Here is a 230686-nt window from a genome sequence, read left to right on the forward strand (position 1 = left end):
GCGCACCTCGCGCTTGGCGGTGGAGGAGGCGCCGTACGTGTACCACGCGTGCGCGCCGACGCGGACCAGGATGGCGGCGGCGACCAACTCGCCCTGGTGGCGCGCCAGATAGAGCCTGATCCGCTCGGGGGCCTCGGCGCTCAGCTCGGCGAACATGGTCGTGAAGTAGGGCAGCGGGCGGGGCGTGAAGCGGTCTCGCTCCGCGGTGTGGACGTACAGGTCGTGGAATGCCTTCAGGTCGTCAACGGCCGTGATCTCGTCGGCCGTGACCTCGACGCCCTCCTTGGCCGCCTTCTTGAGGTTGCGACGCCAGAGCTGGTTCATGGCCCTGAGCAGGTCGTCCTCGGTCCGGCCGGTCAGTGGGATCTCGTACGTGAACTGCGGCTGTCCGGCGCCGAATCCGTCCTCCGGGCTCCGCGGCAGCCAGCCCGCGTCCCTCAGCTGTCCGGCCACGCCGGCGCCGATCGGGTCGGTCCGGCCGCCGGACAGGTCGGTGAGCCGTCTGACGCCCTGGTCGGCGATGCCCTCCTTGACCCGCGCGGCGCTCCAGGTGTCCGTGCGCACCGGCGGGCCGAGCCGGATCGCGAACGCGCCCTGCCCCTTGAGCAGGCCCGCGAGCGGGTCGAGCCACCTGTCGAGCCTGCCGTTCCAGTCGATGGCCCGGCCCTGGGCCAGATACGCCAGCGTGTAGCGCTCCAGCCGCGGCACCGGGCGGTGCAGGACGAGTCCGGCCCCGACCAGCCGGCCGCCGTCGTACCAGCCGAGGGACTCACTGCGCCACTCGGTCTTCACACGGCCCCAGGCCGGGGTCTGGAGGAAGCTGACCGATCCCCGCGTCCGCACGAACGCCAGGTGCTCGGCGGCGCTGATCGGCCGCACGGTCAGTCGTACTGGTTCGGAGTAGGGCATGCGCCCAGCCAAGGCAGTGCCGTGTTGCCCGCGCGTATGCGGTTTTCGATACGCGGACGATATGCCTGGCGCCGACTCCCCGCTCCTACTCCCGGCCCGAGGCCACCACCGCCAGTACCCCCGCCACCGCCGCCGCGACCAGCAGCGGAATCGCCAGGCCGTGGTCCGTCACCAGCCACGCGCCCAGCCAGGCGCCGGCCGCCATCGCGACCACGGACGCCGTGCGGCGGGGGGAGCGGTGGCCCGAGCCGCCGCCCGCGCGGGAGTCGGAGGCCAGGCCGGTCAGGGTCATGGTGAGGACCGTCGTCGTGAGGTCGGGGATGCCGAGTTTGCGGACCGTGGCGTTGCGCAGGCCCATCGCGAAGGCCGTGACGGCGATCAGGGTGTAGACCGTGGCCGTCGCGTGCGGGGCCGCGAAGGCCACCGCGGCGCATACGCCGAGCAGGACCGCTTCCGTGGCGATAGTCAGGCGGGCCCACCTGCGGCGGGAGCCCTTGCCGAGCCACCGGGAGCTTCTGCCTCCCGCCGTCGCGCCGATCAGGAAGCAGACCAGCGAGGTCGCCGTGTGCGGGACCGAGAAGCCGGGGGCACCGGCCGCCGCGAAGCCGAGGACGACGACGTTGCCCGTCATGTTGGCGGTGAAGACGTGGCCCAGGCCCAGGTAGCTCACCGCGTCGATCAGGCCGCTGACCACGGTCAGCCCCAACAGCACGGCGACCAGGCGCAGTCCGCGGGACTCGTGCGTGGTCTCTTCGGTCTGCTCGCTCATGGAGGCTGCTCCGCGGTGGGCCGGACGGGCGGGGTGCACCCAAGTCCACCATGAGGGAGGGGGGTTCTCGGACACCCCGGTCGCCGACCACGACGCCCGCGCGGTGAAGGGGGCGGGCAGGTGGCGATGGGTACGTCGGCAATGCCCGCACATGCGCCCGCACCCTCGCCGGTGAGGGGGCGAGGGTGCGGGTGAGAGACCAGGGCGCCACGGACCACTTCGGTACGTTCGCGGTGTCGGCGCCCCAGGGCGGCGGATCAGTACCAGCCGTTCGCCTGCCAGAAGGACCAGGCGCCGGTGGGGCTGCCGTAGCGGGAGTTCATGTAGTCGAGACCCCACTTGATCTGGGTCTTGGCGTTGGTGCGCCAGTCCGAGCCGGCCGAGGCCATCTTCGAGCCCGGGAGGGCCTGGACCAGACCGTAGGCGCCGGAGGAGGCGTTCGTGGCGTTGACGTTCCAGCCGCTCTCGTGCTCCACGATCTTGCTGAACGCGGCGTACTGGGTCGCGTTCGGGATCAGCTGGTGCGCGATCGCCTTGGCCTCGGTGGCCGAGTCGGCGGTCGCGGCGTGGGCGGGGGCCGCGGTCAGCACCATGCCGGCGGTGGCGGCGGCCACGGCGGCGGTGGTGAGGGCCTTCTTCGGGGACGCGATGCTGCGGGCGATGCGGGAGACGAACACGGAGAACCTTTTCTTCGGGGACATGGTCGTCGCGTACGGCACCTCTCGGGCTCATACGTCGGCGCCGCGACCCTGAGGGCTCGTCGGCGCCGTGCGACGTCGTCCAGAGAAACAGGCTCGGAGCGCGTCCGCAATGACCCCTTTTACTAGTTGTGGTCGCATGTGGGGTGCATGTGACTTGTGTGATCTGGATCTCTATGTGCAGGTCAGGGGCGGTATTGGCGTGAGCATGGCGTCCGATATGCACTACTAGTGAATATAGTGGGTGATGTGGGTCATGTGGGGTGCTTCACCGGTGGGCGGGGCTCGAATGTGACCGCGGTCTCGAACGCCGCCCGCCGGGTGGCTCTGCGTAGCGCCCTGAGCACGGCCGGGCCGAGGAGGAAGGTCAGTACGACCGTGCACAGCGCCCGGCCCAGGTCCCAGCCCAGCGAGGTGGCCACGCAGTAGAGGACGAAGCGGGCCAGGTTGGCGGGGGCCGAGCCGTCCGGCTGGAAGGCGATGTTCGAGGCCTGGCCCTGCATGAAGGGCCAGCCGGCGAGGTTGGTGACCGTGCCGTAGGCGAACGCGGCGAGGAAGCCGTAGCCGGCCAGCAGCGCGAGCTCGGCCCGGCCGCGCAGGCGCTCCGCCCCGGGCAGCAGACCCGCGCCCATCGCGAACCAGCCCAGCGCCAGCATCTGGAACGGCATCCACGGCCCCACCCCGCCGGTGAGCAGCGCCGACGCGAACATCGACAGCGAGCCGAGGGTGAAGCCGAAGCCGGGGCCGAGGACGCGTCCGCTGAGGACCATGAGGAAGAACATGGGCTCGATGCCGGCGGTGCCCGCGCCGAGGGGGCGCAGGGCGGCGCCGGTCGCCGCGAGGACGCCGAGCATCGCGACGGCCTTCGGGCCCAGGCCCGATTCCGAGATCGTCGCGGCCAGGACGAGTACGAGGAGGACGAGGAGGCCGGCGAAGAGCCAGGGGGCGTCGGCTGCGTGGGCGCTGACCTGGGAGGTCGGCGGGGCGAGGAAGGGCCAGCCGAGGGCGGCGACGCCTGTCGCGCTGACGAGGACGAGGGCCGTGACGGAGCGGGGGCCGAGGTGGATGACCTTCACTGCAGGGCCTCTCTCACTTGTGCCACCGTGAGCCATTTCTGGGGGGCCAGGATCTTGCTGACCTGCGGGGCGAAGGAGGGGGAGGCCGTGATCACGTCGGCCGCCGGGCCGTCCGCGATCACCTCGCCGTCGGCGAGCAGGACCACGCGGTCGGCGATCTCCGCGGCCAGCTCCACGTCGTGGGTGGCCAGGATGATCGCGTGGCCCTCGGTGGCGAGGGCGCGGAGGAGGGTGGTCAGGCGGGACTTCGCCGCGTAGTCCAGGCCTCGGGTCGGTTCGTCGAGGAGGAGCAGGGGTGGGCGGGCGGTCAGGACGACGGCGAGCGCGAGGGTGAGGCGCTGGCCTTCCGAGAGGTCCCGGGGGTGGGTGGTGTCCGGTATCCCCGGGAGGAGATCGGAGAGGAGGGCGCGGCAGGTGCCGGGGGTGGCCTTGGCGTCGTGGTCGGCGGCCCTGCATTCGGCGGCGACCGTCTCGGCGTAGAGGAGGTCTCGGGGTTCTTGGGGGACCAGGCCCACTCGGCGGATCAGGTCGGGGGGTGGGGTGCGGTGGGGGGTTGCGCCGCCCACCTGTACTTCGCCGGTCGACGGTTTGGTCAGGCCTACGAGGGTGTTGAGGAGGGTGGACTTTCCGGCGCCGTTGCGGCCCATGAGGGCGACTGTCTCGCCGGGGGTGATGGTGAGGGTGATGTTGTGGAGGGCGTGGGTGACGGAGAGGGAGTGGACCTCGGCTGCGTGGGGGGTGGGGGCGCCTGATGGCTCGGGGGGTGCTGATCGTTGGCGGGTGCGGGTTGGGTGTGGCTGGTCGCGCTCACGCGGCGGTAGCCGCATATCCAATACAGCCCCGCGCCCCTTGGGGGTGCTTGCTGGCGGCGTCAGCCGGTCGCGCAGGTCTGCTGCTCTTCGCCTTGCGTCCCTCACAGTCAGGGGCAATGGGGTCCAGCCCGCCATGCGGCCCAGGGCCACCACCGGGGGGTATACCGGCGATACGGCCATCATCTCGGCCGGGGTGCCGAGCTTCGGTGTTGCTCCCGGCGCTGCCAGGACGGCGACCTGGTCGGCGTACTGGACGACCCGTTCCAGGCGGTGTTCGGCCATGAGGATGGTGGTGCCGAGGTCGTGGACCAGGCGTTGGAGGACCGCCAGGACTTCTTCCGCCGCTGCGGGGTCCAGGGCCGATGTCGGTTCGTCGAGGATCAGGGCTCGGGGGTGGGTGGTGAGGACCGAGCCGATCGCCACTCGTTGTTGCTGGCCGCCGGAGAGGGTGGAGATGGGGCGGGCGCGGAGGTCGGTGAGGCCCAGGAGGTCCAGGGTTTCCTCCACTCGGCGGCGCATCACCGTGGGCGGCAGGCCCAACGACTCCATGCCGTAGGCGAGTTCGTCCTCGACCGTGTCCGTCACGAAGTGGGAGAGCGGGTCCTGGCCCACCGTGCCCACCACGTCGGCCAGTTCGCGGGGCTTGTGCGTGCGGGTGTCGCGGCCCGCCACCGTGACCCTGCCGCGCAGGGTGCCGCCGGTGAAGTGGGGGACCAGGCCGCTGACCGCGTTGAGGATCGTCGACTTCCCGGTACCGGACGGGCCCACCAGGAGGACGAGTTCGCCTTCCGGGACCTCGAAGTCCACGTTCCTGACGGTGGGTTCGGTGGCTCCGGCGTAGGTGACGGAGACATCTTCGAAGCGGATCACGACGGCTCCTTGGGGGATGGCGCGACGAAGGCGGGGAGGAGGCCGAGGAGTACGGCCGCCGCCGGCCAGAGGGGGAGGGTGGGGGCGACCAGGGGGATCACGCCCGGGTGGAGGGCGGTGGGGTCCTGGGCGGAGGCGAGGGTGAGTGCCGCCGCGACCGCCATTCCGGAGACGGCGACCAGGCAGCCCGGGTGTTCCAGCGGTCGGGGCGGTAACGGGTGCGGGGCGTGCGGCGGCCGCCCAGGCGCAGGCCGATGAGGGCCGCGGTGAGGCCGGCGAGGAGGAGGGGGAGGCCGTAGACGCCGCCTTCGGCGGTCAGCAGGCCGTACGTTCCCGCGCATACGCCGAGCAGGCCGCCGAGGGTGAGGGCGGTGGTCGTACGGCGGACGGCGGGTGGGACTTCGGCGGTACGGCCGTAACCGCGGGCGTCCATCGCGGCGGCGAGGGCGACGGAGCGTTCCAGGGCGCCTTCGAGGACGGGCAGGCCTACCTGGAGGAGGCCGCGGAGGCCCTTGTCGGGGCGGCCTCGGAGGCGGCGGGCGGCTCGTAGGCGGTGGACGTCGGCGATGAGGTTGGGGGCGAAGGTGAGGGCCACGACCACCGCCACGCCCATTTCGTACAGGGCGCCGGGGAGGGACTTGAGGAGGCGGGTGGGGCTGGCGAGGGCGTTCGCGGCGCCTACGCAGATGAGGAGGGTGGCCAGTTTCAGGCCGTCGTAGAAGGCGAAGGTGAGGGTTTCGGCGGTGATCCTGCCGCCTATGCGGATGCCCTGGGCCCAGTGGGGGAGGGGGGCTTCGGGGAGGGTGAGGAGGGTGTGGGTGCCGGGGAGGGGGGAGCCGAAGGCGGTGGCGAAGAGGAGGCGGATGAGGAGGACGGTCAGGGCGAGTTTGAGGAAGGCGGAGTAGGAGCGGGACCAGGGGGAGTGGGGGGTGGTGGGGCGGCAGGTTGCCACTACGTAGGCGGAGGTGGTGATGAGGAGGGTGAGGAGGAGGGGGTTGGTGGTGCGGGTGGCTGCGGTGCCGAGGGAGAGGGACCAGAGCCACCAGGCGGCGGGGTGGAGGTGGGCGGGGCGTGGGGGCTGGGCGGGGGCCGGGGCGCGACCGGCCGCAGGCTGTGCGGCATTGCTAGCCACGCCTGCGCCGCCTTGTCTGCCACACCGCTGCCGCCCCCAACACCGTCACCGTCGCTACTCCCGCCCACAAGCCCGCTGACGGGCCCGTTCCCTTCTTCTTCGCGGGCGTTGCCGTCGTCAGTGGCTCGCCGCACCCCCGTTCCGGGTAGCCCGCGATTGCGCACAGCAGGGCGTTCGTGTCGTAGCGCAGGGGCTTCGCCACCGATGCCAGGGCCTCCGCCGTCGTCGCATCCGAGGGCACCCGGGCGCATGCCGTGCGGCGGGTCGGTGGGGTCTCGCCCGACGGGGCGTCCCGCTTCGTGCCGAAGTCGATTACCAACGCCACCCGTTTGTGGTCCTTCTGCGTCCGGGTTCGCGCGCAGATCACCCCGAAAGAGACCGGGCCCCGCGGCCTCGCCGCCTCCGTCGAGTCCTCGCTCACCGCGAAGCGGAAGCCCTGGACCTCGCCGTCGGTGGGGCGGGTCGTCGACGGGCCCTGCGTGGCGTACGTCCAGTGGGAGGCGTCGTAGGTCCAGAAGGACCAGTAGCGGTAGGCCGTGGCGTGGGCCGGCGCACCCGCCGAGAAGGTCAGGAACAGCGCGGCCAGGGCCACGGTGGCTCGGCGGATCACTGCTGACGCCTCCGGCCCCGGAGTATCAGGGCGAAGCCGATCAGCGCGCCGATGAGGAGCCCGCCGCCGACCGTCCAGGCAGCGCTCAGACCACCCTTGTCGGAATCGTCGGTGTCGGATGATGCTTTCGCGTCGCTCGCGCCCGCCGTCGGGTTGTCGTCCACCCCCTCCGGCTTCGGACCCGTCGCGTTGAGCTTGGCCACCAGGTCCTCCCCGCCGAAGTCGTGCACGTCGCCACCCGGCGTCGCCGCCGCCGCGAAGATGAGTTGGGCGTACGCGGCCGGGCCCGCCTTCGCCGCCCAGGCGCCCGCGTTGGACTCCAGCCAGTGCAGGGGCTTGGCGGCCTGGTCGCCCAGGCCCGAGGTGGAGAGGGCGACCACCGCGTCGGCCGTGTTGCCGTAGTCCGGCTGGGGCTCGGCGCCGGGGAGGGCCGTCGTCAGGTGGCCGTCCTTCGCCAGGGTCTTCGCGAGCCAGGCCGCGCCGTTGGTTCCCGCCTGCACGGGCAGAGGCCCCTCGGGCTTCTGGCAGGTCGCGGCGGAGTCGTCCTCGTCCTGCGCGCTCCCCGCCAGGGTCTCGCCCTGCGCACCCAGCGCGGCCGCCGCCGTGGCGTCCGCGTTGGCCGTCAACTCCCCCTTCTTGTCCGGCTGGTACGCGAACGCGCCCCCGTCCTTCCCACCGCACGGCAACGCCAGCTTCAGCAGCGCGTCGTACGGCGACTTCCCGTCCTTGCGGAGGTTGGGCACCGTCACCCCGCCCTGCGCGAGCGCGCCTATCACCACCGACGTCGAGTTCGCGTCGCTCGCGCCGCCCGCGAAGTAGCCCCAGCCGCCGTCCTTGTTCTGGACCGACTTCAGCCAGCGGACCGCCTTGCCGACCTGGGCGTCGTAATCGCCGATCTCCGCGAGCGCCTGCACCGCGGCCCCCGTGCTGTTGGTGTCGGCCTTGCAGGGTGCGTCCTTGCCGTCGCGGAAGGCGGCGAAGGCGCCGTTGGCGCACTGCTGCCCGGCCAGCCAGTCCGTGGCCGAGCGGGCCGGCTCGACGCCGACCGTGCGCTGCGCGAGCAGGGCCAGCGACTGGCGCCAGACACCGTCGTACGTCGGGTCGGTGGTGCCGTACAGCCCGTCGGGTATCGCCACCGAGGGGGAGGGCGACGGGGTCGCGGCGACGGCCGGGGTCGCGGTGCCGATCACTGCGGTGGCGGCCAGGGCCGCGGCGCTGCGGCGGACGACGTTCATGATCGGTGGGTGCCTCTCCCGGTGGGGGAGCCGGGCAGCACGGGGACACCCCGGGCGGCTCGGCTCCGTATTCCTCGACGGTGCCGTGCGCCGGCGGGCTGCCGGCACACCTGAGCCGGTCACGTTCGCGCGGGGCAGTCCGGCTCAGCGTCCCGGGGGACGGATCACGGTTGCGGGTCAGCGCCGGAATTGCACCGGCTTCCCCCCGTACGGGTGTGATGACGACTCGGCAACCATACCCGCCCGTAACCAGGACCCTGAGGGGCGGCTGTGCGAGTGGGTAGTTTCCATCGCATGGGGATCACGGGGAAACTGCTCGGCTCCGGCCGTACCTGCGACGTGTACGAGATCGACGGCGGCTGGGTGCTGCGGCGGAACCGGGAGGGCTGGGGCGACGCGCTCGCCGAGGGTGCGGTCATGGAGCATGTGCGCGCGTACGGCTATCCCGTGCCCCGCGTCCGGCTCGCCGACTCCACGCGGACCGAGCTGGTGATGGAGCGGGTGGCCGGGGTGACCATGCTGGAGGCGTTCGGGGCCGGGACGATCGGCGTGCGGGAGGGCGGGGAGGTACTGGCCGGGCTGCTGCGGCAGTTGCACGGCATTCCGGGGCCGGGCGGGACCGGGCGGGTTCTCCATCTCGACCTGCATCCGGACAATGTGATGCTCACCGGGGGCGGGCGGCCCATGGTGATCGACTGGAGCAACGCGGAGGAAGGGGACCCCGGGCTCGACTGGGGTATGTCCGCCGTGATCCTTGCCTAAGTCGCCGTCGACGACGGGCCGTTGGCCCACCTGTCCGACCTGGCCCGCGCCGGTCTCGCCGCCCTGCTCGCCGACCCCTCCCACCTCACCGAGGAGGGGCTCGCGGAGGCCCGGAAGCGGCGCTCCCGCAATCCGACCATGAGCGCACGGGAGGTCGAACTCCTCGGGGACGCCGAGGAGTTGATCAGGACGTATTGGCGGGCATGAGCGGCACCGGCACCTCGGCCGACCGGCTGGCACAGGACCAGGGGTAGGTCGTCGCTGGGGCGTCGACCGGTGCATCTGGGAACCCCTCGGCCGCGCCCAGATGGACCCCCGCAACTCTCGGCCGCCACACCCGCGAACGAGCCCTCCGCGCCCGCCTGCCTCGGCGACGAGGCCTACGAACAGGCATACGCCGAGGGCACGGCGATGTCGTACGACGAAGGCCTCGACTACGCGCTGGGCGACGCGGAGGCCTGAGGAGTCGGTCCGCCGAAGGGCAGGTGCAGAACCCTGCGGGCGAGCAGCCAGTTGCCGTGGATGCGCCGGAACTCGTCCTCGTAGTGGCCGACTTGGACCGGCGGGCCGGCCGGGAGCATGCCGCCGGTCCAGCCTTCGACGCGGTACGTCGTGAAGTACGACGTCGACTCGGCCGTGTCCGGTGAGGTGGCCGTGACGCGGATGTTGGACATGACCCGCCGCGAGAGCTTGTCCGGCGGCCGGGCCCCGAAGTACGCCCGCAGCTCAGCCCGCCCTACGGACCGTCGACCGTCTCCCGGCGGCGGCCACTCCCACACCCCGTCCTCGGTGAACAGCCCGGCGACGGAAGCGGGTTCACCGAGATCGAGACGGTGGACGAAGTCGAGGATCAGACGCTCACAGGCGCGTTCGGCGAGCAGCCGCTCCAAGGGGTCCATGGTCATTGGTAACAGCGCACCCGCCGCGCCCACGACCCCTTTTCCACTGCCACCGACCCTTTACACCGCCACGTACGCCACCGGCTCGCTCCCCGCCACCGCCTCCGCCCGCCCCAGCTTCACCAGCCGCCGCAGATGCGCCTCGGCCTCCGAGACCGCGATGTTCCTTGATCCGTAAGGGATTTGGCCCCAGGGCCGGTTCCACTCCATGCGCTCGGCGAGCTGCCACGGGGTGAGCGGTTCGACCAGGAGGGAGCGGAGGTCGGCGAGGCGTTCCTCGTGGTGGGCGAGCAACTCCCGTACCCGGGCGGCCGCGTCGGTGAAGGCGTACTGGTGGGCGGGGAGCACCTCGGCCGCGCCCAGGCGCCCGATCCGCTCCAGGGAGTCGAGGTAGTCGCCGAGCGGGTCGGTGACGGTGGCGTCGTCGGGATCCTCGTACAGGCCGATGTGCGGGGTGATCTCGGGGAGGAGGTGGTCGCCGGAGAACAGGCGTCCGTGGCCGGGGAGTCGGGAGGGGTGCTCCTCCTCCAGGTGCAGGCAGACGTGGCCCGGAGTGTGACCCGGTGTCCAGATCGCGCGCAGCCGCCGCCCCGGGAGGTCGAGGAGCTCGCCGGGGACGAGTTCGCGGTCGGGCAGGGCGGGGGAGAAGCCGGGGAGGGTGGTGCGGGGCGCCGCGTCGCGCAGGGGCGCGATGTGCTCCTCGGGCGCACCGGCGGCGGTGAGCTTGTCGGTCATGTACGCGAACCAGCGCCCGGGTTGGGTCTCCCGAGTCCGGCGCACGATCGCCGTGTCGGCCGCGTGCATCGCGATCCAGGCGCCGGAGGCCTCGCGCACCTTGCCCGACAGGCCGTGGTGGTCGGGATGGTGGTGGGTGATCACGACCCCGTGGATCTCCTCGACGGAGGTCCCGCAGCCGGCCAGCCCCTCGGCGAGCACGGACCAGGAGGCGGGGTCGTCCCACCCGGTGTCCACCAGCACGGGTCCGCGGTCGGTGTCCACGACGTACACCAGCGTGTACCCGAGCGGGTTGTCCGGAATGGGCACCTGAACGGACCGTATGCCCCCACCATGATCGAACGTCGTCGCCATCTGTCCTCCGCTCCACGGCCATTGCTCACTATAACTAGAACTGGTATCAGTTCCTGAAACACCGTCAGAAACGAGGGCAGTGGTGATGGCCGAGCTCGTGGAACACGGACAGCTGTTCATCGGCGGGGAGTTGACCGATCCCCTGGGCGAGGACGTCATCGAGGTGATCTCGCCCCATACCGAGGAGGTCATCGGGCGGGTGCCGCACGCCTCGCGGGAGGACGTCGACCGGGCCGTCTCGGTCGCGCGGCGGGCCTTCGACGAGGGGCCCTGGCCGCGGATGAGCCTCGACGAGCGGATCGAGGTCGTCACCCGGATCAAGGACGCGATCGCGGTGCGGCACGAGGAGATCGCGCGCGTGATCTCGTCCGAGAACGGGTCGCCGTACTCCTGGAGCGTGCTCGCGCAGGCGCTCGGCGCGATGATGGTGTGGGACGCGGCGATCACGGTCGCGCGGAACTTCACGTACGAGGAGCGGCGCGACGGCGTGCTCGGGAAGATCCTGGTGCGCCGCGAGCCGGTCGGGGTCGTGGCGGCCGTAGTCCCCTGGAACGTCCCGCAGTTCGTCGCCGCGGCCAAGCTCGCGCCCGCGCTGCTCACCGGCTGCACGGTGATCCTCAAGCCCTCGCCGGAGTCGCCGCTGGACGCGTACATCCTCGCCGACATCACGCGCGAGGCCGGGCTGCCCGAGGGTGTGCTGTCGATCCTGCCGGCCGACCGCGAGGTGAGTGAGTACCTCGTCGGGCATCCCGGCGTCGACAAGGTCTCCTTCACCGGGTCGGTGGCCGCGGGCAAGCGCGTGATGGAGGTCGCCTCGCGCAATCTCACGCGCGTGACACTGGAGTTGGGCGGCAAGTCGGCGGCCGTGGTGCTGCCGGACGCGGACGTGGCGGCCACCGTCGCCGGGGTCGTGCCCGCCGCCTGGATGAACAACGGGCAGGCCTGCGTGGCGCAGACCCGCATCCTCGTCCCGCGCTCCCGCTACGACGAGTTCGCGGACGCCTTCGCGCAGGCCGCGAGCGCGCTGGTGGTCGGCGACCCGCTGGACACCGCGACCCAGGTGGGCCCCCTGGTCGCCAAACGCCAGCAGCAGCGCAACCTCGACTACATCCGCATCGGCCAGGAGGAGGGCGCCAAGATCCTCACCGGCGGCGGCCGGCCGCCAGGCCTGGACCGCGGCTGGTACGTCGAGCCGACCCTCTTCGGCGACGTCGACAACTCCATGCGCATCGCCCGCGAGGAGATCTTCGGCCCGGTCATCTGCCTGCTCCCGTACGGCGACGAGTCCGAGGCGCTGAAGATCGCCAACGACTCGGACTACGGGCTCAGCGGCAGCGTGTGGACGGCCGACGTGGCACACGGCATCGAGGTCGCGGGGCAGGTCCGTACCGGCACCTACTCGGTCAACACCTTCAGCCTCGACATGCTCGGCCCGTTCGGTGGCTACAAGAACTCCGGTCTGGGGCGGGAGTTCGGCCCCGAGGGCTACGGCGAGTACCTCGAACACAAGATGATCCACCTTCCCGCCGGCTGGGAGGGCTGAGCGGCATGGGAGACCGCTGGCACGTCGAGGTCGACCGCTCCGTCTGCATCGGCTCGGCCCAGTGCACGCACCGGGCCGAGGGCGCCTTCCGCCTCGACTCGGCCATGCAGTCGCACCCGGTGGACCCGGAGACGGACGCCAACGAACGCATCCTGGACGCCGCCGAGAACTGCCCGGTGGAGGCGATCGTGATCACCCTGCTGGGGAGCGGGGAGCCGGTGTTCCCGCCCGAGGAGTAGCCGCATACGCTCCTGCGGTCGTCACCGAAGCGATCAGGGGCAGGGAAAAGGGTGGAGAAGTCCGAGGCGAAGAGGCTGTTCCAGCAGGCGCGGGCGGCCTGGCAGGAGAAGGAGTGGTTGCGCGCCGCCGACCTCTACGAGCAGCTGCTCGCGCACTTCCCCGACGAGAAGGCGAGCGCGGACTGGTGGTACGACGCCGCGCTCGCCCACAAGTTCCTGCGCAACTGGGCCAAGGCGTACGCCCTCGGCCGCGAGGCCGCCGCCCGGGCCCCGCGCGGCGAGGGCGACCCCGCGTTCTGGAACCTCGGCATCGCCGCCACCATCCAGGGCGACTGGCCGACGGCCCGCGACGCCTGGGCCGGCTTCGGCATCGAGATCCCGGACGGCGAGGGGCCGATCGAGGGCAGCTTCGGCGCGGCCTGCGTACGGCTCGACACCGGCGGCGAGCGCGAGGTCGTCTGGATCGAACGCCTCTGCCCGACCCGGGGACGGGTCGTCAACGTGCCCATCACCAGCGGCCGGCGGTACGGCGAGATCGTCGTGCACGACGGCGAACCCAAGGGCGAGCGGGTCTACGACGGCCGGACTTACCCCGTCTTCGAGGAGCTGCTCCTCCTCCAGGAGTCCGAACTGCCCACCCTCCAGGTGACGGTCGCCGCGGGTGACAAGGCCGACGTACGGGCCCTGCTCGACCTGTTCACCGAGCACGGCTTCGGCGCCGAACCCGCGAGCAGCGTCCAGATGCTCTGCGCCTGCTGCAGCGAGGGCAGCGTGGCCAAGGAGGGCGAGGACGGCACCCTGCACACGGGCGCCCAGCGGGTGTCCCTCGCGGCCCCGGAGGAGGATGCCCGGCGCCTGCTGGACCAGTGGGCGACCGAAACGGCGATCGGCCGAAGCTGGAGCGGGCTGCAGCCGGTGGGCTGACCAGGGCATCGGCATCGCGCCGTCCGGGACGCTGGGTGTGTGGCTGCGGCCGGGTCTCGTCATCGTGGCGACCGGCGGGATCGGGACGTTCGCCGTCCTCGCTCTCGGTCAACGAGCCCTGCGCAACAGCTAGTTGTCCTCCGGTGCCGTGAGGTCGATGAGCCGGCACACCGTCTCGATGTCGATCTTCACCTGGGCGATGGAGGCGCGGCCCGAGAGCCAGGTGATCAGGGCCGAGTGCCAGGTGTGCTCGATGACGCGGACCGCGGAGAGCTGCTCGGGGGTCGGGTTCTCCTGCCCCATCGCATCCAGGATGATCACCGTGGTCTGTCGGGAGACCTGGTCGACCTCCGGCGAGACGCTGCGGTCGGCGAAGGTGAGCGCCCGCACCATCGCGTCGGCCAGATGCGGCTCGCGCTGCAGCGCCCGGAAGGCCCGCATCAGGGTCTCGGCGACCCGCTCGGCGGCCGTCTCGCCGCCCGGCGGCTTCTTCCGCAGCGTGCCGTGCATGTGCTCCAGCTGGTCCTGCATGGTGGCGACCAGCAGATGCACCTTGGACGGGAAGTAGCGGTACAGCGTGCCCAGCGCCACCTGCGAGGACTCGGCGACCTCCCGCATCTGCACCGCGTCGAAGCCGCCCCGGCTGGCCAGCTGCGCGCTCGCGTGCAGGATGCGTCGACGACGCGCCTCCTGCCGCTCCGTGAGGGGCGGGGAGGACGTCCGCGCGGTGGCGTCCGGCTTGGCTTCCGCAGGCATGTGTCCCGTCCGGTGACAGTCGGTGAAGGCCGGTGATCGCACCGAGCATGGCAGGGCGTCCGCCGTGGCGCGAATCACCTGATCCACTGCTCACAGTGCCCCTACCTGCCGGTAGATTCAGAGCCTCCTGGACGATCAAGTCTGAAACTTGTTCTAGATTAGCGTCCCGGCGTAATCTCGCGGGACAGTGCACGCAGAAGGGGGCCCAGAGTGACCGCTGAGGCCAGTCAGGCCGGGCCCCAGGAGGCCTCGGCCGCCGACGGCGAGCGACCGCTCCACATCGCGCTCCTCACCTATAAAGGGAACCCGTTCTGCGGCGGCCAGGGCGTCTACGTCCGCCACCTCTCCCGCGAGCTGGCCCGCCTCGGTCACCGCGTCGAGGTGATCGGCAGCCAGCCGTATCCCGTCCTCGACGAGGGCGCGGAGTACGCGGCCCGCCTCAGCCTCACCGAGCTGCCGAGCCTCGACCTCTACCGCTCGCCGGACCCCTTCCGCACCCCGAAGCGCGACGAGTACCGCGACTGGATCGACGCGCTGGAGGTCGCGACGATGTGGACCGGCGGCTTCCCCGAGCCGCTGACCTTTTCCCTCCGCGCCCGCCGTCATCTCCGCGCCAGGCGCGGCGAGTTCGATGTCGTGCACGACAACCAGACGCTCGGATACGGGCTGTTGGGCGACGTCGGCGCCCCGCTCGTCACCACCGTCCACCACCCCATCACCGTGGACCGGCAGTTGGAGCTGGACGCGGCCGAGAACTGGCAGCAGCGCTGGGGCAAGCGCCGCTGGTACGCCTTCACACGCATGCAGAAGCGCGTCGCGCGCCGGCTGCCGTCCGTCCTGACCGTCTCCGGCACCTCCCGCGCCGAGATCGTCGACCACCTGGGCGTGCGCGAGGACCGTATCCACGTGGTCCACATCGGTGCCGACACGAACCTGTTCTCGCCGGACCCGTCGGTCCCGGTGGTCCGCGGCCGGATCGTGACGACGTCCAGCGCGGACGTCCCCCTCAAGGGCCTGGTCTTCCTCGTCGAGGCGCTGGCGAAGGTACGTACGGAACACCCCGACGCCCACCTGGTCGTCGTCGGCAAGCGGCCCGCCGAGGGGCCCGTCGCACAGGCCATTGAGCGGTACGGCCTCGAAGGCGCCGTCGAGTTCGTCAAGGGCATCTCGGACGCCGAACTGGTCGACCTGGTCCGCTCGGCGGAGGTCGCGTGCGTCCCGTCGCTCTACGAGGGCTTCTCCCTCCCGGCGGCGGAGGCGATGGCGACGGGCACACCGCTGCTGGCGACGACCGGCGGGGCGATCCCGGAGGTGGCCGGCCCGGACGGCGAGACCTGCCTCGCGGTACCGCCGGGTGACTCGGGGGCGTTGGCCGCCGGCTTGAGCCGACTGCTCGGCGACCGCGAACTGAGGGCCCGACTCGGCCGGGCGGGCCGTGAGCGGGTACTGGCGAGGTTCACCTGGGCGCGAGCAGCGGAGGGCACGGTACTGCACTACCGCGAGGCCATGGCCCTCCCCCACGCTCGACGGCGCTCGCGCGGGGGGACCCCCATCGCGAGCACGCTTCCCGGCCGCTCCGCGGCCACTCAGGGCGTCCAATCCGCGACCCCGACCAGCGACACCGGCGTCTACTCCGAAAGCAGGGCCACGTGCTGACCGTCGACTTCTCCCGGTTCCCGCTCGCCCCGGGCGACCGCGTCCTGGACCTCGGCTGCGGAGCCGGCCGGCACGCGTTCGAGTGCTACCGGCGCGGCGCCCAGGTCGTGGCGCTCGACCAGAACGGCGAGGAGATCCGCGAGGTCGCGAAGTGGTTCGCGGCGATGAAGGAGGCCGGGGAAGCACCGGAAGGCGCCACCGCCACCGCCATGGAGGGCGACGCCCTCGCCCTCCCCTTCCCGGACGAGTCCTTCGACGTCGTGATCATCTCCGAGGTGATGGAGCACATCCCGGACGACAAGGGCGTACTCGCGGAAATGGTCCGGGTGTTGAAGCCCGGCGGCCGGATCGCGATCACCGTCCCGCGCTACGGCCCCGAGAAGGTCTGCTGGGCGCTGTCGGACGCGTACCACGAGGTCGAGGGCGGCCACATCCGCATCTACAAGGCGGACGAACTGCTCGCGAAGATCCGCGAGGCGGGCCTCAAGCCGTACGGCACCCACCACGCGCACGCGCTGCACTCGCCGTACTGGTGGCTGAAGTGCGCGTTCGGCGTCGACAACGACAAGGCGCTGCCCGTGAAGGCGTACCACAAGCTGCTGGTCTGGGACATCATGAAGAAACCCCTGGCCACCCGGGTCGCCGAGCAGGCGCTGAACCCGCTGATCGGCAAGAGCTTCGTGGCGTACGCGACCAAGCCGCACCTGCCCAAGCTCTCCGAGGCGGGGGCGGGCGCGCGGTGACCACTCCCCGGACAGAACACCTCGTCCTGCCCGGGGTCCTCACCGCCGGGCAGGCCGCCGCGACCGTCGCCGGCATCCTCGCCGTGCAGCGGGAGGACGGGGCGCTCCCGTGGTTCCGGGGACACCACCTCGACCCGTGGGACCACACCGAGGCAGCGATGGCGCTGGACGCGGCGGGCGAGCACGAGGCCGCCGAGCGGGCCTACGAGTGGCTCGCGCGGCATCAGAACGAGGACGGGTCCTGGTACGCGGCATACCAGGACGGGGAGTTCGCCGACGTCACCGACCACGGCCGGGAGACGAACTTCGTCGCCTACATAGCCGTAGGGGTGTGGCACCACTACCTCTCCACCGGCGATGACGCCTTCCTGGACCGTATGTGGCCGGCCGTCTACGCGGCCGTCGAGTACGTGCTGCGGCTCCAGCAGCCGGGCGGGCAGATCGGCTGGAAGGGCGAGGAGGACGGGAGCTTCACCGCCGACGCCCTCCTCACCGGCTCCTCCTCGATCCACCACGCGCTGCGCTGCGCGCTCGCGATCGCCGAGCAGCGCGAAGAGCCGCAGCCGGACTGGGAGTTGGCGGTGGGGGCGCTGCGTCACGCGATCCGCCGCCACCCCGAGCGGTTCCTCGACAAGGACCGCTACTCGATGGACTGGTACTACCCGGTGCTGGGCGGCGCGTTGACGGGCACGGAGGCCAAGTCCCGTATAGAGGAAGGCTGGGAGCGCTTCGTCGTCCCCGGCCTCGGCGTGCGCTGCGTCGTCCCGAACCCCTGGGTGACCGGCGGCGAGTCCGCCGAACTCGCACTCACCCTCTGGGCGATGGGCGAGTCCGACCGCGCGCTGGAGATCCTCCAGTCCATCCAGCACCTGCGCGACGCCGAGTCCGGCCTCTACTGGACGGGCTACGTCTTCGAGGACGAGACGATCTGGCCCCAGGAACTCACCACCTGGACGGCCGGCTCCCTCCTCCTCGCGGTCGCGGCCCTCGGCGGCCACGACGCGACCTGCACGGTGTTCGGCGGCGAGACCCTGCCGAGGGGACTGGACCCCGACTGCTGCTGACCCTCGTACCGCCGGAAATCCGGTCGAGAAATCCGCCGTCGGCGGCCACCCTGGCCGGATGCTGTTGAAACTCACCGGATCCAGCTGCGCGGGCAAGACCACGCTCGCCCGCGCCGTCGCGGACCGGTTGGACGGTCTCGTGGTGCACGAGTTCGACGAGGTCGGCGTGCCGGACCCGCCGATCCCTCCGCACTGGCGCAACCGCATGACCGAACTGTGGGTGCGCCGCGCGCTGGACTACCAGGCCAGGGGACTGGACCTGCTGCTGTCCGGGCAGTCGCCCCTGGGCGAGGTCCTCGCCGCCCCCTCGGCCCCGCTGCTGGACGGGATCGCGGTGTGCCTGATCGACGTCGCCGACGAGGTACGGCGCGAACGGCTCGCCGCACGCGACGGCGGCCGCTGGGACCAGGACGCCGTCGACGCGTTCTGCGGCTGGGCCGCCTGGCACCGCGGCCACGCCCGCGACCCGCGCTTCAAGCCCGAGGTCATCATCGACGGCAGCTGGCCGGAGATGGCCTGGCACCGTTGGACCGGGTGGACCGCCGAGGATCCGCGATGGCGCACCGACCTGATCGACACCACGGGACGCCCGACGGCGGAGTCGGTCGATCAGGTCGAGCGCTGGGTGACCGGACGACGTGAGGCGCACCGGTCCTCTCAGTGACGTTGCATCCGGCCCGCGATCGCGTGGCCGACGAAGAGGTAGACCACCGCCGCCAGGCCGTAGCCGGCGACCACGCGGGCCCAGGCCTTGTCGAAGGTGAAGAGGTCACGCGACCAGCCCGCCAGCCAGTTGGCCACGTCATGGACGAACTGCACCAGTTCATTGGCACGGTTGGCGTCCAGCAGGTACATCAGAATCCACAGGCCCAGGATGAGGGCCATGATGTCGGCGACGATCGCCACGACCGCGCCGGCCCGATTGCCACTGCTATATCGAGACATGCTTTCCGGATTGCCGCGACTTGCCGAATGAAACCCGAACGGGTTCGCCCGAGTGGCGGACAGCGCCGGCCCGGGGCAGGCTGCCGGAGGAACACCGACTCGGGGAGAACACCCCGGAGGACCCCGTGCCCGTACCGATACGGCGCCTCTTCGTGGCGCTCACCCTCTGCTGCGCCCTGCTCGCCGGCGCCACCGCCTGCGGAAACAGCGGAACCGATGCCGCCCAGGACACCGCAGCGGTCGTGGCCGCCGCAGCCGACACCCCGAGCCCCACCAGCTCGGCCGAACGCCAGAAGTTCGCCAAGACCCGCTTCGTGACGAACGCCGGGCTCGCGGCCGGGGCGACGTACCAGTGGATCGTGAAGCCCTGGAAGGCCGGGAAGTTCAAGAAGGGCACCAAGGGACGCAAGTTCGCCCTGGTGAAGGCGGGGCTCGCGGGAGCGTTCGCGTACAACCGGCTCAAGGCGGCCACCCGCAACGCCCAGGGCGACCCGACCCTCTCCAAGGCCCTCGCCCCGCTGAGCTCCGGCATCGACGCCCTCAAGGACCTCCCGTCGAAACTCCGCAAGGGCGACTCGGCCGACGACGCGGCCGGCTCCTTCGACGACATCATCAACAAGGTCAAGGACGCGGGAGAGAGCGCGGGCGCCGAGGTGACGGACAAGGTCCCGTCGGCCGGCCAACTGGCGGGCGGCAGCTAGGAGTTCTGCTCGGCCAGCACCCGTAGCGACTCCCGGTCCGGGGCCAGTGCCAGCAGGTCCGTCACCGGCCCCTTGCGCCACAACTCCAGCCGCTCCGCGATGCGTTCGCGCGGCCCGACCAGCGAGATCTCGTCCGCGAAGGCGTCCGGCACGGCGAGCACGGCCTCCTCCCTCCTCCCCTCCAGGAAGAGCCGCTGAATGTGCCGCGCCTCCTCCTCGTAGCCCATCCGCGCCATCAGGTCGGCGTGGAAGTTGCGGGAGGCGTGCCCCATGCCGCCGATGTAGAAGCCGAGCATGGTCTTGACCGGCAGCAGCCCCTCGGCGACGTCGGCACAGACCTGCACCCGGGCCAGCGGGGCGACGACGAAGCCGGGCGGAAGGGCCTCAACTGCCGCTCCGTACACGTCCGGACGGCTCGGCGACCAGTACAGCGGCAGCCACCCGTCGGCGATCCGCGTCGTCTGCTCGACGTTCCTCGGCCCCTCCGCGCCGAGCAGGATCGGCAGGTCGGGACGGAGGGGATGCGTGATCGGCTTGAGCGCCTTGCCGAGCCCGGTCCCGTCCTCGCCCCGGTAGGGGTGCGAGTGGAAGCGTCCGTCCAGCGCGACCGGCCCCTCCCGCCGCAGCACCTGCCGTACGACATCCACGTACTCCCGTGTCGCCGTCAGCGGCGACTTCGGGAACGGGCGCCCGTACCACCCCTCCACCACCTGCGGCCCCGACAGCCCCAGCCCCAGCATCATGCGCCCGCCGGAGAGATGGTCGAGGGTGAGGGCGTGCATCGCGGTGGTGGTCGGCGACCGGGCCGCCATCTGCGCAACCGCCGTACCCAGCCTGATCCTTGAGGTCTGCGCGGCGATCCAGGCCAGCGGTGTGAAGACGTCCGAGCCCCACGACTCGGCCGTCCACACGGAGTCGTACCCGAGCCGCTCGGCCTCCTGCGCGAGCGGCACATGGTCGGCGGAGGGGCCGCGGCCCCAGTAACCGAGGGCGAGACCGAGTCGCATGGCGCCTCCACCAGATATCTGACGGTCCGTCAAATCTGACGCTAAGAGCTGCGACTGTACGACAACGGCCCCCCGCCCGAAAGGGCGAGAGGCCGTGGTACCGCTACTTGCTTCGGCTCAGCCGCGCTGGATGCCGGACGTGTCCTGGAGGACACCGCGGCGGCCGTCCTGCGTCTGGGCGACCAGGCCCGGACCGCGCTGCTCGACGGCCAGGTACCAGGTACCGGGCGCCAGTTCGGCGATCGGCGTCGGCGAACCGTCCTCCGCGAACAGCGGCCGCGGCACCGGGACGGCGAACCAGAACGGCGAGAAGTCCCCGACCGGCTGCGGCGCCTGGGCCTGCGGCGCGGCGCCGTAGGGCTGCCCCGGCTGCGGCTGACCGCCGTACGGCGGCTGCTGCGCACCGGGGTAGCCGTAACCGCCCGGCTGCGGCTGGCCGCCGTACGGCTGCGGGGTCTGCGGCTTGGGGGCCGGGATGAGCGCGGCCTGGAGCGCGGGGACCAGCGGGGTGGCGATGGCGGCACCGGCCAGGAGGAGGGCGGCGACGAAGCCGAGGATGAGACCGGCGGCGGGGCTGGTGCCCTTGCCGCTGTCCACCAGCCACCAGAACAGGCTCCAGGCCACGATGACGGCGAAGGCTGTACCGACCGCTCCGAGGTCGAGTCCGGCGACCTTGCGCGGCTGCGGAAGCGCGCGGTTGACGACGACCAGAGCGGCGCCGACGACGCCGGCCATGTAGATGCCCAAGCCCATGCCGAGACTGTCCCACGCGTTCACGTCGACGTCGTAGCCGGAATAGGTGTAGGAGTTGAGGAACGACGCGATGAACAGCAACACCGCTGCCCCGATCACCACGCCGTCGCCTCGGTTGAGGGAGCGGATATTCACTGCAGGTCCTTCGTCAGTCGTCTCGTCGTCGGTAGACCTTATCGCCCGCCCGACCAGGGTGTCCGCAGGGATCCGCCCGCCGATCACGAAGCGCGCAGGAAACTCACGATTCCTTCAGAGATCCCCTGTGCCGCCTTCTGTCGCCAGGCCCCGCTGGTGAGCAGTGCCGCGTCCTTGCTATCGCGCATGTTGCCGCACTCGATGAACACCTTGGGAACCGTTGACAGATTGAGACCGCCGAGGTCCTTACGTGTGACGAGACCGGTTCCGTCGCCGATGTAGTTGGACGCGGGCTCGCCCGTCACCCGGACGAAGTTGCCCGCGATACGCACGCCGAGGTCCGAGGAAGGGGCGACGATGGCGCGGGTGTCGGCGGCGCCCGCGTGCACGGAGCCGGGAAGGATGACGTGGAACCCGCGGTCACCGGCCGCCGCCCCGTCCGCGTGGATCGAGATCGCGGCGTCGGCGTGGGCGAGATTCCCGATCCGGGCCCGCTGGTCGACGCAGGGCCCCCAGGCAGGGGAACCGGTGTCCCGGGTCAACTTCACGGTCGCGCCCAGTTTCTCCAGCAGCGCCTTCAGCCGGTGCGAGACGTCGAGCGTGAACTCCGCCTCCGTATAACCCCCGTTGGTCGAGGTCCCGGTGGTGTCGCACTCCTTCCAGTTCGTGCCGATGTTCACCTTGCGGTTGATCTCGGCGGTGTGCTGGAAGTTGCCGGGGTTGTGCCCCGGGTCGATCACGACGACCTTGCCCTTGAGCGGCCCGGAGGCGGCGGGGGAGGAGTCGGTCGGAGCCGGTGAGGCCGACTCCTTGCCGTCGTCCGACGAGGAGGAGGATGGGGGAGCGGCCGACGAGACGGGACTGCCGAGCGCCGAGGTCGCCGGCGAGGTCCGCACACTCGCCTCACCCGAGCCGCCCCCGCCCCCCGACCCGCCCACGGCCTCGTACACGAGCCACCCCAGCAGGGCCCCCGGCACGAGCGCGGCGACCGCCACGGTCAGGGGGCCGCGACGGGGGCGGCGGGGCTGCGGAGGATCGAAGTCAGGGCCTACGTACGACACGCCTGCCACCCTAACGGCCATCGATGGCGTCCATAGGGTTCGTGCGGGCCGTTGGGATGAGAGGAGTAGTTCGGCACCCAGCGGCGCAAAACATTGAACATGGCCGATTCACTGCTCCTCGCGTCCATGGGAATGTTCGGAACCTTGATCGGCGGCAGCCTTACGGGGTTCATCAACAGCCGCTCGGAACGCGCGAAACAGCGGGCGCTGGAGCAACAGGAAGAACGTCGGTCCCGCAGACAGGAAAGACTGTTGGCGACGAGACAAAGGAAGCTGATCTGTCAGGAATTCGCCGAGAAATCGCAGCTGGCCCGGATAGCGGCCCTCGACCATCGCAGATCCTCTGCCGGACACCCCCGCAGGGAATGCGGAAGAGATCCGTCTGCACGGCAGGAGAACGTACAGAGAGGCACCGATGACCTCCTCCGCGGTCGAGTTGCAGGGGCACGACGAAGTCGGCTGCTCGGGTGAACGCCTGCCTCTCAAGCCTTCGGGACCTGCTGAACTGCGCGGAGGACCATTGAAGCGGGCCGATGCGCAGAGATGCCCCATGCTCTTCATCCGCGCCGGCCGCGTCGCTCTGGACCGGCCCACGCCGCCTATTTGATCTCCGCTCCCGTTCGCCGCAGGACGCGCAGTGAGTCGGTCACCGAGACCTCCGTGAAGGCACCGGACTCCAGGGCCCGGAGGTAGACGCGGTACGGCGCCTGTCCCGTGAACTCGTCCTTCGGATCCGGAAACACGTCATGAATGAGCAGCAGCCCGCCTTCGGCCACATGGGGTGCCCACCCCTCGTAATCGGCGTTGGCGTGCTCGTCCGTGTGCCCGCCGTCGATGAAGACGAGCCCGAGGGGCGAATTCCAGAACGCGGCAATCTGCGGAGACCGCCCGACGAGAGCAACGACATGCTCCTCGAGCCCGGCCCGGTACAGCGTCCGCCGAAAGGCGGGCAACGTGTCCATCACCCCGAGCTCGGGGTCAACAGTCTCCGGGTCGTGGTAATCCCACCCCGGCTGCTGCTCCTCACTCCCGCGGTGATGATCGAGCGTGAGCGCGACGACCCCGGCCTCCCGAGCGGCATCCCCGAGCAGAATGGCGGACCGCCCGCAGTAGGTCCCGACTTCGAGGAGCGGCAACCCGAGCGCACCGGCTTCAACAGCGGCTCCGTACAGCGCAAGCCCCTCATGCAGGGGCATGAACCCCTTCGCCTTCTCGAAGGCGGCCAGGATCTCGGGCGAGGGCGCTGCCATGGGTTTCCTTCCAGTCGTACGACACTCAGGCCACCCATGCTGTCGTACCCCCCACCGATCTACTCAGCAGGGGGCACGTGGAGCATCTTCAGGGGCGCGGGGAACTGCGCGACCAGCCACGGCGAAGCATCAGCCGCCACTCAACAGAACCCCCCCTGCCCCTTAGGCGTTGACAGTCTCCCCGGGCAGCGAAAGATCCAGATCCACAGCCAACTCCTCCCCCGAATGCGTAGCAGAGGAGGCAAGCGGCCCATGGCCGGAGGCCTTCGCCGCCAGCACATACGCCCCCTGCGCAGGCACGGCCAGCACATAGCTCCCGTCGGCCTCGGACACGGTCGCCCCCGCCTGCCGCCCCCGCCGGTCGATGAGCGTCACCTTGGCCCGAGCCACCGGAGCGCCCCCGGCATCAAGCACACGCCCCCGGAACCCCCGCAGCACAGCCTCCGCGTTGGCGACCCCCGCCTCCTCCTCACTGCTGGCACGAAGCTGAGGCGCCCGATTGGCCTTGGGCAGGAACAACGCCATCACCAGCCCGATCGCCACAGCCCCGGTGGCGATGAGGAACGACACCCGGAACCCGTGCATGGTCGGGATCGCGACCCCACCGACATTGTTCGCGGTGTTGGCCAGCACCATCCCGATCACGGCACTCGAAACAGACGTACCGATGGACCGCATCAACGTGTTGAGCCCGTTCGCCGCCCCCGTCTCCGACGCCGGCACCGCCCCCACGATCAACGCCGGCAGCGACGAGTACGCGAGCCCGATCCCCGCACCCAGCACGACCGCGATGACGAGGCTCTGCCAGGCCGCGCTCATGAGCCCCAGCCCCGCGCCGTACCCGATCGCGATGATCAGCATGCCGAGGATGAGGGTGAACTTCGGCCCGTACTTCGCCGACAGCCGCGCGTACACCGGCGCCGTGACCATCATGGTCAGCCCCAGCGGAGCGACCAGCAGACCGGCGACGACCATGGACTGGCCGAGGCCGTACCCGGTGGCCTTAGGCAGCTGGAGCAGCTGGGGAAGGACGAGCGAGACGACGTAGAACGAGACACCGACCATGATCGACGCCAGGTTGGTGAAGAGGACGGCGGGCCTGGCCGTGGTCCGCAGGTCCACCAGCGGTGCCTGCGAGCGCAGCTCGAACAGGCCCCACAGGACCAGTACGACGGCCGACGCGGCGAACATGCCGAGCGTGCTGCCCGAGGTCCAGCCCCAGTCGCTGCCCTTGGTGATCGGCAGCAGGAAGAGGACCAGACCGGCGGACAGCCCGAGCGCGCCCAGGATGTCGAAGAAACCCTCCGCCCGCATCGGGGACTCCGGTACGACGAGCAGAGTGAGGACGATCGAGAGCGCGCCGAGGCCCGCCGCGCCGTAGAAGAGGGCGTGCCAGTCGGCGTGCTGGGCGACCAGCGCCGCGAGCGGCAGCGCGAGTCCGCCGCCGACGCCGATCGAGGAGCTCATCAGCGCCATCGCGGAGCCGAGCTTCTCGCGGGGCAGCATGTCGCGCATCAGGCCGATGCCGAGCGGGATCGCGCCCATCGCGAAGCCCTGGAGCGTACGGCCGACGATCATCGTGAGCAGCTGGCTGGTGAGGGCGCTGACGAGCGCGCCGGCCACCATGACGGCGAGGCTGAGGATCAGCATCTTCCGCTTGCCGTAGAGGTCGCCGAGGCGGCCCATGATCGGGGTGGCCACGGCGCCCGAGAGGAGCGTCGAGGTCAGGACCCAGGTGGCGTTGCTGGGCGCGGTGTCCAGCAGCTGCGGCAGGTCCTTGATCACCGGGACGAGCAGGGTCTGCATCACCGCGACAACGATGCCCGCGAAGGCGAGCACCGGGACCACGGCCCCGCTCGCTCTCCGGGCGGGCAGGTCGTTCGTCGTGTGGGTCATTGCGGGAGGCCTCCAGTAGATAAGTGCTGGGTAAACCTCGTATGCACAGGCAACTATTCCGTTGCTTCGAGCCTCTAATCAATTCTTGACCGGGTCATGGGAATCTGATGCAGCGTCAGGGGGTGGCGAGTTAGTGGAACGTGTTCTAGTCTCGCGCGCCATGAGGGCATACGTGGCCGGCGTCGGGATGACCAAGTTCGAGAAGCCCGAGACCCGTGACTGGCAGTACTGGGACATGGTGCGGGAGGCGGGGAGCGCGGCGCTCGCGGACGCGGGGGTCGCGTACACCGACGTGGAACAGGTTCCCGTCGGCTACTGTTTCCAGCCGTCCACCGCCGGCCAGCGCGCCGCCTATGAGCTGGGTCTCACCGGCGTCCCGGTCTACAACGTCAACAACAACTGCGCGACCGGCTCGACCGCCCTGATGCTGGCCCGCCAGCTCGTCGAGGGCGGCTCCGCCGACTGCGTACTGGCCCTGGGCTTCGAGAAGATGAAGAAGGGCGCGCTGGGCGGAGGGGCGGATGGCGGCGACTTCTCGACATCCCCCGTCGCCCGGCACTACGGGATCATGGCCGCCCGGCACGGCTTCGAGATGACCCCGCCCACCGCGCAGATCTTCGGCGACGCGGCCCGCGAGCACATGGAGAAGTACGGCACCACCGAGGCGCAGCTCGCCGCGGTCGCCGCCAAGAACCACCGGCACTCGGCGCACAACCCGTACGCGCAGTTCCAGGACGTGTACGAGGTCGACGACATCCTCGCCGCGCGTACCGTCCACCGCCCGCTCACCAAACTCCAGTGCTCGCCGACCTCGGACGGCGCGGCGGCCGCGGTGGTGGTGTCGGAACGGTTCGCCGAGCAGCGCGGGCTCACCGGTCTCGTCGAGATCGTCGCCCAGGCCATGACGACCGACACCGAGGAGTCCTTCGCGTCCGGTTCGTGCGTCGACGTCGTCGGGCAGCCGATGTCGCGGGAGGCGGCCCGCCAGGTCTACGAGCGGTCCGGACTCGGCATCGACGACGTGGACGTCGTAGAACTGCACGACTGCTTCTCGGTCAACGAGCTGCTGACGTACGAGGCCCTCGGGATGTGCGGGGAGGGCGAGTCCGGGAAGCTGGTGGAGTCCGGGGCGACGACGTACGGCGGGCGGTGGGTGGTGAACCCGTCCGGCGGGCTGATCTCCAAGGGGCATCCGCTGGGGGCGACGGGCATCGCCCAAGTCGCCGAGCTGGTGTGGCAGTTGAGGGGCGCGGCGGGGGAGCGGCAGGTGCCTGGGGCGCGGGTCGGGCTCGCGCACAACATCGGGCTCGGTGGGGCCGCGGTGGTGACGCTGGTACGGGCCGTCTAGGCGGTTTCGGGCGTACGGCGGTGGCGCAGGCGGTCTGGCTCCCGCGCTGTCGTGCGCGGTCTAGGTCCTGCGCTGTAGGTCCGGGTCCGGCGAAATCCCGATGCAAGGACCGTAAGCGGGTTGAGAGCATGACACCCATGCTGGAAGCCGCTGACGTCACCCGGACCTCCCGTACCACCGCGCCCCCCACCTGGCTGGTGGTCGCGCTCGCCTGCGCCGGGCAGTTCCTGGTCGTGCTGGACGTGTCGGTCGTCAACGTCGCGTTGCCGTCGATGCGGACCGACCTGGGGCTGAGCGCGCAGGGCCTGCAATGGGTGGTGAACGGGTACGCGATCGCCTTCGCCGGGTTCATGCTGCTCGGCGGCCGGGCCGGGGACCTGTACGGGCGCAAGCGGATGTTCCTGGTCGGGCTCGCCCTGTTCACGCTGGCCTCGCTGGGCGGCGGGCTCGCGCAGGAGGGCGGTCAGCTGCTGGTCGCGCGGGCCGTGCAGGGGCTTGGGGCGGCGGTGCTGGCCCCGTCGACGCTGACGATTCTCACCTCGGCCGTCCCGGAGGGTGCCGCGCGGGCGCGGGCGATAGCGACCTGGACCGCGGTGGGCGCGGGGGGCGGCGCGGCCGGCGGGCTGGTCGGCGGGGCGCTGGTGGACGGGCTGTCCTGGCGGTGGGTGCTGCTGATCAACGTGCCCGTGGGGGCGGTCGTGCTGGCCGGCTCGATGCGGTGGCTGGGGGAGAGCCGGAACGGCGACGGGCGGCGGCTGGACCTGCCGGGTGCGGTGCTGGTGACGGCCGGGCTCGCGACCCTCGCGTACGGCATCTCGCAGACCGAGGCGGAGGGGTGGACGGCGGCCGCGACGCTGCTGCCGCTGCTCGCCGGGCTCGCGTTGATCGGGGTGTTCCTGCTGGTCGAGGCGCGTACGGCGGCCCCGCTGATGCCGCTCGGGCTGTTCCGGTCGCGGGCGGTGTCCTCGGCGAACGTGGCGATGTTCCTGTGCGGCTCCGCGATGTTCTGCATGTGGTACTTCATGACGCTGTACGCCCAGAACGTGCTCGGCTACACCCCGCTGGAGGCCGGTCTCGCGCTGGTCCCCAGCTCGCTCGCGGTGCTGCTCGGGTCCAAGTCGGCCCCGCGCTTCATGCCGCTGCTCGGCGCGCGCAGGCTGGCCGCGCTCGGCACGGTCGTCGCGGCGGCGGGCTTCGGCTGGCAGTCGCTGATGACGCCGGCCGGGAACTACCTCACCGAGATCATGTTCCCCGGGATCCTGATGATGCTGGGCGCCGGTCTCACCGCGACGCCGCTCGCCGCGCTCGCCACGTCGGGGGCGGCGCCGGGGGAGGCGGGGCTGGTGTCGGGGCTGGTCAACACCTCGCGCACGATGGGCGGTTCGCTGGGGCTCGCGGTGATGTCGACGATCGCGGCGGCGCGCACCGGGGACAGCCCGACGCTGGGGGCGCTGACCGAGGGCTACGCGCTGGTGTTCCGGACGGGGACGGGCGTGCTGCTCGCGGGGGCGGTGCTGATGCTGGTGTGGCTGCCGGGGCGGAAGCCGGCGGACCTGGGGGAACGCGCCGTGGGGAGAATTTCCGCGAAGTGAGGCAACGGTCCGGGCGGTCCATGGACTCCTTCTTGTATCTAGGAGGTGCCCATGGGGGATCGCAGGGAGGCTCGGGACGCGGAGTTCCAGAGCTTTTTCATCGGCCGCTGGCCGCGGCTGGTGCGGACGGCATTTCTCCTCACGGGGGAGCAGCACGCCGCGGAGGACCTGGTCCAGTCGACGTTCGAGCAGGTGTACGTGGCCTGGCGCAAGGTCGCCGCCGCGGACGACCCGGAGGCGTATGTACGGCGCGTGATGATCAACGCGCATGCGCGCAGGCACCGCAGAAGGCTGCGGGAGTTCCTGGCGCCGAAGGACGACTCCGGCCTGGTCCGCGAGATCGCCGACACCGGTGACCGCATCGCCCAGGCCGACGACCGGGGCGTCCTGCTGAAGGCACTGTCCGCACTGCCGCCCCGGCAGCGGGAGGCGGTGGTGCTGCGCTACTGGGAGGACCTGACGGAGACCCAGGCGGCCGAGGCGATGGGCTGCTCGGTCGGCGCGGTGAAGAGCAACGCGGCGAAGGGCATCGCGAAACTCCGCGCCATACCGGGACTGGCGGAGACGGTGACGCAGGGCGGGCGGAAGTGATGAGCGCGGACCGGGAGAGGAACCACGACATGACACAGACGGACATCACCCTCCTCCTCGCGGACGCCGCGGACGAGGTCGAGATCGGCATAGCCCCCGTGGAGGCGGTGCTGCGCGGCGGCCGGCGACGCAGGGCGCGGCGCTGGGCGGTGGCCGCGGTGACGGCCGCGGTGATCGCCGGGTCGACGGGGACGCTGGCGGCTGCGGGCTTGCTGCACGGGGGCGGGGACGGCGGCGGGCGGGGCGCGGTGGTGGCGACGCACGGGAAGACACCGGAGCAGAGGCATGTGTACGAGCCTCAGGTCACGTCCCTGGCCAAGGGGATGTACAAGGGCAAGACGTGGTCCCTCGTCGTGCAGTTCTGGGGAGCGCCGAAGGACAAGGCCGAGGCGACACGGCAACTCGACGCCATGACAAGGTCCGGAGTGGAGCCCGCGGAGGTCCACAAGGCGGCGGATCTGATCGGCAAGACCTCGTTCTTCGTGCTCCGGTCGTACGACGGGGAGCGCGGGACCCAGATCATGTTCAACACGGCCAAGGAGCTGGAGCCGTTCGCGGGCACGGACATGGAGTCGATGGCGACCCGCTACGCACCCGAGTCCGAGTCCGGGCAGCTGGTGGTCGGCATGGTCGCCAAGACGGCCCGAGAGGTCACCTGCACCTGGAAGAACGGCACGTCGACGGTGACCCACTGGATCCCGGCGGGCTACGACGTCTCCCCCCAGCTCGCGGCGATGCTCCGCCCGGCGGCGGGCTCGACGACGGCGAACTGGTTCGTGTGCCGGGCCCCGGAGGGCACGTCCTACGCGAGCGCGGAGGTGACGAAATAGGGGGTCACAGCCAGCCCTGTCGGCGGGCCTCGCGTACCGCCTCCATCCGGTTGCGGGTGGCCGTCTTGCCGATGGCCGACGAGAGGTAGTTGCGGACCGTGGACTCGGACAGGTGCAGCTTCCCGGCGATGTCCGCGACCGTCGCACCGTCCACGGACGCCTTGAGCACGTCGCACTCGCGCGCGGTGAGCGGGTTCGGCCCGGCGCTGAGCGCGGCCGCGGCCAGCGCGGGGTCGATCACGGTCTCGCCGGTGAGCACCCGGCGGATCGAGGCGGCCAGTTCCTCCACGGGCCCGTCCTTGACGAGGAAGCCGGCGGCCCCCGCCTCCATGGCCCGGCGCAGATAGCCGGGCCGGCCGAACGTGGTCAGGATCAGCACCCGGCAGTCCGGGACCTGGTCGCGCAGCTCGGCCGCCGCCTCCAGGCCGCTCATGCCCGGCAGTTCGATGTCCAGCAGGGCGACGTCGGGCCGGTGGGTCAGCGCCGCGTCCACGATCCTGTCGCCGGCCGCGACCTGCGCGACCACCTCCAGATCCGCCTCCATGCCGAGCAGCAGGGCGAGCGCGCCCCGCATCATTCCCTGGTCCTCGGCGAGCAGGACCCTCACGCACTTCGCCGGGCGGTGGTCCCGCGGCATCTCGTCCACGGGCCAAGGGTAGAGGGCGCGCCGGGAGGCGGCGCAATTCAAAGACTCGACATATTTCCGTTCCGCGAGTCTTGACGGCCTTCGACGACGGCCCAACAATCGCCTCTGCATTGGGAGTTCACCTTTGCAATTACTGTCCGCTGCCCTTCTCCAATTGTTCGGTATTTCGATCCGCGAAATGAGTTCGGTATTTCGGTCGAATAATGTCCGGGATATCGGACAGAGAAGAGGTCCACCGTGTTCCGAAGGCTCAGAACCGCGATGCTGGCGGCGCTCTCCGCGCTCGTCACGCTCCTCGCGCTCGCCGCCGCGGTCCCGCAGGCCCAGGCCGCGAGCTCGCTGCCCTGCGACGTCTACGCCGCCGCGGGCACCCCCTGCGTCGCCGCGCACAGCCTCGTCAGGGCGCTCTACTCCTCGTACAACGGCTCGCTCTACCAGGTGCAGCGCGCCTCCGACAGCGCCACCGCGAACATCGGGCTGCTGGCCGCCGGCGGCTATGCCAACGCGGCTGCCCAGGACTCCTTCTGTGCGGGCACGACCTGCATCATCACCAAGATCTACGACCAGTCCGCCCGCCACAACGACCTCACCGTCGAGGGCGCGGGCGGGGCCGGTGCGGCCGATGTCGGGGCGCCCGCGGACGCGCTGCCGGTGACCGTCGGCGGGCACCAGGTCTACGGCCTGGAGATCTCGGCCGGCATGGGCTACCGCGACAACTCGACGTCCGGGGTGGCCACCAACGGCGGGGCCGAGGGGATGTACATGGTCACCTCCGGGACCCATGTCAACGGCCGCTGCTGCTTCGACTACGGCAACGCCGAGACCAACAACACGGACACCGGCAACGGCCACATGGACGCCATCAACTTCGGCACCGAGTGCTGGTTCTCGCCCTGCTACGGCGGCGGCCCCTGGGTGCAGGCCGACCTGGAGAACGGCCTGTTCCAGTCGAATCTCGGCTACAGCACGAACTCGTCCAACACCGGCACCGGAGCACTGCCCTTCGTGACCGCGCTGCTCAAGAACAACGGCCAGGACCATTTCGCTCTGAAATACGGCAACGCGCAATCCGGGAGCCTCACCACGACGTATTCCGGCGGTGAACCGACCGTCAACGGTGGCGGATACTCGCCCATGCACCAGGAGGGCTCGATCGTCCTCGGCACCGGCGGCGACAACAGCAACGGCTCCATCGGCTCCTTCTTCGAGGGCGTCATGACCTCCGGCATCCCGACCGACGCCGCCGACGACGCCGTACAGGCCAACATCGTCTCCGTCGGCTACGGCGGCGCGACCGGCACCACCGGTTCACTGACGCCCGGTTCGGAGATCTCGCTGCGCGCCACCACCGCGTGCTGCACCAGCGACTACATACGCCACCAGAACAACGCGGCGGTCATCTCCCCGGTCACATCGAGCAGTTCGACGCTCGACAAGAGCGACGCCACCTGGATCGTCCGCCGCGGCCTGGCGAGCAGCTCCTGTGTCTCCTTCGAGTCCCGCAACTACCCCGGGGACTTCCTGCGCCACTCCAACTACAAGCTCTACCGCCAACCCATGGACGGAACCGCCCTGTTCAGGTCCGACGCGACGTTCTGCCCGACGACCGGCAAGAGCGGCACGGGCACCTCGTTCGCCTCGTACAACTACCCGACCAGATTCCTGCGCCACTACAACCTCAACGTCTACATAGCCAGCGACGGCGGCTCGAACGACTTCGACAGCGCCACCTCCTGGACGGACGACGTGAGCTGGGTGGTCAGCTCGCCCTGGGCGCCGTAAGCGCCACGGGGTCCAGCACTCCGCCGGGCTCCACCGGGAGTTCGGCGGTGACCGTGAAGCCGCCCCGCGGTGACCGGCCGGCCCGCAAGGAGCCGCCGGCCGCCGCGAGGCGCTCGGTCAGCCCCTTCAGACCGGTGCCGCCCACGTCCGACGGGAGCTGTGCGGAGGGCTCGGCGGTGCCGTTGTCGGCGACCGTGAGCCGGACCTGCTCGTCGGTGCCGTGCACGGTGATCTCGCAGCGCGTCGCGCCCGCGTGCCGTACGACATTGGTGACCGCCTCGCGCACCACCCAGCCGAGCAGTACCTCGGTCTGCGGGGCCAGCGGCACGCCCGAGCGCTTCAGCACCGGCTCGACGCCGGCCGCGTCCAGCACCGAGCGGGCCCGGTCCAGTTCGGTGCCGAGGCTGCCCTCGCGGTAGCCCGTCACCGCCTCGCGGATCTCGGTGAGGGCCTGCCGGCCGACGGACTCGATGTCGGTGATCTGGGCGAGCGCCGCGTCCAGGTCGCGCGGGGCGAGGCGCCGGGCGGCCTCCGACTTCACCACGATCACCGACATGGTGTGGCCGAGCAGGTCGTGCAGGTCGCGGGAGAAGCGGAGCCGCTCCTGCTCGACCGCGCGGCGGGCCAACTCCTCGCGGGCGGCGCGCAGTTCCCGTACCGCCTCGGACAGGGACAGGATCGCGGCGGTCACCATCGTGGACAGGAAGGTGCCGTAGGCGATGGTCGTGGCGTTCGACGCGTCGTGGAAGGCGGAGACGACGCCCGCGAAGGCGGCCAGCCCCAGGCCCACCCGGCCCAGCCACGGCCCGCGCAGGGTCGCGCCCGTGGCGAGGCCGAGCAGCGGGAAGAACAGCAGCCAGTTGTGCCCGTACCCGGCGGCCAGTCCCGTGGTCAGCAGGAACATCACCAGCAGGGCGACCCGGGTGGAGGTCTCGTGCCGCTTCTGCTTGTCGAAGGAGCGGAACGACACATAGATGTAGAGGGAGTTGAAGGCGAGCAGGCCCAGGCCGCCGATCCACGGGTTGGGGGTCTCGCCCTGGAAGAGGTTCGAGAGGGCGCCCAGGCCCATCAGCAGCCAGGGCATGAGCGAGAAGCCGCTGGCCGGCGGGCCGGGGTGCTCGGGTTCCCGGCCGCCCTTCCGGGCCGACTTCCGGGCCTCCTTGTACTCCTCCATCTCCTCCTTCCACAGCGCCCGCGACGACTGCCAGACCTCCAGCTGGACCAGCAGCCGCTGTCGCCATGTCATGTCACAGTCCATGTCCCGTTCCCCCGGTCAGTTGTCGCCCGCGCCGCGGCGGTACGACAGCACAGCGTACGAACCGAAAGCGAGCAGCCAGATGCTCAGTACCGCGATCGCGCCGAGCGCCGGGGCGTGGCCCTCCGCGACCGACGTGCCCAGCTGGGCGAAGCGGTAGGTGGGGGTGTACGCCGACAGGGCGCGCAGCCAGCCCGGGAACAGGGCGACGGGGAACCACAGGCCGCCGAGCACCGCGAGGCCCAGGTTGCAGGCCATGTTCGTCACGCCGGTGGTCTGGCCGGTGAGCCGGTAGCCGTTGCCGAGGCCCAGCAGGGTGAACGGCACCGAGCCGAGCCACAGCAGCAGCGCGATCGCCGCCCACTGCCAGGCGGCCAGCCGCACGCCGCCCAGCAGCCCACCCGCGGCGAGCACCGCGACGATCGCCGGCAGGACGGTCACCGACCCGGTCAGCGCCCGCCCGACCACCACCTGCCGCGGAGTCATCGGCGTCACCCGCAACTGCCGCAGCCACCCGATCGCCCGGTCCTCGGCGACCCCGCCCCCGGTGTTCAACGCGGACCCGACGGCCCCGTACCCGGCCATCCCGACCATCGCCCCGGTCTTCCAAGTACCGTCGTCCGCACCGAGGTTGGTGAACAGCAGATACATCAGCACGGGCATGGCGATCCCACCGATGACGAAACCGACGTCACGGAGGGTGCGGCGTACTTCGAGCCGTAGGTAGTCGAACATCAGGCCGCCTCCTCCGCCGTCGGTGCCGTGAGTGCAAGGAACGCGTCGTCGAGCGATGCCGGGGCCACCTCCAGGGCTCGTATCGCACCCAGCCCCGCCAGGGCGATCACCGTCGCGTCCGGGTCGTCCGTGCGCAGGCGGGCCCGGCCGCCGCGCACCTCCAGCGAACGGACGCCGGGCAGCAGCTCCAGGCCCGCCGTGCCGCGGCCCGCGAGGTCGAAGGCGACCAGGCCGCCGCCGACCGACCGCTTGAGCTGCTCACCGGTGCCGTCCGCGACGATCCGGCCGCGGTCGACCACGAGGATGCGGTCGGCGTACGCGTCCGCATCCTCCAGGTGGTGCGTGGAGAACAGGACCGTGTGCCCGAGGCGTGCGTACGACCGCATCGACGCCCAGAACGCGTGCCGCGCCTCCACGTCCAGCGCGGCCGTCGGCTCGTCCAGCACGATCAGCGAGGGGTTACCGGCGAGCGCGACCGCGAACCGCACGCGCTGTGCCTGCCCGCCGGACAGCCGGTCCACCCGCCGCCCCGCGAGCTCCGCGATCCCGGCCAGCCGCAGGGCTTCCCCGACCGGCATCGGCGCCGGATACCGCCCGGCCACGAAGGCCACCAGCTCCCGCACGGTGACCCGCGGCACCGCCCGCCCCTCCTGGAGCATCGCGCCGACCCGCCCCGCACGCACCGCCCGCTCCGGCGGCCCGCCGAACAGCCGCACGCTGCCCTCGTCGGGTTCGTACAGGCCGAGCAGCAGCGAGATCGTCGTCGACTTGCCCGCGCCGTTGCGGCCGAGCAGGGCCACCGTCTCGCCGGGCGCGACGGCCAGGTCCACGCCGTCGACGGCCCGTACGGCGCCGAAGTTCTTGACCGCCCCCGTGAAGGACACGGCGGCGGCGCATTCCGTCTGTGTCATGGGTACGACGGTATGGATCGCGGCGCCCGTCCGGCAGATGCGCATGTACGGACTCGCCCAGTACAAATGTCACCGCCCCGCCGACCTGACACAGCGTCAGGAGCCTTCACAAGTGCGGTGCCCTGGGCTATACAAGGGGCGCCGGACTGGAACGCGTTCTAGATCGGCCCCGTGACGACCTCGGTCGCGGCCGACGGTGCGGACGGCCGCGCCGAGGTCTTGAGCCAACGTGAGCCACCAGGAGCCGTATGCCCATCGACGCAGCGAAGGCCCTCGCCGCCGAACCCCGGTCCGGCGAGATCACCTGGGACCGCAAGGACGTCCAGCTCTATCACCTCGGCATCGGCGCCGGAATCCCGGCCACCGATCCCGACGAGCTGCGCTACACCCTGGAGTCCCGGCTGCACGTCCTGCCCAGTTTCGCCACCGTCGCGGGCAACGGCTCGCCCGGCGTGATCAGCGGCCTGTCCATGCCCGGCGTCGACGTCGACCTCGCCAAGGTCCTGCACGGCGGCCAGACCATCGAGCTGCACCGCCCCATCCCGGTCGCGGGCACCGCCACGGCCACCGGCCGCATCGCCGCCGTGTACGACAAGGGCAAGGCGGCCGTCCTGGTCATGCGCACCGAAGTCGCCGACGCCGACGGCCCGTTGTGGACCAACGACGCGCAGATCTTCGTACGAGGGGAAGGCGGATGGGGCGGCGACCGCGGCCCCTCCACGCGCCTCGAACCGCCCGCCGGCGAGCCCGACCGGACCGTCGAGCGGCCGATCCGTGAGGACCAGGCCCTCCTCTACCGCCTCTCCGGCGACTGGAACCCGCTGCACGCCGACCCGGAGTTCGCGAAGCTCGCCGGCTTCGAACGGCCCATCCTGCACGGGCTGTGCACGTACGGCATGACGCTCAAGGCGGTCGTCGACACGCTGCTCGGCGGGGACGTGAGCCGGGTGCGGTCGTACGTCACCCGGTTCGCGGGAGTGGTGTTCCCGGGCGAGACGCTGCGGATCCGCATGTGGCGCACGCCCGGGTCCATCAGGGTCGCCGTCAGTGCCGTCGAGCGGGACGACGCGCCGGTGCTCGCCGACACGATCGTCGAACACTCCTGATCCAGTAGGCAGTTGAGCATGTGAGGGGAGCCGCACCAATGCGAGCAGCCGTACTGCACGAGATCGGCCAGGACAAGCTGGAGGTCCTCGACGACGTCGAGGCGACGGGCTTCGGGCCCGGCAGGGTGCGGATCCGGGTGCGGGCGACCGGGCTGTGCCACTCGGACCTGTCCGCGATGAGCGGCGTGCTGCCGCAGCCGGGGCCGTTCGTGCCGGGGCACGAGGGTGCGGGCGAGGTCCTGGAGGTGGGCGAGGGCGTCACACGGGTGAAGCCGGGCGACCGGGTGGTCGTGTGCTGGCTGCCCGCCTGCGGCGAGTGTCCCGCCTGCAAGCGCGGCCAGACCGAGCTGTGCCTGGCCGGGTTCATGAACGCCGGCACCCCCAACTTCCGCCGCCCCGCCGGTGACGTCTTCGGCTTCGCGGGCACCGGCACCTTCGCCGAGGAGGTCGTCGTCGACGCGGGCTGCGCGGTGCCGATACCCGACGACGTGCCCTTCGACATCGCCGCGCTGATCGGCTGCGGGGTGACCACCGGGCTGGGCGCCGCCCTCAACACCGCGGACGTGGAGGCCGGTTCGTCGGTCGCCGTCATCGGCTGCGGGGGCGTCGGCATCTCCGCGATCCAGGGCGCGCGGCTCAAGGGCGCGGCGGAGATCGTCGCCGTCGACCCGGTCGCCTCGCGCCGCGAGTCCGCGCTCAAGTTCGGTGCGACCAGGGCCGTTTCGCCGGACGAGCTGGCCGCCGCCAAGCAGGAGGTCACCGGCGGCGAGGGCTTCGACTACGTCTTCGAGGTCGTCGGCAAGTCCGTCACCGCCCGCACGGCGTACGAGAACACCCGGCGCGGCGGCACGCTCGTGGTCGTCGGCGCGGGCGCCATGGACGACTTCCTCCAGCTCAACATGTTCGAGCTGTTCTTCGACGAGAAGCGGATCCTCCCGTCCATGTACGGCGGCGGCGACGTCCTGCGCTCCTACGAGCGGACCATCGCCCTGTGGCGGGCCGGCCGCATCGACCTGGAGGGCCTGATCACGCACCGGGTGGCGCTGGCCGACATCAACGAGGCGCTGGACCAGATGCGGACGGGCACGGCGCTCCGTACGTGCATCGAGATCTGACGGGAGTGTCCGTGTCGCTGCCACTTGAAGGACTGTCGGCCGTCGTCACCGGCGCCGGTCGTGGCCTGGGCCGGGCCGAGGCGCTCGAACTCGCCCGGCTCGGTGCGGCCGTCGTCGTCAACGACTTCGGGCAACCAGGGCGGGACGGCTCGGGGGAGGCCTCGACCGGCCCCGCCGAGGAGGTCGCCGCCGAGATCCGCGCGGCCGGCGGAAAGGCCCTCGCCCACACCGGGGACGTCGCCGACTTCCAACAGGCGTGCACACTGGTCGAGTTGGCGATCACCGAATTCGGCAAGCTGGACATCCTGGTCAACAACGCGGGCATCCTGCGCGACCGGATGGTCTTCTCCATGAGCGAGGGGGAGTGGGACTCGGTGATTCGGGTCCACCTCAAGGGCCACTTCAACACGACCCACTTCGCGGCGGCGCACTGGCGTGAGCGGGCGAAGGCGACGGGCGGGCAGGTGTACGGCCGGATCGTGAACACCTCCTCGGAGGCGTTCCTGGCGGGCTCGGCAGGGCAGCCCAACTACGCGGCGGCGAAGGGCGGAATCGTCGGCCTCACCACCTCGACCGCCCTCGCCCTCGCCAAGTATGGCGTCACGGCGAACGCCATCTGCCCGCGCGCCCGCACCCGGATGACGGAGGACGTCTTCGCGGGCTTCGACCAGCCGACGGACGGCCTCGACCCGCTCTCGCCCGAGCATGTCGCCCCGCTGGTCGGCTACTTGGCCTCACCCGCCGCGAGCCGCGTCAACGGCCAGCTGCTCGTGGTGCACGGCGGCATGGTCGCGGTGGTCGACCGGCCCCGGGTCCGCGCGAAGTTCGACAGCAAGCAGGACGCCTTCACCTACGACGAGCTGGACGCCGTACTCACTCCGCACTATGCGGAACGGCCGGACGGGGAGACGTTCGGGGCGGCGGAGGTGCTGGGGCTCAAGAGGACCTAGAGGCGCGAAGAGGCACGTAGGGCCCGCACGCCGATCAGCGTGCGGGCCCTACGTGGTGCGTGCCGTCAGGCGGCCGCCTCCGTGTCCTCGGACTGCTTGCGGTGCCGGCCGCGAGGGGCCGTGTCACCGTCCTGGGCCGAGAGCTGCCCCCGGTGACGGCCGTGCCCGGCGTCGTCCTGGGACTCGGTGGACAGCGGCTGCATGGTGCTTGCGTCGCTCATCGGAAGGATTCACCCCGTCAACATGATCTTTCTAACAGCCGGGCGAGTTTAACCGGCACACCTCACCCCGAATCCAGACGGCACAGCCAACCGGCACTAGTTCGTTACAAGACGCCCCAGAGGAGCCTCCCGCAGGGGCACGGGACGCGGCGCGACCGGCTCCGGAGGCTCCGCTTGCGACGGCTCCTCCGGTTCCTCTGCTCGCCCTGCTTCCCCCGGATCCGCTGTCTCTCCCTGTTCCTGCGGCTCCTTCTGTTCCTCCTTCTGCTCCTCCGCCTGTTCGTCCGAAGGCACCCGCACCCGCGCCACCCCGCACGTCACCTCCGCATCGGCGTACGGCAGTTGGAGCTCCCCGTCCCTGGTCCACAGCCCCGTGCCGGTCAACCACCCCTCCGGCGCCGGGAGATGGTGCACCTGCCGCAGATCCGGCCGCCACAGCCCGACCCAGCTGCCCATCGGCCCGTCGACCCGCAGCGCCACCCCGCAGCTCTCCGGCATCAGCACCTGCCCCGGCTGGATCGCGAACGGCGTCACCGTGCAGTCCGGCACCCGCAGGCACTCCGGGAAGCGGACCGGCAGGGTGGAGCCGAGGACACCCCAGCCGAGCCGTTCCGCGCCGGGCGAGGGCGCGTCCGAGGCGATCAGGAGCAGGCCGCTGTCGGGGTCGGCGAGCAGCAGCCGGTCGTTGCTGCCGGACGCGATCTGCAGCAGCGGCGAGACCTCCCCGGCCCGCTCCAGATCAACCGTGATCGCCTTCGTACACCCGCCGACCTCCCGGTCCAGGGCAAGCATCCGCCCCGCCCGGTCCAGCCACACCCCGCCCGAGCAGCGCCCCGGGATCTCCGCGACGTGCTCGGGCCCGAAGGCCCCGCCCGCCACCAGCCACACCGTGCTGGAGCGCCGGCCCACGGAGAGCGCGTACGCCTTCTCGCCGCCCGGCGCCGGTGGCAGCAGCCGCAGCCGGGTCCCCTCGTCCGGGCACTCGACCGCGCCGATCAGCACCTCGCCGGTGCCGGGCCCGGTCGGATACAGCAGCGAGAAGACGTGCCGCCCCTCCGACACACGCCGGATCAGCACCCGCCCGTCCCCCATCGGCTGCACCTCGGTGCCGGGCTCCTCGGGCTGGTTGCCGGGCAGCGGCACCACGTACGGCTCCGGGCCGTCCAGCGTCCAGCGCTCCGGGAACCACGAGTCGCCGTCCAGCGCGAGGCGGGCGGCATAGGCGCCGTCCGCGGTGATGGTGCAGCCCGCCCGCGGAAACTCGTCCTCGGGAGCAGCCTCGGGCTCGATCGCACAGGCCGTCATCGTCTGGTCACCTCCGGCCACGAAGCTAGTTTTCGCACGCACAGGCGTGGGACCACGAGGCTCACCCTTCACACAAAGGGGTGGCACAGGAACGATTCGCCTGAGGAAACGGGGACCGGTGTGCTGAGCGGGGTCACGGGTTTTCCAACCCAAGATCACCGCAACCATCAATTGAGGAACCACGACGGCGGGCAGCCACCTCCGCGAGAGCGGCGCCGGTTTAGGCGCAGGGATGGGGCAGGTAGCCTTTTGTCCGTGCCCCGTCTGTCTGAAGTCATCGCCGCGCTGGAGAACCTGTGGCCCGCCGAGCGGGCCGAGTCCTGGGACGCGGTCGGCACGGTCGTGGGCGACCCCGACCAGGAGGTCACCCGGGTCCTGTTCGCCGTCGACCCCGTGCGGGAGATCGTCGACGAGGCGGTGAAGCTCGGCGCCGACCTGCTGGTCACCCACCACCCGCTCTACCTCCGCGGTACGACGACGGTCGCGGCCTCCACCTTCAAGGGCCGGGTCGTGCACACCCTCATCAAGAACGACATCGCGCTGCACGTCGCCCACACCAACGCCGACACCGCCGACCCGGGCGTCTCCGACGCGCTCGCCGGCGCCCTCGACCTTCGAGTCGTACGACCCCTCGTGCCGGACCCGACCGACCTGGAGGGCCGCCGCGGGCTGGGCCGTGTCTGCGAGCTCGACCGCCCGGTGACCGTCCGCGAGCTCGCCGCGCGGGCCGCCGAGCGGCTGCCCGGCACCGCGCAGGGCATCCGGGTCGCCGGCGACCCCGAGGCGCTGGTCCGCACGGTCGCCGTCAGCGGCGGCTCCGGCGACAGCCTCTTCGACCAGGTCCGCGCGGCCGGCGTGGACGCCTTCCTCACCGCGGACCTGCGTCACCACCCGGCCTCCGAGGCCGTACTGCGAAGCCCCCTCGCGCTGCTCGACGCGGCGCACTGGGCCACCGAGTGGCCCTGGTGCGAGCTGGCCGCCACCCAGCTCGACGAGATCTCCGACCGCCACGGCTGGGACCTGCGCGTGCATGTCTCCAAGACGGTCACCGACCCCTGGACCGCCCACGCGGCGTCCGCCACCTCCAACTCATCGGGAGCCCCCAACTGAACGCCGCGCCCGCCGACCAGATCCGACTCCTCGACGTCCAGGGACTCGACGTACGCCTCCAGCAGCTCGCCCACAAGCGGCGGTCGCTGCCCGAGCACGCCGAGATCGATTCGCTGACCAAGGACGCCACCCAGCTGCGCGACCTCCTCGTCGCCGCGCAGACCGAGGAGAGCGACACCGCCCGCGAGCAGACCAAGGCAGAGCAGGACGTGGACCAGGTGCGCCAGCGCGCGGCCCGCGACCAGCAGCGCCTGGACTCCGGTGCGGTGACCTCCCCGAAGGACCTGGAGAACCTCCAGCGCGAGATCGCCTCCCTCGCCAAGCGGCAGGGCGACCTGGAGGACGTCGTCCTGGAGGTCATGGAGCGCATCGAGTCCGTGCAGGAGCGGGTGCGCGAGCTGACCGAGCGGGTCTCCTCGGTCCAGTCGAAGATCGACGACGCGACCGCGCGCCGGGACGCGGCGTTCGAGGAGATCGACGGGGAGGTGGCGACGGTGACGAAGGAGCGCGAGGTCATCGCCGGCACGATCCCCGCGGACCTGCTCAAGCTGTACGACAAGCTGCGCGAGCAGCAGGGCGGGATCGGCGCGGCCAAGCTCTACCAGCGGACCTGCCAGGGCTGCCGGCAGGAGCTCGCCATCACCGACATCAACGAGATCCGCGCGGCCGCGCCCGACACGGTGGTGCGCTGCGAGAACTGCCGCCGCATCCTCGTGCGCACGGCCGAGTCCGGTCTGTAGGGCGTCTGTAAGGGGCTTGTGCTGTGCGGGAGTTCATCGTCGAGGCCGACGGCGGGTCACGGGGCAACCCCGGGCCCGCGGGGTACGGCTCCGTGGTGCTGGACGCGGTGACCGGGGAGACGCTGGTGGAGGCGGCCGAGTACATCGGCGTCGCCACGAACAACGTCGCCGAGTACCGGGGGCTGCTGGCGGGCCTGCGCGCGGCGTACGACCTGGACCCGTCCGCCCGCGTCCACGTCCGCATGGACTCCAAGCTGGTCGTCGAGCAGATGTCGGGCCGCTGGAAGATCAAGCACCCCGACATGAAGCCGCTGGCGATGGAGGCGGCACGGGTGTTCCCGGCGGACCGGGTGACGTACGAGTGGATCCCGCGAGAGCGGAACAAGCACGCGGACCGGCTCGCGAACGAGGCGATGGATGCGGGGAAGCGGGGGGAGCGGTGGTCGGCGGCGGATTCTTCTGCCGAGCTCGATTCATCTTCCGCCTCTGCTTCTCGCCGCGGAGCCGCGAAGGCTGACGCCGATGCTCGTGCCGCTGGCGTTGTCGCGTCGCCCGGGTGGGCTCCGGCCGATATGGGGGCGCCGGCGACCTTCGTACTGCTGCGGCATGGGGAGACTCCGCTGACCCCTCAGAAGCGGTTCTCCGGATCCGGCGGTACCAACCCCTCCCTCTCCGACGTAGGACGTGAGCAGGCCGAGCGGGCCGGCGCTGCGCTTGCCCGGCGCGGCACTATCCAGGCCATCGTCGCCTCCCCCCTCGCCCGGACCCGTGAGACCGCCGGCATCGTCGCCCGTCACCTCGGTCTCGACGTGACCGTCGACGAGGGCATCCGCGAGACGGACTTCGGTGCCTGGGAGGGGCTGACCTTCGGGGAGGTCCGCGAGCGTTATCCCGACGACCTCACCCGGTGGCTGGCCGACCCGACCGCCGAACCCTCCGGCGGCGGCGAGAGCTTCGCCGCGACGGCGGTCCGGATCGCCGCCGCCCGCGACAAGCTGGTCGCGGCCTACGCGGGCCGCACCGTCCTCCTCGTCTCCCACGTCACCCCGATCAAGACTTTCGTCCAACTCGCCCTCGGCGCCCCGCCGGAGTCCCTGTTCCGCATGGAACTCTCCGCGGCCGCCCTCTCCGCCGTCGCCTACTACGCCGACGGCAACGCGAGCGTCCGCCTCTTCAACGACACCTCTCACCTGCGCTGAGGCGGCGCGCCGGGACAAGGCCGAGGTCCCTCACCCGCGCTCACCGCCCCGCTTCCGCAGTATCTCCGCCGTCTCCGCGTCCGCCGGCAGAAACGCCTCCAGATGCAGCTCGGCCAGCGTGACGTCGACGGCGGTCGCGAAGGACGTGAGCGTGGTCAGCAGCCGCAGCTCACCCTCCGCGCACCGCAGCCGCAGCGGCACGGCGAACCCGAGATAGTCGTCCCCGGGCTCGCTCAACGGCGGTAGATAGCCCGTCAGTTCCGCCACCAGCCCGTCCAGCAGCGGATCGGGACTGCGCAACGCCCGCGCCCGCAGGTTCTCGACGATGTGCCGCCCCCACGCGTCCAGGTTCACCACCCGCGGCGCCATCCCCCGAGGATGCAGCGCAAGCCGCAGCGCATTCACCGGCGGCTCCAGCAACTCCGCCGCCGCCCCCTCCGCCAGTACGTCGAACGCGCCGTTCGCCGCGACGAGTTCACCCCGGGGCCCGGCGACCACCGCCGGATACGGCAGATGCCCTTCCAGGATTCCGTCCAACGCCTCCCGCACAGGCGCGAGTTCGACCGCGTCCAGCGGCGACTCGGCGAACGCGGGCGCGTAACCCGCCGCCAGCAACAGCGCGTTCCGCTCCCGCAGGGTCAGCCCCAGCGACTCGGCCAGCCGCATCACGACCGCCCGCCCCGGCACGGAACGCCCCCGCTCGATGAAACTCACGTATCTCTGCGTGGTCCCCGCCCGCACGGCGAGCTCCAGCTGACTGACCCGCCGCACGGTACGCCAGCGCAACAACTCCCGGGCGAACGGCGGCGGCTGTTCCACGGTGGTGGCCATACGCCCAGTTGTACGTCACGGGTACGACAACCGCCCCCCGCCAGCACGGACACCCGCCCATACCCTGCCGGGAATTGAGCCCCGCCCCCACCCCGACCAGCATGACCGCATGCGCACCTACCACCTGGAACACCCCGGCTCCATCGACGGCATAACCCTCCGCGACACCCCCGGCCCACCCGACCCCGGCCCGCACGACATCGTCGTACGCATCCACGCCGTATCCCTCAACAAGCGCGACCTGCTCATCCTCGACGGCACGTACCCCCTCAAGGCCGCCCCGGGCGTGACCCCCGTAAGCGACGGCGCCGGCGAGGTGGTCGCGGTGGGGGAGCAGGTCACCCGCTTCCGCGCGGGCGACCGCGTCACCAGCACCTACTTCCCGCGCTGGCTCGACGGCCGGATCACCCCCGCCCTCATCGACCAGCCCGGCGCCACCCTGCCCGGCATGCTCGCCGAGTACGTCCGCCTCGACGAGACCGCCGCCGTAGCCGTCCCCGACCACCTGACCTGGGAGGAGGCGGCCTGCCTGCCCTGCGCGGGCGTCACCGCCTGGAACGCCCTCACCGGCGCCGAGCCGGTCCTCCCTGGCGAGACGGTCCTGACCCTCGGCACGGGCGCACTGGCCCTGTTCGCCGTCCAGTTCGCCAAGACGCTCGGCGCACGGGTCGTCGCCACGACGTCCAGCCCCGAGAAGGCCGAACGCCTCAAGTCCCTCGGCGCCGACCACGTCCTGAACTACACCGAGAATCCCGCCTGGTCAGCGGCCGTCCGCGAACTGACCGGCGGCCGCGGCGCGGACCTCGTCGTCGAGACGGGCGGCCCCGACACCATCGAGCAGTCGGTCCGCGCGACCGCCCTCTACGGCCGTATCGCCCTCGTCGCCGCGAACAGCCCGCACAAGGACACCCTGCAGATCACCACCGACGCCCTCGCGTCGAGCCTGCTGACCATGCGGCGGCTCTTCGTCGGCAGCCGCACCCACTTCGAGCAGATGAACCGAGCGATTTCCCTGCACGGCATCCGCCCCGTCATCGACCGCGTCTTCCCGTACGACGACACGCGCGCGGCCTACCGCCACTACGCCTCCGGCGCGGCCTTCGGCAAGGTCGTCATCCGCGTGGCCTGAGCCCCGCCGCCTCCCGCGCCAGCCCCTCGATCCGCCCCCAGTCGCCGGCGGCGACCGCATCGGCCGGAATCATCCAAGTCCCGCCCACACAGCCGACGTTGGGCAGCTCCAGATACTCCGGCGCATTGGCGACACCGATCCCGCCCGTCGGGCAGAAGCGGGCCTGCGGCAAGGGCCCGGCCAGGGACTTCAGATACGCCGTCCCGCCCGCCGCCTGCGCCGGGAAGAACTTCATCTCCCGCACCCCGCGCTCCAGCAGCGCCACGACCTCCGACGTGGTCGACACCCCCGGCAGGAACGGCACCCCGGACCCCCGCATCGCCTCCAGCAGTACGTCCGTCCAGCCCGGGCTGACCAGGAAGCGCGCCCCGGCCGCCACCGACTCCTTCACCTGCTCCGGCGTGATCACGGTCCCGGCCCCGACCACCGCGTCCGGCACTCCCTCGGCGATCGCCCGTATCGCGTCCAGCGCGACCGGAGTCCGCAAGGTCACCTCGATCGCCGGCAGCCCCCCGGCGACCAGCGCACGGGCGAGCGGCACGGCGTCGGCGACGTCGTCGAGTACGACCACGGGGACGACCGGGGCGAGATCCAGGAGGGAGGTCATGCCCTCATCGTGCCGCCGACATGCAGCATGCGCAAAGCCCATTGCGCATGCTGCAACAATCCTCATCCAGGCTGGTCAGTGGATCTCGTCCACCAGCACGTCCAACATCCACGCCTTCGCGGCCCCACCCTTCGGCGGCTCCACCTCCACCACATACCCCAGGTCCCGCAACGCCTCCACCAGCTCCGCCGGCCCCTTCGGCGCGACCCCGGCCGTCAGCAGGCTCCGTACGATCCGCCCCTTCGTGGCCTTGTTGAAGTGGCTGACCACCTTGCGGGTCGGCGCGTGCAGCACCCGTACGCTCGCGGTCCGCCCGGCCACCTCACCCTTCGGCTTCCACGCGGCCGCGTACGCCGAGGACCGCAGATCCAGGACGAGCCCGCCCCCGGCCGCTTCCGGCAGCGCCTCCGCCATCGGCGCCCGCCAGTGCGCACCCAGCGCGCCGAGCCCGGGCAGCTTCACCCCCATCGAGCAGCGGTAGGACGGAATCCTGTCCGTCACCCGCACCGCGCCCCACAGCCCGGAGAAGACCAGCAGCGAGCGCGCGGCGCGCTTCTTCGCGGCGGCGTCGAGGGAGGCGAGGTCGAGGGCGTCGTACAGCACCCCCGTGTAGATCTCCCCGGCGGGCCGCGCACCGGCCGTGCGCAGCTCCGTGTTCTTGCCGATCTCGCCCCGCAGCCCCTCGCTCAGCCCGAGCACCTCGCGCGCCTTCTCCTCGTCCCCGGCGCACAGTTCCACCAGCTCGCCGAGTACGGCCTCACGGGCGGGGGTCAGCCCCGGCAGCGACAGCGACTCCAGCTTGAGCGGGGCGCCACGGCCGGAGGAGGCCTTGCCTTCGGAGGGCGGCAGCAGGACCAGCACGGAAGATCTCCTTCTGTTGAGCTCTGCGACAGCGTACGGCGTGCCACTGTCCGACCCGCGTTCTACGCTCGCCGTATGCCCCGTCGCCACATCCGAGTGACCGGCGCCCCCGAAGCCCCCCTCCGGGCCGCCCTCACCGCCCTGCGCACCGAACTCGACGTCCCCGAGAGCTACCCGGCCGAAGCGCTCGCCGAGGCCGAGCGTGCCGCCAAGGCCCCGGTCCTCCCGGCGTACGACGCCACGGACATCCCCCTCTTCACCATCGACCCGCCCGCCTCCACCGACCTCGACCAGGCGATGCACCTGTCCCGTCAGGGCACCGGCTACCGCGTCCGGTACGCCATCGCCGACGTCGCCGCCTTCGTCGTACCGGGGTCGGCGCTGGACGTGGAGACCCACCGGCGGGTGACGACTCTCTACTTCCCGGACGAGCGCATCCCCCTGCACCCGAAGCTGCTGAGCGAGGGCGCCGCCAGCCTGCTCCCCGGCCAGATCCGCCCGGCCGCCCTCTGGACCATCGACCTCGACGCCGACGGCCGCACCCGCGCCGTCGACGTCCGCCGCGCGCTCGTCCGCAGCCGGGCCAAGCTCGACTACGCGCACGTACAGAAGCAGCTCGACGAGAAGACGGCCGAGGAGCCGCTGGCGCTGCTGAAGGAGATCGGGGAGGCGCGGGAACGCCTTGAGGTGGAGCGGGGCGGGATCTCGCTCAACGTGCCCGAGCAGGAGATCGTCGAGCGGGACCACACGTACGAGCTGAGCTACCGCGCGCCCCTCCCCGCCGACGGCTGGAACGCCCAGATCTCGCTCCTGACCGGCATGGCGGCCGCCGACCTCATGCTCGCCCACGGCACCGGCGTCCTGCGCACGCTCCCCGCCGCCCCGGACGGCGCCGTCGGCCGCCTCCGCCGTACCGCGCAGGCCCTGCACATCGACTGGCCGCACCACGTCTCGTACGCCCAGCTGATCCGCTCCCTCGACCCGCACCGCCCCGACCACGCGGCCTTCCTCCAGGAGTGCACGACGCTGCTGCGCGGCGCCGGCTACACGGTCTTCCGGGACGGCACCCTCCCGCCCATCACCACCCACGCCGCGGTAGCCGCCCCCTACGCCCACTGCACGGCCCCGCTCCGCCGCCTGGCCGACCGCTACGCCTCCGAAATCTGCCTCGCGGCGGCCGCAGGCGAGGCCCCGCCCGACTGGGTGCCGGCCGCCCTGGACACCCTCCCGCACGAGATGGCCGACGGCACCCGCCGCGCGGGCGCGGTGGAGCGGGCGTGCGTGGACATCGTGGAGGCGGCGCTGCTCAAGGACCGCGTAGGAGAGATCTTCGACGCGGTCGTGGTGGAGATCGAGGACCGCCAACCCACCGTCGGCACCGTCCAGTTGGAGTCCCCTGCGATCATCGGCCGCATCGAGGGCGAACACCTGCCGCTGGGGGAACGCCTACGGGTACGCCTCACCCAGGCCGATCCGGGAGCGGCGGCGAAGGTATGCTTCGCGCCCGCGTGAGGGCCCGTATCTCGTGTACGAGGGTGTCGGCGTCGTCGGCGTGGAAGCGCACGAGCCTGATGTCGTCCCGGCGGCGGCCGAGGAAGGTGAAGTGGGTTACGGGCGCGGTGAGTTCGAGGGTGATTGCGGTCTGCGAGCCTACTGGCACGTCGAGTTGGCCCTCTACCCGGTCGTGAGTTGTGCGCAACTCCCGCCGGACGGTGCCGATTTGATGCAGCGGTATGCGCAGGTCGACGTGGACGGCCCGCCGGATCCGCAGCGAACCGGCGTCGAGCACGTGCGGCCGTACGACGGAGGCGGCGTGCAGCGCGACGATGAACACGACCGTGTACGCGTCCAGCACCAGCACCACCCGGTGCAGCGCCGGGTAGCCGCGCAGCAGAACGGACATGGTCACCGTCTCGACCACGCACACGAACGCGAACCCGAACATCACCGCGCCCTGCCCGCGCGCGTACCCGAACCCCCGCCCGCCTCCGACCCCGTGCGTGCGCCGGGTCAGCCACATCAACAGGCTTGCCAGCAGCCGCAGTTCGTGGCGGAGCAGGAGGTACGCCGTCCTCACGGCCCCTCCCCGGCGAGGATCCGCAGCGTCCGGCGGATGGCCTCCGCCTGGGCGGGCGCGAAGTCGGCGTAGAAGGCGCGCATGAAGCTGTCGTCGTGGTCGACCGTCTCCTGGGGGAGCAGGCCGTGCGGGACGCATTCGGCGAGAACGCGGGCGGCCTCGTCCACGCGCGGGTCGGCGGGGTCGGCGTCGGCGAGCGCGTCGAGGAGCGCGTACGCCTTGAGTGCCCGCGCCTTGGCCTCGGGGGAGGTGAGGGCGTCACGCAGCATGCCCATCAGCTGCTCGCGGTCCTTCACCGACGCCATGCTGTCGATGAGCGCGAGCATCTCGCGGTCCTTGGCGGCCATGGGGGAGTCGGTGGCGGCATGGGCCAAGTCCCCGAAGACCGAGGCGAGTTCGGGTGACACCGGACCCTCGGCGGTCAGCTGCCCGTCCGTCTCCAGCAGCGCCCGCAGCCGCGCCCGACGCTCCCGGATCGCCGCTTCCTGCCGGGCCAGGTCCTCGTCGAGTTCGGTGAGCACCTCGGCGAGATCCTTGCCGGCGTCCTCGGCGAGCACGTCCCGCACTTCGGCGAGACCGAGGCCCAGTTCGGTCAGCCGCCGGATGCGCGCGAGTACGACGGCGTGCCGCAGGGTGTAGTCCCGGTAGCCGTTGGCGAGCCGCTCGGGTTCCGGCAGCAGGCCCTGGTGGTGGTAGTGCCGCACGGTCCGCGTGGTGACGCCGACGGCGGCGGCGAGTTCTCCGATCCGCATGGCACCAGTACAAACGCTGACGTCGCGGCAGGGTCAAGCGGGCGGGGCGATGCCTGACGGCCGACGTGATCGTGTGCCACGATCGAGGGAACGGTTCCCGATCTCTTGGACAGGTGATCTTCCGGTGTCCCAGTCTGGCGAGCGGCGAAAGGAGGGGCGTGACATGACTGCCGTGGCACACGAACCGATCACGCAGGAGCTCCTGCTGGAGTGGTTTCTCGCCCTGGAGACTCCGGAGGGCTTCCGGGCAGAGCTGATCGAGGGGGAGATCGTCGTGACGCCGCCGCCGGACGGGGACCACGAGCACTACATCAGCCGGATTGTGACGCAGATGATCAGGCGGTCGCGGACCGACATGGACTTCTCCGGGAACAAGGGACTGAAGCTGAAGAACGCGGAGGGCTGCCCGAAAGACCATGTGATCCCGGACGGCACCTTCGCGCCTGCGGAGCTGGCTTTGTATCGGGGTGCCGACCCCTGGATGCCCTGCAACGGCGTCGCCATGGTGCTCGAGGTGACTTCCACGAAGCCCAAGGTCGACCGCGAGGCCAAGCGCCGCTGCTACGCCCGCGGCGGCATTCCCCTCCACCTGCTCGTCGACCGTGGCACCTCCGAGGTCACCTTGTTCAGCGACCCGGAGAACAACGACTACCGGCAGCACTGCACTCTCGCTTTCGGCAAGTCGCTCGCTCTCCCCGAACCCTTCGCCTTCCACCTGGAGACCGCGGACTTTCTCTGATCCTCCCGGCGTTGCACCCTGAGGACGACGAAGGGGGCGGCTCATGGAGAAAGCACGGTGGACCAGGACGCGGCTGGGCCGCTGCGGACCCTCCCTGGACCTCCTGACCGCCCGCTTCGACAAGCATGTCTACGCCCCGCACGCGCACGAGGAGTTCACGGTCGGCGTGTGCGTGGACGGCTCCGAGGTGATCGACTACCGGGGCGGCCACATCCGCACGGGCCCGGGCTCCATAGTCGTACTGGCGCCGGGCGAGGTGCACACGGGAGGCCCCGGCAACGCGACCGACGGCTACGCGTACCGGGCCCTGTACGCGGCCCCGTCACTCCTGACGGAGGGCACGCCGGCCGGCGGCGTCCCGCACTTCCGCGAGCCCCTGATAGACGACCCGGAACTGGCCGCGGCGATCCTCCGCACCCACACGGAACTGGGCACCTGCCCCGACCCCCTGGAGGCGGAATCCCGCCTGCCGTGGCTGCTCACGGCCCTGGCCCGCCGCCACTCCACGACACCTTCCGTCTCCGACCTGGTCCCCGGAGCCGACCAGGTCGCGACGGTCGTAAGGGACCGCCTGGCGGACGAACTCCTGGACCCTCCTTCCCTGGCCGACCTGGCGAGGGACCTCGGCCTGTCCCGCTACCAGCTCCTCCGAGCCTTCCGTACGACGATGGGGCTGCCGCCGTACGCCTGGCTGGCCCAGTACCGGGTGACCCGGGCCCGCCGCCTCCTGGACACGGGGGTGCGCCCGGCGGAGGCGGCATCGCTGGTCGGCTTCGCGGACCAGGCGCACCTGACGCGCTGGTTCCGCCGGGTGCTGGGGGTGACTCCGGCGGCGTACCGCAACAGCGTTCAAGACGTCGGACCCTGATCCGGCCGAAGGTGTGTGCATGACTGCACGCGGCTGGTTCCTGTTCTCCCTGATGGGAGTGGTCTGGGGCGTCCCCTACCTGATGATCAAGGTGGCGGTGGACGCGCCGATGTCCCCATCGATGGTGGTCTTCACGAGGTGCGCGCTGGGCGCGGCGCTCCTGCTGCCTTTCGCGATACGAGGCGGCGGCCTGCTGCACACGATCCGCGCGCACTGGCTGCCGATGCTGGCGTTCGCGTGCATCGAGATCGTCGGCCCGTGGTTCACGCTGACGGACGCGGAGAGGCATCTGTCCAGCTCGACGGCGGGCCTGCTGATAGCGGGCGTACCGATCGTCGGGGTGGTCCTGTCCCGCTTCTTCGGCAACACGGAACACCTGGGCGTACGGCGGATGACGGGCTTGGCGCTGGGCCTGGCGGGCGTGGCGGTCCTGACGATCCCGCACCTGAGGGGCGGAGACGCGCGCTCGCTGGGGGAGGTGTTCCTGACGGTCCTGGGCTACGCGACGGCACCGCTGATCGCATCCCGCTGGCTGAAGGACGTGCCGACGCTGCAGCTCATAGTCCCGTGCCTGACGCTGGCGGCGCTGGTGTACGCCCCGGCGGCGGCGACGAGCCGGCCGACGTCGATGCCGTCGACGACGGTCCTGGTGTCCTTGCTGGCCCTGGGCGCGATCTGCACGGCACTCGCCTTCGTGGCCTTCCTGGAACTGATCAAGGAGGTGGGCCCGACGCGTTCGACGGTCTTCACGTACGTCAACCCGGCGGTGGCGGTGGCGGCGGGCGCCGTGTTCCTGGGCGAGGACCTGACGTGGGGCATCGGGGCGGCGTTCACGCTGATCCTGGCGGGGTCGGTACTCGCGACACTGGCGCCGGCGGGACCCGTCCGTAAGGTGGCTGCACGCCCGGTAACATGGTCGACACGGCAGACGAGCCGGGCGGACGGCCGCGTGGAATCCCCGTGAGGGGACTCCCCGAGGAACGTCCGGGCTCCACAGGGCAGGGTGGTGGCTAACGGCCACCCGGGGTGACCCGCGGGACAGTGCCACAGAAAACAGACCGCCCGGCGCTTCGGCGCCGGGTAAGGGTGAAACGGCGGTGTAAGAGACCACCAGTGCTCGGGGTGACCTGAGCAGCTAGGTAAACCCCACCCGGAGCAAGGTCAAAAGGGAGCGCCTTGGCGCTCCTGCGCGGACGCTTGAGGGCTGCCCGCCCGAGTCCGCGGGTAGACCGCACGAGGCCGACGGCAACGCCGGCCCTAGATGGATGGCCGTCGCCCCGGCTTCCGCGAGGGGGCCGGGGAACAGAACCCGGCGTATAGCCCGACTCGTCTGCCGCCGCCGCTGCGCCGCCCCAAGCTCGGGCTGCATGGGGCCTTGAGTCTCAGCGCGCCGAGCTCAGGTATTCGTCCCGCAACGTTTTGATTGGGATGAGTGCCCCATCTCGTTCCACATGCCAGAAATCCCACCCGGGGCTGGCCTTTGTCCCTCGCACGTGGGCACCGGCGGGAGACAAAGCCCCGAAAACTTGGCCGTCGAAGGTTCGGATTCGGCCGTCGGGAAGTATCTCGGCGAACGCGTCGGCAGGGTGCCTGCCTGGATTTAGTCTCGTTCCTGCGGTGAGGATCCCGGCAGTCATCAGCTGCGACACTTCCACTCCGTAGTGTGCGCGGGTCGCCGATTTGGTTGGCTTGGATCGACGGTGCTGTGCGGCCACATCCTTCCGTGACAAGCCGAGCTCCTCTGGAGACCAGATGATCTCACAGAGTCGTTTGTAGAGCTTCTGTCGTTCTTCATTTGCCCCCACCTTGAAGTCGCCAGGGTATGGGCGCATCAAGCCCTGCAAATCATGCTTTTTTAGGAATCTTGCGAAGCGTGGATTTCGTCTGTGAGTCGTGGGATGCAGTGCTGCAGCCAGAATGTTCTGACGCTGGTAGTGCTCAAGTTTATCCATGTAGGGATCATCGCGGTAGCTAGCATTATCTGACTGGTGCAGAAGTAATAGTCCACCGAGCCGGTTGCGGATCTTGTCGAAATCTGCCTGCGTCTTCACTAGATCCTTGTATCGCGAGAAGTGGACGGCCCATATGTGCTCTACTTGATAGGGCTTGGTCTCGCTAAGATACTCTTGGATTCGGGACAGATTTCCGATACCGATCTCGGCGAAGTCTGTCATCCGAGCAAGCAGATAACGGACTTGACGTCGGTTATCCGTGCGAAGCCCGTACTCGGCAAAGTCAGGGAAAATATCGCCTGCGGGGAGTTCGGCGGCCAGGATTCGGCTTAGTTCGTCGGAAGAACGACAATCACGTATCGCAGGGACAAGCTGGTCTACGGTGGCAGCCATGTCCGCTCCCTGTGGGACGTAGCCGCCGATGAGTTGCTGCACAAAGAGCAGATCGAGGAATCCGGCTATCAGACGGGCCTTGTGCTTCTGAACCGACTGGCCATCGCCTGGGTCAACCGCCGCCAAGATCAGTCGGTACTGATCGCTGATGCCGTTTGTCTCGTTGTAGTAGACGGCTTCCAGCCCCTGCTGAGGGAAGGCGGCTGCGTGCCTCAGCATTGCGTAACACTCGCCCAGATGCTTCAGGTCCTGCGTGATGAAACGGGCGAAGTCGGCTCGGCCTACTAGTCCGATGCGGCGGTGATTCTTGCGGATCCACTCGTGGAACGACATTTCGATCTGCTGAACGTCGTTTGCCTCTTCGTTCATGGCGGCATACTTGGCGAGCAGAAGTGTCTTGACGAAGTCGGCTGGAATTACATTGCCGACAGCGATGAGATTAGTCAGCATGGACCGCCACGTGGCGTTGAGAGAGTCCCGTTGCGATGGGTCAGCTTCGGCTAGAAGGAAGCTCTTGAGCAGGTCAACCGGGCTGAGGCGAGTACCGCGGTCGTTCATGGTCTCGAAGATTTCCCAGCCGTTCCCTCGATCGAGAGCCTCGATGCCCACCAGCCCAACGCGGTTGAGTAGCCAGTCGTGAAAGTACGGCAGAGCCTCGCCGAGAAGCTCGGTTGGGAACTCTTCTTCGATGTCTCGGCTGCGAGCCCAGAGGTTACGAATGGAAGGGTTGGCGTCAGGCGATAGCTCGTACGGGCTACGGTCTAGAAGTGCTGTCAGCAGTGGAGCTCGTTCCTCGATATCTACAGCAAAGGTAACCTTGCCGTATTGAACGCTGGAGATAAGACGTTCGAGTTGACCGGCCTCAGTGGGCTGTTCCTGCTCCAGCAGGAGGCGCCGCATGTGAATGAGGAGTAGGTGCAGTGTTGTGACCCGCTGCTGGCCATCGACGAGATAACTGATTCCGTCGGACTGGTAGAAGACGTATGGACCAAGGAAGTAAGGCGTATAACTTCCCACTGCCTGGCGTGTGTCTTGAGGATCCCAACTGTGCAGGAAACGGCGCTTGAGGTCGTGCAGCAGTCTGCGGACATCGTCGGTCGACCAGGTGTACTCCCGCTGGTAAGGATCCAGGCGAAAACGATGGCTGAAGAGCAGCTCGATGGTGTATCCGCGGCCGTCGATGGGCGAGTTGCTCATGGTTCCCCCAGTGTTTGGCAGTCCTGTGCCGGACTCTGTGCCCAGTGAGGGCAACGTTCAATCGAATCGACGTCTGGCCCGCTGTGCTCGCAAGGTGAGGCACAGCGGGCAGGCCCACTCGTTAGCTCTAGAAGTGCTGCGATCACGTCGTCATCAGGCGGGCTGACGCTGTTTCCGGGGCGGTTCCTCTCAAGATCTACAGTCAGGGCCAGCAACGGACGCGCACTCCGTCCTGTAGCTCTTGCTTCAGCTCACTCCGACGCCATGGTGAGATCGACGTCGAGTTCCTGTGCGAAAGCCTCGATCTCGGCCAAGGCCGTGCGAAGGTCTCCGGCGACGGACCGGGTCAGTTCGTCGATGGATGTCTGCGACTCCTGGGCCGCCGACGCGGTGGGGCTGATGCGGGCGATGTCCAGGTTCACCTGCTTCTGAGCCAAGAGCTCTGCGACATTGTGGCGGCGGAACCGGTCCGACTCTTGACGTTGCTTGCGGTCTGGGTCGGACGGGTCGAAAGCCTGCTTCTCGAAGTCAGCCAAGTGCTCGGGCTTCAGCGGGTTCTTCTTGAGAGTGAAGCGGCTGCCGGTGCGGAGGTCGTAAGTCCACACATACGTCGTGTGTGGCGGATCGTCGTCCGCGCGACGTCCGGAGACGGCTTCGAAGAAGAGAACATGGGCCTTCACGCCGCCGGCGTAGAAGATGTTCTCCGGCAGGCGCAGCATGGTGTGCAAGTTGTAGCCGGTGAGCAGTTCGCGGCGGACTAGATCGCCGACGCTACCGGGACCGCCCTCGTACAGAACGTTGTCGGGAACGATCACAGCCGCCCGGCCCTTGTCGGTGAGCTGGGTTCCGATGTGCTGGAGGAAGTTCAGCTGCTTGTTGGTCGTGGTTTGTTCGCCCACCCAAAAGTCTGGGCGGTTGTATGTCACGCTGTCGCGGTCGTCCACCTCGGCGTCGACTTCCTTGCCGGACATCTTGATGCCCGACCTATTGCCGAAGGGCGGATTCGCCAGGACCAGGCTGGCATGCCGCTCGGGGGGCTTGGCCAGAGCGTCACCGACCTCGATGATCGGCTTCCCGGTGGGGTCACCGAGTGAGTGCAGGAGGCAGTTCATTGCGGCGAGGCGTGCGGTCGCGGGCACGATCTCGTGCCCCCAGATCGACTCCGTGCGGAGGCGGTGGAGGTCGTCGTCCGGGAGGTCGTCACCACAGTCCCGAATGATGTACTCGTAGGCGGCGATCAGAAAGCCGCCGGTGCCGCAAGCCGGATCGGTGATCGTGTCGCGCGGCGTTGGTCGCATACACCGCACGATGGACTCGATGAGTGCGCGCGGGGTGAAGTACTGACCCGCTCCGGCCTTGGTGTCCGACGCGCTGCGGGCGATCAATGCCTCGTACGCAGCGCCGTTGATGTCGGAGCGCGAGTTGCGCCATTTCTCCTTGTCGATGAGGTCGACGATCAGGCGGCGGAGATGGGCTGGGTTCTCAATGTGGTTGCGGGCCCGGTTGAAGATCAAACTGAGGGTGGTGTGGCCGTTCTGTTCACTGCGGCGGCCGAGGTCCGTGAGTAGCTTGTTGTACGCCTCCTCAAGTGGATCGCCTTCGAGGTCGATGAGTTCGGGCCAACCGCGGCCCTGCCACTCGGGAGTGGTGGGCAGCATGTGCTCGTGATCGGCCGGGTCGGGCCGATGGGCATTGAGCTGCTCCGTCTCATCAGCCATCTTCAGGAAGACCAGGAGGCTGAGCTGCTCTAGGTAGCTCGAGGCGGAGACGCCATCGTCGCGCAGGACATTGCAGTACTTCCACAGGCGGTCTACGAGGCGACGGGCTTCCTGATTCACGAGCTGAACTCCAGAGGGAGGGTGGTCTGTTCACCCTCGGTGAGGGTGGTGTCGTGTGCGCTGATAGGAGGTGGAGCAGCGGCACCCTTACTCGGCGCCCGTCCAGCGCTAGCTGCCTTCCGAGCGGCTTTTCGATCAGCCTCGGCTGCCTCACGCTCGACACGAATTTGCTTGAGCAATTCCTCGGCTGGCTTGTCAGCCGGATCCTGCGCAACAAGACAACCGGAGACGGCCTCGGAAAGAAGGGCTCGGCGCAGAGCGGCGTTGTGACGGACGGTGCGGTCCAGGCTGAGGTCGATGCGATCAAGGGCTGCGAGGCGCTGCTTGGTCGTGCGGATCAACCGCTGCTGTTCGCCGAGCGGCGGCACCGGGAACTCAACAGCCTTCAGACGGGCCCCGCTGAGGTGCGCGAGGTTCGTAGTGATGCGCACTTCACGCATGAAACGCCGGGCGTGGAGGTGACGGCGAAACACTAGAAGTGCCCAGCCGGGCAACACGTCTTTGCCCGCGCGAAATCGCAACAGGCTATTGGTGAAAGCGACTCTCTCAGGGATCCCTCGGTACATGGCGGGGCGGCCGACGAGATGAGGGCTTTGGCCCTCGTTCAGCAGGATGTCGCCGGGCTCCAGGCGGTACTTGCCGAAGACTCCAGAGAAGTCCATGTCCTTGACGTCACTGCTATCGATGTGGTCTTCGAAGACGTTCGCGACGCGCAAGTATGGGCGCATCTTCGGGCCGGTGTGCCAGTCGGGGTGCCGGGCACGCCCCAACTCGACGGTTCCGGCCCTGCCGGTCGTCGTGGCCGTCCAGTGAGCAGGCCACTGTTCCGGCTCCGGCACTGCGTCCAGCAGGACAGCCTTGCGAAGGGCAGCGACGTCGCGGCGGGCGGAGATGACCGTGCGCTCGATGGTGTCGAGCCGGGCCATGCGGATGTCAAGGGCGGCGGCGATGCGGTGCTGCTCTGCGGTAGGTGGAACCGGAAATTCCACCCCTTTCAGCCGTGCCGCTGACAGATGCGCGATGTTCGTTGTGATGCGGACCTCGCGCATGAAGCGTCCGGAATGCAGATGATGGCGGAAGACGAGCAGCGCCCATTCGGGCAAGATCCCGGTATTGCCCCGGAAGCGAATGAGGCTGTTGGTGTATGCCACGTCTGCGGGCTCTCCTCGGTACATGGCGGGGCGGCCGACGAGATGGGGGCTTTGGCCCTCATTGAGCAAGATGTCGCCGGGCTCCAGGCGATATTTATCGAAGACCCCGGAGAAATCCATCTCCTTCATGCCTGTCGGGTCGATGCGGTCTTCGAAGACGTTGGACACTCGCAGGTAGGGTCGCATTTCGGGGCCTTCGTGCCAGTCAGGATGGCGCGATCGGCCGAGTTCGACGTCACCGACATCCGCTACCGTCGCCCACGCCCACCCCGTCGGCAGCCCTTTGGCACACGTCCTGCTGCCATCCTCAACCTTGCTCGCGCTCACGCACCCAATTCCCTGTCCAACTCGTCCACCAGCTCACCCGGCTGCCACTGGCTGTCCTTGAAAGCATCGACGAAGTCGCCGTAGCCGCCGACCGCCGCTCGTCGGCCCTCGTCCAACGAGGTCACTGTGAGCGTGGCATTGGCCGCTACAACGTTCACGACCTGCCGTAGCCATGCTTGCTGCCGGTCGTTGAATGCGACGCCTGCCGTCTCCTGGCGGGCGAGCCACGCTTCCAGTCGGCGCTCAACCGTACTGCGATATGGCCGGAACTCTTTTCCATCGAGCCCGAGCTCGTATCGCATGAGGGACAGGAACTCGACTAGTCCGGCGTTCCGCCTCGCGACGCCCTTGGCGATCTCCAGGTCAATGTATGCCTTCCAGAGCCTGGCCTCGGTCCATTCGCACCGAGTTGCCCGGACCTTGTCGATCAGCTCTCGGAGTTCGCGGAGTACCTCGCGGGGTGGCCGTCGTTCTTGGAAGGCGAGCTGCAGCGGCAGCATCTGGTCTGCGTGGTTAGCCATGTACGCCCGCCAGTCGTCGACGACCCTGCGGGCCTCTTCTTCGTCCAGGAGGCCGCGTGCCTCGAGGAGCTGGTCCTCGCTGAGGTGGTCGATCAGCAGCCAGCTGTCCTGGGCGGCTTTGAGGAGTGCGGCACGTAGCTCGTCATTCGCGGTCAGCAGACCCACGGCGTCGGCGATCTCTACGAACCCGTCCAGCTCATCCGGCGCTGGACTCTCGGCGCGTACCACCGTCGGCTGCTCAGTGTCGGCGGCCCGGACCAGGGAGCGGACCAGTGCCTCGTACGTCTGGTCGGTCTGCAGGTGCTTCTCGATGGCGGCTCGGCCCCGCTCATCCAGGCGGCGTCCGAGACGGCTGAGGCGGCCGGCGAGGGTGGCGATGTCGTCGGGGTGGAGGAGTTCGCCCTTCTCGCAGGCATTTAGGAGCCGCCCCAGGCTCGGCACGGGTGCGGCGTCATCCCGTACCAGCGGGCGGGCGTCGGTCTTCGGATGTTCAGTGACACCCACCGCGTCGACGATCACGAACCTGTCCTTGTGGACGGCGTCCGCTGTGACCTTCACCAGATCGGCGTCCTTGACGGTGCGGGCGCCGCGTCCCTTCATCTGCTCGAAGTACGACCAAGTCTGGATGTCCCGCATGAAGACCAGGCATTCCAGGGCCGGAATGTCCGTGCCGGTGGCGATCATGTCGACCGTCACAGCGATACGCAGGTCAGGCCTGTTGCGGAAGTCGGACAGCGCCTTGTCGGGGCGGGACGCCTGGCTGGTGATCTTCTTGCAGAAGCCGTCCCCGGCCCTGAACTCAGCACGTACGGCCTCGACGATGGCATCGGCGTGGAGGTCGTTGTGGGCAAAGATGAGCGTCTTGGGCACGATTTCCCGGCTCTGGATCTCGCCGGTCTGCTGGTCAATGGTCGGCGGGAAGATCTCCGTAAATAGATTGTCCCGAAAAGTCCTCACAACCAGGCGGACCTGGTCGCTGGAACGAACCCGATGGTTGACCTCGGTACGGGCGTAGGGATCATCCTCCTCCACAGTCTGCCACTGCTCGGAGCGGGTCAGCTTGTGGACCTTGGCGATGACCGAGTTGACCTGCTGGATGGTGCCGTCTGAATGGACCTCCGTACTTGACGCGGGGATGACTGATCCCTGCTGGGTGATCCGTGTGCCGATCTTGTAGATGTCGTAGTCGACGTTGATGCTGTCCGCGACGGCTTGTTCGTACGTGTACTGACTGACCAGGTTGTTGTCGAAGAAGGCGAAAGTCTGCTGGATCGGCGTCGCAGTCAGACCGATCACATGGGCGTCGAAGTACTCCAGGACAGGGCGCCACCGCCCGTAGATCGACCGGTGGCATTCGTCGACCACGATCACGTCGAAGTGGTCAGGCGGCAGGTCGGGGCAGTAGCTCACGGACGCCACCCGGCCCGCCAGTCGGTCTGCCCGCTCGATCTCGAAATTCTCGTCGTCCTCGGCCGGCACGGGGATCCCCAAGAGCTTGCACCACAGGCGCTGGATCGTAGAGATCACGATCTTGTCCGAGTCCGCGACCGCGCCCTTGCTGAATAAACGCAGCGGCATCTGTTCGTGCAAGGGCGTCTTGGCTCCAAGCGGTACGAAGTCTCGGTACTCGTTGTATGCCTGTCTGCCCAGGTTGTTACGGTCCACTAGGAACAGCACCCGGCGGGCGTGCGCGTGGCGCAGCAGGCGGTAGCTGCTCTGGACGACGGTGTACGTCTTGCCCGCCCCGGTGGCCATCTGGATGAGGGCCCGCTGGTCGTCACGGGCGAGGGATTTCTCCAGCGCCTTGATGGACTTGTACTGGGCGGAGCGCAGCCGCTTGTGGTCGAGGCGCATGGCGGGGAGCTTGCGCAGGCGGGCACGGAAGGTCGGAGCGGTCGGTTTCCGCTCGGCTTCCCGCATCCAGCGTTCCACCGTGGCGGGTTGATGCGGGGCGAAAACACGCCGACTGCGCGCCCCACCCTGCGGGCTGTCAGGGGCGGGGGTGCCGTCGAGCTGTTCGGCGTCCAGCGTGTTGCGGAACCGCCAGCCGGCGCCGTTGGCGGCGTACTGGAAAGGTAGGGGTTGAGCGCCCCGCCAGGCGCGGTCAGCGTGCCGGTCCGCTATCCGGGATGCCTGGTCGGCCGCGGTGTCGAGGAGGACCTGCTCGTCGCTCTGTGCGGGACCGGCGGCGACAATCCCGCAGAGGCGGCGCTGCACGTAGAGCGTGAAGAGGACCAGGGTTGGGGAGACCGGGGAACACACAGCCTCATGAGCGACGCCCAGCTCACGCTCGCCGGGCCCGTAGACCCGCCAGCCCGAGGTGGCCAGGGCTGTCTCCGCCGTCCTGGCCCACTCCGGTGTGGCGCCGCTCATGGTCCCTCCCCAGTACGTGTCTCCCCGGACCGGTCGAATGTCCGTACACCGATTACAGCAGCCGCTGTACGCAAACCGGGAGCGTACGCAAAGATCAAGCCCGGAACTGCCGTTGTCACTGGTGGTCCGTACAGTGGGCGATATCACAGACGGTGTGCTGGATGTCACGCCGAGGGAAGGACAGGCCGGTGTACGTGGCGAGGCTCAGGGTTGACGGGGTGCGTGGTTTCCACGGGCCTCGCGCCTGCGACCTCGATTTCACCCGGCCCAGCGGCGGATATGCGGGCTGGACGGTGATGGCTGGGCGAAATGGCTCGGGCAAGACCACCCTGCTACGTATGCTCGCGCTCACGCTTGCCGGCGGACGCCGTGCACACCAGCTGGAACCGGAGATCGAGGACTACCTGACTCACGGTGCCACCCGGGGGGCAGTGGTGGCCAAGGTCATTGCTGACCGGAGTGCTGACACGATGGCCCCACGCGGGGGTATGGCGGAAGCACGGCTCGAATGGCGGCCTGAGCAGGACGAGGGATTCGACGAGCCCGTCGAAGATTTCGAGCCGCCCACCGAGGTCGTCTTTTCGGGCCACCGGGGCCTCACCTCCACCTTGTGGTCCTCGGCCCCACCGCCCGGCTGGTTCTGCGCCGCCTACGGACCCTTCCGGCGCCTCACCGGTACCGGCCTTTATGAGCGCACTCCGCAGCAGCTCGACCGGGCCTCCGCGCTCCGCACCCTCTTCGAGGAGCAGTCGGCCCTGACCGAGGCCTTTGACTGGCTGCTCTCCCTTCACCTGCGCTCCCTGGAGAAGCGCCCCGGGATCCGCGAACTCAAGGCCGGAGTGCTCAGGCTGCTCAACGACGGCCATGACAACGACGCACTGCTACCGGACAGTTACCGCATCGAGGACGTCGACTCCGACGGGATGTGGCTGCGGCGGCGGGGTGACAACGGCCCCGAGGGTGCCAAGGTCGAACTGCGGCGGATGAGTGACGGGCAACGAACCGTGGTCGCTCTGGTCCTGGACATCGTCCGGCAAATGCACGCGGCGTACGGGACCCTCGACTTCGAGGAACGCGACAGCGGCAAGGTCGTACTGCCCCACCCGGGGGTCGTGCTGATCGATGAGGTTGACGCGCACCTGCATATGACGTGGCAGAAGCGCATCGGGCAATGGCTCACCGCGCACTTCCCGGCAATCCAGTTCATCGTCACCACCCACAGCCCGTACATCTGCCAGGCAGCGGACCCGGGCGGGTTGATCCGGCTGCCCGGGGTGGGGGAGCAGGAACCGCCACACGTGGTGGAAGGAGATCTGTTTGGGCGGATCGTGTATGGGACGGGGGACGACGCGGCGCTATCGGACTTGTTCGGCCTGGACTCGCCCTATTCCGACGAGGCGCGTCAACTGCGGGACAGACTGGCTGAGTTGGAGTATGACGTCCTGCTCGGGCGGGCCGATGCCAGGCAGACCGAAGAATACCTGCACCTGCGCGAGCGCCTCTCCAGTTCACCAGTGGCCCGTGTTGATGAAGTGATGGAACGGTATCGGCTGTCCCGGGAGCGGGACGCGTGATCCCGATTCAACGCCTCGAGCTCCCCGAGGGCGTTATGGCACGAATGACGGTGCTCACGGGTCGGATCGGTCTCAGGGATGTAGTGAGTGGTGAGCGGAAGAGATACGCGGACAACCTGTGGAACGACGAGGGCGAGGTAAAGCAGGAACTGCGTGCGGTGCTCCTCAGGATGGCCCCGGGAGTCCTTGGCTGCTGCATGTACTGTGGTGGTTTCACTGCGACCGACATTGAACACTTCGAACCACGGGAACACGACGCTCTCAAGACCTTCTTCTGGCCCAACCACCTTCTGGTGTGCGGCCCGTGCAACAGCACATACAAGCGGGATTGGTGGGAGTGTGACGAAGAGACCGGCGAGCCCTTGCTGGTCGACCCGACCCGGGACGACCCGTTCGACCATTTGATGTTGAACCTAAGGGAAGGCAAGTACCGAGGCGAGACCGACAAGGGGCGGACGACCGTCAACCTACTCGGCCTCAACCTTCCCGAGCGACGCCTCATAGCCGGTCGGAAATTGGCGCAGCTGAACATCCGAACTGTGCTGAGGGGCTGGGACTTGGCCCGGCAGCAGGGCGACAGGAAGGCCGAGCGTGATGCCCTAGACGTGCTGAAGGGGCAGCCGTTCGCTGACGTGTGGCAGGCGATGCTGCGTCAGGCCGTGCTCCCGGGAGCGGCCTTGGTCATGAGTGACGAGCCGCCGGATATTGTCGGTCTGCTGAGGAACGAGGAACTGCGCGCAGCAACTTTGATCGAGTTCCCTCTGCGGTCGGCACCGACACAGGGGGTTTGATTGTTTTTGGGGTGGGGGCGGGTGTGTTGCGCGAGCGACACGGGGATCGAATATCGACGGCTTGTTAGTTCTGCCAACAGCTACGACAACCCGCGTTCAATTTAGTAACTCGATGCTGTTGGTTGGAGGTAGTACCGGACAGGCCGGATTTGACGGATCTTGTTTCGTCTGAACTCAGCTTTGCCGCTCGCCAAGCGCCGTCCGCAACCAGTCCAACGACCCCGTCGCCAGCACCGTGTCAGCCAGTGCCTGCCCCGTCTTGGTGACGATTCGCTCGCGGCTGTTGTCGATCCACCTCTGGGCTTTCGTGTAGCCCTGGTCCCGATATTCGATGCCCTGAATCATGCACTCCAACTTATCGGCGTCCCGTGCGCAGATTGCCTCCACCGATTCCTTGGCTTCGTACTCGGCGACGAGGTCCCGCACAGCTTCGGCCAGAAGTTCCGGCATCCCCGCCACCTGGTCAGCAGTGATGTCGCGAGGATCGGCCTCTCCGCCGCTGTACTTCTTGCCCAAATGGTTGACGTCCCCGGTGCGCGTCTCCTGGGAGTCGTGCCACACCGCCAGGAACGCCGCCCGCGCCGGGTCGGCGCCCTCCAGCTTCGCGATGATCGTCGCGATCAGGGCCGTGCGCCACGAGTGCTCCGCGACCGACTCGGGGTGCTTCACGCCGGCCATCCACCATCCGGAGCGGGCGGTGTTCTTCAGCGTCCCCGCCTCGTACAGGAAACGGGCGACCGCAGTCAGGTCCTCGGACACCGTGGGCTCCTCTCACGCCTCGGCGAGGCGGATCGCGTACCGGATGCTTTCCAACTCCCGTCGCCCGCGCGACGAGAGCTCGTGACTATCCAACATCACCGGGAGGCGGTCGCGCAGAGCGTGGGCCGCTGTGCCTGATCGCAGCAGATGGGGGCGGATCTGCAGGAGGGACCACAGGGTGTGGATGTTGAGGTCGACATAGCCGTGTTGCGGGGACAGGCCCTGGACGAGGTGGGCGAGAAGCTTGTCGCCGGGCCATGGGCGGGGTGTGCGGTCTGCGATGAAGTCGTCCGACAGTTCCATGTGCCGCATCTCGCCGACCCAGTACGCCCAGTAGTTCAGATTGGCGGCTTCGCCCGTTTCGTCGTCCGTGAGCACCGTGTCGATGAAGTGGCTCATCCGGTCGCGGTCGCCCTGCCGCGCGGCGACGGCCGCGACGCTGCGGGCGTTCAGCCATGAGGTCAGCCAGTCGTGAGGGCGCTCGGTGCGTTGCTGGTGGGTGAGCCAGTCCGCTGCGTCGGGCTCGGTGTCGTAGCCGGAGAGGTACAAGGCCTGGCGGCGGAGTAAGAACTGAGTCTCGCCCCGGGCTTGCTCTGCCGTCTGCCGCATCGTGGAGAAGAACGCCGTGCGTTCCGGGCGGCTGAGTCGGGGGCCGGCGGGGGCAGGCCCGCGACGGGGGCGTGGTGATGGGGGCAAGTCCCGGATTGGCCTTGGTGGTACGCCATTGAGCGGCCACGCCAGGACTTCGCCGAGGTCGCGCTGCATCACCATCGTGCCCAGGGGGCTTTCCTCCACCGCAGCATCGTCGTCGAGGACCGTCGCGAGGAGGACGTCCGCCTCCAAGGCCCGTTCGAGAGCCTGAAGGAGCGCGGTCGGCGTGCCCAACTGCATGAGCCGGTGGCGGTGCATGAGCATCTGACCGACCGGCACGGCCGTCAGTGGGCGACGGCCGGTCTCCCATCCGGCAATCGTGTCCGGTGAGACCTCCAGCTGTTCCGCGGCCTCCTCCTGCGTGTGGCCCAACTGCTCCCTGATGACGCGCAGGACATACCCCGAGATCAGACCTGAACGGGGTCGTGACGGCTTTCCCGTACCGCCAGTCAGGGTTTGTCGTGAGTTTGGCCGCATGAGGTGTCCGTTCCCGGGGGTTGGGCGCAACTCACCTGTACTCGCAGTCACTTCAGGCTTGAGCGCCGGATTTCTACCGTCTTAGCCATCCCTGATTGACCCTAGTTGGGAGGCAGCTGCCCATGGACCCCATTGCCGGTGCACATGGCCCGAACGTGTCACTTCCGGTGGCGTCGTGCGTGGTCGTGGAGTCGGCCTCGGAACCCGGTCTGCTCGTGCGCTCGCACTTCGATGACCTGCTGGACGTGACGGAGTGGCTCCTCCAAGCTGCCGACGATCCGGCCCGGGCCGGTGCCGAATGGCAGACGATGGAGATCACCCTACTGCGCTGCGGCGTTCGCTTTTCTGCTATTCGCGTTGCCGGCGACATCGTGTGCGCCGCTGCTCGGAGCGAGGGCCGGGCCCAGGTCGACGAGTACTTGGCCGCCGCACTGCACGGCGGTCCTGTCTTCGTGGATCGCCAATCGGGTCGGTACTACTGCCTGGTCCCGGTTGGGGCATGCGCTGCCTGGAGTATGCCGGGCACGGCCTGTCTTGGTGCGGGCAGCTATCTCGGTGTGCCGCACCCGACCATCGACTCAAACCGCGATCAGGCCCGCTCCTCATGGTGTGTGCCACCGGTCCGGCCGGAAACCCATTGCCAGGCCAACGCGGTCGCGCAGATGGTCCACGTAGGCCTTTTCCGCCTGGCCGCGAAGAAGGAGGCCGCCGGTGGGTGACGACCGGTCGCTCGAATTCGACGTGTGCCGCAAGGTCTGGACGGAAGCCTTGGAGCTGACCAATGGGCTACCCGCCAAGGTCCCGGATCGGGCCGAGGTGGACAGGCTGGGCCGGCTATCTGCGCAGGCATGTAACTGCCCTGGCCGGGGAGTTGGAAGCGGCACTCGAAACGCAGTCGGCGGATACCAGCGAACGTGAAACCGCGTGCTGGCTGCTCGTCCGCACTCACAGAACGCTGAACGAGGGACCAGACCTCGACCATCGCGCTGCTGCCGTGCACTTGGAAGACCTGGCCCTGAACTGCCGGGCCCTGACCGCCCTGTGTCATCAGCAGGTCTGCGCTCTGCTCTGAGAAGCGAGCGCGCGGGCACCTCCCCAACCCCTGTCTGTCTGACGACCCGTGAGGAATCCCATGCACAGCTTGCTCGCCAGCCCGTTCCTCGGGCAGCACCTCATCCTGCGACCCGGCCACCCACAGGGCATCCAGATTCACCGATCGTGTTACGACGAACTGCGCACCGTCCCTGAAGGTCATGCGCCACCGGCCTGGCTACACCTCGCCGCTTCGCAGGCGTGGGGGATGCGTCTGCCTCAAGGCGCCGCCTTGTCCACGGTGGTGCTCGTTCGCGAGCCGTCGCCGTACGGCTTCGTGAAGGCGTCGTGGGAGATCAATCTGGGGTGCGACTACGACTGCGGCTTCTGCTACCTCGGCGAAAAGAGGTTCGCCGGGCTGTCGTGGGAGGACAAGCGGCGGCTGCTGGAACTGCTGCGCGACGCCGGTGTGTTGTGGTTGCAAATCACCGGCGGCGAGGCCCTGATCGATCCACAGTTCGCTGCGGCATACGAGTACGCACATGAACTCGGCCTGATGGTGCAGGTGTCGACGAACGGATCCCAGCTCCACAAGGCAGCCATCCGGGACTTGCTCACCCGCCACCGGCCCTACCGGCTGACGATGAGCCTTTACGGCGCGACCGAGGAGACGTATGAGGGCGTGACTCGCAATCGTGGCGCGTGGCGCCGGTTGACCCGCGGCCTGGATGCGGCGCGGGAGGCCGGCCTGCCTGTACGGCTCAACCTGATCGTGTCCGACTCCAACGCGCATGAGCTGGACGGCATGGTGCGCCTCGCAGAGGACCGATGGGGGTTCCCGTACCAGGTGTATTCGGGTATGTCGCCGACGATCGATGGTGACGCGGGTCCGCTCGCCGCTCAGGCCACCGACCACCTGCGACCACGCAGCGTCTTCACAGGCTGCAATGCCGGTCACACCTTCTTCCACGTCGATCCGCACGGAATCGCGTCCATCTGCAAAGTAGGTCGCGATCCGAGCGTGAACCTCATGACGGAAGGCCTCGACGGCCTTCCCAGGCTCGGCGCCATCGCCGAGTCCCTACAGCTCCGCACCGGTGGGTGCTCCGGCTGCGCACAGGCCGCCACATGCAGGACGTGCCGGCCGCTGGCGAAGCTCTACCAGGAGGCGGGGGACAACCGATCGCTCTACTGCCAACACGGAGGCTACGGATCATGACCTCACCCAACGCGACCCTGCCCACGTCTGAACCGGTCGTGCTCACCATCGGCCGACGCCCGCCTGTCGACGCCGGTGGAATGCTGCCCGTACCCGTTCAGGTCCCCACTATCGGCAAGGGGGAGTTCCGCATCATCAGCGACATCGATGGCGACGTCGCCCAGGCTGCCGGGTGCAACTGCTCGGCCGGTGACGACAACCCGTACTAGACCATCCCTCGGTATGTCGGTGCCCCGGTCTACGCTGGCCGGGGCCTCACCCTTCCACCCGCTCACCCGAGGAACCGCGCTCTGTGTCCATGCCCCGTCTCGCCTTCGACGAGCTGCCATCGGCCGCTCGCCAGGCGGTCATCGCCCAGACCGGTCGTATCGCCAGAGCTCGCACTGCCGGAGGCGGGATCAACAGCGCCATTGCCGCTCTACTCGACACCGAGAGCGGTCCCGTCTTCGTCAAGGGCATCCCAGCCGACAACCCGCAGGTTGCCTCCCAGAAGAGGGAGATCGCAATCAGCCCCTACCTGCCCGCTGCTTGCCCGCGGCTTCTGTGGCATGTGGAGGCTGGAGGGTGGGAGCTGCTTGGTTACGAGGCGGTCGATGGCCGCCATGCCGACTACAGCAAGGCCGACGACCTGACGCTGGTCCTGGCCGCGCTCGCCGAGCTGCAGCAGGTGGCCGCACCGAAGGACCTCGGCTTGAAGACAGCGGAGGAACGGTGGGGGAAGTACGCCGACGAGGGGCAGGCGGTGCTATTCGAGGGGGACGCGTTGCTGCACACGGACTTCGCCCCGGACAACGTCCTCATCCACGGTGCCAGGGCACGCTTGATCGACTGGGCGTGGCCGACGCGGGGTGCGGCGTGGATCGATCCGCTCATGCTCGCCTTGCGAATCATGGAGGCTGGGGCGACTGCTGAGGAGGCGGTCTCGTGGGCGCAGCGAGTTCCGTCCTGGCGTGAGTGCGATCCGAAGGCACGCGGTGCGTTTGCCGTAGCAGTGGCCCGGCTGTGGGGAGCAATCGCTGCGGAGGACTCTGCACCCTGGAAGGCAGCGATGGCCAGTCACGCTGCTCAGTTGATGCGCTTCCATTTCTCCCGACACAACGTGTGATTCTGCTCTGTCGCGGGCCGCCCGGCCGGAAATCCGGCCGGGCGGTGTCGGCACCCCCGTGGTCAGGGCGTGTATTGCGTTTGGCGGATTCCTCGTGTATCAGCCCAGGCCGTCGCCTGTGACCACAGTTCGGTGCCAGCGGTGGCTGACGAGTGGTCCGTGTGGTTCGTGCGGTGGAAGCCGACCGTGTACGTGCGGGTGACCGAACCGTTGGGGGAGGTCACCTTGATCGTGCGGGTGGTGAAGCCGGGATCCGTTGACGTGACCGTGGAGCTGCCGGGCATAACCCTTACCCGTGCCCCGGGTTGAGCCGGCACCGCCGAGACCGTCGGGATCCTCGCGTCCTTCGGCCAATCGACCACGTACGTCGTGACGTTCGGGTCGAAGCCGTCGATCGCTGCGCCGCCCACCGTGATCGCGCTCGCGTCCGCGACGCTCGCCTTCGTCGCGTCCGAGGAGTTGGTCACCGTGACCGACCCGTCGGCGTTGACGACGACGTGCGCCGCCATCGCCGCCGCCAGGTTGATGCGTTGCCAACTCGCCTCGCCGGCCGCGGTGAGGTCGAGTGGGTAGCCGGAGTCCGTTGCGGTCTGTTCCAGGATCTGGGTGCGCTGGGCGGTGGTGAGGTTCGGGAAGGCCGTGGTCAGCAAGGCCGCCGCGTCGGAGGGGGTGACCAGGGGGCGGCCCGGCTTGCCGACCCGGGAGAAGCCGTACGTCAGGCGTTGCGTGTACAGGTCGATGTCCTGTGCCGTGCTCAGGCCCGCGTAGGGGGCGCCTGCGCAGGTCGCGAGTGTGTTGCCGTAACCCTCCTTCTCGCATTGGGCGAGTAGTACGTTCTCGATCTCCGTGTGGGCCTGCGTCAGCAGTTTCGCGAAGTCGGGGTCTGCCCAGCGGTGGGCCACCGTGGCCTGGCCGGTGATGCGGCCGCCCATGACGTCGAGGGGGTAGTGGAAGCCGAGGACTATGCGGTTGTTGCCGTACTCCGAGGTGCGGGCGAGGATCGACGGGGCCAGTTCCGGGAGCAGGGTGGCCAGGATCGTGCCGGCCTCGTAGCCGCCGTAGGTGTGGCCGCTCGGGTACGAGCCGCTGGTGGCGAGGCCGGCGTACGAGCCGTCCTGGGACTCGTAGATCTGGCCGCCGTCGCCTACGAAGCCGAGTCGTACGTATGGGCGCAGGTAGCCGTAGCTGTTCTTTGCCTCGTCTACGCCGTCGAGGCCTTGCGTGACGCGGCCGAACAGGGCGTTGGTCTTGGGGAGTTGGCCGTCGTTCAGGGCGTCCAGGTAGATCTGGCCCAGCCTTGAGCCCAGGCTGTCGGCCATCGTGATCGTGGAGCTGTTCGTCGCGTCCACCTCGGCGCGGTCGACCTCCTTCTGTGTCGCCGCGTTGTTGATGCCGACTGCGAGTTCGTCGTTCTCCGCGGTGAGTTGGGTGTCGGTGGGCACCTTCGTGTTGGAGGCCAGGGTGGTGGAGCCGAGGTCGTCGATGCCGCTCAGCAGGTTGTGGAAGTAGTCGGTCGTGGGCCAGGTGTCGGAGGCGTACGTCGCCTTCAGGGTGTCGTCCGGGAAGGGGGACGGTACGTACGTCGACGGGTCGCTCTCGGGTTCGGTGGCGGACGTCTCCCTCGTCGTCGCGTCGGCCGACGTTCCCGCCAAGGTCACCGCCGTCACCGTCGCCGTGTGGGCCTTCGCTCTGCTCGTGGTTGTGAGCAGCGCCGTGTCCGTCGTGGCCGGGACGTGCGCGGTGGTTCCGTCATCCAGGGTCACCTCGTAGCCGATGATCGGGAAACCGCCGTCACCCGCCGGTCGCCACGTCACCCGGACCTGCTTGTCTTCAGTGAGTACGCCCGTCACCGTCGGCTTCTGCGGTGTGCTGCCGCCGGTGACCACGGGCTGGGTGGCGGCGCTCGGCTGCGAGGCGCCGACCGCGTTCACCGCCTGGACGCGCGCCGAGTAGGAACGGCCGGACGGGAGACGGGTGAACGTCGTGCTGCGGCTGTCCGGGTCGTCTATCTCGACCTCGTGGCCGCCGGTCAGGGTGATCTCGTAGCCGGTGACCGGGGAGCCGCCGTCGTCCGTGGGGGCGGACCAGGTGACCGTCACGCTCGTGCCGGACGAGGTCGCCGACACGGCCGCGGGCGCGGTCGGTACCGTCTTCGGCTTCGTGGTGAGCGCGGAACGGGCGTGGTCGAGGGCCTCGTACCGTGCGGTGAGGGTGTTGTCCGTTGCTGTGTCGTCGGCGAGGGTCGTCTTCGCCTCGGCCAGTGCGTCGGTGAATGCCTTCCAAGTCGCGTCCGTGCAGCGGGACTTGGCGAGAGTCGACGCGCTCGTGACCAAGTCCTCCAGTCTCAGCCTCGGCAGGGGGATCAGTTGGTTGGCGGCGAGGGTGAGGCTTCGGGTTTGGGTGTCGAGTTCGAGTTGCGTGGCGCCGTCGGCAGTCAACAGGGCCCGGGCTGCGGCGAGTTCGCGCATGAACACCCCGAAGTCGACCGTGTCGTAGCGTGATTCGTCGTCCGACAGGCCCTCGTATTCGGTGATCGCCTTCCGCAGGGCCGTCGTGTCCGTGCCCGTCGGTGTGTCGGCGTGGCTGAACGTGAATCGGCCCAGGTTCGCGACGTACGGGTGCGAGGCGTCCGGGGTCGTCGTCAGCCGTAGGTGGACCGTGTGCGTGCCGGTGATTCCCTTCGGGAGGGTCAGGCTCGTCGTGCCGCCCGACGACCATGCGGAGCCCGTGACGGGCAGGGGGATCGTCGCGTACGGCGTTCCGGGCGTGGTGGGATCGAAGCCGTCTAGGTAGAGCTGTACGGCCGAACCCGTGCCGCAGCGCGCGGAGTTGTTGACGTAGGTGACCGTGACCGTGTTCTTCGAGGACGTGCCGAAGTCGATGTTCCCGTAGTCCAGCCAGGCTCCGTTGTACGTGCCGCCCAGGTCCGTGGCGGAACCCGCGCCCGTCCAGCCGACCGGCTCGCTCTTGAGGCCGCCGCCGCTGTTCGAGGTGAATGCCGTGGCGTCGAAGGACACCGGGGCGTCGGCGTTACGCGTCAGGGTCAGCGAGTAGACGTTGGCCACGTACGGCTGGGCGTCGGTCTGTGTGCTGGAGAGGAAGTCGGCGTACACGTCCTGGACGCCGGTGAAGACGCTCGGGTCCAGTTGTACGGTCGTCGTGGCTACCGTTCCCCAGCTCGAACCCGTGTACGCGAGCGGTATGTTGACCGTCTTCGCGCCGTCCTTCGAGCCGAGGTGCAACTCGATGTGCGAGTCCGATGCCGCCCGCGACTGGGGTTTGTCGTAGCTGACGGTCACCGTGTCGGCGCCGTCGCCGAGGTTCGTGTCCTTCCACTCGGCCCACGCGCCGTTCGTCACGTTCTCGAAGATGCCGTTCGAGAGCTTGAGCGGGAGTGAACCGTCGCCGGTGGTCGTGGTGTTCGCCGTGGTCAGCGTGGCGAGTGTGGTTGTGGGCGACGACGCGATGTCGTCGGGGGAGAACTGGTACCAGTCGAAGTTCGACACCCACTGCTGGCCGGACGGGGCGTGGAAGACGAACGTCGCCCTCGACGCGGCCAGCAGGGCCGCCGGGTCGGTGACGGTCGCCTGGACGGTGGCGTAGTACTGCCAGCCGCCCGTTCCGGGGAGCGAGGCGGTGGCGACCACGGGGCCGTCGGCGGCGCCGGCGTGGATGTCGACGCTGCTCGGACTCGCGGTCGTCGCCTGGGAGTTGGCGTAGCGGATGGAGATGCTGTGCGGGGCTACGCCGCCGAAGTCGAGCTTGTTGAAGCGTTCCCACGAGCCCTCGGTCACGCCGCCGAGGTCGCCGTCCGAGTAGTACGCCTCCTTCTTCAGGCTGGGGCCCTCCATCTGGTCGGGGTCCTCGGCCTGCAGGACGGCGTAGCCGCCCTCGTCGATGGTGAGCGCGTCGATGGCGGAGTGCAGGGCGTCGTCCGCGGCCATGAGCGTGCTGGTGCCGGAAGCGGCGTCCGCCAGGACTGCCCGGGCACGTTCGAGCGCCGACTGGAACAGGGTGTAGGAGCCGTAGGAGTAGTTGCCCTCGCGCACCAGGGACGCCTGGTCGACCAGTGCGGCGAGGGCCTTACGGGGCACGGCCGCGGCGGAGATGAGCAGCGGGTCGGTCGCGGACACGCCGGTGCCGGTCACCGTCGAGGCCGGTACGCCGTGCGCGAAGGCCGCGTCTCGGAACGTGATGCCGAAACGGGCGTCGACCTTCGTGGTGCCCGTGAGCGACAGCGTCGCCGTGCGTGATCCGGTGACGCGGAGGTCCGCCGTGACGCCGGCCGGCAGACCGGTCACCGTCGCGGCCTTGGTCCCGGTGAGGCTCGTGCCCTTGCGCGCGGCGAACGACGCCGGGCCGGAGGAGAGGGTGAGCTGCACGCTTCCGTCGACCGTGCCGTCAGCGGTGGTCGTGACGGTGGCCGGCTTGGCGGTGACAACTGTCGTACCAGTAGCCGGTCGTGACGTATCGTCACCGTCTTCCGTGCTCAGCGAGTACGCGGGCTTCGTACGGGCGCCCCAGTCGGAAGGCTTGGAGCCCATGCGGAAATCCAAGGTCCCGCCCGCGATGATCTGCGAGTAGTCGAGCCAAGTGTTCGTGAAACGGGAGCCGTTGAGGGTCGCGCTCTGCACGTAGTAGTTGCTCGGCGACACCCCGTCGGCCTTCACCGTGAACTTGCTGCCGTTGGCGTAGGTGATCGTCGTGGAGTCGAAGAACGGGCTGCCGATCTGGAACTGGCTGGAGCCCGCCGTCACCGGGAACAGCCCAAGGGCCGCCGCGACGAACATGGTCGACATGGTGCCGGCGTCGTTGTCCATGGTCGGCAGGAAGCCGTGCGGGGAGAGCTTGTAGACCTGCGTCCTGACCGGCGGGGTGAACTCGCCGCCGGAGCTCGGGGCTTCGTTCGTGGAGCCGGTCGCGATGTACCGGTTCCAGGTCGTGCCGGTGTAGATGGCGCGCACCCACTTTTGCGTCAGGCTCGGCTCTCCGACGTAGTTGAAGAGGTACGGCGCCTGCAGGTCGATCTCGTTCGCGTTGGAGTGCAGCATGGTCGAGCCGTCGTCGGCGTCGGAGTCCTCGCCGAACATGTGGTTGACCGCGGCCTTGCCGGCCTCCGCGCCGCCCATGGCCTGGATGAGGCCGGCCATGTCGTAGGCGTCGTACCAGTTGTACTGCCAAAGCGTGCCCTGGTAGAGGCCCGCCGCCTCGAACTTCTCGTAGTCGGCGCTCTGCCAGTCGCCGCCCGTGGCGCGCGGGGTGAGCAGACCGACCTGGGTGCCGTCGGACGCGGTCCAGGCACCGGACTTGACCAGGTTGTCGATCGCCATGGTCGACTGGGCGCGCAGCTTCTTCGCGTCCGCGTCCTTGCCGAGCGCGTCGGCGACGACGGCCAACGCCCACTGGTCGTAACCGCGTTGGACGGTCGTACCGGGATCGCCCGAGACGTATCCCTGCCGCAGTTGCGCGCCCGTGTAGTAACCCGTGTACGACTTCAGCGCCGGGTACGCCTCGTCGAGCCGGTCGAAGTCCTTGTACCCCTTCGACACCGCGTCGGCGACCACGACCGCCGAGCGTTCCCAGCGCACGGTCGGGACCGAGTGGGTGAGGCTGCCGAGGCTCTTGCCGGAGGTGTGCGCGTCGGCGAAGAGGAGGATGAGCGACTGCACCAGGTCCCGGTAGGTGGCCGGGTCGATGTACGCCTCGACGGAGTACTTGCGGAAGTCGTCCCAGGTGGACCAACCGTCGTAGTACGTATAGCCGTTGGTTTTGTGCACCGCTCCGTCGACGCCACGGTAAGTCCCGGTGGTGCTGGTGGCGTTCACCGGCAGCGCGTACATGCGGTATAGGTGCGTGTAGAACTCCTTGGTGAGCGTGGAGTTGGGGTCGGACGTCCCGGAGGCCTTCACCGCTACGGCGCCCAGCGTGCTGTTCCAGTCCGCGGCCGTGCGTGCGCGTGCCTGGTCGAAGGTGAGGGCGCCGACTTCGTTGTGCTGGTCGGTGGTTGCCTGTTCGGCGCTGATGGGCGAGAGCGTGACGCGGAGTTCGATGTCGTTCCCGGCGGACTTGTCGAAGCCGAGGATCGCGCCGGTGTCGGCGCCGTCCTGCGCGGACGCGCCGCTCAACTTGCCGTCGTCGCCCCAGCTTTGGAGGGACGTCACGGGGGAGTTGGTCGTGGCGGCGTAATACAGCTTGTACGAGGCGCCGTTGAACGACCCCGCGATGAGCCCGGTGATCGAGGTGGTGCCGTCCGCGAGGGTCGTCGCCTTCAGGGTCGCGCGGGTGCGGCTCGTGAAGTTGTTGGCGAGGTCGAGGACGAGGCGGGGCTCGGATCCGGCGGGGAAGCTGTATCGCTCCAGGGCCGTGCGCGTGGTCGCGGTCGTCTCGGCGTTGATGGTGCCGGGGCCCTGGGTCACCGAGGAGCCGGTTCCGGAGATCGCCCCGAGACCGACTTGGTAGTAGCCGGGCGCCGCGGTCTCGTCGTCGTGGCTGTACGTGTGCGCGTAACTGGCCGTGGCGGGGCGGCTGTTGTACTCCACGGACGTCGGGACGACGAGGAGATCCCCGCCGCCTCCCGATCCGCCGACCCCGTCGAGGTTCGTGGCGGTGAAGCCGGCTATGTGGTCCTCGTCGTAGTCGTACCCGGTGTGGTTGCGGCCGGGCGTGGTCAACGGGTTGACCTTGGCGAGGCTGTGGGGGGCCTCGGCGCCGGGCAGGTCGTTGCCGTCGTCACCGCCGGTGGATACGAAGGGGTCGACGAGCTTGGTGTAGTCGGTGCCGCTGGATGTCCCGGCGGAGGCTGCGGAGTTGGTGGAGGCTGTGGACCCGGCGGACGTGGTCGCGCCGGGTAGGGCTACGGCGGCCGTACCCCCGCCGCCCGTCAGCGCGGCCAGGCCGAGCGCCCCGGCGAGCAGCGCGGCGGCTGTCGCGCGCAGTGGCCGACGGCGGGGTCGGCGGGCGGGTCTCGGAGGGATCGTTCTGGGCAGGCAAGCGCGGGATCTGGGCAGGGAAGCGCGGGATCTGATGTGCACGGAACCTCTCCAGCGTCGCGACACACGCATGTCCGGCCTCACCGGGGACAACGTTGTCAACGTCGTCCCTGCCAGTCCGGAGCACGTGAACACTCGGGCGAGACGGCAGTGAACGTCCGGAACCGCGCCCGTAATGTTCACGACCGCCAGACATCAAACATGGAGAAGGCGTACGGGGGAAGAACGAGACGCGTACAGGAGCGTGCGCACGGCGGCTTCCCCCGCCCGGGGTACGTGGTTCAGCTCGTCCGCCTTCAGGCTCTGTCCTTCTCGCGTGCCGTCCTTGCCATCCGGGACCGGTAGAGCCAGCGCGCGAGTCCGCCTACCGCGAGGGCCACGAGGATGGCTCCCCAGTCGATGACGTGGGGCAGGCCGGGGAAGAAGGCGAAGAACGCGAGCGTGGCTAGGAGGCCGACGAGGAACGCGGCGATGCCGGCTCGCTGTTGCCGTGTTTCCGACGTCGGATCCGACTCGTTCCGCTGTTCCTGCTCGACCATGAGGGGCTCACTTCGTGATGTGGTGGCACTGGCTGACGCGGCGCACGCCGTTGACGTACAGGTGGGCGCACGCCTTGCCATAACGAGGCAATGTCTGAGGAGAGTTGTTCCGCATCGGGTCGATCTTGCATTCGTTGTGGGTCCGGCCGCGTGACGTGCGGTATGTGCGGTTGTCGGTGTCGGCGTAGCTGAAGTCGATACGCCAGTTGCAGAAACCGCTACCGAGCGCCGCGACGAAGGCGCAGTCGACGCCGGCGTTCTGGTACGTGATCTTCCGTCCGCTGCCGCGGATGATGTGCGTGAACAGGCAGCCCGTCGGCACCTTCATCGTCATGCCGCCGACGCTGTACTCGAAGGTCCGCACGGGAGTTGACCCGACCGCGGTGGCGTGCGCGGACGTTGGCGCGGCGACGGCGAGGGCACAGACGGCTGCGAGGGCGGTGGTGAGGCGCGTGAGGTAGTGCATGGCAGAGGTGGTCCCCTCCTGGTGATCTCCTGATGAGTACCTGGGGAACCGGCTTCTTGAGGTGGCGGTTGCGCGATGTTTCCGGAATCACCGCGATTGGGTGATCAACAAACAAGCAGCTGACCTGCGGAAACGTTTATGGCCATCCGTTATCCGCGCCGCAGCAGCGCCCCCACCGCCACCTCCAGATACCCCGGAAACTCCTCCCGTGCCGGTAGTGCCGTCGGTACGGCGTGGGCGAGTTGGGCGTGTCCCAGGTAGAAGCTGTAGGCCATCAGTGCCCGCTGGCGGGACTCTGCGTCCGTGAAGCCCAAGTCCTCGAACAAACCCGCGATGTAGGCGATCCGGCGGGCAGTGACCTGTTGGAGGGCCATCGCCACCTGGGGGTGGTCCTTGCTGGACAGGAGGGAGAGTTCGAGGGGGTCCGTGCCCGACGGCTTTGTGACCTCCGTCAGGAGTTTGCGTAGGCGGGACTCCGGGGTCGGCTCCGTCTCCACCACCGTGATGATCTCGTCCGTGTTCGTTTCCACCCAGCGGGACAAAGCAGCCTCCACCAACGCCTCTCGGTTGGTGAAGTGCCAGTAGAAGCTGCCCTTTGTCGTGCCCAGGCGGGCGGCCAGGGGCTCCACGGCCACCGACTTCAGGCCGCCGCCCTCTCTGATCGCCGCCAGTGCCGCGTCCGCCCAGTCGCGGGCCGTGAGTCTGGGTTTTCTGGGTTGCGCCATGACCATACGCTACCGTATGGTCGATTTTCCGTACGGTAGCGTATGGAGGTGTGTGATGGTCAAGGACAAGGCCTTGGCGGCCCCCTTTCCCGAGCGCGCGCGGTTGATCGGGGAGGCGCTGGAGCGGCCCGATTACCGGGACGCTTACGCCATGGAGTTGCTGCCCGGGATGCCGCGTGATCCCGCCGCCTGGACCGGCATTCTGCGTGATGCCTTTCCCGTGGTCGGGCGGCGAGACGGTGAGGTGCTCATGAAGGTGAGCGCCTCGGGGCTCGATGCCTGGGCCTCGATCCTCGTCGAAGGCGAGCGCGTGATTCTTTGTAGTTCCGTGAAGGCCAACGGGTGGCGTTCCCGGGCCTATTGGGGTGTCGTGCGGTGGGTGCATCCCTTCATGGCGCGGCTCATGATGGTCCGCACCCACCGTCGGCTCGCCGGCCTCACGTCAGCTCCGTCGCCGTAATCGCCGTAGCCGTCACCGTGTTGTCGCATTCCGCGAACACCCCGTCGTCCAGGGCGACTTGATGCGCACCTGCACCCGGCAGGCCCACCACCAGCGTGGGGTACGACGACGGTGTCGCGCCCGACTCGCAGTAGCCGTCCGCCTCGCCCTGGACCTGGACGAAGGTCAGCTTGAGGCGGGCCGTGCCGCCGGGGGCCAGGGTGACCGGGGTGGCCGTGCCGGTGGGGGTCACCTTCAGGGGTGCGTTGTGGTCGGGGGAGCCGTTCCCGGCGCCGGCCACGAGCGTGGGGTGGCCCTGGAGCGTGCACGGCTTGGCCGACTTGTTCGTGAACTCGATGATCGCCGCCCCGGTTCCGGTGCCGTCCGGGCGGTCCGTCGCCTGGTGGGCCGTGACCGTCAGGGCCTCCGCCGCGCAGGTCTTCGACGTCCCGCCCCCGGAGCCCGAGCCCGAGCCCGTGCCGGAGCCGGAGATGGGGGACGCCGTCGCCGTCGGCGTGCCCGCAGTGGACGGCGCCTCCGAACCCGGCTTGCCCGACGGCGACGAAGGCGCGGACGACGGCGTCCCGCTGCTGCTCGCGGCCTTCGACGGTGAGTCCGCCGCCGTCGGTGAGTTGCCCGACTGGCATGCCGTCACCGTCAGGGCGGCCGAGAGCGCGGCGATCGCCAGCGCGGCCTTGCGGATGCCGTTCACGTACTGCATGGAGAGTCCCCCGAGTCCGGATGGTGCGGGGCCGGTCCTCGCCGGCGCCCGCCCATGGAGACAGGGCTGACCGACCCGGGGTTTCTCCTGTGGATCAGCTGTGACAGGTGTGGATCACTTGTGACAGTTCGTCACGCCGGCACCTCCGCTGCTCCTTCTGCCTTGTCGAGTCCCTCCGTCGCGTCCCCGCCCCCCTTCCCCCGCAACGCGATCACGCTCAGCAGGCAGCACGCCAGGGCCGCGATGCCGCAGACCACGTAACCGATCGCATAGCCGTTGCCGAGAGCTTCGAGGGCGATGGGGAGGGCGCCTCCCGGAGGGGAGGTCGGTGGGACCGAGTTCGCCGCCAGTGGGCCGCCCTCCGCCGCCACCTGGCCCGCCGCCGTCTTGACCTGCGTCGAGAGGTCGGAAGCCGCCAGCTTCTGCGTGAACTCGTCCGCCGCGTGGCTCAGCGCGATCGCGCCGATCACCGCCGGGCCCAGCGTGAAGCCGAAGTCGCGGAGGAGGCTCGTGGAGGCGCTGGCCATGCCCGCGTAGTGGACCTCCACCGTGTTCACCGCCGTCGCCGTGATCGACGAGACCGTGAGGGCGAAGCCGATGCCCACCAGGCCGATCGGGAGGATCAGGGAGGTCAGGGCCCGGTCGTCGACCGGGAGGGTCGCCGCGATGAAGTCGCCCACCGCCATCAGTCCGAGGCCCGTACCCAGGACCCACCTCGCGCTGACCTTCTCCAGCAGCCTGGAGATCAGCGGCATCAGCAGCAGCGTCCAGGAGTTCAGGAGGACGAAGGCGAACGAGCCGCGCAGCGGGCTCTGATGCTGGATCGGGCCCAGGCGGATGCTCGTCGCATACGCCGTGCCGAGGTAGCTGAACATGCCCACCACCGCCACGAACGACGCCACCGCGAACGCCCGGTTCTTGAACAGGTCCAGCCTCAACAGCGGGGAAGCGGCCCGGTGTTCGGCGACCAGGAACAGCGCTATGAAGACCGCCGCCACCACGTACGCGATCACCACCGGTGTCGCCGTCCAGCCGTCCGCCGGGCCCTGGATCACCGCGTACAGCAGGGCGAACATGCCGATGCCGATGGTGATCTGACCGGCCAGGTCGAGTGAACGGCCTTCCGGGGCGCTGGAGTTCTGGGCGAAGAGCTGGCTGAGGAGAGTGCTGATCGCGGCCAGGCCCGTCACGACGATGAACGCCCAGCGCCAGGAGCCGTAGTTGCCGGTGATGCCGCCCAGGACCGGCGCGACGAAACCGCCGCTGGACAGGGCCGCCGCCCAGATGGTGATCGTACGGGCGCGGTCGCGGGCCGAGTGGGTGCCCGCGGCGATCATCGCGAGCGAGGTCGGGAAGAGCGCCGCCGCGCCGAGGCCGGCGATGGCCTGGCCGAACCAGAGCATGTGGATGCCGGTGCTGGCGGCGGCCAGCGCCTCGCCGAGCACGAGCAGCGCGCCGCCGCCGACCAGCAGCCGCTTGCGGCCGAAGAGGTCGCCGAGGACGCCGAAGGTCAGTTCCAGTACCGAGACGGGCAGCAGGAACGCGTCCGAGATCCAGGTCAGCTGGGAGCCGACGGGGTGCAGGTCCTCCTGGAAGAGGCCGTTGAGCGTGGCCGGCATGGCCAGGGCGATCTGGGCCAGACAGACCGCGAAGCAGCCGGCGACCAGCGTGCCGACGGGCAGGCCGGCGGGCGCCTGCCCGGCGGTGGAATCGGGTTCGGTGCGGGTTTCGGTTGACACGTGAGGGCACCCCTTTGAGCTGGATTGCGGGGATCGAGCGGGATTGCGGAGATCAGGCGTGATTGCGGGGATGGCGGCGCCGAGAAACGCTGCGAATGTAGGGCAGTTTTTCGACGACGGTCAATGGGTTGCCCAATATTGATGGACGGAGCTCTCCCCGGGCAGGACCCACAGATGGGTGGGACAGGGGGCTCGGTCAGACGTCAGCCGCCGGGCCGGGCAGCCGGCCCTCCACGTACTCCTCACGCAGGACGTTCTTGCGGATCTTGCCCGAGCCGGTCAGCGGGAAGGCCTCGACGAACACCCAGGTGCGGGGCGTCTTGTGCGGGGCGAGGTGGGCCCGTACGTGGTCGAAGAGCTCCTTCCCGGCCACCGCCGTGCCCGGCGCGCGGCGCACGAAGGCCGCCACCCGCTCGCCCCAGACCGGATCCGGCACGCCGACCACGACCGCCTCGGCGACCCCGGGATGCGTGGCCAGGAGCTGCTCGATCTCGCGCGGGTAGATGTTCTCGCCACCCCGGATGATCATGTCCTTCAGGCGGCCCTCGATACGGCAGTACCCGCGTTCGTCCATCGACGCGAGGTCGCCCGTGTGCAGCCAGCCGTCGGGGTCCACGGCGGCCGCGGTGTCGTCCGGGGCGTCCAGGTAGCCGGTCATCACGTGGTAGCCGCGGGTGCACAGCTCGCCCGTCACCCCGGGCGGCACGGTCGCGCCCGCCGCGTCCACGATCTTCACCTCGGTCCGCGGCAGCGGCCTGCCGACCGTGTGCGCGCGGTCGTCCGCGGTGTCGTCGAGGCGGGTGATGGTGATGCCGGGGGAGGCCTCGGTCTGGGCGTAGATGACGGCCATCGGCACCCCGAAGGCCGCCTCGACCCGGCGTACCAGCTCGGGCGGGACGGTCGCGCCGCCGGAGAGCATGTAGCGGAGCGAGGAGACGTCCGTCGTGGGCAGTGCCGGGTGTTCGAGCATCGCGATGAGCATCGTCGGTACGCCGCCCATCACCACGCAGCGCTCGGACTCGGTGAGCTCCAGCATCAGGCCCGGTTCGAAGTGCGGGGGCAGGACGTGGGTGCCGAGGCCGGTGATCGACGCGAGCGTGGCCAGGACGCAGCCCGCCGTGTGGAACAGCGGCATGGGGTTGAGCTGGGCCTCGCCCTGGCGCAGCCCGAACGTACGGACGTACGCCAGCCGCGCGTTGTTGGTGATCCCGCGATGGTGCAGGACCACGCCCTTGGGTACGCCGGTCGTGCCCGAGGTGTACTGGATCTGGGCCGGCGCCGAGGGGCCGACCTCGGGCAGCGCACGGTCCGCGGCCGTTCCCTCCGCGCAGAACTCCGCCCAGTCCTCGAACAGCACGCTCGTCCGCAACTCGGGCAGGTCCGCGCGGATCTCCTCCAGGGTGCGGGCCATCGGGTTGCCGCGGTACTCCCGGCGCAGGAAGACACCGGCCGCGCGGGAGTGACCGAGCACGTGGCGCAACTCGGCCGCGCGCAAAGCCGGGTTGACCGTGACGAGCGTGATGTCCGCGAGGGGGGCGGCGAGTTCGAGGATCACCCACTCGGGGATGTTGTTCGCCCACACCGCGACGCGCTCGCCGGGCGTGAACCGCCCCAGCAGGGCGCGGGCCGCGCGCTCGGCCTCGTCGAGCAGTTCGGCGTACGTCCACCGGCGGCGCCCGGCGGGGTCCGGCACGCCCTCGACCAGTGCGACCGTCTCGGGCGCCAGGGCGGCGGCCCGGCGCAACAGGGAGCCGACGGTCTCGTCCTGGAGTTCCTCGTCGGGCTCGCCCTGCCAGTACGACGTCGTCACCATGCCGTCAGTATTCAGCAGCTCCGGGCGGCCGGGGAGCCCTCACGTCACCCGGGAACCACGCCGGTTGACGGGCCGAGGGAGCGTTCGGTGACCTTACGGAGGTGCCGGGTGAACACGTCGCGGGTCTCTGGCGTCAGCGTGCGCAGGGCGATCAGGGCTGTGATCACCACGTCGCACAGCTCGCTCTGCACGTCGTCCCACGTGTGGCTCACGCCCTTGCGGGGGTTCTGGCCGGTCGCGCCGATCACCGCCTCGGCGACCTCGCCGACCTCCTCGGACAGCTTGAGCATGCGCAAGAGGAGGCTCTCCTTGCCGTTGAGCGGACGGTTGCCGTCCACCCAGGCCCACAGGGCGTCGATGGCGGACCAGAGGTCGGGAGCAGTGGGCTGATCAGTCATGGGCCCAGCTTGCCAAATGAGCTCACTCCCCGAACAACGCCTCCTGCGAATCGAACTGGTCCGCCGCGTCGTCCAGTTCCGGCTTGTCCAGCCGCCTGTTCCGCGCCCCGACCACCATCGCCGTCACCGCCGCCGTCGCCCCGAGTGCCGCCGGGACCATCCAGCCACGGTCGAGGACATGGCCGAGCGCGTGGTCGAGGGAGAGCCGGCCGGGGCCCGTGACCGCGAGGCCGGCGGCGGCCAGGCCCAGGGTGGCCGCGTACTCGAAGCCGCCCTCCTGGTTGAAGAAGCCGTTGGGCGCGTGCACCGCGGACGCGCCCGCCATGGCGCCGGACGCGGCGGCGCCCGCCGCGGGGGTGGCCAGGCCCAGCGCCAGCAGCGTGCCGCCGCCCATCTCCGCGAGGCCCGCCGCCGTGGCGCTCGCCTTTCCTGGCGCGTACCCGACGGACTCCATGAACTGGCCGGTCCCCTCGATCCCGTGCCCGCCGAACCAGCCGAGCAGCTTCTGCGCGCCGTGCGCGGCCAGCACACCGCCGGTACCCAGCCGGAGCAGCAGCAGACCCAGGTCATGTCGGTTGTAAGCACTCACGATGACTCCCGTAAGAGAAGACAGCAGCAGACAGGAACAGTCCCCTCCGCGTATCCACCGTCGCACCGCCGACACCCCCGGGACGGGTTCGCGCCGCCGTTCGGGTGGCGGGGCCGGGAGAGCGGTGTGAGTCTGCTGGCATGACGATTCAGCCAGCCAAACTCAGCGACCCGGCCGTGCGCGCCTTCGTCACCGCCGTCAACGCCCATGACCGCGACGCGTTCATGTCGCTGCTCACGGACGACGCGACCATGGCGGACGACGGCTCCGACCGGGACCTCGCCGAGTGGATCGACCGGGAGATCTTCTCCTCCAACGGCCACCTGGACGTGGCCAACGAGTCCCAGGGCGGCCGCGCCCTCGTCGCGAACTACCGCAACGACACCTGGGGCGAGATGCGCACCCGCTGGGCCTTCACGGTCGCGGACGACGGCAGGATCTCCCGCTTCGAGACCGGGCAGGCCTGACCGTCGTACAGCGGTAAAGGTCTTGCCTTCGCGTGCGCTCCAGCTCCTAGCGTCTACGGCATGGAGACGAACAGGACCCTGGGCCGCAGCGGTATCGAGGTCAGCGCTCTCGGCTTCGGCTGCTGGGCCATCGGCGGCGAGTGGCAGAACACCGACGGACAGCCCCTCGGCTGGGGCAAGGTCGACGACGACGAGTCCGTACGGGCGGTGCAGCGCGCCGTCGACCTCGGCGTGACCTTCTTCGACACGGCCGACACCTACGGCACCGGACACAGCGAACGCGTCCTCGGCCGCGCGCTCGGCAAGCGCCGCGCCGATGTCGTGATCGCCACCAAGTGGGGCAACGTCTTCGACGAGGAGACCCGCACCCTCACCGGCCACGACGACTCCCCGCAGTACGTCCGCCGCGCGCTGGCCGCGTCGCTGAAGCGCCTGGGCACCGATCACATCGACCTCTACCAGCTGCACATCTCCGACGCCGAACCGGAGCGAGCGGCCGAACTCCGGGACGTCTGCGAGGAGTTGGTGGGTGAGGGGCTGATCCGCGCGTACGCCTGGAGCACCGACGACCCCGCCAGGGCCGCCGTGTTCGCGCGGGGTGAGCACTGCGCGGCCGTGCAGCACGCGGCGAACGTGCTGCAGGACGCCCCCGAAATGTTCGCGCTGTGCGAGGAGTCGGGCCTCGCCAGCATCAACCGCAGCCCGCTCGCGATGGGCCTGCTCACCGGCAAGCAGGCGGCGGGGCGGGCCCTGGAGGCCGGCGACATCCGCAACACCCCGCCCGCCTGGCTGCCGGGCTTCAAGCAGGACGCCGGGGCCGACGCGGACTGGATCGCGAGGGTCGACGCCCTCCGCGACATCCTCACCTCCGACGGCCGCACGCCGGCCCAGGGCGCCCTGGCCTGGCTGTGGGCCCGCAGCGCGCGGACTGTGCCGATTCCCGGGTTCCGCTCGGTCGAGCAGGCCGAGCAGAACGCCGGCGCGATGGAAAAGGGGCCGCTCACCGCGGGACAACTGGCCGAGATCGACCAATTTCTCCAACGGTGACCGGCCCCACCCAAGGGGCGCGGGGCTGTGTCGATTTGCGGCTCCGCCGCGCGGGCGCGACCAGCCCCCACACGCCCGCAGACGAACGACTAGTAGCTCTGATTGCCGTACTGCGCGTACTGCTGCTGATCAGCGTAAGAAGGCTGCTGCTCGGTCACCGTCAGCTGCCCCGCCTTGATCGTCGCCAGCCGCGGAGCCCGACGCGCGATGGACGAGTCATGGGTGACCATGATGAACGTCAGCCCGTGCTCCCGCCACAGCCCCTCCAGCAGGGCCATGATGTCGTCGCGAGTGCCCTCGTCGAGGTTGCCCGTGGGCTCATCGGCGAGCAGTACCTTCGGCTTCTTGACCAGCGCACGGGCGATCGCCACACGCTGCTGCTGCCCGCCGGAGAGCTCGGCGGGCGCATGCCCGAGCCGCTCGCCGAGGCCGACGGACCGCAGTGCCTCCGCGGCCCGCTCCCGCCGCTCGGCGGGCTTCACGCCCATCGGGACCAGCGCGGTCTCGACGTTCTCCTGCGCCGTGAGCGTCGGGATGAGGTTGAAGGACTGGAAGATGATGCCGATGTTCTCGGCACGCACCCGGGTCAGCTTGGTCTCGCTGATGCGCGCGAGGTCCACGCCGTCCAGCTCGACGCTGCCCTCGGTCGGGCGGTCCAGGCCGCCGATCATCTGCAGCAGGGTGGACTTGCCGCCACCCGTGGGGCCCTGGATGACGAGCTGGTCGCCGTCCTCGATGGTGAGGTCGATGCCGCGCAGCGCCTCGACCGTCTCCTTGCCCCGCGTGTACCGCTTGGTGACGCCGGTGAGTCTGTACATGGGATCTCCGTGGCTGAAGAAGAACTGAAGAGGAAGAGGGGTGGGGCGCCGCCGTCCCGGGGGGAATCGGAGGCGGCGCCCCGGCACAGGGGGTGGGTTACGAGACGCTGCGCAGGGCGTCGGCCGGGCGCATGCGGGAGGCGCGCCAGCCGCCCATCGCGCCGGCGATCAGGCCGCCGGTGACCGCCAGGCCCACCGCGAGGGCGATGGTGGTGAGGGAGACCGGGGCGGAGAGGGCGATCTCCATGGTGCTGGAGGCCGACTGCTGCCCGGGGCCGCCACCGCCGGGGCCGCCGCCCATGCCGCCACCGCCGCCGGTGTTGCCGAGCTCCGCCGTGAGCTTCGGGCTGATCGCGGTGACCGCGTAGGCGGCCGCCAGGCCCAGGGCGATACCGAGGGCGCCGCCGATCAGGCCGTTGACCATGGACTCGCCGACGACCTGCCGGGTCACCTTGCGGCTCGGCCAGCCGAGCGCCTTCAGGGTGCCGAACTCACGCACCCGGCGGGACACCGCCGAGGAGGTCAGCAGCGCCGCCACCAGGAAGGCCGCGGCCAGCACCGCGATGGACAGCCACTTGCCGACGCTGGTCGCCAGGTTGGAGGCGGTGGACAGGGAACCGGAGACGGTGGACGCCAGGTCGGCGGAGGTCGTGACCGTCGTACCGGAGATGTTCTTCTGGATGGTCGCCTTGACGGTGGAGATCTGCTTGGAGTCGGTCGCCTTGACGTAGATCGTGGTGACCTTGTTCTTCGAGTCGCCCAGCGTCTGCGCCACCTTCAGCGGCACGAACACGTCGGTGGTGGACTCGCTGCTGTCCGGCGTCGCGATGCCGATGACGGTGAACTTGGTGCCGGAGATCTTGAAGGTCGAGCCGACCTTGTACTTCTTCTCCTTGGCGTACGACTTGCTGACCACGGCGACCTTCGCGGTGGTCTGCGCGGACGTGAAGGTCTTGCCGGAGGTGATCTTCGACGTGGCCAGCGGGCCGAGATCCTGGTTGGTGACGTCGATGCCCGCCACCGAGTAGGAGTTGACGTTGAAGTTGGCGCCGCCGCCCTGGACCCGCGGCTGAGCGGTGCTGCTGGTGCCGCCGCCGGGGCCGCCCTGCTGGGAGGAGCCGGACGTCGAGGACTGCGCCTTGCCCTGGGTGAAGGAGCCGTCGACCTTGGTCACGTTCAGGCTGATCGCGCCGACCGCGGCGGACACACCCTTCTGGGCGGCGACCTTCGTGACGAGCGACGCCGACAGGGCCTGACCGCCCTGCGTGTTCACCCGGTCCGAGCTCTGCGTGCTGCTGCTGCTCGACTTGGCGTCGAACTTGAAGTTGGGGCCGCCCGAACTGCCGGACGTGGGCGCCGACTGTGCCTTGGTCACGGTCATGTCCGTGCCGAGACCGTAGAGCGACTTGAGGACCTTGTCCTGAGCCTGAGTCATGCCGGCCGACACCGAGTTGACGGTGATGACCAGCGCGATACCGAGCGCCAGACCCAGTGCGATGACCAGAGCCGCTTTCTTTCTGCGGCCCAGTTCGCGCTTGAGATAGATGCCAAACATCCCGTTCCTCGAAGGTTCTTGGCGCCCGCTGTGGGCGCGGCCACAAACTATGGAGAAACCTTTGAGTCGCACTGAGTAAAGGATGTGTCAGAGCTGAGAAAGCGGGGTATGGCTTCAAATTTTCGTAAGACAGGCAATTCCTAACCTGTGGAGGGGCTACTGCCAGGAAACCCCTGTTGAGTGGCGCTCAGAGAGATGCAGTACGGTCCCGGGATGCACGGTTCCTCTCCGCTCTCCCGGCGTGCCGCATTCGGCCTTGCCGCCGCCGCGATTCCGCTTGCCGCGGCGACCCCCGCACACGCGACCACCGTCATCGGCGGCGCACGTCTCGCGCGTGCCGGAATTCAGGGCACGGGGCTGCCCAAGAAGCTCACCGCCGCCGCCTGGCTCGTGGCCGACAGCGACAGTGGAGAGGTACTCGCCTCCTACAACGCGCACAAGCGGCTTGCGCCCGCCTCCACGCTGAAGATGCTGTTCGCCGACACGGTGCTGAAGAAGTTCGAGCGGACCGAGCGGCACAAGGTCGTCGACGCCGAGATCGCCGACGTACCCTCCGGCTCCAGCCTGGTCGGCATCAAGCCCGGGATCACGTACACCGTCGAGCAGCTGTGGCAGGGGGTCTTCCTGCGCTCCGGCAACGACGCCGTGCACGTGCTGTCCCACATGAACGGCGGGATCGCGAGGACCGTCGCCGAGATGCAGGCCAGGGCCGAGGACCTGCAGGCCCTCGACACCCATGTCGTCAGCCCCGACGGCTTCGACCACAAGGGCCAGCTCTCCTCCGCCTACGACCTCACCCTCTTCGCCCGGCACGGGCTGAAAAGCGCCGACTTCCGCGAGTACTGCCACACCAGGACCGCGGACTTCCCGGCCGGCGGCAGGAAGACCTTCCAGATCCAGAACACCGACCGCCTGCTCACGGGCGCGTGGGGCGTGAAGACGTACGACGGACTCATCGGCGTCAAGAACGGTTACACCAGCAACGCCGGCAACACCTTCACCGGTGCGGCCACCCGCGGCGGCCGCACCCTGCTGGTCACCGTCATGCACCCCAAGAGCGGCTACAACGCCGTGTACGAGGAGACCGCCGCGCTGCTCGACTGGGGCTTCGGGAAGGGGAGTTCGGCCGAGGCGGTCGGCACGCTGGTCGAGCCGCTGAGCGAGGGCGGGGCGAAGGCGACCCCGACTCCGACCGGGAAGGCACCGCGGGCGGCGGCCGGAGCGCCGGGTTCCGCGTCCGGGGACCCCTCGCCCTGGCGGCTGCTGGAGGGCGCGGGCGGCACGGTCGCGCTGGTGGCGGGCGGGGCGTGGGCGTTGCGCAGACGGCGCAAGAACCAGCCCCGCAAGGCGGATTGACCCGCGCGACGCGGGAGCCGGACCCGGCCGGAATCCCCGTCGCGGCAGCCGTTCCACGCACCGGTGCGTACCTCGCGGTCCCACGCGAGATCCACCCCCACCCGATGCGGTGGAACGGCTGCCGCCTCCCCCCTCGGTTTTGGCCGGCGGAACTTCTTTCCCCCAAGTGTGAAGCTCTTGTGGAGGAGATTTGAGCATAGGCCCGCGACCGGCCGCAATGGTCCGGATGCTCAAATTCCGCTTGTGCAAGTTGAGTCAGCCGCGCCCGATGTAGGGCATCGCGGTGGCCATCACCGTCGCGAACTGCACGTTCGCCTCCAGCGGCAGCTCGGCCATGTGCCGCACGGTGCGCGCGACATCGGCGACGTCCATCACCGGTTCCGGCGCGATCTCGCCGTTGGCCTGCAGGGCCCCGGTCTCCATCCGCGCGGTCATGTCGGTGGCCGCGTTGCCGATGTCGATCTGCCCGACCGCGATGCCGTACGGCCGCCCGTCCAGCGACAGCGACTTGGTGAGGCCGGTCAGCGCGTGCTTGGTCGCCGTGTAGGCGACGGAGAGCGGCCGGGGTGTATGCGCCGAAATGGAACCGTTGTTGATGATCCGTCCGCCCCGCGGGTCCTGAGCCTTCATCTGCCGGAAAGCGGCCTGCGCGCACAGGAACGCCCCGTTGAGGTTGGTGTCCACCACATGCCGCCAGGCCTCGTACGGCAGCTCCTCGACGGGCACCCCGCCGGGCCCGAACGTCCCCGCGTTGTTGAACAGCAGGTCCACCCGCCCGAACCGCTCCACGGTCGCGGCGAACAGCGCGGTGACGTCCTCCGGTTTCGAGACATCCGTCCGTACGGCGAGACAGGCGCCGTCGGGACCCAGTGCCGCCGTCTCCGCGAGCGTCTCGGGACGCCGGCCGGCCAGCGCCACCGACCAGCCCGCGTCCAGCAGCTCCACGGCGACGGCACGTCCGATGCCGGAGCCGGCTCCGGTCACCACGGCGATCTTCGCGTTCTTGGTGTTCATGGGCCCGCAGCGTAGGTGAGGCTCCGCGATGCGGAACACCCCGTCCACCATCCGGGTGTTGCGCGCCCCGAGACGCGTGTCGTCCCCGGCCCGGCGGCCCCCTCCTCCCTGAAATGTGACGGGAGGACAGGATGATCATCAGCTCAGCCAGGCCGCAGGGGCACGCCCCGCAGCTCCGCGCCGCCGCGCGCCGGATCGGCCGCCGCCGCTTCATGAGCCTGACGGCCGCGGCCGCCGCGCTCGCCTTCGCCGTCGACCTGCCGGCCACCGGCGTCGCGGCCGCCGCCGAACTCGACGCGGCCCGCATCGACAGCGACCCCTTCACACTCGGCGTCGCCTCCGGCGATCCGCAGCCCACCTCGGTGGTGCTGTGGACCCGGCTCGCGCCCGCCCCCTACCAGCCCGACGGCGGACTGCCCGCCGAACGCGTCGACGTCGACTGGGAGCTCTCCGGGGACGAGACCTTCGCCGTGCTCGCCGCCAAGGGCACCGCCACCGCGCACCCCGAGTTCCACCACACCGTGCACGTCGAGGCCGAGGGCCTGGACCCCGGCCGCGTCTACTACTACCGCTTCCGCACCGGCACCTGGCTCAGCGAGACCGGCCGCACCCGCACCGCCCCCGCCGCCGACTCGGCCGCCGGCGCGCTCTCCTTCGCCGCCGTCTCCTGCCAGGCCTACCAGGACGGCTACTTCACCGCCCACCGCCACCTCGCCGCCGAGGACGTCGACCTCGTCCTCCACCTCGGGGACTACATGTACGAGTACGCGGTCGACCCCGCGGGCGGCGCCCGCAAGTACACCGACCGCACCCTCCCGGCGCTCTACGGCCACGAGACGACGACCCTGGAGGACTACCGCCTGCGCTACGCCCTCTACAAGACCGACGCCGACCTGCGGGCCGCGCACGCCATGCACCCCTTCGTCGTCGCCTTCGACGACCACGAGACCGAGAACAACTACGCCGGCGCCGTCTCCGAGAACGACGACCCGCCCGAGCAGTTCCTGCTGCGCCGAGCCGCCGCCTACCGCGCCTACTGGGAGAACCAGCCCCTGCGCGCCGCCCAGCTGCCCACCGGCGCCGACATGCGGCTCTACCGGCGCCTGCAGTGGGGCACGCTCGCCCGGTTCGACGTCCTCGACACCCGCCAGTACCGCTCCGACCAGGCCTACGGCGACGGCAAGCACATTCCCGGCCCCGAGTCCGAGGACCCGGCGCGCACCATCACCGGCGCCGCCCAGGAGGCCTGGCTGCTCGACGGCTGGCGCACCTCGACGGCGCTGTGGAACGTCATGGCCCAGCAGGTCTGCTTCTCCCGGCGGAAGATGGACCTCAATCCCGTCGCCCAGGTCTCCATGGACGCCTGGGACGGCTACCCCGCCTCGCGCCGCCGGATCCTGGACGGCGCCAAGGCGGCCGGGATCGCCAACCTCATGGTGCTCAGCGGCGATGTGCACGTCGCGTACGCCTTCGACATCAAGGACGACTTCGACGACCCCGCCTCGCGCACCCTCGGCACCGAGATCGTCGCCACGTCGATCGCCAGCGGCCAGGACGGCACCCAGAAGCCCTCGAACTGGGCCACGTACACGGCCGCCAACCCGCACATGAAGCTGTACGACGGCCGCCGCGGCTACGTGAAGGTCTCGCTGGACCGCGCCCAGGCGCGGGCCGACTTCCGGACCGTGCCGTACGTCACCCGGCCCGGCGCACCGGTCTCCACGGCCGCCTCCTTCGTCACGGAGGCGGGCGCGCCCGGTCTCAGGCCGGCGTGATCCGCTCCAGCGGAGCGGCGTCCTCGCCCGGGTAGCGCACCCCGATCTGCTCCCGGATCGTGTCCATCGTGCGCATCACGGCGAGGGTGCCGTCGAGCGGGACCAGCGGGGACTCGGTCTCGCCGGCCCGCAGGGCGCGCATGACCTCGCGGGCCTCGTGACGCAGGCTGTTGCGGGGCCCGTCCGCCGGGTCGGCGGTGAACTCCTCGGGGTCGCGGCCGTCCCGGTGCAGCACGAAGCGGTCCGGGAAGAAGAAGCCGTACGGGATGTCGATGCGGCCCTCGGAGCCGGTGACGGACGCCGAGGTCGCCGTACCGCCGACGATGGAGCAGTGCACCGAAGCGAGAGCGCCGCTCTCCCAGGAGAGCAGTGCTCCCGTCTGGAGATCGACGCCCTCCTCCGAGAGCACTGCTCTCGCGGAGATCGCCGCGGGCTCACCGAGCAGCAGATGCGCGAAGGACACCGGGTACACGCCGAGGTCCAGCAGCGAGCCGCCGCCCTGCTCCGGGTCCCGCAGCCGGTGGGAGGGCGGGAAGGGGCCGGCCAGCCCGAAGTCGGCCTGCACACTGCGCACTTCGCCGATCGCCCCGCCGTCGACGAGGTCCTTCAGGCGCCGGACCAGCGGGTTGCAGTACATCCACATCGCCTCCATCAGGAAGCTCCCGCGTTCCCGCGCCAGCGCGACGAGCTCCTCGGCCTCGCGCGCGTTCAGCGTGAACGCCTTCTCGCACAGCACGTTCCGCCCGGCCTCCAGGCACAGGCCCGCGGCCGCCCGGTGCGCCGAGTGCGGGGTGGCGACGTACACGACATCGATGTCCGCGTCCTCGGCCAGCGCGCCCCAGTCGCCGTAGGCGCGCTCGATCCCGAACCGTTCCGCGAAGGCCTTCGCCGAGGCCTCGGTCCGCGAGGCCACCGCGACCACCTCGGCGTCGGGAAGGTCCACCAGGTCCGCGGTGAACGCGGCCGCGATCCCGCCCGTCGCCAGGATTCCCCACCGCACGCTCTCGTCGGCCATCCCGCCCACCCACCACCATCGCTCATGTGACTCTCGGCACTGTGTACGAGCTGAGAGCATAGGTGTCGTATCGATCGGAAAGGGAGGGGCGCATGCCCGAGCAAGGGGCATCGACACCGCACACAGTGCAGACGGCCGGAGCGGAAGCGGAACCGGCCGTCGTCCGTGCCGGCCGCCGTACCGGCCTGCTCGTCACACTGATCCTCGGCGGCCTCACCGCCACGCCACCGCTGGCGATGGACATGTACCTCCCCTCCCTCCCGGAGGTCACCCGCTCCCTGCACGCCCCCGCCGCCACCGTCCAGCTCACCCTCACCGCCTGCCTGCTCGGCATGGCGCTCGGCCAGCTGGTGGTCGGCCCGATGAGCGACCGCTGGGGACGCCGCCGCCCGCTGCTCGCCGGCCTCGCGGTGTACGTCGTCGCCACCGCCCTGTGCGCGTTCGCGCCGAACGTCGAGGTCCTGGTCGCCTTCCGGCTGGTGCAGGGCCTCGCGGGCGCGGCCGGGATCGTGATCGCCCGGGCCGTCGTACGCGATCTGTACGACGGGGTGGCGATGGCCCGCTTCTTCTCCACCCTGATGCTGATCTCCGGGGTCGCCCCGATCGTCGCGCCGCTCATCGGCGGGCAGATCCTGCGGGTGACGGACTGGCGGGGCGTGTTCGCCGTGCTGACCGTCGTCGGGCTGCTGCTGGGCGGGTTGGTGTGGGCGAAGCTGCCCGAGACGCTGCCGGTCGCCGAGCGGCACAGCGGGGGAGTGGGCGAGGCGCTGCACTCGATGCGGCGGCTGCTGGCCGACCTGCCCTTCACCGGGTTCATGCTCGCGGGCGGCTTCGCCTTCGCCGCGCTGTTCGCCTACATATCGGCCTCGCCCTTCGTGATCCAGGAGATCTACGGCGCCTCCCCGCAGACCTTCAGCCTGCTGTTCGGCCTGAACTCGGTCGGGCTGATCGCCGTCGGCCAGCTCAACGGCAAGCTGCTGGTCGGAAGGGTCAGCCTGGAGAAGGTGATGGGGATCGGCCTCGCGATCGTCATCGCCGCCGCCACCGCCCTGCTCCTGATGGCCACCGGCGTCTTCGGCGAGACCGGTCTCGTGCCCGTCGCCGCCGCGCTCTTCGTGCTGATGTCGGCCATGGGCATCACCCTCCCCAACGCCCAGGCCCTCGCCCTCATGCGCACCAGGCACTCCGCCGGCTCCGCGTCCGCGCTGCTCGGCACGTCCTCCTTCCTCATCGGCGCCGTCGCCTCCCCGCTGGTCGGGATCGCCGGCGAGCACTCCGCCGTCCCGATGGCCGTCGTCCAACTGGCGGCAGCACTGGTGGCACTGGGCTGCTTCATGGGAATGTGCCGTCCTTGGAACGTGCGTGCGAGTGCGGAGGGAGCAGAGAGCTGAGCGCACCGAAACTGCGCAGCGACACCGCGGAACGGGCCGGGCTCGATCCCGGTGAGCTCCGCCGTCTCGTCCAGGAGGTCCACGACCTCACCACCGGGGCGCGGCCGTGGGCCGCGGGCACCGTCGTGGTCGCCGGCCGCGGGCCCGTGGTCGCCGTCGAGGAGGCGGCGGGGTGGGCCGTGCGGTACTCCGCGTACGACGAGGAGGCCGACGCGGGGGTGGAGCTGCCGGAGGAGTCCCGGGTGCCGATGAGTGTCGGCACGCCCTTCGACCTGGCCTCGCTGACCAAGCTGTTCACCTCGGTCGCCGCGGTGCAGCAGATCGAGCGGGGCACGCTCGGGATCGACGCGCTGGTGGGGGCGTATCTGCCGGACTTCCGGGGAGCGGCGCGGCACGGGGTGACCGTGCGGCAGCTGCTCACGCACACGTCGGGGCTGCGGCCGGAGCTTCCGCTGTACGACTGTGCCGACGACGCGGAGCGGATGGCGCGGCTGCGGGCGGAGGTGCCAGTGGGGGTGCCGGGGACGTACACGTACTCGGACCTGAACATGCTGCTGCTCCAGTTCGTGCTTGAGCGGATCACCGGGCGGACGCTGGACGTGCTGATCAATGACGGGATCACCCGGCCGCTCGGGATGACGTCCACGGACTTCGGGCCGTGTCCGGGGGCGGCGGCGACGGAGGATCAGCGGCGGCCCTGGGCGAAGGCGGACCGGGGGATGGTGCGGGGAGTCGTCCACGACGAGAACGCGTGGGCGCTCGGGGGAGTCGCCGGGCACGCGGGGCTGTTCTCGACGGGGCGGGATCTGGCCGTGTTCTGCCGGACGCTGCTGGCGGGGGGTTCGTACGGGCCCGCGCGGATCCTCGGACCGGACTTCGTGGAACTGCTGCTGACGCCGCCGGGGCTGGGGTTCGCGGTGGACCAGGCCTGGTTCATGGGGGAGCTGGCGGGGAAGGGGGCGGCGGGGCATACCGGGTTCACGGGGACGTCGGTGGTACTGGACCCGGGGACGGACACGTTCCTTGTCCTGCTGGCGAACACGGTGCATCCGGTGCGGCGGCGGGCGGACAGCGGGCCGAGAGCGACAGCGGCAACGCACCTGGCAAGAGCAGTGAGAGGTATCGGACCTCTCACCAGAACCTGAGAGAATCCCACGGTGAACGCCCCCGTACCCCCGGCCGAGACCCTCCGCTCCACCCTCGCCGGGCTTCTCGACGGTCTTCCGCCCAAGCAGGCCGCCTCCGCCGTCGAGCGGCTCATCGCCAGCTATCGCGGGGCCACCCCCACCGACGCGCCCATCCTGCGGGACCGGGCCGACGTCCTCGCCTACGCCGCCTATCGGATGCCGGCCACCTTCGAGGCCGTCCGGTCGGCGCTGGACGCCTTCGCCGACGCCGTTCCCGGGTGGACCCCCGGCAGTCACACCGACGTCGGCGGCGGTACCGGCGCCGCCACCTGGGCCGTCACCGACACCTGGTCCGGCGAGCGCGGCGTCACCGTGCTGGACTGGGCCGAACCCGCCCTCGCCCTCGGCAGGGAACTCGCCGCCGCCAACCCCGCGCTGGACGGCGCCCGTTGGCAGCGCTCTCGGATCGGAGCGGCGCTCACCATCGAGAGCACTGATCTCGTCACCGTCTCCTACGTCCTCAACGAGCTCACCGAACCCGACCGCGCCGCCCTCGTCGACGCCGCCGCGGCCGCCGCGCAGAGCGTGGTGATCGTGGAGGCCGGCACGCCCGCGGGGTACGCCCGCGTCATCGAGGCACGCGACCGGCTCGTCAGCGCCGGCTTCCGCGTCGCCGCGCCCTGCCCGCACAGCGCCGCCTGCCCGATCGTGCCCGGCGAGGACTGGTGCCACTTCTCCGTGCGGGTCAGCCGCTCCTCGCTGCACCGCCAGGTCAAGGGCGGCTCGCTCCCCTACGAGGACGAGAAGTTCAGTTACGTCGCCGCCACCCGCCTGCCCGTCACCCCGGCCCCCGCCCGAGTCGTCCGGCGCCCGCAGATCCGCAAGGGGCAGGTCCTCCTCGACCTGTGCGAGGCCGACGAGCAGCTCCGCCGCACCACCGTCACCAAACGCCACGGCGACCTGTACAAGGCCGCCCGCGACGCGGACTGGGGCGACCCCTGGCCGCCGTACCCGCAGGAGTCGTAGGACCGCGGAACGGTACCGTCGGACCATGGTCAAGAAGCCTGCCCCCGATGCCGGCCGGCGCAGCGAGAAGTCCCGACGAGCCATCTACGACGCCGCCCTCGCGCTCGTCGGAGAGGTCGGGTACCCGAAGACGACCGTCGAGGGGATCGCCGCCCGGGCCGGCGTGGGCAAGCAGACGATCTACCGGTGGTGGGCGTCGAAGGCGGACGTACTGCTGGAGGCGTTCCTCGACCTCAGCGAGCGGGCGGCGCGGGACGCCGGCCAGGTGCCGTACGCCATCCCGGACACCGGGGACCTCGCCGCCGATCTCAAGGCCGTGCTGCGGATGACCGTCGACCAGCTGAAGGACCCCAGGTTCGAGGTGCCGTCCCGGGCCCTGGCCGCCGAGGGGCTCGTCAACGAGCAGCTCGGCCGGGAGTCCGTGGCCAAGCTCCTCGAACCCTCGCTCCAGCTGTACGTCGACCGCCTGCGCTCCGCCCAGGAGGCCGGCCAGGTCCGCCCCGAGGTCGACCCCCGTATCGCCCTCGAACTGTTCGTCTCCCCGCTCGCCCAGCGCTGGCTCCAGCACACCGGGCCGATCTCGTACGAGTACACGGACACCCTCGTCGACTACGCGCTCGGCGGGCTTGCCCCGAGGTGACACCCACCACTCCGCGGTGCATGTAGCGGGCTCCGGCCCCCCGGGGCCGAGGAAGGTGGGACCATAGGGCATGCTGTTCCGCACGACAGCGAGGCGAGGGGTAGATGAGCGCGGATTTGGGCGGCCGGACCGGCCTGCAGGGCAAACTCTCCCAGTGGCTGCGCGGACGCCGGCCCAAGGAGGCCGCCGACGACGGCGGTCGTGAGGCTCTGCTGCTGGCCGCCGCGGGTGCCGGGCTGCCGCTCGCGCCCGCCGCCCACCCCGCTCCGGGCTACCGCTGCTCCTGCGACCGGGTGGGCTGTCCCACCCCGGCCCGGCACCCGGTGTCCTTCGCCTGGCAGACGCAGTCCACCACCGACCGCGCCCAGATCGAGCGCTGGGCCCGCCACCAGCCGCAGGCCAACTTCATCACCGCGACCGGCATGGTGCACGACGTGCTGGACCTGCCGCTGGAGGCGGGGAGGGAAGCCCTGGAGCGGCTGCTCGGGGCCGGGGTCGAGGTCGGGCCCGTCGCCGAGAGCGACGACGGGCGGCTGCTGTTCTTCACCCTCACCCGCGGTACGCCCGAGGACGAGGACGAGTGGTGGCCCTGCGAGCTGGACTGCCACCCCGAGACCATGGACGAGCACCCCGGACTGCGCTGGCACTGCCGGGGGTCGTATGTGCTCGTGCCACCCGCCCGGCTGCCGGGAGACCAGGGCGTGCACTGGGTGCGCGGGCTCGAACACCCGCTGCCGGACCCGCTGAGCCTGCTGGAGACGCTCACCGACGCCTGCGCCCGTTACGCCGGCGAGGAGCCCGACCACGTGAGCGCGGCCTGGCCCCTGCGCCACTGAGCGTCTCCTAGGAGCCCGTCGCCGAGGTCAGCCCCTCCAGGCGGGCGAGCACCGACACCTGGCCCTGCTTCGGGACCACGGCGACCTCGTTCGACATGAACTCCATCGTGAACGTCTGCTTGACCTCGCCCTTGGTCAGCGCCTGCACGAAGGCGTTCTGCGTGGGGATCGAGGCGCCGGACGCGGCCGTCTGCTTCGCGTAGCGGCGGCTGGCGAAGAACACCAGCGCCCCGCCGTCCTCCGTGCGCAGCGCCAGCGGCGCGTAGTCGCCGCCGCTGATCGGCGCGTCGATGTACTGCGTGACCAGACCCGGCTTCCTGGCCTCCTTCGCGCGCGTCGCCCGCCACTGGTCGGTGTGCGCGCCGGAGGCGAACAGCTTCCCCTCGCCGGTCTTCAGGTACGTCGTGTAGTCCTTGCTCAAGTCCGCGGGCGGGACGGCGAGTTCGGTGGAGTTCGCCGGTACGGCCTCGGCCCAGCCGTCCTTGTCCTTCCGTACCTTCGGCAGCGAACCGGCCGGGATCAGCGTCAGATACGCCACCTGCCAGGGCTCCGCGAGCCGGCTGCGGGTGAACACCAGCAGCCAACGCGCGTTGGTGCCGCCCTTGTTGCCCTTCGCCTCCGCCACGAACCAGCGGGGCCAGCCCGCCTTCTTCGGGATCGTGAACGTCGCGTCGGTCAGCTTCAGCGGTGTGTACGAGGCGTTGCCGCTCGGGCTGTTGGCGTGACCGGCCTTCAGCCGGGCCGCGTCGATGTCGCCGAGGGCGCCGGTGACATGGGCGGCGTCCAGCGAACTGTCGTACGCCTTGTCGGCCTTGTTGTACGCGGTCGTGAACTGCCGGAGCGCCTTCGCGGCCTCGGCGCGCGTGGAGGCGGGGAGCACCTCGCGCTCGCCGTGCACCACCACGCAACCGCTCGCCGTCAACGACAATGCGGTCACCGAGGCCGCTATCAGTACCCTTCGGTCAAGCCTGCGGAGCCTTCGAGGGCCGCGATCCCTGCTCATCAGGTGCCTTCACCTTCCCCTTCCCGGAGGCGAACCCTACCGGGGCGAAGAAGAGCGCGAGCGTCGGGATCAGGTACAGCAGCCACACCGTGACCTGAAGCACCGTCGGGTCCGGCTGGAAGTTGAACACGCCCTTCAGGAGGGTGCCGTACCAGCTGTCCGGCGGAATGGTGTCGCTGATGTCGAAGGCCAGGTTCGTCAGGCCGGGGATCCAGTCGGCCTCCTGGAGGTCGTGGAAGCCGTACGCCAGCACGCCCGCCGCGACCACGACCAGCATGGCGCCGGTCCAGGTGAAGAACTTCGCCAGGTTGATCTTCAGGGCGCCGCGGTAGAACAGCCAGCCCAGGAAGACCGCGGTGGCGAGGCCGAGAGCGACGCCGACCAGCGGGCGCGGGGTGCCGTCGCTGGCCGCGTGCACCGACGCCCACACGAACAGGGCGGTCTCCAGGCCTTCTCGGCCGACGGCGAGGAAGGCGGTGGCGACCAGGGCGCCCGTGCCCATCGCGAGGGCAGCGTCCAGCTTGCCGTGCAGCTCGGCCTTCAAATGCCGGGCGGTGCGCCGCATCCAGAAGACCATCCACGTCACCAGGCCGACCGCGACGACCGACAGCGAACCGCCGAGCGCCTCCTGCGCCTGGAACGTCAGCTCCTGGGAGCCGAATTCGAGAACGCAGCCGAAGCCCATCGCGATCAGGACGGCGATCGCGATGCCGATCCAGATGGGCCGGATGGCGTCCCTGCGGTCCGTCTTGACCAGGTAGGCGATCAGGATGCAGACGACCAGGCTGGCTTCCAGGCCCTCGCGCAGACCGATCAGATAGTTGGAGAACACGTCTCACGCCTCCTTGGAGAACAGCGTGCTGCCCCACCAGTCGTCCTTGTCACGGACGCCCGGCGGCACGGCGAACACGGCCGAACCCACGTGCTGGATGTACTCGTTGAGCGCGTCCTTCGCCGACAGGCTGCGCTGCAGCGGGATGAACCCCTTGCGCACATCCCGCTGGTAGGCGAGGAAGAACAGGCCCGCCTCCAGCCGGCCGAGGCCGTCGGTGCCGTCGGTGAAGGAGTAGCCGCGGCGCAGGATCGTGATCCCGTTGTTGGAGTCGGGGTGCGCGAGCCGCACGTGCGCGTCCGGCTTCATCGCCTTCAGGAACGGCTCGTCGTGCTCCTTGGCCTTGCCGACCGGCGCGCCCTCGCCCTTGTCCCGGCCGAAGATGTCCTCCTGCTCCTGCAGCGAGGTCCGGTCCCAGGTCTCGATGTGCATCCGGATGCGCCGGGCCACGAGATACGACCCACCGGTCATCCACTCCGGCCCGTCGCCGTCGCCGACCCACACGAACTTCTTCAGCCGGTCCGTCTCGGTGCCCGCGATGTTGCGGGTGCCGTCCTTGAAGCCCATCAGGTTGCGCGGGGTCTGCGCGTCCGGGGTGGTCGACGAGGTCTTGCCGAAGCCGAGCTGCGACCAGCGGATGACGACCTTGCCGAAGCCGATGCGGGCCAGATTGCGGATCGCGTGCACCGCGACCTGCGGGTCGTCCGCGCAGGCCTGGATGCACAGGTCGCCGCCGGTGCGGGTCTTCTCCAGCGCGTCGCCGGAGAACTGCGGGAGGTCGACGAGCGCCTCGGGCCGCTGGTCCTTCAGCCCGAACTTCTCGAACAACGACGGCCCGAAGCCGATCGTCAGCGTCAGCCGCGAGGGTTTGAGGCCCAGCGCCTCACCGGTGTCGTCCGGCGGCGCCTCGGCCAGCCCGCCGTACGCACCCTCCCCGACGGCCTTCCCGGCCGTCATCCGGCGCGCGGCGGCCGTCCAGTCCTTCAGCATCTGCACGAACTCGGCGCGGTCGTCGGTCTGCACGTCGAACGCGGCGAAGTGCAGCCTGTCCTGCACCGGCGTGGCGATGCCGGCCTGGTTGGCGCCGTGGAAGGCGACCGCGGCCCCGGTCTCGGCGGCGGTCGGATCCACATCGTCGCCGACGCGGCTCATCGCGACCGCACCGCCGGCCGCGGCGGCGCCGAGCACGAGCCCGGCCCCGCCCCAGCCGATCAGCGAACGCCGGGAAGGAGCCTTGGAGTCGGCCTCTTCCGCGGTGGTGGCTTCCTGGGTGTCCGTCATGGTGTCGTCCCCTACTTCACGACGGCGGCGGCGAGCTTGGACAGCGGCTCCGCGAGCGCGTTCACCGCGTCCGACAGCTCCTTGCGCTGCTCCTCGGTGACGGTGTCGTACGACACGAAGCCGTCGGAGGTCTTGTCCGTGCGGTACTTGTCGAGCGTCGTGTCCAGCGCCGCGAACTGCTTGTCCAGCTCGGTCGTCAGCGCCTTGTCATTGGTCTGCGCGACCGGCTTGAGCAGCTCGTACGCCTTCTGCGCACCTTCGACGTTGGCCTTGAAGTCGGACAGGTCGGTGTGCGAGTAGCGGTCCTCCTCGCCGGTGACCTTGCCGGTGGCGACCTCGTCGAGCAGCTCCTTGGCGCCGTTGGCCATCGAGGTCGGGGTGATCTCGGCCTTGCCGACCCGCTTCTGCCAGTCCTTCAGGTCGGTGAGCAGCTGGTCGGCCAGGGTCTTCTGGTCGGCGCCGATCTTCTTGTCCTGCCACAGCGCCTTCTCCAGCGCGTGCCAGCCGGTCCACTTCTGGCCCTTCTCCAGGCCGTCCGCGCGGGTGTCGGTCTTCGGGTCGATGTCGCCGAAGGACTCGGCGATCGGCTCGGTGCGCTCCCAGCCGACGCGGGAGGGCGCGTAGGCGTCCTGGGCGGCCTTGAGGTCGCCGGCCTTGATCGCCTCGACGAAGGTCTCCACCTTCGGGATGGTCGCGTCGGCCTGCTCCTGCGCGTACTCGCGGTAGGCGGCGACGGCCTTGTCCAGCTTGGGGTTGCGCTTGGCGACCGTGCCGGAGCCGGTGACGGTCAGCTTCTGCCGGACGCCGTGGCCCTTCATGCCGGGCCGGCAGGCGATCTCGTACTCGCCCGCCTTCACCTCGGCGGTGAGCGTGTACTTCGTACCCGACCCGATGTTCTCCTTCTCGGAGACGATCCGGTCGTCCGGGAAGAGGATCTCGACCTCGGTCGCCTTCGAGCCGGTGTTCTCGATCTTCAGGGTGACCTGGCCGGCCGGCACCGACTTGGTGGAGGTCTCGCACTTGGCGTCGGCGGCGGTCACCTTGATCGCGGCGTCACCGTCGCCCTTGCTCTTCTCGGTGCAGCCCGTGACGGCGGTCAGGGCCGCCGCGGTGGCAACGGCGGTGACAACGGTGAGTCTGGCGGCTCGCATTCGGGCTCCAAGCGGCTCAAGGGCTGGCGAAAAATCGCGTGTCGGGGCTCACACAGGGATGGTGAGGCTCGCCTAACTTATCTAAGGCTTGCCTGCGTGATACCCACCCATGCGGTGATTCAGCTCTCATGGACGCCGTATGAGCACGGACCGATCACGGTGGCCTAAAACAGACCCCAAGAAAAGGTCAAAGGAAATTCAAAGGTTCCGCTTCGGGGTGATCAGGAGCGCGTCCGTGCGGGGGTGCCGGACGACCTCCACGGGCTGGTCGTAGACCTCGGAGAGCCGGGCCTCCGTGAAGACCTCCGCCGGCGGGCCCTCGGCCGCGACACGACCGGCGCACAGAATCGCGACGCGGTGCGCGTACGCGGCGGCGAGCGCCAGATCGTGCAACACGACGACGACACCGTCCCCTTGACGCGCCCTCTGCCGGCACAGCCCCAGCACGAGTTCCTGATGTTTCAGGTCGAGGGCGGCGGTCGGTTCGTCGAGCAGGAGGAGGGGGGTCTGCTGGGCCAGGACCCGGGCGAGGGCGACGCGGGCGCGTTCGCCGCCGCTGAGGGCCGAGAACGGGCGGCGGGCGAAAGGGGTGACCTCGGTGGCGGACATCGCCTGTACGACGGCCAGGTCGTCCTCGGCGGGGGAGGTGGCGTGGGGTGCGCGGCCCATGCGGACGACCTCCTCCACCGTGAAGGGGAAGGCGAGGGTGGCCGATTGGGGGAGGACGGCCCGGCGGAGGGCGAGTTCGGGAGCGGTCCACTCCGTGGCGGGGCGGCCGTGTATACGTACGGCGCCTCGGGTCGGTGTGAGGTCGGCGGCGAGCGCGCTGAGGAGCGTGGACTTGCCGGCGCCGTTGGGGCCGACGAGGGCGAGGATCTCGCCGGGGCGGACTGTGATGTCGACGCCGTGGAGGACTTCTCGGGGGCCGAGGTCGATATGGAGGGCCTCGGCTTCGGCGAGGGGTTGCGACGGGTTCGGAACCGCCGGGATGCGCCGCTGCGGTTGAGCGCCGTTGCGGCGGAGAAAAGAAGCAACCGCGGAAATCATGCCCAACCTCCTTGCCTGCGGCGGGTTCTGCGGAGCAGCCAGAAGAAGAACGGGCTGCCCAGCAGGGCGGTCAGGACGCCCAGGGGGAGTTCCGCCGGGGACGCGATCGTGCGGGCGGTGAGGTCCGCGGCCAAGAGGACCAGCGCGCCCAGCAGCGCGCTCGCCGGGATCAGGAAGCGGTGGCCGGGGCCCGCCGCCATGCGCAGCAGGTGGGGGACGACCAGGCCGACGAAGCCGATGATGCCCGAGACGCTCACCGCCGCCGCCGTCAGCAGGGCGATGACCAGGATCAGGGCGATACGGAGGCGTTCCACCTCCACGCCCAGGTGGCGGGCGGGGCGTTCGCCGAGGGAGAGGAGGTCCAGGCGGCGGGCGTACAGCGGCGCCACGGTCAGGCCGATCGCCGCGCACGGCAGGACCGCCAGGACCTTCGGCCAGGTCGCCTGGGAGAGGGAGCCGAGCTGCCAGAAGGTGATCTGGTTGACAGCCGCCGTGTCCGCGAAGAAGAGGAACAGACCGATCAGCGCGCCCGCGAAGGCGTTCACGGCGATGCCGGTCAGGATGAGCGTGACGACCTCCGTACGGCCACCCGAGCGGGACATCGCGTACACGAGGAGCACCGTCGCGAGCCCGGACACGAAGGCGAAGGCCGAGACCGTCCACGTGCCGAGGAAGTCGAGGCCGAACGCGATCGCGCCGACCGCCCCGACGGCCGCCCCGGACGAGACGCCGATGACTCCCGGCTCGGCGAGCGGGTTGCCGAACACGCCCTGCATCAGCGCGCCCGCGCACCCCAGCGAGGCCCCGACGAGGAGCGCGAGCACGATCCTGGGGAAGCGGACGTTCCAGAGGACGGACTCGGCGACCCGGTCCAACTCCTGTCCACCGAGCCCGAGATGGTGCAGCACGGAGTCGAGCACGTCCCCGACCGGGACCGGATAGGCGCCCAGGGAGGCGGCCACCGGGACCAGCGCGAGCAGGGCGGCGGCCAGGGAGACGGTCAGCAGCCAGGCGGTGCTGCGGCGTCCGCCTTCGACGGCCGGGGGTGACGTCTCGTCAACCGCCTTCTCCAGTACGGTCATTCGGCGCCGCCCTTGCCGTAGAGCTGCTGCACGACGGACTTCAGCACCTGGTCCGTCCGCGGCCCGTAGTTGAGCAGCACCCCGTCCTCGATCGACACGACCCTGCGGTCCAGCCCGGCCGGGGTCTGGGCGACACCGGGGATCTTCACCAGGCCGTCGATGCCGCCGACGGACTCAAGTCCCTTCGTCATGACGAGGATCGCGTCCGGTGCCGCCTTGACCAGGGCCTCGCTGGTGATGGCGGTGAAGTCCTTGTCCAGGCCCGACTCGGCGCCCGCGTCGACCGCTCCGGCCGCCTCGATGAGGGAGGTCGCGCCCGAGCCCTTGCCACCGATGAGGTAGACGGAGGCGGAGCCGCGGAGATAGAGGAAGGCGACCCGCGGCTTCTTCTTCTCGTGCGGAACCGCCTTGCGCACGGCGGCGATTCGCTGCTCGGAGCGGTCCGTCAGCTCCTTGCCCGCCGCCGGTACGCCCAGCGCGTCGGCCACCGTCCGGATGCGCGGGCCCACGTCGGCGAGGCCCTGGGCCGCGTCGACGACCAGGACCGGGATGCCGGCGGCGCGGATCTGGTCCATCGCCTCGTCGGGGCCCGTGGTGGTCTCGGCGAGCACCAGGTCGGGCTTGAGGGACAGCACGCTCTCGGCGGAGACGTCGTGGTTGCGGGTGACCACGGGGAGTTTCGCCGCCTGCTGGAAGGTGGCGGTGATGTCACGGGCGACGACCCGGTCGCCGAGCCCGAGCGTGAAGACGATCTCGCTGAGGCTGCCGGAGAGCGGGACGATGCGCCGCGCCTCCCGGACGGTCACCTTCTTTCCGTCGGCGCCGGTGACCGTGACGGGGAGCTTCGGCCGCGGGGCGTCCGTCAGCGGCTCGACCCGGTTCGCGGCCGTGGCGGCGGCCTTCTTCGGGGCGGCCTGGGTGGAGCCTCCGCAGGCGGTCGCGGTCAGGGTCAGGGCGAGCACGGACAGCAGTGCTCCCGCCAGTCGGGTGCGCAAGCGTGGCACGGTCCGGTCCGTTCCTCTCGGTCGACTTCCCGTGTGGGGACGGGTTCCCGTATGAGCACGAGAAAGCTTAGGTTAGCCTTACCTTCGTTCGCTACCGGCTGTCGTATCCGGAGGACCGCCCATGCCCGCGCGCCTCAGAGCCCTGGTCACCGTGTTGTGCGCGGTCGTCCTCGGCGCCCTGCTCCCCACGGCCACTGCTCAGGCGGCGAGCCGTACCGTGCAGGGCGGCCGGCTCGACTGGGGCATCAAGTCCTCCTTCCAGAGCTACGTCACCGGGCCCATCGCGAAGGGGAGTTACTCCCTGACCGGGGGCGCCGCCACGGTGGGTGCGAGCACCTTCCGCTTCCACTCGGCGACCGGCACCTACGACGGCGGCAGCGGTGCCTTCCGGGCCGGCTTCTCGGGCGGGGTCCACTTCGTGGGCCACAGGACCGACGCCGGGGTCTACCAGCTCGACCTCACCATCAGCCGTCCGACGGTGAGCATCTCCGGGTCCACGGGGACGCTCTACGTGGACATCGTCAGCAAGGCGAAGGGCACCGGGACGGTCACGACGTCCACACAGGTGCCCTTCGCCTCCCTCTCCCTCGGCTCCATCTCCATGAAGGGCGCCGGCACCTCCGTCACCCTGAACAACCTGCCCGCCACCCTCACCGCCCAGGGCGCCAAGTCCTTCGCCGGCTACTACACCGCCGGGACCGCACTGGACCCGGTGAGCCTGGAGGCGGACGTACAGGCGGCGGCGACCCCGAAGGCGTCCAGCACGCCGAAGGCCTCCAAGTCGCCTGCCAAGAAGGAGACTTCGGGCGACGAGCTGACGGACGGTGCCGTCGACTGGGGTGTGCGCAGGACCTTCCGCGAGTACGTCACCGGGGACATCGCCGAGGGCAAGTGGACGCTGTCGGCGGGGGCCGAGGACGGCGGCGCCCTCTTCCGCTTCCCGGGCGGTCAAGGGACGTACAAGGACGGCGAGTTGACGGCGTCGTTCAAGGGCACGGTCCGCTTCACCGGTGCGCACGGGCTCGATCTGGAGCTGAGCGCCGTGCGGGCCGCGGTCGAGGACGGCAAGGGCACCCTCTACGCCGACGTCACCAGCCCTGAACTGACTGAGAAGAAGGTCCCGTTGGTCACCTTCACCGCGAAGGGGCTCAAGGCGGCGGGCGGGCTCGCCAAGCTCACCGAGGCGCCCGCGAAGCTCACCGCCGACGGGGCGAAGGCCTTCGGCGGGATGTACCAGCCCGGCACCGCGATGGACCCGGTCTCCCTCGCCGTCGCCCTCACCGCCGACGCCGAACTCCCCGCCCTGCCCGACCTGGGCAGCACGCCCACGCCCAGCGCGACACCGAAGCAGGCGTCGACGGCGCCCGTCGCGAGCAGCACCGGCGACGGCGGTGGCTTCCCGGCCCTCCCGGTCGGCCTGGCGGCCGGCTCGGTACTGCTGGCCGCCGCGGCCTACGCGCTCGTCCGTGCCCGCCGCACGCGCGTCGCGGTGGAGCCCGCGGCATCCGAGGCAGCCGACGGCGACTGAACACCCGTACCACTTCCGCTACTTGGCGTATTTCACGCCCACCCACCCTCAAGGAGAACCCCATGCCCGTCAGACAGCGCCGAGCCATAGCCATCGCCGCCTCCGTGGCGACGGCCGCCGCCCTCGGTGCCACCGCGCTGGCCACCACGGCCTCCGCCGCCGAAGTGCCGCTCTCCGGCTACGAGTTGACCTGGGGCATCAAGCAGTCGTACCGCACCTACGTCACCACCTTCGCGAAGGGCACCTTCACGCCCTCCGACGGCGCGACGCAGGCCGCCGACAACGGGCCGTTCACCTTCACCGAGGGCACCGGCTCCTACGACTCCACCGCGCACACCGTGGACCTCGCCTTCAAGGGCGGCCTGGACATCAAGTCCGATCTGCACGGCTTCGAGATCGCCCTGTCCGACGTGAAGTTCGACAGCGCGGACGCCGAGATCACCGCCGACGTGACGAAGGACGGCACGACGACGGACGACGTGCCGCTGGCCAAGGTCACCGTCACCCAGGCGATGACGGACATGGCGACCACGCTCACCAAGGAGGCCGCGGACGTCTTCGGCAGCGCGAGCTACGAGGGCGCGGCCGGGGACCCGCTGAGCGTCGTACAGAAGACGACGACGTCCGGGTCGCCGTCCCCGTCCGACTCCACGTCGGCCACGACATCGCCGTCCACGTCCACGTCCCCGTCCGCGTCGCAGAGCACGACGCCGTCGCCCTCCGCCAGCACGAGTGCCTCGCCCTCCGCCACCGAGGCCGCGACCAAGGGCGACATCGTCGACGGCGAGCTCGGCTGGGGCGTCAAGGAGTCCTTCCGCACGTACGTCGTCGGCAGCGTCGCCAACGGGAAGATCACCGCGTCCGACGGCGCGACCCAGGCCACCGGCAACGGGCCCTTCACCTTCACCGGCGCCACGGGCACGTACGACACCGACGCCGACACCCTCGCCGCCTCCTTCGAGGGCGCCGTGAACTTCAAGGGCCATGAGACGAACGGCACTTACGCCCTCGACCTCACGCTCTCCGACCTCAGGGCCACCCTCGACGGCGGCACCGGCGAACTGACCGCGGACGTCACCAGCCTCGGCGAGAAGTCGCAGGACGTGGTCCTCGCCGACCTGAAGGCGGACTCGGCCGAGCTCACCGCGAAGGACGACGTCATCACCGTCGACGACGTCTCCGCGACCCTGACCGCCGCCGGTGCCGAGGCCTTCAGCGGCTACTACGAGAAGGGCACCGAACTCGACCCGGTCGACCTGTCCGTGGCCCTGAGCGCCGACGCCGAACTCCCCTCCGGGGACGGGGAGTCGGGCACCTCCGGCGGCTCCGCGACCGCCGACGCGTCCGCCACGACGAGCGGCGGTGTCACGGGCTCCACGACCGGCGGCCTCTCCGGCGCCCTCGCGTCGACCGGCTCGGACACCCCGGTGGCGGCGCTGGGCGCGGCAGCGGCGGCGATCGTGGCGGCGGGCGCGGGCGTGGTGCTCGCGATGCGGAGGCGCCGGGCGGCGGAGTAGACCCGCGGGGTCAGCCCTTGTCGTGTTCGGTGAACAGGCTGATCAGGCGCTGGGCCGTGTTGTGCTCGGAGTCGATCTCGTGGATGTCGGCGCCTTCGAAGACCACGGTCTCGGCGCTGCGCACGAACATCCCCTCCTCGTACTCGGCGAGCGCCGCCTCGACGTCGTCGGGGCGCGCGGCGAGGGCCTTGCCGAGCTCCGCGCCGTCGAGCATGGCCAGGTTGGCGCCCTCGCCGTTCGGGGCCTGAAGGTGGGCGGCGTCGCCGAGCAGGGTCACGCCCGGCACCCGCTCCCACCGCAGCCCGTGCGGCAGGGCGTGGTAGGGACGCAGCACCGGCGTCGTGTCACCGTCGGTGATCAGCGCGGTGAGCTCCGGCGCCCAGCCCTCGAACTCCGCCGCGATGCGCGTGCCCGCCGCGGCGGCGTCCGTGAAGTCGATGCCGGCGAACCACTCCTGCGGCCTGCTGAGCATCACGTAGGTGTGCAGGGTGTCGCCGCTCTCCCGGTGCGCGAAGATCTCCTGGCCCGGCGAGGGCGCCATCAACGACCCGCCGCCGACCGCCTTCGCGGCGGCGGGGTGCCGGGTGTCGGCCTCGTACAGGTAGATGTCGACACACGACGTGCCGGTGTACTCGGGTACGGCGTCGGTGAGCAGCGGCCGCACCCGGGACCAGGCGCCGTCCGCGCCGACCAGCAGGCCGGTCTCGACGGTGCTGCCGTCGGCGAACGTCACCTCGTGACGCCCGTCGCCGAGGGCGCGGGTGCCGCTGACCTTGTGGCCCCAGCGGACGGTGCCTGCCGGGAGCGAGCCGAGCAGTATGTCCCGCAGCTCGCCGCGCATCACCTCGGGGCGGCCGCCGGTGCCGTCGTCGGCCTCCTCGAACAGGACGGTCCCGTCCGTGTCGAGGACCCGCATGGCCTGGCGGCCCTCCAGGACGATGGCCCGGAACTCCTCCATCAGCCCGGCCGCCTCCAGGGCGAGCTGCCCGTTGTAGTCATGGATGTCGAGCATCCCGCCCTGCGTACGGGCCGCGGGGGAGGCCTCGGCCTCGTAGACGGTGACGGGGATGCCGTGGACGTGCAGGACACGGGCGAGCGTGAGTCCGCCGAGTCCGGCGCCGATGATCGTGACAGGGGTGGTGGCCATGCTGACTCCTCGGGATCGGTGCCGCCGGATGATCTCCGGCGGCCGTGCCTCGAAGGTGCCAACCCCCACCGACGCCCCACCGACAACCCACCGACACGGAACCGACAGCGCCTATGGATCACCGACAGCGCGGATCCGGGGCGCCGCCACTGCCTCGCCGTAACCCGTTTCCGAAGCCCCGGGCTCGTCCCCGACACTGGTGCCCATGAACAGGGCGACCAGGGAACCGCTGCCGGGCGGCCCGCTCGTGCTGGCCGTGTCGGGCCGGCCCGGTCCGCCTCCGTTGCGCTTCGAGACCGCCGACGGCGGACGGCGGCTGCTGCGGCAGGGCGAACGGCCGCTGATGCTGGGCCGGTTGCTGGACGAGGACCACTGCTGCCGCGAACTCCACCTGCGCCGCCTCGACGGCTACCGCTCGCCACTGCCACCCGTCCGCTCCGCCGCGATGCTCAGCCCCGGCAACTGGCTGCATCGGTATGCCAGTTGGCTGGAGGATGCTGCCGACGGCCCGCTGTACGACGGGCGTTGGTCGCTCACCGTGCGCAGCTCCTTCGCGCCCGGCATCTGGACCGAGGACCTGGTGACCGAGTGGCCGGACGGCCGCCTCGAACTGCTCTGCGGAGGCGGCTGGCACGGCGTCGTACCCCTGCGCCGCCTCTCGCCGCCGGACGCCCCGCGCGTGAAGGCGTACCGCAAGCACGCCCGCGAGGGCACGCTCGCGCCCGTACTGGCCGCGTCGCACGGGGAGCGGCCGGCCCGGCTGTCACCCGGCAGAGCACGTCAACGGGCCGCTCTGGAAGCGGGGTACGCCGACACCATGGCATGGCTGCCGTACGAGGAGACCCACACGGACCTCTGGCCCTTCCCTGGCACCCCCGCCACCTGGGAGGACCTGGCCGCCCGCGCGATGTTTGAATGCCCCCGTGACTGACTACGACGTGCTCCGCGTCTTCTGCGCGCCCAACGGCGGTTACGGCAACGAACTCGGTGTCGTCCGTGAGGGATCCGTCATGCCCGGGCGGGCCGAGCGGCAGGCGTTCGCCGCGAAGCTCGGGTTCAGTGAGACCGTGTTCGTCGACGACCCCGAGCGCGGGGTCATCGACATCTACACCCCGACCCTGCGCCTGCCCTTCGCCGGTCACCCGTGCGTCGGCTCGGCCTGGCTGCTCGACGTGGAGGAGCTGGTCACGCCCGCCGGTGCCGTCGGGGCCCGGCAGGACGGGGAGTTCAGCTGGATCGAGGCGCGGGCGGAGTGGGCGCCGGCGCGGACGTTGCGGCAGTACGCGACGCCGGCCGAGGTGGACGACCTTCCCGTGCCGCCGAAGGGGGAGTGGATCTACGCCTGGGCCTGGGAGGACGAGCCGGCCGGGCGGGTCCGTGCGCGCGGCTTCCCCGGCCGGGACGACGGCATCGACGAGGACGAGGCGACGGGCGCGGCGGCCCTCCTCCTCACGGACCGCCTCGGCCGTGCCCTCAACATCACCCAGGGCACGGGCTCCCAGATCCTCACCGCGCCCCAGCCGTACGGCTGGGTGGAGATAGGCGGCCGCGTCGTCCTGGAACGCCAGCCGGAACGCTGACACCGGCCGCGGGCCATCTGGCCGGGGGCCGGGAGTGCCGCCACACTGAAGCCGTCGTGGGGACGGGTGCAGGGGGGCGGGTCCGTGGCTTGGTGGGTGGCGGGCGTGGTCGTGGTGTGCCTCGCGGGCTGGTGGTTCTTCAACTACCCCTGCGATGCGGGGCATTGGCGGTATTCGGTCGGCTTGGGGGCTGACGAGCGTGCGGCGAGGAAGGCGCTCAGAGCAGCGCGGTCGGCGAAACGGGACACCTGCCGTGCCGTCGACCTGGACGTGGCGCAGGCCGAGCGGCGGCTCTCGGACGCGGTCGGGAAGTACGAGCAGCGGCTCCGGGAGCGGAAGGCGGCGAAGGAAGCGCTGCTGAGGGTCGGGCCGGGCGAGAAGGTTGCGCCCGGACGGTGGCTGGGGGAGCTGGAGTTGTACGAGCACGCCCTGCTGTTCGTGCACGAGGAGGACCGGGGCGAGGGGGAGCCCCGGAGAAGGACCACCGAGCAGTGGCCGTTGGCCGGCCTCGAGGTCAGCTGGGACACCGCGCAGACGTACGCCTACATCGAGGTGAAGGGGCCGAAGGGCAAGCGGCGCAGCGCTCGGTACCCGTACACCGAGTACGACGAGGCGGCCGTCCACGTCCTGCACGACGAGATCTGCAACCAGGTGGTGGAGGACGCGGATTTCTGGCGGGAGCGGCGCGCGGAGGCCGCCGAGGTCGATGCCGAGATCGCGCGGCTCAAGGCCGAGCTGGCGCGGACCGAGGAGACGGGCCGCGCCGAGGTCGCCAAGGCCGGGAAGTACGCGGCCACCGAGCGGGAGCGGGTCGGTGCCCTGCTGCGGGCGGCCCAGGACACCTGGAAGGAGCAGGCCAGCCGTCGGCCCCGACGCTGACGCATGCCCTCACGCAGACAGCGGGAACTCCTCCCCCAACGCCCGGAACACCGCCGTGTTGAGCGCGAACGCCCGCTTGCACTCCGTCACCACCCGCTGCTTCTCCAGTTCGTCCGCCGGGATCGCGTCCAGCAGCTCGCGGTAACCCCGCTTGAAGGCGGCCGGGTTGGTGATCTCCTCGAACACGTAGAAGCGGACCCCGTCGCCCTTGCGCGCGAAGCCCCATGTCTTCTCGGCCTTGCCGCGGATGATCTGCCCGCCGGAGAGGTCGCCGAGGTAGCGGGTGTAGTGGTGGGCGATGTAGCCGGCGGGCCAGCCGTCGGCACACTCCTTCACCCGCGCCGCGTACTCCTCCGTCTCCGGCAGCGCCCGCAGTCCCGCCCGCCACCGCGCACCCCGCAGATGCGCCAGGTCCCGCTCCAGTGCCGCCCGCCGGAACAGCTCCGGCCGGATGAAGGGCCCCGCCACCGGATCGGCGGCCAGCCGCTCGGTGCCGGTCTCCAACGCCTCGTAGACGAACCACAGTTGCTCGGTGTAGCGCGCGTACGCGTCCACCCCGAGCCGTCCGCCCAGCAGGTCGCTCATGAACGTCGAGGTCTCCGCCTCCATGTGCTGCTCGTGCGAGGCGGTGCGGATGACTGTCGAGAAGGAGTCCATGAGCCCATCCTCTAAGGTAAGGCTTACCTAAGTCAACAGCCTTCCCGACCCTTCGTCGGTAAAGTTGCCGACAGCCTGTCGGTAAAAGCGTACAAGAAAGGACCCGCCCCCAGCAGGGAGCGGGCCAAGAAGATCCTTACGGCAGCGTGAGAATGTCCGCCCCCGTCTCCGTCACCACCAGCGTGTGCTCGAACTGCGCCGTCCGCCTGCGGTCCTTCGTGACGACCGTCCAGCCGTCGTCCCACATGTCGTACTCGTGCGTCCCCAGCGTCAGCATCGGCTCGATGGTGAAGGTCATCCCGGGCTGCATGACCGTCGTCGCGTGCGGGCTGTCGTAGTGCGGGATGATCAGCCCGGAGTGGAACGACGAGTTGATGCCGTGCCCCGTGAAGTCCCGCACCACGCCGTACCCGAAGCGCTTGGCGTACGACTCGATGACCCGGCCGATGACATTGATCTGCCGGCCCGGCTTCACCGCCTTGATCGCGCGGGTGAGCGACTCCCGGGTCCGCTCCACCAGCAGCCGGCTCTCCTCGTCGACGTCCCCGACCAGGTACGTCGCGTTGTTGTCACCGTGCACCCCGCCGATGTACGCCGTCACGTCCAGGTTGACGATGTCGCCGTCCCGCAGCAGCGTCGAGTCCGGAATGCCGTGGCAGATCACCTCGTTGACGGAGGTGCACAGCGACTTGGGGAAGCCGCGGTAGCCGAGCGTCGAGGGATAGGCGCCGTGGTCGCACATGTACTCGTGCGCGACCTTGTCCAGTTCGTCGGTGGTGACACCCGGCGCGATCAGCTTCGCGGCCTCTTCCATCGCCCGCGCGGCGATCCGCCCGGCGAGCCGCATCGCCTCGACGGTCTCGGGCGTCTGCACCTCCGGCCCGGTGTACGGCGTCGGCGCGGGCTTGCCGACGTACTCGGGCCGCCGGATGTTGCCGGGGACGGAACGGGTGGGGGAGAGCTCCCCTGGAACGAGCAGCGACTGGCCAGACATGCCAGCGAGTCTAACGAGCCGCGGTGGGGGAACATGTCGTAGGCGAGAGGAGCAGGTCATGGCCTTGTTCAAGAAGCGCACGGTCGGTAAGCCGGGCGAGTGGTACTACTGCCTGGAGCACAAGAAGGTCGAGGAGGGGCCCGAGTGCCCCGCCAAGGACCGCTTCGGCCCGTACGCCTCCCGGCAGGAGGCCGAGCACGCGATGGCGACGGCCCGCGAGCGCAACCTCCAGTGGGAGAACGACCCGAAGTGGCACGACGCCCCCGCGGGCAGCGGCACCGACGAGGACTGATCAGGCCCGCGCCGGTACGGCTGCCGAGGCGCGCCGCTCGCGCAGCCGTACCGCGTGCTCGTCCGTGCGCGCGTCGTACGTCATCAGCTTCGGCAGGCACAGCGCGAGCAGCCCGACCGCACCCGCGCACAGCAGGCCGCCGGACCAGACCGACGCCCGTACGCCCCACCACGCGGCGAAGCCGCCCGACCTGACCTGGCCGACGGTCGGGCCGACCGAGTACGACAGCAGCTCGATCCCGGCGAGCCGCCCGCGCAGCTCGTCCGGGATCGTCTGGTTCCACATGGCCCCGCGGAAGATCCCGCTGACCATGTCGCAGCCGCCGGCCACGGTCAGGAACAGCAGCACCAGCCATACGTTGCCGACGACACCGGCCGCCGCGATCGCCAGGCCCCACAGGGCGGCCGACAGCACCACCATCCGGCCGTGCCGGTGCACCCGCGAGGTCCAGCCCGCGGTCAGGCCCACCAGCATCGAGCCGAACGGCACGGTCGCGTACATCAGGCCCAGCGACCAGTTCGCGTCCAACTCGTCGGCGAGGAACGGCAGTACGGCCAGCGGCATCGCCAGGAACATCGCGGCGAGGTCCACGGCGTAGGTGCCGAGGAGATCCTTGCGGCCCCAGGCGTACCGGGCGCCCTCCGCGATCGCCTTCAGCGACGGCTTCGCGGCCTCGTGCGCGGCGGGGGAGGCGGCGATGCGGAAGATGAGGACGACCGACACGACGAACGTCAGCAGGTCCGCGCCGTACGCCCAGCCGAGCCCCGCGTACGCCACGACCACGCCGGCCACCGCCGGGCCCGCGACGCCGCCGACCGTCCAGCGCAGGGAGTTGAGGGAGGCCGCCGCGGTCATGTGGTCGTGGGCCACGATCCGGGGCCAGAGCGAGTCGATCGCCGGGCGCTGGACCGAGACCAGGGCGGAGGAGAGGGCGGCGACGGCGTACAGCGGCCAGACGGCGGGGTGCGGCAGCAGCGCGTTGAGCAGCAGCGCGGCGCTGAGCAGGCCCTGACCGGCCTCTGTCCACACGATCAGCTTCCGCTTGTCCAGCGCGTCGGCGAGCGCACCGCCGTACAGCCCGAACACGAGCAGCGGCAGCAGCTCCACGGCGCCGATCGCCCCGACCGCCGCGGCCGACCCGGTCAGCTCCTTGAGCTGCACGGGCAGCGCGACGAAGGTGAGGAAGCTGCCGAAGTACGAGATGGTCCCCGAGACCCACAGCCGCCGGAAGTCGCGGGAGGCCCTCCAGGGGGCGAGGTCGGGGAGGATGGCGCGGAGGCGGGAGGGGGCGTCGGCGGTCACGAAGGGTCATGGTCGGGCGGGGTGCGTGCCAGGAGCAACTGCTTTTCCGTCGACGCCGTGGCTACCAGCCTGTCGGTGGCGGTGCCGTCAGTTGGTCGGCCAGGCGGGAGAGGCGGTCCCGTAGCCGTCGGTGGCCCCTCGGGGTCGGCAGGGAGTTCTCGCCCGCCGCCGCGCTGACCAGGTGCTGGACCGTGTCCAGGTCCAGCTCCGAGCCCTCGGGGACCGTGAGCGACTCGTGGGCCATCGCTGCCAGTTCGCCGTCGGACGGGCCCAGCGCCAGCACCGTCGCACCGGCCCGCCGGGCGTCGTGGACCCGCTCCAGGACGGGGTCCGCCGGGCCGTCCGGGGACACCACCAGCAGGGTCTCGCCGCGCCGGGCGCCCGCCAGCCGCCCCAGCCCCACCGCCAGGTGCGCCGGATCCGAGGCGCGCGCGTCGTGTCGTACCAGCGTCGGAGTCAGTTCCGGCGTCCCCGACCACGCCGCCTCGTCCACCAGGTGGGCCGCGAGATGCCACGGCTCGTACTCCGGCGTCCCCACCAGCAGCAGACCGCCCCCGTGCGACACCACCGAACCGCGCAGCGCCCCCGCGAACCTCCGCGTGGCCCCCAACCACTCGGTCCCGGCGAGCACTTCACGCAGCAGCGCGACACGTACGGCGTCCATGCCCCCGCATCCTGCACCAACCGGGCACTCGTGACCCGGAGTTCACCCCGAATTCGCCCGACCTGGGGAAGGGATCGGCTTACTGGGACCCGGATCGATCACCGGTGGCCCGGTCGGCAGCACGCCCGGTCGCCGAGAACGCGAGGAGCGCGCCCATGGCCGAAGCATCCGTCCCCTTCCGCGCGGGCCGTGAGGGATACGCGAGTTACCGCATCCCCGCGATCGTCGCCACCGCCAAGGGCACCCTGCTCGCCTTCTGCGAGGGCCGGGTCAAGAACGCCAGCGACCACGGCCACATCGACATCGTGCTCAAGCGCTCCACGGACGGCGGCAACACCTGGGGCAAGCTCCAGGTCGCCGCGAGCAACGGCACCGACCTCGCCGGCAACCCCGCTCCGGTCGTCCTCGACACCGGCCGCGTCCTCCTCGTCCACGTCCGCAACGCCGCCTCCGCCTCCGAGGCGGAGATCCGGCTCGGCAAGGTGAAGGACGCAGACGGGCGCCGGGTGTGGGTGCAGCACAGCGACGACGACGGGGTCACCTGGTCGAGCCCCAAGGAGATCACCGCGCAGGCGAAGAAGGCGGGCTGGCGCTGGTACGCCACCGCGCCCGGGCACGCCGTCCAGCTGAGCACCGGCCGGATCGTCGTCCCCGCCAACCACTCGCTGCCGCCCACCGGCACGGACCTCGGCACCGAGGCCCAGTACAACGCCGGGCACTGCCTGCTCAGCGACGACCGTGGCGAGACCTGGTCCATCGGATACGTCGACGACAACACCGACGGCTACATCAACGCCAACGAGACCACGGCCGCCGAACTCCCCGACGGCCGCGTCTACTTCAACACCCGCAACGACTCCCCGGCCCCCGGCAACCGCGCCGACGCCCACTCCGAGGACGGCGGAAAGACCCTCCACACCCCGTTCCGACCCCAGGCCGGCCTCGACGGCCCGGTCTGCGAGGGCAGCGTCCTCCAGCTCCGCGACCCGGACGTCCTCCTCTTCTCCGGCCCCGCCCACGCCTCCGCCCGAGCCCTCATGACCATCCGCGCCTCCACCGACAGCGGCAGGACCTGGCGCCCGGTCCACACCGTCGACGGCCTGCCCGCCGCCTACTCCGACCTGGTCCGCATCGACAGGTCGACCGTCGGACTCCTCTACGAGACGGGGGACTTCGGCGCGTACGAGCGGATCGTGCTGCGCAGGGTCCCCGTGACGCGGCTCACCTGACCGGCCGAGGCTGCCGGGGCGCACGTAAAGTCGGCCCATGACCTCTACCGACAGTGCTGCACAGACCCCCGCGAAGGCCCCCGCCAAGGACCCGTGGGACCTGCCCGACGTCTCCGGGCTCGTCGTCGGCGTCCTCGGCGGGACCGGGCCGCAGGGCAAGGGCCTGGCCTACCGGTTGGCCAGGGCCGGCCAGAAGGTGATCATCGGCTCGCGTGCGGCGGAGCGCGCGCAGGCCGCCGCCGACGAACTCGGCCACGGTGTCGAAGGTGCCGACAACGCCGAGACGGCCCGGCGCAGCGACATCGTGATCGTCGCCGTGCCGTGGGACGGACACGGCAAGACGCTGGAGTCCCTGCGCGAGGAACTGGCCGGCAAGCTGGTCGTCGACTGCGTCAACCCGCTCGGCTTCGACAAGAAGGGCGCGTACGCGCTCAAGCCGGAGGAGGGCAGCGCCGCCGAGCAGGCCGCCGCGCTGCTGCCGGACTCCCGGGTCGCCGCCGCCTTCCACCACCTGTCGGCCGTGCTGCTCCAGGACCCGGAGATCGAGGAGATCGACACCGACGTGATGGTGCTGGGGGAGGAGCGGGCCGACGTCGAGATCGTGCAGGCCCTGGCCGGCCGCATCCCCGGCATGCGCGGCGTCTTCGCCGGGCGGCTGCGCAACGCCCACCAGGTGGAGTCCCTGGTCGCGAACCTGATCTCCGTCAACCGCCGCTACAAGGCACACGCCGGGCTGCGCGTCACCGACGTATGAGCGGATGGGGGACACTGGTGGGCGAGAAGCCGGTGTCCCCCGACAGGAGAACGACCCTCATGCCCCGCCTAGCCCTCTACGCCCTCGCCGTCTGCGTCCTCTCGGTGACCGCGGCGGTCGTGTCCTTCGTGCAGGGCAGCTGGCTGGGGGTTGTATGGGTGCTGCTGGCGAGCCTGTCGTCGAACATGTGCTGGTACTACGTCAAGCGGGGCCGGACGGCTCACGTCCAGAAGCGGTAGAGGCTGTAGCCGTACCTGCTGTAGTCCTCGCTGACACCGAGTCCTCGCAGGATCGCGTCGACCAGGTCGAAGAACTCCCGGTTGATCGACGACTGCCACAGCAACGCGAACACGAACAGCAGGCCGAACGGTGCGAACGGCTCCACCTGCCGCTTCACCCTGTCCGACAGCCAGGGTTCTATGACGCCCCAGCCGTCCAGGCCCGGGACCGGCAGGAAGTTCAGGATCGCCGCCGAGACCTGGAGCAGCGCGAGGAACGCGAGCGCGAAGCGGAAGTCCAGCGGGACGCCGTCCAGCGCGTCCAGCCAGAACGGGGCCGTGCAGACCGCCGCGAACAGTACGTTCGTCAGCGGGCCCGCCGCCGAGATCAGGCTGTGCCGCCAGCGGCCCTGGATGCGGCCCCGCTCGATGAAGACCGCGCCGCCCGGCAGACCGATCCCGCCCATGATCACGAAGATGACGGGCAGCACGATGCTCAGCAGGGCGTGCGTGTACTTCAGGGGGTTGAGCGTCAGATAACCCTTGCTGCCGATCGTGATGTCGCCGCTGTGCAGGGCGGTGCGCGCGTGCGCGTACTCGTGCAGGCACAGGGACACCACCCAGGCCGCCGTCACGAACAGGAACACGGCCACGTCGGGCTGCTCGGCGAACCCGGTCCAGGTGGCCCAGCCCGTGACCGCGGTGACGGCCAGGATCCCGATGAAGACGGGGCTGATCCGCCGGTCGCTGCGGCGGGTGGTCGCGGTGGTCATCGGGCTCCCTGGACTGGACGTGCACGCGGTGGGACTGCCCGACCGTACCGGGCCTACGGGGAAAACGTCTCGCGGTGGGGCAAGGGTTCCATGGAAGGTGGCCCACAGTGGGTTGGCATATGTTCTACGTTCATCTGTTCTACGTTGGCCGCCGCCCCGCCCGCCGAATCCCGTGACCGGCCCCGACCCGACCGGAGACAATGGACCCCGTGCGCTATCGCATCCTCGGATCGGCCCAGGCGCTCCGCCCTGACGGCACCCCCGTCCCTGTCGGCGGAGCGCGGCTGCGTGCCCTGCTCACCGTGCTCGCCCTGCGGGCCGGCCGCACCGTGCCGGCGGGCGTGCTGGTCGAGGAGGTCTGGGACGGTGACCCGCCCGTCGACGCGGCCGGCGCTTTGCAGGCGCTCGTGGGCCGGCTCCGGCGCGCCCTCGGCGCCGGCGCGATCGCCTCGGCGGAGGGCGGCTACCGGCTGACCGCCGCCCCGGACGACGTCGACCTGCACCGTTTCGAGCGGCTGACCGGCGAGGGCGTGCGCGCGCTGGCCGACGGGGACCCCGCCAAGGCGGCCGTCGTGTTGGACGACGCGCTCGCCCTGTGGCGCGGGCCCGCCCTCGCCGACCTCCCCGACCGCACCGCCGAGTCGGCCCGCTGGGACACCCGGCGCCTGGACGCCCTGCGCGCCCGCCACACCGCCGCGCTGTCCCTGGGCCACGCCGAACAGTTCCTCCCCGAACTCACCGCCCTGTGCGACACCCACCCCCTCGACGAGCCCCTCCAGGCCCTGCGCCTGCGCGCCCTCCGCGCCGCGGGCCGCACGGCGGAGGCCCTGGCGGCGTACGAGGAGGTACGACGGCTGCTGGCGGAGCGGCTGGGCGTGGATCCCGGGCCTGAACTGAGGGCCCTGCACGGGGAGTTGCTGCGGCCGGAGGAGTGGGAGGGGCGGACGGGCCACGGGGGCGGGGCAGGCCGTGGAGGCTGGGCGAGCGGCGGGGCCGGCGAGGGCCGTGGGCTCGGCGAGGACCGTGGGGGCGGGCCGGGCCGTGGAGGCTGGGCGAACCGCGAGGCCGGCGAGGACCGCGGGGGGTGGCCGAACCGTGAGGGTGGGGAGGCCCCCGAGAGCAGGGAGGGCCGCGGCGGCCAGGCGGATCGAGAGACGCGCGGCGCCGGCGGCGGCACCCCGGCGGGCGGTCACGGCCATGGCTCCGGCCGGTGGCCGACGGGTCCGGGAGGCGCGGCACAGCAGGGTCCGTCCGGTACGACGCCCGGTCCTGGCGACACCGAGGCCCACGGGCCGGTGGGATCCAGGGCTCGTGGCGGCGCCGACAGGGCAGCCGGCCCCGGCGCGGGATCTCCGGCCGCACCGGCCCCCGGAACGCCCGCCCGGACCCCGGCGGCCGCCGCACCCACCCGCACCAGCTCCGGAGCCGCCCCCTTCGCCCCGGCTTCCATCGGGGGCACCACCGCTGCCCCGGCCGCTTACGGGACCGCCGGCGTTGCCTCGGCCGCTCCCGGGGCCGACACCGCCGGCCCGGCCGTCTCCGATTCCGCCACTCCTGCCCCGCCCACCTCCGACTCCATCGCCCCCACCTCCCAACCCCCCGGAAATCTCCGCGCCCGGCTCACCTCCTTCGTCGGCCGGGAAGCGGACATCGATGCCATCCGCGGAGACCTCGGGGCGGCCCGGCTGGTGACTCTGCTCGGGCCCGGCGGGGCCGGGAAGACACGGTTGTCGCAGGAGGCCGCCGAGACCGTGCGGTACGCCGCCCGGGACGGGGTGTGGCTCGCCGAGCTCGCGCCCGTCGACGACCCGGACGCCGTACCGGAGGCCGTGCTCACCGCCGTCGGCGCCCGCGAGACCGTGCTGTACGGCGCCGGCGCCGAGGCCATGCGCGCGGGCGCCGAGCGGCACGACGACCCCGTCGACCGGCTCGCCGAGCACTGCGGACGGCGGCGGATGCTGATCGTCCTCGACAACTGCGAGCACGTCGTCGACGCCGCCGCCCGGCTCGTCGAGGAGCTCCTGGAGCGCTGCCCCGAGCTGACGGTGCTGGCGACCAGCCGCGAACCCCTGGGCGTACCGGGGGAGTTGCTGCGTCCCGTGGAGCCGCTGCCCGAGCCCGTCGCCCTGCGGCTGCTCGCCGACCGCGGGGCCGCCGCCCGGCCCGGGTTCCGCGTCGAGGACGACCCCGAGGCGTGCGCCGAGATCTGCCGCCGCCTGGACGGCCTGCCGCTCGCCATCGAGCTCGCGGCGGCCCGGCTAAGGATGTTGACGCCGCGTCAGATCGCGGACCGGCTCGACGACCGCTTCCGCCTCCTCACCTCCGGGAGCCGCACCGTCCTGCCCCGCCAGCAGACCCTGCGCGCGGTCGTCGACTGGTCCTGGGACCTGCTCGACGCGGAGGAACGGGACGTCCTGTGCCGCCTGTCGGTCTTCGCGGGTGGCTGCGACCTCGCCGCCGCCGAGGCCGTCTGCGGCCCCTTCGCCCTTGACGCGATCGGCTCCCTCGTCGACAAGTCCCTTGTGGTGGCGGCCCCTTCGGGCGACGGCGACATGCGCTACCGGCTCCTGGAGACCGTCGCCGAGTACGCCGGCGAGCGGCTCGCGGAGACCGGCCGGCGTGCCGAGACCCAGCGCGCCCACCTGACGTACTACCGCGAACTCGCCCGCACCACCGACGCGTTGCTGCGCGGCCCCGGACAGCTCGACGCGATCGCCCTGCTGGAGCGCGAGTACGAGAACCTGCGCACCGCCCTGCGCCACGCGGTCACCGAACGCGACGAGCAGGAAGCCATCTGCCTGGTCCTCTCCCTGTCCTGGTACTGGCAGATGCGCGACGCCCGGATAGAGGCCCGCAACTGGTGCGTGGAGGTCATGGCCCTGGGCCCCGACCCCTTCACCGCCCCCGTCCGCCGCGCCAACCCGGTCTGGCAGCGCTGCACCGACGTCCCGCCCCCGCTCACCGGCGAGCTCCTCGCAGAGGCCCGGCGCGGTGTCCACCTCGCCCATCTCGCCTGCATGGACACCGAGTTGGACGCCTGGGAGTCCCCGGCGGCGAAGGAGAAGCTGCGGCTGATCACCGAGGTCTACGAGCCCGGGCTGCCGCAGACCTGCCGTACCCCCGGCATGCTCTGGTTCTACGCCGTGATGCTCTCCGGCATGGTCGACCGGCTGCCCGGCATCCTGGACGCCTGCGTCGACACCTGCCGGTCGACCCCCGGCATGGAGTGGGAGCTGGCCGCCGTGCTCCAGATGCGCGCCAACCTCCTCGCCAACCGCAGCGACTGGGCGGGCGACGCCTCCCGCGACGCCGCCGAGTCACTGGCGATCTACCAGCGGATCGGCGACCTGTGGGGCACCGCCGAGGCGCTGTCCGCGCGCGGCGAGGCCAATGAACGCGTCGGCGACTACCAACGCGCCGCCGCCGACTACGAGTCGGCCATCGGACACGCCGAACGGCTCGGCGCCCGCGCCCAGATGGCCGTGCTGAGTGCCCGGCTGGGCGCGGCGCTGATGGAGGCGGGCGAGACCGAGCGGGGCGAGCAGGTGCTGCGCGACGTGCTGGAGAGCCGCGACGTCTCGGGCACCGAGGCCCTGCCCGCCGCCCGGATGTTCCTCGCGGCCCGGCTCGCCATGACCGACCGGATCCCGGAGGCGCGCGAGCAACTGCGGCTGCTGCGCGAGCAGTTCGAGATCGCGCACTTCGTCATCTTCGACGCGTTCATCCTCGGCTCGGAGGCCTGGCTGGAGCTGGTCGACGGCAAGTACGAGCTCGGCCTGGACCTGACCCGGCAGGCGCTGGAGCGGGCCGCCGATCCGCTGTCGGAGACCATGGCCCCGCACATGCGGCCCCTGTACCTCGCCATGGCCGCGATCGGCCTCGCCGAGACCGACGGCGCCGCCCGGGCCCGCGACGGCGCCCGCTGCCTGGGCGCCGCCCGGGCGAAGCTGCCGCCGGGCCATGTCGCCACGTCCATGGAGAACGAGGTCTACCGCCGGGCCGAACACCACACCCGCACCGCACTCGGCGACGAGGCCTACGAGGCCGCACACGCGGAGGGCGGCAGCCTCTCCCTCGTGGAGGCCGCCGCCCTGGTCTGAGGCGCGAGTACCGGTCGGATCTCAGGTCTTCGTACGGAACTTGTGGATCGCGACCGGAGCCATCACCGCGGTGAGCGCCACCGACCAGGCCAGCGTCACCCACAGTCCGTGCGCGACCGGACCGCCCACCATCAGTCCGCGCGCGGCGTCCGCGAGCGAGGACAGCGGGTTGTAGTCGGTGAAGTTCTGCAGCCAGCCCGGCATCGAGGCGGTCGGCGCGAAGATCGACGAGCCGAACTGCAGCGGCATCAGCACCAGGAAGCCCATGGCCTGCACGGACTGGGCGCTCTTCATCGTCACGCCGAGGGTGAGGAACACCCACATCAGGGCGGAGCCGAAAACGGTGGCCAGGCCCACTGCGGCGAACAGCCCCGGCCAGTGCGTGATGTCGAAGCCCACCAGCACCGCCACCACCATGAGGACGACGCACGCGACGAGCATGCGCATCAGCTCCACCACGATCTTGGCGAACAGTACCGAGCCGCGCCCGATCGGCAGGGACCGGAAGCGGTCCATGACCCCGGAGTTGAAGTCGGTGTTGAACCCGGTGCCCACGCCCTGGGCCATGTTCATTCCCATCATGGCCAGCAGACCGGGCACGACGTACTGGACGTACGCTTCCTGCCCGCCGCCCAGCGACTGGCCGATGGAGCCGCCGAAGACGTACACGAACAGCAGGGTGAAGATCACCGGGAACAGGATGGCGTCGAACATCGACTCCGGGTCCTGGCGGATCCACAGCAGGTTGCGGCGGATGAGCGCGCCCGTGTGGCGCAGGTGACCGCGCAGCGGGATATGGGCGTCGGCGGTGGTGAGGGTGGCGGCGCTCATACGGCGACCTCCTCGCGGGTGTCGGCGGGCACGGTGTCCTGCGGGGCACTGGCGCGGTGGCCGGTGAGGGACAGGAACACCTCGTCCAGGCTGGGCAGTTCGGTGGTGATGGAGCTGATGGTGATCCCGCGCGCGGTGACGGCGCCGACCACGGCGGTCAGCTGCTCGTCGCTGAGGATCGGGACGAGCACGGCACCGCGTTCGGTGTCGACGGTCGTCGTGGCGAGCCCGGTGATGCCGAGCTCGTCGAGGGCGGTGGCGAGCGGTCGCAACTGCAGCGGATCGGCGGGCCGTACGCGCAGGGTGCGTCCGCCGACCTTGGCCTTCAGCTCGTCGATGGCGCCCCGGGCGATGACCTTGCCGTGGTCCACGACGGTCAGTTCGGAGGCGAGCTGCTCGGCCTCCTCCATGTACTGCGTGGTCAGCAGCACGGTCACGCCGTCGCCGACCATGGCCTTGACCTCGTCCCACACCTCGTTGCGGGTGCGCGGGTCGAGACCGGTGGTGGGCTCGTCGAGGAAGAGCACCTCGGGGCGGCCGATCATCGAGGCGGCGAGGTCCAGCCGGCGCCGCATACCGCCGGAGTATGTGCTCGCGGGCCGCTTGGCCGCGTCCGTCAGCGAGAACCGCTCGAGCAGCTCGTCGGCCCGGGTCCGCGCCTCCTTGCGCGGCAGGTCGAGCAGCCGCCCGATCATGTACAGGTTCTCCCAGCCGGGCAGCTTCTCGTCGACCGAGGCGTACTGCCCGGTCAGGCCGATGACCTTGCGCAGCTGCCGGGGCTGGTGCAGGACGTCGTAACCGGCGACCGTCGCCTCGCCCGAGTCCGGCTTCAGCAGAGTGGACAGGATCCGTACGAGGGTGGTCTTGCCGGCCCCGTTCGGCCCGAGCACGCCCATCACGGTGCCCTCGCGCACGTCCAGGTCGACGCCGTCCAGCGCCTTGGTCTCGCCGTAGTGCTTGACCATCCCCCGTACGGTGACGGCGTTCCCGCCGCCGCTGGAGTTCTTGTCGATTCGCGTCATGCCAAGGACGGTGCCAGCCGCCACCGACAAACCACCGACAGATGGCCGACAGGCAGATGTCGGCGCCTACAGCACACCTACAAAAACGGCAGCCCGCCGACGGGGGAAGATCGGCGGGCTGCCTCTGTGCCGCTGTGGCTCTAGTGGACGGAGTGCTCGTCCAGCGGGAAGTTGCCGCCGACGACGTCCTCGGCGAACTCCTTCACCGCGTTCCCCATGACCTCACGGAGATTCGCGTACTTCTTGACGAACTTCGGCACCCGGCCCGAGGTCAGCCCGAGCATGTCGGTCCACACCAGCACCTGCGCGTCCGTCTCCGGACCCGCGCCGATCCCGACCGTCGGGATGTGCAGCACCCGCGTCACCTCGGCCGCCAGCTCCGCCGGCACCAGCTCCAGGACCACCGCGAACGCGCCCGCGTCCTGCACGGCCTTCGCGTCCCGCAGCAGCTGCTGCGCCGCCTCCTCGCCGCGCCCCTGCACCCGGTAGCCCATGGCGTTCACGGACTGCGGGGTCAGGCCGATGTGGGCCATGACCGGGATGCCGGACTCCACCAGCAGGCGGATCTGCTCGTGCGAGCGCTCACCGCCCTCCAGCTTCACGGCACCGACCCCGGCGTCCTTCACCAGCCGGGTCGCCGAGCGCAGCGCCTGCACCGGGCCCTCCTGGTAGGAGCCGAAGGGGAGGTCGCCGACGATCAGGGCGCGCTGCGTGCCGCGCACCACGGCCGCCGACAGCATCGTCATCTCGTCCATGGTGACGGGCACGGTCGTCTCGTACCCGAGGTGGCAGTTGCCCGCCGAGTCGCCGACGAGGATCACCGGGATGCCGGCCTCGTCGAAGACGGACGCGGTCATCGCGTCGTAGGCGGTGAGCATGGGCCACTTCTCGCCGCGTTCCTTGGCGAGGGCGATGTCGCGAACGGTGATACGGCGTGTGCCCTTGCCCCCGTACAGCGCCTTGCTGCCGTCGGAGGGGCTGCTGTTCACAGTCTGGGCAGCCGAAAGCTGCGTCATTGCAACGGCTCCTTCAGTCATCTCGAGGCACCCTGACGGTGTCCCCGGATCACACCCATGGTGGCACCTCGTGCCACCGGGAGCCAAGGGGACCTCCGTCACGTAAAGGCGCGTGCGAGGGCTCGCGTAAGGGCTGGGTAAAAACATTTACGATACGGGACGGTCTCGTATCGGAATTGCTTAGTCTGGACCGCATGACCACTCCACCCCTCTCTGCTCCCCGGATACCGGAAGCGGTGCACCGGCGCCGCTGGGCGATCCTCGGCGTGCTGATGCTGAGCCTGCTGATCGTGGTGCTCGACAACTCGATCCTGAACGTCGCCATCAAGACGATCTCCACCCCCGCCCCGACCGGCCTCGGCGCCACGCAGAGCGAGCTGGAGTGGGCGATCAACGCCTACACCCTCGTCTTCGCCGGCCTGCTGTTCACCGCCGGTCTCATCGGCGACCGGGTGGGCCGCAAGAAGGTGCTGCTCGGCGGTCTCGTCGTGTTCGGCATCGGCTCCGCGCTCGCCGCCGAGTCCGGCTCGCCGGGCCAGCTCATCGCCTACCGCGCGCTGATGGCCCTCGGTGCCGCCTTCGTCATGCCGGCCACCCTCGCCGTCCTCATGAACGTCTTCGAGCGCGAGGAGCAGCCCAAGGCCATCGGCATCTGGGCCGGCGGCGTCGGCCTCGCCATCGCCATCGGCCCGATCACCGGCGGCGTCCTCCTCGACCACTTCTGGTGGGGCTCGGTCTTCCTGATCAACGTGCCGATCGTGCTGATCGCGCTCGCCCTGATGATCTGGCTGGTGCCCGACTCCCGCGACCCGAGGCCCGGCCGCGTCGACCCGATCGGCGTGGTCCTGTCCGTCGTCGGCCTGGTCCTGCTGGTCTACGGCATCATCAAGGGCGGCGAGCTCGCCGACTTCACGGACGTCCAGGTGCTGTCGACGATCGGCGCCGGAGTCGTCGTACTCGCGGGGTTCGTCGTCTTCGAGAAGCGCAGCGACCACCCCTCGCTCGACGTCACCTACTTCAAGAACAAGGTGTTCTCGGCCGCCATGGCCGCCATCGCACTGGTCTTCTTCGCACTGATGGGCGTCACCTTCTTCGCCGTCTTCTACACCCAGAGCGTGCGCGGCTACTCGCCGCTGCAGTCCGGTCTGCTGATGCTGCCGCTGGCCGCCGCGCAGATGATCTTCGCGCCGCGCGCCCGGCTGCTCGTCGACCGGTTCGGCAACAAGGTCACCACCGGCGTCGGCCTGGTGCTGCTCGCGGGCATGCTCGCCGCGTTCGCCGGCTTCGAGGCGGACACGCCGATCTGGGTCCTGGAGGTCGTGTTCTTCCTCATGGGCACCGGCATGGCACACGTCATGACCCCGACCAGCGTGGTCATCATGCAGGCCCTGCCGCGCGAGAAGGCCGGCTCCGCGTCCGCGCTGAGCAACACCTTCCGCCAGGTCGGCGGCGCGCTCGGCATCGCCGTGCTCGGCTCGGTCCTGTCCACGGCCTACCGCAACGGCATCGACGGCAAGCTCGGCCTCGTACCCAAGGGGCTGAGGGAGACGGCCGGCGAGTCCATCGAGGCCACGCTCGGCGTCGCCGCCAAGCTCGGGCCGCAGGGCAGGGCGCTGGTCACCCCGGCCAACGACGCCTTCCTGCACGCGATGCACGTCACCGCCCTGTGCGGGGCGGGCGTCGCGGTGGTCGGCGCGGTCGTGGCCTTCCTGTTCCTGCCGGGGAAGCCGCCGGTCAGTCAGCAGGGCGAGGAGAAGCAGGAGTTGGTGGCCGCGGCGGAATAGCGTCTTCCGCCGCACCGGGAGGTGCCAGGGAGAATCGCTCCAGCACTACGAAGGGACGCAAGAGTGAGCCTCGCCGACAGTCCAGCCGCCGCCGGGGTCCCCGCCAGGGGCCGCCCGCGCAGTGAGGCGGTCGAACGCGCCGTCATAGAGGGCGTGATGAAGCTCCTGGAGGACGGCGTGCCGCTCGCCGAGCTCTCCATCGAGCGCATCGCCCGCACGGCCGGCGTCGGCAAGGCCACCATCTACCGCCGCTGGAGCGGCAAGGAGGAGCTCTTCGTCGACGTCGTCCGCGCCGCCGAGCCCCCGGACCCCGTACTGCCGGGTACGTCGATGCGCGACGACCTCGTGGCCATGCTGGAGCAGCTGCGTCAACGCGGCGTCATGACCCGTACCTCCGTGCTGCTGCACAACGTGTTCGCCCAGATGAAGAGCAGCCCGAAGGTCTGGGCCGCCTACCACGCCTCCGTCGTCGGGCCGCGGCGCAGACTCCAGATCGAGATCCTGCGCCGCGGCCAGCAGAACGGAGAACTGCGCGAGGACGTCGACGTGGAGCTGATGAACGACCTGATCGTGGGCCCGATGCTGGTGCGCAGCGTCATGCGCCCCCACCCGGACATCGAGTCCGACCTCTCCGAGGGCCTCTCGGAACGGATCGTCGACACGCTCCTCGAAGGACTACGGCCCGTCAGTTCGCCGTCCGCGTAGCACCCATGTGCGCGTTTCGTCACAGACCCCGCCATCCGGAACTCCCCACCCCGCCTCCCACGTCCCACTGCCAGTACGGCCGTCGTGGGACGGCAGGAACCAAGCCGATCATCCCCTAGGGTCTTGTGTCGGGGGACGGACGGTATGCATGGCAGGCAGTGAGGCGACGCGGTATGGCGCAGCAGGCGTATGTGACGGAGACGGACAACGGAGGCTCGGGTCCCGAGCGTCGGGGAGACCGGTTCCGGAGCCTGCTCAACCGCTTTCTGTCCGGCTGGCGCGGTGACCGGAGAATCTGGCGGCGCGGCATCGTCGTAGCCGCCGTCGCCGTGCTGCTGGCCCTGGTGATGGTGCTGCACGCACGGATCCCGAACCGGGTCGGCAACCTGGGCAGTCTCACCGAGACCTTCCTGCCCTGGCTGGGCCTGCTGATCCCGCTGCTGCTCGTGCTGGCGCTCGTGCGCAGGTCGGCCACCGCGCTGATCGCCGTACTGATCCCGTCGTTCGTGTGGCTGAACCTCTTCGGCGGGCTGCTCACCGACAAGACCGGCACCGGCGGCGACCTCACCGTCGCCACCCACAACGTCAACGCCGACAACACCGACCCGTCCGGCACCGCCCGCGACGTGGCGGCCTCCGGCGCCGACGTTGTGGCCCTGGAGGAACTGACCGCGACGGCGGTGCCGGTGTACGAGAAGGCGCTGGCGTCGACGTACAAGTACCACTCGGTGCAGGGCACGGTCGGCCTGTGGAGCAAGTACAAGATGAGCGACGTCAGGGCCGTCGACATCAAGCTCGGCTGGACCCGCGCCATGCGCGCCACGGTGACCACGCCGGAGGGCCCGGTCGCCTTCTACGTCGCCCACCTCCCGTCGGTCCGCGTCAAGCTGGAGGCCGGCTTCACCGCCCGCCAGCGCGACAAGAGCGCCGACGCGCTGGGCGAGGCCATCGCCGACGAGCCGCTGAAGCGGAAGGTGCTGCTCGGCGACCTGAACGGCACGATGAACGACCGCTCCCTGAACGGCGTCACCTCCCAGATGCGCTCCACCCAGGGCGCGGCGGGCAGTGGCTTCGGGTTCAGCTGGCCGGCCTCGTTCCCGATGGCCCGCATCGACCAGATCATGGTCCAGGGCGTCGAGCCGGTGAGCTCCTGGACGCTGCCCGCGACCGGCAGCGACCACCTCCCGGTGGCGGCCCGTGTGAACCTCGACACCACGTCTTAACCTCCCGGAATACTGGGCCTGAGAGGCTTTGTTCCGTAGCTGAACTTAAACTGCGTAACACAGGCACCTCCGCACTCTGCGCTCCGAAAGGAACAGGCCCCTTCATGCCCCTGGCCCTGCTCGCTCTGGCCGTCGGCGCTTTTGGTATCGGCACCACCGAATTCGTGATGATGGGCCTGCTGCCCGACGTCGCGACCGACCTGCACATCTCCATCCCCACCGCGGGCCACCTGGTCTCGGCGTACGCGCTCGGCGTCGTCATCGGCGCCCCGCTGCTCGCCGCCCTCACCGCGCGGATGTCCCGCCGCACGGTCCTGATCGGCCTGATGGCCCTGTTCGTCGTGGGCAACGCGCTCTCCGCGTTCGCCCCGGGTTACGACTCCCTGCTCGCCGCCCGCTTCCTGAGCGGCCTGCCGCACGGGGCGTTCTTCGGCGTGGGCGCGGTCGTCGCCACCACCATGGTCGGACCGGAGCGCAGGGCCCGTTCGGTCTCGCTGATGTTCATGGGCCTGACGGTCGCCAACATCGCGGGCGTACCGGTGGCCACCCTCACGGGGCAGCATCTGGGCTGGCGGGCGACCTTCCTGGGCGTCAGCGTGATCGGGCTCGCCGCGATCGCCTCGCTGGCGCTGCTGATCCCGCGCGACCACACGCACGCGGCACCCGCAGCGGGCCTGCGTGGAGAACTCGCGGCGCTGCGGTCGGTGCCGGTCTGGCTGGCCCTCGGCACGACGGTCGCGGGCTTCGGCGCGCTGTTCGCCGCGTACAGCTACATCACGCCGATGCTGACGGACGCGGCCGGGTTCGCCGAGGGCAGCGTCACCCTGCTGCTCGCCCTGTTCGGCGTCGGCGCGACGATAGGCAACCTGGTGGGCGGGCGCCTGGCGGACCGCTCGATGCGGGGCACGCTGTTCGGCGGCCTGCTCTCGCTCGCCGTGGTCCTGGCCCTGTTCCCGGTCCTGATGGGGACGGAGTGGAGCGGCGCGCTCGCGGTGGTCCTGCTCGGCACGGCGGCCTTCGTGACCAGCTCCCCGCTCCTGATGATGGTGATGGAGAAGGCGTCCTCGGCCCCGTCCCTGGCCTCCTCCGCCAACCAGGCCGCGTTCAACCTCGCGAACGCGGGCGGCGCGTGGATCGGCGGCCTGGCACTGGCGGCGGGCTTCGGTACGACGTCTCCGGCGGTGGCGGGGGCGCTGCTGGCCGTACTGGGGCTGGGAGTCGCCGCGGTGGCCTGGGCGGTGGACCGGCGGCGCGGGCTTGTCGGGGGCGGGCGCGAACGCGTGGTCGCGGCGCACATGCCGCGGCGCGCGGCGACGGTACGGCGCTGACGTCGACGTTGGGGCCGACCGGACAGCTTGGCTGGGTGGGGGTGCGCGACCTGGGGGCTGTGCCCCCAGACCCCCCATCGGCCTGAACGGCCTCGTCCTCAAACGCCGGACGGGCTGGTGGCGCTGCCCGTCAGAATCGCGCTCGCGATGATCTCGAACAGGTGGTCCGCTCGTGGTGCGAACGCGGGCTGGTCGCCGATCCAGGCGAGCGATCCCGCCAGCGCGAACAAGTCGGTGCCGTCGATGTCCTTCCGTGCCGCGCCCGCCGCCTGGGCGCGGGTGAGGAGTTCCCTGCCGGCCGCGCGCATCGTGACGCAGGAGTGGTGCAGGGCCGACTGCGGCTCCGCGATGGCGGTCACCATCAGCTCCGTCACGCCGCGGTAGTTGTGCGCGCAGGCGACGAAGTCGCGCAGCCATGACACCAGCGCGTCGGCGGGGGAGTCCGCCGCTTCGAGCTCGCCCGCCCTGGTCGCCAGCTCGTCGAAGTTCGTCCGCAGCAGGGCCTCGAACAGCGCCTCGCGCGTCGGGAAGTGGCGCAGCAGTGTCGCCAGCCCCACACCGGCCCGGCGTGCGATGTCGCGCATCGACGCGTCGACGCCCTGCTCGGTGATGACGTCGCCCGCGATCGCGAGCAGATGGTCGTGGTTCTTCCTGGCGTCGGCCCGCATCCGTCCCTCTTGCTCGTCTCTCGTGCCGGTCTCGCTTGACCATCCGGATCACTGATCCATATATTCGGATCAGTGATCCGGATAATGTGGATCGCTGATCCGTTCAGCGTATCCGCCCGTGGCGACAGGAGAAAACGATGCCGAACCGCACGATGAGGGCGATCAGGCTGCACGAGCACGGCGGCCCCGAGGTGCTGCGTTACGAGGATGTGCCGGTGCCCGAGCCGAAGCCGGGCGAGGTGCTCGTCCGGGTCCACGCGGCGGGCGTCAATCCCCCCGACTGGTACCTGCGCGACGGGATGACCAACCTGCCCCCGGAGACGCGGCCGAAGTTCAGCCTGCCGGTGATCCCGGGGACCGATGTGTCGGGCGTCGTCGAGGCCGTCGGCCCGGACGTGGACGACCTGTCCGTCGGCGACGAGGTCTTCGGACTCCTGCGCTTCCCCAGCTTCGACGCCGCCGGGTATGCCGAGTACGTGGCCGCGCCCGCCTCGGACCTCGCCCGCAAGCCGGCCGGCATCGACCACGTGCACGCCGCCGGGGCGCCCATGGCGGGGCTGACCGCGTGGCAGTACCTGATCGAGCTCGGACACGACCACCCGTCGCCCTTCCAGTCGGCGCGGCACCGCCCGGCAGCCCTCGACGCCTCCACGACACTGCTCGTCAACGGCGCCGCCGGTGGTGTGGGGCACTTCGCGCTGCAACTGGCCAAGTGGAAGGGCGCACAGGTCGTCGCGGTGGCCTCGGGCGCGCACGAGTCGTTCCTGCGCGAGCTCGGCGCCGACCGGTTCATCGACTACACGAAGAGCCGCCCCGAGGAACTCCTGCACGACCTCGACCTCGTCCTCGACACCGTCGGCGGCCGCGACAGCAGCCGCTTCCTGAGCACGCTCAAGCGGGGCGGCGCCCTGTACCCGGTGTTCTTCGGCGAGTACGACGACGAGGAGACCGCCAAGCTCGGCGTCACCGTCTCGGGCACCCAGGTCCGCTCGAACGGCACCCAACTCGCCGAACTCGGCCGCCTGCTGGACGCGGGCACGGTCCGCGTCGCGATCGACAGCACGTTCCCGCTGGAAGATGCCCGCGCGGCGCACGAACGCGCCGCCCGAGGCCACATCCAGGGCAAGATCGTGCTCACGGTCGCGTAGGAGCGAGCCGGTTCACGGACGGGCGTCCGCGCAATACCGGTCGAGCCGCCTTACTTACGCGCGTCCACGAGCTCCCAGTCGAACCGCTCGAGGTCCCGCAGCCACGCCCGCGCCGAACTGTCCGAAGGTGCCCGCCAGTCACCCCTGGGCGACAGCGACCCTCCCGCCGACACCTTCGGGCCGTTCGGCATCGCGGACCGCTTGAACTGTGCGAACCCGAAGAACCGCTTGCAGAAGACCTCCAACCAGCGCCGGATCTCCGGCAGTTCGTACGCCACCCGCTTGGTCTCGGGGAAGCCGGGGGGCCACTCGCCGCCTTCCTCGTCGTGCCAGGCGTGCCAGGCCAGGAAGGCGATCTTCGACGGCCGGAACCCGTACCGCAGCACATGGAAGAGCGTGAAGTCGTGCAGCGCGTACGGGCCGATCTTCGACTCCGTGGACTGCATCTCCTCACCCGGTACCAGCTCGGGGCTGATCTCGGTGTCGAGGATCGCGGAGAGGATCTTGCCGGTCTCCTCGTCGAACTGCCCGCTGCTGATGACCCACCGGATCAGGTGCTGGATCAGCGTCTTCGGCACGCCCGAGTTGACGTTGTAGTGGCTCATCTGGTCGCCCACGCCGTACGTGGACCAGCCGAGCGCCAGCTCGGAGAGGTCACCGGTGCCGAGCACGATGCCGCCGCGCTGGTTGGCCAGCCGGAAGAGGTAGTCGGTGCGCAGGCCCGCCTGGACGTTCTCGAAGGTGACGTCGTACACCGGCTCGCCGGACGCGAACGGGTGGTCCATCTCCGACAGCATCAGCCGCGCCGTCGGCGTGATGTCCAGCTCGGCCGCGGTGACGCCGAGCGAGCGCATCAGCGCGTGGGCGTTCTCCTTGGTGTGCTCGCTGGTGGCGAAGCCGGGCAGTGTCCAGGCCAGGATGTCGCTGCGCGGCCGGCCCGCACGGTCCATCGCCCGGGCGGCGACGATCAGCGCGTGGGTCGAGTCGAGGCCGCCGGAGACCCCGATGACGACCTTCGGGCCACCGATCGCCGCGAGCCGCTGCTGCAGGCCCTCGACCTGGATGTTGTACGCCTCGTAGCAGTCCAGGGCGAGCCGGTCGGCGTCGGCCGGCACGAACGGGAAACGCTCCAGCCGGCGCTTGAGGCCCAGATCGGTGAGCGGCGGATCCAGCTCGAAGCCGACGGTACGGAAGTCACGGGTGCGTGCCGCGTGCGTACGGCGGTTGTCGTCGAACGTGCCCATCCGCGCCCGCTCCTGCCGCAGCAGGTCCAGGTCCACGTCGGCCACCGCGTACTCGTCGCCGAGCGGGAAGCGCTCGGTCTCGGCCAGCAGCACGCCGTTCTCGTAGATCATGGTCTGCCCGTCCCAGGACAGGTCGGTCGTCGACTCGCCCAGACCGGCCGCCGAGTAGACGTACGCGGCGAGGCAGCGCGAGGACGCCGAGCGGCACAGCAGCTTGCGGTCCTCGGCCCGGCCGACCGTGATCGGGCTGCCCGAGAGGTTCGCGAGCACGGTCGCGCCGGCGAGGGCCGCCTCCGCGCTGGGCGGCACCGGCACCCACATGTCCTCGCAGATCTCCGCGAAGAGCACCAGCCCCGGCACGTCCTCCGCCTCGAACAGCAGATCCACGCCGAACGGCACGGACTCACCGCCGACCCGGATCGACCCGCCCCGCTCCTCGGCACCGTCGGCGATCTGCCGGCGCTCGTAGAACTCCCGGTAGTTCGGCGGGTACGACTTCGGCACGACGCCGAGGATCCGGCCGCGGTGCACGATCACCGCGCAGTTGTAGATCCGGTTGCGATGGCGCAGCGGGGCGCCGACGACCAGTACCGGCAGCAGCTCCGCCGATCCGGCCACCACCTCGCCGAGCGCCGCCTCGACCTGGTCGAGCAGCGCGTCCTGGAGCAGCAGGTCCTCGATCGAGTAGCCGCACAGCCCCATCTCCGGGAAGACGGCGACGGCGACACCCTCCTCGGCGCACCGGCGCCCATGGCGCAGGACCGCCTCGGCGTTGGCGTGCGGGTCGGCGATGACGGTGTGGCCCGTGCACGCGGCGACGCGTGCGAAGCCGTGCTGATAGATCGACCAGAAGTTCAACGGTGCTTCCTCGCAAGAAGGGATCCGGTACTGCGGAGTCTAATCGTCAGAGCGACGCGATGGGGTGGTGCGGGGTGTGGGTCGCCCCACGCCCCGCGCCTTCGCGCCCTCAGTCCCGGTACCCCAGCACGGTCATCATTCCCGCCTCCGCGTGGTAGACGTTGTGGCAGTGGACCATCCACAGCCCCGGGTTGTCGGCCTCGAAGTCGACCGTGAGCGTGCCGTTCGGCAGCACCGCCGCCGTGTCCTTGCGCGGGCCGTCCACCACGTTGGCCAGCGCGAAGGTGTGGCCGTGGAGGTGGAGCGGGTGCCACATGGTCGTCGAGTTCTCGAACTCCAGCCGGACCCGCTCACCGGCCCGCACGGCGTGTCGCTGCGTGGAGGTGTACGGCTTCTTGTCGAACGCCCAGTCGTAGTGCATCATCCCGCCGGTCAGCTGGAGCCTGATCGTCCGGTCCGGCTCCTTGCGGAGGAGCGCCACGGACTCGTCGGCCTTGAGCTTGTCCGCGGTCAGGACTCGTCCGTCGAGCTCCTTCGGGCGGACGGTCGCGGCGGGTGCCGTGCCGCCGCCGGTGCGCAGGACCGCCATCGTCGACGCCTCCTTGCCCTCGGCCAGCGCGGTCAGCGGGAAGACGCCGTCGCCGGCCGTCACCAGCACGTCGTACCGCTCGCCCATGCCGATCAGCAGCGCGTCCGTCCGCGCGTGCCGGACCGGGAAGCCGTCCGTGTGCGTCACCGTCATCTCATGGCCGCCGACGGCGACCCGGAAGGCGGTGTCCCCGCCCGCGTTGACGAACCGGATCCGGATGCGGTCCCCGGGCCGGGCCCGAAAGCCCGAAGGGGCCTTCGCCGTACGCCCGTTGACCAGGTAGTACGGGTACGCCACGTCACCCGCGTCGCCGCCCAGCAGCTCGCTCTCGGCGCCCATCAGCATGCGGGAGGGGCCGGTCGCGGAGGGAGACGCGGAGGCTCCGGCGCCCGTCGACATGGACATGTTGGACATGTCGTGGCCGGAGTTGCTGGAATCGTCGGACCCGTCGGATCCGTCGCCCATGTCCATCCCGCCGCCCATGCCCCCGCGCAGCTCCGCCAGTACCGCGTCCGGGGTCGAGCCGTCCACGCCGTCCACCCAGTCGTCTAGGACGACCACCCACTCCTTGTCGTAGGCGAGGGGCTCCCTGGGGTCCTCGACGATCAGCGGTGCGTACAGTCCCCGGTCCTGCTGGACGCCCGAGTGGGGGTGGAACCAGTACGTGCCCGCGTGCGGGACGGTGAAGCGGTATGTGAACTCGCCGCCCTGTTTGATCGCGCGTTGGGTGAGGCCGGGGACGCCGTCCATGTCGTTGCGCAGGGCGAGGCCGTGCCAGTGCAGGGACGTGGCGGCCGGGAGGTGGTTGGCCAGGGTGAAGTCGAGCGTGTCGCCGGCGGTGACGCGGACCTCCCTGCCGGGGAGCTCACCGCCGTACGCCCAAGACCTGACCGTACGACCGCCGAGGTCCAGTCCGGTCTCGGCGGCGGTGAGGCGGACCTTTCGGACGGTGCCGCTGCCGGTGGCGGCGCGCTTCTTCTCGGCGGCGGCGACCTGCTCGCCGGCCGGGTCGACGTAACCCTTGGGGACGGCCGCCGTGGAGCCGCCTCCGTGGCCGGAGTGGTCCGAGCCCGAGCCCGAGCAGGCGGCCAGGATTCCCGTCCCGGCGACGGCGATGGATGCGCCGAGCACGGAGCGGCGCGTGTGAGTACGCATGTCTTGCTGACACCTCGTCGTGAGTGGTGCTGGTGGTTGGCCTGGACGCATCTGCTGCTTCTGGTACACCGCTCGACGCGCGGAGGTTCCCACCCGATCGCGGGCAGGCCGAAGCAGCCGGTGCGCAGGCCTAGATGCGCAGCACCGACAGACGGGAGAGGAGCAGTCCGGGAGGGGGCGGATTGGGCCACAGGTCGCGGAGGAGGCGGGCCGGGCGGGGTGGTGCGAGGCGGACCTGGCCGGTGCCGCCGTACGCGGCCGCCAGTAGCAGGAGCAGCGTGAACGTGCCCAGTACCGCCACGCACACCGACGTGGGATCCATGCCGTTCATCGACGGCATCGCGTTCGCGGCGCCCACCGACTCGTGCGGGTGGGCCGCCGCGACCTCGTGGCTCCGGTGCATGCCGACCGGCGAGACGGAGCCCGAGCCGTGGTCCGAGGGATGCCCCAGCGTGTGCATGGTCAGGATGCCGAGGAGCAGGGCGGCGAACAGCAGCAGCCGTCCGTGCGTCCGTCTCCTCGGGCCTGTCATGCCCCGCACTATACCCCCGATGGGTATACGTGCCGTAAGGTCCGGCGGGTCTACGAGCTCGTGAGCACGACCAGACGCTGCGTGGCCCGGGTCATCGCCACATACCTGTCCACCGCCCCCTCGATGCCCTCGCCGAACTCCTCCGGGTCGACGAGGACGACCAGGTCGAACTCCAGGCCCTTCGCCAGCTCCGGGGTGAGCGAGCGGACGCGGGGCGTCTCCTGGAAGGCGTCGGCGCCGATGACGCACGCGACGCCCTCGGGGTGGCCGGTGAGCCAGGTGCCGAGGACCGAGTCCAGCTCCGCGGTGGAGCCGTGGGCGACGGGGATGCCGCTGCTGCGGACGGACGTCGGCACGTTGGCGTCCGGGAGCGCGGCCCGGATGACCGGCTCGGCCTCCGTCATCACCTCCTCCGGCGTGCGGTAGTTGATGCTCAGGGAGGCGAGCCGGACGCGGTCGAGGCCGATCCGCTCCAGGCGCTCCCGCCACGACTCCGTGAAACCGTGCCGGGCCTGGGCGCGGTCCCCGACGATCGTGAAGCTCCGGGACGGGCAGCGCAGCAGCAGCATCTGCCACTCCGCATCGGTCAGTTCCTGCGCCTCGTCCACGACGACGTGCTCGAACGGGCCCGCCAGCAGGTCGGGTTCGACGACGGGCACGGCGTCCGTGTCGGCCAGGGTGTTCTGCAGGTCCTGGGTGGTGAGCATCGTCATCAGCATGCGCTGCCAGTCGTCGTCGGTCCTGAGCAGGTCCTCGGTCACCTGGGCCCGGTACTCGCGCTCGGCGGACGCCTCGGCCTGCTGCCGACGCCGGCGCGCGGACGCCTCCGGGTCGCCGAGCCGCTGCCGGGCCGCGTCCAGGAGCGGCAGGTCGGACACCGTCCACGCGCGCGTGTCCGCGCGCTGGAGCCGCTTGACGTCCTCGGCGCCCAGCCAGGGCGCGCACAGCCGCAGGAAAGCGGGCACCGACCACAGGTCCGCGACCAGGTCGGCCGCCTCGACCAGCGGCCAGGCGTGGTTGAACGCCGTACGCAGCTCCCTGTTCTGCGTGAGCGACCTGCGGATCAGTTCGACCGGGGCCCCGCCGTCCTCGTCGTCCTCGCCGACGTCGCCGTTCCCGTCGTACGACTCCTCGTGCTTGTCGACGAGGATCGTGAGCAGTTCCTCCCAGACCTGGTCGCGTGCCTCGTTGTGCGGGGTGCCGGGCTCCGCCGCGTCGAAGGCCTCGGCCCAGTCGGCGGGGCTCAGCCGGACGTCGCCCCAGGGGGTCTCGACCGTCATGCCCTGGGTGGGTGCCTCCTCGTAGAAGCGGACGCCCGTCTCGATCGCCCGTACCAGGTCCGCGGACGACTTCAGGCGGGCGACCTCCGGGTCGGACTCGACCGTCGCCGTGGCCCCCTCGGCGACCAGGTCCCGCAGGACGCAGGTCTGCACGCCCTCCTCGCCGAGGCTGGGCAGGACGTCGGCGACGTAGTTCAGGTAGGGCCGGTGCGGGCCGACGAACAGGACGCGGCCCCGGTGGTGGCCGATGCGCGGGTCGGAGTACAGCAGGTAGGCCGAGCGGTGCAGGGCGACCACCGTCTTGCCCGTACCCGGACCGCCGTCGACGACGAGCGCACCGCGCGAACCCGCGCGGATGATCGCGTCCTGGTCAGCCTGGATGGTGCCGAGCACGTCCCGCATCCGTCCTGACCGGTTGCCGCCGAGGCTCGCGATGAAGGCGGACTGGTCGTCCAGCGCCGCGTGCCCCGCGAACGCGTCCGGCGTGAACACCTCGTCCCAGTAGTCGCCGATCCGGTCGCCCGTCCAGCGGTACCGGCGACGGCTCGCCAGCCCCATCGGATTGCCGTGCGTCGCGCCGAAGAACGGCTCGGCCGCCGGGGAACGCCAGTCGATCAGCAGCCGGCGGCCCGTGCTGTCCGTGAGGCCGAGCCGGCCGACGTACACCGGTTCGGAGCCGTCCGCGGCGACCATGCGCCCGAGGCACAGGTCGAGACCGAAGCGGCGCAGCGTGCGCAGGCGGGCGGAGAGCCGGTACACCTCGATGTCCCGGTCCATCGCCTCCTGGCCCGTGCCGCCGGGCGCCCTGCGTACGGTGTCGAGCCGCTCGGTCAGCTCGGCGATCGACTTCTCCAGGCACTCCGCGATCGCCACGAAATGCCGCTCGTCACCGGCGATCAGCGCCGGGTCGGCCTTGGCGGAGAGACGTTCCGGCAGATCGAATGCCGACAGGACCACAGACACTTCTCCATTCCCCCATTTCCCCAGCTTCTGGGTTTCGGCCTGCGATTCTGCGGCACGAGGGGGGCCTTGCCGCAAGCCCCCCGGTGCGCTATACGTTGAGAGTGGCAAGGAGTGACAGACCTCCTTGCCTTTGTCATTTCTGGGACCACGCGCAAAGAACCGCCCGCGGCCCCCCGAAGGGGAGACCGCGGGCGGTTCTCAGTGAATCAGTGACGCAATGAATCAGCGGCGGCGGTACGAGGTGACGTAGCCGTTCGCGGGCGTGCCCACGCCGGTGACGTCGTCGTAGCCCTTGACCGCGGACAGCGAGCTGTCCTTGCCGAGGCTGCGGACCGAGGTGATCAGACCGTCCGTCGCGTCGTAGCCGTTGGCGAAGTCCACGCGGGCCTCCGCCAGGCCGGAGCCCGTCGGGTTGTCGGTCACGTCGTGGTACGCCTTCGACCCGTACTTGGAGTAGATCAGCGGGTTGGCGAAACCGATCGCCTTGCCGCCGCGCGCCTCCTGGGCCAGGGCCTGCACGGCCGCGATCACCGGAGCCGCGAGCGAGGTGCCGCCGATGCGGTACTCGTCGTAGCCCAGGGTCCCGTCCGGGAGGGTCTGGGTCTGGCCGACCTTGAAGCCGGTGTTCGGGTCGGCGACCGCCGAGATGTCCGGCACGACGCGGTTGCCGGCGGCGCTGTTGGCCGTGGCGAGCGCCTTCGGGACGACACCCTTCTGGTAGTAGGGCTCGGCGACCGTCTTGCTGGTGCCACCACCCGCACCCGAGGTGAACGCGCCGGGGAAGTCCACCCAGCTCTTGCCGTCGTCCGACAGCAGAGCCTTCTCGGTGCCCCAGCCGGTCTCCCACTGGTACTTGTCGCCCTTGCCGACCGCCAGCGAGGTACCGCCGACCGCCGTCACCCAGGCCGAGTTGGCGGGGGTGTCGACCTGCTTCGTACCGGTGTTGGCGACCTCGTCGCCGCTGTCACCGGAGGAGAAGTAGAAGCCGATGCCCTCGACCGCGCCGAACTGGAAGACCTGGTCGTACGCGGCCGCCAGGTCCGGCGTCTGGTTGGCCTCGATGTCGCCCCACGAGTTGGAGACGATGTCGGCGAGGTGGTTGTCGACCACCTTGCTCAGCGAGTCCAGCAGGTCGTCGTCGTAGCAGGACGAGGCGCCCACGTACGTGACGTCCGCGGCCGGCGCGACCGCGTGCACGGCCTCGACGTCGAGGGTCTCCTCGCCGTACCAGCCGGCCGCCCCGCACTCGTCGGTCTTGGTGTAGTTCTTGGGCAGCACCTGGTGCAGCTGACCCGTCGACCACTTGGCGTCACCGTGCTTCGACGCGTACGTCTGCGCGTCGAACGCGATGTACGGCGAGGCGTACGCGTCCGTGATGGCGACCCGGACGCCCTTGCCGGTGTAGCTGCCCGCACCGTAGGCGGCGCGCAGCTGCTTGCCGGTGTAGCCCTGGATCGCGTACGGGATCTTCGAACCGTAGGCGTCGGGCAGCGTGCTCGCGATGTTCGAGCCGTAGTACGAGGAGAACGGCCCCGAGTTGCGGAACACGGTCTCCGGCGGCGGCAGCTGGTCGTCGTGGTTCGCCTTGTGCGGAGCGTTGTCCAGGCCGGTGACGGTCAGGACGGCGCCGTTCAGGCTCTCCGGGGCGGAGGCGGTCTTCGCCGGTGCCCGGTAGGTCTTCGAACCCTTGGTGTAGTTGTGCAGCTGGGTGCCGAACGCCTTCTCGGCGGCGGCCACGTCACCCGTGACGGAGACGTAGTGCTGCGTGACACCGGTGACCTTCAGGCCGGAGGCCGTCAGCCACGACTTGACCGCGGCCACCTGGGCCTTGGTCGCGCCGAACCGGGCCTGCGCCTTCTTGGCGCTGATGTACTTGCCGTACAGCGGCGAGCTCGGGTCGGACACGGCCTTCGCGTACGCGGCGAGGCCCGTCGCGTCCTTGCCGGCCAGGTAGACCCGGGCGGAGACCTGGGCGCCGTTCGACGTGGCGCCCTTGTCCGCCTTGGCCGTGGCCCAGGCGGGCCTGGTGCCCGCGAGGGCGTCCCGGCCCGGGTTGTCCGCGGCGTGCGCCGCGGGTATGCCGAGCGCCAGCGCACCGGCGACCATGGGCAGTGTTGCCGCCATGCTCACGGCGCGCATTCTGGCGCGGTTGGATCTCATAGAACCCCCTGCGATGCGGTTCTTCGCATGTGTGGTTGGTCGTCGCAGTGATCCGCGTGGACGACCCGCTCCGCGGCGGAGGCGCGGGCAGTGGATCAAGCGATGGGGGTCACTCTTTCGATGAACCGTTCATGCCAGGGGAATGAAAAGGCCAAGGAAGTCTCAAGTGGCGTCAATTACCGCGCCTTTGGGGCGGTTTCGACGGGCCCTCAACTGTTACGGCATGATTGCGATCGCCGGGGGACCCTTGCCGTCGTCAGCCGCGGGCTTTCGCGCCCCGCTCCTTCAGCATCGTCGCCATCAGGTCGATCTCCGACTGCTGCGCGTCGACCATGCCCTGGGCCAGCCGCTTCTCCACGTCGACCGTGCACTTGGAGACACAGCCCTCGGCCATGTGGATGCCGCCCTTGTGATGGTCCGTCATGAGCTGGAGGTAGAAGACCTCGGCCTGCCTGCCGCTGAGCGTGCCGAGCTTCTTCAGCTCGGTGTTGGTCGCCATGCCCGGCATCAGCGCGCCGTCCTTGCCGGAGGCCATGTCGCCCATGCCCATCCAGGTCATCGGCGGATCGGCCGACACCTTCGGCAGCCCCCACAGGTCCAGCCAGCCCAGCAGCATGCCGCGCTGGTTGGCCTGCGTCTGCGCGATGTCGTAGGCGAGACGCCGTACGTCCTCGTTCTTCGTGCGGTCGCGGACGATGTACGACATCTCGACGGCCTGCTGGTGATGGACCGCCATGTCCCGGGCGAACCCGGCGTCCGCCGAGTCCGCGGACGGGGTACTCGGGCCGGAGTCCCCGTCCTCGGCGACCGCGTACGTGATCGCGCCGGCCGCGACCAGCACCGCCGCCGCGGTCCCCGCGATCCAGCCGATGTGCTGCTTCCTCACGTCACATCGTCCCGCCCGTGCACGAGGCCCCCGGCTCCGGCGTCTGCTTGCCCTGCACATACGTCTCGAAGAACTTCGCGACCTTCGGGTCGTCGGCGCTCGTCACGCTCAGCTGGTGCCCCCACGCCGACAGCTCGATCGGCGAGGTCTGGTCCGCGTACGGGCTCATCAGGGAGTACGGCGTCTGCTTCACCTTCGCCGCCAGCGCGTCCACGTCCGACTTCTTCGCCTTGTCGGTGTACGTCACCCAGACCGCGCCGTGCTCCAGGGCGTGCACGGCGTTCTCGTCGTGCACGGCCTTGGTGTAGACGTTGCCGTTGCAGTTGAGCCACACCTGGTTGTGGTTGCCGCCGACCGGCGGGTGCATCGGGTAGCTCACGGTGCCCTGGACGTGGTTGCGGGACAGCTTGCCCGTCCAGGCCCGCACGCCGTTCTTGTCGGCGGTGGTGAAGTGCCCGGAGTCCCCGGAGGTGCCGCCCTTGGAGTCGCTCGCGGTGTCCGACTTCTTGTCGTCGTTCTGCGACTTCACGACGAAGACCCCGCCGACCACGAGAGCGGCGACGGCCACCGTGCTCGCCGCGATCACCAGGATCCGGTTGCGCCGCTCACGGGCCTGCTCGGCGCGCCGCATCTCCTCTATACGAGCCTTGCGTGCCGCGCCGCTGGTCTTGTTGCCGGAGGCCATGGGTGTGTGTCCTTCTGGGGGAAGGGGACGCTGGAAGAGCTGATCCTAATGGGACTCACAGGCTCGGCGGAGGCGCGTAGGGCCTTCTCCCGGGTCTCCCATTACGGATGTCGGTCCGAGCAGGCAAGATGGGCGGTGAGCAGTACACCCGCCGTTGGTGAGGCGTTCGGACCGGAGTCGGCCGCACGATCATGGTCGGCAACGCGCATGAAATGCTGTTGTGGTGTGATGCTCAGGTGCCCGACCGCCTCCTGCGGGACAGGGAGACAGGCGGCCTGACCAGCAAGGATGGGGAAGCGGAAGATGGACAAGCAGCAGGAGTTCGTGCTCCGGACCTTGGAGGAGCGCGACATCCGGTTCGTACGGCTGTGGTTCACGGACGTGCTGGGCTTCCTCAAGTCCGTCGCCGTGGCCCCCGCCGAGCTGGAACAGGCCTTCGACGAGGGCATCGGCTTCGACGGCTCGGCCATCGAGGGCTTCGCGCGCGTATACGAATCCGACATGATCGCCAAGCCGGATCCGTCGACGTTCCAGATCCTGCCCTGGCGCGCGGAGGCCCCCGGCACGGCCCGGATGTTCTGCGACATCCTCATGCCGGACGGCTCCCCGTCCTTCGCGGACCCGCGCTATGTCCTCAAGCGCGCCCTGACCCGCGGCTCCGACCTGGGCTTCACGTTCTACACCCACCCGGAGATCGAGTTCTTCCTCCTGAAGGACCGCCCCCTCGACGGCACGCGCCCGACCCCGGCCGACAACTCCGGCTACTTCGACCACACCCCGCAGAACATCGGCATGGACTTCCGCCGTCAGGCGATCACCATGCTGGAGTCGATGGGCATCTCGGTCGAGTTCTCCCACCACGAGGGCGCGCCGGGCCAGCAGGAGATCGACCTGCGGTACGCGGACGCGCTGTCCACGGCGGACAACATCATGACGTTCCGCCTGGTCATGAAGCAGGTGGCGCTGGAGCAGGGCGTCCAGGCGACCTTCATGCCCAAGCCCTTCTCGGAGCACCCGGGCTCGGGCATGCACACGCACCTGTCCCTCTTCGAGGGCGACCGCAACGCCTTCTACGAGTCGGGCTCGGAGTACCAGCTCTCGAAGGTCGGCCGCTCCTTCATCGCGGGCCTGCTGCGCCACGCCGCGGAGATCTCCGCGGTCACCAACCAGTGGGTGAACTCCTACAAGCGCATCTGGGGCGGCTCGGAGCGCACGGCGGGCGCCGGCGGCGAGGCCCCGTCCTACATCTGCTGGGGCCACAACAACCGCTCGGCCCTGGTCCGCGTCCCGATGTACAAGCCCGGCAAGACGGGCTCGGCCCGGGTCGAGGTCCGCTCCCTGGACTCCGGCGCGAACCCGTACCTGGCGTACGCGACCCTCCTGGCCGCCGGCCTCAAGGGCATCGAGGAGGGCTACGAACTCCCGCCGGGCGCGGAGGACGACGTCTGGGCCCTCTCGGACGCGGAGCGCCGCGCGATGGGCATCGAGCCCCTGCCCCAGAACCTGGGCGAGGCCCTGACCCTGATGGAACGCAGCGACCTGGTCGCCGAAACCCTGGGCGAGCACGTCTTCGACTTCTTCCTGCGCAACAAGCGGCAGGAGTGGGAGGAGTACCGCTCGGAGGTCACGGCGTTCGAGCTGCGGAAGAATCTGCCGGTGCTGTAGGGGCAGGTCGGGGCGGGTTTGCCGCCGATTCGACGAGTGAGGCCGACGGTCGTGGACCGTCGGCCTCACCGCGTCTCTACGCCACGGCGGCTTCGTGGTAGTGAGTTGGGTATGTCCGACGAACGGGGTACGGCCGGTCGGCTGCGGGCCTTGCGGGCTCGCCGCTGGGTGGGGTTGGTCTGGGTGGTGCTGTGCTTCGGCGCGGCCGCATTGGTCTCGCACTTCTGGTTGGGCGAGTCGTGGAGCCAGGTGACGTGGCTGGCCGTTTCGCTGTCGGTCGTGGTGGGGGCTGTCGTGGAGGTCAGGGCGCGAAGGCGGGCGGGGCAGCAGGGCGACTGACGGTCAGCCGCCGATGTACGCGGGGGACACGGCCGCCGTGCTGATCCGCCGCGGCTTCCCGCTCCCGTCTGCCGGGATTGTGTAGAGGTCCGCTCCGTAGTCGCCCGGGAGGGCGTAGACGATCGTGCGGGTGTCCTTCCAGACTGCCTGGTCGTCGACGCTTCGGGGTTCCGCCAGGGCTGTTTCGTGCATCGTGTGCAGGTTCAGGACGTACAGGTGCCAGGGGGCGTCCTTCGGGAGGCCCTGTACCCGCTTCTTGTATGCGATGCGCATGCCGTCGGGGGACAGGGACGGGCACTCGACGTTCGTGTGGAGGGTTGTGACCGTGTGGGTGTGGAGGTCGCCTCGGACCAGGTACGTCTTGCCCTTTGTCGCCAGCGTCGCGTAGAAAGTGCGGTCGTCGGAGGCGAAGGTCACGCCCCAGAAGTTCACGTCCGGTGCGCGGTAGTCGTGGCCGTCCTTGAGGATCCGGTACGCCTCCAGGGACGGGGTCAGCTTGCCCGTTCGGACGTCCACTATCGCCGCTCGCGTCGAGAAGTTCGTGCCCGCGTACGAGTCGCCGCCCACGAAGGCCGTCCACGCCGCGAAGTGGCCGGTGGGGGAGACCCGGGCCCGGGACGGGATGCCCGGGACGTCGTATCTCGCCTTCTCCTTCAGGTGCGCGTCCAGGATCACCGCCCGGTACGTGTCCGAGACCGTGCCGTGTATCGCCTGGAGGCATACGCCCGTGCCCGACGCGGCGTAGAAGCGCAGGCACTTGGCGCCGGAGGCCGTGCGGGGGCCGGAAGGGTTCGAGGCGGGGACTGTGGTGAGTTCGTCGCGGTGCGGGCCCCAGGCCATGTTGCGGAAGACCATGCTGCCGGGGGTCGTGAGAGTGACCCTTCCCTCGGTCACGCTCGGGCCGCCCGGCTGGGTCTGGTTGCGGCGGTCCGCTCGCGCCGACGCGTGCAGGATCGAGGCCACGGCCACCGCCGCCAGGGCGAGCACCGCCGCGGCGAGTACCAGGACGCGGTTGCGCAGTGTCATACCGCCGCCTCCCTGGGCCGCAGCGCCGTCAACGACACCGTCGCGCACAGTGCCAGCGCCACCGTCGACGCCAGCAGCGCCGTACGGTCGCCCCACAGGCTCCATGCCGCGCCGAAGCCGAGTGAGCACGCGAACCGGGCCATGGCCTGTCCGGTCTGTACGACCGCCAGGCCCGAGGAGCGCAGTTCCTCGGGCACGCTGTCCGAGGCCGCAGCCATCAGCACGCCGTCGGTCGCCGCGTAGAAGGTGCCGTGGAACAGGAGCACCGTGTAGGGGAGCGCCGGGCCGTGCCAGGACGTGAGCAGGAGGGTGTACGCCAGGAGCAGCGCCGCGTGTCCCGCCAGGAAGACCCGCCAGCGGCCTATCCGGTCCGCCAGCCGGCCGAGCGGCATCGCCAGCAGCAGGAACGCCGCCGCCGTGCCGAGCGGGAGCAGCGCGAACCAGCGGTCGGGGACGCCGAGCCGTCGCTGGAGGAGTAGGTAGACGAAGGAGTCGCTGACCGTGGCCAGGCCGAGGAGCAGCGCGCAGATCGTGATGCGGCGCAGGTCACGGACGCGGAGGAGGCGGAGGGCGGCGCGGATGGTGGGGCGTACCGCCGTCTCCGCCGTTGATGCCGCCCCCGACGCCGACGCCGACGCCCCCGGCACGAACAGCACCAGCACCAGCACCCCCACCACCGCCACGCAGAAGCTCACCGTGAACACCGCGTCGTAGCCGTCCACCGTCGCCCGCAGGATCAGGAACGCGACCAGCGGGCCCAGCAGCGCGCCCGCCGTGTCCATCGCGCGGTGTACTCCGAAGGCGCGGCCACGGGTCTGGGGGGTGGAGGAGAGGGAGATCAGGGCGTCGCGGGGGGCCGTGCGCAGGCCCTTGCCCGTGCGGTCGGCCGCCAGGATCAGGCCGATGGGGGTGAGGGAGGTGGCCAGCAGCAACAGGGGTTTGCAGGCCGCCGAGATGCCGTAGCCCAGGCCCGCCACCCACTTGTGGCGGCCGCCGCCGCGGTCGGCGAGGTGGCCGCCGGCCAGTCGTACCAGGGCCGAGAAGCCGTTGTAGATGCCGTCCAGGAGCCCGAAGCCGAGCGGGGAGAGGCCCAGGCCCGCCACCAGGTAGAGGGGGAGGACCGCGGTCACCATCTCCGAGGACACGTCGGTGATCAGGCTGACCGTGCCGAGCGCGAGGACCGTGGGGGCGACCGCGGTGCGGTACCGCCCGGCGGAGACGCGCCGGGCGGTACCTTCCGCGGACGCCTGCGCAGCAGCGGTTGTGCTTGCGCGGCTGTCCGCTACGTACATGTCAGGAGGCCCAGATCCCCGTGATGTCGGACGCGGAGGCCGCGTTGCCGGCGTGGGTCGTCAGGCCCTGCGAGTCCTCCAGGGTGCGCAGCAGGTCGTAGTGGTTGTACGTGGTCGAGCTGCTGGAGCCCGCGGTGACCGGCTGCCCGTACAGGACCGTCGGGATGCGGTTGCCGGAGAGGCGGTTGTCCTCGTCGAAGGTGACGACGAGGAGGCTGTTGTGGGTCTTGGCCCAGGTGGCGTACGCGCTCAGGTTGTTCTTCAGCCAGGTGTCACCGGTCGACACCGAGCAGTCGTGCATGTCGCTGCACAGGTTCGGGACGACGAAGGAGATGTCCGGGAGCGTGGAGTAGTCGGTCGGGAACTGCGCGAAGGTCTTCGCCGTCGAGGTCGGGACGTTGCTGAAGCCGAACCACGGGTTGTGCTTGCGCGCGTAGTTGCCGCTGCTGCACGTCGTGGAGCCCTGGCTGGGCAGGGTCTCGTTGTAGCTGGCCCAGGTGCCGCCGGCGGCGATCACCTCGGAGGCCAGGTTGGCGGCCGAGGAGAAGCCGGGCGTGTAGCAGCTGTCGTCCGTGATGCCCTGGGTGGAGCCGGAGAACAGGGCGAAGTAGTTGGGCTGGCTCGGGTGGGTCTCGGCGTACGACTGGCTGAGGTTGGCGCCGCCGGTCTTCAGCGAGTTGATGTACGGGGCGCTGGAGGAGCCGATGACCTGGCTGTACGCGTGGTTCTCGAAGACCACGACGACCACGTGGTCCGGGGAGGGCACACCGGCCGCGGCGGACGAGGAGCCGCCGAGGCCGGTCCACAGACCGACGGCCGCCGCGGTGAGGGCGAGCGCGGACGCCACGGCGGTACGGCCGCGGCGGAACGCCGTATGTGCAGAACTGCCGGACACATCAACCTCCGGAGGGGGGAAGGGCGGGGGCGGCGGTGCGGACAGAGCATGCACACGCCAACATTCCCCCGCCCCACGTCACCCAACCCGCAGGGTGAAGAGCGGATGAACTAAAGTCAGGCGAATCGTTCCGACCTCAACTACCGCTGCCCTACTGCTTCTTGGCGGCCAGCTCGGCCAGCACCTTGTGCAGCGGTTCGGTGGCCCGGCGGCGGTACTCCTGGATCGCCCAGCCGTTGCCGTCCGGGTCCTTGAAGTACATGAACGTCGCCCCGTCCTGCGGCGCGAACTGCTGCGGCTCGGTGATCTCCAGGCCGCGCGCGGTCAGTTCGTCGTACGCCGCCTTCGCGTCCGTCACGCAGAGCTGCATCCCGTGGTACGTCCCCGGCTGCGGCGTCCCCGTCGGCACCTGCAGGCCGTCGACCAGCGCGATCGAACAGCCGGAGCCGGGCGGGGTGAGCTGCACGATCCGCACCCCCTCCATCACCTCGCCGTCGAGATCCACGTGGAAGCCGACCTTGTCCCGGTAGAACTCCTTGGCCCGGTCCACGTCGGAGACGGGGAGCAGGATCACTTCGAGGCTCATGTCCATAACGACTCCTTTGTCGTACGCCGTCCCGGTCACGTCATCCGAATCGCCACCGCGTCTGGCTGAACGGCTCCCCCTTACCGAAGCCGAAAACGGTGCGGGGCGCCACCGAGAAGACGAACGCGTGACCGCCACCGTGGTGGAACGCCCGGTCACGCACCTCGAAGTGCCAGAAGCTGCCGTACTTCGCCTCCCACGCGGCGGCCAGCACCCGCAGCCGGTCCTCGTCGGTCACGCGCACCGCCTCGCCCTCCACCACCAGGTCGTAGCCCTTGTCCCAGGTGTTGGTCCCGGTGGTCAGCACGACGTGCGGATTGGCTTCGAGGTTCCTCGCCTTGCGCTCCTCCGGGCCCGTGCAGAAGTGGAGGGCTCCGTCCGACCACACCGCGGGCAGCGGGGTCACATGGGGGCGCCCGTCCGGTCGTACCGTCGAGATCCAGAAGAGCTCGGCGTCGGCGAGCCTCGTCCCGGCCTCGGACCAGGGCGGTGGCATGGCCTTCGGGTCGCTGTAGCGGCGGTCCAGACGGGCTTGCGGTTCGTTGTGCGGCATGGGTCCTCCTCGACTGCTCCTCGACAGTGCAGACCCCGCCCGACCGCGGAAGTCATCGGTGCCTGTGCAGGCGCTTGTGTCAGTGGGTGCGGTTAGGCTCGGGCCAGTACGACCTTGATCCGACGGGAGGCCGAGGATGACGGCGCCGGGGCGCAGGAGCAGTACCTTCACGCGGCTGCTGCGGCACGGCTTCACCGATCCGTCGGCCGCCGAGCGACTGCTGGACGGGCCCGAGCTGACCGCCGTACGCAATGATCCGGTGCTGCTGGACGCGCTGGGGGCCACGGCCGACCCGGATCTCGCGCTCGTCGGGCTGGTACGGCTGCTCGAAGCGCAGCCCGGGGTCACGGCCCGGCGGGAGCTGCTCGACACGCTGATAGCGGCCAAGCCGCTGCGTGACCGGCTGCTCGGGGTGCTCGGGGCGTCCGCCGCGCTCGCCGACCATCTCGCGCGGCATCCGCAGGACTGGCAGGCGCTGGTCATGTACGAGCCGCAGGATCTGCATCCGGGGGTCGAGGAGTTCGAGCGGGGGCTCGCCGAGGCGGTCGATCCGGTGTCGCTGCGGGTCGCCTACCGGCGGTGCCTGCTGTCCATCGCCGCGCGTGACGTGTGCGGTACGACCGACGTCGCCGAGACCGCCGCCGAGCTCGCCGACCTCGCCACCGCGACCCTGCGCGCCGCGCTCGCCATCGCCCGCGCCGCCGCGCCCGAGGACGCGGCGCTGTGCCGGCTCGCCGTCATCGCGATGGGCAAGTGCGGTGGGCACGAGCTGAACTACGTGTCGGACGTGGACGTCATCTTCGTCGGTGAGGCCGTCGACGGGGCCGACGAGGGGAAGGCGCTGCGGTCCGCGACCAAGCTCGCCTCGCACATGATGCGGGTCTGTTCGGAGACGACGGTCGAGGGGTCGATCTGGCCCGTCGACGCCAATCTGCGGCCCGAGGGGCGCAACGGGCCGCTCGTGCGGACCCTCAGCAGCCATCTCGCCTACTACCAGCGGTGGGCCAAGACCTGGGAGTTCCAGGCGCTGCTCAAGGCGCGGCCCGTGGCCGGTGACCCGGAGCTCGGCGAGGAGTACGTCGCCGCCCTGGAGCCGCTCGTGTGGAAGGCCGCCGAGCGGGACAACTTCGTCGCCGACGTGCAGAAGATGCGCCGGCGGGTCGTCGAGAACATTCCCGTCGCCGAACTGGACCGGCAGCTGAAGCTCGGTCCCGGTGGGCTGCGGGACGTCGAATTCGCCGTGCAGTTGCTGCAGTTGGTGCATGGACGGGACGACGGCTCGTTGCGCAGTGGGACCACTCTCGACGCGCTTCAGGCGCTTGCCGGGGGTGGGTACGTGGGGCGCGCCGATGCCGCCCAGCTCGATGAGGCGTACCGGTTCCTGCGGTCCATGGAGCACCGGATCCAGCTGTTCCGGCTGCGGCGCACGCATCTCGTGCCCGAGGACGAGGCCGACCTGCGGCGCATCGGGCGCTCGCTCGGGCTGCGCGCCGACCCGGTCGCCGACCTGAACCGCGAGTGGCGCCGGCACGCGGCCGTCGTACGGCGGCTGCACGAGAAGCTCTTCTACCGGCCGCTGCTGGATGCCGTCGCCCAACTCGCGCCCGGAGAGGCACGGTTGAGTCCGGAGGCGGCTCGGGAGCGGCTCGTCGCGCTGGGGTACGGGGATCCCGCGGCCGCGCTGCGGCATCTGGAGGCGCTGGCGTCCGGGGTCACCCGGAAGGCGGCGATCCAACGGACCCTGCTTCCTGTTCTGTTGGGGTGGTTCGCGGACTCCGCCGACCCGGACGCGGGGCTGCTCAACTTCCGCAAGGTGTCGGACGCCCTGGGCAAGACGCCCTGGTATCTGCGGCTGTTGAGGGACGAGGGCGCGGCCGCCGAGAACCTCGCGCGGGTGCTGTCCGCGGGGCGGCTGGCCCCCGATCTGCTGATGCGCGCTCCCGAGGCGGTGGCGCTGCTCGGCGCCGACGAGGGGCTGGCGCCGCGGGGGCGGGCCGCGCTGGAGCAGGAGGTCCTCGCCGCGGTCAGCCGTGCGGACAGCGCCGAGCAGGCGGTCACCGCGGCGCGTGGCGTGCGGCGGCGGGAGCTGTTCCGTACCGCCGCGGCCGACATCGTGGGGTCGTACGGCACCGAGACGCAGCCTGCCGAGGCAGACCAGGGTGCGCTGGTGGACCGGGTGGGGGGTGCGGTTTCCGACCTGACCGCGGCGACCATCGCGGGCACGCTGCGGGCGGTCGTGCGGGACACCTGGGGGGACACCCTGCCGACCCGGTTCGCCGTCATCGGGATGGGGCGCTTCGGGGGGCATGAGCTGGGGTACGGGTCGGACGCCGACGTCCTGTTCGTGCACGAGCCGCGGCCCGGGGTGCCGGAGCAGTCCGCCTCCGAGGCGGCGAACAAGGTCGTCGCCGAGATGCGACGGCTGCTGCAGATCCCCAGTGCCGATCCGCCGCTGTTGGTCGATGCCGATCTGCGGCCTGAAGGCAAGTCCGGGCCGCTGGTGCGGACGCTGAACTCGTATGAGGCGTACTACCGGCGGTGGTCGCTGGTGTGGGAGTCGCAGGCCTTGTTGCGGGCCGAACCGGTCGCGGGGGACGAGGACTTGGGGCGGCGGTTCATCGAGCTCGTGGATCCGTTGCGGTATCCGGCGGAGGGGCTCGGGGACGACGCGGTGCGGGAGATCCGGCGGCTGAAGGCCCGGATGGAGTCCGAGCGGCTGCCTCGGGGGGCCGATCCGAAGCTGCACACCAAGCTCGGGCCCGGGGGATTGTCGGATGTCGAGTGGACCGTGCAGCTGATGCAGCTGCGGCACGGGTGGGTCGAGCCGGGGCTGCGTACGACGCGTACCCGGGAGGCCCTCGCGGCGGCGCGGGCCGCCGGGCTCATCTCCGGTGAGGACGCCGAGATCCTTGACGAGGCCTGGGTGCTGGCGACTCGGGTGCGTAACGCCGTGATGCTGGTGCGGGGGCGGGCGGGGGACACGTTTCCGTCCGGGGGGCGTGAACTTGCCGCGGTGGGGCGGTACTTGGGGTACGCGGACGGGCATGTGGGGGACATGCTGGATGCGTACCGGAGGACCGCTCGGCGGGCTCGGGCCGTTGTCGAGGTGCTGTTCTACGGGGCGTAGCGCCGCCGGGGGCGGGTTGTGGGTCGGGGTCGGGGCGGTACGGCGAACCCGCCGCCTACGGTCTTGCCGTTTCTTCGAGGGGCTGGCCTGTCCGAATGCCATGTACGCGGCGGGTTGCGCCGTACCGCCCCGACCCGCTCCCGTGCGTACGCGGCTGCGGGGCCGTGGGGCTACGCCTCGGCTGTGCGTAGTGTGCGGGCGTGGTTCAGTAGGGCTGCCAGGCCCAGGTTGAAGGACCTGTCCGCTCGGCCCTCGCCTACTGCCTCCAGTGCCTTGGCGAGTTTGGGTGTCGGGGTCGACTCGGTGAGTACCCACATCGTCTCCGGTGCCGAGAGGTCCAGGGCCGAGCCCAGCACCAGGTTCTCCAAGGCGATGATCAGTGGCATTACGTCTGAGGGGGCGAAGTCGGCGTCCAGGAGGAGGGTTACCGCCCGCTCGTACTGCTCCAGTACCCGGGGGGCTCGTACGGGTGATGTCATGAGGAGTGGGATCGCCTTCGGGTGGGCCGCGAAGGCTGCTCGGTAGGAGCGGGCCCAGGCCTCCAGCGCCCTGTCCCACGGGGTTTCGTCGAGGGTTTTGGGGTCGATCGCTGATGCGACGCGTTCGCGTAGGAGTTCCACGATGCCGTCGCGGCCGTCCACATGGTGATACACCGAGCCTGTCTGGGCGCCTAGGCGCTTCGCGATCTGCGGGACGCTGAAGTCGCCCTGCTCGTCGACGAGTTGCAGCGCGGTCGTGGTGATGCGCTCGCGGTCGAGGAGCGGTGTGCGCGGCCGTCCCATGCGTGTGTTCTCCCTGGAGGTGCGAGACGGGCTTCCCGTATGCCCATGAGGAGGCTACATTGCCGAAACCGAAATCCTTTAGGTTTACGGGCCCGTCCCTCGCGCTCGAAGGGCTTCCCCATGTCCGTCACCACGCCCGAGGAGAGAACGCCGAACGCCACGGCGACCCTCCGCTCCGGTTCCCTCGGCACCGCCGACATCGCGTTCTTCGTGGTGTCCGCCGCCGCCCCGCTCACCGTCATGGCCGGCGTCGCCCCGCTCGCGATTCTGTTGGGCGGTATCGGCGCCCCGGCCGGCTACCTGATCGCCGGCATCACGCTCGCCGTCTTCGCCGTCGGCTTCACCACCATGAGCCGCCATGTGAAGAGCGGCGGCGCCTTCTACGCGTACATCACCCGTGGCCTCGGCCGCCCCGTCGGCATCGGCGCCGCTCTGCTCGCTCTGATCGGCTACAACGGCATGGAGATCGGCGTCTACGGCCTCCTCGCCTCGGCGACCAAGGACACCCTGCACGCCCTCTTCGGCGCCGACGTCCCCTGGCTGCCGATCTCGCTGGCCGGCCTCCTCGTCATCGGCTACGGCGGCTTCCGTTCCATCGACTTCGGCGCCAAGGTGCTGGGCGTCCTGCTCGCGGCCGAGACCGGCATCCTGGTCCTGCTGGCGGGTGGAGTGCTGGTGAAGGGCGGTGCGCATGGACTGTCGGGCGCCTCCTTCGCCCCCGGCCATGTCCTCGTCTCCGGTACGGCCGTGGTCCTGGCCTTCGCCTTCGCCGCCTTCACCGGGTTCGAGTCGACCGTCATCTACCGGCGGGAGGCCCGGGACCCCGAGCGCACGGTGCCGCGCGCGACCTACGTCGCCATCGGCTTCCTCGGGCTCTTCTACGCCTTCATCGTCTGGATCGTCATCCAGGCCTTCGGGAACGCGGGCGTCATCGAGGCCGCCGCCAAGGACCCCGGCGGCCTCTTCTTCTCCGCCATCACCACCTACGTGGGCTCCTGGGCTGCCGACCTGATGCACATCTTCATCGTCACGAGCGTCATCGCCTCACTGCTCGCCTTCCACAACGCCATCAACCGGTACGCCCTCGCGCTCGCCGAGGAGGGTGTGCTGCCGAAGGTGATGGGGCGTGTGCACGCCCGGCATCGTTCGCCGTATGTCGCCGGGATCGTCCAGACCGTTCTCGGCGCGGTCGTGGTCGTGGCCTTCTGGGCCGCCGGCGCCGACCCGTACAGCCAGCTGCTCCTGTGGGTCAACACCCCAGGAATGATCGGCCTGTTCGCCCTCCAGCTCCTCGTGGCGATCGCGGTGCCCTGCTACTTCCGCCGGGTCAGCCACGAGGAGGGTGTGGTGCGTACGGTCGTCGCTCCGGTCGTCGCCGCCCTGCTGCTGGCGACGGCCATAGGTCTGGTCATCACTCACATCGACCTGTTCACGGGCGCGTCCGACACCGTCAACACCGCCCTGATCGTCATCGCGCCCGCCGTGTTCGTCGTCGGCCTCGGGCTGGCATGGTGGCTGCGCCGCCAACGTCCCCAGGTGTACGCCGACTTCGCCGCGGAACCGGCTGAATAGCAGCTCAATTGCCCTACAGACCAAGGGAGTTCATTCACTCATGCCCACCGCCGACCTGATCCTCACCGGCGCCGAGGTCCGCACCCTCGATCCCGGGCGGCCGTACGCCACCGCCGTCGCCGTGCGTGACGGGGTGATCGCGGCCGTCGGCGAGGAGGCCGACGTGCGGGACTGGCGTGGGGCGGGCACGGAGGTCGTGGCCCTGGAAGGGGCGCACCTCGTGCCCGGTCTCGTCGACGCGCACAGCCACCCCGTGTGGGGCCTGGAGATGGCGACCGGTGTCGATCTGTCGGGCGTGCGGGATCTGGGGGAGCTCCGGACGGCCGTCGCGGGGGCGGAGCGGATCGAGGGGTGGGTGATCGGGTACGGCCTCGATCACAACGCCTTCGAGGGGCGGCCCGTGGACCGCGCGCTCGTGGAGGACGTACTCGCCGCCGACACACCCGCCTTCCTCCGCCTCTACGACGGTCACTCGGCCCTCGTGACCGGGCCCGCGCTCGCCGCTGCGGGGGTGCGCGGGCCGCGGCCCTTCGCCCAGCGCTCGGAGGTGGTCTGCGACGCCTCCGGGCGCCCCACCGGCCACCTCGTCGAGCACGCCGCCATGGCTCTGGTGACGGAGGTGATGCCACGGGAGTCGTATACGACCCGCCGCTCCCGTCTGATGGAACTGCTTTCGGCGATGGCCGCGACCGGCCTGACCGGGGCGCATGTGATGGATGCGGGCGACCGTGAGCTGGTCGAGTCCGTGGCGCGGGAGACCGTACTGCCGGTGCGGCTGCGGTTCGCGCCCTGGTGCATGCCCGGGGTGGACGAGGCCGGGCTGGAGGAACTGGTCGCGGCGCAGGGCCACGGGGGACGGCACTGGGAGGTCGCCGGGGTCAAGTTCTTCATGGACGGAACCGTGGAGGGCGGCACGGCCTGGCTGGAGCACGCGGACTGCCACGGCCAGGGGACGGAGGCGTTCTGGCCGGACCCGGAGGCGTACGCGGCTGCCGTACGCCACCTGCACGCGGCCGGGGTGCCCACGGCCACGCATGCCATCGGCGACGCGGCGGTACGGCACGTCCTGGACGTGGTGGCCGGGCTGGGACCGGACGCCCGGGGACGCCACAGGATCGAGCACATCGAGACGGCACTGGACGCCCTGCTGCCACGGTTCGCGGAACTGGGCGTGGCGGCGTCCATGCAGCCACCGCACACCGACTACACCCGGGCCGACGGCACGGACGAGTGGTCCCGCCGCCTGGGCACCGAACGCTCCGCCCACGCCTGGCGCCTACGGGACCTGCGAGACGCGGGCGCGACGGTGGCCCTGGGCTCGGACTGGCCGATCGCCCACTACGACGTAAGGGCGGTGCTGGCGACGGCTCGCGCTCCGAGGGGTGCGGCTTCGGGGAGGGCAGGCCTGACGGGCCTGGAGGCCTTGGAAGGCTGCACCAGCCATGCGGCGCGGGCGGCGGGGGAGTGCGACAGGGCGGGCCGTATCGCGGTGGGGTACAGGGCTGACCTGACGGCCTTGGGCTTGGACCCGGTGGAAGCCCCGGCGGACGAGCTAGCGGAGGCCCCGGTGCCCCTGACGGTTACAGGCGGTCACTTGAGGCGCTTCTAAGGGGCGCGGGGAACTGCGCGACCAGCCACCACTGACCGTCAGCCGCCCGACGACCTATCGCGCCACTTCCAACTGCGGCATTCCCACAGGAGTCCTTGGCAACGCATAAGGCAAAGCCCCATACCAAACCCGAGCCACCCCGAACCCGAACGCCAGGCACAACATGCCCCCCACCGCATCCAGCCAGAAGTGGTTGGCAGTAGACACGATCACCATCAACGTCACCGCCGGATACAGCAGCCCCAGCACCCGCACCCACGGCACCTTGGCCAGCGCGAAGATCGTCAGCCCGCACCACAGCGACCACCCGATGTGCATGGATGGCATCGCCGCGTACTGGTTGGACATGTGCTTGAGGTCCCCGGACGCCATCGACCCCCAGGTCTGATGGACCATGACCGTGTCGATGAAGGTGCTGCCGTTCATGAGCCGCGGAGGGGCGAGCGGATACAGGTAGTAACCGACCAGGGCCACACCCGTCGTCGCGAAGAGCACCAGCCGAGTCGCCGCGTAACGCCCGGGGTGACTGCGGTAGAGCCACACCAGCACACCCAGCGTCACCACGAAGTGCAGCGTCGCGTAGTAGTAGTTCATGCCGACGATCAGCCAAGTCACGGAGTTCACCGCGTGGTTGACGGACTCCTCGACGGCGATGCCGAGATGGTGCTCCATCCGCCAGATCCAGTCGGCGTTGCGCAGCGCCTCGCCGCGCTGCTCCGGAACCGCGTTGCGGATGAGCGAGTACGTCCAGTAACTCACCGCGATCAGAAGGATCTCGAACCAGAGGCGGGGCCGCCGCGGGGTGCGCAGCCGGCTCAGCGGACCCGGCTTGTCCGAGGCCGTGTCGGAGTCCGGAACGGCCGTCTGCTCACGGTCTTCCAGACTGGTCACGGTCGAGTCACCCATGGGCACAAAGTCTGCCAGAAATGCCTTCCACGACCGATCATCCCTTGGTCTGGTTCAGGCCGCATGTCCTACGACGGGAAGACGTGCGCGACTACTACCAGCGCACTGCCGGAACGCGCCGTTCCTCCGCCCTAGGGACGATTCCGCTCCCCAGGCGCCGAAGCGGTCGAACCACGCACCACCAGCTCCGGCATGAACACGAACTCACTGTGGGGCGCAGGAGTCCCGCCGATCTCTTCCAACAACGTGCGTACCGCCGCCTGCCCCATCGCCGGCACCGGCTTGCGGACGGTGGTGAGGGGCGGGTCGGTGAAGGCGATCAGCGGGGAGTCGTCGAAGCCCACCACCGAGACGTCCCGCGGGACTTCGAGGCCGAGCTGCCGGGCCGCCCGTATCGCGCCGAGCGCCATCATGTCGCTCGCGCACACCACCGCCGTACAGTCGCGGCCGATGAGCGCGGTGGCCGCCGCCTGGCCGCCCTCCAGGGTGTACAGCGAGTGCTGGACGAGGTCGGACTCGATGGTCTCCGCGGTCAGGCCCAGCTGGTCCTGCATCGCGCGGACGAAGCCCTCGATCTTGCGCTGGACCGGGACGAACCGTTTCGGGCCGAGGGCGAGGCCGATCCTCGTGTGACCGAGTGAGATCAGGTGCGTCACGGCCAGGGTCATCGCCGCGCGGTCGTCGGGGGAGATGAAGGGGGCCTGGACCTTCGGGGAGAAGCCGTCCACCAGGACGTACGGGACGCCCTGGGCGCGCAGCCGCTCGTAGCGCTCCATGTCGGCCGTGGTGTCGGCGTGCAGGCCGGAGACGTAGATGATGCCGGCGACCCCGCGGTCGACCAGCATCTCGGTGAGCTCGTCCTCCGTGGAGCCGCCCGGGGTCTGGGTGGCGAGCACCGGGGTGTAGCCCTGCCTGGTCAGCGCCTGGCCGATGACCTGGGCGAGGGCCGGGAATATGGGGTTCTCCAGCTCCGGGGTGATCAGGCCCACCAGGCCCTCGCTGCGCTGTCGCAGCCGCACCGGACGCTCGTAGCCGAGCACGTCGAGTGCGGCCAGCACGGACTGGCGGGTGGTTGCGGCGACGCCCGGCTTCCCGTTGAGGACGCGGCTGACGGTCGCTTCGCTCACCCCCGCCTGAGCAGCGATGTCGGCTAGCCGTGTGGTCACAGGGGTGGACTGTACCGGCCGACCGTCACTTTGCACACCAATCGGGCGCCGGGGACGAGTGGTCGCCCGGCCCCGTGCGGGTTGCTGCGTCATCGCGGTCCCTCGTGTTCGCTGGGCGCCAGATACGGCAAGAGCTTGCAGAGTCTTGCACAAGAGTGCGTCTGCCCGCTCAGCGGCTTCAATACGCGGTTGCGGAGGAGTCGAGTGGAGGTCACGGCGGAGTAACTCTCGGGCCGTCTTGCAATTTTTTGCTGCAAGGTCTTTCGGTGGCGCTTACATCGCTGTTACGTTCTCGTCGCCCGGCCGCCGCAACGGCGCAGTCGGCACGGCGGGGACGGCAGACGGGGCCGGCCTTCGCACCACACGGGCTTTCACCCTCAAGGAGAACTCATGCGGCGTGGCATAGCGGCCAGCGCGCTGGTGGCGTCCCTCGCCCTCGCGGCGACGGCCTGCGGGAGCGGCGACAGCGGCAGCGGCAAGTCGGACGGTCCGGTCACCATCACGTGGTGGGACACCTCCAACGCCACCAATGAGGCGCCGACGTACAAGGCCCTGGTCAGCCAGTTCGAGGCCGCCAACAAGGACATCAAGGTCAAGTACGTCAACGTCCCCTTCAGCGAGGCGCAGAACAAGTTCGACACCGCCGCCGGCTCCAAGGGCGCCCCGGACGTGCTGCGTTCCGAGGTCGGCTGGACCCCCGCCTTCGCCAAGAAGGGCTACTTCCTGCCGCTGGACGGCACCGAGGCCCTCAAGGACCAGAGCAAGTTCCAGTCCAGCCTGATCACGCAGGCCCAGTACGAGGGCAAGACGTACGGCGTGCCGTTCGTCACCGACACCCTCGCGCTCGTCTACAACAAGGCGATCTTCAAGAAGGCCGGCATCACCGAGGCCCCCAAGACCTGGGACGAGCTCAGGGCCGACGCCGCCAAGATCGAGTCCAAGGCCAAGGTGGACGGCTACTGGGGCTCCACCCAGGCCTACTACGCGCAGACCTTCCTCTACGGCGAGGGCACCGACACCGTCGACGCCGCCGCCAAGAAGATCACCGTGAACTCGGACGCCGCGAAGAAGGCCTACGGCACCTGGCAGAGCCTCTTCAAGGGACAGGGCCTGCACAAGGCCGACGTCACCGCCGACGCCTACTCCCACATCCAGGACGCCTTCGTCAACGGCAAGGTCGCCGCGATCATCCAGGGCCCCTGGGAGATCACGAACTTCTACAAGGGCTCGGCCTTCAAGGACAAGTCCAACCTCGGCATCGCCACCGTCCCGGCCGGCTCCACCGGCAAGGCGGGCGCCCCGACCGGCGGCCACAACCTGTCCGTCTACGCCGGCTCGGACAAGGCCCACCAGGCCGCCGCGCTGAAGTTCGTCAACTTCATGACCTCCGCCAAGTCGCAGACGGAGATCGCCCTGAAGAACTCCACGCTGCCCACGCGCGACGACGCCTACACCGCCGAGGTCAAGGCCGACCCGGGCATCGCCGGCTTCCAGACGGTCCTGTCCGCCGCCCAGCCGCGGCCCGCGCTGCCCGAGTACAGCTCCCTGTGGGGCCCGCTGGACACCGAGCTGCCGAAGATCGCCGGCGGCAAGGAGTCCCTGGACAAGGGCCTGAGCAACGCTGAGCTCGCCATCGCCAAGCTGGTGCCGGACTTCAGCAAGTGAGCCCCGAGTGACCGCCGGGTCCCCCCTGATCATGGGGGGAGGGGATCCGGCGGTCACCGGCCTGTGCGCCGTACTCCTTGATCACCCCGAAGGTGCCGAGAACCATGACATTCGTCCAACGCCTCAAGTTCGGCTACCAGAAGCACTGGTACGCGTACGCCATGATCGCGCCGGTCGCGATCGTCCTCGGCGTTCTCGTGCTGTACCCCTTGGTGTACGGCCTCTACCTCACCCTCACCGACGCCAACAGCCTCAACACCGCACGCACGATCGGCGTCAACCACATCGACGCCACCTACAAGTTCATCGGGCTCGACAACTACAAGGACATCCTGTTCGGCCCGACGTCCTACGACCGCTTCTGGTCCCACTTCATCTGGACGATCGTCTGGACGGCCCTCTGCGTCGCCCTCCACTACACGATCGGTCTCGGCCTCGCGCTCCTGCTCAACCAGAAGCTGCGCGGGCGCACCTTCTACCGGCTGATCCTGATCCTGCCCTGGGCCGTGCCGACCTTCGTCACCGTCTTCGGCTGGCGGTTCATGCTCGCCGACGGCGGCATCATCAACACCGCCCTCGACGCGCTCCATCTGCCCCAACCCGACTGGCTTGAAAGCACGTTCTGGCAGCGCTTCGCCGCCATCATGGTCAACACCTGGTGCGGTGTGCCCTTCATGATGGTCTCGCTCCTCGGCGGCCTCCAGTCCATCGACGCCTCCCTGTACGAGGCCGCGGAGATGGACGGCGCGAGCCCCTGGCAGCGCTTCCGGTACGTCACCCTGCCCGGCCTGCGCTCGGTCAGCTCCACGGTCGTCCTGCTCGGCATCATCTGGACCTTCAACCAGTTCGCCGTCATCTTCCTGCTGTTCGGCAACACCGCCCCGGACGCCCAGATCCTCGTCACGTGGGCCTACTACCTCGGCTTCGGCCAACAGCCGCGTGACTTCGCCCAGTCGGCCGCCTACGGCATCCTGCTGCTGGCCATCCTGATCGTCTTCACCTCCTTCTACCGCCGCTGGCTGAACCGCAACGAGCAGCAGCTCGCGATCTGAGGCAGGAGCTCCCATGAGTACGACCACTGTCGAGACCTCCGCCGCGGCCGGCGAGCGGGACTCCACGGCCGCCGCCCCGCCGCGCCGGGTGCGGCGCCGCGGCGAGCCGAGCCGCGCCGGGCGGATCGCCGCGCACGGCATCCTGATCGTCGCGAGCCTGATCGCCTTCTTCCCGGTGGCCTGGCTGATCTACCTCTCGCTCGGCCCGGACAAGGACGACTACCTCCACCCGGGCGGCATCTGGTCCAAGATGTCCTTCTCCAACTACTCGTTCGTGCTCCAGCACACCGAGTTCTTCGACTGGCTGAAGAGCTCGCTGATCGTCTCGCTGGGCACGACCGTCATCGGCGTCCTGATCGCCGCGACCACCGGTTACGCGGTCTCCCGCATGCGCTTCCCGGGCTACCGGAAGTTCATGTGGGTGCTACTGGTCACCCAGATGTTCCCGGTGGCCGTACTCATGGTGCCGATGTACCAGATCCTGTCGGACCTGCAGCTCATCGACAGCTACCTTGGACTCGTCCTCGTCTACTGCTCGACCGCGGTGCCCTACTGCGCCTGGCTGCTGAAGGGTTACTTCGACACGATCCCGTTCGAGATCGACGAGGCGGGACGCGTCGACGGGCTGACCCCCTTCGGCACGTTCGCGCGACTGATCCTGCCGCTCGCCAAGCCGGGCCTGGCGGTCGCGGCGTTCTACAGCTTCCTCACGGCCTTCGGCGAGGTGGCGTTCGCGTCGACGTTCATGCTGTCCGACACGAAGTACACGTTCGCGGTGGGCCTGCAGACCTTCGTCAGCGAACACGACGCCCAGCGCAACCTGATGGCGGCGACGGCGGTGCTGATCGCGATACCGGTGTCGGCGTTCTTCTACCTGGTGCAGAAGAATCTGGTGACCGGCCTGACAGCAGGCGGCACGAAGGGCTGAGAACGCCGGTTCGGCAGCGCCCCGTAAGGGGCGCGGGGAACTGCGCGACCAGCCCCCACGGCGCCGCACCCGAAAACCCGAGACGGCCGCGGTGTCCATCCGACCCCGCTGACACCGCGGCCGTCTCGCCACACACACCTGACCCATTGACTCCGCTGAGCCCCAAGGACGCCATGAGCCAGCAGCACACCGCCATCGCCCCGGCCCAAACCCCCACCAAAGCCAAGCGCAGCGCCTGGTGGCGGGACGCGGTGATCTACCAGGTCTATCCGCGCAGCTTCGCCGACAGCAACGGCGACGGCATGGGCGACTTGGAAGGCGTACGTTCCCGACTCCCGTACCTCCGCGACCTCGGCGTGGACGCCGTATGGCTCAGCCCCTTCTACGCCTCCCCGCAGGCCGACGCCGGCTACGACGTCGCCGACTACCGCGCCGTGGACGCCATGTTCGGCAACCTGCTCGACGCGGACGCGCTGATCCGGGACGCCCACGAGCTGGGCCTGAGGATCATCGTCGACCTCGTGCCCAACCACTCCTCGGACCAGCACGAGTGGTTCAAGCGCGCCCTGCGCGAAGGCCCCGGCTCGCCCCTGCGCGACCGCTACCACTTCCGCCCCGGCAAGGGCGAGAACGGCGAACTCCCGCCCAACGACTGGGAGTCGATCTTCGGCGGCCCGGCGTGGACGAGGGTCGACGACGGCGAGTGGTACCTGCACCTCTTCGCCCCCGAGCAGCCCGACTTCAACTGGGAACACCCGGCGGTCGGCGACGAGTTCCGCTCGATCCTGCGCTTCTGGCTCGACATGGGCGTCGACGGCTTCCGCATCGACGTGGCGCACGGCCTGGTCAAGGCGGCGGGTCTCCCCGACCTCGGCTCGCACGACCAAGTCAAGCTGCTGGGCAACGATGTCATGCCGTTCTTCGACCAGGACGGCGTGCACGAGATCTACCGCCAGTGGCGGCTCATCCTCGACGAGTACAGCGGCGAGCGCATCTTCGTCGCCGAGGCCTGGACCCCCACCGTCGAGCGCACCGCCAACTACGTCCGCCCGGACGAGCTGCACCAGGCCTTCAACTTCCAGTACCTGTCGACCGATTGGGACGCGGACGAGCTGCGCCAGGTCGTCGACCGCACCCTGGAGGCCATGCGCCCGGTCGGCGCCCCCTCCACCTGGGTCCTGTCCAACCACGACGTCACCCGCCACGCCACCCGCTTCGCCAACCCGCCCGGCCTCGGCACCCAGATCCGCCTGGCCGGCGACCGCGAACTCGGCCTGCGCCGGGCCAGGGCGGCGACGCTGCTGATGCTCGCGCTGCCCGGATCCGCGTACGTCTACCAGGGCGAGGAGCTCGGCCTCCCGGACGTCGTCGACCTCCCGGACGAGGTGCGACAGGACCCGGCGTACTTCCGCGGCGCCGGCCAGGACGGCTTCCGCGACGGCTGCCGGGTGCCGATCCCGTGGACGCGCGAGGGATCGTCGTACGGCTTCGGCGGTGGCGGGAGCTGGCTGCCGCAGCCGGACGGCTGGGGGGAGTTGAGCGTGGAGGCGCAGACCGGCGTCCCCGGCTCGACCCTGGAGCTGTACCGGGCCGCGCTCGCCGTCCGCCGTGAGCAGCCCGACCTCGGCGCGGGCGACTCGGTCGAGTGGCTGCGCGCCCCGGAGGGCGTCCTCGCCTTCCGGCGCGGGGAGTTCGTGTGCGTCGCGAACACCGGCGGCGAGTCCGTGACGACTCCGGCGTACGGCCGTGTCCTGCTCGCCAGCGGCGAGGTCACCGAGGCGGACGGCGAGACGAAGCTCCCGGCGGACACGACGGTGTGGTTCACCACCCGCCCCTGAACAACCGCCCCTGAAAGACCGCCTCTGAAAGTTCTTGCATCAACTTCACACGGCCCGCTGCCTTTTCAGGCAGCGGGCCTTTAACATCTCCGTCACCGCAAGTTTGCAGAAAGCTTGCTGCAAGAGCCTTCAACGGTGAAGGAGCCCCCACATGGCCCGCAGAACCCTGGCCGCGACCGTCGCCCTCACGGCCGCCGCCCTTGTCATGAACCCGACCTTGGCGCACGCCTCCCCGCCCGGCACCAAGGACGTCACCGCCGTCCTCTTCGAGTGGAACTTCGCCTCCGTCGCCAAGGAGTGCACCAACACCCTCGGCCCCGCCGGCTACGGGTACGTCCAGGTCAGCCCACCCGCCGAGCACATACAGGGCTCGCAGTGGTGGACCTCGTACCAGCCCGTCAGCTACAAGATCGCGGGCCGGCTCGGCGACCGCGCGGCCTTCCAGAACATGGTGAACACCTGCCACGCGGCCGGAGTGAAGGTCGTCGTCGACACGGTCGTCAACCACATGTCCGCGGGCAGCGGCACCGGCACCGGCGGCTCGTCGTACACGAAGTACGACTACCCGGGCCTGTACTCCTCCTACGACTTCGACGACTGCACGTCCCCGGTCAGCAACTACAGCGACCGCTGGAACGTCCAGCACTGCGAACTGGTCGGGCTAGCCGACCTGGACACGGGCGAGGAGTACGTCCGGGGGGCCATCGCCGGGTACATGAACGACCTGCTCACCCTCGGCGTCGACGGCTTCCGCATCGACGCGGCCAAGCACATCGACACCGCCGACCTCGCCAACATCAAGTCCCGGCTGAGCAATCCGTCGGTGTACTGGAAGCAGGAGGTCATCTACGGCAGCGGAGAGGCCGTCCAGCCCACCGAGTACACGGGCAACGGCGACGTGCAGGAGTTCCGTTACGCCTACGACCTCAAGCGCGTCTTCAACAACGAGAACCTCGCCTACCTGAAGAACTACGGCGAGGGCTGGGGCTACATGAGCAGTTCGGTGGCCGGCGTCTTCGTCGACAACCACGACACCGAGCGCAACGGCAGCACGCTGAACTACAAGGACGGGGCGAACTACACCCTCGCCAACGTCTTCATGCTCGCCTACCCGTACGGCGCCCCGGACATCAACTCCGGCTACGAATGGTCCGACACGGACGCCGGACCGCCCGACAACGGCTCCGTGACCGCCTGTTGGCAGGACGGCTGGAAGTGCCAGCACGCCTGGCCGGAGATCATCCGCATGGTCGCCTTCCGCAACGCCGTGCGCGGCGAGTCGGTGACCAACTGGTGGGACAACGGCGGCGACGCTATCGGCTTCGGCCGCGGCAGCAAGGGCTACGTCGCCATCAACCACGAGTCGGGCTCGCTGACCCGGACTTACCAGACCTCGCTGCCCGCGGGGACGTACTGCAACGTGCAGAACAACACGAGCGTGACGGTGAACTCCAGCGGCCAGTTCACGGCGACGCTCGGCTCCAACACGGCTCTCGCCATCTACACCGGCAAGTCGAGCTGCTGAACGACCAGCGGGGCGCGTGGGATTGACGCTCGTCGAGTGTCGTCCTACGTTCCCTGCTGTCTGTCGTATGGGAGCGCTCCCATCCTCGCGCTCCCGCCGAAGGGAGCAACATGCAGCGCAGAGTCAGGAAGTGGGCGCTCACCGCATCGGCCGCCCTGCTCACGGCCACCGGCGCCACCGCGGCGGCCCTGCCCTCGGCCGCGGCCACCCCGGCCACCGTCGACGGCGCCACCGTGTACCAGCCGATCGACGGCTTCGGCATCTCCGAGCACTTCGGCCGGGCCGCCATCATGAACGGCTCGCAGGGCTTATCGGCCCAGCACCAGCGCGAGATCCTCGACCTCCTCTTCAACCGCACGACCGGCGCCGGCCTCAGCATCCTGCGCCTCGGCATCGACTCCGGCATCCAGCCGACGGATCCCGGCGGCCCGAACGCGACTCCCAAGTACACCTGGGACGGCTACGACAAGGGCCAGGTCTGGCTCGCCCAGCAGGCCAAGGCGTACGGGGTCAACCGCTTCTACGCCGACGCCTGGACCGCCCCCGGCTACATGAAGACCAACGGCACGGACGCGAACGGCGGCACCCTGTGCGGCCTGTCGGGCGCGAGCTGCGCGAGCGGCGACTGGCGCAAGGCGTACGCCGACTTCCTTGTCCAGTACGCGAAGTTCTACGGCCAGGAGGGCGTCGGCGTCACCGACCTCGGCTTCACCAACGAACCGGACTGGACGGCCACGTACGACTCGATGCGGCTCACCCCGGCGCAGGCGGCGGAGTTCACGAAGGTGCTCGGGCCGGTGGCGGCCGCGAACGGCTACAAGCCGGCCTGCTGCGACTCCTTCGGCTGGACCCAGCAGAAGGCGTACACCAGCGCGATCGAGGCCGACCCGGTGGCCCGTGGCTATGTCACGACCCACACCGGCCACAACTACGCCAGCGCGGTCGACAGCCCGCTGCCGACCTCGAAGCGCACCTGAATGTCCGAGTGGTCGCCCAACGGCACCACCTGGAACGAGAACTGGGACGACGGCAGCGGCTACGACGGCTTCACGGTCGCCTCCGCCGTCAACGACGCCCTGACGAAAGGGAATGTCAGCGGCTACGTCTACTGGTACGGCGCCTCCACGGGCGCGACCCGCGGCCTGATCCAGATGGACGGCGACAACTACCACGTGTCGAAGCGCCTTTGGGCGCTGGCCAACTACAGCCGCTTCGTCCGCCCGGGCGCGACCCGCATCGGCGCGAGCACCGGCGACACGAACCTCAGGCTCTCGGCGTTCCGCAACCCCGACGGCACGGTGACGGTCGTCGCGCTCAACGCGGCCACGACCGCCACGCCCGTTTCCTTCGGCCTGCGGAACACCGGCATCACCACCGGGACGGCGACCCCGTACCTCACCGACGGCACGCACGGCATGGCCAAGCAGCCGGCCGCCTCGGTGAGTTCGGGGACGCTGAACACCACGGTCCCGGCGCGCTCCCTGGTGACGTACACGATCAGGAGGCAGTAGCCGCGCCGTCGTAGACGTTGTCCGGCGTGACGACCTTGGTGATCGCGCGGGCGAGGATGCTGGACGGCTCCTGGCCCCGGCTGCTGATGTCCGTGTTGATCATGATGACCAGGGTGGCCTTCTGGGAGGGGAGGTAGACGGTCACGGTCTCGTAGCCGGGGATGGAGCCGTTGTGGCCGATCCATCCGCCGGTCTCGAAGATGCCGAGGCCGTAGCTCGTGCCGGGGATGCCGGTCGGGAGCGTCTTGAGCCGCTCGGCCTGGGTCTCGGGGCTGAGCAGCTTCCCGGTGGCGACGATCTCCGCCCAGCGGCGCAGGTCGTGCAGGTCGGAGATCATCGCTCCGGCGGCCCAGGCCCAGCTGGGGTTCCAGTCCGTGGAGTCGGTGACCTCGCCGCTCAGCGTCTGGTTGGTGTAGCCGCGCGGGTGCGGCTCGGGGAACTCCGGCCCGTGCGGCAGCAGCGTGTGGTGCAGCCGGGCCGGCCCGAGCACCCGCTCGTCGAGGAAGTCACCGAGCCGCTGCCCGCTGACCTTCTCGACCACGAGGCCGAGCAGCACGAGATTGGTGTTGGAGTACTGGAACCGGGTGCCCGGCGCGAAGGTGTTCTCGTGCCTGAAGCCGTACGCCAGCGCTTCCCGCGGCGTGAAGTAGCGCTGCGGGTCGCTCAGCAGGTCGTGCACGAAGTCCGGGTCGGCGGTGTACGGGAACAGCCCGCTGCGCATCTCGGCGAGGTGGCGCAGGGTGATGTGGCGGCCGTTCGGCACGCCACGGACGTACCAGGAGATCGGGTCGTCCAGCCCGACGAGGCGCTCGTCGACGAGTTCGAGCAGCGCGGTGACGGTGAAGGTCTTGGTCTCGCTCCCGATGCGCAGGAACACATCCGGGCTCATCGGCCGCCCGCTGCCCTTGTCGGCGACGCCGCTCGCACGGACGTAACACCCCTTGCCCGGCATCCACAGCCCGACGACGGCACCGGGGATGCCCGCCTGCCGACGGACATCCGCGATGGTCCGGTCCAGCCGGGCGGTCGTCTCATGCCCGAGACCACCCCCCGGCCGACAGTCGCCGTACGAATACCGCTGCCCGCTCACGGCCTGCCCGGCCGTGGCGGGAGCGGCTGCCATCGGAACCAGCAGCGACGCCACGAACAGCGTCGCGCCGATGAGTCGGCGGTGGGGGATGCGTCGCATGATGCGGTGCCTCTTTCGGTCACGGGTTCGGACCGCAAGACCACCATCAGGGACGCGCCCCGAAGCCTTCTTCCGACAGTCGTACCGGCGAGTTCACTCGTTCGGCTATTTCCAGGTGTCACTGGTGGAGTAGCCCGAGGAGGTGCCCGTCGTGTAGGAGCGGTTCGTGCCGGACTCCCAGGTCACGTTCCCGGAGCTGTCCTTCTTGATGTACTTGTACGTGAAGGCCGTGCTCTTCGGAACGATCACCAGCCTGCTCCACGTCGGGTACGACTCCGACGACAGCGGGATCGCGTCGCTGGTGTTCCAGGAGCCGAGGGAGGCGATGGAGCCGACGACGTAGACGTTGGTGCCCCAGTCGGTCGTGGCGTACTCGTTGAAGGTGACGTCGGTGGCGCTCGCGTCCGCCACGTTCCAGGAGTTGTTCAGGTTGACCGCTGAAGTCGTGGTCGTGGCCGATCTGTTGGCGTTCGACTCCCAGGTGATGTTTCCGGATGAGTCTTTCTTTACGTATTTGTACGTGAACGACGTGTTGATCGGTACGTTCACCGCGCCCGACCAGATCGGGTAGCCCGAGGACGACAGCTGGATCGCCTTCGACGTGTCCCAGGAGCCCAGGGCGTCGATCGAGCCGACGACGTAGACGTTGGTGCCGGACGTGGTGGACGCGTACTCGTTGAAGGTGGCCGTCACCGTGGAGGTGGAGCCGCCGCTGCCCGAGTCGTCGCAGCCGACCGTGCAGGTGTAGGAGGAGTTGTAGAAGGCGACGGCGTCCTTCGCGGGGATGGTGATCGACGCGTTGCCGCCGGAGACGGTCACCGTGCTCGCGCCGCCGTCGATGACGTTCGAGTACGTGCCGTCGGCCATGCCGGTCGCGAAGGTGTAAGTGGCCGAGGAGGAGCCGTTGTTGACGGCGAAGAAGCCCGCGCCGCTGCGGCCGAAGCCGATCACGGAGGACGACTTGGTCGACCAGTTGGAGACGGCCGCGCTGCCGGCCGCGTTGTGCCAGGCCACCATGCCGACCACCGCGGTGTCGCGGTCGAGGCAGTTCCAGCCGTTGGAGCAGTCCGTGTCGGTGACGAAGCCGGCGGAGTTCGGCGGGGCCTGGTCGCTCTGGGTCCACTGCCAGCTGGAGTAGATCGTCGGCGTGGACCACTTGTAGGCGAGCTCGAAGAGGTTGGCGAGCTTGTAGGCGTCGCCGTCCTTGTAGCTCATGTGCAGGCCGTTGCGTTCGGTGTCGTGGTTGGTCACGAAGGACACCGAGTTGGCGGCGGGCAGGATGCCGCTGCTTTCGAGCGACGACAGGTCGCTGACGTTGCCCTGGAACGCCGACTTCATCTTGCTCGCGTAGGTGAAGTCGAGGACGTCGCCGGAGCCGTAGTAGTCCGACGGCTGCGGGGTGGAGCCCGGGTAGACCTCGTCGAAGACGTACGGCGCCGCCCCGGACGTCGTGGTGTTCAGCTTGGCCACGATCGCGGCCATGTCGGTGGCCGGGATGTGCTTGGCGGAGTCGACGCGGAAGCCGTCGACGCCCAGCGCGATCTGCTTGTTGAGGAAGGCGGCGAGGCCCGAACGGACGTTGTCCGCGCTGGTCTTGAGGTCGGGCAGGCCGAGCAGTTCGCAGTTCTGGACCTGGGTGAGGTTCGAGTAGTCCTGGATGGTGAGGTCGGAGGTGGGGCAGTCGGCGGAGGTGTGGTAGTCGCTCGCGTCCCAGTCCGGGGTGTCGTACTTGTTGGTGATGGTGGTGCCGTCGTAGCCGGTGCCGGTCTGGGCGGCCGTGTGGTTGATCACCGCGTCCGTGTAGACCTTCACGCCGGCGTTGTGGCAGGCGGTGACCATCGACGCGAACTGCGATGCCGTACCGAAGCGGCTGTTGAGGGTGTACGAGTACGGCTGGTAGACGTCCCACCAGTAGTACGACGACTGCTTGAGGGACTCGGAGGGCGGGGCCACCTGGACCGCGCCGTAGCCGGCGGGGCCGAGGACATTGGTGCACTCGGAGGCAATGGAGTCCCAGTTCCATTCCCAGAGGTTGGCGATGACATCGCCCTTTGCGGTGGTGTCCGCGTGCGCGGCGGCGGCCGGCAGGGCTATGACGCCCGCGAGGGCCAGCGCGCCGGCGGCCATGGCACTGGCCGTGCGCCGGAAGACACCCGGGGGTCGGTGTCTGGTCATGTGCGGCTCCGATGAAGGGTGTTGGGGGTTCGACCAGTGGTGAGAGTGGGGGTGTTGAGGAAGGCACGTCAAGGCAGCTGTTGAAACTTCTTGCTATGAGTTTCAGAACTCTTGCTGTAATCCTTGCGCCAGCGATACGGTCACGCGGGGTCGGACCCACGAGAGCCGCTATCGCTAGGAGTTCACACCGGTGATACATGTCAGACGGGTCGCGGCCGTCGCCGTGGCCGCCCTCGCCGCGGCGCTGATACAGCCGCTCGCGGCCCACGCGGACTCCCCGCCCGCGCCGCCCTCGGACGCCGAGCTCGCCGCCGCGCCCGCCCGGCACGACGACACGCGCGAGCAGTTCTACTTCGTCATGCCGGACCGCTTCGCCAACGGGGACACGGCCAATGACGAGGGCGGGCTCACCGGTTCACGGCTGAGTACCGGCTACGACCCCACCGACAAGGGCTTCTACCAGGGCGGCGACCTCAAGGGCCTGACCAAGAAGCTCGACTACATCAAGGGCCTGGGCACCACCGCCATCTGGATGGCCCCGATCTTCAAGAACCAGCCCGTGCAGGGGACCGGGAGCAACGCCTCCGCCGGCTACCACGGTTACTGGATCACCGACTTCACCCAGGTCGACCCGCACTTCGGCACCAACAAGGACCTGGAGACGCTCATATCCAAGGCGCACGCCAAGGGCATGAAGGTCTTCTTCGACGTCATCACCAACCACACGGCCGACGTCGTCGACTACGAGGAGAAGTCGTACGACTATCTGTCGAAAGGTGCCTTTCCTTATCTGACCAAGGACGGGCGGCCCTTCGACGACGCCGACTACGCGGACGGGAAGAAGAAGTTCCCGGCCGTCTCCGCCGCCTCCTTCCCGCGGACGCCGACCGTCCCCGCCGCGAAGAAGAACGTCAAGGTCCCGTCGTGGCTCAACGACACGACGATGTACCACAACCGCGGCGACTCCACCTACGCCGGCGAGAACGCCACCTACGGCGACTTCTCCGGCCTCGACGACCTGTGGACCGAGCGTCCCGAGGTCGTCAGCGGCATGGAGAGGATCTACGAGCGGTGGGTGCGCGACTTCGACGTCGACGGCTTCCGGATCGACACCGTGAAGCACGTCGACATGGAGTTCTGGACGCAGTGGGCGACCGCGCTCGACAACTACGCGGCCCAGCACGGCCGTAAGGACTTCTTCATGTTCGGCGAGGTCTACTCCGCCGACACCTCGATCACTTCGCCGTACGTCACCCAGGGCCGCCTCGACGCCACCCTCGACTTCCCCTTCCAGGACGCGGCCCGCTCCTACGCTTCCCAGGGCGGCAGCGCGCAGAAGCTCGCGTCCGTCTTCGGCGACGACTACAAGTACACGACCGACAAGGCGAACGCGTACGAGCAGGTCACCTTTCTCGGCAACCACGACATGGGGCGCATCGGGTACTTCCTGGAGCAGGACAACCCGAAGGCCACGGACGCCGAGCTGCTTGCCAAGGACAGGCTCGCCAACGAGGTGATGTTCCTCAGCCGCGGCAACCCGGTCGTCTACTACGGCGACGAGCAGGGCTTCACCGGGTCCGGCGGCGACAAGGACGCCCGCCAGACGATGTTCGCGTCCAAGGTCGCCGACTACCTCGACGACGACGAGATCGGCACCGACCGCACGCACGCGAGCGACTCGTACGACACGAGTGCACCGCTCTACAAGCAGATCAGTGCTCTCAGCGAGCTGCGCAGGAGCAACCCCGCCCTCACGGACGGCGTGCAGACCGAGCGTTACGCGGCCGACGGATCGGGCGTCTACGCCTTCAGCCGTACGGACGCCAAGAGCGGCCAGGAGTACGTCGTCGCCTTCAACAACGCGGGCGAGGCGAAGTCGGCGACCTTCGCGACGGGCTCGGCGGACATGAAGTTCCGCGGGATCTACGGGACTTCGAGCGATGTGACCTCCGGTGCCGACAAGAAGGTCACCGTGACGGTACCGGCCGGCTCGGCGATCGTCCTCAAGGCCGCGGGCAAGCTCGCCAAGCCCGCGACCGCTCCGACCATCACCCTCAAGGCCCCGGACGCCGGCGCCACCGGCACGGTCGAGGTCTCCGCCGACGTCGACGGCGGCCGGCTCAACCGGGTCGTCTTCGCCGCCCAGGTCGGCAACGGCAAGTGGCGGACGCTCGGCTCCGCCGACCATGCCCCGTACAAGGTCACGCAGGTCATCGGCAAGGACGTACCGGCCGGAACCGCCCTGCGCTACAAGGCAGTTGTCGTCGACACGGCCGGACACACGGCGAGCGCCACCGCCGCCTCCACCACCGGCACCCCGCCCGCCGCCGAGGTCCCCACCGCCTCCTCCCGCGACTACGCGATCGTCCACTACAAGCGCACCGACGGCGACTACGACAACTGGGGCCTGTACGCCTGGGGCGACCTCGCCGACGGCGAGTCGACGACCTGGCCCGCGAGCCACCCGTTCGTCGGCCGGGACGCCTACGGCGCCTTCGCCTACGTCAAGTTGAAGGCCGGGGCCTCGAACGTGGGGTTCCTCGTCATCGACAAGGACGGCGACAAGGACGTCTCCGCGGACCGCTCGATCGACGTCACCAAGACCGGCGAGGTGTGGATCGAGCAGGGCAAGGAGGCCGTTCAGACGACCCGGCCGGACTACCCGGCGCAGGACAAGACCAAGGCGGTCATCCACTACCACCGCGCCGACGGGAACTACGACGGCTGGGGTCTGCACGTGTGGACCGGAGCCGCGAACCCCACGGACTGGTCGAGCCCGCTGAAGCCGGTGAAGACTGACGCCTATGGCGCGGTCTTCGAGGTACCGCTCACCGACGGTGCCACCAGCCTCAGTTACATCATCCACAAGGGCGACGAGAAGGATCTCTCGGCCGACCAGTCGCTCGATCTCAAGGCCAACGGCTACGAGGTGTGGCTGTTGAACGGCCAGGAGAAGTACCTGCTGCCGCAGCCCGCCGGCTCGGCCGCCGCGCTCGACCTGACCACCTCCAAGGCGGTCTGGATCGACCGGAACACGGTCGCCTGGAACGGCTCCGACGCCGCCGTCTCCACCCAGCTGCTCTACTCCCACGACGGCTCGATCGCCGTGAAGGACGGCACGCTGACGAGCGACGACGAGCGCTGGCTGCGGCTGACGAAGACCACGCTCACCGACGCCCAGAAGGCCAAGTTCCCGTATCTGAAGGACTACACGGCCTGGTCGGTCGACCCGCGCGACCGCGGCCGGGTGCGCGAGACCCTCGACGGGCAGATCGTGGCGTCCCAACGGGCCGCGAACGGGGCCGTGTTGGCGGCCACCGGCGTGCAGATCGCCGGCGTACTGGACGACGTGTACGCGAGCGCGACCACCGCCGAGTTGGGGCCGACGTTCCGCAACGGCCGTCCCACGCTTGCTGTCTGGGCGCCGACCGCGCAGAGCGTCTCGCTGGAGCTGGACGGCTCCCTCAAGGCGATGCGGCGCGACGACGCCACCGGCGTCTGGTCCGTCACCGGGCCCAAGTCCTGGAAGAACAAGCCCTATCGGTACGTCGTGAAGGTGTGGGCGCCGACCGTCCGGAAGGTCGTCACCAACAAGGTCACCGACCCCTACTCGGTCGCCCTCACCACCGACTCCAAGCGCAGCCTGGTCGTCGACCTGGACGACAAGTCCCTTGCCCCGAGCGGCTGGTCGGGCCTCGCCAAGCCGAAGGCCGTGCCGCTGAAGGACGCCCAGATCCAGGAGCTGCACGTCCGGGACTTCTCCGTCGCGGACGAGACCGTGCCGGCCAAGGACCGGGGCACGTACCTCGCCTTCACCGACAAGGACAGCGACGGCTCGAAGCATCTGCGTGAGCTGGCCAAGTCGGGTACGTCGTACGTGCACTTGCTGCCCGTGTTCGACATCGCCACCATCCCGGAGAAGAAGTCCGACCAGGCGACGACCGACTGCGATCTCGCCTCCTACGCGGCCGACTCCGACAAGCAGCAGGAGTGCGTGGCGAAGATCGCCGCGAAGGACGCCTACAACTGGGGCTACGACCCGTACCACTACACGGTCCCCGAGGGTTCGTACGCGACCGACCCGGACGGGACGGGCCGTACCGTCGAGTTCCGCAGGATGGTCAAGTCCCTGAACCAGGACGGGCTCCGGGTCGTCATGGACGTCGTCTACAACCACACCGCGGCCGCCGGGCAGGCCGACACCAGCGTGCTCGACCAGGTCGTCCCCGGCTACTACCAGCGGCTCCTCGCCGACGGCTCGGTCGCCAACAGCACCTGCTGTGCCAACACGGCCACCGAGAACGCCATGATGGGCAAGCTGGTCGTCGACTCGGTGGTCACCTGGGCCAAGGAGTACAAGGTCGACGGCTTCCGCTTCGACCTCATGGGCCACCAGCCGAAGGCCAACATCCTCGCGGTCAGGAAGGCCCTCGACGCACTGACCCTCAAGAAGGACGGTGTCGACGGCAAGAAGATCATCATGTACGGCGAGGGCTGGAACTTCGGCGAGGTCGCCGACGACGCCCGCTTCGTGCAGGCCACCCAGAAGAACATGGCCGGCACCGGCATCGCCACCTTCTCCGACCGGGCCCGCGACGCCGTGCGCGGCGGCAGCCCCTTCGACTCCGACCCCGGCGTCCAGGGCTTCGCCTCCGGCCTCTACACCGACCCCAACTCCTCGACCGCGAACGGCACTTCGGCCGAGCAGAAGGCCCGCCTGCTGCACTACCAGGACCTCATCAAGGTCGGCCTGACCGGCAACCTCGCCAAGTACCGCTTCACCGACACCGACGGCAAGGAGACCACCGGCGCCGAGGTCGACTACAACGGCCAGCCGGCCGGTTACGCGGACGCACCCGGCGACGCCGTCGCCTACGCCGACGCGCACGACAACGAGTCACTGTTCGACGCGCTGACGTACAAGCTCCCATCGGGTACGTCCGCCGCCGACCGGGCCCGGATGCAGGTCCTGGCGATGGCCACTGCCACCCTCTCGCAGGGGCCGTCCCTCTCCCAGGCCGGCAGCGACCTGCTCCGCTCCAAGTCCCTCGACCGCAACTCCTACGACAGCGGCGACTGGTTCAACGCCGTCCACTGGAACTGCGCCGACGGCAACGGCTTCGGGCAGGGGCTGCCGATGGCGGCCGACAACGAGTCCAAGTGGCCTTACGCCAAGCCCCTGTTGAGTACGGTGAAGGTGGGGTGCGACCAGATCGACGGGGCCTCGGCCGCGTACCGCGATCTGCTGAGGATTCGTACGACGGAGAGCGCGTTCTCGCTCGACACCACTGGACAGGTGCAGTCGAAGCTCTCCTTCCCGCTGTCCGGAAAGGACGAGACGCCCGGGGTGATCACCATGGAGCTCGGTGATCTCGTCGTCGTCTTCAACGCGACGCCGAACGAGCAGAAACAGCGGGTGAACGCGCTGTCAGGGACCGGCTACCGGCTGCACCCGGTGCAGGTGTCGGGCGCGGACTCTACCGTCAAGTCCTCTTCCTATGAGCGGGAATCGGGCACGTTCGCCGTTCCGGGGCGCACTGTGGCGGTATTCTCCCGGACCAGCTGATATCGGCATTACTTTGGTGGGGCGGGCCCGCACGGAGGGCCTGTCCCACCGGTGCTGTCCAAGGGCTGGAAAATGGACGTCAACGGCAAGCTCACAGACATGACGGTGCTGGTCGTGGACGACGCGGCGGCCAGCCGGTACGCGATGGGAACCCTGCTGCGGCGGGCCGGTCACAAGGTCGTGCCCGTCGCCAGTGGCGGTGAGGCGCTTGCCGAGCTCGACGTACGGCTGCGCAAGGGGATCCTGCCGGACGTGGCCCTGATCGACGTGCATCTGCCGGACATGAGCGGCTTCGATCTGTGCCGCCGGTTCAAGGAGCGGCCGCACACCGCCGGCCTGCCCGTGGTGCACTTCTCGGCCGCCGCCCTGGCCCCGGAAAGGCGCTGCTCCGGGCTGGACTCGGGCGCCGAGGCGTATCTGACCATGCCCGCCGAACCCGAGGAGATCGAGGCGGCGGTGCGGGCCGCCGTCCGTGCCGCGCGGCTGCGGGCCGACGACCAGGCACTGGTACGGCGCCTGAAGCTGCTGTCGGAGACCATCGTCGGCATCCAGGCGGCGCGTTCCCTGCGGGAACTCGCCACCGCCACCGCCGACGGGACCGCACGGCTGCTGGGCTGTCCCGCCGCCGTCTTCGTCCTCGACCAGGACGACGAGCTCTACCGAGGCCTGTGCCGGGAGCGCAGCGTGTTCCCCGCGCCGGACGAGGGCGCCCACCGGACCGTGGCCGGTCTGCTGCGCCGGCTCACCCGGGGGCAGGTCGGCCTGCAGCTCACCTCGGTGCCCGCGCCGCTGTGGCCGGCCGGGTTCTTCCGGCCCGGAGTGCAGCACGACGCCCGCCTCGCGCTGGTCGTCACCCAGGACGGCAGGTCGCCGGTGTGCCTGGCCGTGCCCACGCGCGGGCTGCGCCGGGCCAACCCCGAGGGCGAGGCCCTCCTGGCCCAGCTCGCGCAGGCCGCCGCGCTCGCCGCCGAACCGCTGCTCATGTACCAGGTCGAGCGGCATGTCGCGCTCACCCTCCAGCACAGCTTCCTGCCCCAGCCGCACCGGCTGCCCGAGCTGCCCGGCATCGACCTCGCGGTGCGCTACGTACCCGCCTCCCAGCAGACCGAGATCGGCGGCGACTTCTACGCCGCGATCCGGGTGGACGACGGGGTGCTCGTCGCGGTCGGCGACGTCGTCGGGCACTCGCTGGACGCCGCCACCGTCATGGTCGAGATCCGGCACGCGCTGCGCGCCTACTGTGTCGAGGAGAGCGACCCGGCGGTGCTCGCCGAGCGGCTCGACCGGATGCTGCTGCACTACCACGCCGAGACCACCGCGACCGTGTGCCTGGTCCACATCGACCCCGCGACCGGGCGCGTCCGGATCGCCAACGCCGGTCACATCCCGCCGCTGATCCTGCGGGACACGGGGGACGCCGAGTACGTGAAGGCGGCCGGACCGCTGCTCGGCGTGGGTCTGCCCCACCCTTCGCCGGTCGAGCTGTTCCTCGAACCCACCGACCGGCTGCTGATGGTCACCGACGGCCTGATCGAGACCCGCGGCACCGACCTCACGGCCTCGATGGAACACCTCCGCGCCGCCGCCGTGGGCGCCCTCCCCGGCCTGGAGGCCCTCTGCGACACCCTCCTGGCCTGCTTCGGCCACGACCACGAGGACGACATCGCGATGTTGGCCCTCCAACTGAAGGACCAGGGGAATTAGGGTGGCCCTGTCGCCGCCGTAGAACAGGAGTGCTCATGCCGCAGATCACCGTCGACCACTCGAACTCGATCCAGTTCGACCAGGAGGGTTTCGCGCGGGACCTGCACCAGGCAGTCGTGGAGATCGCGGCCGCCAAGCCCGAGGCGTGCAAGACGCTGTTCCGTCCGTCCGAGCTCACCGCGTTCGGCTACGAGGACCCGCTGGACTTCGGGCACGCCGTCGTGCACGTCACCATCGGCCTGCTCGCCGGCCGCAGCGACGAGACCAAGGTCGAGCTGACCGAGGCGGTCCTGGAGCTGCTGCGCAAGCACATCGAGGACGAGGGCGGTGGCATCGTCCTGCACGCCTCCGCGGAGGTGCGTGAACTCGACGCGTCGTACCGGAAGTTCGAGCGCTAGGACGCCAGCGCGATCAGTCGGCCGACGAGGTCCGCGAAGGGCCCGTCGGGCGGCTCGTGCTTGAGCATGCGGCGCAGCAGCGCGCCCATCTCCTCGTCGTAGGCCGCGCTCACGGCGGCCAGCGCGGCGAAGTCGTGCACGAGCTGCGCCTCCAGCTCGGCGCGCGGGATGCGCCGGCCGTCCAGCCAGATCAGCGCGGTCGACTCGGCGAGCGAGATCCAGGACCGTACGACCAGTTCCAGTCGCGCGGGCGGATCCTCGATGTCCAGATGCGACAGGATCTGTTCGTACGCCGCCTGCCGTACGGAGTCGATGAGCGCGTTGGTCGCGGACGAGCCGACGGCCGGGCCGCCCCGCATCAACGCCGAGAAACCGGGCCCGTGTTCGTCGACGAAGTCGAAGAAGCGGCGCATCACCCGCCGCAGCCGGTCCCCGAGCGGACCCTCCTGCGGCTCGGCGAACCGGCCCGCCAGATCCTGCGCGGCACGCCTCAACGCGGCCTCGTACAGGCTGAGTTTGCCGGGGAAGTAGTGGTAGACCAGCGGGCGCGAGATGCCCGCGGCGGACGCTATCTCGTCGATCGAGACGTCATCGGGCGAGCGTTGGCTGAACAGTTCGAGGGCGACGCCGATCAGCTGCTGCCGCCGCTCCTCGACTCCCATTCTTCGACGTACCCCGGTAGTCATGCGGACACCTTACCGATCGGATCCGGCCCGGAACGGACCGGTCCGGCCTCGGGTGTTCACATATCCAGCACGAGTCGATCACTCCGTGCGCGCGAAACGCAGATCAGCATCGAGTCGGCCCGCTCCGCGTCCGTCAGCAGCTCGTCCCGGTGCTCCACCTCCCCTTCCAGCACCCGCTGCCGGCAGGTCCCGCAGAAACCCTGCTCGCAGGAGTACGCCGTGTCCGGCAGCTCGGCGCGTACCGCGGCCAGCACGGTCGAGTCGGCGCCGACCGTCAACGTCCGCCCGCTGCGCCGGAGTTCGACCTCGAAGGCACCGCCGTGGGCGGCACGGGGCGTGAACCGTTCGAGGCGGACCTGCGGGTACCGCTCCTCCACGGCCGCCATGAGCCCTTCCGGCCCACAGCAGTAGACGGCGGCTTCCCCGGGCACGTCCAGCGCGTCGAGATCCGGCACCCCGGCGACCACGGTGACCCGGTCACCGCCCAGCTTCTCGACCTCCTCCAGGAACGGCATCGACTCCCGCGACCGCCCGCAGTACAGCAGCCGCCATTCCACCCCGTCCCCAAGTGCCCGCAGCATGGGGAGAATCGGCGTGATCCCGATTCCCCCGGCGACGAAGACGTACGACGGGGCCGCGACGAGCGGGAACCGATTGCGCGGCCCCCGCACCTCCAACTCCATCCCCTCCGCCACCTGTTCGTGCACCTCGCGCGAACCGCCCCGCCCGTCCTCGACCAGCCGCGTGGCGACGGTGTACGCCGAGCTGTCCTCCGGGTCACCGCACAGCGAGTACTGCCGCACCACCCCCGACGGCAGCACCAGATCCAGATGCGCCCCGGGCTCCCACCGCGGCAAGTCCCTCCCTTCCAGGCGCAGTTGTACGACACCCTCGGCGACCGTCTCGTGCGCGGCGACCAGCAGCCTCAGCGCCCGCGACCGGGGCCGCCCGGAGGTCGGGTTCTCCAGGGCCGGCATCGGCCACAGCGGCGAGGCCTGGATCCTGCGGCGCAGGGCACGCCGGGTGAGCAGCGCGGCCCCGGCGAGGACGGCGACGGTACGCAGCTTCGGCATCACGCGGCTCCCTTCTCCGGCGAGACGGCCGCGACGGCGGCGGGGGAGGAGGCCAGGTAGGCGACGGCCTGCTCGGTGCAGCCCTCCTGGGAGGGGTGGTAGTCCCGGCTGAGATAGCGCGGGATGGACCGGAGCATGTCCCCGGTCGCCGGCAGCGTGCCCCGGCGGCCGCCGGCGTAGAACTGCTTGAAGGACGCCTTTCCGTCGGTGAGCGTCGGGTCGTTCTCCATGAAGAACCGCGCCCCGCGCTGCCACAGGAACACCAGCGCGGTGAACGCCGTCGCCCAGGTGCGCACCCGCCGCCGGTAGCTCCCGTCGACGTGCATGAACAGGTCGAAGGCGACGGACCGGTGCTCGACCTCCTCGGCGCCGTGCCAGCGCAGCAGGTCCAGCATGGTCGGATCGGCGCCCCGCCGGTCCAACTCCTCGGCGTTCAGCACCCAGTTGCCGAGGAACGCCGTGTAGTGCTCGATGGCGGCGATGATCGCGACCCGCTCAAGGAGCCACCACCGGCGTGCCCTGCCCGGCGGCAGGGTTCGGTCGCCGAGCAGCTTCTCGAAGAACCAGTCGACCTGCGCGGTGTACGGCGTCGGGTCCAGGCCCTGCTCGCGCAGATGCGGCAGCACCTCGTCGTGGGCCTGCGAGTGCATCGCCTCCTGGCCGATGAACCCGATCACGTCCTCGCGCAGCCGCTCGTCCCGGATCAACGGCAGCACCTGCTTGTACACGTGCACGAACCACCGCTCACCGGCGGGCAGCAGCATGTGCAGCACATTGATGGTGTGCGTGGTGAAGGGATCCCCGGGCACCCAGTGCAACGGCGTGCCGTCCCAGGTGAAGGACACCTTCCGGGCCTTGAGCGGCGGCGTGTTAGACATGGCGTCAATGTACTGACGGGTAGGGGTCGCGGGAACCCCCGTGCACCCTCTTATTTACGCCGGTGTCAGCAAGGGGCCTTCGCTCATCAGCGTGGCCTCGCCTCTCACCGAAGCCCGCTGATCACGCGCCCGTCGCTCAGCGTCCCCTTCAGCTCGGCCTGGGCCCCCTGCTTCGCCTGCACCGCCAGCAGATTCCCCTGCCCCGACCCGGTGATCCCGCCCGTCGCCGTCACCGCCGAGGTCCCCCGGCTCCCGGCGGCCAGCAGGTACCAGCCGCCCGCCTCCGACTTCCACAACACCCCGGCCAGCACGTTCGGGTCCTTCGGTCCGCACGCCGCAGAGTTCTCCGACTTCGCCGCCACCGCCCCGTACGTCCCGCCCGGCGTGCGGAACTGCGCCAGCACCCGCGTCCCGCCGCCCCGCCAGGTCTCCGCCCGCGTGCACACCCAGTCCGCCGAGCCTCCCCCACCCTCCGGGCGGGGGGACCCCCACGCGTCCGGCAGCGGCTGCGAGGCGTACGCCCAGGCGTTCACCGTGCGCACCCCGGCCGAGCGCACCGAGGCGAGCGAGCAGGCGTACGGCGCCCAGGTGCGCAGCGAGGCTGCGCCCGAGGTGTCCTCGGTCGAGCCCGGGCGGCCGTCGGTGAGCAGGGCCGGGACCAGTTCGCCGAGGTCGGTCAGCAGGCGCGTGCCCGTGCCGTCGGTCAGCTGCAGCACGTTCCAGGACGTGCAGGTGCCGGTCTGGGTGGCCGGGCTGGCCAGCGGCGCGCTGATCCCGTGGGACAGGTCGAGGTCCATCGCGCCGGCGCCGGGCTTGAGCAGGTCACGCTCGGCGGCCTTGGTGATCCAGGGCGCCGTCAGATAGCGGACGTTGCCGTCGGCCCGCCCCAGCACCACCGCGCTCGCCCCGGCCCGCCCGGCGCCGTCGACCCGTGCGAAGTCGAGGGCGGCGCCCTTGGTGCCGTCCTTCGGCTCGGCGTAACGGGCGATGCGCAGCCCGTCGTAGAGGATCACCACGCGCGCGGAGTCCACGGTCCCGGCGTACAGCAGCTGCGGCGGGCCCGCGGGGCCACCGGACGGGGTGCCGGGGGTCGCGGAGACCTGGACGCTCTCGCCGGGGCGGGCCCAGACGGCGAGGGCGCGGCGCAGCAGGGCCTTGTCGCCGGTGAGGTCGCCACGGGCCGGCCAGACGGAGAAGTCGGTGCGGGCCGAGGACTCCCAGGCCGTCGGCGCGACCTTGGTCAGCTTGGCCGGGTCGAGGGCGGCCTCCGCGGCCGGGTTCTGCGCGTACACCGGGGCGGCGGCGCCGTCGGGGGCCCAGCCGTCGCCGGGCAGGCCGAGCAGCGCGCCGCAGACGGCGAGGGCCGCGGCGGCGGCGAGCGCGGCCTTGGTGTGCTGGCGGCGCCGCATGAGGTCGGTGGGCCGGGCCTGCAGCGAGCAGGGGTCGAACTCGGGGGAGTCGAGGAGCGGGTAGTGCGTGGCCGGCACCTCGGCGGCCTCGGCCAGCGCCTCGTCGACGTCGGTGCAGCCGGCCGCCGTGAGGATCTTCCGGACGTCTCCGTCGGGGAGCTTCTCCAGGCCGCGCAGGACATAGGCGGCGCGGGCCGGGCCGGTCAGGGCGGACAGGCGCTGGTCCAGGGCGAGTTCGTCGGCGCCGCCGGAGCGGGGGAAGAGACGCAGGCCCCAGACCTGGGGGAGCAGCGGCGGCAGCTGGGAGCGCTTGGGGAAGGCCGTGCGCCTGAGGGGGAGGCCCGCCTCCAGTGCCGTACGAAGGACTTGGAGGCGGACGAAGGCGTACCCGGGGTCGCCGTCCCGGCCGGTCGACTGGGCCGGGATCACCGGGGCCGAGGCGCGGCCTCTGGGCAGGGCGCGCTGGGCGAGGGCGTGTGCGGTGACCACGCGCCGGTTGCGGCCGAGGCTCGGCGGCAGGACCAGGTAGGCGAGCCGGACCAGCCGCGGGTAGTGCTCGACGAGCGCGGCCTCGGCCTGCTCGAGGTCGACCACCGGGTCGGCGGAGGAGGGTGCGGGGCGCGGGGCGACATCCTGTGACTGCACGTTCAGCAGAACGAGCGAATCGTTGAATGGTCACCGCCACCCAGGCGACTCACGCCTCCGGATCGACCAGCGCCCGCGCGTAGTTCGCCATCGACCGCTGGTAGCGCGGTAGATGGGGCGCCAGGGCGCCGAGGACGAGGGAGAGGCCCTCGCGGTCACGGCCGAGGCTGGACAGGCACAGGGCGAGACAGCCTCGTACCGCGTCGTCCAACTCGTCGGAGGGGGCGTCCAGTTCGGGTGTCAGCAGCTTGACGCCCTCCTCGGCCTGCCCGATGTTCCGCAGCGAACTCGACAACTGGATCTTGGCCCGCCGCCCCTTGTACTGGCTCACCTCGCCCAGCCCGCGCGCCAGCGCCTCCCGGTACAGCGGTACGGCCTTGTCCGAGTGCCCCGTCGAGTCCCACGCACAGGCCTGCTCGAACGGACCCAGCGGACTGCCCTCCGGCAGCTCGGCCACGAGCGCGTCGATCACGGCCCGGAACTCCTCCGCCCGCTCCTCCGGGTAGTCGTCGAAGCTGTCCCAGGCGGCGGTCACGCGATCTTCCCAGTCTCGATTCACAGGCCATACATTCGCACACCCGTACCCTGACCCCCACCGGATTTGAGCGTCCCGCGCCTCACAGCCGTATTCGAGGGGACGGGCCCGAGGGCCAGGAAAGCAACCCGGAGGAACAGATGAGGTTGACCCGACCGATGCTCGCCGTGGCCGGGGCCGCGGCCGTCCTGGCGCTGGCGGGCTGTGGATCCGGAGACAGTGAGGCCGCCGCCAAGGTGCCGGTCACCGCCACCGGCAGTCTGGAGAGCCTGGCCGCCAAGGCGAAGTGCAAGCCGGACATGCAGATCGACTCCGACGAGGTCCGCCAGGCCATCTGCAAGACCTCGGACGGCAAGTACGTCTTCGCCACCTTCGCCACCGACCGCGGCCAGCGGGAGTGGATCAACGACGCCAAGGACTACGGCGGTTTCTACCTCGTGGGCCGCAAGTGGGTGGCCGTCGGCGAGGACAAGGTCGTCAAGGCGCTGCAGAAGACGCTGGGCGGCGAGGAGGAGATCGGTACCAACCACAGCGCGCACACCGGCTGAGCCACGCAGGACGAACGAAGAGCGGGCGGTGGGAGATTCCCACCGCCCGCTCTTCGCGTTCCCCCCTAGGGGGTCTTCGTCACTGGCACTTCTTGCCGGTGTTGATGCAGTTGGCGATGGTGGTCGCCAGGTTGTTCTTGAAGACCGCGATGAAGTCGTCGTGGTCGGTGGCCGCCTTGTGCAGCTCCTCGGGGAAGCCGTCCACCGCGTAGGCGTTCTTCACCTGGCCGTTCTGCAGGACCGGCGGGTTGATCTTGTACACCAGGCGCATCGTCAGCTGCGGGATGGCCTTGAAGCCGTTGGCGCAGTTGCCGGCCGCGTCGGCGAACGCGACGTGCGTACGGTGGTTGGCGCTGTCGATGTTCTGACCGTCCCAGCAGGACTGGAAGGCGAACGTGCGGACCACGTTGCTGCCCTGCGGGCAGATCGGGTACTGCGTCGTCAGCTGGACCTTGTTCTCGAAGCCGGTGCAGCTCCAGTGCGCGTTGGCGTTGCCCAGACCGTTGATGGTGCTCTTGGCGTCACCGGTGATGATGCGCAGGAAGTTCGGCATCGCGGTGACCTGGCTGGTCGGGCTGCCGACGTACTTGATCTGCGCCTGGACCGGCGTCAGGATCTTGCCGACGTTGCCCTCGGTGCCACCGCCGGCCGCGTTCTGGTCGAAGTCCTGCGTGCCGTCCTGGATACGCACCACCGGCCAGTAGTAGGCCGACAGGTCGCTCTGGTTCTGGCAGCTGGTCTGGCCCGCGGCGAGCGAGTCGTTGGTCGCGAACGCGTCGACCTTCTGGTTGCCGACGTAGTCGTGCAGGTGGTGCGCGCCGTTGGTCACACCGGGCGCCACGATGACGTTGTCGGTGTTGTGGTTCTTGTTGGCGTTCACACCGCACTTGGTGGTGAAGGTGCCGGTGGAGGCGTTGCCGGTCTTCTGCGGCTTCGCGGCGACGTTCGGCTGGACCTTGGTGATGTCCACGAAGTCGGCCGCGACCGGGCCGTTGCCGGCCTGTCCGCCCACGTTGGCCGGAGCGCTCGCGCTGGCGCTGGGCGCGGCGGAGGCCGAGGCCTGCCCGTTGCCCTGCTGCTGACCGCCGTTGTTGTTCTGACCACCGTTGTTGTTGTTCTGGCCGCCATTGTTGTTCTGGCCGCCGGCGGTGGTCTGGTTGGCGGTCTGCGTCGTACAGGCGGCGAGCGCGCTGAGACCGGCTGCGTCGACCTGGCCGCCCACTCGCTGGATGTCGATGCGGATCCGGTCGAGCGTCGCGGCCCGCTTCTCCTTCAGGGGGCCGACGATCGCGTTCTGCACGAAGTTCGCGTCGTTCGCCTGCGCCTGACGGGTGGAGGCGAGCCGGGCGTATGCCTCGGTGACCTGCTTGTCGAGGTTGGCCAGCTCCGTCGCCACGCCCTGCTGGGCCTTGGCCGGCACGTTCGTCAGCTTCTGCTGCACATCGGGGCAGGCGATCGTGGCCACCGACGCGGCGGCGGCCTTGGTCTGGTTCTGCCCCGAGTTGGACTCGTGTGCCGAGGCGTAGAAGTTCGCCCAGATCAGCCCGCCCCCACCGAGCGCTAGGGCCGCCGATGCGGCTATGGCCTTGGTGGCCAGCGGCGTACGGCGTTTTCGATTGTTGCGTCCCATGGAACTCCTCTGACTTCCTTGCGGGCTTGGCGGGGCATCGAGGCGCCCGACAGGAGTGAAGCGGCTCCCATGGATACGCAAGGGGTCCCAGGGGTGTTCAGCAGCCCCACAAACAAATCAGAGGTTTACCCGGCCTGTGCGCCTCAACGGCCGCCTGAGCAGCGGAGGTTACGCAAAATCAGCAACCGCTTACCGGCCCTGGTCCAGATAGGCGAGCACGGCCAGAACGCGCCGATTGTCATCGTCCGACACCTCGAGGTCCAGTTTGGTGAAGATGTTGGAGGTGTGCTTGGCGATGGCCCGTTCCGTCACCACCAGCTGCCCGGCGATCGCCGCGTTCGACCGCCCCTGCGCCATCAGCTCCAGCACCTCCCGCTCCCGCGGCGTCAGACGCCCCAGCGGCTGGTCGTCGGCGGCGCGCCGGGACAGCAGCTGCTGAATGACCTGCGGATCCATGGCCGTACCACCCCCGGCGACCCGCCTCACCGCGTCCACGAACTGCTCCGCGTCGAACACCCGGTCCTTCAGCAGATACCCCACCCCACCGCTCCCGTCCGCGAGCAGCTCACGCGCGTACAGCTGCTCCACGTGCTGCGAGAGCACCAGCACGGGAAGCCCGGGTCTGTCCCGGCGGGCCCGCAGAGCACACTGCAGCCCCTCGTCGGTGTGCGTCGGAGGCAGCCGTACGTCGACCACGGCGACGTCCGGCTCCAGCTCGGCCAGCGCCCGGGCGAGCTCGGGGCCGGACTCGACGGCCGCCGCGATCTCGAAGTCGTGGGCCTCCAGGAGCCGGACCAGTCCGTCGCGCAGCAGGAAGAGGTCTTCGGCTAGGACAACTCGCAAGGGATCTCCATGGTGACCATGGTGGGACCGCCCGCGGGAGAGCTGACGGCCAGGACGCCGTCGAATGTACCCAGTCGCCGCTCGACCCCGGCGAGCCCCGAACCGGCCCCGATCACCGCACCGCCCTTGCCGTTGTCGGTGACGGAGATCCGCAGCATGCCCTCACCGTGATGCAGGTCCACCCAGATCCGGTCGGCGCCGGAGTGCTTGACCGCGTTGGTGAGGACCTCGCTGACCGCGAAGTAGGCCGCGGACTCGACCGGCGCCTCCGCCCGCCCGGTGAGTTCCACGTTCACCTCGGTGGCGATGGGCAGCCGCAGCGCCAACGCCCTTACGGCGTCCCCGAGTCCGCGCTCGGCCAGCACGGGCGGATGGATCCCGCGCACCAGATCACGCAGCTCGGCGAGCGCGTCCACGGAGGACTTCCGGGCCTGCGCGATGAGCTCCTTGGCCTTGGCCGGATCCTTGTCCATGAGCAACTCGATGGTCCCGAGATCCATGCCCATGGCGACCAGCCGGGCCTGCGCCCCGTCGTGCAAGTCCCTCTCGATCCGCCGCAGTTCGGCGGCGGAAGTGTCCACGGCATCCCGCCGCGTCTCGGTCAGCACCCGCACCCGCTCGGCCAACTCGCCCTGACTGGCGCCCAGTACGGCCCGGGTGAGGCGGAAGTGGGCGGTGAGCAGGCGCGGGGCGAGCGGAAAGGCGAGGGCGAGGATCGCGGCGGCCAGAACGCCGGCGCCGAGCGCCGAGGCCTGGTCGGTGACGTGCACGAACCCGTACCAGTACCCACCCCACTGCGACAGCGGCCGCCACAGCCCGGCCGCGACCGCGAACCCCTCCAGCGGATAGAAGAGCAGCACCGCAGGCAGCAGCGCGGTGACGTACCCGGCCGTCATGTCCACCTGCAGCCACCGCAGATCCCGCCAGGTCGCCGGGTCGCTGAGCATCGCGTACGTACGGGTCCAGGGGCTGCCCTCGGGTATCGGCCGGTACGCCGACGGGATCTTCACCCCGCACCACTCCGCCGCGACCACCCGCCGCCAGTCCGCGAACGCCCGCACCCCGGTCAGCACCCAGGGTGTGGTGACGAGCCCGATGCCGACGGGGATGAGCGAGATGGAGGTGAGGGTCAGGGTGAACCCCAGGAGGGCCCCGGGAAGCGTGACAAGAGCCAGCACGAACCCCCGCCCCGCCGCAACAGCAACGGCCCGGGCCCTCGACAGCAGAGAGCCCCACTTCGTGTTGGTGTTCATGCCGGCCAGTCTCGCGGAGGGAGGACCCAACGGTCACTGGGCCAGACCCCCCGCTAGGGGGGTGGTGCTGAATACACCCCGGAGGCGAGTAGCGCCCCTTTAGGGGCGCGGGGAACTGCGCGACAAGCCCCCACTCACCCGCACCCGACCACTACCCGCCCAAAACCTTCGCTTCCACGTCCGGATCCAGCCCCTTGACGGCCGCATCAGAACGCAACGGCGCCACACCCCCCACCGCCCGCAGCCAACCCCACGTATCGGCGACAGTCTCCTCCACCGGCCGACAGACAAGCCCCGCCCCAACCGCCCGAGACACATCCGCCGAATGCAACGCATCGTGCATGTCCGTCCCCGGCGGCACCCACACCGGCAACTGAGTCCACGGCTCGATCCCGGCGTCGAGAATCACCCGCGGCTCGGTCCACACCAGCTCGGCATCAGACCCGGTGACCGAAACACACGCGTCGAGAAGCTCCCCCATCGTCGCGTGCCCCTGCTCGCTCATCAGATTGAACGGCCCGCTCAGCCCCTGCTCGACCGCCCCGAGGATCCACTCCGCAAGGTCCCGGACATCGACGTACTGCAGAGGCAACTCCCGCGGCCCGGGCGCGAGCACCGCCCCACCCTTCGCGATCCGCCCCAGCCACCAGGGCAACCGCCCGACGTTCTCATGCGGACCGAGGATCAACCCGGCCCGCACCAGCACCGTACGGTCGACCCCGAACGCATCCACCGCGGCGAGCTCGCCGCCGAGCTTGTCGCGGGCGTAGTCGGTCTGGTCCGCGTCCGCGTCCGCGCCCTCCACGACATCCGCGTCCTCGGCGTACCCCGCGGGCGGCGCCCACGCGTACACCGAGCAGCTCGACACGTACACGTACCGCCCGGCACGCCCCCGCAGCAGCCGCGCCGCGTCCCGTACCGCGCGCGGCGCCAGCCGCCACGTGTCCACCACGGCGTCCCACTCCCCGTCGGCGAGCGCGTCGAGCCCGCCGGGCGCGGGGGGGGGGGGGGCCGGGCGCCCCCCCCCCCCCCCCGCGGGCCGGCGCCCCCCCGAGGGGAACGGGGGCGGCACCCCCCCCCCCCCCCCCCCCCCCCCCCCCCCCCCCCCCCCCCCCCCCCCCCCCCGGGGGGGGGGGCCCCCCCCCCCCCCCCCGCGCCCCCCCCCCCCGGGGCCGTCGTCCCCTGTTACTGGGTGACGCTGATGGTCTGCGACGCCGCGGACTCGGCGGCCGAGAACGACGAGTGGTCGTTGATGGCCGCGGACTCGTTGACCGCCTGGATGTTGGCGACGTGCTTGGTGACGTTGGTCGTCCGGTTGAAGCTGAACTTCAGCTTGCCCAGCGCCTCACGGCCCGGCAGCAGCTCCGCGGACTCGGTGTCCAGCTCGTGCATGTCCATGCTCATGACGGATGTCCTTCCTGAATGCTTGTGAATGCTTCTGGATGCCTGGGGTTCGGTTTCGCGGCGGAGCGCGGGCGTTACTGCTTGACGCTGATGGTCTGACCGGCGCCGGAGTCGGCCACCGACCACGAGGAGTGGTCGTTGAGGGCGGCGGACGAGTTGGCCGCCTGGATGTTGGCGACGTGCTTGGTGACGTTGGTCGTCCGGTTGAAGCTGAACTTCAGCTTGCCCAGCGCCTCGCGACCCGGCAGCAGCTCCGCGGACTCGGCCTCAAGCTCGTGAGCGTCCATCATGATCAATTCCCCCTCAGGGATAGGCAGTTCCGATCGGAGAGAGTCAGGTTCCCCCCGGACTCTGTCCAATCTGGTCGGACGAGCTGTCCAACGAGATTGGACACTAGGGCCTCGCGGGGCACTTGCGCAACCCGTTCGGGGAATCACCCTTTCGGCGGCCCCGGGACGCGACCGTAGAATCGGCCCCGACAAGGACGAACAGCCCGTCAGCCGAGCGGCGAGCAGGAAGTGACCCACCCGTGGCCAACGCACTGCAGCAGTTGATCCGTGAGCGCCTCGACCGCAAGGGCTGGTCCTACGGCGAGGTCGCGCGCCGCGGCGAGATCCCGCGCTCGACCGTCCACCACCTGGCCACCACGGAGCGCGTCGTGCGGATGCCCCAGTCGGCCACGCTGGAGGGACTGTCCAAGGGGCTGGAACTCCCGTTGGACACCGTCCGCCGCGCCGCCGCGGAGGCCTGCGGGATCCATGTGTACGGCAGCCCCGAGGCCGGCGACACGGCCGCCGACCCCGAGGTCGACCTCCTCATCGCCAGCGTCCAGAAACTCTCGTCCGACGACCGCAGACACGTGGCGGCCCTGGTGGAGTCCCTCCTGGACCGCGCCGCCCCCCGGCCGCCGGAGAAGTAACCGCACGGCGAAGTGGCCGCGCATCCGTCAACTTCCGCCAAGTCGGAAAAAGAACTTCAACTGCCCCCGAACGCACCGAGATCCCCCGCTAGTCTCTCGTCCTGCCCGCGGAGCGAGCCGCAAGTCCCCGGGCCGCTGGGGGGAATGTGTTGTTCGTGCATGGCGGGCCGGCCACGGCTGTGGTCCGTGGGCCCGCAGGAGAGTCGGTCGTACTGCTGTCCGGTGAGCTGCCGGAAGTCCTCACCGAGGAGTCGGTCGCCGAGCTCGTCGATCTCGCCGCCGCCATTCTGGACGCGGACGAGCTGGAGCTGTTCCACGACTGCCTGCTCACCCTGAGCACCGAGGGAATGCGCGCCGGCCGCCGCGTCGAGGTGGAGGGCGCGGTGCTCACCGTTTACGAGGGCTGAGCTTTGCGGCGGTGACGACTCGCGCCGCTCACGAAGAGTGACGCGCGCCCACGGAACGCGCTGTCCCGCGGGCGCGGAAGTGCCCGGAGCCGGACTTGAACCGGCACGCCCGCGAAGGGGCAGCGAGGTTTAAGCTCGCCGTGTCTGCATTCCACCATCCGGGCAGGCCATGGGCTCCGCGTCGAGGTTCCGAGCCTATCGGGATGCTTCCCCCGAACAGCCGAACCACGGACCGATGTTGTCTTATTTTATTGACGTCTGAGGGTGCATCAGCCCGTGGAACGGGCCATCCGCACTTGCCAATAGCCTTACGCGCAGCCGTGGGCGGTGCATGCGGAATGACGGAATTTCACCGCCCGAACGAGGGTGCTCCACCGGTTCTCGACGGTTCACGGCGCAAGCGCTTGCCCACGCCGCCCGAAACCGCCGCCCCCCAGGGTTCCCCGTCATCCCCAGGTATGACGCGACGGCCGGGGGTCCGACCCGAGTCGCCCCTGTGAACCGGAACAGCGGCTGACTACACGCCGCGGATCGGCCCCGACGATGGAACACGTCCCTTCACGACGTCGTCCCTCTAGGAGTCCCGCCCCGTGACCACCACACCCGTCGCCGACCGGTCCACCGCGACCGTGGCCGCACGCGCCACGGATCTGTCGAAGATCTACGGACAGGGCGAGACCCAGGTGGTCGCCCTCGACCGGGTCTCCGTCGACTTCCGGCAGGCCGAGTTCACCGCGATCATGGGCCCCTCCGGTTCCGGCAAGTCCACGCTGATGCACTGCGTGGCCGGCCTGGACACCTTCTCCTCCGGCTCCGTGCGCATCGGCGAGACCGAGCTCGGCTCGCTCAAGGACCGGCAGCTCACCAAGCTCCGCCGGGACAAGATCGGCTTCATCTTCCAGGCGTTCAACCTGCTGCCGACCCTGACCGCCCTGGAGAACATCACGCTCCCGATGGACATCGCGGGCCGCAAGCCGGACAAGCAGTGGCTGGACACCGTCATTCAGATGGTGGGTCTCAGGGACCGGCTCAGCCACCGCCCCGCCCAGCTCTCCGGCGGCCAGCAGCAGCGCGTCGCGGTCGCCCGAGCCCTCGCCTCCCGCCCGGACATCATCTTCGGCGACGAGCCCACCGGAAACCTCGACTCCCGCTCCGGCGCCGAGGTCCTGGGCTTCCTGCGCAACTCCGTAAGGGAGTTGGGGCAGACGGTCGTGATGGTCACCCACGACCCGGTGGCCGCCGCCTACGCGGACCGTGTCGTCTTCCTCGCCGACGGCCGGATCGTCGACGAGATGTACCGGCCGACCGCCGACAACGTCCTCGACTTCATGAAGCAGTTCGACGCGAAGGGCCGCACCAGCTGATGTTCCGCACCGCCCTGCGCAACGTCCTCGCGCACAAGGCCAGGCTGCTGATGACCGTGCTCGCCGTGATGCTCGGCGTCGCGTTCGTGTCCGGCACGCTGGTCTTCACCAACACCATCTCCGAGGCCTACCAGAACAGTTCGGCCAAGGGCTTCGACCAGGTCGACGTCGCCGTGCAGCCCAAGTCCCAGGCGGACAAGGGCAATACGATCAACAAGACGCCCGAGCTGACGAAGGCTCAGCTGGACACCGCGGCGAAGGTGCCGGGCGCCGCCGACACGATCGGCGTCGTCAGCGGCTTCACCGCCATGGCCGACAAGGACGGCAAGCTCATCGGCGGCGGCTTCCAGTCCCAGGGCGGGAACTACTGGGGCGACAAGGACCCCCGGTACCCGCTGAAGGAGGGCAGCGCCCCGCACGGCGACAACCAGGTCGCCATCGACTCCGAGACCGCCGAGCGGGCCGGCTACAAGGTCGGCGACCAGGTGCGGCTCTCGGTCGACGGCCCGGTCCTCACCCCGACCGTCACCGGCATCTTCACCACGGACGACGGCAATGTCGCGGCCGGCGGCAGCCTCGCCCTCTACGACACCGCCACCGCGCAGAAGCTGTTCGGCAAGCCGGGCACGTACGACGAGATCGACGTGAAGGCCGCCCCCGGCACCTCCCAGACCGCGCTCAAGGCCGGCTTGGACAAGGCCCTCGGCACCAAGCTCGTCGAGACCACCACCGGCAAGCAGCTCGCCGACGACCAGGCCGAGCAGATCTCCGCGTCGATGAGCGGCCTCAAGCAGGGTCTGCTGGTCTTCGCCGGCATCGCGCTCTTCGTCGGCACCTTCATCATCGCGAACACCTTCACCATGCTGGTCGCCCAGCGCACCAAGGAGCTGGCGCTGCTGCGGGCGGTCGGCGCCTCCCGCCGCCAGGTCACCCGCTCGGTGCTGATCGAGGCGTTCGTGGTCGGCACGGTCGCCGGTGTCACCGGTCTGGTCGCGGGCATCGGCATCGGCGCGGGCCTGCGCTCCCTGATGGGCACGCTGGGCGCCACGGTCCCGGACGGGCCGCTGATCATCACGCCGGGCACGGTCGCGACGGCCCTCGCGGTCGGCGTCGTCATCACCATGCTGGCGGCCTGGCTGCCCGGCCGCCGGGCCGCGAAGATCCCGCCGGTCGCCGCGATGAGCAGCGTGCACGCGAAGGCGACGACCAAGTCGCTGGTGCTGCGCAACACGCTGGGCGCGCTGTTCAGCGCGGCGGGCGTCACGACCGTCCTGGCGGCCACGACGATGGACGGCTCCGACGGCCAGGCCCCCATGGGCCTCGGCGCGGTCCTGCTCATCATCGGCGTCTTCATCCTCACGCCTCTCCTCTCCCGCCCGCTGATCGCGGCCGCGGCCCCGGTCCTGCGCGTCTTCGGCGTCTCGGGCAAGCTGGCCCGCCAGAACTCGGTACGCAACCCGCGCCGCACGGCCGCGACCGCCTCCGCGCTGATGATCGGGCTCACCCTGATCACCGGTATGACGGTGATGGCGGGCAGCCTGCAGAAGTCCATCGACAAGATGGCGAGTTCGGCGATCCGCGCGGACTACGTGGTCTCGATGGCGAACGGCAACGAGCTCTCCCCGGACGTCGACAAGAAGCTCAAGTCCACCGCCGGGGTCACCGCCACCAGCCCGCTGAGGAACGTCTATTCACGCATCGACGGCCAGGGCGAGTCCCTGACCGGCGTGAACGGCTCGGCGATCGCGAAGCTCACCGACCTCAAGGTCGACAGCGGCACCTTCAAGGTGGGCGGCGACCAGGTCGTCGTCGACGAGGACACCGCCAAGTCGTACGGCTGGAAGGCGGGTTCGGCCTTCACCGCGCACTACGAGGACGGCAGGTCGTCCCGTCTGACGGTCGCCGGCGTGTACGAGGGCAACGAGCTGATCCGGGGCATCCTGCTCGACAGCGCGGTCGTCACCCCGCACGTGACCGACCCCGGCGACATGCAGGTCCTGGTGAAGACGGCCGACGGCGCGTCCGGCGCGACCAAGGACAGGCTGGAGAAGGCCCTCGGCACCAACCCGGCCATCAAGGTCCAGAGCAAGCAGGACCTGTCGGACGACATCGCGCAGATGTTCACGCTGATGCTGAACATGCTCTACGGCCTGCTGGCCATGGCGGTGATCGTGGCCGTCCTCGGCGTGATCAACACCCTCGCCATGTCGGTCTTCGAACGCTCGCAGGAGATCGGCATGCTCCGCGCGATCGGCCTGGACCGCAAGGCCGTCAAGCGCATGGTCCGCCTGGAGTCCCTGGTGATCTCCCTGTTCGGCGGGGTGCTCGGCATCGGCCTGGGTGTCTTCTTCGGCTGGGCGGCCGGCGAGCTCCTCGGCACGAAGATGGCGACGTACGAACTGGTGCTCCCCTGGACCAGGATGGCCGTCTTCCTCCTTCTGGCCGCGACGGTCGGCATCCTCGCCGCCCTGTGGCCGGCCCGCCGCGCGGCCCGCCTGAACATGCTGACGGCGATCAAGTCCGAATAGTGGTACGGCAGTTGGGGCCCCGTCCGGACCGACCGGCCGGGGCTCCTTCGTACATACGCCCTTTAAACCGCTACCCAAGTCCGGGCCCGCAACGGCATCCCGGACTCCCCTCCCTCCGGACTCCGCACCGCCAGCACCTGGTTGACGCCGATGCGGTTGCGCTCGAAGGCGACGGCGCAGGCGGCCATGTAGAGCCGCCAGACGCGCGCCCGTCCGGGCCCGGCGAGAGCGAGGCCGCGGCGCCAGTCGGCCTCCAGATTGGCCACCCAGCGGCGCAGGGTGAGCGCGTAGTGCTCCCGGATCGACTCGACGTCACGCACCTCGAACCCGGCGCGTTCGAGCTGGGTCACGGTGGTCCCGAGCGGCGCGAGCTCACCGTCGGGAAACACATAGGCGTCGATGAACTCGTCGAGGTCGTAAGCGGATTCGTCGCGCTGCGGCCGCCGGGCGATCTGGTGATTGAGCAGCCGCCCCCCGGCCTTCAGCAGCCGGTACAGATCCTCGGCGTACTCCAAGTACCGTTCGCTGCCGACGTGTTCGGCCATGCCGATGGAGGAGATGGCGTCGTACGGCCCGTCGGCGACATCCCGGTAGTCCTGCACCCGGATCTCCACCCGGTCGGTCAGCCCCTCGTCCGCGACGCGCTTACGGGCGTAGGCGGCCTGCTCCTGCGACAGGGTGATCCCGACGACGCTCACGCCGTGCTCCCGGGCGGCGTGAATGGCCATCGACCCCCACCCGCACCCGACGTCCAACAACCGCTGACCACCCGTCAACCCGAGCTTCTTGCAGACGAGTTCGAGCTTGTCGCGCTGAGCGCTCTCCAGTGTCCCGCCGTCCTCCCAGTAGGCGCACGAGTACACCATCGAGGGCCCGAGGACGATCTCGTAGAAGTCGTTGCCGACGTCGTAGTGGTGACTGATGGCCCGCCGGTCGCTCCATCTGGTGTGCAGACGGGTACGGCTCCTGCGCACCTCCTCCCGCGGCGGCGCGGGCGGCAACGGCACCCCGGCCACCTTCACCAGCCCCCGCACGGCAGCCCGCGCCCGCGGATCCCGCAGCATCTGTACGAGGCTCCGCGCGTCCTCGCCGCGCTCCCACACCAGCGTCGACATCAGGTCGAGGGCGACGTACAGGTCCCCCTCGATCTCCAGATCCCCGGCGACCCAGGCCCGCGCGAGCCCCAGCTCCCCCGGCTTCCACAGCAGCCGGCGCACGGCCCGCCGATTGCGCACGACCAGAGCGGGCGCGTCCGGCGGCCCGGCGGTCGACCCGTCCCAGGCCCGGATCCGCACCGGCAACGGCACTCCCAGCAACTGTTCGACGAGGCTCTTCAGCCGCAACGCGGCGTCGGCCATGGCGCACACCTCCGTGACGAGCGATCCCGGATGTCCAACACCACGTAAACACCAACGGGACGACTGCGCAGTCCCCCAGTGGCGTTACGAGTATGCAAAAGGTGTACGGGCCATCTACATGAGTGCGTCGCACCGGAAACGCCGAAGGACCCCCTGCACCACGGATGGCAGGGGGCCCTTCGGTTCTTTCAGCGACCCGGAAGGGTCAGGAGGCCTTGGCCTCGGACTTCTCCGGCTTGGGCGCCGCAGGCACGGGCTTGGCCGCTTCGTAGAACTCCTCGCGCGGGTGCTCCATCGCGCCGAGGGAGACGACCTCGCGCTTGAGGAACATGCCGAGGGTCCAGTCGGCGAAGACGCGGACCTTGCGGTTCCAGGTCGGCATCGCGAGGCCGTGGTAGCCGCGGTGCATGTACCAGGCGAGACGGCCCTTGAGCTTGATCTTCATCTTGCCCATGACGATCATCGCGACGCCCTTGTGGAGGCCGAGACCGGCCACCGCGCCCTTGTTGGCGTGCGAGTAGTCCGCCTGCGGGAAGCCCCGCATACCGGAGATCACGTTGTCGCCGAGGACCTTGGCCTGACGCAGCGCGTGCTGCGCGTTCGGCGGGCACCAGGCGTTCTCGTTGCCCGCCTTGCGGCCGACGAGGTCCGGGACCTGGGCGTTGTCGCCGGCGGCCCAGATGTAGTCGGTGCCCTTGACCTGGAGCGTGGTCTCGCAGTCGACGTGACCGCGGGGGCCGAGCGGCAGGCCGTAGCGGGCGAGGGCCGGGTTCGGCTTCACACCGGCGGTCCACACGATGGTGTTGGAGTCGACCTCAAGGCCGTTCTTGAGGACGACATGCCCGTCGACGCAGGAGTCCATCGAGGTGGAGAGGTAGATCTCCACGCCCCGGCTCTCCAGGTGCTCCTTGCCGTAGGCGCCCAGCTTGGGACCGACCTCGGGAAGGATCTTGTCGGCGGCGTCGACGAGGATGAACCGCATGTCCTCGCGGGAGACGTTGTTGTAGTACTTGGCCGCGTCGCGGGCCAGGTCCTCGACCTCACCGATGGTCTCGGCGCCGGCGAAGCCACCGCCGATGAAGACGAAGGTGAGCGCCTTGCGGCGGATCTCCTCGTCGGTCGTGGAGTCGGCCTTGTCGAGCTGCTCCAGCACGTGGTTGCGCAGGCCGATGGCCTCCTCGATGCCCTTCATGCCGATGCCCTGCTCGGCGAGGCCGGGGATCGGGAAGGTGCGGGAGACCGCGCCGAGCGCGATCACCAGGTAGTCGAAGGGCAGCTCGTACGCCTCACCGACCAGCGGCGAGATCGTGGCGACCTTGCGGTCCTGGTCGATGGTGGTGACCCGGCCGGTGAGGACCTCCGCCTTGGGCAGCACGCGTCGCAGCGGGACGACGACGTGGCGCGGGGAGATGTTGCCGGCGGCGGTTTCGGGAAGGAAGGGCTGGTAGGTCATGTACGACCGGGGGTCGACGACCGTGACGGTCGCCTCGCCGTAGCGCATCTTCTTGAGGATGCGCCGAGCTGCGTACAGGCCTACGTACCCACCGCCTACTACGAGGATCCTGGGACGCTCCGTGGTGCTCATGCCATCGAGTATCCACCCGGCCCAGGGGGGTCGCTCGTGCGCCCCTTCACAAGCTCTTGCAGGGGGTGTGCTATCCTCCGCGACCCGCGTGATCCAGGTCATGGCCCGGAGGGGAACCCCGGGTCCGGTACGACCCGTTGTCAATGCCGCGTGAGCTGCCTCTCTGGGCCGCCGACGCCCCGGTGAGCAGTCCGGAACGGGCACCCGCGAAGACCCCTCGCCGAACCTTCATACCACGCTTCTGAACATGTTCAAGGGCCTGTTCGGCCCCCGGAAGGGCCAACCGGGCCCTTCTCGCGGTTCAACAGCGCGAAATTCCTTGTGAAGAACTTCACGAACTTTCTCGACGGCACGTCACGGGGGACCCCGGAAGATCCCCCGGAACGCACTCAGACGCTACCCGACCTGCTCATCCGAGAGCTACCGATCAGTAACAAATGAGGCCTACGCCACCGACCACGCGATGCCGTCGAGGATGTCGTGCTCGCTGACGACGACCTCCTCGGCGCCGATCCGCTCCATGATCGACAGGAGTACGAGAGCGCCCGCGGCGATCACGTCGACGCGGCCGGGGTGCATGGAGGGGACGGCCGCGCGCTCGGCGTGGGTCGAGTGGAGCAGCCAGTCGGTGATCTCGCGGACGCGGTCGTGGGAGACGCGGGAGTGGTGGATGCGCGCGGAGTCGTACTCGGGCAGCTCCTGGGCGATCGCCGACACGGTCGTCACCGAGCCCGCGAGACCGACCAGGGTGCGTGCCTCGCGCAGCGGGACCGTCTCCTCGGCGAGGTCGAGGGACCGCTCGATGTCGGCCCGCATGGCCGCGATCTGCTCGGCGGACGGCGGGTCGCTGACGGCACCCTCGTGCACCAGGTGCCGCTCGGTCATCCGCACACAGCCGACGTCGACGGACCGGGCGGCCCGCACATGCTCCTCCCCGACGACGAACTCCGTCGACCCGCCCCCGATGTCCACGACCAGGTACGGCTTGTCGAGATGATCGCTGCCGGTCAGTTCCTTGGTCGCCCCGGTGAAGGAGAACTCGGCCTCCTGGTCGCCGGAGATGACCTCGGGCTCGACACCGAGGATGTCGAGGACGCCCTGGACGAACTCGTCCCGGTTCTCGGCGTCCCGCGAGGCCGAGGTGGCCACGAACCGCAGCCGCTCGGCGCCGTGCTCCTTGATGACCGCGGCGTACTCGCGGCACGCGGCGAAGGTCCGCTCCAACGCCTCGGGGGCGAGCCGCCCGGTCCGGTCGACCCCCTGTCCGAGCCGCACGATGGTCATACGGCGGTCCAGGTCGACGAGTTCACCGGTCGCGGGGTCGCAGTCCGCGACGAGGAGGCGGATGGAGTTCGTACCGCAGTCGACGGCGGCGACCCGGGTCACTTGGCGTCCTCCTCGGTGACGGTCACACACGCGCCCTTGCGCCACCACTCCGGCAGCATCGCGATCGCCTCGTCCCCGAGCGGGTTCACGCCGGGTCCCGCGGCCAGCGAATGCCCCACCAGTACATGCAGGCACTTCACCCGGTCCGGCATGCCGCCCGCGCTCGGGAAGCCCTCCAGGACCTCGATGGCGTCACGGCGCGCGATGTAGTCCTCGTGCGCGGCCCGGTACGCGGCGGCCAGCTCCGGATCGGTCTGCAGCCGCTCCGTCATCTCCTTCATGACGCCGTTCGCCTCCAGCGTGCCGATCGCCGAGGCGGCGCGCGGGCACGTCAGGTAGTACGTCGTCGGGAAGGGTGTGCCGTCGGGCAGCCGCGGGGCCGTCTCCACGACGTCCGGCTGCCCGCAGGGGCACCGGTGGGCGATGGCGCGCAGCCCGCGCGGCGGGCGCCCGAGCTGCTGCTTGAAGGCCTCGACGTCCGCGTCGGTGGGCTCGGTGCGCGGGGTGGTCGGCGGAGGCGTTTCCACTACGAAGGTCTCTCTGGTCAGGTCACTGGTCGAAGGCGCCAGTCTGGTTCATCGGTCTTCATCCGTCTTCATCGGTCGGAGGCGTCGGACTTGTCGACCCCGTCCCAGACGTTCGTGTACCAGGGCCGGTCGGCGGCGCCCAGGTCGGCGCGGGACTGCTTGGCCGCGTCCGGGTCGATGACGACGTAACCCGTCTCGCCCGGCAGCACGTAGTGCAGCCGCTGCCGGATCTGCTGCTCGGCGTACGAGTCGTCCTGCCAGCGTGCCTTGAGGTCGCGCAGCTGCTCGACGCGCTCGGCGGCCTGCTGCTTCTGCCGCTGCAGATCGGCGATCTCGGCGCGCTGGGAGACGTACTGCCTTATGGGATAGGCGAGCGCGACGACCAGGGTGCACACCACGAGCGCGAGCAGTGCCGCCCGGCCGGTGAGGCGGGAGCGGCGGGCCTGCCGCTTGGTCTGGGAGCGGTAGACCCGGGCCGCGGTCTGCTCGCCGAGCAGCTTGAGCCTGGTCGCGGTGGAGAACCGGTCCCGGTCCTTCACGGCCATGTCCCCGCCTCCCGTTCACACGCGCGTACGTCCCCGCACACGGTACGGGACCGGTACGGGGACGTACGTACGACTGGCTAAGGCTTAACCCCGGAAGGGTCAGCCCTTGAAGCGCGGGAAGGCGCTGCGGCCCGCGTACACCGCCGCGTCGTCGAGGATCTCCTCGATGCGCAGCAGCTGGTTGTACTTGGCGACGCGCTCCGAGCGGGCCGGGGCGCCGGTCTTGATCTGGCCGCAGTTGGTGGCGACGGCGAGGTCGGCGATGGTGACGTCCTCGGTCTCGCCGGAGCGGTGGGACATCATGCACTTGAAGCCGTTGCGCTGGGCGAGCTCGACGGCGTCCAGGGTCTCGGTGAGCGAGCCGATCTGGTTCACCTTGACGAGGAGCGCGTTGGCGGCGCCGTCCTCGATGCCGCGGGCGAGGCGCTCCGGGTTGGTGACGAACAGGTCGTCGCCGACGATCTGGACCTTGTCTCCGAGCTTGTCCGTGAGGACCTTCCAGCCGGCCCAGTCGTCCTCGAACAGCGGGTCCTCGATGGAGACGAGCGGGTAGGCCGCGACGAGCTCCTCGTAGTACTCCGTCATCTCGGCGGCGGAGCGCTCCTTGCCCTCGAAGAGGTACTTGCCGTCCTTGTAGAACTCGGAGGCGGCGACGTCGAGCGCGAGGGCGATCTGCTCGCCGGGGGCGTAGCCGGCTTCCTTGATGGCCTCGAGGATGAGGTCGAGGGCGGCGCGGTTGGAGTCCAGGTTCGGGGCGAAGCCGCCCTCGTCGCCGAGGCCGGTGGACAGGCCGCGGCCCTTCAGGACCTTCTTGAGGGTGTGGTAGACCTCGGTGCCCCAGCGCAGCGCCTCGGAGAAGGACTCCGCGCCGATCGGGGCGATCATGAACTCCTGGATGTCGACGTTGGAGTCCGCGTGGGATCCGCCGTTCAGGATGTTCATCATCGGGACGGGCAGCAGGTGCGCGTTCGGGCCGCCGAGGTAGCGGAAGAGCGGGAGGTCGCTGGCCTCGGAGGCGGCGTGGGCGACGGCGAGGGAGACGCCGAGGATGGCGTTGGCGCCGAGGGAGCCCTTGTTGTCGGTGGCGTCCAGGTCGAACATCGCCTGGTCGATCAGGCGCTGCTCGGTGGCGTCGTAGCCGACCAGCTCCGGGCCGATCTGCTCGATGACGGCGAGGACGGCCTTCTCGACACCCTTGCCCTGGTAGCGGTTCGGGTCACCGTCTCGGAGCTCGATGGCCTCGAAGGCGCCGGTGGAGGCGCCGGAGGGGACGGCGGCACGACCCGTGCTGCCGTCGTCGAGGCCGACCTCGACCTCGACCGTGGGGTTGCCTCGGGAGTCCAGGATTTCCCGGGCTACGACGACGTCGATGGACGGCACGAGCATCTCCTTCTTGGGATGTGACGCGGCTACGGCAGCACCGCAGCGGCTCTGCGAGACGAGCCTAACCGGCTCCGGCGGATCGGCCACGCTGCCGCCCACCTCTTGGGCAGAACCGAGAGTAAATTGTTTCCGAACGGAACAAAAACCTGCGCGGAAGCACGCGTGCGCGCACACAAAAAGCCCCGCCCCGGTGCGTACGGGGGAACACGCACCGAGGCGGGGAGTCCGTGGGGGACGGGGGAGGCCCTCACGTGTCCTCCATATTGGTGGACACGGCTGTGAAGGCACTGTGGTTCAGCTGGGTTTTACTTCAGGTGGAGCTGCTGACCCGGGTAGATGAGGTTGGCGTCCTCGACGATGTCCTTGTTCAGCTCGAACAGCTTCTTCCAGCCGCCCTTCACCTTGTGCTTCTCGGCGATGGAGCTGAGGGTGTCACCCTTGACGACCTTGTACTCGCCGTCGCCCTTCTTGACCTTCTTGCCGGTCGGGGTGGTGACGGTCTTCGTCGACTTCTTCACGGTCGTGCGCTCGGAGGAGCGGGACGCGGCCTGGGAGTCGGAGCGGGTCGTGTTCGAGGAGCTGCCGGCCGAGCTGGACGCGCTGCTGCCGTTGTAGGCGGCGCTGGACAGGCCCGTGCCGCAGACCGGCCAGGCGCCCTTGCCCTGGGAGGCGAGGACCTTCTCGGCGACGGCGATCTGCTGCGCCTTGGAGGCCTGGTTGGCCTGCGCGGCGTAGGCGGTGCCGCCGTACGCGGCCCAGGTGGAGGCGGAGAACTGCAGACCGCCGTAGTAGCCGTTGCCGGTGTTGATGGACCAGTTGCCGCCGGACTCGCACTGGGCGACGGCGTCCCACTCGGAGGCGGTGGCGGCGGAGGCGCTGCCGGCGGCCATCAGCGGGGCGGCGACGGCGGCGGCACCGGTGACGCCGACGACGGCGATGGCACGGGCGGTCTTGGACGGACGACGGTGCTTGCCCTTGCTGGAAAACAGCATGGATGGATCCCCTCACCGACGCCTGCGAGGTGAGCTGTCGGGTTCGGGCCGGTTGAGTTGCCCGGCCGCGCCCTCGTCTCCACGAGGCGCGGCTACACCCCAAGCCGCCACCGTCAACCATCCGGTGGGGCGCTTACCTTGGGTCCCCCGCTCCTGCCTACGGCGCTGTCAAGCGACGACTGTTCCCGCACGGCCGCTGGCAGGATTCGGCGTTGCGACCGACGGGGCTCGGGTTGCCGAGCGGTGACGACGGTAGACAGGGAATCCGGCGAATTTCAAAGACGATCAGGGCTTCTGAGACTCATCCCACACTTTCGCCAAATCGGACATTCGGCGCGAAGTGTGACGTGAACTCCCGTCTTTTTTCACCCCGTTCGAGGTCTATTCGGCGGGGAGGTCCAGGGTCTGACCGGCAGTGATGTGGTTCGGGTCGGTGCCGATGTCCTGCTTGTTCGCGTCATAGAGGGCGCGCCACCCGCCGTCCAGGTCAAGGGAGTCGGCGATGGAGGCGAGAGTGTCGCCGGCGTGGACGGTGTACGTGTCGTCCGTACGACCCGTGTCCGCATCCTCATCGGCGGCGGCGCCGCGGTGTTTGCCGCTGCCGACCGCGCCGGTGTCGACGAGGCTCCAAGAGCCGACGGCCTGCTCGGAGTTGTCCGAGTCGTCACCGTTCGCCCGATCTGTAGATGAGCTGTCGGTTTTCTGTGACTCGGACGGAGAGGCGGAAGGCGACGCGGAATTGCCGGATTTGGTGGAGTTGTCCGCACTGTCGGTGGAGGCGCTCGGCGAGGCGGAACCGTCGGATCCATCACCGGAGGACGAGGAACCCGATCCCGTGTCACCGGACGAGTTGGACAAGCCGGTGGAGCCGGAACTGTCGGACGAGTCCGAATTCCCGGACGAACCGGACGAGTCGTCCGCGACACCGGTGTCCACGTCGGCCGAGCCGGAGTCCTTGGTCAGCCCGGTGGTCAGTCCACAGGTGTGGAAGGCACCCACACCCTGGTCGTCGAGGAGCTTCTCGGCGACGGCGATCTGCTGGTTGCGGCTGGCCAGGTCGGCGCTCGGGGCGTAGTCGAGGCCGCCGTACTTCTCCCAGTCCTCCTGGGTGAGCTTCAGCCCGCCGTAGAACCCGTCACCGTTGTTCTCGCTCCAGGAGCCACCGGTCTCGCACTGTGCCACCTTGTCCCAGGTGTTTCCGTCGGCGGCGCTGGCGCCGCTCGCGGCGAACAGCGGGATCGCGATGGCGGAGCCGGTCACGCCGGCCGCGACGAGGAGTGCCGGAGCCTGGCGGGGGCGACGGTGACGACCGTTCCCGGAGAGCATGCGGGGGCCTTTCGCGAGACAGCAGTGACCGCGGCGCGTGAAGCTTGGGCCAAGCCTTGGCGCCGCCATGGTCCGTGAACCTATCGACTGACGATCACTTGTCACAAGTTAATGCCGCGTAGATCACGTGAAGATCACAGACTTGAGCGCGTGTCACGTTCGGCTGGAAGGACGTGTCGGCCCAACCGGGCTGAACTCGACCGGAAGCGTACGCAGTCCACGCATGATGAGCCCACCACGCCACCTCAACTCGGCGGGATCGGTGGCGAGTTGCAGATCGGGCAGCCGGGTGAGGAGGGTGGCGAGCGCGGTCTGCCCCTCAAGTCGGGCCAGCGGAGCGCCCAGACAGTAGTGGATGCCGTGCCCGTATCCGAGGTGCTGGTTGTCACGGCGGGAGAGGTCGAGGGTGTCGGGCTCGGCGAACCGCTCGGGATCCCGGTCGGCCGCGGCGAGTACGACGAGAACCGGATCGCCGGTCGCGATGTCCTGCCCGCCGATGCGAAGCGGCTCGGTGGCGAACCGCCAGGTGGCGAGCTCCACGGGCCCGTCGTAGCGCAGCAGTTCCTCCACCCCCGTCTCCAGCAGCCCGCGTTCGCCGGCGGCGAGGGAGGACTGGAGTCTGTGGCGCTGCTCGGGGTGGGTGAGGAGGGCGTACGTCCCGTTGCCGATGAGGTTGACGGTGGTCTCGAACCCGGCGAACAGCAGGATGAAGGCCATGGCGGCGGCCTCGTTCTCGGTGAGGTGCTCGCCGTGGTCGGAGGCGCGGATGAGCCCGGAGATGAGGTCTTCGCCGGGAGTGGGTTGGGCGGGCAGCGCTTCCCGCTTCCGATGGATGAGCTCGGCGAGGTAACCACGCATCTTCTTCACGGACCGCGCGACACCACCCCGGGGCCCGCCCCCGTGCCGGATCATCATCCCGGCCCAGTCCCGGAAGTCGTCCTGGTCCTCGCGAGGGACGCCGAGCAGATCACAGATGGCGTAGATGGGGAGGGGAAAGGCGAAGTCGTGAATGAGATCGGCTTCGCCCCTGGCCGCGAACTGGTCGATGAGGTGGTCGGTGAGCGCCTGCACACGGGGCGCGAACTCGGCGACGCGGCGGGGCGTGAAGGCCTTGCTGACGAGCCGCCGTAGCCGGGTGTGGTCCGGGGGGTCGATGTTGAGGAGATGGGTCATGAGCTCCGCCTTGCGCTCCCCGGGGATGCCGGTCTTCCCCTTGGCGTGGGCGGGCTCGTCGTGGTGCGCGGGGTTCTTGGAGAGGCGGGGGTCGGCGAGGGTCTGCTTGGCGTCGGAGTAGCGGGTGACCAGCCAGGCTTCCACGCCGCTGGGGAGGGTGGTGCGGTGGACGGGGGCGTGGTCTCGGAGCCATGCGTAGGCGGGGTAGGGGTTTGTGGCGAATTCCCAGGTGAAGAGTTCGGGGGTGGCGGGGGTGGGGTGGCTGGTCACTCCTTGACGGTATCCGGAGGGTCCGAGTCGGGGTCACCGGCCAGGTCCCTGAACTCCGGCTGATCCCTGAGCGGAAGGTTCAGGGCGAGTTTGATGCGCAGGGGCACCCCACCGCTCTTGACGATGAACGAGGACTCGCCGGAACTCCACGCGCGCTCGGCCTCGGCGTCCGCGGCGGCGTCCACAGTCCGGGGGGCCTCGGCGGACCGGAGCATCCAGTGCTTGGCGCGGCTGAGGTGGAAGCGGCCGAGGAGATACGCCGCGTCCCCGTTTCCCCGGTCCGCCGCCGCCTCCAGGTACGGGACGGCCGCTTGCTCGTCCCCGTCTTCCGTCTCCGCAATGAGGACTTTCGCCAGCCGGAAGGCCGCCTCACCGTCTCCCAGGTCCGCGGCTCGCCGATACCAGTCCTTCCGTTCCTCGCCATCCGTGTACTCCGCGAACCGGCGCATGACCCCGGTGTCGCCGGACTCGACACGAGAGCGCAACGCGTTGCGCGCAGCGTCCAGTACGGCTGCCCGGTCGATGCCCCACGACTCGTGAACGCCGAGCAGCGTCCACCAGACCTCGTCGGGTACGGGCGGCAGTTCCCCCGATGCCAACGCCTCGGCCACGAGAGCTCCATAAGCGCGGTAACTTCCGCGTTCCTCGCCTTCCACAAGCAGGCCCGAGGCGCGGAACAGCCGCGCGGTCGCCCACGCCAGCGCGTTCTCGAACGACTCCTGTGTGCGGGGTCCGGCCGGATAGAACTCCTCGACCTCCGTCAACAGCCCCACCGGCACGGCATCCCTGACGCCGCAACGCACGAGATCAACGGCTGCCTGAACCAGCAGTTGGCCGTGCGGGTGGTCGTGCGTGGTTCCGGGCCGACGCCACTCGTCGAACAGCAGATGCCCGACCGCGAAGTACGCCGCCGGGCCTTCGCCGCCGCTCCACATGTACGCGGCATGGGCCCGCGGGTCGTCCGTGTCCCGCAGCCTGCGCAGTTCCTCGTCGCTCCAGGCGCGCGGCACCTCGACGGTCGACGCCATGGCGACCAGACGGGACGCGGGCGTGCTTCTGACCCTCATCCGGTAGTACTCGTCGGTGCTCATGGTCCCCAGCAGGACCACGCCGGCACTGGTGAGGCGTCTCAACAGCCGAGGCTCCAGGCCGTCCTTGCCGAGGTGGTCGGTCAGCTCGTCCAACCACACCACATGGCATCCCGAGTCCGCGGGCAGGGAGGCGGGCAGCCGGCGCAGGACCTCGGCGGAGTCCGGGATGCTGACACGCCCGTCGCTCAGGGCCCGTGCGCCGTTCCACGCGGTGTACGACTTGCCCGTGTGCGACTCGCCGAGCACCAGGACCAGGCCGCCACGGTCCAGAAGCGCGTGTAACTCCTCGTCACAGTCCCGGGGAACGTACGGCGGTACGTCCGGCAGCCCGTGCACATGCCGGGTCGGCGCCACCCCGAACTCCCGGGGCGTCACCTCGCCCACCGGCCGCCACTCGATGGGCGCGGGAACAGTGCCGTAGTAGTTGTTCTGCACCTCGTTGTGCTGCTTCCCGACCACCCCGCCGGGGAAGTTGCCACCCCCGAAGTCCAGATGGTCACCGGCGACATACTTCACTGTCGCCCCGTCGCCCGTGATGGCGGCGCCGATGCCGCCGCCCGCCGCGACCGAGCGGTCACCACTTGCCGTGACGGTGTTGGTGGTACCGGCGGCAGGTGCCGGTGAGGGGCTGGGGCCGTACTCCGCAGCGATGGCTTGGAGTTCGGCGAGCTGGTCGGGGTGCTGGCGCTGCAGAGCCTCCAGCGCCCCCAGCCAGTCCACGGTCCTGGTGTGCTGCGTCGGGCGCCAAATCCAGCGCGGCTTGGACGAGAGGTCACCCTTCAACCGGGTCAGTACCTCTTTGACCTGCCTCGCCGCGGCCGGCACCTCCATCGCGCGCGTCAGCGCGTCCGCCAACGCCCCCAACTCCGCTGCCACACCGGCCCCCACACCTCGCACCCACCCGTTCCCCCAACCGTACTAAGCGGACACCCCCTCAGCAGCCCGTACCGCATCCCGATAAGCCCGCGCAGCAACCCGCAGTGCCGCCTCCGGATCCACCCCCTCCGCCTCCGCCCGTGCCGCCAGCGCGAGCAACTCGTAGCCGAGGCCCTCTCCTTGGGGCAGTGGGACCTCGAGTCCCGCCGTGCGTACGCGCGATGACAGCTTGGAGGCGAGGGCGAGGGCCGGCTGGCCGAGAGGTATGCCGTCCGTCACCGACTCGCGCTGCTTCTCTATGGCCTTGGTGCGCAGCCAGTGCTGCTTCACCTCCTCCGGCGTCGTCGCCGTCTCGTCACCGAAGACATGCGGGTGCCGGTGGATGAGTTTCGCGACGATGCCTCCCGCCACGTCGTCGATCGAGAAGGGTTCGTCCTCGTCCTCCTCCGCGATGCGCGCGTGGAAGACGACCTGGAGGAGGACGTCACCCAGTTCCTCGCGGAGTTCGTCGCGGTCGCCCTCCTCGATCGCCTCGACGAGTTCGTACGCCTCCTCGATGCCGTACTTCGCCAGGCCCTTGTGGGTCTGCTGGGAGGACCAGGGGCACTCGGCGCGGATGCGGTCCATGACCTGGACGAGGTCGAGGAGGCGGGCGCCAGGGAGGTCGTAGGAGGCGGGGAGGAGTTCCAGTTCCGGCATCGAGACCCGGCCGGAGCCGGCCAGGCGGGCGAGGCCGTCGGTGAGGGTCGGTTCGCCCTCGCCGGTCGCCACGACCACGACCGTGCGGCCGGCGGCGCAGGCGGACACCAGGTCCTCCGCCGTCGGGGACGTCTCTTCGACCCGTATGCCCGCCTCACGCAGATACGGCAGCTGCGGATGCGCGCCGTCCGCGCACAGCACCCGGTCGGCCGCGTGCAGCGCCTGCCAGGCGGGCCAGGACAGCAGGCCGGGGGCGACACGGTGGCTGGTGGTCAGCAGGACGATGCGGCCCGGAGCCGCCGGTGCGGAGCTGGTTGCGTTCACGGTTCGAAGCTAACCCACGCCGCCGACAACCCCTGAGTTATCCACAGGGGGCACTGTCCACCCCGTATCTACGCCGTCCCCTGCGAAGCCTGCGCCGTCACCTCTCGTACCCACGGCGTCTTCGCGTCCACGCGGCTGCTCTTCTGGACGTCCCAGGCGCCGTAGCGCGGGTTGAGGTCGACCTTCAGTTCCTTGGAGGCCTTGGAGAGAGCGTTCCAGAAGGCGGGCTTGCTGGTGTCGGTGCCGAGGCTCTGGGCGAGTTTCTGGGCCTCCAGCTGGAGGCGGAGGTTGTCGTCGAGGCGCTTCGGGGCGACGCCGTACTGCTGGAGCCAGGCCGTCTCGAGCGCCTTGGAGCCGCCGACCTGCTGTTCCAGGCCGGAGCGCATCTGCTGGATCTCCTTGGTGGTGACGGAGACGCCCGCGTCCTGGGCGGCGCGGTGCAGCACCCGGTCGAGGACCATGCCGTGCAGCGTGTCGCGGGTGAGGCTGCCGGTCTGGGCGACGGCCTGCTTGTACTGCGCGTCGTTCGCCACGGCCGCCCGCTGTGCCGTGCGCACCTCGTTCACCCGGTTCTCCAGCTGCGCCACGGAGATCCGCTGGCCGCCGACGACGGCTGCCGCGCCGGGATGCGCGTCGCTTCCGCAGGCGGTGAGGAGAGGGGCCGCGGCGGCGATCGCGGCGGTGAGCAGGAGCGCGGTGCGACGGCGGCGGTGCAAGGAAGCCTCCCGAGGAGATTGTGCGACGGTGCACAAAGTCTTGCGGTGATCGATGGTAGGCAGTGGGACGGCTGGGGCCAACCCATTCGACCAACGATTCATCGGGGCTTCGGGCACCGCCACGCCCCCGCGGGGTCCGGTCCAAGGGTGGAAGCCCTCAGCCCCGTGCGTCGACCGCCTGCTTCACCGCGGCCGCGACACCGGCGCGCAGTCCGTCGTCGGCGGGTACCCAGGCCACATTGTCCGTGCCGGCCTTGTCCTTGCTCCCGCTGCCACTTCCACTGCCCACGAGCACGAACCCCAGCTTCGCGTACCGTCGGGTCGCCTCCTGTGCCGCCTTCACCTCGGGGCCGCCCACCGCGAGGACGACCTCGCAGGAGCCCTGGAGCATGGCGTTGAGGAAGGGGCGGGCGTTGGCGGTGCTCTGTTCTCCGGTCACCGAGGAGTAGCTCACGCGCGCGTGCGTCGCGAGGGAGGCGTCCTGCATGCCCTGCCAGACGGCCGCGGCGGCCTTGGCGTTGATGCCGTTGCGGTCGGTGAGGAGGCACGCGTCGGTCTCGGTGTAGTGGCGGGCCCGGGTGGCGGGGATCGGCGGGCGGCTGCTGCCGTGGTGGTAGAGGAGGAACCCGGTCACGATCACCGCCAGGGCGACACCGACCGCCGTACCGATCATGGCGAGGGTACGTCCGCCGAGCGAACGCAGCCCGGCCACCGCCGCGCGCCCCACGGCGGCGAGCCGCGACGTCCCTTCGGCCCGGACCGGCCGTGTCCGCGTGACCTGTCGGACCTGCTTGACCATGTAGTGCTACTCCTCCACGCGCTCGGTCACCGGGTCGACGACGCGGTCGACGCCCGTGTGTCCCCCGTCTCCCGCCAGTCCTTCAAGTCCCACGCGCCCCGCGCCACCGGCGTCTGTCGCGCCCCCTGTCCGCTCCCCCGCCTCTACGAGCGCCGGTGCGCCGGCGTGCTCGCCGATCCACCGGCGTGCACTCCCGTCCGCACGCCCCTCCGCGCGCCGGGGCCACGCCGTCCACGCGTGCGCCGCGGCGCCCGCCATCGACAGTGTGATGAGCAGCAGGTCCACCCCGAACAGCGCGCCGTGCGTGTCGTCCGGGGTGAGCCCGAGGTCGGTGAGCCAGGCCACGAAGACCGCGCTGAAGCCGCCGAAGGCCAGCCAGTCGGCGCGGGCGCGGCGCCGCAGGGCGAGGACCAGGGACGGTACGGGGCAGAGCAGGCCGAGACTGAGCACCGGCAGCGCGGCGAAACCCGCGCGCACGGCCGGCAGTCGCAGCGCCGGCGCGGCAGGCAGCTTGAGCGCCCGCTCCAACAGCCTCGGCATCCTCATCGCCCTCGCCCTCGCATTTCAGTCGTAGGCCTTCGGATCGTCTTGAACGGGCGCTACTCAGCCGGTGATGGCGACCGGCCCGTCCCACGCGTCGCGGTCCACGGTGATCGTGTAACCGCCGCGGGACTCCTTGCTGTTGACCATGTACTGGTGACCCCGGCTGTGGCCGGTGAACTGGGTGCTGCCCCACGGCCAGTCGGAGGTGGTCGTGTTGGTCTTGTCCCAGAGCGCGTACCAGAGGTTGCCCGGCAGGTCGGTCTTGTCGGTCGCGGTGGCGATCGCCTTGGCGCTGGAGCTGGTGAAGCCGTAGTAGCCGGCGCGGTACGTCTTGGCGTGCAGTTCCTTGTCGAAGGCGCGCACGTAGGTCAGCACGGCGTTGTTGCAGGAGGTGTTCGTGGTGTCGTACGCCTCCATGTCGAGGAAGATCGGGCTGCCGGCCTTCATGCCGAGCGCCGAGGCCTTGGCCACCGCGTCGTCGGCCTCGCTCTTGCCGACGGAGGCGGCGGTGGAGGCGCTGATCTTCACCGAGCCGCCGGAGCCGCAGGACGGCTGGGAACCGACGTACAGCGGGATGAGCTTCCAGCCGACCGTGCTGACGGACTTGACCCAGGACGCGGTGAGGTTGGGCTGGCTGCAACCGCGGTTCTTGCCGCCGATGTAGACGGCGGCGGCGCCGTAGAAACCGGTGTGCCAGGCCTTCATGGCGGCGAGGGAGGGCGCGGCGCAGGTGTCGAAGGCGCGGCCCGTGTAGGTCTTCTGGGCCGGCCAGGTGGTGGCCGCCATCGAGGTCGTCGCGGCGATCCCGCCACCCGCGACGACGACGGCACCGGCCACGCCCCACGAGATGTACCTGCGCTTCTTCGACTGCCGATGGTCGGCCATCCCCACCCCTGTTCATGACAAGCGGACCTGTACGGCGACGCGTACACGTCCGACGAAAGTTTCTGCGGGTGTCCTGGAGCGGCGCGAGTCCGGCACGGCGAGGCGGCACGGCGGCGGCCGTACGACTCCTGCGTGGAACTGTTTTCGCGCACGCGGAAGTTTGGACACCACGAGCGGATCGCAACCTAACCGATGGAGTCCTTGGGCTCGGGAAACGGGTTCTATGGATCATCACAAGATTCCCTCAGGGCACGGCAAAAACTCCTGGATCACGGAACGCGGGCCCAGATCGTCACCGCGCTGAGGAAGTAGCGGGCCTTTCCTCACTCACCCCCCGGGCGACGGTCATTGCCCTAGCCTTGCCTCGACCTTGGGGGGTTGTTCGGCATGGAGAGACTTCCGAAACGGCTGGAAGCCGGTTGGTGGCAGCGGATCGGCTGGGCGGTCCTCGTCCTGGGTTCGTGCGGCCTGCTGAGCTGGGTGCCCTTCCTGTACGCGGCGATCCGCCGCGGCCGGCGTTCGGACTGGGGCGCCTTCGCCACCCTCACGTTCTACGAGTGTGTGACCCTGCCGTGGGCGGCGGTGCGCGGTGACGGGGCCGGCGACCCGTTCCTCGGCCTGGTGGTCGTACTGACCATGTTGCTGACGGCCGGCCTGCTGCTGTTCGGGTTTTTCGACAACCCGACCCCGAAGCAGCCCGGATACGGGGTCGCGCCGGTGCCGCCGACGCCGCCGCGGAATCCGTACCTGCGGTAGGTCACAGCCTCCGGGTGCGCCGCAGGATCCGTACGGCGGGCCAGGCCAGCAGCCCGGTGACGGCCCAGAGGAAGCCCGCGAGGGCGATCCATTCGCCAGTGCCGGTCTCGGGATCGCCACCACCGAAGATCGTGACCGCGAGCGCGAGGAAGGCGAACAGCCCGCCGAAGACGCCGAGCACGACCAGCCCGGCGGTCTGTCCGCCGGTGCGCCGGGCGGCCTGCGCGGGGGCCGCGGCCTCTGGGTTCCCCGCCGCAACAGGGGCCTCCGCGCGCGGTACCCGCTGCCGCGGCGGCAACTGCACGCGCGCGTGCGGCGGTACGGCCGCGTCGAGCGCCGCCATGGTGTGCGCGTCGACGCCGTAGAGACCGGGTTCCACGGCGACCGCGAGGCCGTCGGTGCCGATGAGACGTCGGCCGCCGTCGGGCCAGCTCAGCACCGCGGCGCAGGCGCGGTAGGGCACGGTCACGGCCACGTCGCTCCCGTCCCGCTCCCGGAGCGTCAGGCTGACCCCGTCGTCGCCGACCACCAGCGCGGATCCGTCCTTGGCCACCGCGTCGAACCGCCGCCCGGTGACGGCGTACGTCGAACGGGTCGGCGCCTCCGCGTACCCCGCCCAGTCGGCACTGTGCCCCGCGGGCACCTGGAGCAGGGCGGTGCTCGCCGCCTCCAGGGCCACCGCGTGCAGATGCGCCGGCGTCACCGACCACAGCTCGTGACGCAGCTCGTCGAGCCCGCGCGGCGCCCGCCCGACGAGCAGGTCCTCCGCCGCGCTGGGCAGCCGTCGCACGGCCGCGTCGGCCGCCGTCAGTGCCGCGTCGGAACGTGTGCGTACGGCGTCCAGGTCGGCCTGCGCGACACGGCCGGCCTGGAGCGCGGCGAGGACGTCGACGAACCCGCCGAGCACCGCGTCCTGCTTAGCGGGCAGGGCGTCGGCGAAGGCGGTGAGGAGGGCGTGGCCGTCGCGGCGGGAGGCGTAGTCGGTGGCCGTCGTGTAGGAGTAGCCGCCTTCCTGGCGCAGGGCGCGGGAGAGTTCGCGTTCCAGGACGCCCGCGTAGACCCGGGCGGCGGTCGTGTCGGTGACGACGGCGTCGAGCAGGACACCGCCCTGTCCGCCGGAGAAGTGGGCGGGCGTGACGAGGAGCGCGGAGGTGACGGCGGGCATCGGGTGCCGTGGGCCCTGGGGCAGCCTCGGGGTGAGCCCGGCCGGGATGCGTTCGCCCGCGATCCACAGCACGGCGTTGCCGCCCGTGAACCAGGTCCGCGTCCAGTGCCGTACGTCCTCGGGGCGCAGTCCGGGCACGCCCCACTCCGGGTAGCTGGGCAGGCCGTAGCCCTGGGCGCCGTAGCGCCACAGCGGGAGTTGGCCGGGCTCGCGGCGGGACTCCTCGGTGCGCAGGATCTCCTTCTCGGTCTCCAGGCGCTCCATGGGGAGGTCGGCGAGGGAGGCGCAGACGCCGTGGAGGTAGGCGACGACCTCGTGCTCGGTGCCCTCGACGTGGAAGTGGGTGAAGGCGGCCTTGGTCTCGCCGTTGAAGTGGTAGTCGGCCAACCCCTGCCGGTACAGGGCGAGATGCTCCACGAGGTGGGTGACACCGGCGCGGGCGAGGGTCTCGTCGGCGGTGCCGACGCGGAAGACGAGGCCGGCGCGGGTGGGGCCGGGGGCGTACGCGAAGAGGGTGGGTATGCCTTCGAGTTCGGTGAGGTGGATGGTTACGGGGGTTACGGGGGTGTGGTGGCCGTCCTGCGGGTACCGGGGGTTCATCTTCGGCCTCTCAGGGCGGTGTCGCGGTGGCGGACGTATGCCTCGGCGGGCTTGCCGAGGTAGCTCCACGGGTACTCGGAGGCGAGGTTGCCGAGGGCGCGGAAGTGGGCGGCGGCCTGTTCGGTGTCGCCGATGAGGGAGAACATCGCGGCGAAGCAGCCCTGGACGGCGACCCAGCCGTGCGGGCGCCCGAACTTCGGGTGGAACACCGACCGCTCGGCGGCCTCGACGAGTTCGGCGTGAACGTGCGGCTGCCGCAGGTATTCGGCGCGCTTGTCGTCGCCCTTCAGGTCGAGCCAGTGCTCGATGTGCGCCTCGGCGACCAGGCCGCCGCTCAGCGCCCCCTCGGGGGCGGCCAGTAGACACTCCCGCACGAAACCGTGCGCCTCCTCCCAGGTGCCGCCCCACTTGGGACACAGCTGCTGGAGGAGACGGGACTGCCCGGTGAAGTGGTGCGGGTGGTACTTGGCCAGCCGGTCGTAGCGCCGTCGGGCCTCGTTCTTGCCCAGGGACAGTCCCCGGGCGGTGTTCAGCCGCTCGGCCCAGGCAGCGTCGTACGACGGGTCGACTGCCGTGGCGCGGATGAGCAATTGCTCCGCGTCCTTCAGGTGTGCATGGAACGCCTTGAACTGCTCCCTGCTCACGTCCTTGGCCCGCGCCGAGGTCCGTATCTCCCATCCGACCTGCACCAGCCGCGCACCGAGCAGGGTGAGTGCGAACACGTCGTACGGTGCGGCACTCACCTGCTGCCGGAGCGCATGCTCGACGCCGTCGACCTCGGTCAACACCCGTACGACGAAGGCGCGGTCGGTACCGGGCGGCAGGCTGTCGTAGTACTGCCGGACGGAGGCCCAGTCGGCGGCGGTCGCGGCCTGCCGCAGCCAGGTGACCTCCGGGTAGGCGGAGGCGAGTTCGAAATCGGGGTCGGGGCCGGGGTAAGGCCCGGGCCCGGCGTCGGGTGGTGGCATGCGGCGGATACTAAGCGAGGGCTGTGACATCGAGCGCGGCGGGGAAACCGCAGGTCAGAGATGGGATGCGGCAGAGCCGGGCTTGACCGTCGGCGGACTTTCCGTCCAACTCCCGTTCACCGGATCGCTATACCGTCCGCACCTTTCCGTACCTCTCTACTGCTCTCCAGGAGTCCTCTCCATGTCCCTGAACGCCCGCCGCAGCCGCCAACTCCTCGAAGCAGCAGCCCCCTTGCTGCTCCAGGGCGAGCGGATCGAATTCGCCTCCCTCGCCGGCGTCGGCTCGGTCTCCGTCCGCAAGCAGGCCCTGACGGCGGCCGTCGTGGGCGTACTGAGCGCGGGCACGGTGATGGCCACGGTCACTCCGCGGCCCATGTACATAGTCCTGACCGACCAGAGAATCCTGTTCTTCGACGGCAACCGGGGTGGCAGACCGGGCAAGTTGCTGCTGAACCTGCCGCGTCCGTATGTCTCGGCGGGCGGTTCGAGGAAGGCGTTCCTGGGGTTGCAGTTCGTCACGCAGCTGTCGGTGGAGGGACAGGAGCAGGGGCTGAAGGTGACGTTTCCGGTGCAGCATCGGGGGGACGGGCCGCGGTTTGTGGCGGGGTTGAGGGTGACGCGTTGAAGCCCAGGCGGCCACTTCAGGCCGCGGCGAACTCGCACCATACGTACTTGCCCCGACGGCCCTGCCTGACCAGCGGCTGCCAACCCCACTGATCGGCGCAGGCCCGTACCAGGGCCAGCCCTCGACCACCTTCCGACTCGGCGACCTGGTCCCAGGTCTTCGATGGTTCAGGGGGCGCCGGGTCGGCGTCCCAGGCGCCGATCCGCAGCACGCCGGGCGACCAGTGCACGCGCAGGGCGACGGGCCCCTTGGTATGGCGTACGGCATTGGAGACCAGCTCGGTGGCGGGGAGTTCGGCGACGTCGACGAGGGTGATCAGGCCGTGCATGGTGAGGATCAGGCGGAGGGTGCGGCGGCAGACGGTGACGGCGCGGGGGTCGTTCGGGATGTAGAAGGTGTACTCCCAGGGCTCTTGGATCTGGGCTGCGACCTCGGTTTGGGACTCGGTTTCGGGCATACGTCGGCTCCGGTTCGGGGTGGGGTCTCGGAGGGCGGCGGGTGTCGGCGGGCGGTGGCAGTGCCGCGGCCGTCCTGGCAGGGCGGAGCGGTGCGCTTCCGGGGTCCCGGGGGTGCCGCAGTGTGTGCGTCGCGCCACCGACGGTAGACCTATCCGTTTAAGTATTGCAAGGCGATCGCGTAACGTAACCCCCGAACGAGTCGCGCTTGCGGGTGTGTTGGGAGGGCAATCGATGGCCTTGAGGAGCGAGCCGACGGCACGCCAGATGCGTCTGGCGGTCGAGTTGCGGAGGCTCCGCGAGGCGGCAGGTCTCACGACGCGCGAGGCGGCGACGCTGCTCGGCGTGAGTTCCGCACAGATCAGCCAGATCGAAGCCGGCCTCACGGGCGTGAGCGCGAAGAGGCTGCGCCTTCTCGCGGCCAACTACTCATGCACGGACAGCGAGTTCGTCGAGGCCCTCGTTGCCTGGGCGACCGATCGGACGCGCGGCTGGTGGGAGGAGTACCGGGGCCTGTTGCCCACGCCGTTCCTCGACCTCGCCGAGTTGGAGCACCACGCGACGTTCCTGCGCGAGGTCCAGTTCCTGTTCGTTCCCGGCCCGCTGCAGACGGAGGACTACGCCCGAGCCGTCTACGGCTACCGCGTCCCCGATCTCCCCCGTGAGGAACTGGAGTTGCGGGTCCGCCACCGCATGCAACGCAAAGTCATCCTGGAGGGCCTCGCTCCCACACCGTATGAGGCGATCATCCACGAGGCGGCACTGCGCATCATGGTCGGCGACCGCGCCGCCACACGGGCCCAGCTCACCTGCCTGCTCGAACGCTCCGCAGCGGATCATGTGACCGTGCGGGTCATCCCCTTCAGCCTGGAGGGGTTCGCCGGTGCGGCAAGTGCCATGGCTTACGCGGGAGGCGCCGTACCCAAACTGGACACCGTCGTGCGCGACGCTCCCCAGGGCGCGGCCCTCATCGACTCCGAGGCCCAGCTCGGCGCCTTTCGAACGCTCTTCCGTAAAGTGGAGGCCGCGTCGCTCGACCCCGAACGGTCCCGCGACTTCATCCACAGGCTGACGAAAGAGCTGTGAGGCACCCGATGGACACCCCCGGCAACTGGCGGAAGTCGTCCTACTCCGGCCCGGGCGACGGCGACTCCTGCGTGGAAATCGCGAACAACCACACCCTCATAGCGATACGCGACTCCAAGGACCCCGACTACGGGACCCTCATCTTCCCCACGAACGCCTTCAGCATCTTCCTCATGAACCTCAAGTCGATTCCTGAGAAGTCCCAATTCGTATAATCAAGCGGAGTTCAAAAATCTCATTCTCACCCTTGCCGCAGCTGCCGAAGCCCGAGTTCACCTTGATCCACGTCAAGGTTCCCTCTGAGGTGCCCGCCCAGATTGCTGTCGCTCTCGGCAAGACGGGCATTCCGGCCGGGTTGATCGGATACGAGTACCGGCCACTGAATGAGGCGGTGTTCCTTGAGGGGATCGTTGAGCAGGGGCTGGTCGCCATCGCGACGAGCGGCCTGTTCGGACGCGTCGCCGTCGACGTTGCCACTGGCCACGTGGTGCAGATTCCCAAGGTCGATTCAGCGAGGGCTCCCCGTCTCGTGAACAGCGATCTCGGCTCCTTCAATCAATGCGTGGCCGCAGTGATCGGGCGCTTCCCATTCTACGCGGACGGCTACGGAGACAGGTACGAGGTGGTGGCGGAAGAGCTTCGAAATCTGATCGCCGGCATCGACGAGGCAACTCTGACGCACAATGGATTCTGGGAGACGTTCTGCGACGACGTTGCGATGGGGGACTACGAGGACTGGGATTCCTGAGCTGACGGCGAACTTCCCCCTTGGCCAGCCGCAAGCGCAGTTATCAGCGTTGCAATCTGTCAGAAAAGCGTGTCTTCGCCCGTCGGCGGATCGACCGAGATCTCCGAAGCCCCAGAGCTACCCCGACTCTTTACAGGACTTTTTAGAGCCACCCCTTCTACATCAATATCAAGCTCGTCAGGAGCCGGAGTGTACAGCTCGATTCCATACCCATCCAAGACGCATCCAGAGCCATCAAGACTGAAGTCAACCGATCTCGACCGCAAGTCGGCCAGGACTTCCCCGAAAGGCCTCGCAAGGAGTTGAACGCCAGAAAATGAAAGTCCTGATGCGGCTGTCGCCTCAATAAAATCCAGGCGGTCAGCCTCGTCAAAGTGAAGCATCAGCCCAATCGAAGAATAATGGTCAATGAGAGATTCTCCGGGACTCCTCCTAAAGGAAGAGAAACTTCCCAGCCTTTCGCGAATCTCCTTCCGCGAATCGCCGAAACGGGCGCACTCAGTCCCAACCCAGGGAATTACTTCATTCACAAGAACCTCCGTCCACGATGATCCCAGCATCCGAAAGTGTGTAGACAGCCGGCATGACGACAGCAGACGTGCTGCTTGGTAGACGAGGAGCACGGCGTATGACGAGGCTCACTGTTCGCTGGTCCTGTGGGGATGCGAGACGTCCAAGGTGCATACGAAAATACGCAATGCCCCTGCCCTTCCAACGACTACCTGTGTCGGTTTACTCAAACCGTAAGCCGAGTTCCCGGCATCTTCGACCGGCCTCCAGCTCAAGGAGCCGTTGTCCCATTCCTTGCTGTCGACGGTGACCAGCAGGCGCATTGGGGCGCCACAGTCGCACAGCATTTCCCGAGGACCCGTCAAGTGCCAGAAAGCGAACCCACCCGCCTTCCAACCAGGCGCAACCGACAGGTCGTACTGATAGTGCGGGGCCTCCTCATCTTCCCAGTCCTCCCATCCTTCCAGCGACTCCTGAAGATCTTCCGGAAGGAGCTCGAAGGCCTGGTGCTCAAGGATTTCCTCTGGGTCCAGCAGGCAAGGTTCAGGAACATATCCTGCACGCCCTACAACCTTGAGCTGTGGCGCCATCGAGAGTGACTCATGAATGCTTGTAGAATTCCGCCAGACCAGGCGGACATCAACCTTTTTCTCAGCCCCGTGAGCATCGAATGGGCACCAGAGAATCTGCAACAGGTCACTCCCGTCCGGAAAATTCAGACCAGGGATGTCTCGCTGAAAAATCTGGAGTACCGGGAGCATGGGAATTTGTGCATCGTCGCCCAGTTCGGGGGCGTAGTTCCCTCTCTTGTTGAGCGCGTTCAACTCATCACGCTCTTCGTCGGTGGGGCCGATCGGCCGGCCATCGGAACCGAGCCGCGTCCAGGCCGCTTCCAGGATGCGCCGACGTCGCCTGACATTCTCCAGCAATTCACCGCGCGACTTGCGATGACTTGCCGCGCAGACCAGCCAAGGTTCGTCCGCCGGCCACAGCAGCGGACCGCCCACCGAACTGTCAGTCGGGGCAGGGCTGCCGGGACGGGGGTGAAGTCGCGTCGCCTTGGCAACGTGCAGTCGAAGCTCCGGGAAGACCGCGTCGATGTCAACGGGTCGCGAAGGCGTTGTTCGAGTCATGCTTACCTCGTGCACCTTCGCACTAGAGTCGGCCGTCGCCTTGATGGCCAGGTCCACAAAGTCGTGGTCCGTGTGCGTCACGATCACTGCGGTGATCTTGTGCGCCTCCACAGCCATAACTCTCAGCATGGGGTTGGCAATCGCTTCGCTCATCTACGCAAGCTAGTCGCCGAAATTTACAGAAACCACTCTGTCGAATGAGAGAACCTGCACGGATACTTCTTTACGAGGCCTAAGAGACTGTAAGCACCGAGATCTTAAATCCGGCCTTACCAATCAGTCTACTGGGAATGAAATGAGCGCCAAAGTCATCTCATTACTTTCTGAAGAGGTCACTGACGATCGACGTCTCCGGACTGGGACCCGAACGTCATACAACCGGGGGCGACCCTCGGAGACCGCCCGTAAAAACCAGCCTCAGTCTTCGACCGGCTCCACGCTAATGGGTTCGGCACCGCCCAGATAGAGCATGCATCCCGCATCCTCCACGTCCATGTTCTCTGGTGGGACCACGTAGATTCCCGCAGTGGGCGCGGGAGCCCAGCCGAGGTTGCGCGGAGGGTCATACTCTTCGTAATGCCCTACATAAAGCCGCGTCGGCGGGATGGAAACCGTACAGATGTCCCCCGGGTGGAGTTCAGAAAAATCCGGCTCAAGCTGATACGGGACCCATTCAGGGTTCGAATCGCCGTACGGCAGGGAGAATTTTCCATCCCATCGAAAATTTGAGGAGTTGTCGATCACCCCCCACGGCCATTCGAGAGTGACCTGCCGTGAATCCGCCTCGACCACTCGAGCACTTGCCGGCTCACAAGAGACGATGACTTCGTCACCAACCTGAGGAACCATATCCCGCCACCACTTGTTCTCGCCGTGAACAGAGCTGGTGCACATGGACTCATGTGCACCAGCTCATACTACATAAGAGGGCATTGGCCTAGCAGTTAGAGTCGCCAGAACATTCTGAACGGTGTGGTTCCTGGACCGCCTCTGAACCGCTTCCCACCGAGGGTCAGCCCTGGGTCCTTCGACAGGGCCGAGTTACATTCGTCGCAGATATTTCGGGAGGCCGCGCCGAACACAACCTCCTCGTCGTCGGCGAGACTGTTCAAAATCGTCGTCTCAGCGTGCCCCTCACCTTGTACGAAAGAATCCTTCGCCCACTGTTGCCAGCTGTCAGGTGCGGGCCCGTTGTGGTTCACGGCAGTACGGATCGAGATATCTCCCGTCGTCTTGTTGCGAACCCCGACAACGGCCGTCGTCCCGTACTGCCCCTGCGCTCCTCTGGCACCTGGAATGGTCTCGTTCGTGGCCCGGTACCGGGCTTGCTGGAGGCGGTCGGCAGCCGAGTAAGCGTGCTGTGCTTCCTCCTCGTTGCTGAGGCCTCCACGACCGTCACAGTTGTGGACGAGGACCGGCGTGTCCCCAGCCTGCACATAGTAGGTGTGCAGGGTGCCGATGGTCAGGTCGTACGTCGTGGTGTTTGCGTGGTACAGCCGGACGCCGGTGATCTCGGCCGTTCCGGTCGGCGTCTGGAGGACGTCGCCGACCTTCAGGTCCTTGCCCTGGACGAACGCCGATTGGGTCTCGTCGTAGAAGGGGTGGTGGAAGGTCGTCGTCAGGTGTGCGCCCTGCGGATCCGACGACGTACCGACAGTCTTGGTGCTCTGGTCGGACGTTGTCGCTGAAGAGACCGCCGCGACCGTCTTGGCCACCGTCTCCTGGCCGGAGGCATGACCGTGACTCGCCGCCAGTGCGCCCAGTACCGCTGCCGAGGCCGCCAGGCCGAACGCCGCCTTGCGGGCGACCTTCTTGGCCAGGGACTTCGCCCCGGCCTTCACACCCTCCTTGACGTCGGCCTCGGTCGTCGCCTTCGTCGCCTTGATCGTCAGGTCCACGAAGTCGCGGTCCGTGTGCGTCACGATCACCGCGGTGACGTTGTGCGCCTGCGTACCCGCCACTCCCGGCACCGAGTTGGCAATCGTGTCGCCCACCCGCACCTGGTTGATCGCCTTTGTCGAACCGTCTGCCAACAACACCCGGGTTGAGCCCGTGAAACTGTGCGGGCATGTCCCCGACCGAGACTGCGACCTAGACCCCGCCGCCTCCGACTCCGCCGTAGCCGCCGCCTCGTCCGTGGCATCCGCGGCCCCGGCCTCCCCAGCCTCCGCCGCCTTCCCGAACAGCCCGCCGACGACCTCCATGGCCTTCGGCGCCGCCTTGGCAAGGAGCTTGCCGCCCAGGGAACCCAGCGCGCCGCCCACCGCGCCCGTCACCGCGCCCTCGACCGCCGAGCCCGCAAAGGCGCCCACACTGCAGTCGCTGCCGCCGTTGTCCGCGCACTTGAAGCCCTGCTCCACCAGCGAGCCCGCCGCGCCCGCCAGCGCCGCGCAGCCGATCGTGCCGACGCCCGCTGTCGCCGCCTCGCAGCCCGCGAAGACCACGGTCGAGACCACGATCGACGTGATCGCCGCCGCATGGTGCTTCACGAACTTCGCGGTCGACTTCACCGCCTTCACCGTGGCGTGGTACGCGGTGCGGGTCGCATGGGCGACCGCCTTCGCCGCCTTCTTCACGGCATGCGCGACCTTGTGTGCCGCCTTCTTCACCGCGTGGACCACGCGGTGCACGGCTTTCGAGACCTTGTGATACGCCGTATGGACCGCATGGACCGCCGCGTGATACACGCGTTTCACATGCCGGACCGTGTAGTGGTACACCCGCCGCGTCACCCGCACCGTCGCCCGGTACACGTCCCGCACCTGGTGCACGACCTTGTGGGCCGCGTGCTTGACCGCGTGGACGACCTTGCGGGCCACGTGCTTGGCCGCGTGGTAGACGGCCTTCGCGACGTGCTTGACCTTCTTCGCCACGTGCTTGGCGGCCTTCACCTCGCACGAACCCGTCCACCAGGAGCAGTGGCCCGACTCGTCCGTGCCCACCAGCGGGTTGTCGTCGACGTAGGCGAACGGGTTCGCCGCCGCCGAGTCCGGCATCGGGTTCGGCGAGACGCTGTCCTTGTTCAGGAACTCGCCCGTGTTCGGGTTGTACCAGCGTGAGGCGGTGCCTACGTCACCCGTGCCAGGTTCCGTCCAGCCCGACTGGAAGCCGAGATGGCCGATCAGTGACGCGACCGCCGTCACCTTGCCCAGCGGGTCGTACGTCGCCGAGCCGGACAGGGACGTCGCGCCCGACGTGAAGGTGCCCACCACGTCGTCGTGCAGGTCCGTCAGGGCCAGGGCCCCGGTCGACGAACCCGACCCCTTCACCCCGACCAGGCCGCCCGACGGGTCGTACGTGTACGACGCGTCGCCGTCCGTCGCGATCGTGTTGTCCGCGCCCGAGTAGGCGAAGGTCCTGGTCGTGGACCCGCTCGTGTCGGTGTCCGTGATGTTCCGGCCCAGCGCGTCCAGCGTGTACGACTGCGTGCCGGCCACGATCTGGTCGCCGAAGGCGTCCGTCTTGAAGGCCGCCGTACCGCCGGCCGTCGACGACTCCTGCGTCATCGTGCCGCGCGCCGAGTACGTGTACGAGTTGGTGCCGTCCGAGGTCAGCTGGTCCCGTGCGTCGTACGTGTACACGTCCGAGCCGACCCGCACGCGGTTGCCCGAGGCGTCGTACTGATACGCCGTGGTGGCCGTGCCGTTGTTCCAGGAGGTGAGGCGGTCCGACCAGTCGTAGGTGTACGTGTTCGACGACGCGCCCGTCACACCCGCCGTCGTCTTCGACGTCAGGTTGCCGTTGTTGTCGTAGCCGTAGCTGAAGCTCGCCAGCGTCGACGCGCCCTGCACCAGCACGTCGCTGGTCAGCTCGTGCGCGCTGTTGTAGCCGAAGGTGCGGGTCTGGCCGGTGCTGCCGTACTTGATGGTCTTGACGTTGTTCAACTGGTCGTACGTGTACGTCAGATGGGTGCCGCTCGCCGCGTCGTCCAGGGAGGACAGCCGGCCCGCGGTGTCGTAGCCGTACGACTGCGTGCCCGCCGCGTCGGTCCGCGAAAGCATCGAACCGTCGTCGTTGTACGTGAAGCTCGACGAACCCGCCGAACCGGAGGCCGACAGGATGTCGCCGCGGTCGTCGTACGTGAACGAGTCACTCGTGGACGCCTGGTAGTCGATCGCACCCGACGTGCCCGCCGTGTCCGTGGCCGCCGAGGTGACCCGGCCGTCGGCGTCGTAGGAGAAGCTGTGCTTCGCCGTGGCCGCTTCCGCGCCCGAGCCGGTCATCGTCTTGAGCTGGTCGTTGTCGTCGTACGTCATCGACGTCGTGACCCCGCCGGGCGCGGTGGCCGAGGTGACGTTGCCGTCCGCGTCGTAGGCGAAGGTCGTCGTCGAGTCCGCGGCCGTCGTGTACTGCGAGGTCGTCGGCTCGATCACCTTCTCCTGTTGGCCCCACGGGGTGTAGCTGTAGCGCCAGTTGTTGCCGCGGCCGTCGGTGAAGCGGGTGCGGTTGCCCGCCTGGTCGTAGCCGAAGGACGTGGTGATGGAGGTCGTCGCGTCGACCGGCTCGACCTGCTGGGTGATGGTGCCCGCCGCGTCGTACGTCCAGCGGGTGGTGTGCTGGTTGGCGTCGGTGGCGGCGACCAGGTTGCCGTTGCCGTCGTACTGCTGCGAAGTGCCGTACAGCAGCGTGCCGTTCGAGTCGTAGCTGCGGGTCGCCGTCGGGTCGTCGTTGACGTTGTAGTCGGTGGCCGTGTAACTGCCGTCCGCCAGCGTCGTCTTGGTGTTGTTGTCCTCGAAGTCGTAGGCGTAGGAGGTGGAGTTGCCCGCACCGTCCGTCACCGAGGTGACGTCACCCGCCCGGTTGTAGGCGTACGACGACGTCACGCCGCCGGGGCTCGTCACCGACGCCACGTGCGCGCCGTACGGGTTGCCGGTGGTCACCCCGTACGAGTAGTTCGTCGTCAGTGTGCGCGTCGACGGGTAGCGCTCCAGCGTGGTGGAGGTGACCTGGCGGCCCAGGTAGTCGTACGTCGCCTGGGTCTGCGCGCCCGTGCCGTCCGTGGCAGTGCGCTGCTCGCCGTTGGCGTCGTAGGTGGCGTGGATCTTGGTGCCGTCGGGGGCGGTCGTCTGGGCCAGGTCGCCCATCTGGTCGTAGAGGTAGGAGGTGGTCTTGCCGCCCGGCGTGGTCTCGCCGGTCTGGTTGCCCTCGCTGTCGTACGTCCAGACGGTCGTGCCCGCGTTGGGGTTCGAGGCGCCCGCCGGGGTGTACGACGGCAGGGTCTCGCTGACCTTGTTGCCGTCGGCGTCGTAGGCCGTGGTGGTGACCAGGCCGTTCGGGTCCTTCTCGGCGACCGCCTCACCGAAGGTGTTGAAGCCGCTGTAGGTGACCGGGCGGACGGTCTGCCCGTTCGCGGCGATGCCGTCGGCCTCCGCCTGGACGGCCGGGGCCGTGGTGGCCACGAGGTTGCCGGCCTCGTCGTAGTCGTAGTTGGTGGTGTGCTGTTCCGGGTCCGTCTCGGAGGTGGGCAGACCCCGCTTGTCGTACGTGTACTTGGTGGTCTGCTGGTCGGAGGAGCCGACCGTGCCGCCCGAACGTCCCTTGCCGTAGAGGGAGTTGATCTCGCTCGCCGACAGCGCCCGCTGGTAGGTCTGGACGTTGCTGACCGCGCCGTTGACGGCGTTGCTGACCGCGCCGCCGGCGGTCTTCGCGCCGCCGATGGACAGCGGTCCCGAGCCGGTCCACGGCGTGGTGTTGCTGGCGGTGTCCGCGAGGGAGCCGTTGACGTACAGGCTCATGGTGCCCGTCGACTGGTCGAAGACGCCGACCAGCTGGGTCCAGGTGTTCAGCGCGGGGGCGCTGGAGGCGTAGGCGTTGTAGTACGCCGTCGGGGTGCCGGAGGAGTCCTCGCTCGGTGAGATGAGGCGGAACACGCCCTGGCTGGAGGCGTACTGGAGGTAGAAGGAGGAGCGGTTGGTGCCGCCCTGCGAGACGAAGGTCCGGAAGGTGGAGGTGTCGGACAGCTTCACCCACGCCGAGACGGTGTAGGAGGCGCTGGTGTCCAGGACCGGGCTGTTGGTGGAGATGATGTCGCCCGCGCCGCTGGTGTCGCCGCTGAACTGGGCGGCGTCGTCCGACCAGTTGACGCCCGCGCCGGCGGTCGCCGTGTTGCCCGTGCCCGACGCGTCGGTGACGCTGCGGCCGCTGGTCTGGTTCAGCTTCCACCAGCCGGCCGGGTGCCCCGCGGCGTCGCCGTACAGCGTCTCGCTGAGCAGGTTGCCCATGTCGTCGTACGTGTCGGTGGTGGTGCGGTCGTAACCGGTCGCGTCGTGGTCGTTCTCGGAGGCGACCTGGTCGTCCGGGGTATACGAAACCGTCGACACGCGGTCAACACCCGTCGGGTCGACGGTCGTCGAGGTCGTGCGGTCGGAGGCGTCGACCGTGTAGTTGGTGACGTTCTCGCCGTTGTCGGTCGTCTGGGACAGCAGGTTGCCGGCGGCGTCGTAGGTGTCCGACTCCAGGGTGTAGGTGCTGCTGCCGTCCGAACTGGTCTTCTTCACCGTCGCGGTGAGGCCGTCGTCGGTGTAGGTGTACGCCGTCTTGTTGCCCATGGCGTCGGTGATCGACGCCAGCCGCCCGGCCGGGTCGTAGGCGCGGGAGGACTCGACGAGCGAGGCCGCGGTCTGCGGGTTGACCGGGTCGCCCGTGTACATCAGGGCCTGCGTGAGCAGGTTGCCGTTGTCGTCGTAGGTGTAGTCGGTCTCGTTGCCGGCGCTCGTCACCTCCTTGGTCTTGTTGCCGGAGGTGTCGTACGTGTACGTCGTCGTGTTGCCGTACGAGGTGCCCGCCGCGACGTTGGCGTCGGACTCGGTCAGCAGCCGGTCGTAGGAGTCGTAGGTCTGCGTCTCGGTGCGCGAGGTGTCGCCGCCGCTCGCGTCGGAGACGGTCTGGGAGAGGACGTCGCCGTCGTCGTCGTAGACCGTGCTGGAGACCGCGGAGTGCGTGGCGCCCTGGACCCGGTCGGTGATCTGCGGGTCGCTCTCGCTGGTGACCTGGCCGTTCTTGTCGTACGCGTAGGTGGTCGTGAGCCCGTTCGGGTAGGTGTCGGAGACGACCTTCTGGCTCAGGACCTGGCCCACACCGTCGTAGGTGTACGACGTGACGAGGCCGATGGCGTCGGTGGTGGAGGCGACGTCGCCGTTGGCGAAGTACGACACGGAGTTGACCGCGCCGCCGGGGCTGACCGTCTTCACCGGCAGGCCCTTGGGGACGACACCGCCGTCGGCGGACGGGTAGGTGCTGGTGCCGTCGCTGTAGACGGTGGTCGTGGCACGGCCGCTCGGGAAGCCGGGGACGGCCGGGCCGGTGACGACGGTCTGGTTGCCCGCCGAGTCGTAGGTGTACGACGTCAGGTAGGTGTTGTCGGTCGCGGACGCCGAGCGGCCGTCACGCTCGGTCAGCAGCTGGTCGTTGCGCGGGTCGGCCGTCGTCAGCTGCGCGGTGGTGTCGTCCGGGTAGTACGAGTAGTACTCGGTGTTGCACTTGTTCGCGACCTGGTCCTGGCAGTTCGTCGACGAGACGATGTTGCCGCGGACGTCGTGGCCGGTGGTGGTGACCGCGCCGTTCGGGTCGGTGACCGTGTGCTCGAAGCCGGCCGTGTCGTAGCCGAAGCTGGTCTTGTTGCCGAGTCCGTCGGTCTCGGTCAGGGCGCGGTTGCCGTTGTCGACGTCGTAGGTGTACGTCAGCGTGGACGTGGTCGGCGAGGTCACCTTGACCGTCTCGACCGGGAGCAGCCCGCTGGAGTTCTTGCCGGCCTCGACGTGCGCGGCGACGTCGGCCGCCGTCAACGCCGTGTGGTAGAAGGCCGCGTCCGCGATGGAGCCGGTGAAGTGGCTGACGTCGCCCGGGGAGTCGAGCCAGCTCTTGGCGAAACCGGCGCCCAGGTAGAGGTGGTTGTAGGTCTGGTCGGCCGGGGTGCCCGAGTAGCTGGACTGCTGGACGCCGTCCAGGTACATGGTCTGGGTGGCGCCGGAGGCCGTGATGGCCACGTGGTGCCAGGTGTTGTCGGTGACGGTGCCGGTCGAGCCGAACGCCGTGGAGCCCGAGCCGCTGCCCGAGTAGAAGTGGCCGTGCAGCTTGTTGTCGGTGCCGACGTAGAGCAGCGGCGCCCAGGTGCCGGACGCGGCGCTCGCGCCGGATATCGTCGCCGACTGGGCGCCGACGATGACGCCCTGCGAGGCGGTCTTGAACCAGAGTTCGAGGCTGCGGTCACTGGTGCCGAACTGCACCGACTTCGGCAGTTCGACGTAGGAGGCGCTGCCGTCGAAGGTCGCGGCCTTGGCGTCGCTGAACGGGCCGGTCGCGCCGAGCGTCACCCCGCTGTAGGTGCCGTTTCCGCCGTGCACCTCGTTGAGGGCCGTGGTCGCGCCCGAGGCCTCGCCGAGCCGGTAGTAGCCGGCGGGACCGCCGCCGAGCACCGCGCCCCGGTAGGTCTGGCTGGAACCGGCGACCGTCGGCGCGGCCAGCTTCCACACGCCGCCGTTCTCGTCGGTGAGCTGGGTCAGCGCCGTGGTCGCCGGGTCGTACGTCATCGCGGCGAAGGTCTTGCCCGAGGGCCGCTTGACCGAGGTGAGCAGGCTCGCCGAGTGGGTGCCGTACTGGTAGAGGGAGTTGACGTCGGCGGCGACCAACGGCCGTCCGTACCAGGCGACGTCGGCGATCGAACCGGTGAAGTAGGTGGCGTAGCCGGTGCCGTCGCTGGAGCTGCTGTGCGGCTCGTCGGGCCAGCTGCCGCCGAGGAAGCCGGTGCCGAGGTAGTTGAAGACCTGGTTCTTGCCGAAGGCGACCGCGCTCTTGATGGAGACGGTGCCGGAGCGCGAGCCGACCTTGGTGTTGTCCAGGAACAGCGTCTGCGAGTTGCCCGCGGCGCTGAGCACCACGTGGTGCCACTTGCCGTCGGCGACGGAGGCCGAGGACACGATCGGGTTGACGCCGCCGCTGTACCAGAACTCGGCGTTCAGCTTGCCGTCGGTGCCGACGTAGATCGACGGGGTGTAGAAGCCGGCCGCCTGTCCGGAGCCGATCGGCTGGGAGGCGTAGGAGTAGAGCACGCCCGGCCCGGCCGAGGTCTTGAACCAGAGGGAGAGGGCGCCCGAGTCGGTGTCGTTGCCGGTGTTCTTCGGCAGCGCGACGTCGGAGGTGGTGCCGTTGAAGGAGGCCGCGGTCGAGGAGGACCCGGTGAGCGGGCCGGCCGCGCCGAGCGTCACGTTCTCGTAAGTCGCGTTCTTGGTGCCCTCGTTGGCGAGGACCGCGTCCTTCGCGGTGGTGCCGGAGCTCTCGGTGAGCGGCCAGGCGGCGCTCGGGTCCAGGTCGAGGGAGGCGTTCTGGTACTGCGAGCCGGTCGTGTAACCGTACGTCGTGCACTTCGTCGTCGACAGCGGCGCACACACGGTCGTCAACTGGTCGCCCGTGTAACCGTAGTTCCAGGTCAGTACGGTCGTCGTGTCGCCGTTGGTGACAGGGTCGGTGGTGACGGTCGCGACGTGCGCGGCGAGCGCGCCGCTCGGCGTGGACCAGGCGAAGTTCAGGGAGCGCCCGGAGACCGCGGACTTCATCTTGGTGACGTGTCCGCTGGTCCACGTCAGGGTGATGGAGCGGCCGTTGGCGTCCGTGACGGTCGTCAGGCCATAGCCGCCCGAGCCCAGCGAGGTGGTGAAGGTGTAGACCGTGTCGTCCTTGTCGGTCAGGCTGTAACCGCCGGTGACCGTTTTGAACGTGGCCCAGCGGCCGGTGCCCGGCGCGAAGGTGCCGTCGCTGTTCTTGCCGTAGCCGACCTGGGAGCCGTCCGGGTAGGTGACGTTGACGCCGGTGACGGTCCCGGCGCTGTTGTACTGCTCGGTGGCGCGCGAGTCGAGGATGGACGACCAGCCGGCGCCGAAGGCTCCGGTCCAGCGCGGGTCACGGGAGTTGTAGTCGCGCTCGACGTCCAGGGACGGGCCGACGGTCGAGATCGAGGCGTCCGTGTCGGAGGTCGTGTAGTTGCCTATGGAGGCGTCGAATCCGTGGTCGCTGCTGTTCTGCGAGAGCCCGGAGGTGATGACGGGCTGGGGCACCTGGACGGACAACTCGTAGGGATCGGCCGGTGAATAGAGCCCGGTCGTGGAGTCGTACGCCTGCACCTCCCAGTTGTAGTTCTTGCCCCAGGCCAGCTTTCCGGCCGGCACGGTCCAGTCGCCGGTGGAGACCAGGCCCGAGTCGGCGACGAGCGCGTTGTTCGCGTCGTAGACCTTGAACTGGTACTGGTTGCTGCTGCCGCTGGTGGAGTTGGCGCCGCCCGCCCAGGCGGTGAGCTCGGGGGTGGTGGTGCCGACGACCGCGTTGTCCGCCGGGAACTGCTCGTAGAGCTGCGGGGCGGTGTTCCCGGTGTAGGTGACCGTGATGTACGGGCCGAGCGAGGGGTCGTTGAAGGAACCGAACTGCTTCCAGTGCAGGGCGTCGGTCGTCGACGCGTACACCGCGAGGCCGTAGTCGGCCGTCGTACCGCTGAACCAGCCCTGGATCGCCGAGGTGGACAGCGAGACGCTCACCCAGTCGCCGACGCTCCGGTCCGCGGCGGTGTTCGCGCAGGCGGTCGGGACACTCGGGGTCGCGTTGCCGATGGAGGAGCCGTAGGTCGGGCCGGGGTAGGAGGTGACGCCCTCGGGCGTCCAGGCCTTCGTGACCAGCGCGACGTCGAAGCGCTCGGCGGTGCAGGTGGAGGCCCAGGTGTCGAACAGGTGCAGGGTGGCCGCGGTGACGGTCGCGCCGCTCGCGTCCCAGGCGGTGTCCCAGTGGTTGACGTAGCTCGCCGCGGAGTGGGTGCCCGAGTCGTACGAACCGACCTTGATCGTCTGCTCGTAGGAGTGGTCGCCGGCCGCGCCGGACTCGGCGTAGGTCGTGGTCCAGCCGTCGGTGACGGTCGGGTCGACGGTGACCGGGAAGACGCGGTGCGCGTCCTGCAACCAGGTCTGGTCGAGGGTGATCCTCAGCGCGTAGCCGCTGCCCTGCCGCACGAGGGTCGTGGTCACGTCGTGCGTGGTGGCCGGGTCACCGGAGCGCGGGTCGACCTTCGAGTCGTAGGCGTACGACGAAGGGATGCGCTCGACGGTCTTGCCGGCGGCGTCGCGCAGGACGATCGAGCCGTCCTTGTGCTGGACGGGGGTGAGGCCCTTGAGGTGGAGCGGGAAGGTCCAGGAGTTCGCGGCGTCCGCCGAGTGCAGGACGACGGCTTCCTTGACGCCGGTGGCGGTGGGGGCGACCTGGAGGTCGGTGTCGGCGAGGACGCCGGCGTAGGTGACGCGGGAGCCGTCGGCGGTGCCCTTGACGGACTCGGCGCCCTTCAGTTCGTAGGCGACGGAGTGCTTGGCGTCGGGGGCGAGGGAGACGAGGTCGGAGTCGTCGGCCTTCGCGGCGAAGTCGACGCCGACGGAGTTGGCCTTCTCGTACCAGCGCCCGTCCGGCCCGGCCCGCACGTCCACGTCGATGGGCGCCCATCTGCCCTTGCCGACCTGGTAGTTGACGGTCGAGGGATAGATCCGTCTGGTGGTGGACCCGTCGGCGTTGTCGTACACGGTGTCCGTACGCGAGGACTTGGCCGCGTCCCGCTTGCTGGTCTTGGCGTTGAAGACACCGCCGCCGGCGCTCTTGCCACGCTTCACGGTCGCCCGGTGCGCCTTGTACGTGGCGAGTTCACCCTTGCCCTTGCCGGGCTTACGGCCCGTGCCCCGGTGCGCCTCGGTGGCCTTGGCGGAGACATGGTGCCGCTTGCCGGCGGCGGTGCCCGACTTCTCCGCGGGCAGCCGACCCCAGTGCGGATCCTGCAGCCAGGCCGTGAGCGAGGACAGGCTCGGCAACGAGACGTCCACGGCGTGCAGTTCGGCGCCGGTGGCCGCCGCTGTCTGCGTCGTCCACATGAAGGCGAGCGCGGTCAGCACGAGCACCGCGACACCTCGGCGGGACCGCCGTGGAGGGCGGGTGGAGCGGACACGGCTGAGGGGCCGGATGCGCACGGCGGGGACTCCAACACTCGGATGGGCACAACAGGGCAGGCCACGGCGTCAGTTGGCGAACTGACAGAGTGGCCACAGAAAACGGAGAGATCTTGCCTGTTGTAAACAAAGAGTGAATAGAGCAAAGGAGCGATCTTGAGTCGCGCTTGACCATTCCTTGCTGAACCTGTCCGATTCGCTTCGCGAGCCCCTTTGCTCCTTTCGGAAACCTTTGCGACTTCCTTGACGCGAGCGGATCAAGTCCTCAAAGACAGTGCCGCATCCACACATTGGGCTCGACGTAGACGGCGTACCCCCGCTCCGGTTCACACCGCACCGGCACCAGCGCGCCCGGCACCTCGACGTCGCCCCGGGTGTCGAAGGGCAGGCCGGTCCAGCCGCGCCACTCCTCCAGGGAGGCGGCGACGGTCATGGAGGCCGGGGCGACGCGTTCGACGGTGGCGCCGGCGCGGGCGTGGACGCGCAGCCACGGGTCGTGCGGGAGGCCGTCCTCCCGTACCCGACGGGCGTACTCCTCGATCGGGGTGTGGGGTTCGAGGTGCTTGGCGCTCGGGCGGACCGGGGCGACGACCTCGGTGAAGCCATGGGCGCGGGCTGTGTCGCGCATCGCCTCCAGCATGCGGCCGGAGAGGCCGAGGCCCTGGGCGTCCGGGCGGACCACGATCGAGATCGCGCTCACGGTGTCGGGGCGTACGCCGCGGCGCAGGTCGGCGAAGGCCCAGACGAGGACCTGGTCCCAGCCGCGGTCGGGCAGTTCGCCGCGGCCCTCGGTGTGCAGCCGGAAGGGCACGCTGTAGGCGTGGGCGAGGATCTCGCCGCGCTCGTCCTCGGCGAAGAGGACGTACTCCGGGAGCTCGGTGGGGATGCGGCCGTAGTGGGAGTTGCCGACGGGGTCCTCGGTGGTGAAGGTCGCCCAGCTGTCGGGCATGTCGAGCACCGCCCCCAGCATCTCCGGGCGGGCGGCGAGACTCGAGACCTTCAGCTCCATGGGGATCACGGTAGGCGCGCGTCCCACCCCCGGAAACCGCTTTTCCCGCCGCCGACGCCAAGATGACAGCCACCGGCTCCACCGCGCCCCCGCGCCTGCGCCCCCGTGTCCGCCGTCAGCCGGCGTGGAACCGTGCCGGCGCCTCCGTCGGGTTCCCGCCGCTGGGGAGCTTCTGCCCCGGGCAGGTGTTCAGCACCTTCTCCATCGCG

Annotated in this window: 195 protein-coding genes, 1 tRNA gene, 1 other RNA gene, 5 pseudogenes and 2 riboswitches (2 of these 204 running past the window's edge); of the genes and pseudogenes, 84 read left to right on the forward strand and 118 right to left on the reverse strand. The window is 69.8% G+C overall.

Going from position 1 to position 230686, the window contains the following annotated elements; translation table 11 throughout:
* The 8 genes and pseudogenes from ABZ848_RS01485 to ABZ848_RS01520 all read right to left on the reverse strand — a co-directional run.
* Positions 1-909: the 5' portion of a peptidoglycan bridge formation glycyltransferase FemA/FemB family protein gene (locus tag ABZ848_RS01485; protein ID WP_360823409.1), read on the reverse strand. It extends 237 nt beyond the left edge of the window; 909 of the gene's 1146 nt are visible here — the first part of the coding sequence; its start codon is at positions 907-909; its stop codon lies off the left edge, out of view.
* A gap of 85 nt (positions 910-994) precedes the next feature.
* Positions 995-1678 (reverse strand): YoaK family protein, encoded by a 684-nt coding sequence (locus ABZ848_RS01490; RefSeq protein ID WP_360823413.1) that lies wholly within the window; start codon positions 1676-1678, stop codon positions 995-997.
* Between the two features lie 257 nt (positions 1679-1935).
* Positions 1936-2355, reverse strand: a complete 420-nt coding sequence (locus ABZ848_RS01495) for a transglycosylase SLT domain-containing protein (protein WP_360824310.1) — start codon at positions 2353-2355, stop codon at positions 1936-1938.
* Between the two features lie 275 nt (positions 2356-2630).
* Positions 2631-3488 (reverse strand): ECF transporter S component, encoded by an 858-nt coding sequence (locus ABZ848_RS01500; RefSeq protein WP_360823416.1) that lies wholly within the window; start codon positions 3486-3488, stop codon positions 2631-2633.
* Positions 3449-5134, reverse strand: coding sequence for an ATP-binding cassette domain-containing protein (locus tag ABZ848_RS01505; protein WP_360823419.1), 1686 nt, complete (start codon positions 5132-5134; stop codon positions 3449-3451). The genes ABZ848_RS01500 and ABZ848_RS01505 overlap by 40 nt, the downstream gene beginning before the upstream one ends.
* Positions 5131-6266 (reverse strand): annotated as a pseudogene (locus tag ABZ848_RS01510) (CbiQ family ECF transporter T component). Before ABZ848_RS01510 ends, ABZ848_RS01505 begins: the two are co-directional and overlap by 4 nt.
* The gene (locus ABZ848_RS01515; RefSeq protein ID WP_360823422.1) at positions 6259-6876 is read right to left on the reverse strand and encodes an SCO2322 family protein; all 618 of its coding nucleotides are present in this window, start codon (positions 6874-6876) and stop codon (positions 6259-6261) included. Before ABZ848_RS01515 ends, ABZ848_RS01510 begins: the two are co-directional and overlap by 8 nt.
* The gene (locus tag ABZ848_RS01520) at positions 6873-8111 is read right to left on the reverse strand and encodes a prenyltransferase/squalene oxidase repeat-containing protein (RefSeq protein ID WP_360823425.1); all 1239 of its coding nucleotides are present in this window, start codon (positions 8109-8111) and stop codon (positions 6873-6875) included. Before ABZ848_RS01520 ends, ABZ848_RS01515 begins: the two co-directional genes overlap by 4 nt.
* A gap of 132 nt (positions 8112-8243) precedes the next feature.
* Positions 8244-8316: riboswitch (cobalamin riboswitch) on the reverse strand.
* 89 nt (positions 8317-8405) lie between these two features.
* Here ABZ848_RS01520 and ABZ848_RS01525 point away from each other — a divergent pair.
* Positions 8406-9080, forward strand: a pseudogene (locus ABZ848_RS01525) (phosphotransferase).
* A 69-nt stretch (positions 9081-9149) separates the two neighbouring features.
* On the forward strand, positions 9150-9335 hold the full coding sequence (locus ABZ848_RS01530) for a hypothetical protein (protein WP_360823428.1): 186 nt from the start codon (positions 9150-9152) through the stop codon (positions 9333-9335).
* On the opposite strand, the gene ABZ848_RS01535 is transcribed toward ABZ848_RS01530, so the two are convergent.
* On the reverse strand, positions 9308-9772 hold the full coding sequence (locus ABZ848_RS01535) for a nuclear transport factor 2 family protein (protein WP_360824313.1): 465 nt from the start codon (positions 9770-9772) through the stop codon (positions 9308-9310). The genes ABZ848_RS01530 and ABZ848_RS01535 overlap by 28 nt on opposite strands.
* Positions 9773-9832: 60 nt before the next feature.
* Positions 9833-10861 carry an MBL fold metallo-hydrolase gene (locus ABZ848_RS01540; RefSeq protein WP_360823431.1) on the reverse strand — a complete coding sequence of 343 codons (1029 nt, stop codon included), beginning with the start codon at positions 10859-10861 and terminating at the stop codon, positions 9833-9835.
* Between the two features lie 85 nt (positions 10862-10946).
* On the opposite strand from ABZ848_RS01540, the gene ABZ848_RS01545 reads away from it, so the two are divergent.
* The 3 genes from ABZ848_RS01545 to ABZ848_RS01555 are packed head-to-tail and all read left to right on the forward strand — an operon-like array spanning position 10947 to position 13567.
* Positions 10947-12404 (forward strand): aldehyde dehydrogenase, encoded by a 1458-nt coding sequence (locus tag ABZ848_RS01545; RefSeq protein WP_360823434.1) that lies wholly within the window; start codon positions 10947-10949, stop codon positions 12402-12404.
* Between the two features lie 5 nt (positions 12405-12409).
* Entirely contained in the window at positions 12410-12643 is a 234-nt protein-coding gene (locus ABZ848_RS01550) for a ferredoxin (protein ID WP_360823437.1), read from the forward strand.
* A gap of 51 nt (positions 12644-12694) precedes the next feature.
* The gene (locus ABZ848_RS01555) at positions 12695-13567 is read left to right on the forward strand and encodes a tetratricopeptide repeat protein (RefSeq protein ID WP_360823441.1); all 873 of its coding nucleotides are present in this window, start codon (positions 12695-12697) and stop codon (positions 13565-13567) included.
* Positions 13568-13696: 129 nt separating this feature from the next.
* On the opposite strand, the gene ABZ848_RS01560 is transcribed toward ABZ848_RS01555, so the two are convergent.
* A complete protein-coding gene (locus ABZ848_RS01560; RefSeq protein WP_360823444.1) occupies positions 13697-14323 on the reverse strand; it encodes a TetR family transcriptional regulator in 627 nt (208 codons plus the stop codon).
* A 210-nt stretch (positions 14324-14533) separates the two neighbouring features.
* Here ABZ848_RS01560 and ABZ848_RS01565 point away from each other — a divergent pair, with 210 nt between their 5' ends.
* Genes ABZ848_RS01565 through ABZ848_RS01580 form a run of 4 tightly spaced genes read left to right on the forward strand, consistent with a single transcriptional unit; the run spans position 14534 to position 18450 of the window.
* A complete protein-coding gene (locus ABZ848_RS01565) occupies positions 14534-15979 on the forward strand; it encodes a glycosyltransferase family 4 protein (protein ID WP_360823447.1) in 1446 nt (481 codons plus the stop codon).
* Positions 15973-16722 carry a class I SAM-dependent methyltransferase gene (locus ABZ848_RS01570; RefSeq protein WP_360823450.1) on the forward strand — a complete coding sequence of 250 codons (750 nt, stop codon included), beginning with the start codon at positions 15973-15975 and terminating at the stop codon, positions 16720-16722. Before ABZ848_RS01565 ends, ABZ848_RS01570 begins: the two co-directional genes overlap by 7 nt.
* A complete protein-coding gene (locus ABZ848_RS01575; protein ID WP_360823453.1) occupies positions 16719-17786 on the forward strand; it encodes a prenyltransferase/squalene oxidase repeat-containing protein in 1068 nt (355 codons plus the stop codon). Before ABZ848_RS01570 ends, ABZ848_RS01575 begins: the two co-directional genes overlap by 4 nt.
* A 58-nt stretch (positions 17787-17844) precedes the next feature.
* The gene (locus tag ABZ848_RS01580; protein WP_360823455.1) at positions 17845-18450 is read left to right on the forward strand and encodes a hypothetical protein; all 606 of its coding nucleotides are present in this window, start codon (positions 17845-17847) and stop codon (positions 18448-18450) included.
* Here the strand turns inward: ABZ848_RS01580 and ABZ848_RS01585 are convergent.
* Positions 18444-18731, reverse strand: coding sequence for a hypothetical protein (locus ABZ848_RS01585; RefSeq protein ID WP_360823458.1), 288 nt, complete (start codon positions 18729-18731; stop codon positions 18444-18446). The two genes, ABZ848_RS01580 and ABZ848_RS01585, sit on opposite strands and share 7 nt — an antisense overlap.
* Before the next feature lie 125 nt (positions 18732-18856).
* Here ABZ848_RS01585 and ABZ848_RS01590 point away from each other — a divergent pair, with 125 nt between their 5' ends.
* Positions 18857-19432, forward strand: coding sequence for a hypothetical protein (locus tag ABZ848_RS01590; RefSeq protein WP_360823461.1), 576 nt, complete (start codon positions 18857-18859; stop codon positions 19430-19432).
* Here ABZ848_RS01590 and ABZ848_RS01595 read toward each other — a convergent pair.
* From ABZ848_RS01595 to ABZ848_RS01620, 6 genes are all read right to left on the reverse strand, one after another.
* Complete coding sequence (locus ABZ848_RS01595; protein ID WP_360823464.1) at positions 19429-20439, reverse strand: LLM class F420-dependent oxidoreductase; 1011 nt, start codon at positions 20437-20439, stop codon at positions 19429-19431. The two genes, ABZ848_RS01590 and ABZ848_RS01595, sit on opposite strands and share 4 nt — an antisense overlap.
* Positions 20440-20556: 117 nt before the next feature.
* Positions 20557-21327: a hypothetical protein gene (locus tag ABZ848_RS01600; RefSeq protein WP_360823467.1), complete on the reverse strand. Its 771-nt coding sequence runs from the start codon at positions 21325-21327 to the stop codon at positions 20557-20559.
* Between the two features lie 83 nt (positions 21328-21410).
* On the reverse strand, positions 21411-22388 hold the full coding sequence (locus ABZ848_RS01605) for an N-acetylmuramoyl-L-alanine amidase (protein ID WP_360823470.1): 978 nt from the start codon (positions 22386-22388) through the stop codon (positions 21411-21413).
* A gap of 108 nt (positions 22389-22496) precedes the next feature.
* Positions 22497-22721 carry a hypothetical protein gene (locus tag ABZ848_RS01610; RefSeq protein ID WP_360823473.1) on the reverse strand — a complete coding sequence of 75 codons (225 nt, stop codon included), beginning with the start codon at positions 22719-22721 and terminating at the stop codon, positions 22497-22499.
* Positions 22722-22987: 266 nt separating this feature from the next.
* Positions 22988-23638, reverse strand: a complete 651-nt coding sequence (locus ABZ848_RS01615) for a class I SAM-dependent methyltransferase (RefSeq protein ID WP_360823476.1) — start codon at positions 23636-23638, stop codon at positions 22988-22990.
* 162 nt (positions 23639-23800) lie between these two features.
* Entirely contained in the window at positions 23801-25534 is a 1734-nt protein-coding gene (locus tag ABZ848_RS01620; protein ID WP_360823479.1) for an MFS transporter, read from the reverse strand.
* Positions 25535-25694: 160 nt separating this feature from the next.
* Here ABZ848_RS01620 and ABZ848_RS01625 point away from each other — a divergent pair, with 160 nt between their 5' ends.
* From ABZ848_RS01625 to ABZ848_RS01640, 4 genes are all read left to right on the forward strand, one after another.
* Entirely contained in the window at positions 25695-26882 is a 1188-nt protein-coding gene (locus tag ABZ848_RS01625; RefSeq protein ID WP_360823482.1) for a lipid-transfer protein, read from the forward strand.
* Positions 26883-27019: 137 nt separating this feature from the next.
* Positions 27020-28474 carry an MFS transporter gene (locus ABZ848_RS01630; RefSeq protein WP_360823485.1) on the forward strand — a complete coding sequence of 485 codons (1455 nt, stop codon included), beginning with the start codon at positions 27020-27022 and terminating at the stop codon, positions 28472-28474.
* Between the two features lie 51 nt (positions 28475-28525).
* Positions 28526-29065, forward strand: a complete 540-nt coding sequence (locus ABZ848_RS01635; RefSeq protein ID WP_360823488.1) for a SigE family RNA polymerase sigma factor — start codon at positions 28526-28528, stop codon at positions 29063-29065.
* Between the two features lie 29 nt (positions 29066-29094).
* Positions 29095-29895 (forward strand): hypothetical protein, encoded by an 801-nt coding sequence (locus ABZ848_RS01640; RefSeq protein WP_360823491.1) that lies wholly within the window; start codon positions 29095-29097, stop codon positions 29893-29895.
* 4 nt (positions 29896-29899) lie between these two features.
* On the opposite strand, the gene ABZ848_RS01645 is transcribed toward ABZ848_RS01640, so the two are convergent.
* Positions 29900-30532: a response regulator transcription factor gene (locus ABZ848_RS01645; RefSeq protein WP_360824316.1), complete on the reverse strand. Its 633-nt coding sequence runs from the start codon at positions 30530-30532 to the stop codon at positions 29900-29902.
* A 270-nt stretch (positions 30533-30802) separates the two neighbouring features.
* On the opposite strand from ABZ848_RS01645, the gene ABZ848_RS01650 reads away from it, so the two are divergent.
* Positions 30803-32323, forward strand: coding sequence for an alpha-L-arabinofuranosidase B (locus ABZ848_RS01650; RefSeq protein ID WP_360824318.1), 1521 nt, complete (start codon positions 30803-30805; stop codon positions 32321-32323).
* Here the strand turns inward: ABZ848_RS01650 and ABZ848_RS01655 are convergent.
* The 3 genes from ABZ848_RS01655 to ABZ848_RS01665 are packed head-to-tail and all read right to left on the reverse strand — an operon-like array spanning position 32301 to position 35224.
* Positions 32301-33569, reverse strand: a complete 1269-nt coding sequence (locus ABZ848_RS01655) for a sensor histidine kinase (RefSeq protein WP_360823494.1) — start codon at positions 33567-33569, stop codon at positions 32301-32303. The genes ABZ848_RS01650 and ABZ848_RS01655 overlap by 23 nt on opposite strands.
* Before the next feature lie 27 nt (positions 33570-33596).
* Positions 33597-34313 (reverse strand): ABC transporter permease, encoded by a 717-nt coding sequence (locus ABZ848_RS01660; RefSeq protein ID WP_360823497.1) that lies wholly within the window; start codon positions 34311-34313, stop codon positions 33597-33599.
* On the reverse strand, positions 34313-35224 hold the full coding sequence (locus ABZ848_RS01665) for an ABC transporter ATP-binding protein (RefSeq protein ID WP_360823500.1): 912 nt from the start codon (positions 35222-35224) through the stop codon (positions 34313-34315). Before ABZ848_RS01665 ends, ABZ848_RS01660 begins: the two co-directional genes overlap by 1 nt.
* 248 nt (positions 35225-35472) lie before the next feature.
* Between ABZ848_RS01665 and ABZ848_RS01670 the strand changes: the two genes are divergently transcribed.
* From ABZ848_RS01670 to ABZ848_RS01680, 3 genes are read left to right on the forward strand one after another with little or no spacing between them, the layout of a single operon-like run.
* Positions 35473-36330, forward strand: coding sequence for a MaoC/PaaZ C-terminal domain-containing protein (locus ABZ848_RS01670; RefSeq protein WP_360823503.1), 858 nt, complete (start codon positions 35473-35475; stop codon positions 36328-36330).
* A gap of 38 nt (positions 36331-36368) precedes the next feature.
* Positions 36369-37445, forward strand: a complete 1077-nt coding sequence (locus ABZ848_RS01675) for a Zn-dependent alcohol dehydrogenase (protein ID WP_360823506.1) — start codon at positions 36369-36371, stop codon at positions 37443-37445.
* Between the two features lie 11 nt (positions 37446-37456).
* Positions 37457-38395 (forward strand): 3-oxoacyl-ACP reductase, encoded by a 939-nt coding sequence (locus tag ABZ848_RS01680; RefSeq protein WP_360823509.1) that lies wholly within the window; start codon positions 37457-37459, stop codon positions 38393-38395.
* Between the two features lie 65 nt (positions 38396-38460).
* On the opposite strand, the gene ABZ848_RS01685 is transcribed toward ABZ848_RS01680, so the two are convergent.
* Complete coding sequence (locus ABZ848_RS01685) at positions 38461-38616, reverse strand: hypothetical protein (RefSeq protein ID WP_360823517.1); 156 nt, start codon at positions 38614-38616, stop codon at positions 38461-38463.
* A 96-nt stretch (positions 38617-38712) separates the two neighbouring features.
* Positions 38713-39921 (reverse strand): hypothetical protein, encoded by a 1209-nt coding sequence (locus ABZ848_RS01690; protein ID WP_360823520.1) that lies wholly within the window; start codon positions 39919-39921, stop codon positions 38713-38715.
* A 255-nt stretch (positions 39922-40176) separates the two neighbouring features.
* On the opposite strand from ABZ848_RS01690, the gene ABZ848_RS01695 reads away from it, so the two are divergent.
* Genes ABZ848_RS01695 through ABZ848_RS01705 form a run of 3 tightly spaced genes read left to right on the forward strand, consistent with a single transcriptional unit; the run spans position 40177 to position 42970 of the window.
* Positions 40177-41031: a Nif3-like dinuclear metal center hexameric protein gene (locus ABZ848_RS01695; RefSeq protein WP_360823522.1), complete on the forward strand. Its 855-nt coding sequence runs from the start codon at positions 40177-40179 to the stop codon at positions 41029-41031.
* Positions 41028-41771, forward strand: coding sequence for a C4-type zinc ribbon domain-containing protein (locus ABZ848_RS01700; protein WP_360824321.1), 744 nt, complete (start codon positions 41028-41030; stop codon positions 41769-41771). Before ABZ848_RS01695 ends, ABZ848_RS01700 begins: the two co-directional genes overlap by 4 nt.
* A gap of 23 nt (positions 41772-41794) precedes the next feature.
* Positions 41795-42970, forward strand: a complete 1176-nt coding sequence (locus tag ABZ848_RS01705; RefSeq protein WP_360823525.1) for a bifunctional RNase H/acid phosphatase — start codon at positions 41795-41797, stop codon at positions 42968-42970.
* Between the two features lie 30 nt (positions 42971-43000).
* Here ABZ848_RS01705 and ABZ848_RS01710 read toward each other — a convergent pair whose 3' ends face one another.
* Positions 43001-43801: a helix-turn-helix transcriptional regulator gene (locus ABZ848_RS01710; RefSeq protein WP_360823528.1), complete on the reverse strand. Its 801-nt coding sequence runs from the start codon at positions 43799-43801 to the stop codon at positions 43001-43003.
* Positions 43802-43910: 109 nt separating this feature from the next.
* Between ABZ848_RS01710 and ABZ848_RS01715 the strand changes: the two genes are divergently transcribed.
* On the forward strand, positions 43911-44930 hold the full coding sequence (locus tag ABZ848_RS01715) for an NAD(P)-dependent alcohol dehydrogenase (RefSeq protein ID WP_360823531.1): 1020 nt from the start codon (positions 43911-43913) through the stop codon (positions 44928-44930).
* Here ABZ848_RS01715 and eda read toward each other — a convergent pair.
* Complete coding sequence (gene eda / locus ABZ848_RS01720) at positions 44914-45537, reverse strand: bifunctional 4-hydroxy-2-oxoglutarate aldolase/2-dehydro-3-deoxy-phosphogluconate aldolase (protein ID WP_360823534.1); 624 nt, start codon at positions 45535-45537, stop codon at positions 44914-44916. The genes ABZ848_RS01715 and eda overlap by 17 nt on opposite strands.
* A gap of 75 nt (positions 45538-45612) precedes the next feature.
* Entirely contained in the window at positions 45613-46398 is a 786-nt protein-coding gene (gene yaaA / locus ABZ848_RS01725) for a peroxide stress protein YaaA (RefSeq protein ID WP_360823537.1), read from the reverse strand.
* 75 nt (positions 46399-46473) lie between these two features.
* Between yaaA and ABZ848_RS01730 the strand changes: the two genes are divergently transcribed.
* Positions 46474-47910 carry an RNB domain-containing ribonuclease gene (locus ABZ848_RS01730; RefSeq protein ID WP_360823540.1) on the forward strand — a complete coding sequence of 479 codons (1437 nt, stop codon included), beginning with the start codon at positions 46474-46476 and terminating at the stop codon, positions 47908-47910.
* On the opposite strand, the gene ABZ848_RS01735 is transcribed toward ABZ848_RS01730, so the two are convergent.
* Both ABZ848_RS01735 and ABZ848_RS01740 read right to left on the reverse strand, forming a co-directional pair.
* The gene (locus tag ABZ848_RS01735; RefSeq protein ID WP_360823543.1) at positions 47858-48475 is read right to left on the reverse strand and encodes a hypothetical protein; all 618 of its coding nucleotides are present in this window, start codon (positions 48473-48475) and stop codon (positions 47858-47860) included. The genes ABZ848_RS01730 and ABZ848_RS01735 overlap by 53 nt on opposite strands.
* The gene (locus ABZ848_RS01740; protein WP_360823546.1) at positions 48472-49227 is read right to left on the reverse strand and encodes a MerR family transcriptional regulator; all 756 of its coding nucleotides are present in this window, start codon (positions 49225-49227) and stop codon (positions 48472-48474) included. Before ABZ848_RS01740 ends, ABZ848_RS01735 begins: the two co-directional genes overlap by 4 nt.
* 163 nt (positions 49228-49390) lie before the next feature.
* On the opposite strand from ABZ848_RS01740, the gene ABZ848_RS01745 reads away from it, so the two are divergent.
* The 4 genes and pseudogenes from ABZ848_RS01745 (at position 49391) to rnpB (ending at position 52167) form a co-directional block, all read left to right on the forward strand.
* Positions 49391-49966, forward strand: a complete 576-nt coding sequence (locus ABZ848_RS01745) for a Uma2 family endonuclease (protein ID WP_360823549.1) — start codon at positions 49391-49393, stop codon at positions 49964-49966.
* A gap of 43 nt (positions 49967-50009) precedes the next feature.
* A complete protein-coding gene (locus ABZ848_RS01750) occupies positions 50010-50834 on the forward strand; it encodes an AraC family transcriptional regulator (RefSeq protein ID WP_360823552.1) in 825 nt (274 codons plus the stop codon).
* Between the two features lie 82 nt (positions 50835-50916).
* A pseudogene (locus tag ABZ848_RS01755) lies at positions 50917-51639 on the forward strand (DMT family transporter); the annotation flags it as partial.
* A 124-nt stretch (positions 51640-51763) separates the two neighbouring features.
* Positions 51764-52167, forward strand: an RNA gene (gene rnpB, locus ABZ848_RS01760) — RNase P RNA component class A.
* Between the two features lie 49 nt (positions 52168-52216).
* On the opposite strand, the gene ABZ848_RS01765 is transcribed toward rnpB, so the two are convergent.
* From ABZ848_RS01765 to ABZ848_RS01780, 4 genes are all read right to left on the reverse strand, one after another.
* Positions 52217-54376 (reverse strand): DUF262 domain-containing protein, encoded by a 2160-nt coding sequence (locus ABZ848_RS01765; protein ID WP_360823555.1) that lies wholly within the window; start codon positions 54374-54376, stop codon positions 52217-52219.
* Between the two features lie 251 nt (positions 54377-54627).
* Positions 54628-56214: a class I SAM-dependent DNA methyltransferase gene (locus tag ABZ848_RS01770; RefSeq protein ID WP_360823558.1), complete on the reverse strand. Its 1587-nt coding sequence runs from the start codon at positions 56212-56214 to the stop codon at positions 54628-54630.
* A complete protein-coding gene (locus ABZ848_RS01775) occupies positions 56211-57692 on the reverse strand; it encodes a restriction endonuclease subunit S (RefSeq protein WP_360823561.1) in 1482 nt (493 codons plus the stop codon). Before ABZ848_RS01775 ends, ABZ848_RS01770 begins: the two co-directional genes overlap by 4 nt.
* Positions 57689-60586, reverse strand: a complete 2898-nt coding sequence (locus ABZ848_RS01780) for a DEAD/DEAH box helicase family protein (protein WP_360823564.1) — start codon at positions 60584-60586, stop codon at positions 57689-57691. The genes ABZ848_RS01775 and ABZ848_RS01780 overlap by 4 nt, the downstream gene beginning before the upstream one ends.
* A 338-nt stretch (positions 60587-60924) precedes the next feature.
* On the opposite strand from ABZ848_RS01780, the gene ABZ848_RS01785 reads away from it, so the two are divergent.
* A complete protein-coding gene (locus ABZ848_RS01785; protein ID WP_360823567.1) occupies positions 60925-62160 on the forward strand; it encodes an AAA family ATPase in 1236 nt (411 codons plus the stop codon).
* Positions 62157-62951 carry a hypothetical protein gene (locus ABZ848_RS01790; RefSeq protein ID WP_360823570.1) on the forward strand — a complete coding sequence of 265 codons (795 nt, stop codon included), beginning with the start codon at positions 62157-62159 and terminating at the stop codon, positions 62949-62951. The genes ABZ848_RS01785 and ABZ848_RS01790 overlap by 4 nt, the downstream gene beginning before the upstream one ends.
* 174 nt (positions 62952-63125) lie before the next feature.
* Here the strand turns inward: ABZ848_RS01790 and ABZ848_RS01795 are convergent, their stop codons facing one another.
* A complete protein-coding gene (locus ABZ848_RS01795) occupies positions 63126-63710 on the reverse strand; it encodes an HD domain-containing protein (RefSeq protein WP_360823573.1) in 585 nt (194 codons plus the stop codon).
* A 12-nt stretch (positions 63711-63722) separates the two neighbouring features.
* Positions 63723-64838, reverse strand: a complete 1116-nt coding sequence (locus ABZ848_RS01800) for a helix-turn-helix transcriptional regulator (protein WP_360823576.1) — start codon at positions 64836-64838, stop codon at positions 63723-63725.
* A gap of 122 nt (positions 64839-64960) precedes the next feature.
* Here ABZ848_RS01800 and ABZ848_RS01805 point away from each other — a divergent pair, with 122 nt between their 5' ends.
* The 5 genes from ABZ848_RS01805 to ABZ848_RS01825 all read left to right on the forward strand — a co-directional run bounded on the left by ABZ848_RS01805 (position 64961) and on the right by ABZ848_RS01825 (position 68194).
* The gene (locus ABZ848_RS01805; RefSeq protein WP_360823579.1) at positions 64961-65557 is read left to right on the forward strand and encodes a hypothetical protein; all 597 of its coding nucleotides are present in this window, start codon (positions 64961-64963) and stop codon (positions 65555-65557) included.
* Between the two features lie 62 nt (positions 65558-65619).
* Positions 65620-65910 (forward strand): DUF6415 family natural product biosynthesis protein, encoded by a 291-nt coding sequence (locus tag ABZ848_RS01810; RefSeq protein ID WP_360823582.1) that lies wholly within the window; start codon positions 65620-65622, stop codon positions 65908-65910.
* 60 nt (positions 65911-65970) lie between these two features.
* Complete coding sequence (locus tag ABZ848_RS01815) at positions 65971-67089, forward strand: radical SAM protein (protein WP_360823585.1); 1119 nt, start codon at positions 65971-65973, stop codon at positions 67087-67089.
* On the forward strand, positions 67086-67298 hold the full coding sequence (locus ABZ848_RS01820; protein ID WP_360823588.1) for a hypothetical protein: 213 nt from the start codon (positions 67086-67088) through the stop codon (positions 67296-67298). Before ABZ848_RS01815 ends, ABZ848_RS01820 begins: the two co-directional genes overlap by 4 nt.
* A gap of 89 nt (positions 67299-67387) precedes the next feature.
* Complete coding sequence (locus tag ABZ848_RS01825; RefSeq protein WP_360824324.1) at positions 67388-68194, forward strand: aminoglycoside phosphotransferase; 807 nt, start codon at positions 67388-67390, stop codon at positions 68192-68194.
* A 62-nt stretch (positions 68195-68256) separates the two neighbouring features.
* Here the strand turns inward: ABZ848_RS01825 and ABZ848_RS01830 are convergent, their stop codons facing one another.
* From ABZ848_RS01830 to ABZ848_RS01845, 4 genes are all read right to left on the reverse strand, one after another.
* The gene (locus tag ABZ848_RS01830) at positions 68257-75168 is read right to left on the reverse strand and encodes a glycoside hydrolase domain-containing protein (protein WP_360824327.1); all 6912 of its coding nucleotides are present in this window, start codon (positions 75166-75168) and stop codon (positions 68257-68259) included.
* Between the two features lie 311 nt (positions 75169-75479).
* Positions 75480-75722, reverse strand: a complete 243-nt coding sequence (locus tag ABZ848_RS01835) for a hypothetical protein (protein ID WP_360823590.1) — start codon at positions 75720-75722, stop codon at positions 75480-75482.
* A gap of 7 nt (positions 75723-75729) precedes the next feature.
* Complete coding sequence (locus tag ABZ848_RS01840; protein ID WP_360823593.1) at positions 75730-76188, reverse strand: hypothetical protein; 459 nt, start codon at positions 76186-76188, stop codon at positions 75730-75732.
* A 149-nt stretch (positions 76189-76337) separates the two neighbouring features.
* Positions 76338-76913 (reverse strand): TetR/AcrR family transcriptional regulator, encoded by a 576-nt coding sequence (locus ABZ848_RS01845; RefSeq protein WP_360823596.1) that lies wholly within the window; start codon positions 76911-76913, stop codon positions 76338-76340.
* A gap of 55 nt (positions 76914-76968) precedes the next feature.
* Between ABZ848_RS01845 and ABZ848_RS01850 the strand changes: the two genes are divergently transcribed.
* Positions 76969-77373: a hypothetical protein gene (locus ABZ848_RS01850; RefSeq protein WP_360823599.1), complete on the forward strand. Its 405-nt coding sequence runs from the start codon at positions 76969-76971 to the stop codon at positions 77371-77373.
* On the opposite strand, the gene ABZ848_RS01855 is transcribed toward ABZ848_RS01850, so the two are convergent.
* The 5 genes from ABZ848_RS01855 to ABZ848_RS01875 form a co-directional block, all read right to left on the reverse strand.
* Positions 77351-78073, reverse strand: a complete 723-nt coding sequence (locus tag ABZ848_RS01855) for a DUF4232 domain-containing protein (RefSeq protein WP_360823602.1) — start codon at positions 78071-78073, stop codon at positions 77351-77353. The two genes, ABZ848_RS01850 and ABZ848_RS01855, sit on opposite strands and share 23 nt — an antisense overlap.
* Positions 78074-78204: 131 nt before the next feature.
* Positions 78205-79812: an MFS transporter gene (locus ABZ848_RS01860; RefSeq protein WP_360823605.1), complete on the reverse strand. Its 1608-nt coding sequence runs from the start codon at positions 79810-79812 to the stop codon at positions 78205-78207.
* Positions 79813-80008: 196 nt separating this feature from the next.
* The gene (locus ABZ848_RS01865) at positions 80009-81625 is read right to left on the reverse strand and encodes an AMP-binding protein (RefSeq protein WP_360823608.1); all 1617 of its coding nucleotides are present in this window, start codon (positions 81623-81625) and stop codon (positions 80009-80011) included.
* A gap of 44 nt (positions 81626-81669) precedes the next feature.
* Entirely contained in the window at positions 81670-82023 is a 354-nt protein-coding gene (locus ABZ848_RS01870) for a MazG-like family protein (RefSeq protein WP_360823611.1), read from the reverse strand.
* Positions 82024-82045: 22 nt separating this feature from the next.
* The gene (locus ABZ848_RS01875) at positions 82046-82612 is read right to left on the reverse strand and encodes a DoxX family membrane protein (RefSeq protein ID WP_360823614.1); all 567 of its coding nucleotides are present in this window, start codon (positions 82610-82612) and stop codon (positions 82046-82048) included.
* Positions 82613-82752: 140 nt separating this feature from the next.
* On the opposite strand from ABZ848_RS01875, the gene ABZ848_RS01880 reads away from it, so the two are divergent.
* Positions 82753-83079: a nuclear transport factor 2 family protein gene (locus ABZ848_RS01880; RefSeq protein WP_360823618.1), complete on the forward strand. Its 327-nt coding sequence runs from the start codon at positions 82753-82755 to the stop codon at positions 83077-83079.
* Positions 83080-83139: 60 nt separating this feature from the next.
* Complete coding sequence (locus ABZ848_RS01885) at positions 83140-84126, forward strand: aldo/keto reductase (protein ID WP_360823621.1); 987 nt, start codon at positions 83140-83142, stop codon at positions 84124-84126.
* Between the two features lie 89 nt (positions 84127-84215).
* Here the strand turns inward: ABZ848_RS01885 and ABZ848_RS01890 are convergent, their stop codons facing one another.
* Together ABZ848_RS01890 and ABZ848_RS01895 are read right to left on the reverse strand one after the other, a co-directional pair.
* Complete coding sequence (locus tag ABZ848_RS01890) at positions 84216-84944, reverse strand: ABC transporter ATP-binding protein (protein ID WP_360823624.1); 729 nt, start codon at positions 84942-84944, stop codon at positions 84216-84218.
* A 97-nt stretch (positions 84945-85041) separates the two neighbouring features.
* The gene (locus ABZ848_RS01895; protein ID WP_360823627.1) at positions 85042-86499 is read right to left on the reverse strand and encodes an ABC transporter permease; all 1458 of its coding nucleotides are present in this window, start codon (positions 86497-86499) and stop codon (positions 85042-85044) included.
* 213 nt (positions 86500-86712) lie between these two features.
* Between ABZ848_RS01895 and ABZ848_RS01900 the strand changes: the two genes are divergently transcribed.
* Complete coding sequence (locus tag ABZ848_RS01900; protein WP_360823630.1) at positions 86713-87855, forward strand: serine hydrolase; 1143 nt, start codon at positions 86713-86715, stop codon at positions 87853-87855.
* Between the two features lie 255 nt (positions 87856-88110).
* On the opposite strand, the gene ABZ848_RS01905 is transcribed toward ABZ848_RS01900, so the two are convergent.
* Positions 88111-88869 carry an SDR family oxidoreductase gene (locus ABZ848_RS01905; RefSeq protein WP_360823633.1) on the reverse strand — a complete coding sequence of 253 codons (759 nt, stop codon included), beginning with the start codon at positions 88867-88869 and terminating at the stop codon, positions 88111-88113.
* A 131-nt stretch (positions 88870-89000) separates the two neighbouring features.
* Between ABZ848_RS01905 and ABZ848_RS01910 the strand changes: the two genes are divergently transcribed.
* On the forward strand, positions 89001-90644 hold the full coding sequence (locus tag ABZ848_RS01910; protein ID WP_360823636.1) for an alkaline phosphatase D family protein: 1644 nt from the start codon (positions 89001-89003) through the stop codon (positions 90642-90644).
* On the opposite strand, the gene ABZ848_RS01915 is transcribed toward ABZ848_RS01910, so the two are convergent.
* Positions 90631-91659, reverse strand: a complete 1029-nt coding sequence (locus ABZ848_RS01915; RefSeq protein WP_360823639.1) for a Gfo/Idh/MocA family oxidoreductase — start codon at positions 91657-91659, stop codon at positions 90631-90633. The genes ABZ848_RS01910 and ABZ848_RS01915 overlap by 14 nt on opposite strands.
* 92 nt (positions 91660-91751) lie before the next feature.
* Between ABZ848_RS01915 and ABZ848_RS01920 the strand changes: the two genes are divergently transcribed.
* From ABZ848_RS01920 to ABZ848_RS01940, 5 genes are all read left to right on the forward strand, one after another.
* On the forward strand, positions 91752-93050 hold the full coding sequence (locus ABZ848_RS01920; protein WP_360823642.1) for a multidrug effflux MFS transporter: 1299 nt from the start codon (positions 91752-91754) through the stop codon (positions 93048-93050).
* On the forward strand, positions 93002-94195 hold the full coding sequence (locus tag ABZ848_RS01925) for a serine hydrolase domain-containing protein (protein ID WP_360823645.1): 1194 nt from the start codon (positions 93002-93004) through the stop codon (positions 94193-94195). The genes ABZ848_RS01920 and ABZ848_RS01925 overlap by 49 nt, the downstream gene beginning before the upstream one ends.
* 12 nt (positions 94196-94207) lie before the next feature.
* Complete coding sequence (locus ABZ848_RS01930; RefSeq protein ID WP_360823648.1) at positions 94208-95203, forward strand: small ribosomal subunit Rsm22 family protein; 996 nt, start codon at positions 94208-94210, stop codon at positions 95201-95203.
* Positions 95204-95228: 25 nt separating this feature from the next.
* Positions 95229-95843: a TetR/AcrR family transcriptional regulator gene (locus tag ABZ848_RS01935; RefSeq protein WP_360823651.1), complete on the forward strand. Its 615-nt coding sequence runs from the start codon at positions 95229-95231 to the stop codon at positions 95841-95843.
* Positions 95844-95947: 104 nt separating this feature from the next.
* Positions 95948-96679 carry a bifunctional DNA primase/polymerase gene (locus tag ABZ848_RS01940; protein ID WP_360823654.1) on the forward strand — a complete coding sequence of 244 codons (732 nt, stop codon included), beginning with the start codon at positions 95948-95950 and terminating at the stop codon, positions 96677-96679.
* A 7-nt stretch (positions 96680-96686) separates the two neighbouring features.
* Here ABZ848_RS01940 and ABZ848_RS01945 read toward each other — a convergent pair whose 3' ends face one another.
* From ABZ848_RS01945 to ABZ848_RS01975, 7 genes are all read right to left on the reverse strand, one after another.
* Entirely contained in the window at positions 96687-97682 is a 996-nt protein-coding gene (locus ABZ848_RS01945) for a hypothetical protein (RefSeq protein WP_360823657.1), read from the reverse strand.
* Entirely contained in the window at positions 97642-98514 is an 873-nt protein-coding gene (efeU, locus tag ABZ848_RS01950) for an iron uptake transporter permease EfeU (protein WP_360823660.1), read from the reverse strand. Before efeU ends, ABZ848_RS01945 begins: the two co-directional genes overlap by 41 nt.
* 3 nt (positions 98515-98517) lie before the next feature.
* A complete protein-coding gene (gene efeB, locus ABZ848_RS01955; protein ID WP_360823663.1) occupies positions 98518-99795 on the reverse strand; it encodes an iron uptake transporter deferrochelatase/peroxidase subunit in 1278 nt (425 codons plus the stop codon).
* Between the two features lie 11 nt (positions 99796-99806).
* A complete protein-coding gene (gene efeO / locus ABZ848_RS01960) occupies positions 99807-100946 on the reverse strand; it encodes an iron uptake system protein EfeO (RefSeq protein ID WP_360823666.1) in 1140 nt (379 codons plus the stop codon).
* A gap of 198 nt (positions 100947-101144) precedes the next feature.
* Positions 101145-101993, reverse strand: a complete 849-nt coding sequence (locus ABZ848_RS01965; RefSeq protein WP_360823669.1) for a heme ABC transporter ATP-binding protein — start codon at positions 101991-101993, stop codon at positions 101145-101147.
* The gene (locus tag ABZ848_RS01970; RefSeq protein ID WP_360823672.1) at positions 101990-103075 is read right to left on the reverse strand and encodes an iron ABC transporter permease; all 1086 of its coding nucleotides are present in this window, start codon (positions 103073-103075) and stop codon (positions 101990-101992) included. The genes ABZ848_RS01965 and ABZ848_RS01970 overlap by 4 nt, the downstream gene beginning before the upstream one ends.
* Positions 103072-104079, reverse strand: coding sequence for a hemin ABC transporter substrate-binding protein (locus ABZ848_RS01975; RefSeq protein ID WP_360823675.1), 1008 nt, complete (start codon positions 104077-104079; stop codon positions 103072-103074). Before ABZ848_RS01975 ends, ABZ848_RS01970 begins: the two co-directional genes overlap by 4 nt.
* A gap of 121 nt (positions 104080-104200) precedes the next feature.
* On the opposite strand from ABZ848_RS01975, the gene ABZ848_RS01980 reads away from it, so the two are divergent.
* Both ABZ848_RS01980 and ABZ848_RS01985 read left to right on the forward strand, forming a co-directional pair.
* Entirely contained in the window at positions 104201-105607 is a 1407-nt protein-coding gene (locus ABZ848_RS01980) for an HtaA domain-containing protein (protein ID WP_360823678.1), read from the forward strand.
* 62 nt (positions 105608-105669) lie between these two features.
* Positions 105670-107124, forward strand: coding sequence for an HtaA domain-containing protein (locus ABZ848_RS01985; protein ID WP_360823681.1), 1455 nt, complete (start codon positions 105670-105672; stop codon positions 107122-107124).
* Between the two features lie 10 nt (positions 107125-107134).
* Here the strand turns inward: ABZ848_RS01985 and ABZ848_RS01990 are convergent, their stop codons facing one another.
* Positions 107135-108271, reverse strand: a complete 1137-nt coding sequence (locus ABZ848_RS01990) for an NAD(P)/FAD-dependent oxidoreductase (RefSeq protein ID WP_360823684.1) — start codon at positions 108269-108271, stop codon at positions 107135-107137.
* 205 nt (positions 108272-108476) lie between these two features.
* Here ABZ848_RS01990 and ABZ848_RS01995 point away from each other — a divergent pair, with 205 nt between their 5' ends.
* The 3 genes from ABZ848_RS01995 (at position 108477) to ABZ848_RS02005 (ending at position 110730) form a co-directional block, all read left to right on the forward strand.
* Positions 108477-109202 carry a hypothetical protein gene (locus ABZ848_RS01995; RefSeq protein WP_360823687.1) on the forward strand — a complete coding sequence of 242 codons (726 nt, stop codon included), beginning with the start codon at positions 108477-108479 and terminating at the stop codon, positions 109200-109202.
* A complete protein-coding gene (locus ABZ848_RS02000; protein ID WP_360823690.1) occupies positions 109195-109851 on the forward strand; it encodes a PhzF family phenazine biosynthesis protein in 657 nt (218 codons plus the stop codon). The genes ABZ848_RS01995 and ABZ848_RS02000 overlap by 8 nt, the downstream gene beginning before the upstream one ends.
* An 84-nt stretch (positions 109852-109935) precedes the next feature.
* Positions 109936-110730 carry a hypothetical protein gene (locus tag ABZ848_RS02005; RefSeq protein WP_360823693.1) on the forward strand — a complete coding sequence of 265 codons (795 nt, stop codon included), beginning with the start codon at positions 109936-109938 and terminating at the stop codon, positions 110728-110730.
* A gap of 9 nt (positions 110731-110739) precedes the next feature.
* On the opposite strand, the gene ABZ848_RS02010 is transcribed toward ABZ848_RS02005, so the two are convergent.
* Both ABZ848_RS02010 and map read right to left on the reverse strand, forming a co-directional pair.
* A complete protein-coding gene (locus tag ABZ848_RS02010; RefSeq protein WP_360823696.1) occupies positions 110740-111387 on the reverse strand; it encodes a biliverdin-producing heme oxygenase in 648 nt (215 codons plus the stop codon).
* A 136-nt stretch (positions 111388-111523) separates the two neighbouring features.
* Positions 111524-112381: a type I methionyl aminopeptidase gene (gene map / locus ABZ848_RS02015; protein WP_360823699.1), complete on the reverse strand. Its 858-nt coding sequence runs from the start codon at positions 112379-112381 to the stop codon at positions 111524-111526.
* A 58-nt stretch (positions 112382-112439) separates the two neighbouring features.
* Here map and ABZ848_RS02020 point away from each other — a divergent pair, with 58 nt between their 5' ends.
* Positions 112440-112673 (forward strand): hypothetical protein, encoded by a 234-nt coding sequence (locus ABZ848_RS02020; RefSeq protein ID WP_242760726.1) that lies wholly within the window; start codon positions 112440-112442, stop codon positions 112671-112673.
* Here ABZ848_RS02020 and ABZ848_RS02025 read toward each other — a convergent pair whose 3' ends face one another.
* Complete coding sequence (locus ABZ848_RS02025; RefSeq protein ID WP_360823703.1) at positions 112674-113975, reverse strand: MFS transporter; 1302 nt, start codon at positions 113973-113975, stop codon at positions 112674-112676.
* A gap of 61 nt (positions 113976-114036) precedes the next feature.
* Positions 114037-114639, reverse strand: a complete 603-nt coding sequence (locus ABZ848_RS02030; protein ID WP_360823706.1) for a hypothetical protein — start codon at positions 114637-114639, stop codon at positions 114037-114039.
* A gap of 155 nt (positions 114640-114794) precedes the next feature.
* Between ABZ848_RS02030 and ABZ848_RS02035 the strand changes: the two genes are divergently transcribed.
* From ABZ848_RS02035 to ABZ848_RS02045, 3 genes are read left to right on the forward strand one after another with little or no spacing between them, the layout of a single operon-like run.
* Positions 114795-115868 carry a sialidase family protein gene (locus ABZ848_RS02035; RefSeq protein ID WP_360823709.1) on the forward strand — a complete coding sequence of 358 codons (1074 nt, stop codon included), beginning with the start codon at positions 114795-114797 and terminating at the stop codon, positions 115866-115868.
* Positions 115869-115905: 37 nt separating this feature from the next.
* On the forward strand, positions 115906-116622 hold the full coding sequence (gene npdG, locus ABZ848_RS02040) for an NADPH-dependent F420 reductase (RefSeq protein ID WP_360823711.1): 717 nt from the start codon (positions 115906-115908) through the stop codon (positions 116620-116622).
* Between the two features lie 59 nt (positions 116623-116681).
* Entirely contained in the window at positions 116682-116861 is a 180-nt protein-coding gene (locus ABZ848_RS02045) for a hypothetical protein (protein WP_360823713.1), read from the forward strand.
* On the opposite strand, the gene ABZ848_RS02050 is transcribed toward ABZ848_RS02045, so the two are convergent.
* Complete coding sequence (locus ABZ848_RS02050) at positions 116843-117613, reverse strand: site-2 protease family protein (RefSeq protein ID WP_360823716.1); 771 nt, start codon at positions 117611-117613, stop codon at positions 116843-116845. The two genes, ABZ848_RS02045 and ABZ848_RS02050, sit on opposite strands and share 19 nt — an antisense overlap.
* A 200-nt stretch (positions 117614-117813) precedes the next feature.
* Here ABZ848_RS02050 and ABZ848_RS02055 point away from each other — a divergent pair, with 200 nt between their 5' ends.
* Positions 117814-121713: a BTAD domain-containing putative transcriptional regulator gene (locus ABZ848_RS02055; protein WP_360823719.1), complete on the forward strand. Its 3900-nt coding sequence runs from the start codon at positions 117814-117816 to the stop codon at positions 121711-121713.
* Positions 121714-121734: 21 nt separating this feature from the next.
* On the opposite strand, the gene ABZ848_RS02060 is transcribed toward ABZ848_RS02055, so the two are convergent.
* The 3 genes from ABZ848_RS02060 to panB all read right to left on the reverse strand — a co-directional run bounded on the left by ABZ848_RS02060 (position 121735) and on the right by panB (position 124582).
* Entirely contained in the window at positions 121735-122544 is an 810-nt protein-coding gene (locus tag ABZ848_RS02060; RefSeq protein ID WP_360823721.1) for an ABC transporter permease, read from the reverse strand.
* Positions 122541-123566 (reverse strand): ATP-binding cassette domain-containing protein, encoded by a 1026-nt coding sequence (locus tag ABZ848_RS02065; protein WP_360823724.1) that lies wholly within the window; start codon positions 123564-123566, stop codon positions 122541-122543. Before ABZ848_RS02065 ends, ABZ848_RS02060 begins: the two co-directional genes overlap by 4 nt.
* Before the next feature lie 140 nt (positions 123567-123706).
* Positions 123707-124582, reverse strand: a complete 876-nt coding sequence (gene panB / locus ABZ848_RS02070) for a 3-methyl-2-oxobutanoate hydroxymethyltransferase (RefSeq protein WP_360823727.1) — start codon at positions 124580-124582, stop codon at positions 123707-123709.
* 194 nt (positions 124583-124776) lie between these two features.
* Between panB and ABZ848_RS02075 the strand changes: the two genes are divergently transcribed.
* From ABZ848_RS02075 to ABZ848_RS02090, 4 genes are all read left to right on the forward strand, one after another.
* On the forward strand, positions 124777-126366 hold the full coding sequence (locus tag ABZ848_RS02075) for an MFS transporter (protein ID WP_360823730.1): 1590 nt from the start codon (positions 124777-124779) through the stop codon (positions 126364-126366).
* A 63-nt stretch (positions 126367-126429) separates the two neighbouring features.
* On the forward strand, positions 126430-127071 hold the full coding sequence (locus ABZ848_RS02080) for a TetR/AcrR family transcriptional regulator (RefSeq protein ID WP_360823733.1): 642 nt from the start codon (positions 126430-126432) through the stop codon (positions 127069-127071).
* A 173-nt stretch (positions 127072-127244) separates the two neighbouring features.
* The gene (locus ABZ848_RS02085) at positions 127245-128294 is read left to right on the forward strand and encodes an endonuclease/exonuclease/phosphatase family protein (protein ID WP_360823737.1); all 1050 of its coding nucleotides are present in this window, start codon (positions 127245-127247) and stop codon (positions 128292-128294) included.
* A gap of 104 nt (positions 128295-128398) precedes the next feature.
* Positions 128399-129622, forward strand: a complete 1224-nt coding sequence (locus ABZ848_RS02090; RefSeq protein ID WP_360823740.1) for an MFS transporter — start codon at positions 128399-128401, stop codon at positions 129620-129622.
* A gap of 98 nt (positions 129623-129720) precedes the next feature.
* Here the strand turns inward: ABZ848_RS02090 and ABZ848_RS02095 are convergent, their stop codons facing one another.
* Entirely contained in the window at positions 129721-130290 is a 570-nt protein-coding gene (locus ABZ848_RS02095; RefSeq protein WP_360823743.1) for a helix-turn-helix domain-containing protein, read from the reverse strand.
* A gap of 137 nt (positions 130291-130427) precedes the next feature.
* On the opposite strand from ABZ848_RS02095, the gene ABZ848_RS02100 reads away from it, so the two are divergent.
* Positions 130428-131438, forward strand: a complete 1011-nt coding sequence (locus ABZ848_RS02100) for an NADP-dependent oxidoreductase (RefSeq protein ID WP_360823746.1) — start codon at positions 130428-130430, stop codon at positions 131436-131438.
* 50 nt (positions 131439-131488) lie between these two features.
* On the opposite strand, the gene ABZ848_RS02105 is transcribed toward ABZ848_RS02100, so the two are convergent.
* From ABZ848_RS02105 to ABZ848_RS02135, 7 genes are all read right to left on the reverse strand, one after another.
* Entirely contained in the window at positions 131489-133540 is a 2052-nt protein-coding gene (locus tag ABZ848_RS02105) for an NAD(+) synthase (protein ID WP_360823748.1), read from the reverse strand.
* Positions 133541-133649: 109 nt separating this feature from the next.
* On the reverse strand, positions 133650-135284 hold the full coding sequence (locus ABZ848_RS02110) for a multicopper oxidase family protein (RefSeq protein ID WP_360823751.1): 1635 nt from the start codon (positions 135282-135284) through the stop codon (positions 133650-133652).
* A 130-nt stretch (positions 135285-135414) separates the two neighbouring features.
* A complete protein-coding gene (locus tag ABZ848_RS02115; RefSeq protein WP_360823754.1) occupies positions 135415-135816 on the reverse strand; it encodes a DUF6153 family protein in 402 nt (133 codons plus the stop codon).
* Between the two features lie 50 nt (positions 135817-135866).
* Positions 135867-138053 (reverse strand): RNA polymerase recycling motor ATPase HelR, encoded by a 2187-nt coding sequence (gene helR, locus ABZ848_RS02120; protein WP_360823757.1) that lies wholly within the window; start codon positions 138051-138053, stop codon positions 135867-135869.
* 228 nt (positions 138054-138281) lie between these two features.
* On the reverse strand, positions 138282-140183 hold the full coding sequence (locus ABZ848_RS02125; RefSeq protein ID WP_360824330.1) for a S53 family peptidase: 1902 nt from the start codon (positions 140181-140183) through the stop codon (positions 138282-138284).
* Between the two features lie 292 nt (positions 140184-140475).
* The gene (locus ABZ848_RS02130; protein WP_360823760.1) at positions 140476-141105 is read right to left on the reverse strand and encodes a DUF305 domain-containing protein; all 630 of its coding nucleotides are present in this window, start codon (positions 141103-141105) and stop codon (positions 140476-140478) included.
* 1 nt (position 141106) lies between these two features.
* Positions 141107-141790 (reverse strand): DUF3105 domain-containing protein, encoded by a 684-nt coding sequence (locus ABZ848_RS02135; RefSeq protein ID WP_360823763.1) that lies wholly within the window; start codon positions 141788-141790, stop codon positions 141107-141109.
* A 303-nt stretch (positions 141791-142093) separates the two neighbouring features.
* On the opposite strand from ABZ848_RS02135, the gene ABZ848_RS02140 reads away from it, so the two are divergent.
* Positions 142094-143455 (forward strand): glutamine synthetase family protein, encoded by a 1362-nt coding sequence (locus ABZ848_RS02140; RefSeq protein WP_360823766.1) that lies wholly within the window; start codon positions 142094-142096, stop codon positions 143453-143455.
* 111 nt (positions 143456-143566) lie between these two features.
* Positions 143567-143794, forward strand: coding sequence for a hypothetical protein (locus ABZ848_RS02145; protein ID WP_360823768.1), 228 nt, complete (start codon positions 143567-143569; stop codon positions 143792-143794).
* A gap of 3 nt (positions 143795-143797) precedes the next feature.
* On the opposite strand, the gene ABZ848_RS02150 is transcribed toward ABZ848_RS02145, so the two are convergent.
* From ABZ848_RS02150 to ABZ848_RS02170, 5 genes are all read right to left on the reverse strand, one after another.
* Positions 143798-144820, reverse strand: coding sequence for a TolB-like translocation protein (locus ABZ848_RS02150; RefSeq protein ID WP_360823771.1), 1023 nt, complete (start codon positions 144818-144820; stop codon positions 143798-143800).
* Positions 144817-146112, reverse strand: a complete 1296-nt coding sequence (locus ABZ848_RS02155) for an MFS transporter (RefSeq protein ID WP_360823774.1) — start codon at positions 146110-146112, stop codon at positions 144817-144819. Before ABZ848_RS02155 ends, ABZ848_RS02150 begins: the two co-directional genes overlap by 4 nt.
* Before the next feature lies 1 nt (position 146113).
* Positions 146114-147007, reverse strand: coding sequence for an alkaline phosphatase family protein (locus ABZ848_RS02160; RefSeq protein WP_360823777.1), 894 nt, complete (start codon positions 147005-147007; stop codon positions 146114-146116).
* Between the two features lie 151 nt (positions 147008-147158).
* Positions 147159-147599 (reverse strand): VOC family protein, encoded by a 441-nt coding sequence (locus tag ABZ848_RS02165; RefSeq protein WP_360823780.1) that lies wholly within the window; start codon positions 147597-147599, stop codon positions 147159-147161.
* Between the two features lie 34 nt (positions 147600-147633).
* Positions 147634-148146: a pyridoxamine 5'-phosphate oxidase family protein gene (locus tag ABZ848_RS02170; protein WP_360823783.1), complete on the reverse strand. Its 513-nt coding sequence runs from the start codon at positions 148144-148146 to the stop codon at positions 147634-147636.
* 136 nt (positions 148147-148282) lie between these two features.
* Between ABZ848_RS02170 and ABZ848_RS02175 the strand changes: the two genes are divergently transcribed.
* On the forward strand, positions 148283-151273 hold the full coding sequence (locus tag ABZ848_RS02175) for a bifunctional [glutamine synthetase] adenylyltransferase/[glutamine synthetase]-adenylyl-L-tyrosine phosphorylase (protein WP_360823786.1): 2991 nt from the start codon (positions 148283-148285) through the stop codon (positions 151271-151273).
* A 170-nt stretch (positions 151274-151443) separates the two neighbouring features.
* Here the strand turns inward: ABZ848_RS02175 and ABZ848_RS02180 are convergent, their stop codons facing one another.
* A complete protein-coding gene (locus ABZ848_RS02180) occupies positions 151444-152055 on the reverse strand; it encodes a TetR/AcrR family transcriptional regulator (RefSeq protein ID WP_360823789.1) in 612 nt (203 codons plus the stop codon).
* 120 nt (positions 152056-152175) lie between these two features.
* Between ABZ848_RS02180 and ABZ848_RS02185 the strand changes: the two genes are divergently transcribed.
* Together ABZ848_RS02185 and ABZ848_RS02190 are read left to right on the forward strand one after the other, a co-directional pair.
* Complete coding sequence (locus ABZ848_RS02185) at positions 152176-153627, forward strand: APC family permease (RefSeq protein WP_360823792.1); 1452 nt, start codon at positions 152176-152178, stop codon at positions 153625-153627.
* 40 nt (positions 153628-153667) lie between these two features.
* Positions 153668-155236 (forward strand): amidohydrolase, encoded by a 1569-nt coding sequence (locus tag ABZ848_RS02190; protein ID WP_360823795.1) that lies wholly within the window; start codon positions 153668-153670, stop codon positions 155234-155236.
* 54 nt (positions 155237-155290) lie between these two features.
* On the opposite strand, the gene ABZ848_RS02195 is transcribed toward ABZ848_RS02190, so the two are convergent.
* The gene (locus ABZ848_RS02195) at positions 155291-156142 is read right to left on the reverse strand and encodes a phosphatase PAP2 family protein (RefSeq protein ID WP_360823798.1); all 852 of its coding nucleotides are present in this window, start codon (positions 156140-156142) and stop codon (positions 155291-155293) included.
* Between the two features lie 131 nt (positions 156143-156273).
* Entirely contained in the window at positions 156274-157308 is a 1035-nt protein-coding gene (locus tag ABZ848_RS02200; protein ID WP_360823801.1) for a LacI family DNA-binding transcriptional regulator, read from the reverse strand.
* A 390-nt stretch (positions 157309-157698) separates the two neighbouring features.
* On the opposite strand from ABZ848_RS02200, the gene ABZ848_RS02205 reads away from it, so the two are divergent.
* The 7 genes and pseudogenes from ABZ848_RS02205 (at position 157699) to ABZ848_RS02235 (ending at position 165827) form a co-directional block, all read left to right on the forward strand.
* Positions 157699-158973: an extracellular solute-binding protein gene (locus ABZ848_RS02205; protein WP_360823804.1), complete on the forward strand. Its 1275-nt coding sequence runs from the start codon at positions 157699-157701 to the stop codon at positions 158971-158973.
* 119 nt (positions 158974-159092) lie between these two features.
* Positions 159093-160025 (forward strand): annotated as a pseudogene (locus tag ABZ848_RS02210) (sugar ABC transporter permease); the annotation flags it as partial.
* 13 nt (positions 160026-160038) lie between these two features.
* Positions 160039-160953 (forward strand): ABC transporter permease subunit, encoded by a 915-nt coding sequence (locus ABZ848_RS02215; RefSeq protein ID WP_360823807.1) that lies wholly within the window; start codon positions 160039-160041, stop codon positions 160951-160953.
* Between the two features lie 173 nt (positions 160954-161126).
* Positions 161127-162791, forward strand: coding sequence for a glycoside hydrolase family 13 protein (locus ABZ848_RS02220; RefSeq protein WP_360823810.1), 1665 nt, complete (start codon positions 161127-161129; stop codon positions 162789-162791).
* A gap of 151 nt (positions 162792-162942) precedes the next feature.
* Positions 162943-164316, forward strand: coding sequence for an alpha-amylase family protein (locus ABZ848_RS02225; RefSeq protein ID WP_360823813.1), 1374 nt, complete (start codon positions 162943-162945; stop codon positions 164314-164316).
* A gap of 110 nt (positions 164317-164426) precedes the next feature.
* Entirely contained in the window at positions 164427-165293 is an 867-nt protein-coding gene (locus ABZ848_RS02230) for a glycoside hydrolase (RefSeq protein WP_360823816.1), read from the forward strand.
* Positions 165294-165827, forward strand: a complete 534-nt coding sequence (locus tag ABZ848_RS02235) for a glycoside hydrolase family 30 beta sandwich domain-containing protein (protein WP_360823819.1) — start codon at positions 165294-165296, stop codon at positions 165825-165827.
* On the opposite strand, the gene ABZ848_RS02240 is transcribed toward ABZ848_RS02235, so the two are convergent.
* Positions 165814-167016 (reverse strand): serine hydrolase domain-containing protein, encoded by a 1203-nt coding sequence (locus ABZ848_RS02240; RefSeq protein WP_360823822.1) that lies wholly within the window; start codon positions 167014-167016, stop codon positions 165814-165816. The two genes, ABZ848_RS02235 and ABZ848_RS02240, sit on opposite strands and share 14 nt — an antisense overlap.
* Before the next feature lie 105 nt (positions 167017-167121).
* Entirely contained in the window at positions 167122-169191 is a 2070-nt protein-coding gene (locus ABZ848_RS02245; RefSeq protein WP_360823825.1) for a carbohydrate-binding module family 20 domain-containing protein, read from the reverse strand.
* Between the two features lie 190 nt (positions 169192-169381).
* On the opposite strand from ABZ848_RS02245, the gene pulA reads away from it, so the two are divergent.
* From pulA to ABZ848_RS02260, 3 genes are all read left to right on the forward strand, one after another.
* Positions 169382-174757 (forward strand): pullulanase-type alpha-1,6-glucosidase, encoded by a 5376-nt coding sequence (gene pulA, locus ABZ848_RS02250; RefSeq protein WP_360823828.1) that lies wholly within the window; start codon positions 169382-169384, stop codon positions 174755-174757.
* 72 nt (positions 174758-174829) lie between these two features.
* A complete protein-coding gene (locus ABZ848_RS02255) occupies positions 174830-176461 on the forward strand; it encodes a fused response regulator/phosphatase (RefSeq protein WP_360823831.1) in 1632 nt (543 codons plus the stop codon).
* 35 nt (positions 176462-176496) lie between these two features.
* Complete coding sequence (locus ABZ848_RS02260; RefSeq protein WP_360823834.1) at positions 176497-176859, forward strand: isomerase; 363 nt, start codon at positions 176497-176499, stop codon at positions 176857-176859.
* On the opposite strand, the gene ABZ848_RS02265 is transcribed toward ABZ848_RS02260, so the two are convergent.
* The 5 genes from ABZ848_RS02265 to ABZ848_RS02285 all read right to left on the reverse strand — a co-directional run bounded on the left by ABZ848_RS02265 (position 176856) and on the right by ABZ848_RS02285 (position 182109).
* The gene (locus tag ABZ848_RS02265; protein WP_360823837.1) at positions 176856-177545 is read right to left on the reverse strand and encodes a TetR/AcrR family transcriptional regulator; all 690 of its coding nucleotides are present in this window, start codon (positions 177543-177545) and stop codon (positions 176856-176858) included. The genes ABZ848_RS02260 and ABZ848_RS02265 overlap by 4 nt on opposite strands.
* Before the next feature lie 56 nt (positions 177546-177601).
* Positions 177602-178618 (reverse strand): PDR/VanB family oxidoreductase, encoded by a 1017-nt coding sequence (locus ABZ848_RS02270; RefSeq protein WP_360823840.1) that lies wholly within the window; start codon positions 178616-178618, stop codon positions 177602-177604.
* Positions 178618-179496 carry a metal-dependent hydrolase gene (locus ABZ848_RS02275; RefSeq protein ID WP_360823843.1) on the reverse strand — a complete coding sequence of 293 codons (879 nt, stop codon included), beginning with the start codon at positions 179494-179496 and terminating at the stop codon, positions 178618-178620. Before ABZ848_RS02275 ends, ABZ848_RS02270 begins: the two co-directional genes overlap by 1 nt.
* Positions 179497-179600: 104 nt before the next feature.
* Positions 179601-181550, reverse strand: a complete 1950-nt coding sequence (locus tag ABZ848_RS02280; RefSeq protein ID WP_360823845.1) for a hypothetical protein — start codon at positions 181548-181550, stop codon at positions 179601-179603.
* Positions 181551-181599: 49 nt separating this feature from the next.
* Positions 181600-182109 carry a tetratricopeptide repeat protein gene (locus ABZ848_RS02285; RefSeq protein ID WP_360823848.1) on the reverse strand — a complete coding sequence of 170 codons (510 nt, stop codon included), beginning with the start codon at positions 182107-182109 and terminating at the stop codon, positions 181600-181602.
* A gap of 116 nt (positions 182110-182225) precedes the next feature.
* Between ABZ848_RS02285 and ABZ848_RS02290 the strand changes: the two genes are divergently transcribed.
* Positions 182226-182633, forward strand: coding sequence for a hypothetical protein (locus ABZ848_RS02290; protein ID WP_360823851.1), 408 nt, complete (start codon positions 182226-182228; stop codon positions 182631-182633).
* Positions 182634-182712: 79 nt separating this feature from the next.
* Here ABZ848_RS02290 and ABZ848_RS02295 read toward each other — a convergent pair whose 3' ends face one another.
* The 6 genes and pseudogenes from ABZ848_RS02295 to ABZ848_RS02320 form a co-directional block, all read right to left on the reverse strand.
* Positions 182713-184263: a DUF1996 domain-containing protein gene (locus ABZ848_RS02295; RefSeq protein ID WP_360823854.1), complete on the reverse strand. Its 1551-nt coding sequence runs from the start codon at positions 184261-184263 to the stop codon at positions 182713-182715.
* Positions 184264-184452: 189 nt separating this feature from the next.
* Positions 184453-185106: a response regulator transcription factor gene (locus tag ABZ848_RS02300; protein WP_360823857.1), complete on the reverse strand. Its 654-nt coding sequence runs from the start codon at positions 185104-185106 to the stop codon at positions 184453-184455.
* The gene (locus ABZ848_RS02305; protein ID WP_360823860.1) at positions 185091-186359 is read right to left on the reverse strand and encodes a sensor domain-containing protein; all 1269 of its coding nucleotides are present in this window, start codon (positions 186357-186359) and stop codon (positions 185091-185093) included. Before ABZ848_RS02305 ends, ABZ848_RS02300 begins: the two co-directional genes overlap by 16 nt.
* A 151-nt stretch (positions 186360-186510) precedes the next feature.
* Positions 186511-187356: pseudogene (locus tag ABZ848_RS02310) on the reverse strand (NAD-dependent epimerase/dehydratase family protein); the annotation flags it as partial.
* A gap of 188 nt (positions 187357-187544) precedes the next feature.
* A complete protein-coding gene (locus tag ABZ848_RS02315) occupies positions 187545-187763 on the reverse strand; it encodes a hypothetical protein (RefSeq protein ID WP_360823862.1) in 219 nt (72 codons plus the stop codon).
* 74 nt (positions 187764-187837) lie between these two features.
* Complete coding sequence (locus ABZ848_RS02320; protein ID WP_360823865.1) at positions 187838-188053, reverse strand: hypothetical protein; 216 nt, start codon at positions 188051-188053, stop codon at positions 187838-187840.
* A gap of 239 nt (positions 188054-188292) precedes the next feature.
* Here ABZ848_RS02320 and ABZ848_RS02325 point away from each other — a divergent pair, with 239 nt between their 5' ends.
* A complete protein-coding gene (locus ABZ848_RS02325; RefSeq protein WP_360823868.1) occupies positions 188293-188682 on the forward strand; it encodes a transcriptional regulator in 390 nt (129 codons plus the stop codon).
* A gap of 155 nt (positions 188683-188837) precedes the next feature.
* A complete protein-coding gene (locus ABZ848_RS02330) occupies positions 188838-189089 on the forward strand; it encodes a hypothetical protein (RefSeq protein ID WP_360823871.1) in 252 nt (83 codons plus the stop codon).
* A gap of 80 nt (positions 189090-189169) precedes the next feature.
* On the opposite strand, the gene ABZ848_RS02335 is transcribed toward ABZ848_RS02330, so the two are convergent.
* Positions 189170-189253 (reverse strand) — tRNA-Leu (locus ABZ848_RS02335).
* Between the two features lie 426 nt (positions 189254-189679).
* Here ABZ848_RS02335 and ABZ848_RS02340 point away from each other — a divergent pair.
* Entirely contained in the window at positions 189680-190453 is a 774-nt protein-coding gene (locus ABZ848_RS02340; RefSeq protein WP_360823874.1) for an ABC transporter ATP-binding protein, read from the forward strand.
* Entirely contained in the window at positions 190453-192981 is a 2529-nt protein-coding gene (locus ABZ848_RS02345; protein WP_360823877.1) for an ABC transporter permease, read from the forward strand. Before ABZ848_RS02340 ends, ABZ848_RS02345 begins: the two co-directional genes overlap by 1 nt.
* A gap of 62 nt (positions 192982-193043) precedes the next feature.
* On the opposite strand, the gene ABZ848_RS02350 is transcribed toward ABZ848_RS02345, so the two are convergent.
* From ABZ848_RS02350 to ABZ848_RS02420, 15 genes are all read right to left on the reverse strand, one after another.
* Positions 193044-194339: a cyclopropane-fatty-acyl-phospholipid synthase family protein gene (locus ABZ848_RS02350; RefSeq protein ID WP_360823880.1), complete on the reverse strand. Its 1296-nt coding sequence runs from the start codon at positions 194337-194339 to the stop codon at positions 193044-193046.
* A 205-nt stretch (positions 194340-194544) separates the two neighbouring features.
* On the reverse strand, positions 194545-195924 hold the full coding sequence (locus tag ABZ848_RS02355) for an NAD(P)/FAD-dependent oxidoreductase (protein ID WP_360823883.1): 1380 nt from the start codon (positions 195922-195924) through the stop codon (positions 194545-194547).
* 444 nt (positions 195925-196368) lie between these two features.
* A complete protein-coding gene (locus tag ABZ848_RS02360) occupies positions 196369-197310 on the reverse strand; it encodes a Ppx/GppA phosphatase family protein (RefSeq protein ID WP_360823886.1) in 942 nt (313 codons plus the stop codon).
* Complete coding sequence (locus tag ABZ848_RS02365) at positions 197307-197837, reverse strand: DUF501 domain-containing protein (RefSeq protein WP_360823889.1); 531 nt, start codon at positions 197835-197837, stop codon at positions 197307-197309. Before ABZ848_RS02365 ends, ABZ848_RS02360 begins: the two co-directional genes overlap by 4 nt.
* A gap of 68 nt (positions 197838-197905) precedes the next feature.
* The gene (locus ABZ848_RS02370; RefSeq protein ID WP_360823892.1) at positions 197906-198382 is read right to left on the reverse strand and encodes a septum formation initiator family protein; all 477 of its coding nucleotides are present in this window, start codon (positions 198380-198382) and stop codon (positions 197906-197908) included.
* Between the two features lie 99 nt (positions 198383-198481).
* Positions 198482-199768 carry a phosphopyruvate hydratase gene (gene eno / locus ABZ848_RS02375; RefSeq protein ID WP_242765772.1) on the reverse strand — a complete coding sequence of 429 codons (1287 nt, stop codon included), beginning with the start codon at positions 199766-199768 and terminating at the stop codon, positions 198482-198484.
* Positions 199769-200070: 302 nt separating this feature from the next.
* Complete coding sequence (locus ABZ848_RS02380) at positions 200071-200757, reverse strand: transglycosylase family protein (RefSeq protein ID WP_360823895.1); 687 nt, start codon at positions 200755-200757, stop codon at positions 200071-200073.
* Between the two features lie 4 nt (positions 200758-200761).
* A riboswitch (cyclic di-AMP (ydaO/yuaA leader) is annotated at positions 200762-200932 on the reverse strand.
* A gap of 206 nt (positions 200933-201138) precedes the next feature.
* Complete coding sequence (locus ABZ848_RS02385) at positions 201139-202083, reverse strand: transglycosylase family protein (RefSeq protein ID WP_360823897.1); 945 nt, start codon at positions 202081-202083, stop codon at positions 201139-201141.
* A gap of 153 nt (positions 202084-202236) precedes the next feature.
* Positions 202237-203526 carry a cytochrome P450 gene (locus ABZ848_RS02390; RefSeq protein ID WP_360823900.1) on the reverse strand — a complete coding sequence of 430 codons (1290 nt, stop codon included), beginning with the start codon at positions 203524-203526 and terminating at the stop codon, positions 202237-202239.
* Complete coding sequence (locus tag ABZ848_RS02395; RefSeq protein WP_360823903.1) at positions 203523-205493, reverse strand: hypothetical protein; 1971 nt, start codon at positions 205491-205493, stop codon at positions 203523-203525. The genes ABZ848_RS02390 and ABZ848_RS02395 overlap by 4 nt, the downstream gene beginning before the upstream one ends.
* A gap of 42 nt (positions 205494-205535) precedes the next feature.
* Positions 205536-206516 (reverse strand): nucleoside triphosphate pyrophosphohydrolase, encoded by a 981-nt coding sequence (locus tag ABZ848_RS02400; protein ID WP_360823906.1) that lies wholly within the window; start codon positions 206514-206516, stop codon positions 205536-205538.
* A 68-nt stretch (positions 206517-206584) separates the two neighbouring features.
* Positions 206585-207232 carry a SurA N-terminal domain-containing protein gene (locus ABZ848_RS02405; protein ID WP_360823908.1) on the reverse strand — a complete coding sequence of 216 codons (648 nt, stop codon included), beginning with the start codon at positions 207230-207232 and terminating at the stop codon, positions 206585-206587.
* A 157-nt stretch (positions 207233-207389) separates the two neighbouring features.
* The gene (locus ABZ848_RS02410) at positions 207390-208031 is read right to left on the reverse strand and encodes a hypothetical protein (RefSeq protein ID WP_360823911.1); all 642 of its coding nucleotides are present in this window, start codon (positions 208029-208031) and stop codon (positions 207390-207392) included.
* Between the two features lie 6 nt (positions 208032-208037).
* Positions 208038-208577 carry a hypothetical protein gene (locus ABZ848_RS02415; RefSeq protein WP_360823914.1) on the reverse strand — a complete coding sequence of 180 codons (540 nt, stop codon included), beginning with the start codon at positions 208575-208577 and terminating at the stop codon, positions 208038-208040.
* Positions 208578-208634: 57 nt separating this feature from the next.
* On the reverse strand, positions 208635-209459 hold the full coding sequence (locus ABZ848_RS02420; protein WP_360823917.1) for a glycoside hydrolase domain-containing protein: 825 nt from the start codon (positions 209457-209459) through the stop codon (positions 208635-208637).
* A 387-nt stretch (positions 209460-209846) separates the two neighbouring features.
* Between ABZ848_RS02420 and ABZ848_RS02425 the strand changes: the two genes are divergently transcribed.
* Positions 209847-210215 carry a hypothetical protein gene (locus ABZ848_RS02425; RefSeq protein ID WP_360823920.1) on the forward strand — a complete coding sequence of 123 codons (369 nt, stop codon included), beginning with the start codon at positions 209847-209849 and terminating at the stop codon, positions 210213-210215.
* A gap of 1 nt (position 210216) precedes the next feature.
* Here ABZ848_RS02425 and ABZ848_RS02430 read toward each other — a convergent pair whose 3' ends face one another.
* Both ABZ848_RS02430 and ABZ848_RS02435 read right to left on the reverse strand, forming a co-directional pair.
* A complete protein-coding gene (locus ABZ848_RS02430; RefSeq protein WP_360823923.1) occupies positions 210217-211980 on the reverse strand; it encodes an insulinase family protein in 1764 nt (587 codons plus the stop codon).
* Positions 211977-212948, reverse strand: a complete 972-nt coding sequence (locus ABZ848_RS02435; protein WP_360823926.1) for a hypothetical protein — start codon at positions 212946-212948, stop codon at positions 211977-211979. Before ABZ848_RS02435 ends, ABZ848_RS02430 begins: the two co-directional genes overlap by 4 nt.
* 181 nt (positions 212949-213129) lie before the next feature.
* Between ABZ848_RS02435 and ABZ848_RS02440 the strand changes: the two genes are divergently transcribed.
* Positions 213130-213573: a hypothetical protein gene (locus ABZ848_RS02440; protein ID WP_360823929.1), complete on the forward strand. Its 444-nt coding sequence runs from the start codon at positions 213130-213132 to the stop codon at positions 213571-213573.
* A 16-nt stretch (positions 213574-213589) separates the two neighbouring features.
* Here ABZ848_RS02440 and ABZ848_RS02445 read toward each other — a convergent pair whose 3' ends face one another.
* Positions 213590-214030 (reverse strand): ATP-binding protein, encoded by a 441-nt coding sequence (locus ABZ848_RS02445; RefSeq protein ID WP_360823932.1) that lies wholly within the window; start codon positions 214028-214030, stop codon positions 213590-213592.
* A gap of 232 nt (positions 214031-214262) precedes the next feature.
* Between ABZ848_RS02445 and ABZ848_RS02450 the strand changes: the two genes are divergently transcribed.
* Genes ABZ848_RS02450 through ABZ848_RS02460 form a run of 3 tightly spaced genes read left to right on the forward strand, consistent with a single transcriptional unit; the run spans position 214263 to position 215862 of the window.
* Positions 214263-215114, forward strand: a complete 852-nt coding sequence (locus ABZ848_RS02450) for a helix-turn-helix transcriptional regulator (protein ID WP_360823935.1) — start codon at positions 214263-214265, stop codon at positions 215112-215114.
* 8 nt (positions 215115-215122) lie between these two features.
* A complete protein-coding gene (locus ABZ848_RS02455; RefSeq protein WP_360823938.1) occupies positions 215123-215329 on the forward strand; it encodes a DUF397 domain-containing protein in 207 nt (68 codons plus the stop codon).
* 32 nt (positions 215330-215361) lie between these two features.
* A complete protein-coding gene (locus tag ABZ848_RS02460) occupies positions 215362-215862 on the forward strand; it encodes an SUKH-4 family immunity protein (protein ID WP_360823941.1) in 501 nt (166 codons plus the stop codon).
* 59 nt (positions 215863-215921) lie between these two features.
* Here the strand turns inward: ABZ848_RS02460 and ABZ848_RS02465 are convergent, their stop codons facing one another.
* From ABZ848_RS02465 to ABZ848_RS02490, 6 genes are all read right to left on the reverse strand, one after another.
* A complete protein-coding gene (locus ABZ848_RS02465; protein WP_360823944.1) occupies positions 215922-216422 on the reverse strand; it encodes a hypothetical protein in 501 nt (166 codons plus the stop codon).
* A 78-nt stretch (positions 216423-216500) separates the two neighbouring features.
* The gene (locus ABZ848_RS02470; protein WP_360823947.1) at positions 216501-217658 is read right to left on the reverse strand and encodes a hypothetical protein; all 1158 of its coding nucleotides are present in this window, start codon (positions 217656-217658) and stop codon (positions 216501-216503) included.
* 264 nt (positions 217659-217922) lie between these two features.
* Complete coding sequence (locus ABZ848_RS02475) at positions 217923-218399, reverse strand: hypothetical protein (RefSeq protein ID WP_360823950.1); 477 nt, start codon at positions 218397-218399, stop codon at positions 217923-217925.
* 50 nt (positions 218400-218449) lie between these two features.
* Positions 218450-229420, reverse strand: coding sequence for a LamG-like jellyroll fold domain-containing protein (locus ABZ848_RS02480; RefSeq protein ID WP_360823953.1), 10971 nt, complete (start codon positions 229418-229420; stop codon positions 218450-218452).
* A gap of 313 nt (positions 229421-229733) precedes the next feature.
* Complete coding sequence (locus tag ABZ848_RS02485) at positions 229734-230477, reverse strand: GNAT family N-acetyltransferase (RefSeq protein ID WP_360823955.1); 744 nt, start codon at positions 230475-230477, stop codon at positions 229734-229736.
* A 115-nt stretch (positions 230478-230592) separates the two neighbouring features.
* A protein-coding gene (locus ABZ848_RS02490; protein WP_360823958.1) for an HNH endonuclease family protein crosses the window boundary here: on the reverse strand, positions 230593-230686 show its 3' portion. 623 nt of this gene lie beyond the right edge of the window; the window shows 94 of its 717 coding nt (coding positions 624-717); its start codon lies beyond the right edge, outside the window; it ends in the stop codon at positions 230593-230595.

The organism is Streptomyces sp. NPDC047081 (assembly GCF_040643775.1).
Lineage (GTDB): Bacteria > Actinomycetota > Actinomycetes > Streptomycetales > Streptomycetaceae > Streptomyces.

Bases quoted from the DNA above. Each gene is read 5' to 3' on its own strand.
- ABZ848_RS02010 (WP_360823696.1), bottom strand. From the start codon at position 111,387: ATGGACTCCTTCTCGACAGTCATCCGCACCGCCTCGCACGAGCAGCAC.
- ABZ848_RS02145 (WP_360823768.1), top strand. From the start codon at position 143,567: ATGTCCGACGAACGGGGTACGGCCGGTCGGCTGCGGGCCTTGCGGGCT.
- ABZ848_RS01660 (WP_360823497.1), bottom strand. From the start codon at position 34,313: ATGTTCGACTACCTACGGCTCGAAGTACGCCGCACCCTCCGTGACGTC.
- ABZ848_RS01810 (WP_360823582.1), top strand. From the start codon at position 65,620: ATGGGCTACCCGCCAAGGTCCCGGATCGGGCCGAGGTGGACAGGCTGG.
- efeB (WP_360823663.1), bottom strand. From the start codon at position 99,795: ATGACGGACACCCAGGAAGCCACCACCGCGGAAGAGGCCGACTCCAAG.
- ABZ848_RS02410 (WP_360823911.1), bottom strand. From the start codon at position 208,031: ATGGTCAAGCAGGTCCGACAGGTCACGCGGACACGGCCGGTCCGGGCC.
- ABZ848_RS01750 (WP_360823552.1), top strand. From the start codon at position 50,010: ATGGAGAAAGCACGGTGGACCAGGACGCGGCTGGGCCGCTGCGGACCC.
- ABZ848_RS02125 (WP_360824330.1), bottom strand. From the start codon at position 140,183: ATGGCGGCAACACTGCCCATGGTCGCCGGTGCGCTGGCGCTCGGCATA.
- ABZ848_RS01910 (WP_360823636.1), top strand. From the start codon at position 89,001: ATGATCATCAGCTCAGCCAGGCCGCAGGGGCACGCCCCGCAGCTCCGC.
- ABZ848_RS01690 (WP_360823520.1), bottom strand. From the start codon at position 39,921: ATGACGGCCTGTGCGATCGAGCCCGAGGCTGCTCCCGAGGACGAGTTT.
- efeO (WP_360823666.1), bottom strand. From the start codon at position 100,946: ATGCGAGCCGCCAGACTCACCGTTGTCACCGCCGTTGCCACCGCGGCG.
- ABZ848_RS02385 (WP_360823897.1), bottom strand. From the start codon at position 202,083: ATGCTCTCCGGGAACGGTCGTCACCGTCGCCCCCGCCAGGCTCCGGCA.
- ABZ848_RS01940 (WP_360823654.1), top strand. From the start codon at position 95,948: ATGAGCGCGGATTTGGGCGGCCGGACCGGCCTGCAGGGCAAACTCTCC.
- ABZ848_RS01560 (WP_360823444.1), bottom strand. From the start codon at position 14,323: ATGCCTGCGGAAGCCAAGCCGGACGCCACCGCGCGGACGTCCTCCCCG.
- ABZ848_RS01915 (WP_360823639.1), bottom strand. From the start codon at position 91,659: ATGGCCGACGAGAGCGTGCGGTGGGGAATCCTGGCGACGGGCGGGATC.
- ABZ848_RS02065 (WP_360823724.1), bottom strand. From the start codon at position 123,566: ATGACGCGAATCGACAAGAACTCCAGCGGCGGCGGGAACGCCGTCACC.
- ABZ848_RS02420 (WP_360823917.1), bottom strand. From the start codon at position 209,459: ATGGCCGACCATCGGCAGTCGAAGAAGCGCAGGTACATCTCGTGGGGC.
- ABZ848_RS02275 (WP_360823843.1), bottom strand. From the start codon at position 179,496: ATGTCTAACACGCCGCCGCTCAAGGCCCGGAAGGTGTCCTTCACCTGG.
- ABZ848_RS02035 (WP_360823709.1), top strand. From the start codon at position 114,795: ATGGCCGAAGCATCCGTCCCCTTCCGCGCGGGCCGTGAGGGATACGCG.
- ABZ848_RS01785 (WP_360823567.1), top strand. From the start codon at position 60,925: ATGCTCGCGCTCACGCTTGCCGGCGGACGCCGTGCACACCAGCTGGAA.
- ABZ848_RS02255 (WP_360823831.1), top strand. From the start codon at position 174,830: ATGGACGTCAACGGCAAGCTCACAGACATGACGGTGCTGGTCGTGGAC.
- ABZ848_RS02150 (WP_360823771.1), bottom strand. From the start codon at position 144,820: ATGACACTGCGCAACCGCGTCCTGGTACTCGCCGCGGCGGTGCTCGCC.
- ABZ848_RS02055 (WP_360823719.1), top strand. From the start codon at position 117,814: ATGGACCCCGTGCGCTATCGCATCCTCGGATCGGCCCAGGCGCTCCGC.
- ABZ848_RS02440 (WP_360823929.1), top strand. From the start codon at position 213,130: ATGTCCCTGAACGCCCGCCGCAGCCGCCAACTCCTCGAAGCAGCAGCC.
- ABZ848_RS02020 (WP_242760726.1), top strand. From the start codon at position 112,440: ATGGCCTTGTTCAAGAAGCGCACGGTCGGTAAGCCGGGCGAGTGGTAC.
- ABZ848_RS01635 (WP_360823488.1), top strand. From the start codon at position 28,526: ATGGGGGATCGCAGGGAGGCTCGGGACGCGGAGTTCCAGAGCTTTTTC.
- ABZ848_RS02465 (WP_360823944.1), bottom strand. From the start codon at position 216,422: ATGCTGGGATCATCGTGGACGGAGGTTCTTGTGAATGAAGTAATTCCC.
- ABZ848_RS01945 (WP_360823657.1), bottom strand. From the start codon at position 97,682: ATGAGCAGGGATCGCGGCCCTCGAAGGCTCCGCAGGCTTGACCGAAGG.
- ABZ848_RS01645 (WP_360824316.1), bottom strand. From the start codon at position 30,532: ATGCCGCGGGACCACCGCCCGGCGAAGTGCGTGAGGGTCCTGCTCGCC.
- ABZ848_RS01710 (WP_360823528.1), bottom strand. From the start codon at position 43,801: ATGGCCACCACCGTGGAACAGCCGCCGCCGTTCGCCCGGGAGTTGTTG.
- ABZ848_RS02185 (WP_360823792.1), top strand. From the start codon at position 152,176: ATGTCCGTCACCACGCCCGAGGAGAGAACGCCGAACGCCACGGCGACC.
- ABZ848_RS02195 (WP_360823798.1), bottom strand. From the start codon at position 156,142: ATGGGTGACTCGACCGTGACCAGTCTGGAAGACCGTGAGCAGACGGCC.
- ABZ848_RS02110 (WP_360823751.1), bottom strand. From the start codon at position 135,284: ATGCGTACTCACACGCGCCGCTCCGTGCTCGGCGCATCCATCGCCGTC.
- ABZ848_RS01840 (WP_360823593.1), bottom strand. From the start codon at position 76,188: ATGCACTACCTCACGCGCCTCACCACCGCCCTCGCAGCCGTCTGTGCC.
- ABZ848_RS02215 (WP_360823807.1), top strand. From the start codon at position 160,039: ATGAGTACGACCACTGTCGAGACCTCCGCCGCGGCCGGCGAGCGGGAC.
- ABZ848_RS01715 (WP_360823531.1), top strand. From the start codon at position 43,911: ATGCGCACCTACCACCTGGAACACCCCGGCTCCATCGACGGCATAACC.
- ABZ848_RS02370 (WP_360823892.1), bottom strand. From the start codon at position 198,382: ATGGCCGTGAAGGACCGGGACCGGTTCTCCACCGCGACCAGGCTCAAG.
- ABZ848_RS02245 (WP_360823825.1), bottom strand. From the start codon at position 169,191: ATGACCAGACACCGACCCCCGGGTGTCTTCCGGCGCACGGCCAGTGCC.
- ABZ848_RS02445 (WP_360823932.1), bottom strand. From the start codon at position 214,030: ATGCCCGAAACCGAGTCCCAAACCGAGGTCGCAGCCCAGATCCAAGAG.
- ABZ848_RS02085 (WP_360823737.1), top strand. From the start codon at position 127,245: ATGGCGCAGCAGGCGTATGTGACGGAGACGGACAACGGAGGCTCGGGT.
- ABZ848_RS02345 (WP_360823877.1), top strand. From the start codon at position 190,453: ATGTTCCGCACCGCCCTGCGCAACGTCCTCGCGCACAAGGCCAGGCTG.
- ABZ848_RS01845 (WP_360823596.1), bottom strand. From the start codon at position 76,913: ATGGCGCAACCCAGAAAACCCAGACTCACGGCCCGCGACTGGGCGGAC.
- ABZ848_RS02295 (WP_360823854.1), bottom strand. From the start codon at position 184,263: ATGGGACGCAACAATCGAAAACGCCGTACGCCGCTGGCCACCAAGGCC.
- ABZ848_RS01640 (WP_360823491.1), top strand. From the start codon at position 29,095: ATGACACAGACGGACATCACCCTCCTCCTCGCGGACGCCGCGGACGAG.
- ABZ848_RS01685 (WP_360823517.1), bottom strand. From the start codon at position 38,616: ATGAGCGACGCAAGCACCATGCAGCCGCTGTCCACCGAGTCCCAGGAC.
- panB (WP_360823727.1), bottom strand. From the start codon at position 124,582: ATGACGCAGCTTTCGGCTGCCCAGACTGTGAACAGCAGCCCCTCCGAC.
- ABZ848_RS02415 (WP_360823914.1), bottom strand. From the start codon at position 208,577: ATGAGGATGCCGAGGCTGTTGGAGCGGGCGCTCAAGCTGCCTGCCGCG.
- ABZ848_RS01655 (WP_360823494.1), bottom strand. From the start codon at position 33,569: ATGACATGGCGACAGCGGCTGCTGGTCCAGCTGGAGGTCTGGCAGTCG.
- ABZ848_RS01815 (WP_360823585.1), top strand. From the start codon at position 65,971: ATGCACAGCTTGCTCGCCAGCCCGTTCCTCGGGCAGCACCTCATCCTG.
- ABZ848_RS01995 (WP_360823687.1), top strand. From the start codon at position 108,477: ATGAACAGGGCGACCAGGGAACCGCTGCCGGGCGGCCCGCTCGTGCTG.
- ABZ848_RS01765 (WP_360823555.1), bottom strand. From the start codon at position 54,376: ATGAGCAACTCGCCCATCGACGGCCGCGGATACACCATCGAGCTGCTC.
- ABZ848_RS02135 (WP_360823763.1), bottom strand. From the start codon at position 141,790: ATGGCCTCCGGCAACAAGACCAGCGGCGCGGCACGCAAGGCTCGTATA.
- npdG (WP_360823711.1), top strand. From the start codon at position 115,906: ATGACCTCTACCGACAGTGCTGCACAGACCCCCGCGAAGGCCCCCGCC.
- ABZ848_RS02095 (WP_360823743.1), bottom strand. From the start codon at position 130,290: ATGCGGGCCGACGCCAGGAAGAACCACGACCATCTGCTCGCGATCGCG.
- ABZ848_RS02190 (WP_360823795.1), top strand. From the start codon at position 153,668: ATGCCCACCGCCGACCTGATCCTCACCGGCGCCGAGGTCCGCACCCTC.
- ABZ848_RS02380 (WP_360823895.1), bottom strand. From the start codon at position 200,757: ATGCTGTTTTCCAGCAAGGGCAAGCACCGTCGTCCGTCCAAGACCGCC.
- ABZ848_RS01740 (WP_360823546.1), bottom strand. From the start codon at position 49,227: ATGCGGATCGGAGAACTCGCCGCCGCCGTCGGCGTCACCACGCGGACC.
- ABZ848_RS02230 (WP_360823816.1), top strand. From the start codon at position 164,427: ATGCAGCGCAGAGTCAGGAAGTGGGCGCTCACCGCATCGGCCGCCCTG.
- ABZ848_RS02155 (WP_360823774.1), bottom strand. From the start codon at position 146,112: ATGTACGTAGCGGACAGCCGCGCAAGCACAACCGCTGCTGCGCAGGCG.
- ABZ848_RS01965 (WP_360823669.1), bottom strand. From the start codon at position 101,993: ATGATTTCCGCGGTTGCTTCTTTTCTCCGCCGCAACGGCGCTCAACCG.
- ABZ848_RS01855 (WP_360823602.1), bottom strand. From the start codon at position 78,073: ATGCAGTACGTGAACGGCATCCGCAAGGCCGCGCTGGCGATCGCCGCG.
- ABZ848_RS02305 (WP_360823860.1), bottom strand. From the start codon at position 186,359: ATGAACACCAACACGAAGTGGGGCTCTCTGCTGTCGAGGGCCCGGGCC.
- ABZ848_RS02475 (WP_360823950.1), bottom strand. From the start codon at position 218,399: ATGTGCACCAGCTCTGTTCACGGCGAGAACAAGTGGTGGCGGGATATG.
- ABZ848_RS02260 (WP_360823834.1), top strand. From the start codon at position 176,497: ATGCCGCAGATCACCGTCGACCACTCGAACTCGATCCAGTTCGACCAG.
- ABZ848_RS01520 (WP_360823425.1), bottom strand. From the start codon at position 8,111: ATGAACGTCGTCCGCCGCAGCGCCGCGGCCCTGGCCGCCACCGCAGTG.
- ABZ848_RS02435 (WP_360823926.1), bottom strand. From the start codon at position 212,948: ATGCCACCACCCGACGCCGGGCCCGGGCCTTACCCCGGCCCCGACCCC.
- ABZ848_RS01920 (WP_360823642.1), top strand. From the start codon at position 91,752: ATGCCCGAGCAAGGGGCATCGACACCGCACACAGTGCAGACGGCCGGA.
- ABZ848_RS01585 (WP_360823458.1), bottom strand. From the start codon at position 18,731: ATGTCTCGATATAGCAGTGGCAATCGGGCCGGCGCGGTCGTGGCGATC.
- ABZ848_RS02175 (WP_360823786.1), top strand. From the start codon at position 148,283: ATGACGGCGCCGGGGCGCAGGAGCAGTACCTTCACGCGGCTGCTGCGG.
- ABZ848_RS01650 (WP_360824318.1), top strand. From the start codon at position 30,803: ATGCTGGCGGCGCTCTCCGCGCTCGTCACGCTCCTCGCGCTCGCCGCC.
- ABZ848_RS01780 (WP_360823564.1), bottom strand. From the start codon at position 60,586: ATGAGCGGCGCCACACCGGAGTGGGCCAGGACGGCGGAGACAGCCCTG.
- ABZ848_RS02355 (WP_360823883.1), bottom strand. From the start codon at position 195,924: ATGAGCACCACGGAGCGTCCCAGGATCCTCGTAGTAGGCGGTGGGTAC.
- eno (WP_242765772.1), bottom strand. From the start codon at position 199,768: ATGCTCGTGCCGTCCATCGACGTCGTCGTAGCCCGGGAAATCCTGGAC.
- map (WP_360823699.1), bottom strand. From the start codon at position 112,381: ATGTCTGGCCAGTCGCTGCTCGTTCCAGGGGAGCTCTCCCCCACCCGT.
- ABZ848_RS02470 (WP_360823947.1), bottom strand. From the start codon at position 217,658: ATGAGCGAAGCGATTGCCAACCCCATGCTGAGAGTTATGGCTGTGGAG.
- ABZ848_RS02090 (WP_360823740.1), top strand. From the start codon at position 128,399: ATGCCCCTGGCCCTGCTCGCTCTGGCCGTCGGCGCTTTTGGTATCGGC.
- ABZ848_RS02100 (WP_360823746.1), top strand. From the start codon at position 130,428: ATGCCGAACCGCACGATGAGGGCGATCAGGCTGCACGAGCACGGCGGC.
- eda (WP_360823534.1), bottom strand. From the start codon at position 45,537: ATGACCTCCCTCCTGGATCTCGCCCCGGTCGTCCCCGTGGTCGTACTC.
- ABZ848_RS02455 (WP_360823938.1), top strand. From the start codon at position 215,123: ATGGACACCCCCGGCAACTGGCGGAAGTCGTCCTACTCCGGCCCGGGC.
- ABZ848_RS01800 (WP_360823576.1), bottom strand. From the start codon at position 64,838: ATGCGGCCAAACTCACGACAAACCCTGACTGGCGGTACGGGAAAGCCG.
- ABZ848_RS02265 (WP_360823837.1), bottom strand. From the start codon at position 177,545: ATGACTACCGGGGTACGTCGAAGAATGGGAGTCGAGGAGCGGCGGCAG.
- ABZ848_RS02115 (WP_360823754.1), bottom strand. From the start codon at position 135,816: ATGACAGGCCCGAGGAGACGGACGCACGGACGGCTGCTGCTGTTCGCC.
- ABZ848_RS02165 (WP_360823780.1), bottom strand. From the start codon at position 147,599: ATGGACATGAGCCTCGAAGTGATCCTGCTCCCCGTCTCCGACGTGGAC.
- ABZ848_RS02320 (WP_360823865.1), bottom strand. From the start codon at position 188,053: ATGATGGACGCTCACGAGCTTGAGGCCGAGTCCGCGGAGCTGCTGCCG.
- ABZ848_RS01820 (WP_360823588.1), top strand. From the start codon at position 67,086: ATGACCTCACCCAACGCGACCCTGCCCACGTCTGAACCGGTCGTGCTC.
- ABZ848_RS02290 (WP_360823851.1), top strand. From the start codon at position 182,226: ATGAGGTTGACCCGACCGATGCTCGCCGTGGCCGGGGCCGCGGCCGTC.
- ABZ848_RS01545 (WP_360823434.1), top strand. From the start codon at position 10,947: ATGGCCGAGCTCGTGGAACACGGACAGCTGTTCATCGGCGGGGAGTTG.
- ABZ848_RS02045 (WP_360823713.1), top strand. From the start codon at position 116,682: ATGCCCCGCCTAGCCCTCTACGCCCTCGCCGTCTGCGTCCTCTCGGTG.
- ABZ848_RS02060 (WP_360823721.1), bottom strand. From the start codon at position 122,544: ATGAGCGCCGCCACCCTCACCACCGCCGACGCCCATATCCCGCTGCGC.
- ABZ848_RS02225 (WP_360823813.1), top strand. From the start codon at position 162,943: ATGGCCCGCAGAACCCTGGCCGCGACCGTCGCCCTCACGGCCGCCGCC.
- ABZ848_RS02240 (WP_360823822.1), bottom strand. From the start codon at position 167,016: ATGCGACGCATCCCCCACCGCCGACTCATCGGCGCGACGCTGTTCGTG.
- ABZ848_RS01935 (WP_360823651.1), top strand. From the start codon at position 95,229: ATGGTCAAGAAGCCTGCCCCCGATGCCGGCCGGCGCAGCGAGAAGTCC.
- ABZ848_RS01990 (WP_360823684.1), bottom strand. From the start codon at position 108,271: ATGGCCACCACCCCTGTCACGATCATCGGCGCCGGACTCGGCGGACTC.
- ABZ848_RS02075 (WP_360823730.1), top strand. From the start codon at position 124,777: ATGACCACTCCACCCCTCTCTGCTCCCCGGATACCGGAAGCGGTGCAC.
- ABZ848_RS01670 (WP_360823503.1), top strand. From the start codon at position 35,473: ATGCCCATCGACGCAGCGAAGGCCCTCGCCGCCGAACCCCGGTCCGGC.
- ABZ848_RS01905 (WP_360823633.1), bottom strand. From the start codon at position 88,869: ATGAACACCAAGAACGCGAAGATCGCCGTGGTGACCGGAGCCGGCTCC.
- ABZ848_RS02270 (WP_360823840.1), bottom strand. From the start codon at position 178,618: ATGCCGAAGCTGCGTACCGTCGCCGTCCTCGCCGGGGCCGCGCTGCTC.
- ABZ848_RS01595 (WP_360823464.1), bottom strand. From the start codon at position 20,439: ATGCGACTCGGTCTCGCCCTCGGTTACTGGGGCCGCGGCCCCTCCGCC.
- ABZ848_RS02425 (WP_360823920.1), top strand. From the start codon at position 209,847: ATGGAGAGACTTCCGAAACGGCTGGAAGCCGGTTGGTGGCAGCGGATC.
- ABZ848_RS02140 (WP_360823766.1), top strand. From the start codon at position 142,094: ATGGACAAGCAGCAGGAGTTCGTGCTCCGGACCTTGGAGGAGCGCGAC.
- ABZ848_RS01625 (WP_360823482.1), top strand. From the start codon at position 25,695: ATGAGGGCATACGTGGCCGGCGTCGGGATGACCAAGTTCGAGAAGCCC.
- ABZ848_RS01540 (WP_360823431.1), bottom strand. From the start codon at position 10,861: ATGGCGACGACGTTCGATCATGGTGGGGGCATACGGTCCGTTCAGGTG.
- ABZ848_RS01970 (WP_360823672.1), bottom strand. From the start codon at position 103,075: ATGACCGTACTGGAGAAGGCGGTTGACGAGACGTCACCCCCGGCCGTC.
- ABZ848_RS01890 (WP_360823624.1), bottom strand. From the start codon at position 84,944: ATGTACAGACTCACCGGCGTCACCAAGCGGTACACGCGGGGCAAGGAG.
- ABZ848_RS01665 (WP_360823500.1), bottom strand. From the start codon at position 35,224: ATGACACAGACGGAATGCGCCGCCGCCGTGTCCTTCACGGGGGCGGTC.
- ABZ848_RS02235 (WP_360823819.1), top strand. From the start codon at position 165,294: ATGTCCGAGTGGTCGCCCAACGGCACCACCTGGAACGAGAACTGGGAC.
- ABZ848_RS01900 (WP_360823630.1), top strand. From the start codon at position 86,713: ATGCACGGTTCCTCTCCGCTCTCCCGGCGTGCCGCATTCGGCCTTGCC.
- ABZ848_RS01615 (WP_360823476.1), bottom strand. From the start codon at position 23,638: ATGGCAGCGCCCTCGCCCGAGATCCTGGCCGCCTTCGAGAAGGCGAAG.
- ABZ848_RS02170 (WP_360823783.1), bottom strand. From the start codon at position 148,146: ATGCCGCACAACGAACCGCAAGCCCGTCTGGACCGCCGCTACAGCGAC.
- ABZ848_RS02350 (WP_360823880.1), bottom strand. From the start codon at position 194,339: ATGGCCGACGCCGCGTTGCGGCTGAAGAGCCTCGTCGAACAGTTGCTG.
- ABZ848_RS01880 (WP_360823618.1), top strand. From the start codon at position 82,753: ATGACGATTCAGCCAGCCAAACTCAGCGACCCGGCCGTGCGCGCCTTC.
- ABZ848_RS01500 (WP_360823416.1), bottom strand. From the start codon at position 3,488: ATGGCTCACGGTGGCACAAGTGAGAGAGGCCCTGCAGTGAAGGTCATC.
- ABZ848_RS01550 (WP_360823437.1), top strand. From the start codon at position 12,410: ATGGGAGACCGCTGGCACGTCGAGGTCGACCGCTCCGTCTGCATCGGC.
- ABZ848_RS01675 (WP_360823506.1), top strand. From the start codon at position 36,369: ATGCGAGCAGCCGTACTGCACGAGATCGGCCAGGACAAGCTGGAGGTC.
- ABZ848_RS01850 (WP_360823599.1), top strand. From the start codon at position 76,969: ATGGTCAAGGACAAGGCCTTGGCGGCCCCCTTTCCCGAGCGCGCGCGG.
- ABZ848_RS01895 (WP_360823627.1), bottom strand. From the start codon at position 86,499: ATGTTTGGCATCTATCTCAAGCGCGAACTGGGCCGCAGAAAGAAAGCG.
- ABZ848_RS02030 (WP_360823706.1), bottom strand. From the start codon at position 114,639: ATGGACGCCGTACGTGTCGCGCTGCTGCGTGAAGTGCTCGCCGGGACC.
- ABZ848_RS01805 (WP_360823579.1), top strand. From the start codon at position 64,961: ATGGACCCCATTGCCGGTGCACATGGCCCGAACGTGTCACTTCCGGTG.
- ABZ848_RS01865 (WP_360823608.1), bottom strand. From the start codon at position 81,625: ATGGTGACGACGTCGTACTGGCAGGGCGAGCCCGACGAGGAACTCCAG.
- ABZ848_RS01980 (WP_360823678.1), top strand. From the start codon at position 104,201: ATGCCCGCGCGCCTCAGAGCCCTGGTCACCGTGTTGTGCGCGGTCGTC.
- ABZ848_RS02485 (WP_360823955.1), bottom strand. From the start codon at position 230,477: ATGGAGCTGAAGGTCTCGAGTCTCGCCGCCCGCCCGGAGATGCTGGGG.
- ABZ848_RS01535 (WP_360824313.1), bottom strand. From the start codon at position 9,772: ATGGACCCCTTGGAGCGGCTGCTCGCCGAACGCGCCTGTGAGCGTCTG.
- ABZ848_RS02050 (WP_360823716.1), bottom strand. From the start codon at position 117,613: ATGACCACCGCGACCACCCGCCGCAGCGACCGGCGGATCAGCCCCGTC.
- ABZ848_RS01825 (WP_360824324.1), top strand. From the start codon at position 67,388: ATGCCCCGTCTCGCCTTCGACGAGCTGCCATCGGCCGCTCGCCAGGCG.
- ABZ848_RS02220 (WP_360823810.1), top strand. From the start codon at position 161,127: ATGAGCCAGCAGCACACCGCCATCGCCCCGGCCCAAACCCCCACCAAA.
- ABZ848_RS01620 (WP_360823479.1), bottom strand. From the start codon at position 25,534: ATGACCCACACGACGAACGACCTGCCCGCCCGGAGAGCGAGCGGGGCC.
- ABZ848_RS01885 (WP_360823621.1), top strand. From the start codon at position 83,140: ATGGAGACGAACAGGACCCTGGGCCGCAGCGGTATCGAGGTCAGCGCT.
- ABZ848_RS01745 (WP_360823549.1), top strand. From the start codon at position 49,391: ATGACTGCCGTGGCACACGAACCGATCACGCAGGAGCTCCTGCTGGAG.
- ABZ848_RS01870 (WP_360823611.1), bottom strand. From the start codon at position 82,023: ATGACTGATCAGCCCACTGCTCCCGACCTCTGGTCCGCCATCGACGCC.
- ABZ848_RS01580 (WP_360823455.1), top strand. From the start codon at position 17,845: ATGCTGTTGAAACTCACCGGATCCAGCTGCGCGGGCAAGACCACGCTC.
- ABZ848_RS01835 (WP_360823590.1), bottom strand. From the start codon at position 75,722: ATGGTCGAGCAGGAACAGCGGAACGAGTCGGATCCGACGTCGGAAACA.
- ABZ848_RS02205 (WP_360823804.1), top strand. From the start codon at position 157,699: ATGCGGCGTGGCATAGCGGCCAGCGCGCTGGTGGCGTCCCTCGCCCTC.
- ABZ848_RS01630 (WP_360823485.1), top strand. From the start codon at position 27,020: ATGCTGGAAGCCGCTGACGTCACCCGGACCTCCCGTACCACCGCGCCC.
- ABZ848_RS01985 (WP_360823681.1), top strand. From the start codon at position 105,670: ATGCCCGTCAGACAGCGCCGAGCCATAGCCATCGCCGCCTCCGTGGCG.
- ABZ848_RS02315 (WP_360823862.1), bottom strand. From the start codon at position 187,763: ATGAGCATGGACATGCACGAGCTGGACACCGAGTCCGCGGAGCTGCTG.
- ABZ848_RS01610 (WP_360823473.1), bottom strand. From the start codon at position 22,721: ATGGTCGAGGGCCGCTATCCGGGCCAGCTGCGATTTCTCGGCGAATTC.
- ABZ848_RS01730 (WP_360823540.1), top strand. From the start codon at position 46,474: ATGCCCCGTCGCCACATCCGAGTGACCGGCGCCCCCGAAGCCCCCCTC.
- ABZ848_RS02450 (WP_360823935.1), top strand. From the start codon at position 214,263: ATGGCCTTGAGGAGCGAGCCGACGGCACGCCAGATGCGTCTGGCGGTC.
- ABZ848_RS02180 (WP_360823789.1), bottom strand. From the start codon at position 152,055: ATGGGACGGCCGCGCACACCGCTCCTCGACCGCGAGCGCATCACCACG.
- ABZ848_RS01490 (WP_360823413.1), bottom strand. From the start codon at position 1,678: ATGAGCGAGCAGACCGAAGAGACCACGCACGAGTCCCGCGGACTGCGC.
- ABZ848_RS02430 (WP_360823923.1), bottom strand. From the start codon at position 211,980: ATGAACCCCCGGTACCCGCAGGACGGCCACCACACCCCCGTAACCCCC.